We start from the raw sequence: 161967 nt of genomic DNA, 5'->3' as shown, positions 1-161967 counted from the left end.
AGTAGGTCGCCGCCTTCCTTGAAAACCCTTCATTATATAATGAAGGGTTTTTTTTATACCCTATAAAATTAAAAAAAATATCGTTGCATATATAGAAATATTACTATTTTGAATAATTCTGAGTACGTTTAAAAAAGGAATATCAACTCGTAAGTGCTATCAATAAATGTATGCTTGGAGGATAATTGGTATTAGATAATAAGTAATAATCCAAGTTAATATAAATGTATATTCTTTTACTACAATGTTCTTTGTCTATGAAGTATATATGATTGACTTATTTACTGTTATCGTGGTAAAAATCTACCTGAATGATAAAAGTTATCACTTATATAAGAAGTATATCTTATTAGAATAGCTTAAGTTATAGAAGACAACTTAGACTTTTCAAAGTAGAATGCTTAATGAATCTTTAAGATGCCTTTGACATTGCTATATTTAGATTTGCTTCAATTTTGTTAAAAAACTCTTGGTTCTTATATGGTTTACGCATAAAATCACTAAAACCAGATGTAGGATTGAGAATTGATTGAACGGTCTCCTGAGTATCAGATGCGGTTAAAGCTATAATAGGGATATTAGTATTGAATTCTCTAATTATTTTAGTAGCCTCCATTCCACCCATATTAGGCATATTTAGATCCATTAGAATAAGATCATATGTGTTATTTTTGACCATTTCAATAGCCAAAATACCATCATCTGCGATTTGTGATTTATATCCTTTAGTTTTTAAAACGTTTTGAGTAACTATTTGATTTATTTTATTGTCTTCGACGATCAGTATAGTGTATTCTTCTTCGTTTATTAATGGAATACAATCTTTTACATTACTTGTTTGGTTATTTTCTTTATTAGAAGCATCAATTTCAAAGGATATGGTAAAATAGAAGTTAGACCCTTCTCCTGGTACACTCTCGATTTGAATATCTCCACCGTGAAGATTCACTAATTTTTTAACAATGTTTAATCCAAGACCTGTTCCTGTTGTATGATCTTTAGAGTCTGCTTGAGAAAACTTATCGAAAATTAACTCTTGTTTGTCAAGTGGAATTCCTCTTCCGTCATCTTTAATTTCGAAAGTGATTTTGACTTTATTTTCTATTGTTATTGGATTAATGAAGTTTAACCAAATGTTTCCATTTTTGGTAAACTTATTAGCGTTACTAATTAGGTTAATAAAAATTTGAGATAATCTTACTTGATCTCCAATAAGAGAATTAGGAATACTTGCATCAAAATTTAAATGTAATGTATTACCATTTTTATCAGCTTGATATTCGAATGAATTTTTAATATCATCCGCTAAGTTTCTTATGTTGTAAGGGGCTTTATCAAGGCTTATTTCATAAGATTCCATTTTAGTGACCTGTAGTACATCATTAATCAAATTAAGAAGATGGTCAGCAGAAAATTTCATTAGCTTTATAAACTTATGATTTTCTTCATCTTTAATTCGTTCCATAAGAATAGATGATAAACCAACTACACCGTATAAAGGAGTTCTTAATTCATGACTAACGGTAGATATAAATTTTGTTTTTACAGCAGCAAGACGGTCTGATTTTTCTTTCGAAATTTTTAATTCTTTATTTTTGATAGCTAAGGATTCTCCAAGTACTTTCGTTTTTCTGTGATTATAAATGAAAAAACAAAATAGTATTAAACATAATAGAAGTAGTGATAAGGTGAATATAGAAACCGTTTGTGATTGTTTTGCTTTTTGGGTTTGAATGCTGTTATTTTTATTACTAACTACTAATTTTTCTTTAAATTGATTTGTTTCTAATTTTTCTGTTTCTAATGCAGTTTCGTGGTGTTTAGTATATTTCTTAAGAATCGCATAAGCTCTATCTTGTCTTCCAATTTTCACAAGTAACTCTTCATACTTTTTGTATATAGTCATTGCCTGTCTGAACATTTTATTTTTTTCAGCAATAGAAGCAGCTTCTTCAAAATGTCTTATAGCGCTATTGTAATTATTATGGATCTTATAGTATTCCCCAAAGCTTACATATGTTATTAGTAATTCGCTAGTATGTTCAGAGTCCTGACTAAAATATTTTTGACATTTATTTAGTAATCGATAGGCTTTTCTATAGTTTCTGGTTTTTAGATAGATATTAGCCAAATTTAATTCCAAACTATGTTTATAGAAGTTGTTTAAGTTTTTAGAATCTTCATAAATATGTTTAATTCTTTTTAATGCTCTAGCAGGTTTATTGAACCCTTCTAGATAGACTAATGCAATATTATTGTTTACATCTATTATTAATTCGGAATGTCCATCTAATTCTTTTATAAATAGTTCTGCAATTTTATATTCTTTAAGCGCTTTTTTATATTCTTCATTAAGGAAGTGAATTTTTCCTAAAATATTATAAGAATATCCCTTTAAGTAGTACTCTTGTTGGGTGTTGAATTTAGAAGAAATATCTATGATTTGTTCAATAATCATGACACTATTAGCTCTTCCTATCGAATTTAGGTGTTCTTCTGTGTGAATAATAGTACACTCTAATTCAGAGAATGACATTTCTTCATATTGATTGGCATAAAGAATGGAAAAAAATAAGTTAAGACACAAAAAGCATATAAAATGCTTTGTTATTTTAATACTTTTCATTATTCAATACAGGTTTTGGGGCTTCCAAATATATGAAAAAAAATCAAACAATGGTTAAAACACTATTATTTTACGTTTAAAGTGTTTATAAAAAGAATTTAACTTTTAAAAAAGAGGTAAATACTTACATATAAAATATTTACTTTAATAATGCTTCATAGTAATAGGGGTAAAGTAGATCACTTCGCTATTTTTGTAATCCATGAAAATACAAACACCTGTTGAAGAAAGATGGAATTGGTTAACTCACGGGTTCGGTTTTATACTTTCCATCGTTGGCTTGTTTTGCCTATTATTTAATGATACTTATAAAACTCCTTATAGCACCTTTGCTATCATATTATATTCAGTTTCTTTGATAGTATTATATTTTTTTTCTACCACCTATCATTATACAAGTGATTTAAAGCTTAAGGAACAATTTAGGATTATGGATCATATTAGTATTTATTTACTAATAGCCGGAACTTATAGTCCTGTTACTTTGATTGGATTGATGCATAGTAAAGGATGGTTACTTTTTATTATGGTATGGTCATTAGCAGGTTTTGGATCCATTCTAAAATTGTTTTTTACTGGTAGATTCGAAATTGTTTCTGTTATTTTATATCTGTTAATGGGGTGGTTAATTGTATTAGATATTACTGCATTAACTGATAGAGTAAGCTCAGATGGAATTTTTTATTTAATCTTTGGTGGAGGGTTTTACACAGTGGGAATTTTTTTTTATGCTTTTAATAAGTTAAACTATAATCATGTAATCTGGCACTTATTTGTGCTAGGGGGCAGTATATTTCACTATATATTTATTTTAAAATATATAATTTAAAGTTTATTCTATTTTGGAAAGTATCTTTTCTGAAATTTCGATATTATCGATTAGGGTTTCTGGTTCGAGATGTAAACTTCTTCAAAAACATATAACTATTATTATTATAAATGGTTAGTTGTTGGGATCACAAAATAAAACAGGCGTTTCACAACACCTGTTTTACTATATTTTAGCTTAAAATTTTAACCTCTACAGCCTCTGATTACTCCAAAAACGTAGTCATCTGCAGCTTCGTTAAACTCATCACCACAGTTTCTGTCACCAGAACCTCCACTAGCATTGTTTACGTTACTGCATTGATCATGATCCATGCAATCTTTTGTCCAGGCACTAGGTATCCACCATCTACCGCAGTCTCCACCGCATCTTCCCATACATCCATAATTATTTCTTGGTTTACTACCAACCTTTATTTTATCCTTATGATTTCCTCTAGAATCATCATATTCTGCATTTACATAAGTGTTTTTTCTAATACAAGTGATTCCTTCGTTTCTATTTTTTAGATTAGTTGTGTTGCTTAAAGAGGTTATTTTTCTTTTAGAATACATATAATTATAAGGTGATTTGCCAAGATATTCAGTCATACTTAATAAAGTGTATTCTGTCATTGATATTTCACCATCTTTAGTATTTAAAATGTATTCAGATATCAGTTGACCAGTTTTTAATAATGCTTCTTTTTGATTTTCTGACAAAACATTATTGTACCCATTTATATTAATACTTTCATTTTCATAATTGACGGACACATCAATTAGATTTTTGTCAATTTCTAATGACATCATAAAATTAAGTTCTGAAGAGGAACTAACCGAATACGATACATTATGATTGTTCACAGTTAGTTTACCAGTGAAATTGTTTTCGTCCTGAAGTTCTAAGCCTATTTCAGAAGCTTTTGTAGAAATGTTTTCATTTGTACATTGAAGGCATAGAATTGAGCATAGCGATATCGCTAAAATTTTAAAATAATTTTTCATAAGATTGAGTTTGTGTTAGAAACTAATGTATGAAAAATCTTTCTAATTTACGAATTTCGTAAAATATTAGTAGAAATGCTTATTTTTTATTAATCATGAATCAATAAAATCTTTATATTCTAAAAAGAATTCTTCGAGTTTAGACATTTTCTCTTCCAAGAATTCCATGGTGTCTTTCCATGTTTTTTTATTATAAACACTTACATATGGCAGTTCAACATAAAGACGAGAAATAACTTTGCCATTTTCTAATTCATAAAAATCATTAAAGATAATGTCATTCAAGTATTCCGTACTAATTATATTTTTTAAGCTTAAGAATTTATCATAGTAATAAGCTCGTATTATTTCGTCATAAGGTTCTATATCAATAGATACTTGTGCAAACTTTGTAGTAAAGGTGAACTTTAGTGTTACATCTTTTATTTTTGTATTATATAACAACCATTTACGAGGATAAACTGAACCAAATGTTGTCCAGAATTCTTGCCTTATTGTTTTTGACTCTTCTTTACTAAACATATCATATAAAATATGCACTAGCTGTTGCAGCTAGAATAACCATTAATTTAGTGATATTAAACTTATGCCCTTCATTACTTTCAAATAGGATGGTGGTAGAAACATGCAGAAATATCCCAATAACAAGTGCAGTAATTTCTTTATAGTATTTTTGAATACCTTCAAAATGTTCAGAGATAAATGTTCCTAGAGGAGTCATTAAAGCAAAAAGAATAAGAAATAATACGATGATAGGTCTTTTTATTTCTGTTTTAAATAAAAAGGTAGTTAATATCATTGCTACTGGAATTTTATGAATAATGATTCCGATAAATATACCTTCTGTATTATGAATTGGAAAACCTTCCAAAATTGCATGAATTCCTAAACTTATAAAAAGTAATTTTGGAATCTTGGTTGTTTCTTTATGAATATGAATATGACCATGTTCTGCTCCTTTCGAAAAATATTCCAACACCTTTTGGAGTAAAATTCCAATCATAATCCAAACACCCGTTTGCTTAGCATATTGATGTTCTTCAAACACTTCTGGTAATAGATTAAAAATAGTAATGGCTAGCAGAAAAGCACCACTAAAAGCCAAAAGTAGTTTTAATTTTTTTTGATTATTGGGTTTGAATATATATACAATTAACGAACCTATAAAAACAGCGGATATGGATAATATATAGTTGTACACTATTTAAAAATAAGAATAAGTCTCGGAGAAACTGTTTTATGGAATTTTTTAAGTTGGTAATCACCAAAGATATCTAGTAAATTGACTTCAGCTTGTTCAAAATATTTTTCAAAATCTTTTAATGTTAAAGCTTTTACTCTTTCAGTAAACAAAAAGTTTTCATTGTTATCTTTGAATTTTATTTCTTTATATATATAACCTTTTTCAACATACCTTTTTATGTAAAAGGTGATTCCTGACACTTCTTTTATTTCTTCAGGAATAAGATTATCTATAACATAATCTACATTCATAAAGTCAATAACACCAAAACCTTTTTCGTTTAAATCAGATTTTATAGCTTTTATCGTACTTAGATTACATTCTTCTTTTTCAAAATAGCCAAAGCTCGTAAAAAGATTGAAAACTGCAGAAAATTTCTTCAGATATGGTTTAGACATATCATGTACTCGAAATCTTAATGTTTCATTCTCGAATTGCGAAGCATATTCAATACTGTTTTTGGAAAGATCAACTCCTGTAACGTCAAATCCTAATTGATTTAAATAAACGCTATGTCTTCCTTTTCCACAAGCAAGATCTAGTATTTTTTCTTTTGGTTCTAAACTTAAATAATTACTTAAGTTATCCATGAATTGTTGTGCCTCTTCGTGACCTCTATCTTTATATAATATATGATAATATGGAGTATCAAACCATGATGCGTACCACATTGTAGAATCTTTTAGCATAGGGCGCAAAATTAATGTATTTTTGCGGTTTAATAATAGTGAATAAGAAGATAGTGAGTAAATCATTTAAAATGGTAGCCAAAACCTTTTTTGGTTTTGAAGAAATATTAGCAAAAGAGCTTAGAAACCTAGGAGCAGAGAAGGCGCAAGTTGGTAACAGAATGGTTAGTTTTTATGGCGACACAGGTTTTATGTATAAAGCAAATCTTTGCTTAAGAACAGCGTTGAAAATATTAAAACCTATTTCTTCTAAAAAAATACGTAATGAAAAGGATTTATATAGTTTTATTCAATCTATTCGATGGGATGAATATCTAAATACAGATGATACTTTTGCGATTTATGCAACAGTAAATTCTACAATATTTACGCACTCTCAATTTATTTCTTTAAAATCTAAAGATGCTATTGTAGATAAGTTCAGAAAAGAAACAGGAAAAAGACCTAATGTTGATACAGATTATCCGGATTTAACCATTAATATTCATATCCAAGAAGATTTGTGCACAGTATCTTTGGATAGCTCTGGTGGATCATTACATCATCGAGGATATCGAAGTGCAACAAATATTGCTCCGATCAATGAAGTTTTAGCAGCTGGTTTGTTATTATTATCTGGATGGGACGGACAATGTGATTTTTTGGATCCAATGTGTGGTAGTGGAACCTTTGCTATAGAAGCAGCTATGATTGCTTGTAATATTCCTGCTAATTTAAACCGAAAAGAGTTTGCTTTTGAAAAGTGGTTGGATTGGGATATGGATTTATTTGAAAAAATTGAAGAAGTGAGTTTGAAGAAAACGCGTGATTTTCATCATTCTATTATTGGTTTTGATAAGGCTCCATCTGCTGTTAGAAAGGCAAAACAGAATGTAGAAAATGCCAATCTTACTGATTTTGTTAAGATTAAAGATGATAATTTTTTTGAAAGCTCGAAAAATGAAGATAAGAAACTTCATATGGTGTTTAATCCCCCATATGGAGAACGTTTAGAATTGGATGAAGAAAAATTTTATGCGCAAATAGGAGATACACTTAAACAGAGTTATCCAGATACGAACGCTTGGTTTATAACTTCTAACCTTGAAGCTCTAAAATTTGTGGGATTAAGACCTTCTCGAAAAATAAAAGTGTTTAATGGTAAACTAGAATGCCGTTTAGTAAAATACGAAATGTATGCAGGGAGTAAAAAAGCTAAATTTCAAGATAAATCATAACGATTAATTGACTAAATAAAATAGTGTCTATCTTTTCTTTTTTGCAAAAGGAATCAAATAACTAATAGTATAAGTATAACCAATACCAAACTGGCTAAAATCGTTTGTTCTTCCGTATCCCGGAATAAATAAATTTTCAAATCCGTCAAATTCATCATCAAATCCATCAGGATCTTTTTCATTAACAAGTCCTCTTAAAGATACACTAGCTCCTAAGTAGAGGTTGTTTACTATTTCTACTTTTATTCCTAGCGTAAACTCTATCCAGCTAGCTGTTAGATCTTTAGCTTCTCTTTTGTCGGTAATGGGTTCATTAGGGAAAAAATCCGTACCTGTAAAGATTCTATAACTATTTAATGTTTGGTCGAAAGCAGAAAAACCATATCTAAGGCCAGCATAGATGCTGTTTTGCATTCCGTACCAATTTTTATAGACGTTATAGTCAACACCTAATCTTATATAGCTTCCAGATCCTTCTACTTCAATATTTTCTTCATCTCTTAAAAAAGATTCGTTTCCTATTTCTGCGGCTAGATAATAGTTCTTGTAGACTCTGTAGTCTCCATTAATTTCAAAACCGGAATAGTCTTCATTAACAGCACTTCTAATTAATCGAGCAATATCTAATCCAACTCTTAATCCATATTTTTCGGCAGGAGGTAAAGTATCTCTGGCAGAAATGTTGGTTTCTTGATCTAGTTCGGTTTCTTGACTTAGGATAGTACCTGAAACCAGTAGGCTAATGAAAAATAAATACGTGTGCAGCTGTTTCATTGGTTACGTTTCCTTCTTGTATAGTTATATCTTTAATCCAGTTTTGATTACTTCCTTCTTGAGTTAAACTCTCGGTAAGTCCATTGTAAGTGACTTTAAAACCACAGGCACTACTTACATATTCTTCTATAGGTGTGTACTGAAAACTCAATGTATCCGTATTAGGAGTTTCGTCAGTATTATCATCTTCATCAACATCAGAATCTATTGTAAACTCAAAATCCGTTAGAAGAGCATCTATTCTTAAAGGGATCATTATAGAATCTTGATTCGTTGTAAAGTCAAGAATGTTATCAAATCCTACAGCTTTTACCTGTAACTCATTTGGTTGTTTAATATCGGATACGGTACCATCCTCAATGAATTTAATTATTAGCATGGGAGTTGTAGGTGTATCTTCTGCGCAAATATCATCTCGTTCACAACTGGAGTTTAGATAGATTGCTGCAAAACAACAAATCACAAGAATCAAAGTTTTATATAACTTCATAAATTATCTTTTTTCTAATAAAACCACGTTTTCTACGTGATGTGTTTGTGGGAACATATCCACAGGTTGCACTTTGGTAACCTTGTACATACTATCTAATAACGACAAATCCCTTGCTTGTGTTGCACTATTGCAACTTACATATACAATCTTATTGGGTGAAATGTTTAATAATTGAGCTACAACATCCTTATGCATTCCATCTCTAGGAGGATCGGTAATAACCACTTCTGGTTGTCCGTGAGTAGCAATAAAGTCTGTAGTAAACACTTTTTTCATATCCCCCACATAGAACTCTACATTGTCAATATTATTATGTTTCGCATTTGTTTTAGCATCTTCAATAGCTTCAGGAACCGATTCAACACCGATCACTTTTTTCGCTTTTCTTGCTACGAATTGAGCAATAGTACCTGTACCGGTATATAAGTCATATACTAATTCATTTCCTGTAAGACCAGCAAAATCTCTAGTTATTTTATATAGTTCATAAGCTTGTTTAGAATTAGTTTGGTAAAAAGATTTAGCATTAATCTTAAAACGTAAACCTTCCATTTCTTCTTCGATATGATCTTTTCCGTGATAACAGACTACTTCTTGATCGTATATAGTGTCATTTCCTTTAGTATTTACAACATATTGTAAAGAAGTAATTTCTGGGAACTCAGAAATTATATAATCCAGTAATAATGTTCTTTTTTCTACATCTTCATAAAAAAACTGAACTAATACCATAATTTCTCCAGTAGATACAATTCTCATCATCAAAGTACGCAGAAAACCACTTTGATTTCTAGCATTATAAAATGGTAAGTTGTTCTCAGTTGCAAATACTTTTACTTTATTTCTAATCGCATTACTTGGATCTTCCTGTAAATGACATTTGTCAATATCCAAAATTTTATCCCACATTCCAGGAATATGAAATCCTAGCGCATTACGGTTTTTGATTTCTGTGTCGCTCTGAATTTCTTCTAATGTTAACCATCTACTATCGCTAAAAGAAAATTCCATTTTATTTCTATAGAAAAATTGATCTTCAGAACCAAGAATTGGAGTTACAACAGGTAATTCGATTTTACCCAAACGTGTTAGGTTGTTAACTATTTCTTGTTGCTTATATAATAGTTGATGCTCATATCCCATAAACTGCCATTTGCACCCGCCACAAGTACCAAAGTGCTTACAAGTCGGATCTACTCGCTTATCGGATTTTTTATGGAAAGTAGTTGCCGACCCTTCATAAAAAGCTTTTCGTTTTTTTGTGGTTTGTATATCTACTACATCACCAGGAACCGCATTGTTTATGAAAATGATTTTTCCGTCAGGAGCTTTGGCAATACTTTTTCCTTTTGCACCTGCATCGATCACTTCTATATTTTCAAAAACCTGTTTTCTGTTTTTTCTCGCCATAGCGCAAAAATAAGAATAGAAACTATATACTTATTAAATATTCCATATATCTTATAAAAAGAATAAAAAAAATGAACCTAATTTATATTTCTACGTCTATACTATAAAGGTTACTATGACAAACACCAATAGAACATTTGACTCTTTGTTGGTATTACAGTGCCAATCCGGAAATAAGAAAGCTGCAGCGATTCTTGTTAAACGATGGCATGAGAAATTATGTAAACAAGCGCATTGGTATAGTAAGGATTTAGAAGCTTCTAAAGACATAGTTCAAGATAGCTGGAGTACAATATTACTAAAAATTCATAGCCTAAAAGATCCTAATGCCTTCGGAAGTTGGGCATTAACTATCGTCACAAGAAAGTCATATGATTGGCTCCGAAAAAATAAAAAGAAATTAAAGAGTTTGGACTCTTATAACGAAATTCTATCTCAAGAACCTATAGAATATGATACTTGTGACAAAGATGATAACATAATGATATTATTAAAAAAATCTATAAAAACGTTGCCTAATGATCAGCAAATGGTACTTCATCTTTTTTATCTCGAAGGGTATAGTGTGAAGCAAATAGGTGAAATAGCAAACATTTCTACAGGTACCGTAAAATCTCGCTTGTTTACCGCAAGAGAAAAATTAAAATCAATTCTAAAAAGTAAAAATCATGAAAAATAAAATGGAAGATATCGATCAATTGATAAAAGAAACATTAACTAATGAAGAGGCGAAGTTTTATGACGACTTAGATGAGCAAAACTTACTAGAAATGGTTGGAGGGCTTTTCAAAACAAAAAATAGTTGGATGATTATTATAATGTTTATTGTAAACCTTGTAGTATTTGGACTTTTTATATATTGTTTAATTCAGTTTTTAAATACTGATGATACTAATGAGCTAATAAAATGGAGTGCTGCTGGATTTTTCTGCGTTATGATAACAGCAATGCTTAAGTTGTTTTCCTGGATGCAGATGGATAAGAATGCATTGTTAAGAGAAATTAAAAGATTAGAGTTACAGATTTCATCTTTGTCGGGAAGAACGTTTTAAAAAAAAGTTAGAATTTTATAAATAAAAAGATGTTTGACTTATTATTTATTTACAAAAACAAATAAAAAAAACTGCTCCTAGAGGAGCAGTTTTTAACAAATACCTGTTATGTACAAGTAATCAAGATTTTTTATTGAATTTATTTAATATTTTTTCCATTTGCTTTCCGGCTGCCTCTCGACCACCTAATCCAAAGGAAAGCGCAATTGTTACAGCAATTGTTCCAAGAGTAAGACCAAAAGCAAGGTTTATAATTTCGTTAGCAATGCCCATTGTGCCAAGTCCAATTGCAAGAAATATGGCGATAACTGCCATTCTGATAATTGATCCAACAAATTTGTTTTCTTCTTTTTTGGCAAAATTTTGATATGCAATAGTAGCAATCCAGTTACCAATAGCTAGTATTACAAGACCAAATAAGATGTTACCTGAATAATTAATAATTGTAGAAAGAATTTCTGTAAGTCTACCGAATTCTAATTTTTCTACAGCAGTTACTATCCCGAAGATGACTATAAAGAAGTATACTATGTTACCGATAAGTTTTACAACATTTGTACTTCCAGTAATACTATTCAGGTTAATTTTATTAAAAAAGTTATTCAAGTTCATACTATTCAATAAGTCTTTTAGTAATTCACTCACAAACCTTCCTCCCACAATAAATATAATAAGGATGATTGCTGCAACGAGTACTTTAGGTATTGCTCCTAGAAAAGTTTCTAACATTGCGGTGGCAGGCTGCGAAATAGATTCCATATTAAGAATATTTAGTGCAGCAATTAATAGTGGAAAAAATATAAAAATGAAAACTATTTTTTTTAGTATGGTTACTAAATCTATATTCTCAGGAAGTTTTAATTTTGGTGTAAATTTCTGAATTGTATTTCCTGATAGTCCAATCAGTTCAGAAACTATTGACGCTAGCATATATCCTATATATCCTACTAGACCAGCTCCGATTATATTAGGAATAAACCCTAGAAAACCACTGAGCATTGTTTTAATGGGATCCATTACATTTTGTATCCCTAGTTTATCAAGCACGAGCATCAAAACGAATATCATTATAAGGAAGTATAATAATTTCCCTATGAAATCGGATAATTTAACTTTGTCACTTTTTAGTTTGTCATCAATACCAGTTTTTCGAATTAATTTTATAGCTACTTTTTTTATAACAGTAGCGATTAGCCATCCTAAAATGAGAATGACAATTGCCAAAACGATATTTGGAAAAAAACTCCCATTTGTAAAATTTTGTAATAAGTTGTTTAGATAATCCATGTGAATGTTTTTATGGTTTTTCTAAAATTAGTAGTAGAAAAGAAATAACTTTTGAATGATCGAATAGAATTATATCGTGTTCCCGACGAAAAGCTTTTTAATTCGATTAATAATCAATAAAGATTTAGTAGTTTTGCAACTCTCTTAGGGATGATTTCTCTCCCACGCTGAATTTTCGAGTCTTTTCGAAAGGATAAAGGTACAGAAGGAATGGTTGTTTTATCAATTTAAATTATTAAAAATGGCTGTTTTAGAAAAATTAACTTCTCAACAAGCAATCGATTTAGAGAACAAGTACGGAGCTCATAATTATCACCCATTACCAGTAGTACTGAATAAAGGACAAGGTGTTTATGTATGGGATGTGGAAGGAAAAAAATATTATGATTTTTTAAGTGCATATTCTGCCGTTAATCAAGGGCACTGTCACCCAAAAATAGTAGGTGCTATGATGGAACAGGCACAGACATTAACGCTAACTTCTCGTGCATTTTACAATGATAAATTAGGAGAATACGAAAAATTTGCTTCAGAATTTTTTGGTTTCGACAAGTTGTTACCAATGAATACTGGCGCGGAGGCGGTAGAAACTGCATTGAAGATATGTAGGAAATGGGCATATGAAAAAAAAGGTATACCTGAAAATGAAGCACAGATTGTAGTATGCGAAAATAATTTTCACGGAAGAACGACTACTATAATATCTTTTTCTAATGATCAAGTTGCTCGCAAGAATTTTGGACCTTACACTGCTGGGTTTATAAAAATCGAGTATGATAACATTAAAGCGTTAGAAGAAGCATTAGATAATAATAAAAATATAGCTGGATTTTTAGTAGAACCGATACAAGGAGAAGCTGGTGTCTATGTCCCTTCTGAGGATTATTTGTCTAAAGCAAAAGCATTATGTAAAAAACACAATGTATTATTTATTGCAGACGAGGTTCAGACAGGAATAGCAAGAACAGGTAGATTATTAGCTACTTGTGGTAATTGTTCTTGTAGTGATAAAAACTGTTCCGGAACACCTAATGTAAAGCCTGATGTTTTGATTTTAGGTAAAGCATTGAGTGGTGGAGCATATCCAGTCTCAGGAGTTTTAGCGAATGATGATATTATGGAAGTGATAAGACCTGGTAACCACGGAAGTACCTTTGGAGGAAATCCTGTGGCAGCAGCAGTTGCAATTGCAGCATTAGAAGTTGTAAGGGATGAAAAACTTGCAGAAAATGCATATCAGTTAGGAGAGTTATTTAGATCAGAACTAAATGAATATATCAAAACGTCTAATATCGTGAACCTCGTTCGTGGTAAAGGATTGCTAAATGCTATTGTTATTAATGATGATGAAGAAAGTGAAACCGCATGGAATATTTGTGTGGCCTTAAAAGAAAATGGTTTATTAGCAAAACCAACTCATGGTAATATCATACGTTTTGCACCACCATTAGTAATGACCAGAGAACAATTATTAGAGTGTGTTGGAATTATTACAAAGACGCTTAGAGCATTTGAATAATTAATGTTTTAAAAGAAAAGAGTTTTATATAAAAAGGTTGTCTGAGAAGATAACCTTTTTTAGTTTTTAATCTTTTTTTTAGTTTTTCTAAACTGTAGAATTCTCCGACACTTTTATTAATAGCCCAGAAGAAAATTTTGAAATTCTTTGATTTTTATAAAGCTACTTTTTTCTTTAGAGTAGCTAGGCTTCCCTAAATGTTATTTACCAATTAGTAAGATTCCTTTTTTAGCGTGCTACATATGAAATACCGAAAATTGTTGATTTAGATATATAGGTGTTATACCTCTACATGATCTAATCTATATGAAATAACACGGTCTATATATCATAGAAAGTTATTGTCTTTCGTTAAGACTCCAGTTATATTCTAAATAACCTATTTTGGATGTTTTGCTAATTTTTTCTTTAGAATATCGATTAATGTAATTTTTGATATCTCCATTATCAAAGTCTTTTGCATACCACTCAAACACCTTTGATAAATTTACTTCGCCATTAGTAGTTATATTTTTAGTCGAATCATTGATGTAGTCTAATGTCCTTTCTTCTAATGCTTGAGTTATGTTTCTATTGGTATAGGCTCTATTCCATAATTTAGGAGATGATGTAGCCGCACAGTTAAGTAAGAAATGAATTCTGGGTTCATTCATTTTTCTTAAAATAGTATGCTCAATATCATCTAGACTATACTGATTGTTATTAATAGTGATCGATTTCTTCTTCCATGGATTTTCTAAATCATTTATGGAATTAACAGGATAATGATCAATAATCATTTTCATAACAATCGCATTATACAGATTTACCCAATATGCTAGTTTCTCTGTGTCTTCAGCGTTTTCTGTTGGGTAATTAGTAGATAAAGATTTAAAATACTTATCAAATAGAAACTTATCTCTAATAAAACCTTTATAATCGACTTTACCTTCATTAGAAACATTTAGTAATAGCAGTTGGTCCCATACCATATGATCAATATGATTCTGAGCATTTATCGTGAAACCCAAGCAAGATAAAACACATACTGTTGTCAATACATATATCCTTTTCATAATATTCAGGTTATTAATTAGGTTGTAAATTTACTTAAAATCTAAGTGCAATAATTTTACTGCTAAACCGTAATATAGTATTTTTACGATAAAAAACAAATAATACCGATAAAAAGACATAAATTAGTTCAGAAGTATGTTTAAAATAGATTTTTTTATAATTTTTAATATAATTTTTGCTCAAAAAAAGAAGAAATAGTATTGATTATTCTTTAGAAAATAGGATCCCAGATCACTTACCTATAATAACACGGAAATTTTCTCCATCTAACATATGCATGGATACTATATGAAGGAATATATCAAGTTTAAAAAAAGTATAAAGAACTCCGAAAAGATACTCTTTTGTTTTGATATTTTTTTCAATTCTTTAATTTCATAGTTATGAAAGGAAAAATAGTTTGTGAGAAAAGCTATCAAGATTAATTGTTTCGTATTCTAATAGGCTATGATAATGAACCATCCTGTCCCAATTGTTCATAGGATGATTAAGGGTCTTAATATTGATTAAGTTTTTAGTTTCTTATTTATACGCTAGGTACTACTTAGGGTTATAACATACGAATAATTAAGAGTTGTAAACCCTATTGATTAAGAACTTCTGTCCAAGGGATCATAGCGCCTACAAAAATAATATACCCTAAGATTACTAATAAATATAAAGAACTAAGGCTTATACCAACAATTGCGCAGATTCTACCAGCTTTTATGTTTTCATATCCATAATAGAGTTCAGGATTTTCATTATAAAGTTTGATAGATTGTTTAGAAATTACGAGAGCTACTATTCCAAATATTAATCCAAGAATTCCGTAACAAAAGCAGGTTACTATTGAGATAATACCAAAGATCAGAACTAGAGTAGCATTAGGTAATTGTTGTTTGTTTTCCATTTATGTGTACGATAATTGTTTGATAATATAATTAGCAACAATAAGAATTATATTCAAGAAATAAAAGTATTTAAGGATACTTGCTCCATTTTTGAAATTAAAGTAGATGTGGCTAACTAAATATCCTATCATCATAAACATCGGAATTAATGCAGGATACATTATGATAGAATTCAGGAAATCCCCTTTTATTAGAAGAATAAAGCTTCTTTGAAGCCCACAACCTAAACATTCAATTCTTATGAATTGTTTAGAAGGACAAAATAGGAGATTGTTCTCAAGAAAGGTTATTATTTCATTCATCCTTAATAAGCCCAGAAAATAAAAACTGCCTTGTAAAAAACAAAGCAGTTTTAAATATATTAAAATTTGGTTCTATTAATATTGTCCCATTTGTTCTCTAACCATATCCATATAACCTTCATAGCCTATGGTTGCAAACATAATAACAACAAATACTAGATAAATAGCACTTAGGATTAAACCAATTATTGCTAATATTTTTCCAGTTTTCACATTATTATATCCTTCATATAGTTCAGGATTTTCGGTATACATTGCTGTAGCTTTTTTGGCGAGAACCAAAGCCACTATTGCAAAAATAAGACCAAGAATTCCATAACAACAGCATCCTACAATTGATAAAATACCGAATACTAAAATAAGGGTAGCGTTAGGTAAGGTTTGTTTTTCCATAAAATAGTTGATTAGTTAAAAATGAATTTCATTTTGATTAGATAGCTTACAACCATTGTAAGCACAGATATAATAGTTAAGCTCACTTTAATAAGTGAATCCTGTTTAAATTTAATAAAAAAATTAAACCCTAAGAAAAAAAGAAGAATAAGTAAAGGATATACTGCCGGATACATCTGGAAAGCAGCTACAAATTCTCCTTTAAATAAGAGAGCTACCGACCTTTGTAAACCACATCCTAAACAATCGACACCAAAGAGTTTTTTGTTTAGACAAGGAAACATATACTTTTCCAAAGACATTTTTTATTAATTATGTGGCACAATATACACAATTTGAGTATTCGAAGAATTAATGTGTAGAAAAAATCTAATATTTGATACTTTTGCATAATGGATAAAATTAAATTGAAAAAGATCTGTAGTCTCCTTTTAATAACCGTAGGTGCTATTTTTTTAATCGCTGAAATAGCATCATCTAAAAAGAACTATTACCTGCAGAGCGCAGGAATTGTATGCTTGATGTCCGGAATATTTATAATAAATACAAATGTGTCATCTAGATCAACAAATAATAATAAAGAGTACCTTAAAAATAAAGAAGAAGAGGAGTAGATAGTATGATTAAGATAGGAGATAAAGTTTCGGTATTAGACGAGCCCATTACCGGTAGGGTAATTTCTGTAAATGGCAAAGAGATAACCATAACATCCGAAGATGGTTTTGATATGGTTTTTATGACTAATGAATTGGTGAAAGAGGAATCTGATAATTTAATAGTTCCTTCTTATGAAGAAATAGAGAAGAATTTACAGGAAAAAGAGATTTTTAAAAAGAAACCTAAAAGACCGATAATAAAACCTAAGGAAAGGAATATACCTCCAATGGAAGTAGATCTTCATATACATAAACTAGTGAAGTCTACAAAAGGAATGGCGAATCACGAAATGATTACATTTCAACTAGATACCGCAAAAAGACAATTAGATTTTGCTATTAGTAAACGTATTCCGAAGGTAATTTTTATTCACGGTATAGGACAAGGAGTTCTTAAGGAAGAACTAAAGTATTTGTTTGGAAGATATGATAACATTCGTATATCAGATGCGGATTATAAAAAATATGGTCTTGGCGCTATGGAAATTTATATACTACAAAACGCTAAAAACACATAGTTCGTTAATTAGGGATGATTATACTGTCAGATCCTAATTCCAATATTTGTTTGCGTATCGCAATATCATCTCCTTCTAATGTTACATCTCTTAATATAACAGTTCTAGTGTATATAGTTTGAGTAGGATCGGGCTGATTGTCTGCAGCTTCATAACTAATTTCAGCCGTTCCATTAGTGCTTATTAATTCTAATGTTACATTGATGTTACTAATAGGAATACTACTACAGAAATATTCTTCTCCATTAATTGGAGTGTTAAACTCTCTATAAAGAAGCTGATTGTTAGTAGTGTTTAAAGTGATTATTGTTGGTTCGTCTAGAGATATGTCGGCCAGTACTAACGGATTGATTTCAAAACTAGTATCAGTAAAATTCACAGATAAAGATCTATTAATGTCTTGATCTATTACAAAAAAGACAAAAGTATTATCATTTTCATTAGCACAGTTTTGAAGATCTTCATCGAAATCTACGGATAGGGTTATTAGATCACCTTCACTACAGCTTATTAGTAGGGACATGAAAAATAAAAAACATAGTCTGTTCATCGTTATATTAATCTTAATTTATGGGAGTGGTTATGGAGACGGTTTCATCTCTAAAACCAAAGGAAAAATCATCATTTGTAAATTGGTCATTCACTTCATTTAAAATAAGATCACTAACCGTTAATGTAGTTCTAAAAGTGGTTATTACTGTATTGCTTAGAATAGATTCCGCAGTAACGCTTATAGCATCATCAGTATCAAGAAAATTAGCAATTCCATCACCATCAGTGTCATCATCCCTTGGGTTACCATTGCCATTAATATCTTCATCTTTAGTGAGAATGCCATCACCGTCGTCGTCGTCGTCACGATAATTAGGGATACCATCTTCATCAGTATCCAAAAAACTATCATCATTAGGATCGCTATTAGGTAATTCTACACTTGTTAAAACATTGTCATTATCATCATCTTGATCTCTAAAGTCTGGAATTTGATCACCATCAGTATCATAACCATCTTCAATTCCTAAATTATCAGCGGTCTGATCAGCGTTTCCGATGGTGCTATCGGCCATAGCATCGTCCAGATAATTAGGTACTCCATCACCATCTGGATCATCTTCTGGATCAATTTCGCTGGGTGCTTCTAATATTGATTCCACACCATCATTATCATCTTCACTTACTATTTCGTTAATTATTGTTGCTTGGCCACTTATACTTAAAAGTTCTTCGGTAACAATAATACTGCTATCTGGAATATTGTTACAATAATAATCCGCGGTAATAGTATTGTTAAATTTTCTGTAAATTAAACCATTATCAGGAGTTTCTAAGTCTATAATAATTGGGTTTTCGGTTATAGTGGTTACAGAATACGTTGCATCAATAAAATTATAAGAAATAGCTTCATTGACAGATGTGTTTATTTTAAAGAAAACAAATTCATTAGGTTTAGCTCCTTGACAAAGTTGTAGATCTACATCCTCGAACTCAAAACTAGTAACGATGATATCACCATCATTACAGGATGTTAAACCAAAAAAAATAAAAATATATAAAAGCTTTTTCACTCTCTATGTTTTGAAAATTAATAACAAATTGAAGTTTCAAAATAAGAAACTATCTTGTAATTTTAAAACATACAAAAATAGTTTACATATGATAAAGACGAATGAAATTTACACATGTTTATTTTTGGTATGTTTTTCTGAATGTTTTGACAAAAATAATGGAATTGAAAGATTATAACGTGCAGCGAGGAAAATAATTTTATTTGAATTAGATTTGCAGTTATAAAATAAGGATATGATAAAATGTATTGTTTATTACTGCATTAATTGTATTTTTTTGTTGGTTAATAACTAATTTTTTAGATTTAATGCAAAAGGTTTATTTTGATAGTGCTGCAACTACGCAGTTACGTCCCGAAGTGATCGATAAGATGACTTTGGTATTAAGAGAGGATTATGGGAACCCTTCTTCTACTCATGGATTTGGTAGATCTGCTAAAAATCATATTGAGCAAGCCAGAAAGAATATTGCAAAATATTTAGGAGTAAAGGCTTCTGAAATTATTTTTACATCCGGCGGAACTGAAGCTGATAATCTGGCATTAAATAGTGCTGTTAGAGATTTAGGTGTAGAACATATTATCACTTCTAAAGTAGAACACCATGCGGTTTTACACACAGTCCAAGAAATACAAACGCAAACGAATATATCTGTAAGCTATGTGAATATTACTTCAGACGGTTCTATTGATTATGAACACTTAAAAAAGTTGTTAGTGACTAGTTCTGTTAAAACATTAGTTAGTTTAATGCATGTTAATAATGAGATAGGAACTATTTTAGATATTGAAAAAGTAGGTAGTTTGTGTAGTGCGGAAGGAGTTCTTTTTCATAGTGATATGGTGCAATCAATTGGGCATTTAGATGTTAATCTTAGTGAGTTAAATGTTGATTTTACTGCTGTTAGTGCTCATAAGTTTCATGGTCCAAAAGGAGTTGGTTTTGCATATATAAAAAAGAACTCTGGACTAAAACCATTGATTTATGGAGGAGAGCAGGAGAGAGGATATCGTGGCGGAACAGAAGGAGTGCATAATATTGCAGGTATGGATGAGGCATTGCGTTTAGCTTATGAACATATGACAGAAGAAAAAGCATACATATCTAATCTCAAACAATACTTTGTAGATCAATTAAGGGATCAAATTGATGGAGTTAAGTTTAATGCTAACTGTTGCGATTTAAGTCATAGCACATACACTTTAATCAATGTGTGTCTTCCAATATCTCAGGAAAAAGCAGGTATTTTGTTATTTCAGTTAGATATTAAAGGAATAGCCTGTTCTAAAGGAAGTGCTTGTCAGAGTGGAAGTAGTAAAGGCTCTCATGTGCTAACAGAAATACTTTCTGAAGAAGATATGCTAAAACCATCTATTAGATTTTCTTTTTCTAAGTACAATACCAAAGAAGAGGTGGATTATGTAATCGGTGTTTTGAAAGAGTTTATGGAGAATTAAAACTTCATTCCTAATCTCACATTAAATACGCGCTGTGTTAAGAAATTTGGAATAGAAAATTGTTGCTGAGAGGCAGCATCTCTAACAAAAGTATTTGTAATAGAATTGAGATTGTCAAAAACGTTAAAGATTTCAAACCCTACATTCAGTTCTCGGAATTTATTAAAGAAACTACCTTCTTTACGTCTTATTTTTTGATCTACGACGATATAAGAAATACCTAAATCTGCTCTTCGATAATCCCTAAGTCTTGTCTGAAAATTATAAGGATCAGCATTACTTGGTGAACCACCAGGAACTCCTGTTTGATATACAAGATTAAGATACATTTTTAAATTGGGAATTGTTGGGACATAATCCTGAAAAAGGGCTCCGACTTTTACTCTTTGATCTGTAGGTCTTGCAATATAACCTCTTCCATCAAGATTTTCTTCAGTTTTTAGTACACCCAGACTTACCCAGCTCTCGGTTCCAGGAACAAATTCACCATTCAATCTTAAATCAAATCCAGCAGCATACGCTTCAGCATTATTATTAGCTCGGTATCTAATTCTTACATTTTCTATAGTATACGAATTAACATCTGTAAGTTTTTTATAATACAATTCTGTGGTAAGTTTAAATGGTCTATCCCACATATTAAAACTGTAATCATTACCTGCAACTAAGTGTGTGGATTGCTGAGCTTTTACATTGGGTTGCACAGTTCCTTGAATATCTCTTAGTTCTCTGTAAAAAGGAGGTTGGTGATACAATCCTCCAGAAAGTCTAAAGATCATATCTGCTTTCCAATTTGGTTTAATCGCTATTTGCGCTCTTGGACTAAATACTGTCTGAGAAGTACTATTAATGCCATCCCCCGAAACATTCCAGTTGTGTGCTCTTACTCCTGCATTCATCCAAATTTCATGTTCTTTGATAGTAGATCGGAAACTATACTGAGCATATCCTGAAAACCGATCAATCGTAACCATATTAGTGGCTCTTACACTAGAAAAAGGAACAATAGGGCTAGCATTAGGATTGTAAGGTTGGTCATTGATAAAAGTGCCAGGTGGGCGAATTGAAAATCCAGCAGAGTCAATAACTTCATATTCTTGAATTCGATCCCTAATATCTTCAGAAGTATATTTTATACCCCAATCTATTTGATGCTCATCCGCAACATAGGTTCCTTTATGCTCCAGATTAAATATTAAAGCATCCAAGTCGTTCCTTGCATGAGTTAATTGAGATCCAATACCTTCATTAAACTCAACTTCACCAAGATCTTCACTACCAATATCTGTATTTACTGCTCCTAAAAAGTAAGCTGCAAAAATATCAAAATATTCTTGCTCTTGCGTATGATAGGCTGAACCAATTAATTTTAAAGTTAAGTTTTCATTAGCTTGATAGGTGCCCTTTAATGCGCCAAAATAAGTTTCATACTGATCTTTTTCCTGACCATCATAAAAAATCGTTAATGCAATTGGATTCGTAATTGTACCAAAATTGGTTTGACGAGTTAGCGGTTCGTAGTCATACTTATTGATAGCAATGTTACCTAGAAAACCTAGTTCAAACTTATCTGAGAAATTATAAGAAAGATAGGTTTGTAAATCCGCAAATCTAGGCCTAAAATTAGTTTCAGTTTGCCTCGCATCTACCAAAAGACTATTGTCTCTATAACGAACACCAACTACTCCTGCAAATTTCTTGTCTTTCGTTATTCCTCCTGCAGAAATACTACCTCCTAATAAACTTAGATCAGCTGTTATATCAAATCGTGTGGGTCTGCGATAGGTTATATCCAAAACAGATGAGAGTTTGTCTCCATATTTTGCTTGAAAGCCACCAGCAGAGAAATCAACGTTTCTTACCAAGTCTGTATTTACAAAACTTAATCCTTCTTGTTGTCCTGAGCGAATAAGAAAAGGCCGATAGACTTCTATTTCATTTACATATACTAAGTTTTCATCAAAATTACCTCCTCTTACAGAATACTGAGTACTTAATTCGTTATTAGAGCTAACTCCCGGTAGTGTTTTTAGTAGACCTTCTACACCAGCATTAGCAGATGGAGTAATACGAATTGTTTCTGGATTTAATGTGGTAATCCCTTCTACCGCTTTTCGTTCTCTACCAGTAATAATCACTTCACTGATCTGCTCGATATCCGTTTTTAAAACAGGGTTTAATTCATATTCTTGATTTTCCTTTAAATTGATAGTGAATGTGATATCCTTTAACCCAAGATGGCTTATTGTAATTTTTATGTCTTTATCAGCAGGGATATCGAGTATATATACACCATTTTTATCTGTACGTGTTCCCGAACTTTCATAGGATACATTTGCCCCAACGATTGGTTTGTTAGATTCATTAAGAACAACCCCTTTTACGACTGCGTTTTGAGCTATTAGAGTATGACTTGTAAAGGCTAGAAAAAAAACAAAAAGGAAGTGGAGATTTTTCAAAGAATGTATTTATTTACGGTTTTCTAAAGAATATTGTTTCAAATGTAGTATTATTTCCTACTTTATCTAACACAATAAGTTTAAATTTATTTTCCGTCTCTGTAATTATTTTGTCATTAAAATCATAAACCAGCATTCCTGTTTTGTAATCATATTCCATCAAAATAAATTTTCCGTTTATTGTTGCTCTAAACATTTTAATACCCGAATCAGCGTCATCAATCTTAATCTTTAAAAAATTAACTTTAGACATCCATTTTTTATCAGAGACATTTATGGGAACTACCGTAGGTTTATCAAGGTCAGTAAATAACGAGTAAGTACCTAGGGTTCTTGTTCTTGTTGAAAAACGATTAATTTTTTTATTTGTTTTTACGTAATAGTGTTTATTACTATAACCTAATCTTCCGATGTATAACTTTTTTTTATCTAGTTCACTGTAATTAGAGACGTCAAATGCAATCGTCATATTTTTGTGTAATGGAATCTCATCCTCGTGAATCTTAATAGTATCCCCATTGGCTTGAATATCCAAATATGCATTTTCGTACAAACTACCTTTGGGAATATATACGTCAAAAATCCCGGAATTAAACGTGAAGTTTTCCGTTGGTTTGGCTAAATATGGAGTCTTAACAATCTCTTTTTTTGAAATTTCTGCTAATTGTTTTCCCTGTATTGGGATACTAATTATAGTCGTATTGTCTTTGAAATCTTTTACTAAAACTTTAGCCGTATAAGATAAACTATCTCCTACTTTGAAAATACCGTTAGCAATGGTGTTTTTATAGATGGTAAGCGGATTGTTTTTTTCAATAAAAAGTTTTGTAATCCTGCTTCGATTCTTTTTATAGTATGGGTAATCAATTAATCTATTAATATAGCGAGTCTCCGAAAACGAAAATCGTTTCATTTCTAGCGTAAAATTTTCCTGACCATTTAACTCTGTCGAAATCTTATAAATACCATTTTTATTTGCTGCTAAGTTTTGTTGATCGATTGTAGAAACACCAATTCCTATTTTTCCTATTGCGTTAACACCTTCAGCTTTAAAATTACCATTGTCAAATGGTATTAATCTTAATTTTGTTGGTTGTTGGTTTCCATTAACATGTGAGTTTTTATCAAGACTATATATCCAAACACTATTAATCGTAGGTTTTTTGGTGTCCTTGATGTCAATACCGAAACTCATAGGGTTCATTGGTCTTGCTTTTGCGTCTCTTATTTCAAAATGTAAATGTGGACCGCCACTACCACCTGTATTACCGCTATAAGCGATTATATCTCCTTTTTTAAGAGATAAGGCTCCTGCCTTCGGAAAAAGCTCGATTTCATAAGATTCTTTTGCGTATTGCCTTTTCTTTATATATGCTTCTATTTTAGGAGAAAATTTTTGGAGATGCGCATACACAGAGGTATAACCATTAGGATGCGATATATACATTGCTTTTCCATACCCAAAATGAGAAACTTTTATTCTGCTTATAGTCCCGTCCGCTGCTGCATATACCTTTAAGCCTTCTTGCCCCTCTGTTTTTAAATCTAAACCGGAGTGAAAATGGTTAGATCTCAGCTCTCCATAAGTTCCGGAAACTGCAAGAGGAATGTCTAAAGGATTTATGAAATAGTCCTTCGGAATGTCTTTTTGACAGTATCCGATTCCAATATTGAGTAGTAAAAATAATGTTATTATACGCATAGGGAGTAAATGTAAATATTTAGGAGTTAAAATTAAAGTGATGTTTAATTAAAAACTAAAAGGCTATAAACTAACCACTTGATTGATGAGATATTGGAGCTATAAAATTAGTTTAAAAACTATTGGGTTTTTTCAATTGGTATGTTAACTTTGTGTAACGAAGTATTGCGTGAAATTATAATGAGTGATTTAATTGAAATTGTTGATTCTCTTGAGAATAGGATAAGTAAGTTGATTCATAAGCATGACTTGCTTAAACAACAAAATGCCGATCTTAGAGATAAAATAAAAGATTTGAAGGCTAATTCAGAGCTTCAGACCGATCAGTTAAAACAATGGGAAGAAAAATTCAGTGCACTCAAGAATGCAAACGCAATGCTAGGCAGTGACAAATACAAAAGGGAAACCAAGCTCAAAATAAATGCCTTGATAAGGGAGATAGATGTGTGTATAGCGCAGTTATCTGAGTAATATAAAATATGGCAGACAAGTTGAAAATCAAATTATCAGTTGCGGATCGGGTGTATCCATTGACTATTAATCCTGATCAGGAAGAAGGATTAAGGAAAGCAGCTAAAAAGATTGAGGCCATGATTAAACAGTTTGAGCAAAGTTATGCAGTGAGAGATAAGCAAGATGTATTAGCGATGTGTGCTTTACAATTTGCTGCACAAGTAGAACAAAAGGGTATAGATAAAGATAGTGATGAGATAAATATAACAGGGCGATTAAGTGCTCTGGATACATTATTACAAGATCATCTATCGTAAACGTTCATTAAAATAAATAAGGTTACTGCCTGCACTAGTTAATTATTTTTTGATAAACTCAACAAGAATTATTTCAAAAGGGTGAGTTTAAGTTGTAAAAGCAAGCCGTGCTGATGTATATCAGTCTCACGGATCCTTGAGCAATTTGTTAGCCCTAAACCTGTTTTTACAGAGTTTATACAAAACCCAAACTAGTGCAGGCTTTTTTATATATAAACACTAACTAGGATTATGGATAACATTATATTTTTGATTATTGCGGCAGTGGCGGGTTTAGTGATAGGTTTTATTATTGCTAAAGCGTTGGAACGCAGTAGAGCTTCAGAAATTATTAAAAGCGCTAAAAAAACATCTCAAAGCATCCTTAGGGAAGCTAAAAGTGAAGGAGAGACGATTAAGAAGGATAAAATACTTCAGGCTAAAGAAAAATTCATTGAATTGAAATCAGAGCATGAAAAAGTAATTTTGTCTCGTGATAAAAAAATGGCTGAAGCAGAAAAGAGAACTAGAGATAAAGAATCTCAAATCTCTAATGAGCTATCTAAAGGAAAGAAATTAAGTACCGAACTAGATCAGAAGATTAAGGATTACAATCATCGTAATGAGTATCTAGAGAAAAAGCAAAGTGAACTAAAAAAACTTCATAAAAGCCAAGTGCAACAATTAGAAGTTATATCTGGATTGTCTGCGGAAGAAGCAAAAGAGCAGCTTGTAGAGTCTTTAAAGGAACAAGCTAAAACGGACTCTATGGCACTGATACAAGGTACTATAGAAGAAGCGAAATTGACTGCTCAACAAGAAGCTAAGAAAGTAATTATAAATACGATACAGCGAATAGGTACAGAAGAAGCAGTAGAGAATTGTGTATCAGTATTTAATATAGAAAGTGATGATGTTAAAGGACGAATTATAGGTCGTGAAGGTAGAAATATTAGGGCTATAGAGGCGGCTACTGGAGTGGAGATTATTGTAGATGATACTCCCGAAGCAATTATACTATCTTGTTTTGATTCTGTAAGACGAGAAGTCGCTCGCCTATCTTTGCATAAATTAGTAACGGATGGAAGAATACATCCAGCGCGTATTGAAGAAATAGTTAAAAAAACCAGAAAACAAATTGACGAAGAGATTATAGAAGTAGGTAAAAGAACTGTTATTGATCTTGGAATTCACGGATTACACCCAGAGTTGATAAAAACTGTAGGTAGAATGAAATATCGTTCTTCTTACGGTCAAAACTTATTACAGCATTCAAGAGAAGTGGCAAAACTTTGTGGAGTTATGGCTTCAGAACTTGGGCTTAACCCAAAACTTGCTAAAAGAGCTGGGTTATTGCATGATATTGGTAAGGTGCCAGACACGGAAACGGAAGTTCCACATGCTATTCTAGGAATGCAATGGGCTGAGAAGTATGGTGAAAAACCGGATGTTTGTAACGCTATAGGTGCTCACCATGATGAAATAGAAATGACAGCACTTATTTCGCCTATCGTTCAAGTTTGTGATGCGATTAGTGGAGCTAGACCAGGAGCTCGTCGTCAGGTGTTAGATTCTTATATACAGAGGTTGAAGGATCTAGAGGATATTGCGTTTGGATTTAACGGGGTGAAGAAAGCTTATGCAATTCAAGCTGGTAGAGAATTACGTGTTATTGTAGAAAGTGAAAAAGTTAATGACGAAAGAGCTGCTAGTTTATCGTTTGAAATTTCTCAAAAAATACAAACTGATATGACCTATCCAGGTCAAGTTAAGATTACTGTTATTAGAGAAACAAGAGCAGTAAATATTGCTAAATAAAATATAATAGCATAGTTATTTTATAAAAAAAGAGAATCTAATTGATTCTCTTTTTTTTGTCAGATGAGCCCTTTTGGTTACTGTTGTTTGGTAATAAGGGAGTCTTTCCATGCCAATGCAGATTCTATATCATCGAATTGACGAAGCTCTTTTTTGAAAAATGATTTTTCATACGTGGTCTGAATTTTTTGTTTTGGATCATTAGAGACTACTGCAAACCCTAAAAGGTTTGGCACTTCTGCAGTTTTTATGTAAATTATTGGGTCTACCGCATATGAATTAACACGATGTGTAATATATACAAAAGGTGCTTTTTTAAAATGTTTTTCTGCAATTTTAATGAGAACGGAGTTGTTTTCCTCCGAAACAACAATACCTTCCTTCATAACTGCTATCATGTAGTTCTGGTAAACGTCTAATTTACAAAAGTCTAAATTGTAGGATCTAATCATTGGGGATTTTTAGATAATAGATTCAAAAAAATTAAGCCTGTAAGATAGTTTTTAGGAGATAAAAATAGAAAGAACTTTATGTTAAAATCCCGTATTTTTTTCTAATAACTTATTTTTCCATTCTAATGCTTTTTTTATATCCGTGAAGTATTTTATTCTTTTTTGAAAAAATTTATTTTCTAGTTCTGTTAGTTTTTGTTGTCTATGATTTCTCGAAACAACTGCTATACCAATAAGGTTATCAATTTTTGTGGTTTCATAATACACTGTTGGATCAACTGAATATGAATTGACTCTGTTGGAGATATACACAAAAGGCTTTTTGTTAAAATGTTTTTTAACAAATTCAAGTAGCAATTTATTGTGTTCTGGTTTGACTAAAAAGCCTTCGGTAATTGTATTTTTTAAAAAATCTTCTTCGATTTCTACCTTGGCAAAACCTAAATCATAGTATTCTGTCATTTGTAATTACAAAACTATTATTCAAGTATGGTTAATTTCGTTATAAGTTACAATAAAACTATTACTTATAAAAACTACTATTAGAATATGTAATGGTGCTCGAGTGTAGTTTTATAATACTGATTTATGATGTTTTTCTAATAATTCATTTTTCCATTGTAAAGCGGATTCTATGTTGTCGAATTGTCTGAATTCTTTATTAAAAAAAGCTTTTTCTAATTTAGTTTGATTTTTTTGTCTAGGATCATTTGATACTACTGCAAATCCAACTAAGTTGTGAATTTTTGCTGTCTCTAAGTAAATAGTGGGGTTAACAGCATATGAGTTAACACGATGAGTTATGTATAAAAAAGCTTTATTGTTATAGTGTTTATCAACCATTTCTAATAAAACATCATTATGTTTTGGAGAAACAGTGATGCCTTCATTCATTGTAACTTTTATATAATCGTCATAGATTTCTATGAGGGCAAAACTTAACTTATAAGCTGTGATCATTAGGGGGATTTTTTACGTTTTACAAATATATGTATTTAGCAATATAAAAATTATAAGGTATTAGTTTTATTTGGGATTTTTCCCGGAGTTACTTTTTGTATTGTTTTAAAAAGGACTGACTAAAACTTTAAGAACTTAGCCTTCTTGTTTAAGTAATTCTTCTTTCCACAATAAAGCGGATTCCATGCTATTAAATTGTCTGAATTCTTTATTGAAAAAAGTTTTTTCAACTCTTATTTGATTTTTCTGATTAGGGTCATCCGAGACCACTGCAAGTCCTACTAAATTAGGAATTTTAGCAGTCTCAAAATATATAGTTGGATCAATTGAGTAGGAATTTATTCGATGTGTAATGTAAATAAAGGCTTTGTTTTGGAAATGGTTTTCTACCATTTCTAATAAAATACTATTGTCGTCAGGTGTTACAGTTATTCCTTCATTTATAATTACTTTTATATAGTCTTCATATATCTCTGCAAGGCCAAAATTTGTCTTATAAGAAGTAATCATGTAGTTCTGTTTATTACTTGTAAATATACTGTTATTGCTTTAAATAGCTGATTCCTCTGATGATTTATCTTTTTTCGAATAATTCTAAGAAGTGTTTGGGTTTTATATTTATGTAGCGAGATAGGAACTAAGGGTTTATCAAAGTTATAGAGTAAAAAAAGCTCTCTTTTTGAAAAGAGAGCTTTTTTATTTAACTTATTTACGTATTAAGATTCCGTTGGTTTTTCGGCTTTCTTAATTTTAATTGTTAATTCATTAGAATCATCATCCAAGTCCATGAAAATACTGTCGCCTTCTTGTAATTGAGCGCTAATAATTTCTTCAGCCAGTGCATCTTCAATGTATTTTTGAATTGCTCTTTTAAGTGGTCTCGCTCCATACTGTCTATCAAAACCTTTTTCAGTGATATAATCTTTAGCTTTTTCGCTTAGCGTTAAATCATACCCAAGGTCACTGATTCTTCCGTATAGTTTTTCTAACTCGATATCAATTATTTTATGAATATCTTCACGCTCTAGTGCGTTAAATACAATTACATCGTCAACTCTATTTAAAAACTCTGGAGCGAATGCTTTCTTTAACGCATTCTCAATGACACCCTTTGCATAACTATCAGATTGGGTCTTTTTTGCACTAGTTCCGAAACCAACACCTTGTCCAAAATCTTTTAGTTTACGTGCTCCAATATTAGATGTCATAATAATGATTGCATTTCTGAAATCAATTTTTCGTCCAAGACTATCTGTTAGGTATCCATCATCTAATACTTGTAGCATCATATTAAATACATCAGGATGCGCTTTTTCGATTTCATCTAATAAAATTACCGCATATGGTTTTCTTCTTACTTTTTCAGTAAGTTGACCACCTTCTTCATAACCTACATATCCTGGAGGTGCTCCAATAAGTCTGGAAACAGCAAATTTTTCCATGTACTCACTCATGTCAATACGGATCAGAGTGTCTTCGCTATCAAAAAGCTCTCGAGCAAGTACTTTGGCAAGTTGAGTTTTACCAACCCCCGTTTGTCCTAGAAATATGAAAGATCCAATAGGTTTGTTTGGGTCTTTTAGACCTGCACGATTACGTTGGATTGCTTTAACAACTTTAGAAACAGCATCATCTTGACCAATAACTTTACCTTTTATAAGATTCGGTAATTCGGCAAGTTTGTTGCTTTCAGTTTGGGCGATACGATTAACAGGAATCCCAGTCATCATAGATACTACATCCGCAACATCCTCTTCATCTACAATTTCTTTATGTAGTTTAGAGTCTTTCTCCCATTGTTCTTGTGCTTGAGCTAATTCTTTTTCAAGATTTTTTTCATCATCTCTTAGTTTAGCAGCTTCTTCATACTTTTGTTTTTTTACAACACTATTTTTAAGTTCTCTAACTTCTTCTAGCTTTTTCTCCAAGTCAAGAATTTTTTTAGGAACATCAATGTTTGTGATATGTACTCTTGATCCGGCCTCGTCTAAAGCATCTATAGCTTTGTCTGGTAGAAAGCGATCTGTCATATATCTATTAGTAAGCTTAACACAAGCCTGAATTGCCTGGTCAGTATAACTTACATTATGATGTTCCTCATATTTTTCCTTAATATTTTCAAGAATTTCTATAGTTTCTTCAATATTTGTAGGTTCTACTATAACTTTTTGGAAACGTCTTTCTAGTGCACCATCTTTTTCAATGTATTGTCTATACTCGTCTAAAGTAGTCGCTCCAATACATTGTATTTCACCCCTAGCTAATGCAGGTTTGAACATATTAGAAGCATCTAGACTTCCTGTAGCACCACCAGCCCCTACAATAGTATGAATTTCATCTATAAAAAGAATGATGTCGTCATTTTTTTCTAATTCATTCATTACTGCTTTCATTCGCTCTTCGAACTGGCCTCTATATTTTGTACCAGCCACAAGACTGGCTAAATCAAGTGTTACCACTCGTTTGTCAAACAGTATCCGTGATACTTTTCTTTTGATAATCCTTAGGGCTAAACCTTCTGCAATAGCCGATTTTCCAACACCAGGTTCACCAATCAATAATGGATTGTTTTTCTTTCTTCTACTTAGGATTTGAGAAACACGTTCTATTTCCTTTGTTCTACCTACTACCGGATCTAGTTTTCCTTCTTCTGCCATAGCAGTTAGGTCTCTACCAAAATTATCTAATACTGGAGTCTTAGATTTTTTATTTGCTTTAGTTCCACCAGCTGGAGAGTTAAAAGGATTCTCTTTTGATGCGTCCCCGGTCATATCATCATCATCAGAAAATGACTCTGCCTTTGGGTTTTCTATATATTCTTCTTCGTTAGCAATCATAAATTTAAATTGATCTTTAACATTATCATAATCCACTTTTAGCTTATTTAAAAGCTTGGTAGTGGGGTCGTTTTCATTTCTTAAAATACATAATAACAGATGTGCAGTGTTGATCGAAGAGCTCTGGAATAGCTTTGCTTCTAAAAAAGTAGTCTTTAGTGCTCTTTCTGCTTGTCTGGTTAAATGTAAATTCTTTTTTTCATTTGTAGCTACTGCTACGTTTGGGTTTGCGGGGCTTAGAATTTCAACTTTTCTTCTCAAATTTGTTAAATCTATATCTAACGCATCCAATATACTAATTGCTTTCCCACTTCCATCACGTAATAGTCCTAACATCAGATGTTCTGTGCCAATAAAATCGTGCCCTAATCTTAGTGCTTCCTCTTTACTGTATGCAATCACATCTTTGACTCTTGGTGAAAAATTGTCATCCATATAATTAGTTTCTTTCTTTTTCTGTGTTTTTTACTACTAAATATAGTAATTTTTAAAATTACATTGGCAAAAACTATTCCTTTTAACCATCATTAACAGATAAGCTGACATAAATACCTTTTGTGTCATATTTCTACATATCCAAACAATATTTTTTAATTATCAAAAAATCAAATTTAAAGGATTATTAAGTATTCTGAGTAAATAGACAAAAAAACCATTAATAATCAAAATCTATATTTGTAGACTTATTAACTATATAGGTTGCTAAAGTTGTTAATAAATTACGTATATTATAGAAGGTGTAGACAGTTAAAACCGTCTTAATTTACTTAAATTAGCCCGTTAAATAAAATCAATTTTAGAATAAAATAATTTTTATGGCAGAAGGAGAAAAGCTAATACCTATCAATATAGAGGATGAGATGAAGTCTGCATACATCGATTATTCGATGTCAGTGATTGTATCACGAGCACTTCCGGATGTTAGAGATGGTCTTAAACCAGTGCACAGAAGAGTTTTATACGGAATGCATGAGTTAGGAGTAAGAGCAGGTAGTGCGCACAAGAAGTCAGCAAGAATTGTAGGTGAGGTTCTAGGAAAGTACCACCCACACGGGGATACTTCGGTTTATGACGCGATGGTTCGTATGGCTCAGGAGTGGAGTTTACGATATATGCTAGTAGATGGCCAAGGTAATTTTGGGTCTGTAGATGGAGATAGCCCTGCCGCGATGCGTTATACGGAGGCAAGAATGCGTAAGATTTCGGAAGATATGCTTGCGGATATAGAAAAAGATACTGTAGATCATACTTTTAATTTTGATGACACGCTACAAGAACCAACGGTTCTTCCAAGTAGAGTGCCTGGATTGTTAATTAATGGTGCTTCTGGGATAGCAGTTGGTATGGCAACAAATATGCCACCACATAACTTAAGTGAAGTTATAGATGGTACTATAGCCTATATTGATAATAATGATATTGAAATAGATGAGCTTATACAACATATTAAAGCACCAGATTTTCCTACCGGAGGTGTAATCTATGGATATGATGGAGTAAGGGAAGCTTTTAAAACGGGTAGAGGGCGTATTGTAATGCGTGGCAAGGCAACTTTTGAAGAAGTGAATGGTCGTGAATCTATTATTGTTACAGAAATACCATATCAGGTAAATAAGGCTGATATGATTAAGAAGACTGCTGATCTGGTAAATGATAAGAAGATTGATGGTATTTCTACTATCAGGGATGAATCTGATAGAAATGGAATGCGTATTGTATATATATTAAAAAGAGATGCAATACCAAACATTGTTCTTAACCTGTTGTATAAATATACAGCTTTACAATCGTCCTTTAGTGTTAACAATATAGCATTGGTTAAAGGGAGACCTCAATTACTGAATGTAAAAGAAATGATTCATTATTTTGTGGAACATAGACATGAAGTTGTCGTCCGCAGAACAAGATATGAACTTAGAAAAGCAGAGGAAAGAGCACATATATTAGAAGGTTTAATTATAGCTTCAGATAATATCGATGAAGTTATTGCGCTTATAAGAGCTTCTTCTAATACAGATGAGGCTAGAGAAAAGCTTATAGAACGATTTAAACTCTCTGAAATACAAGCAAAGGCGATTGTAGAAATGCGACTACGCCAGTTAACAGGTCTGGAACAAGACAAACTGCGTTCTGAGTACGAGGAGTTAATGAAAACTATTGAAGACCTTAAAGATATTCTTGATAAAAAAGAACGTCGAATGAATATTATTAAGGAAGAACTTGCAGTAGTAAAAGAAAAATATGGTGATGAGCGTCGTTCTCAAATAGAATATGCTGGAGGAGATCTTAGTATAGAGGATATGATACCGGATGAGAAAGTGGTGATTACTATTTCTCATGCAGGTTATATTAAAAGGACTTCTCTTACAGAATATAAAAAGCAAAATAGAGGAGGAGTTGGCCAGAAAGGAAGCACTACACGAAATGAAGACTTCCTAGAACACCTTTTTGTAGGTACCAATCATCAATATATGTTGTTTTTTACCCAAAAAGGAAAATGCTTCTGGATGCGAGTTTATGAAATTCCAGAAGGCAGTAAGACATCAAAAGGTAGAGCGATACAAAACTTGATTAACATCGAGAGTGATGATAAGGTAAAAGCATTTATTTGTACACAAGACCTTAAAGATGAAGAATATATAAATTCTCATTATGTTATTATGGCTACTAAAAAAGGTCAGGTTAAAAAAACTTCTTTGGAGCAATATTCCAGACCGAGAACTAATGGTATAAATGCTATTACTATTAAAGATAACGATGAATTGTTAGAAGCGAAGCTTACTGATGGCAAAAGCCAAGTAATGCTCGCTGTTAAATCTGGGAAAGCAATTCGTTTTGAAGAAGAAAAAACTAGACCAATGGGACGTGGAGCGTCAGGTGTCCGAGGTATTCGACTTGCAGATGACAAGGATGAAGTAATTGGAATGGTTGCTGTTAATGATATGGAGAGTAATATTCTGGTAGTTTCAGAAAATGGTTATGGAAAACGTTCTAAACTAGAGGATTACAGGATAACGAATAGAGGTGGAAAAGGAGTAAAAACTATATCAGTTACAGATAAAACAGGACAATTAGTTGCTATTAAAAACGTTACCGATGAGGATGATCTTATGATTATCAATAAATCGGGTATTGCTATTAGATTATCAGTAGAAGACTTAAGAGTAATGGGACGTGCTACCCAGGGAGTACGTTTGATAAATTTAAAAGGTAAAGATTCTATAGCAGCGGTAGCCAAAGTAATGCATGATGATGATGATGTAGAAGATGTAGATGAGGATATTGAAGAAAATAATATATCTTTGCAAAATGATAGTGATGCTACTGATGGCACAACTATTGATGAAACAAATGAGTAAAAAAGAATCCCACAAAAAAAGAGAAGTAATGAGAACTAAATTTATTTTAGCATTTTTTTTAACAATAAGTGCTATTGGTTTTTCACAGAAAAAAGCGCTTAATGCGGCTAAAAAGGCAATAAAGTCAGGTAATCTAGAAGTAGCTAGTGAGGCTTTAACAGCAGCTGAAGGTCAGTTAGAAACTGCTGATGAAAAAATGAAGGCACAATATTATTTTCTAAAAGGTCAAGTTATATCTGCGTCATCAGATAAATCATTGGAAAAAACAGAAGATGCTGCAAAGGCGTATGCCAAAGTTTTAGAAATAGAAGAAGTATCTGGTAGTAAAAAATATTCTGCACAGGCAGATACAGGAATCCAGACACTTCGTCAATCTTTAATTGAACAAGCAGTAGCAGATCAGAAAGCTGGAAAAAATAAAGAAGCTGCGGATAAACTTTATTTAGGATATAAAACGAAAAAAACTGATACTTCTTACTTGTATTTTGCTGCATCGAATGCTGTAAATGCAAAAGATTATGATGCTGCTTTAAAGTATTATAATGAGTTAATTGATCTTGGTTATCAAGGAGTTGAAGATCGTTTTACCGCTACTAATAAGGAAACAGGAGAAGTGGATCCTTTTGATTCTAAAGAATTAAGAGATTTTTCGGTTAAAGCTGGTACGCACATAAAACCAGAAGCATCTAAAACAGAATCCAGAAGATCAGAGATTACGAAAAATTTAGCACTCATCTATATCAATCAAGGTAAAGATGAAGAAGCAATTAAAGCGATGGAAGCAGCTAAGAAGGAGAATCCAAATGATCCAGCTTTAATGCAAGAAGAAGCTAATATGTTTTATAAATTGGGTAACATTGCTAAATATCAGGAATTAATGGAGAAAATAGTTGCTAATGATCCTGAAAACCCTAATCTGCTTTATAATTTAGGAGTAAGTGCATCACGCCTTGGAGATAATGAAAAAGCAATAGAATACTATAAGAAAGCTTTGGAAGTAAAACCTAATTATGCTTCTGCACAAATAAATATAGCAGCGATTATATTAAGTGGTGAAACTGCTCTTAATGAGGAAATGAATAGCCTTGGTACATCTAATGCTGATTATAAGAGATTCGACGTTCTTAAAAAGCAAAAACAAGATTTATATAGAGATGCGGTTCCTTATTTAGAGGGTGCTTTAGAGTCTAAACCTGATAATACTGATGCGGTTCGTACGTTAATGCAGATTTTTTATCAGTTGGATGATCCAAAAGCAGAGGACATGAAAAATAAACTTAAAGCTTTAGAAGGAGGAAATTAATCCAAACTAGACTTTAATAATCAAAAAAAGAGCGGATCAAAATTGATCTGCTCTTTTTTTGATTATATGTCCCGTCCTGAAATATCGATACACTAAAATCTTAGTGAAATGAAAAAATCAGTAACGACAGGTTCTGTCAAGCGGACACAAAAAGACTACTCGCTCTCTTTTAAACTTCAATAGGAAGCTGGAGTGTGTTCTAGTAATTGAATATTACTATGTAAGCGTTCTCTAACAATACTCATCATCCTTTTGTTTAGAGCAGAAGAATTCTTTATGTACAGTAAGTATTCATCTACGGTAAACTGACCTATAATCATTCCTTTCAGACTATTCCTTAATTTCATATCCTTTTGAATAGCATTATCAACATAAAGTAAACGTTTTTCTAAAGTTAGTTCGTAAAAAGTATTTTTCCTTTTTTTAATATAATTCCTGAACACTTCAATCAATAATTCTCCCTGTAACTTGATTATGGGCCTGATTGTTTTGTTCTGAAATTGCTCGTCATCTGACATGTTTTCAGAAACTCTCGCGTTTAAAATTTGTGGGCGTATTGCCAGTAAATTAGATTCCCTGTTTTCCATAGTAAAGAGTGTTTACTAAAAATACAGAATTGTTTCGTTTCAAATAGGTAAAGGTGTTTAGAGTTTTAAACCAGTTATGAACAAGATTTTTTATTATAAAACGGTTAATTCCTTTTATCTTTTTTTTAAGGAGTGAGTCAAAAATCCATGAATAAAAAAAAGAGCTCTGATAAAGAGCTCTTTTTTACGTGTAAAAATAATTAGGTATAGTTTATTTACTAAGGAATTCTTGTTTTGATTTCATTTTGATTGCTCTACCATTATTTTTTTCTAAATATTTTTTAAACTTAGCCAATTGTTTTGTTTCTATTTTTTGATACAAAGTCTCCGCTTCGTTTAATCTATTTTCTAATACTTCTTTATTCTCTAGTTGGGATAAAGACGGTTTCTCATATAAGTTCGCTACGTCGCTATAAAGCGAAGCTAATTTCTCTCTTAGTTGTGGTTCCGCTTCTGCTACATAATTATCACCAGTAGTTACAACTAGGGATTCTTTTAGTGAAGTCATTTCTGTAATTAATGCAGAAGCAACTTTTGCTACTTTTGAATCTTCTTTTTGTGTCTTTTCTGCATTACTAATGATTTGGTTGATCTTGTATACTAAGTATGCTAAATCTTCCATATCATTATAAAGCTCTTGAGTTGTTTTAAATTGAGACTCCCTTTCGGTATTTGTCACTACCGAATTTGGATCGTTTTGAATTACAATAGAGCTTTCATAAGAGTTCTTTCCTTTCTTGAGAACCACTTTATATGTTCCGGCGGTAGCTCTTGGAGAAGTAAATCCACCAGCGGTATATGACTTACCAGCTGCAACTTTAGGTGCTTTTGTTCTAAAATCCCATGTAGCTATATTAATTCCTTTGGATTTTCCAGCTACAAGAGAAGCAATTTCATTTCCATTTGTATCCTGAATTGATAAAGTCATTTTCCCAAAAGTATGTCTCTTTTTTAAGTAATAGATAATTTGACCAGAAGAGGAAGGGTTATTTCCTACAAATTGAAGCTCAGTACTCCCTCCTCCAAAACCACCTTCTTCTTTTATTATAGCTGGTTTGGTTGCAAAGAAATGAACATCTTTGTTTAACATTTCCTGATTTACTTGTCGTAATGGAGAAATGTCATCAATAATAATAACTCCTCTACCATGTGTACCCAATACTAGATCATTTGTTTTTTTCTGTAAATCAATAAAATGAACAGCGGTTGCCGGCATATTATTAGTAAAACGCGACCAGTTTTTTCCTCCATCTATTGTTATAAATAATCCAAATTCTGTACCTAAATACAGTAAGTTCTCGTTCTCATAATCTTCTTGGATATTTCTGACAAAGCCAATAATATCATTAGTTACAAGAGATTTCCAAGTTTTTCCAAAATCAGTGGTTTTGTATACATATGGTTTCATGTCATTCTGTGCGTGACCATCGAAAACTGCATATGCCGTTCCTTTAGAGTGGTTACTTGCTTCTATATGATATACCCATGTATTTTTAGGAACCCCCTGTATATTTGGTGTTGTATTGGTCCAGGTTTTTCCTCCGTCTTGTGTTATTTGAACATTTCCATCATCGGTTCCTACCCATATTATTTTTTGATCCAAAGGTGATTCTGCAATTGTAAAAATTGTTGTATGCGTTTCTGCTCCCGATTTATCGGTAGAAATACCTCCAGATTCTTTGTCTTGTTTTAATGGATCATTAGTAGTAAGGTCTGGAGAAATAATTTTCCAATTATCTCCCATATCTTCACTAATATGAAGAAATTGACTTCCCATATAAAATCTATCTGGCTGATGTTCGCTTATAGCCATAGGAGCATTCCAATTAAAACGAAGATCAGCTTTTCCTTTTACTTGTAATGGCTTTACATTTTTAGTATTGTTTTTATCAATATTGTATCTCCAGACATTTTGAGCTCCTTGCATTTCAGAGTAAATAATTTTTTTAGTAGGATGTCTAAGTACTCTAAAACCGTCTCCAACACCTATGCGTTTCCAATCGCGAGCCTCAACACCTCCTGGAGAAGAAGATGGGCCATACCATGAACCGTTATCTTGTAATCCTCCATAGATATTATATGGTTCCTCATTATCTACACTAATTTGATAGAATTGTGATAATGGTAGATTGTCTACTATATCCATAGTTGATCCTCCATCCCAACTTCTGTAAACACCTCCATCAGTACCTACATACATTCTATCAGAATTGTTAATATCGAATGTAATATCGTGGATATCTGCATGCATATTTCCAAGATTTTTGAAAGTTTTTCCTCCATCTCTTGAAATGGAGCCAAATAAACCTCCCTTAGCTACAATGTCTGGATTTTTAGGATCTACTACGATTCTAGCAAAGTAAAAAGGACGTACTACAAGTCCAAAATCCCCATTAAGTAATTTCCAGCTGGCACCAGCATCATCAGAACGGTATAAACCTTTATCCTCTTTGCTTTCTACAACGGCGTATACTATTTTTGGATTTGATGGCGCTATGGTTACTGCAAACCTTCCTAAATCTCCTTTAGGAAAACCATTATGAATTTTATTCCAAGTTTTTCCGGCATCAGTGGATTTGTAAAGTGCGCTATTAGGTCCGCCAGAATTAAAATTCCAAGCTGTTCTTCTAAATTCCCACATGGCAGCATATAATGTATTAGGATCATTAGGATCCATAATTACTTCGTTAGCACCAGTTCTTTGATTAATATATAGAATTTTTTCCCAAGTTTTCCCTCCATCCGTTGTTTTATAAACCCCTCGATCTTCACTATCACCCCATAAAGCACCTATAACACCAACATAAATTTCATTAGAATTCTTTGGGTTTATCTGGATACTGCTGATTCGTTCAGAATTTTCAAATCCCATTTTTTTCCAATTGGCTCCACCATCTGTGGTTCTGTATAATCCATCTCCAACAGAAACACTGTTTCTTGTCCAGATTTCTCCAGTTCCAACCCAAACAGTATTGTCAGGATCATTAGGGTCAATAGATACAGCGCCAATAGATTGCGCATGATCGTCAAATATAGGAGTAAAACTAGCCCCTCCATTAGAGGATTTCCATACTCCACCACCAGCAGTACCTGCGTATATAATTCTACTATTTGTTGGATGATTTTCTAAATCAATAATACGACCACTCATTAAAGCTGGTCCTATGTGTCTCGCTTCTAGCTTTCCAAAAAGCTCCTTACCTTTTAGTATAATATCCTGAGCTTGTATTCCGAATGAAAATATAAGACTAAGCCCGGCAATTATAAATTTTTTATTCATAATTCGTTCGATTGATTAATAATTTATGTGAAAAAAAATCCCCAATGAATTGGGGATTTTATTAATATATTGATGATTTATTTTTTCTCAGGGAAAGCAAATTTAGCATTGTCAACTTCCGGATTAATTTTAATCTCTTTAAAAGTCATAGTTTGAAATTCACTTCCAACAGTAAACGGGAAATAAACGCCATTCACTTCCTGATAATCACTTATAGAAGATTTTACAGTTTGTCCTTTCATTGGACCTTGATTAATTTGCGTCTCCATAATAATAGGTACAAAATTTTCTGTATCAAAATAATAATGAACAATGTTGGGTTGAGATTGACCATCTACTATGATTGGATCCTTAGTCATTGTTATCTTAAAAGTTTCAGTTCCATCAACAGTTTCTTTTCCAACCAATTCAATGTTGTATCCTTTTTCTTTATAATTCAAAAAAGGATCAGGAAAATCTTTAGTTTGCTTTTTCATATTTTCAGTAGCTTCACTATCACTTTTCTCAGCTTCCATTGTCATTTGATTTCTCTGCCAAGATGTTTCACCATCAAACGCAGACCATATCATGCTGTTTCCTTGCAGTTCTATAGTAACTAATTGCTTTCCATCTTTTGTAGATACTTGTTCAAAAGGGATTTCCATACCTTGCATTTTCATAACCCCCACCATTTCTACACCTTCTAGTTTCTCCCAGTTTTCTTTTCCTCCAGTATTTTCTAGATAATTTGCTACAATTTCATCTGCTGTTTGGGCGTTTGCTGGAGCAATAATTGCTATAATTAAACCTACTATTAATGATTTTAAAGTGTTCATTGTTAAATTTTTTATTGTTGTTACTGTAAAGTTAGTCATTCGAAACTTATTTTTGTTACACTATATATCGTAAAATTTTAAATAGAAGTTATGAAATTTGGAAAAGTAGAGCACCCTGGAAATATAAATTTTGTATTACCAAAAGATCATGACGATACCTTAAGAATTTTACAAAAAGAAAGTAAAAAGGATTTGTCCATATATGTAGGATGTGCTAAATGGAATAAACAAGATTTAAAAGGTTTTTATCCAAGAGGTACAAAAGATGAATTACATTATTATTCCCGACAGTTTAATTCAATAGAATTAAATGCTACTTTTTATAGAATCTTTTCGGAAGATCAATTTAAGAAATGGTACGATAAAACACCAGAAGGATTTAAGTTTTTTCCTAAGCTGGTTCAGAATATATCACATCTCAAGAGGTTAAACGAAGATGTGCAACCTTATGTAGATCAATACTTGGCAAATGCTATACATTTAAAAGAAAAATTAGGAACAATTTTTTTACAAATGCACAGTAATTTTACTCCTAAGTATTTTGATAGAGTTGTAAATTTTGTAGAGAAATGGCCTAAAGAATTACGTTTGTCAATAGAGTTTAGGCATACAGATTGGTTTAATGACGAGACGGTTGCTATTGAGTTATATGATTTATTAGAAAATAATAATATAGCAAATATTATTACGGATTCTGCAGGCAGAAGAGATTTGTTACATATGAGACTGACTAATAAGGAAGCTTTCATAAGGTATGTAGGTGCTAATCATGAAACGGATTATAAGCGATTGAACGACTGGGTTAATCGATTAAAATCGTGGAAAGCGCAGGGGATAGAGGATATTCATTTTTTTGTACATCAGAACATAGAGCAAGAATCTCCGCTATTGTCTAAATTCTTTATTGAATTGCTAAATAAAGAATTGGAAATGAATCTTAATTTGCCTAATCATTCATCTGACGGTGCAACTTTATTTTAGTCAGTTTAACTTAAAATATCAATCAATCTTTGATTTTGTAGCTATAATCAGTCGCGGATAGTGTTAAAGTTTTGAAATATATTGCGTTTAATCCTATTTATGTGTATTTTGCCGATGTTTTAAAAAAGTAACATTCGGATTATCGGATGTTAATTTGAAAACAAACGTAATTTGAAAAAGTATTAACAAGTCAAAATAACCCCCTATGGCTATACAACTACACAACGCTTTATTATTTATTGCAATAATGGTCACTGTTTCTGGGCAATCTCAGAACAAAGACATTAACCAGATAGTTAATTTATTTAGTCACGATATAATGGTTTTTGATTTACATGAAAATTCAATTAATATAGAATTAGATAGAGAGAAAGTTTTTTCTTACACTTTAATTGAAAACCATGATTTACATAATCACCTAGAAGAAGATGAGTTTCATAATGATGGTTCTCATGATATTTCATTGATTGATATTATTTCGTCTGATGAAGGATCTGATTTTAATTGTTCTGGAGGTTTTTGTATGGATAAGTCTCACTTCCATAAAAGAGGACTAACCTTAAAAAAGCAATTATTTAATTATTTCATGAAAATTTCATGTTAATACCTTGATATTTTCTATGATGTATTGCCCTAATTAGTTGGGCAATGAATATATTCATCTATTTTTGTACCCTAAAACAAAATAAGGATGAAATTTTCAGAATTAGGTGTTCCTAAGGATCTAGATAAAGGTCTAAAAGAAATGGGGATTACTGTCCCTACCAAAATTCAAGAACAAACATTGCCTGTTCTGATTAATAACCAAATAGATTTTATAGGTAAAGCTCAGACAGGTACAGGAAAAACAGCTGCCTTTGGTATTCCTCTCTTAACAGCTATTGATCCTAAAAAAAAAGAAGTTCAAGCCTTGGTATTGGCTCCCACTAGAGAACTAGGACAACAAATTGCGAAACAACTTTTTAAATTCACTAAGTATACCGATAAAATTTTTACGGAATCCGTTTACGGAGGTGAAAAGATTGAAATACAGCTCTCAAGGTTAAAAAGACCTACTCACATAATTGTAGCAACCCCCGGCAGACTTATAGATCTAATGGAAAGAAAAGCAGTCGATATCTCTAATATTAAGACTATTGTGATGGATGAAGCTGATGAGATGTTGAGTATGGGATTTAAAAAAGACCTCACTACAATTCTAAGTAAAACTAAAGGTAGAAGAAATGTTTGGCTGTTTTCTGCTACGATACCCTCTGCTCTTAATGAAATTATTAATTCTTATGTAGATAAGAATGCTGTACGCGTATCTGTAGATAAAAACGATGCAGTTAACAAAGGGATTGAACATCAATTCGTTGTTGGTGAAGAAGCAAATAAATTAGATACGTTAACTTACTTTCTCAAATCTCAAAAACATCAAAGAGGTATAATTTTTACTAAAACTAAGGCTGCGGCACGCAAATTGTCTAAACAACTTATTGCAAAAAATCATGAGGTAGGTTTATTAGAAGGTGATATGACTCAAAAAGACAGAGATAAGGTTATGCGAGCTTTTAAAAAAGGTTCTCTAGGGTTATTAGTTTCTACAGATGTAGCTGCAAGAGGAATTGACGTAGCCGATTTAGCATTTGTAGTTCATTATCAATTACCAGATCAAATGGAGTATTATACACATCGAAGTGGTAGAACCGCAAGAGCTGGAAAAACAGGGGTGTCATTAGCATTAATAGTTAAGCAAGAATTAAAATTGATTAGAGATCTTGAAAAGCAACTCGGAATTAGGTTTTCTCAGATTCGATAAGACAAACAGATTAATTATTTTTTGATGTTTTATGACAACGAATAAGGTTGTCCGATTTCAAATACTATCAAGAATTAAAACAAATCTTGTACATTTTATTAAAAACTACCTGAAAACAGGGGTGGTGTTTTACCTAAAAACTAGGTAAATAGATTAGAAAAAATAATATACTTTTGATTTCGGAAAGTATATTTTATGTAACAATTAGAGGAAAATCTAAGGGATATCGGAAAAAATCAAGTTTTATTTAGAGCTGACCGATAATTTTTTGCTAATTATTAGGTTATTTATTTACTTTACGAAAAACCAACTTCATGCAAATATTAGACTATACATTATCACCAAAAGTGAATAATGCTATTCATATAGCACAATCTATTGCTAAAGAGTATTATAATGATCAGTATAATGCTGCTCATTTATTAAAAGCTCTTTTACATAAAGATGTAGGATTAAAGGACTTTTTTAATCAGATTGATGGAGATATCTATTATTATGAAGAATGGTCTGAAGTAAGAATAGAGGCCTTGCCAAGGGTTGTAAATATTCCTGATGCAATTAACGGTGATAAATCTGTAGAAGCAGTATTTAATGAAGCTGATACATTGAAACTTAAATTAGGTGAGGATGAAATCACACCAAAGGCTGTTCTGATAGCATTATGTACACCGGGTGTTGGGTTCTCTTACGAGCAGCTTAAAACACTGCCTCTTAAAGCTGATGAGGTTCTAATTGCTGCTACAAAAGGTAAAACAATAGCTGGAAAAACTAGTTCCAATGCGAGTGGAACAACAAATATTGTAGGGCAGAAAAGTGATTCTGGAATTTTGGATGAATATTGCTTTGATAAAACTTTTGCTGCTAAAAACAAACAGTTGGATGACGTTTTTGGTAGAGATGGAGAAATAAAGATGATCACTGAGATATTAGGAAGGCATTCGAAACCGAATGTTTTGATAACAGGAGAACCAGGTGTTGGAAAAACGGTTCTGTTAGATGGTTTTTCTGAAGCTGTGATTAATGGTAATGTGCCAGAGTCATTAAAAGATGCTCAGATTTACGAGTTAGATTTTATAAACCTTGTTTCCGGAGCGAGTTATAAAAGTGAAGTAGAAGATCGATTCAAAAAGATTTTAGTAGCATTAAAAGAGTTTGATAAACCTGTTCTGTTAATCGATGAAATTAATAACCTTACTGATAAGAATAGTGGTAATCAAGGATTAGTAAATATTTTAAAATCAGAATTAGCGAAAGGCGAAGTAACTTTTATAGCTACTGCTACGAATGATGCATATCGCAAACATGTGGAAACAGACGAAGGACTTACACGAAGATTTGAGATTGTTGCTTTAGATGAACCTTCAGAAGAAGATACGCTTACAATGATCTCTAATACGATTGATAAATATAAAAATCATCATAGCTTAGATGTTATTGATGAAACAATTGCTGAAGCAATACGACTTTCTAAACGGTTCAATAAAGATAGAAGTCTTCCTGATGCAGCTATTGACTTACTAGATAGGACTATGTCTGCTTCTAGATATATGATAGAAACAACGGCTAATAATGTTGAGTCATTATTGAAAGAATTAAAAGAAATAGGAGAGAAGGAATCAGATGAATCCGAAAAAGTTAATTCGGTAAGTTGGATATATAATAATCTTAAAAGTAAGTTTAGTTATCTTTTGTTTACAGAACTTAGTGAAGATGAAATGGTTTTGGGATCAGAAACATTTGATAATTACAAAACTAAAATAGTAACAATTTTAGATCACTTTTTTAAGAAAGCTTCTGAAGAGAAAATCTTTATTGATAAAAATGATGTTTCCGCTACTATTGCCAATAAGACAGGAATTCCAGTAGGAAAACTTCAGGCTGATGAAAAAGAAAGATTGTTGAATATGGAGGATCACCTTAAGCAGAGGGTGATTGGACAAGATCATGCAATCAAAACAATTTCTGAAGCAGTATTAGAGTCCAGATCAGGTTTAAGTAAACCAGGTTTGCCTACGGGATCTTTCTTTTTTACAGGACCAACTGGTACTGGTAAAACAGAGTTAGCAAAATCTTTAGCTGAGTTCTTGTTTCAGACCGAAGATGCTATCATTAGATTCGATATGTCAGAGTTTAAAGAAGAACATTCTGCAGCTTTGTTATATGGAGCACCTCCTGGATATGTTGGTTATGAAGAAGGAGGGTTATTAGTAAACAAAATAAGACAAAAACCGTATTCAATTGTGCTTTTTGATGAAATAGAGAAAGCACATCCTTCTGTGTTTGATATTTTTCTTCAGATTTTAGATGAAGGGAAACTAAATGATAGATTAGGTAAAACAGGAGATTTCTCCAATGCGGTAATTTTGTTTACTTCTAATATTGGTAGTGAACATGTTGTGAAATCATTTGCAGATGGTGAAATTCCTAAATCCACTGACCTTTTGGAACTTATGTCCAGAAACTTTAGACCTGAGTTTTTAGGAAGGCTTACGGAAATTGTTCCGTTTGCTCCGATAACAAAAGACAATGTAATTAAGATTTTTAATATTCAATTAAAAGACTTACACAAAGCGTTAAACAAGCAAGAGGTAATTTTAGAGTTGACAGAGGCAGCTCAGGAATATCTTGCGTATAAGGGATTTACCCCCAAATATGGAGCAAGACCTTTACGTGGAGTTATTAGAACTGATCTAAGAGGCCCGTTGTCTAAGATGTTGATTACTGGTAAGATAGGTAAAGGAAGCAAGGTGAGTCTTGATGTAAAAGATGAAAAAATGCAGTGGTCATACGAATAAAGACCGTATCCTGCGATAAAATTAGTATATTTATAATTCACAATCATTATTAAGATAAGAAAGTATGAGCAATAACACATATGGATTAGGAGGAACAGAGGTTAAAACCGATGCTAGTGAAGCTATATTGGAAATCGGACAAAATAAAACACTTCTTGTTCAGAAATTAACACAAGATCAACCAATTAAACCACAAATAGTAAATGGTTTAACGTCCATTGATCATGTATTTGAAAATTATAAGCCTGAAGTAGAAGTTGAATTCGAAGATGCTGATGGAGTAGAGAGCAAAGAAACATTGAAGTTTAGCCATTTAGGTAATTTTGGAAAAAAAGGGATTATAAATCAGAGTAAGTTTTTAAATGATTTAGATACAGAAAAAGATCAATATCTTAAAGTTGTAAAGCAACTTAAATCAAATAAGATCTTAAAAACTGCTTTAGCAGATCCAGATGCTAAACAAGCATTAATAAGATCCATTCAATCATTATTGGCAGAATTACAACAAGGTTAAAAGATAAAGACATAAAATACATGGCAGCAGGAAAACAAGCTCAAGAGAGTATTAAAATAGAAAACCCAGCAAAGGAGCTAAAACTAAATGAAGAAAAATTAGCCAAATACGGTGGTTTTGATCTTTTAGAAGCGTGTATAGATGACGTTCAGAACATGAATCCTGATCGTAAAGCACGTAAAAAGATTTTTCTTACGGAATCAACTAAAAAATTAGAAAGAGCTAAACTTCAAAAAACATTAGAGATTTGGAGTGATGTTTTATCATCTTCTGATGATATTTCAGAAATGGTTGAAGAATCTGAAAAGCGTTCAGAAATCGCTGGTAAATCTTTAGAAAAAAACTTAGGAGCAGCACTGGAGCAAACAAGAGAATTGGAGCAATCTTATAGATCAGTGGCATTATTCTTTAAGAATACTGAGTCTCAAAAAGTTAAGAATATAAATATAATGAACGCAGAACTTGAGCAATTAAAGGATCTAGATAATACTAGATTCATTGATGCTGTTCAAGAAGAGCTAGTACAAGGGTATGACCGTCTTGATTTAAGAGATAATTATGGTATTTTAGTAATACCAGGATACCTCGGTTCTAACAAAGTTGTTGAAAAATGGGCTAAAATAGCTCATGAAAATAAAGTAATGATGATTACTGATTTTGAACATCTTGATGAACCAGATGATGTTATGGAGATGTTTGAAGCTGCAAATCTTACAGGTGGTGATAAGTATAGATCAAATGTTATGATGGCTTGTAACTGGTTAGTAGGAAGAGGTAAACACGATGAGGTTGGAGAAGAAGATGATCTTTTTGTGCCACCATCAAGTGCACTAGCTGGACAGGTGTATCGAACATTAATGTCTCAGGTTGCTGCTGGTAAGAAACATGGTGGAATTAACGAAGTTGATGGAGTTCGATTTGATCTAAAGAAAAGTGAAATCGCTCAATTAGAAAAACTTGGATTAGTACCTATGGTTAATGAGTATGGAAAAGTTATGGCTTTTTCTGCGAAAACACTATTTAATGGAGATAACCTGGGATTACAAACGTATTCTGTAGTTAGGGTATTTGATTATGTTACTAAGGTGCTTATGGACTTCCTTAATAGAAGAGCATTTGAAAATTTTAATGCTAGAACTCGTAAGGAATTGATGGGACAAATTGTTAAGTTCCTAGATGAAATTACTGGTCCGGATCAGTTAATTGAGGATTTTTCGATTAAACGTTTTGAGCAAGATCCAAATCAAAAGGATAGAGTATATCTTGATATACATATGAAACCTTATTTCCCAGCAAAAAACTTTATGATTAAGATGGATGGTCAGAAAGGAGATGATGGAACTGATTGGGATTCTGATTATGAACAACAATAAAAAAATATAAATAAATAGTATTTATTTAGTAAAGCGAGCGTTTATTTTTAACGCTCGCTTTTTTTTTAATTCATTTGTGATGCAACATTAGAAATAGCAGATAAGAGTTTTTCGAAATTGACAGGTTTCGAAAAGTATTTATCAAATCCAATTTTAATAAATTTCTGGGCATCACCTGGCATTGCATATGCTGTTACTGCATATATCGGAATATTCTTTAGCATGTCTAGTTTTTTAAGACGTTTTAATAATTCACATCCATCCATTTGGTTTAACCCAAGATTAATATCTACCAAGATTAAATCAAGAGACGATTCTTTAACTATTTTTAAAGCCGTTGGACCATTTTCTGCAATCATAATGTTAGATACATTTTTGGATAGCATCTTATTCATGACCATGGCGTTTATCTTGTTATCTTCTACGTAAAGTATATTCATATTTTTTTTGGAATTGTAATGATAAACTTTGTTCCTCTTTCCAATTTACTAATAACTTTAATTTTTCCTCCAAGGATTTCAATATATCTTTTGGATAAGCTTAAACCGATTCCAGTACCTTCATATTTACGACTCAGTCCAATACTTTCTTGTATAAATGGATCAAATATTTTTTTTAGATTGTCTTTTCCAATTCCGATTCCTGAATCTTTGATAGAAATGCGAATGCTTCTTTTTTTTGCTTTAACGTTAACAGCGACTTTACCTTTGGTGGTATACTTAATAGCATTGTGAATAATATTATTAATAGCTGTATGAAAAATGTCGACATCAATAATAGCAGAAGGGCAGCTTTCATCTAATTCTAAAATATACTCTAAATTTTTAGAATTTGCAAAATGGCGATATTCTCGAAAAGAAGTTTCTACCGTATAATTAATATCTGTTTCTACATAAGTAAGATTTTTTTGGATAGTTTCTATTTCACTATAGTGTGATAGGTTATTAATGGTAGCAAGAAGTCTTTCTTTACTTTCGTTTAGATAAGCAGCTAATTTTTTACGATCCCTAGGGTTCTCTTCTTCAAGTAATAATAGGTTACTAATTGTAATAATTCCATTTAAGGGAGTTCTTATCTCGTGACTAAAATTAGATAGTATGTTAGATTTCAGACTGCTTAATTCTTGTTCTTTTAGATGCGCCTGTTTTATGGCAAGTTCTGCTAATTTTTGTTCAGTAATATCGTGAAAACTAACTAAAACAGAATTAATATTATTTTCTTGACCTTTAATAGGAGTGTATTTCGATTCTAACCATTGTATAGAACCTTTATGTGTAATTCGTTCAATTTCTTTTGTAACCGTTTGCCCTTTTAAAGCTTCATTAAACTCATGAAAAAATGTGGTTTTGAAATTTAAAGGCATTACTTCTATAAAAAGTGTAGGTTCTATGGTAGGATCTACATTGAAATCTCTTTTAATAATTTTTAAAGAATCCTCATCTGCCATTAAAATTTCTCCAGAAGTATTTAGTAAGACAGTATATGCAAAACCGTTATTGACCATGGCTAATAGTCGGCTTTGGTTTTCTGCGATGGTTCGTTCGTTTAATTTTTTTTGATGTATATCAATGAGGTTGCCAATCATACGGATTGTTTCACCTTTTTCATTCTTTTTTCTATAGCCATAGACTTCATAATGGCGATATCCTCCATCAAGATGTTTTAGACGGTAGTAGTTGAAATAATGATATCCAACTTTTTTAAGATTTTGATGATGCCTTTCTATGGCTTTATCTAAATCATCGGGATGTATCATTTTCCTGAAAATTTTTTCAGGAACAAAGTCTTCTTTAAGTGGTAATCCCAACATTTTTCTGAAATCTAGACTATAAAAAACCATGTTTGTTTCTATTAAATGGTCGAATAAACCAGATCGAATACCTTTTAGTGCTAATTTTTTAGTTTCTTCATTATATTGTAGTTGTTCTATATAATTTTGTTGATCAGTAATATCCGAAAAGCTACCATTGACAAAAATTACTTTATTATTGTGTTTTATGGCTTCTCCAATTACATGAATCCATTTTCGTACACCTTTTTTAGTGATTATTTGGTCTATATAGTCATATGCAACTCCATGGTTTAGGAGATTGTCCCAATAATCTTTTATGCGCGCTCTAGATGCTTCGGGATAGTAAAATAAGGCTTCTGTCATGCTTAAAGAGGTGCCAGGTTCGAGGTCATGTAAATGATAACATTCATCAGAAAAATATACTCGATCATGGGTAGGCTCATAATGCCAAGTTCCGGTTTTGGTTAATTTAGATAAGGTTTTTAAGAAATTATGTTCTTCATTTTCTTGGGTCACATCTATTCCTGAGGCATAGATTTTGTTGTTATGATAAACTAGATCAAATTTAACATAGAGGATAGCATCAGAAATTAAAGTAGCGAATCCAAAGGTCTTGCTAAGTTGTTTGTTATTTTTAGAAAGTTGAGAAACGGTCTCTTTGAATTCTGATTCATCTTCATCGAGTAAAAATGTATATATAGATTCCTCAATGATTTTGTCTTTTGGTAATGAGAAAAGTATCTCACATCGTTTGTTGATTCTACAGATATTTCCTTTATCATCTAATACGATAAGAAATAGCAAAGTTTTCTCTTTAAGGAATTCAAATTCGTCTGCTGTAAATGCCATAAATCTAGTAGGTAATTCTATTCTTAAAGTTACAAAAATGATTTATATAAAGAAATGCTAATTTCTAGTATAAAAATTAAGGCTACTTTTTAAGTCAAGTAATGAGTTAATCTACAAAATTAGATCTATGGATTTATTCTTTTGACCTGTTTATGAATCTATATAATAGGATGACAACACCTAATCCAATAAGGAGATACAATCCATATGACTGCCAAAAAGAAGTGCTTTTGGTAGTAAGTAGAAGAGGGGTTTGTTTGTTATATAATATTTTAATTCTATCACCTTCTTTGTCAAGGGCTCCTATAAAGGGAATGTGCATTAGTTTTACTGTACTTGTGAGACTATCACCCTCTAAGGTCTTATAATTTACAGTAGCAGTTGCAGAAGATCTGCGTGATCTGACTTTAAAATTGATTTCTTTAATAACTGCTTCTGTTTCTATATATGTGGAAGTATCGTCCTGCGCAATTATGCAAAATGAGAAACTAAGAAATAGAATGGATAGGTGAAAGATTTTAAGATGTTTCATTCTTGGTGAATTAGAAATCTAAATATACTACATCGATATTAGATTTGGAAATGATACTTTGCTAATCGAAATATGCTTCTCATACTTTTCATCTAGGGTTCCTTTATCAGGCGAGTAATATCTGAACCTGTTATAATTCAATCCAGTTTCTACATACTCATATTGTCCTTGATATCTAAACGGACAATCTCCAGCAGCACCTTATTTGTTTCTTCCTCGTTGAGCGCCTGTAGTTTCTATAATTTCTTCTATGGTATGACTGTAATGCTTTTTGTTAGGGTAAAAATTTATTTGTTTTAAACTTTTTGATTCTAATAAAGGTTTCATATTTCCATCTTTAGAAAACCAGAAGTTTATTTTTTCTAAATTTGGCATTGAAGAAATGAATTCTATTGAATCAAGGTTATCTATAAACAATTCCCTGATACTCGAATTCTTTGATAAAAAGGAAAAATCTGTTAACTGTTTGCATTTTTCTATATTTAAAACTTTTAAATTGGATAATTTGCCAATTGGGTTTATATCTTTTATTTTGTTATTATAATTAATATCAAGTCTTTCAATTTTTAAATTTTCAATTCCTTCAACAGATATAAAATTTCCTCTAGTTAATCGTAATGTGATAAGACTTTCCAGATTAGATAGATTAATGAGGTTGCTTTCGGATAGAGAGATAATTAAGAGCTCTTTTAGATTATGTAGAGTATTTAAGTTAGTTACTCCTTTATTATATTTAAAATTTAGTTTTTCTAATTGTGTTAAAAAACAAAAATCTAGTTTAAATGTTTTGTTTTTAAAAGATAAACTTTTTAAATTTTCCAAAGTATATAGATTCTCAATATCATTTTTCGAAAGATTGATATGATCACTAAAGCTTAATTCCTCAATTTTTTTATTCTCTATTATATTAGTAGTATCTAGTTTTATTTTATAAAGCTCTTTAGGGTCACTAAAACCATATTCTGCGTAAGCATTAAGTGGCTTTATAGCTAAACTACTTATATTATTACTAATGGCATATTTAACTCCTTCATTTAAAGAAAAAGGATCAATACTAAGTATGTTTTTTACACTTGATTTTTCAAATTTTTTCATCAAATAGATTTTTTAAGAACACCAAGGCGTTTTACTTTTGGAGGCCTATTTCAACGAACTTCTTAAGTATCTTTAAAACATGGGAATGTTAGGTTTTTAAAGCCACGGCTTATCTATTATAGCTTTATCTTTTTATTGCTATCCCTTAGTCATACCACTATTAGTTGAAAACTGGTAGTAGCCATATTATGGAACAGTTGAGAAAATATATGTTTTAATCTTGTAATTCTTCCAACCGACCAGCATACTCTATTAAGTTTAATATACCTAAATTAGATACTTCATCTTTGGTGAATTCTTTTAAAAATCATGCATATTTAGATGGTTTTCCACTAAATATTAAGTTGTTCAAAGCTGTTTTGCCAACAACTAAATCCCAAGGGTAAATCCCAAAATAACTTTCTAGTTTTGGGTAAATACCAATTTCACGACTCATATACCACCCCGCAGAACTTAAATTGTCTTTTATATTTATTGATTTTGGGATTGAATTATTTTGACCAATAAACTTCCATTCTTTTATTGGGTTAAGATCAACGGTCGCAACCATAAATGGTTTTGATAAATCCTTGTTTGATATATTTTGTTTTAATTCTTCTAAGTCTAAAAATTTATAGTCAAAAAAACCGAAGGTAAGGGAATAACACCCTTCATCTTCATGAACATGAATTAATTATGCTATGGTATAATATTTAGTAGATTCTAACTCAATTGCATATACATCATTCAATTGAGGATTATTTTTCTTTTTTACTTTGAGCATTGTTATTTATTAGTTATTATTTACAAACAGTTCCTCCAGCGGCTTTGTATCTGTCTTCATTCATACCGTGAATCTTGTTTTCTAAATCTCCCCAGCTACCACTAGTTTGTAACTAGTGGGATTGAGATTTGTATTTCAAGGAACAATAATTTAAAACATACAATATTGTTATGGTTTCCTGTTTTTTGTTTGCTTACTCAGGCGCGGTACTAGTTACAAACTAGCACCAGGGGGTTAGATCATGTCCAAAATTTTTCGAGTTCAGAATAATTTCCAAACCAAAATTTAAAAGCTTCTTTATTAATACTATTTTTACCTGTCCACCAATCTACGGGATAGTTCCAATCCGAACTATGTGTTTTTGTTGGTGCAATCGCTAGGTTGGTATATTGATTCAATAAACCTTTATGCTTACTTGTTTCGAGTATGCTGCAGTAACCTAAGGTTTCTAATAATGCCTGTCTTTGTTCTGAATTAGATTTATAACCTTTTATTTTAGATATTTTTTTTTGAATGTCTTTTTTTACAGTCTCTTCTTCGTCAGCATTAAGTAAAACATCTATTATTTCTGAAAAAATTTTAAGATCTTCTTCTTTAGGTTTTATAGGTTTTAACTCGTTGGTTTTCTTTATATAGTAAAAATAATCTAAAAGCTCAAAACCTGTTAGTCCACCAATCTCTTCAAAAGATTCTTCGACTAATTCGGTATCAAGCTCGATTTGTTCATAGTTAGAGCAAATATCGCAAGGTGATATTCGAGAAGGTTTTTGATTTTCAACCAGTTTGAATTTATGATTAGGAAAGGTCTGCAAAATTGCAAAAACAGATAAACCACTTCTCCAATTCATATTTTTAGTACTTAAGCTAGCTAAAAATAATGACACATATTTATCTTTATTTGCTTTATCATATTCAATAAAAAGTTGTTCTATTAAATCATCATGGCTGATAATTTCTTGTTCTAATATCACTGTCATATTTATTTACATCCTAAGTCTTTAAATTCTAATTCATCTAATGAAGGTAATTGACTTGGTTTTTTACCATCTAATAGTTTATCCGCAGCTTTTAACCTTCTCTTACCTTTTGTAGTTTTTTGTTTAGCTTCCGACATTCCATTTATTTTATTTCCTCTAGCTTTGTCACTATTTCGTCCAAGTAAATCACCTTCATCTACTCCCCTTTGTTCAATACCTCTTACAGCATCTTTGGGAGTTTTAACAGGAGTTACCTTTCTCATTTTATCTCCTTTGCCAAATCTAGCTCCGTCGGTACCTTTGGTTTTAGAATGTCTTCTTCCTACATCTTTCATGCTTTGATTGTCAGAAGCTCTACCATGATAATAAGGGTTCCCACTAGAGTCTTCCAATACATAATTCCAATCGAGACCTAACGGATCAATTGTCGAATTTGTATCAGAAACGTAGGTGTAAAGATTATATTCTCTACTATTTAATCCAATAGGATCTTGACTAATATAAATTCCTGTATCGCAACTATAATAACGATATCCATTATAATACAATCCAGTTTCTACATCTTCATATTGTCCTTGATATCTAAACGGACAATCTTCCAAAGAACCTTTAGCTAACTTACGTACTTTTCCATAAATATCATACTCCACCTGCCAGGTTTTTTCGCCTTGGCTATTATACATTTCTACTGGTGTACCTAGATAATCTGTAATGATAGAGTAGGAGTCGTCTTCAGTGATCTTGGCGGCTGGTTTGAAAGTTCCTTCGTCAAATATCCACGTAATCAGATTTTCTATGGGCTCTGGTTTGCTTTCTTTTAGCATACCGTACTCATCGACTACTAATTCTGGTCTTTGATTAAGATCGTATTTCCATTCGTGGAGTGGTACGTTGCCATCCCAGACGAAGCGGGTGATTGAAGCCCTCTGTCCACCGCTGGTGGACATCTCCCCTTGAGAAGGGGAGAAACCTTTGCCATGGTTTATCTTTGCAGTACGACGGCCAAGTGCGTCATATTCAAACTCTGTGCTATTATTTTTAGGATCAACGACTTTTTTAAGTATTCCGTTGCCATACCATTCGTAATCCCAGTTTCCTTTGTTGGTAATCTTGGTAATTAGATTTCCTTCTGCATCATATTTAAACTTGTTTCCGTCTGCTTCTTGTAGTTGTCCTCCTGTTCCGTATTTTCGGTCTCCTTTCCCTTCCGTTCTGTATAAGTTTCCTACCTCATCTGGGAGTTTGTAATCGAACTGTTTGTTTTCATATCGGGCTCCTGCCAAACTATTAAACTCATCATAACTATAGGTAACTACACCATTTGTTAATCCATTAACCATTTTGGTTAATCGATCATTCACATTCCAGGTGTAGGTGCGATGGCGTGTTTCTCTATTGCCTGCTGTTACTTTATGTTGTATGGGTCTACCGGCATGATCATATTCGATGTGATTGGTAATACCACCGGGAAGTATTCTTTCTACTTCCATGCCCAGACTGTTATGAGAGAATTGTGCGTTCCAGATTTTAGCCTTCCCTTGAGGGGAGGTTGGAGGGGTGTTAACATCCCCCTCGCCCCCTTTAAAGGGGGGAACACTAGCATTCATTTCTTCGATGAGTCCAAGTTTATTTCTGCTCAATGCAATATTTGCTCCCAGACTACTTGTGATATTGATTCTATTGCTTAAAGAGTCATATTTGCTTTCTACGATATGTTCGTCTTGGTTTTCTGCAATAATTCGACCTGCTTTATCTCTGATGAGTTGTACACGACTATATTCGTTTATTGCTTCAATTAGATTTCCATTTAGGTCATAGCTATACGTTTCCCAAGTGCCATCGCTATGCTCAGCTCTGGTGATTCTTCCATTTAGGTCATACTCGTATTCGGTAAACTTATCATCGGGACGATTTACTCTTAGTACTTTTCCGGCTCGATCACGATCATACTTTCTTGTTAATCCATCAAAACCAATTTCTCTTATGATTTCTCCTTTTTCATTTCTGGAGAAACGGTAGAATTCATTATGTTCATTGGTAATGGTATTTAGTTGTTCTTCTGTATCATATTTAAAGTAGATTTTTCTACTATTCTCTTCTCTCATTTTAAGACTTCCCATCGGAGTGTAATCAAAATTAACTTCACGTTTCTTTTGATCTACCGTTTGGATAACCTCATCGTATGCATTGTATTTTAGTTTGATGATATTGGCATCTGCTTGTCTTATTTGATAAATACGGTCTAATTCATCATAGAAGAATTGCTGTTGATGATCTTCAGAGTTTCTGGTATGTAAACACCTTCCCCAAGGATCATATTCCCAGCTAGATTTTGCTCCATTTGGTAATGTAAGTTCATGAAGGTTATGATCTTCATCATAATCTAATTTTGTCCTATTCCCGGCATTATCTCTTACTTCATTAATTAGTCCTTGTTTATTATACTCAAATGATGTAACACCTCCGTCTAACCCAATAACAGCGTGTAGCCGATCATTATCAAAAGTTTTTACAACCGAACCTCCTGATGGGTCTTTGCTAAGAACCAATCTATCTTTTTCGTCATATACAAATCCAATCACAGAACCATCTGGTTGGTGTAAGCCTGTTAAATTTCCGCGTTCATCATAGCTATATCCGGTGATATTTCCTTCTTCGTCAATATCACGATAGGGTTCCATATAAGGTGTGTATTCATGGAATATATTATCACCCAAAGGATCTGTAACCTGAGTACATAAATTTAAATTATTAAAATAATAAATACTTTCTTGCCCAAGTGAGTTAGTTACTAAATTATACCCTTTATTATATTCAATGGTTCCAGAAAGAATTCCTTCATCTCCCCAAGTTTCAATACATCTGGCACCTGTTGTCTTTCCATCATATTTCCAGTAGAAAGCTTGTCCATTACGATCTGTTTTTTTGATCATTAGGTGATTTTTGTACTCCATCATTGTTACCTGATCCAATGCATCAATAATCTCAATAAGATCACCATCTTCATTATATACATATTGTATCAGTGTTCTGGATTCTCCTTGATGTCTAGCGGTAACTTTAGTAACTCTATTTTCTTCATCTAGATCCAAATCAATTTTTCTACCAGCAGTATCTATAATTTGTTCTAACCGATATATTGCATTGTATATGAATTGGATTTTAAAACCTTCTGGGTTTCTTAAGGTAGTTGGTTTATAGAGTGTATCCGTGTATTTGGTAAATGTATATGTCTGTTGTGATTCGTGATCAGTAATTTCGTAGGTTTTTCCATCTATAAACGTTAATGTTAGTTTTTCGGTTCTATTATAGGAAGATTCATTTTCTAAGACTAATAGGGGGAAAGAAGTTATTCTTCCGTCGGGTAATCGCATAACAATCGCATCTTCGTCATAATCGATGTGTAACGCCAGATCATAGTTACAATGCATTCCGTGTCCCATCATTCCTTCATATCCAGAATCTGAGTACCAATTACGTTCCCAGCGAATTGGTATGGAACCACCAATACTAAAATCTTCTCCTTCATAAACCATACGACCTGTAATTAAATCTACAGGTTCGAATCCCATTTTACACATCTTTTTCTTTAATCCACTAGTTGCCGGTAATGCGTGGTTGAGTTTTGTAAGTCCTTTTTTAGCAAGTTTTCCTGCTCCTTTCATTAATGCTCCGAAACCATAAGACATTACTAAAGCCATAAGCATTCCTAATAAATCGGGAGCATATGGTCCACCTACATTTACTGGTTTCCCCATAGGTAAGGGAATACTCATAGATGAAGGTAAATATAAGCTTGGAATAGGTTTCATTTTTTTACCAGGTGTTAATGATAGCGGCATTCCGATATCATTACATGTCATGGTCATATACCCAGCAGGAGTAAAGTAGGCGTCTTCTGCGCTTACTTTTGTACTTCCAAAAAAGTTCATAGAATCATGTCCGATCATCGGAGCCATAGCAAATGGCCCACCCATAGGAATATGAATCATTGTACCGATCATACCGGCGGTACCACTATTTCCTTTGGGAACACAATTAACATTTACGGTAGATCCTATTATAGGAACATAATCCATTGGATCTACTACCATACCAATATAGGGATGCGGTATTGGAACTGGAACTCCAGGTGGAATGATTACAATATGTATGTCAATTCCGATAACAGGGGTAAAATGTTTGCTTGCTAATAACATGTCTAGAACCAGTTTAAAATTGAAAGACTCTTTTTTTTCATTTCTTTACGGTGCGCTTCCACAGTTGATCTCCATTCTTCTCCTTCAATTTCTTTCATAAAGATGTCTATGGAATCGCATTCGTTCATTTCTCTGTTTTTCTCTACGATATTGTAATAATCTGCAGCTATATATGCCAAGCAAGTAGATTTTATCATTTCTGGTACTAATGAAACACCAAATTGATATGCTTTAGTAACAATATCTGTATATCTTTTTTGGTCTCTTTTCTTAATAACATTGTATCCTAACCACCAAGCGGTTAATGCTTGTGGTCCGAAACCGTATTCAATTGAAATATCTGCTTGTTTGCAAAATAGATCTGCTGCCTTATCTTTTTGTTTTTGTAGCTGTTTGCAACTAGCTTGATACCCGTAATTCTGTATAATAATGGGTTTACAGGTTTCATCTCCGCCGGATAATCCTTGTTTCGCAATAGCTAATCCTTTCTGCAGTAATTCTTCTATGATTTTATATTCTTTAAAATTAAAAAGCATTCCGGCATAAATTACGTGGGCTGTAGCAAAAGCAGATTTACTTCCGGATTTCTGAGTAACCGTTAACCCTTTCTTTCCCCATACGTGGAGTCTTTGTACATTCTTTTTGGTAACACTTTTAGACATTTCGATCATACATTGTCTAAACTGTACTTCTGGGTCATTAGGATCTCCTGCAGAAGCTATTTTATTAATAGCTCCTTGTAGATCCAGAGGAACAGCAAGTGAGGTCGATATATCATTATGATTTTTTATAAGCTGATCAAAGTATCGCTCTTCTACATAATCAAAAAACATTAATCTTACTTTATCGGGCAAACCTAATTGCATAAGCCAATCAATCCATTTGTCATAGTCTTTAGTTTCTTCAACGGAATAAGGATATAGCGATAATGTTAACGGAAGTTGTGGGTTTGGCATTGCTTTCTGAAAAGTGCTGAGCATTTCTAATAACAATACATCACAATCGGTATTTTCATTTTCTAGTTTTGTTTCGAATTCTGAAACACCCCAATTAAATTTTAGATTTTTTGTATCTAAATCTTGTTGTAATTTTTCATCTTTTTTAAACGTATCAATCCAATCTTGAATTAATTTTCTGCTATGGGTTTCTTTACTTTCAAAAGCAGTAAGTAGTACTAATGGAACATCTGGCAACCCTCCATTAGGAGTAGATTCTAAACGCAAGAAACCTTCATACAATCTAGCTTGGTCAGGTTTTATTAACCATCTAACAAGTTGTATATGATCATTAGGGCTTACTTCATCAATCCATTTTTGTTGAATTGTAGTAATTAATTGCGCTATGGGATTATGTTCGTTATTCATCTCGTATTAACCGCAGTTAAGGTTTAATAATCCTCCTTTTACATTTGTCATTGCTGTGCCGTCAATATCGGTCATACCTTTACTGGTAAGCTTTAATTCGGCTTCTCCTTCTACTAAAGTACTTGGTGCTCCGATTTCTACCTTTGCTTTACTGTTAATAGTCACTTTTGCACTTCCATCGTTTAGGATTTCTTTAGAGGTAACATTTACATTATTGGTACCATCGATGTTTACAGTTTCCGTGGCGTTGATATTAATTTCTTTAGATGAAAAATTAATTTTCTCTGGCGCACTAATGTTTATTTCTTTTTTAGAGGTATCTAAAATAATTGAATTACCGTTTTTATCAGTTATTGTTATGGTCTCTTTCCCATCTTCATCAGAGAATGATAGTGTATGTCCACCACGAGTTTTTATTGCTTTGATATCATTTTTTTCGCTTTTCCAATCACCAGCATTACTACCTCCAGTAAAGAGTGCTCCCATTACATAAGGTCTTTCTGCATTACCACCTTCAAAACCTACAATAACTTCTTCATCTTTCTCTGGTGTAAATTGAAAACCTTTTCCCCCTCCGGCATGAGCAGTTAAAACACGAAGCCAAGGAGTTTCTTCTCCACTAGCTTTCTGCCAAGGGAACTGTACTTTTATTCGACTCATACCATCTGGATCAGCATTATCCATTACGGTGGCAACTTGTGATTCACTTTTTGGAAAGGCCATCATATTGGTATTAGGATATACATCCAGATCTGCAGTTACGCCCACAAAACGGTTTTGGTATTTTCCATTTTCTGTAGAGTTATGTGAAACACTAATAATTCTAAAATTTCCGTAATCAGATTGTTCTCCTTTTATTTTTACGACTTGTCCTAAATGTACTCCTGGATTATCGCTTACTCCATGGATTTGAACTTGTTTTATTTCTGTAGCTTTTTTTTGTTGTTCTACATGCTTATCTAATCGTTTCTTTAATTGAGGATCGTAATAGGAGTTTACATATACACTGGTTTCTTTTGCAAATATTGTATCGCTTTTCTCGCTTGTAAACCCATTGAATCCATTAACACCGGAATTTACCTGAGCTGTTGCCATTTCGTGTTGCTCATCTGTTAAGTAATCGTTAGTGAAATATTTAAAGTTATTAGGGCTAGGGTTTAGGTTTAAAGAGAATTCTTGTAAATCATGACCATAATTTAATTCTGTAGTGTCTTTATCCTCTGGTTTTCCGAATACGAGTTTACTTCCATCATAAAAAAACCATTCACTGTATTGCGCAGCTAATCTACTAACATACTCAAAAGCGCTTTCATTATGTTGTACACTATAATGGAGGGTTTCAGAATTCTGAGGATTGATATTGGTTTCTAGTTTGGACTTATCATACCCTTGAAACGTTTTGTCTAATATTTCAGAGAGCCCCACATCGCTATGTGAGTCGTAATGTGGTCCATCATCGGTTATAATACTGCAGCTGTGTGCTTTTATAGAAACCATATCGCCACTTTGCTGATGAAATCCTTTTGTATTGCTAACGGAAGTTACTATTCCTTTAAATTCCAGTTCTTTATATCCGTTAGTGGTATCAAGAGAAGAAACTTTTACAGTCAGAATCTCACCTAGATAATTTTTACTTTCTGATGCTATTTCTCCTGAGATATTCTCTAATACATCCATTCTACATAACAGTTCAAGAACGTGATGGGAATCGATTTCTTGATGAAGCATTAATCTTTTATATGCAGATATTGGAGATCCGCCTATAAAAATTTGTGTATTTGATTGCAGAGCCATAATTTTTCGTTGTTTTCAGTTTTATAGAGTACCCTAATACTAAAAATTCTATATGTATTTACATTTAGTGTACTATTACCTTGTATAGTTAACTTTATAGACAATCTGAACGATTTGGGGGAAGAGTTCTGAGTATATACGAAATGTCTAAAAAATGTCAAAAATTGTATTTAACAATCTATTATAAAAATACTTAATTTTTTAAAAACGATATAGTTAACAAAGTTATTTTTATGTTTTCCTACATAAAAAAGGGTTGTTTTCCCCATTCATTTTTGTTGTCATCAACTTTATATACAGAAGTTGATGAAAATGTTACCCAAATATTCAAAAATGTTTTATGTGTGTGGTTTTATAGTCTGAGTATTTGCTTTAAAATTTTTATAAAACGAGGTTGTGATTCCTTACCTTTTCATTTCTCTAATCCAAATATCTAATCCTGTAGAAGTATTTATTCGTTTTTTCGGTATTCTATTTTCGTTATAAAAAGAGGAAAGTATTATTTAAGTGATTGTTTCTTACTTTCTAAAATTTTCCCGTCTAAAGGAATACTCATTTTACCTCTTACATTATTATATACTCAAAAATATACTTCATTATAATTAATTAAGAAACCTGTTTACGAATAAGAGTATTAAACCGATTAGTAATAGCATAAAAATCAAACCATATTTACTGATTTTGTTTGGCAAATCACTTTTAGATAATTTATCAACCAATGTGTCACTAATTACTAGTTCATTCTCAGCTTTTTTGATAATCAATTCATTCTTTTTATTATATGCTGCTGTACCTTTTAGGATATATTCTTTATCATCTTGTAATAATAGATTCTCAGTATGTGTACTACCCGATATTTTTTTATCGGTCTGATTAACGTTAAGAAGAAATATTGAAATGTTTTTAGCTTTTACTTTAATCTTACCGGTATGGTCTTCGATATAGAAATCATTACAATCTGTATCAGATGATATTGTCTCCCATTTCATATGCCTATCCTGTTCTTTTGATTCAGATATTCCTCTATCAATAGAACTTACACTTCTTTTTCTCGATGAATTGAAACGCATAATAGAATAGTTGTATCCTATGCAGTCTGATTTCGTCATCGGGGAAGTCATTGTATCGATTTGTTTTAGTTTTCCTTTTATTTCCACAAATCCGGTTGATATATCTTTAATATCCGAGATTATTGGCATTATTCTTCTTTTCCTTTTTTTCCGCTTTTGAGATTCTCCTATAATTATTATGATTACGAGAAATAAGAAAAATAGTATTATTGAAGAGGTCATTCTTTTAGTTTAAGATAAATGAAATGATAATAGATTATTTGATCAATACTGTTTTTTATTTTCTTGAAAAAAAACTATATTGCTAATAAGGAATAAAATAAGAAAATTTTTTTCATTTATATAAATTATTTTCTTTCCGATACTTTACCAATTTTCCACAATCTATCCGAATAATGTAAACAAAAAGCATAACACGCTATTGAAATAAAAACACCACTGTATAGAATAATCTCTATGTTTATATTTATACTAAGAAGTATACCTAAAAAAAGAAGATTTACGAAAGCAGCCATTAGGGTTCCTGTAGAAATAGGACCTAACGTATTATAGAGTACTTTTATTGGCTTAAGAATAAAACAGAGAATACTTAATATAATACCTAATCCTATATTTCCAAAAGTAAATATTATAACTAATATCCCTTTATGCATATTGTGATCCTCAACCCATTTAAGTATCTCATCTAATTCCATCTCAATTAAAAATAGATTTATAAACAACAAAAAAAATGATGCATATAACTAGAAACACAATAAAAAAACCAGCTTTATTTTTCATAAAAGGGATGTCTTTATAAACAAATTCATAAAAGTTCTTATCCATTATAACGAAATCTTTTTCACCTTTTACTATTTCTAAATTACCATCACCGTTTTTAATAATTGTACCCGAAAGAATGTATTCTGTATTATCTTCTAATAATAAATTTTCTACATCAAGAAGTGTTTTAGAAAGCTTTTTCTCTGATCTGTTTACATTAACCTGTATAGAAATATATTTAGCATTTATTTTTATTCTTCCAGTATCATCTTGGATATAGAAATCTGTACTTTTAGATTCTGTTCTATATGTTCGCCATCCTTTACTTCCTCTTGCTCTTCTTACTCCTGCAGTTCTATATGAAAGCTGACTGTAATTATAACCAATACATTTAGTTTCTGTGATAGGTGATTTTATATGGTTTATTGACTTTAATGTACCTCTAATCTTGACAAACCCTTTAAAAAGTGTGTTTATTTTAGAAACTTCAAGAGTTTCAATAGGGTTTGGCTTTTTCTTTTTAAGAACACCATATAAAATCATTCCTCCAATTAATAGAAAAAATAGGACGTCCGAAAAGTCAAGAGAAATTAAAGTTAGTAATATGATAAGTTCCACCGGATAAAGTTAATATAAGATAAATTCATCGCTTCCTACAGGCTTGTAAAATAAGAAATTCCACTTATTATGATTTAAAAATTTAATGTTTATCCATCAGTTTACGAAAATCTGGAAACCTTTTAGGTAACTTTAAGCCAAATGCATAATATATTCCATAGATTACAAAATACAATGGAATCAAACCAAGTACCATTAGTAGTACATTCAAATGGGTAGTAGCATTGGATACTGTTTTTGCGGTTCTCTCATTATAGCGAATCTCATAGGGTTTTTTCTTATCTGGGGGTGTTCTGGAGGTTATACTTAGTTTTTTTGTAATAGAATCCAAAGACTTTTCTGGTTTAAATTTTACCGTTATTTGTTGTATTGTCAAAGGGGATTTACCGCTTCTTCGTTCTTGTTCATAACTATCTAGCTCTACGATGGTGGCCTGATACTTATCCGTGGTTACTTTTTGGTATAAACCTTCTACGGATGGACCAAAAAGAAAAACACATAAATAGCATAGGACGGTATAGCTACTAAATACAATACCAAAAAGAAAGCATCCTGATTTTTTTGATTTATCTCCTTCATTACCTTGTAAGCGTTTTTTTATTTGATAAGAAATCCAAAAGGTGATTCCAAGGATAATAAGATTATGATATGGTTGCATTTTGTTTGCTTCAGATAATTTTTGTAAATATTAGATATCTACAAAAATATTTAATTCGTTAAATTACCTCAAGTTTAGCATTTGGTTTTGGGCGGTGTAAAAGGAAACGGTAAAAGCCATAAGAAAATGAATTTTTACCTTTTTTAACATATTTTGAAAACAGTGCAGAATCCCATTGATTATATGGTCCGATTTGTTCTAAACCAACCATTTTTCCATTACCATAAAATACTAATCTAAAGTTTTCTAAAGGCATCATTTTAAAATTATCTTGCTTATAATCTTCGAAATACGAATTCCATTGTTCTTTTACATCTTCTTCTAAATGATAAATTTGCTGCGCCATTATTCTTTCATTATTAAACAATTGATTAGCAAGTTTATCTCTTTTTTTATTCTGAAAGTTTTGTCGCAATTCTTCATATATAGCAACGGTTTCTTCTGTTAGAGCTTTTAATTCATCAGTATCATTGGTCAATAAATTAACTGATTTACTCCATCCATCAATAGTATAAGGTACTGAAACTTCAAAACTATCAGTATGTTCATAGACGGGTAGGTTGGGTTGGGTGAAATACGGAATATCTATTCCTTCTGCTTTCACATATTTTACTTCTTTGGGAGATTCCCACTCAAATACAGAATATTCGCCGGTTGAAACACCTTCCATGAAATCATCCGCTACAATCTCTATATTAAGTTGAGAGTTGCCTAGTTTAGGATGTTTAATTTCGGTTTTACGATCTATAACGGGAGGTAACATTCGGACGGTAATTTGTTGCATTCCACTTTTTAATATTCCATAATTAATAGGAGCATAAGCACCATTAATCACTGAACCTATTTTATTTGAATTAATAAAAAAAACCTTTCTATCATTGATTAAAATCTCGAAATTACAATTGGCAGCTACGACTCTCACTCCATAATGGGTTTCTTCTTCGTAATGTTCTACTGTTTTGTGTAATTCTAGGATATCTTGTTGAGTGTATTCAGTTGTAGTCATTTTTTTATTTTGTTGTGACTGACCACAGGAAATTATTGTGATCAAAAGAATGGTGTTTAATATTTTTTTAGTGATCATTTGTGCAATTTTACAGCTAATTTACTAAAGGAATTTTAAAATCTAAAGCAGCTTCGTAAGGATCCATAACTACAAATTCACCCCCTGCTTCGGCATCAATTTCGCCAATAGCTTCATCACTATCTTTAGAACCAAATTTACCCGAACCCTTGGCAGCTACAGTTACTGTTAATCCGTGAAATGTCAATTTAGGGTTAAGATATACTCCATCGGGATAATCTTTGTCATTCTGTACCCATTCGACAAATCCAGAAATAGTGATTCCGGTTACTACACTAGCATAAGCACTTAGTTCTACAGCTGCTTCATAACTCCATGCTTCATATTTTTTCTGATATTTAATCCCTGCATATACTTCCATTTCGATACGTCCACCTACCTCCATAGGCGCGTCATCTTCTTTATCTTTTAGATCCTTAATATCTCCTGGTGTAATATTACTTTTTCCTGAAGCAGTGTTATATTGTAAGAATCCTTTTGCAAAAACAGCTCCGGTTACTGTTAGATCTAGCCTTATCTCAAATCCTCCCATTTCCATCATTCCCAATGCAAAATATACTACGGGATGGGATTTCTGTACTAATGCCATAAAATTAAGTACAATTTCTGCACCTATAATCGGATCTAGAATTGCAGTAAGTTCTAAATTTGTACCTATTTCGTTTTGCTGTTGACTTTTAGGATTTTCTGCATACCAACTTCCAGCTAAAGCAACAGATGGGGGTACTATATTGACAGAAGCTAAAGATTTTGGTTTAAAAGCTTTGAGAATTGCCGCCCTTTTTTCTGCGATCTCTGCATCTGAAATATCAGGTCTTTTCTTTTTGCCCTTAGTTTTACCTTTGATATTTCCTTTCTTTTTTCCTCCAAAAATATCGTCAACAATTTTCTTAAATCGTAAGATAGTTTTAAGAAGTTCAACATATTTCTGGTATCCAGCTGTTACCTCAAAACGTTCTGCTGGGCGATCCCAATCTGCCCATAAGGATAATATGATATCTGACAACCCATCTTCGATGGCGTCATCAAAGTCATACATATCCTTAAACTTTGGTTTCTTTTTGTTTAATTCAGGATCGTTGTTTGCTTTTTTAACCTCTTTTTTTACATATTTATTTTTATCTTTTTTGCGATCTTCTACATTTTGTAAATATTTATCTTTCTTTTTTTGATATTTTTCCTGTTGTTTATTAAAACTTTTTTCACGCTTCTTGATTTCGTTTAATTTCTTCTTCGCTTTAGCCTTATCTTTTCCTTTTAATTTAGCAATCTTTTTTTCCTGTTTCTTTATACGTTTTTCATTCTTTTTCTTATCACCATTAATCTCGTCTATAAGACCTTCATATTTGTCAGCCATATCTTCATTACGGGCTATCTTATCATCATAAGTTTCTTTTGCTTCTTTATCTACTTTCTCAATTCGAACTTGATAATCTTCATATTTTTGACGAACGTCTTTAAACGCATCCAAATCACTATTATAACAAAACTGTAGTGTCCATTTAATGTCAGGATATACATCTACATTAATAATTGCTTCTGGTTGCCTACAGGTATGAATCTTAATAGGGTATTGTTGTATATTCTTTTTACTTGCTGGCCAGATATATTGTATCACCTCTCCTAAGGTTTCATTATCCGTAGTTTTACCATATTGATATGGTACCTCAATAATTACTTCAGTATCAGATAAAGCTTTGTCACTATATGTTTTTTTTGGCCGATTCCAAGCCTTACCTGATTTTCTAGATGCGCCTCCAATAATAGATTTTAAACCTAAAGAACCAAAAACATGATCTTCATTAAACTCTCCATTGTCATTATTATCTCCGTGACTTCCATCTTCTTGTTCAAATTCGAGCCCTTTTACTTTAATTTTATCAGCATTAGTAGCTCGATATCCCTTGTCCTTTTTGGAAGATTCTATTACAACAGCTTCTTCTATAGAGGATACATCAATTACCTTATCTTTATGATATAGATTTTCACTCCCAATTAGTAAACAGTTTTTAGTATCTGTATCTAATACAATCTTTACTTCTTTTCTGCCATGTCTGGGTCCGGCAACGGCAGCAAATGACATGACTTCTGGTTTTAAGCCTTGTGTAGTGTCATAAATAACGCCGGTAGTTTCTTCATCTCCTTTAAAATAAGTAGCTTCTATCTTTGTAAAAAAACAAGGTTTAAACTCTGCAACATCTGTGACAATTTTTCCAATAGTTGTAGGTTTATTACCCGATTTGGTAGCATTGTTTACTTTCTTTTTTTCTTCTTCAGTTGGTTTTTTTACAACTAAAGCATTTTTGTCAAAAGCTGTTTTGTGTTTACCATCGATGTTGAACTCTATAATAGGAATGATATTAATTGTATTGCCCGCATAATCCCATCTTTTTTCTAATCGTATGTCGATTACTACTTTTTGTACTTTACTAGTAGAGTCTTCGGTATCTTGTAACACCTTTACTTCTCTACTAAAATATTGAGCCAATGTATTATCTGGATTATTTACATCTTCATCTAAGTCAAGCTCATATTCAAAGGATTTAATATCCTTTAACCATACTTTTATTTCATGACCATATAGACCAGTGGTATAAATATGTAATTGAACGGCTTCTGTAAAGAATTTAGAACCACTTATTTCATTTCCGTGAATATCTCTCCATTCTACCTTATCAATACTGCGCTTTCCAATGGAATTAATAAAATAACCAAAAGGAGCTTTAAATTGAGGATCATGACCTGGTATTACAGGTTCTACCCAACCCAATCCACCTCCGGAATATACAGTAGGAACTCTAAAGCTTGCTGTAGCTCCTTTTAAACCTTTATGAAAACCTGAGTTTTTAGGGCTGTTATAAAACATATTAGCGATCCACTGAATATTTTTTATTTCTTCATCAGTATAACCTTCTGTGTCGGTGAATTCTAAAGAAACACTAACGCCCGGATCTAACGTTATTAAATGTTCTGAATCATTAACTACTGCTTCTGTAGCCGGAGTGAGTATTTTTATACTGTTTTTACTTGCCATAATTCATCTACTATTTAATCTCTTTCTTTTTATTTACTATAAAACCAAGCTAATAAGATCATACCTACTGAAATGACAAAAGGTATTTTCCATAATAATTCAGAAGGTTTATATACAATATATAAAATGGTTGTTATTACTAATAAAGCTAATGTAATTCCTCCAAAAATTATCATTCTAATGAATCCTCCAGGAACATGGGTATGACTCGTAGAAGGTATTAGATACCAAATACAGCTTATAACTTGTAATATTATGATTATTATAGGTGCAAATTTTTGAATCATCTTATATTTTTTAATTATTCATAGTGCGTTTCTACAGAGCCCGCTTTATGAGTTCCATAACTTTTACCATGCTCATCCTTTGCAAACTTGTATACGGTATTTCTTAGATAGTTTTCTAAGTTCTTATCTTCACTATTTTGCTTAAAGAACATTAAAATTTTGTAAGATGCATTGATCGCATCTTTCGCTCCTTTTATTTTTACTACTTGGTCATCGTTAGCGTCAAGCACAGATACTCCATCTTTTTTTGGTCCATATTTTTGAGCCCGAGTCCAGTCTTCAGGATCTATAGCATCAGATTCACCATGCTTATGTGCATCTTGATTGTTATAAGATTGTATGTTTTTTATAGCTTTATTACCATCTCTTATGATATGTGCATCTGAAAAAGAGTCCTGAACCATATGCAAGATTTTACCCATATGAAATAACCCGTGATAACTTTTTTCTTTGGCATCTGGGTTTGCTTTTTTTACAGATATTGCCTTTTTGTACCACTTTATTGCTTGTTCTACAATTTTATCGACCACTTGCTGATTCGTGAAATCTCCAGTTGGTGCCATAGAGTGCCAAAACTGAAGATCTCCGTGATGCGTTCTATAAGCCATGGTGCCTTCTGTATGCTCATCTCTAAAAGTTCTGTAATAACAGGTTTCTACAGAGTTTTCATCACCACAAGGTACATCTGGCCAAGCACAGCCTTCATCTAATCGGTAATCATACTTTAATCCAGCTTTTTTTGCAGCTTGTTTTGTAATGTTTTCGTGTACAGCTCCTTGTCCTCGGATTTTAAAGAATTCTACAGTTATTTTTTCTCCAGATTTAAGTGTAACGATTCCGTGGTCATCACTATCATCTTCTACAAATAGTAAATCTTTTGCTTTATCTTCTCTATTGGGTTGGTTTTGTTTTACAGAAGCCTTAAACTTTCTAATGCTACCATCTTCCCCTTTTATATTGAAAGATGCATATTCAAAATCTTTACTAAGTAACTTATTATATCGTATAAAATCAGCAGCGAATAGTGTTCCTTCATCTCCTGAAGCATCACCACCAATACTATCATATTCGTTTCTTATAAGATCCTCTATATAGTGACCTGTTTCTTCAATCATTGCTCGAAATAACATCCAATTGGCAGCGGGTTCTTTTTCTGCTTTTAATACCCATTTTTCATTAAGATGTATTGTTTTATCCTTATAATAGGCTACTTGAGTTTCTGATAAGGATTTTTCAATTTGCCATTGGGGTGGCGGTACAGCACCTTTTGTGAGATCATCCTTAAATTCTTTAATAGCAGTGTGTTTTATTCCTTTTCCAAAAATTCCTCTTAACCCTGCTATAAATGGTTTGGAGGAGTCATACTCCATAGTTTCTGTGCTATCCAGAAAAGGTGCTTTCAAATCACCAGTACTATTTATGTACAAGTCTGTAGTTACGGAGACAACTCTTTCTTCTTCTTTTCTAACCCAATCTTCTTTTTCCGTCTCCAAATCATTATCCTGAGACTCGACCATTTTTTTTACATTCACCAATGGATTTAATTGGCTTTGTACTTCTTCATCTGCTTGTTCTACACTACTGCTACCCGCAGCAGCTGTTTGACCGTGCCAAGTAAACTCTACACTTGGTGAACCTGAGATAGCGCACATAGCTTTACTCTTTTCAGTAAGTATTTGCCCTTGATTAGATAATATCACTTTATCATAGAAATCCTGCCATTGAGTTATAGCAGGAACACAAGGTAAATATCCACTAGAGCTAGGTTGTAATTTACATTGACCAAAAGTTTTTGCTTTAAGCGGCATACCAATATCCATAGTATTAGCAATCAGCTTTTTACTACCTCCAGAATCATTTATATATTCTTTCTGTTGAGTTAGTACAACCAATGTATCAGGCATCGTACCAAATTGACACTTACACATTGCTCCATCTACTACCACATGTCCTGTACTCATATTTTTTAGTGTATATTAGCTATATTGTTCCTCTTATTTTCCAAAGAAAAAGAACCGTTTTTTCTTCTTTTTTGATATGTTTTTTTCCTCTTCTTCACTTATTTCAAAAAGAGCAGCTCTCTTAACTGAAGATAACGGAGTTTTGTTTTTTAAATTATAGATCTCAACAGTCATCTTTTTTTCTTTCCCTGAAGGGAACTCCAAATTACAAATTCCTGTAATAGCATCCGCAATTAATGAATCTTTATAGATTTGGTATTTTAGATCTAATTTACCTTTAACTACTTTTTTAATTTTATCAATAGAAATGAGATTTCCTCTTAATATGTCTCTTTCGCTTCTTTGATCAATACACTTTCCTTTTTGGTTGATGATAACATCATTTTTTTTATGTGAATGTGTACTTATTTTGTTTTTTGTTTCAAAAATTACTCCAGGAGAGTAGGGGATAAACGGTAATGATATTTTATTCTTTTTTTTGTCTTTCAAATTAATGTTGTACAATGGAGAAAAAAATATGGTTATAAACCAGTCTCGTTGCAGTACAAGATCAGTCAATTGATTCGTATTATTAATCACAATATCCATGTTTTTTAATAATAGTTGGATTTCTTTTCCTTTATAAGATTGGTTAATGCTGGCTTTTTCAGTTTCCCATCTTTTTATAATATCTTCCTGATTCAGTATATTAACTACTAATCCTTGTCTATTTACCTTAAGCAATAAAGGGTATAATACCTTGCCACATCGTTCTGATAATTCATCTATAAGTATGTTGGGAGCTTTTTCATTTATATAAATCTGATGTTTCAGAACCTCAAATTCGAAATGATTATCCTCTGTTTCATCTAAACATATTACGTCAATTTCATAGTGAATCTGAAGTCTTTTCTTTTTTTCATCTTCTGAAATTAAAAGAACTCCATAGGTGTTTGCTACACCTAAAGGTTTATAGGAAAAATGATCAAGTTTACCATCCTCGGTTTCTTCTATAATACTAGTTCCAATATCCAGTCGAGCCATTATACGTAATTACTACTACTAAAATAGTTTTATTTTATCGTCTGCCTGAATGTCAACTTGTTTGGAGCTAACCAGTTCCATGTTTTGCTTGGAGCTTTCTATTCTTACTTTTTCACCGTTGTCTAGAATTTCTTTAGCAACTAATGTTTTATTCTCTTCAATAGTTTCTGTAGAGTTTTTTGCTGATAGTGCAGCGTCTTCGGTAACTCGCGTAATCATATTAGTACCTGCATTGACTTTAATTTCCTCAGTAGCGTTGATTTCAATGTTTTTCGCATTGAAAGTCATTGTTTCTCCGGCAGAAATCGTGATGTTATTATTAGCAGTATCTATATTTATGATATTTTGATTTTTATCAGTAATAGTAATGAATTCTGCACCATCGGCATCGTTTAGCTCTACTGTATGACCGCTTCTTGTTCTTAAAGCTTTTACGTCATTACTCTGAGTATTCCAGCCAGCAGGATTAGCTCCTCCGGTATACAGCGTGCCTAATACATATGGTCTTTCTGCATTACCACCTTCAAAACCAATTAATACTTCTTCATCAATTTCTGGAATGAAATGAAACCCTTTTTCTCCACCTGCATGAGGAGTTACGATTCTTAACCAAGGTGATAATTCGCCATTTTGTTTTTGCCAAGGAAATTGCACGCGGATTCTTCCGATTCCGTCTGGATCACTATTTTCCTTTACAATGGCCACTTGGGTTTCGCTTTTCGGAAACGCCATTAAGTTAGTGTTTGGGTAAACATCTAAATCTGCTGTTACTCCTTCGAATCTATTTTGATAGCGTCCATTTTCTGTATTTGTGTGTGTAACACTAGTGATTCTAAACCTTCCATAATCAGCTCCATCTCCTTTAATAGTTACCACTTGACCAATTTTCACACCTGGATTATCACTTGATCCTTTAAATACTACTTGTTTTATTTCTTCAGCTTTTTTCTGCTGTTCGACATGTGTGTCTAATCTCTGTTTTAGAGAAGGGTCATTGTATGAATTTAAATATACATTAGTCTCATTTGGGAAAATTTCATCTCCTTTATTACTTGTAAACCCGTTGTATCCGTTTACCCCAGAACTTATCGCACTCGTAGCTTTTTCATGTTGTCCATCAGTTAAATAATCATTGGTAAAGTATTTATACTTATTTGATGTAGGTTTTAGATCCAGTGAAAATTCCTGTAAATCATGACCATATGTCAGCGTAACTTCTTCTTGATCTTCTGGTCTACCAAATACTAGAGCACTTCCGTCATAGTAAAACCATTCACTATATTGTGCTGCTAATCTACTAGTATATTCAAAAGCACTTTCTTTATGCTGAACACTATAATGAATATTGTCGGAACCAGAAGGATTAAAAATAGTTTCCAATTTAGATTGGTCATATCTTTTAAAAGTCTCGTCTAAAACGGTTCCTAAATCTACATCATTAAAAGAATTGTAATGTGGTCCATCATCTGCAATGATACTGCAGCTATGAGCTTTTATGGTTACCAAATCACCATTTTGCTGATGGAATCCCATTGTGCTATTTACGGCAGTAACTACACCTTTAAATTCGAATTCTTTATAACCAGAAAGCGTACCTATAGATGAAATCTGCACTGTAATAACCTGTCCAAGATAATTTTTGGTTTGGGATGCAATGTCTCCCGTAATATTTTCCAGAACATCCATCCTGCAAACTAACTCTAATATATGGTGCGCATCAATTTCTTGATGTAGCATTAATCGTTTGTAAGCATTTATTGGTGATCCGCCAATAAATATTTGTGTAGTAGATTGTAATGCCATACGTTTTATGTTTTTAGTGATTCATCAACTTATAATAAGTGGATAAGACCGTTTTACTCAATTTTTATAAAGTTACTATTTTTAAATTAGAGCCTACTAGTGCCTTAGTTTTTTCATTAAAACTAATGTCTGTTTTTTTAGTATATCCTTTGGAAAAGAAAAAGCTGTACGTTAAAAGCTGTTTTTTTAAAAACTCTCATTATACCGTGTAAGCATAGTATTATTTATCTCCGCATAAGTGTTACTATAATTTAATGAGAAAACACCCACGTAAGTAAAGGTGTCTTCTATTAAAGTAAATATGTGAGAACAACGAGGATACTTTTTAATTCCCAACCATTCATAAACTTTAAGTGCGTTATACTTTAGAAGGCCAATTATTGGTAAACGTAGTTCCTTTAATTGATATTTCTTTTGCAGAAAGTACTAAATGTATTTGTAAAGGTTTTGCGCTCTCCGCATTAAAATGCTCAGTATATTCAATACAATAAGCATCTTTAATCTCTACATTTTTAAGACTAGACATATTGTCTCTTCTAAAAAAAGTAATTTTACAATTTTTGGTAATAGTTGGAGATATAGACCAATCTAAATAATCAGTATTTGCTGTGGATTCTATAAGTAAACTAACTTGTCCTCCCTGTGGCTTTGCACAAGGTCTCCCTGTGTAATCTGTATCTTGTCTGAAGGTAAAAGAGCAATCCAAAATGTTTATCTCTTCCCCATCAAGATCTAATTTTGCTAAAAATGACATAAGTAATAATTTTAGTATTAATAACTACTTTGTCAGTTCCATTATTATTTTCATGAATGAAGGTGAATAGAGGAAATGACGACTTAAGATAAGAAAGGGAGTGAAAAAACACTCCCTTAATCTAAACCTTATATAAAACTATGTGGATTATACCCACTCGTTTACATGCTCACCGTTTCCTACACCGATTTGTCTGGCAGAAATAGTAATTTTTTCTGTCATTGGGTTTTTTCCTGTAGCATCAAAGTTTTCGTTATACTTAACTGCGTATGCATCAGTAAAATTAAGTTCTTTTGATGTTGCTTCTGTATCTCTCTTTAAAAATACAACAGAACCGCTTCTCATTTCGAAGTTATTGAACATCCAATCAGATAAACCAGTATCTGATGTAGATTCTACTTCAATAGTAAGCATACCACCTCTGGTAACAGATGATGGACGACCAGTTGCATCAGTTTCCTGAGATAAACCATAGTGGCAATTTAGTACATTGTACTCTTTTCCACCTACTTTTAATTTTGCTTTAAAAGACATAATAAATAATTTTTAAGTTAATAATAATAATTAATAAATATAATAAATGTAACTTGTACAGTGTAAAGATAGTAAAATATATCTAGATCTAAGTATTATTAGATTGGTAAGTAATCTGAAATCAGTAAATTAAGAAAGAAAAAGACTACACTGTTTTCAGGGAATTTGCACTTCGTCGTGAAGTTTGTCTAACAAAAAAAAGATCTCAACGAACATTTGTGAGATCTTTTTTAACAAATTTTTAACATATTTTTTATGCTCTCTTGCAGATGATTATGTCATTTTCTTTAATGTTGTTTCCTTCTATGGTTCTAGTAAAATCTACATGAGTTTGTATGCCCATCCAATTAGGTTTAGTATAAAAAATCCATCCATATGGATTGTTTTTATCATCTAAAAACTCTATTTCTCCTTCAGGGTGTCTATCGTTATAATCATTGATAAAGAAGTAGAAAAGTTTTCCAAATTCCATTTTCTCAGGAGCTTTTAATCTGAAATTACTTAATTCTTCTATATTTTCTCCTTTGTTGAATTCAAATGAAATAACTAAAGGATTTATTAGTTCATCGTCTTTAGGGTCTTTCATTTTCTTGTCAATAGGGTAGAACCATTTCTTGTATATCGGTACAGGTACAGAAACGGCAAATTCGTATAGTTTTACAATTATGATGGGGACGAGGAAACAAATTGATGATGCGGCAAATATATATTTGTATTCAGGTTTGTAAATACCAACTACAAATAGGAATGTAATAAGACCAATAAATATAGTAATTATTGTATATAGGAATTCAGGCCAGAAACGAGTAGGGTTGTCGTCTAACAAGTTGGGGAAAAATTTACGCATCGTAAATACGTGTAGAGAGCCTAGACATAAAAAGATAACTTGGAATCCAATAAAACTATTTAGAGGTACATCGTTAAGAACCTTCTCATTACTTAATAAAGCTGTTGCTGCAAATAATAAAAGGACAACCAACATGTACAGGAAGAACTTCTTTTTGTTTTTTACAAAAAGTTTCTTTAGTCCGGCAACGACTGCCATTAGTATAACGCTAACGGCTAATAGTATTAATCCCACCTTAAAAAAATCAGCATTTAGTGCTGTAGATTGTAATATCAAACTCATATCATAGTTGTTAGACCCATTCTGGGACTGTTAGTCTCATGTAATACAAATGTTTCTTCTTTACTCGAATATGTTACATTAATTTTTGTGTCTATTTCCATAGGAATAAAATAGTCACAAAAGATAGTAATAAATTTTTTAGTAGCACCACTGACTATATATTTATCAATATTTTTTTCGTTCACAGGTCCTATAGTAATTTCCCAACAAGGATAGGATATAATCGTTTCTTTTAGTTCTAAAACAAGATCCACACCAAGTTGATGTTCTGTCGATACTTCATGTATGTTTTCGGCTACTGTTTTGTATTTTTTTTCAATTGTAACTTTCTCTCCAATAATCTTTTCCAGACTTAAGGCTGTAAGTTCAATTTCACCAGATATTTTGTGAACGTATGGTAATAATTGTAATAATTTAATACTATAGTTTGTAGGGATATCAGGATCTAAATTCCAAAACTTGACAAGAAAATCTGTTTTTAAATTAGCAAATTCATTAATTAATTTTCTTTCACTTCTTTCTATATTTACTTTTTGTGTGAAAAACTCATTCTCCAAAGGAGAGAAAAATGATCGAGCATCTTTTTCTTGTTTTTTCTGTTTTTGATGTAATTCGGTAAAAGAAATGTTGCTTTTTGCTTTAACAGGTTCGTGGAATAACCCTTCTGGCAGCGTATCATACAGGCTATTTCTAGCTAGATTAAACTGCAGCTTATCGGTGTTTCCAGAATATGAATCTACTTTGAAATCAATTACATCTCGTCTATAGGATCTAGAAAAAGTACTTTTATTAAAAACATCAATATCTGTTAGATCTAAATCAGAATTTTCTAAAATCTCAGTCACGAAAATTTCCGCTTTTAGATTTTGATATGTACTTATTAGCTCTTGATATACATTTTGTACCTGTTTGTCACTCATTCGTTTAGTTGGTGTAAAGAATGTTACTTTGTTTAATTTTCGGTAGTATTGTTGCTGAATTTAGGTTTTTTTCCTCCAGCAACAAACATTCTTTTCCAAGGTTGTTTAGTTAAGTTGCTAATTTGCACGCCGTTTCCTCCAGAATTTCCCCTTCTTGACGTAGAATGAACAAATCTATCATTACCAAGATAAAATCCTACATGTGTGATTTCGCGAAACTCTGATCCTTTGTTGTTAAAAAATATAAGATCTCCCCGTTTAAGATTGTGTTGTCCTTTAAACTTATTAGTGTCTGGTGCGTCGAATTGCTTTTGGGCAGTTCGTTCAATTAAATTACCATATACATCATGAAAAATATACTGAGTAAAATAAGAACAATCAATTCCGTCTTTAGTGTTTCCTCCAAGTTTATAGGGAGCATTCATCCAATCATCGATAAATTCGAACAATGGAACATTGTCTATTTCTTTTGGAGGCATTCCCAGAATAGCTCCATATTTTTTTTGAATAGGTAGGACGGCATTTTGTTTTGCTAAAGCGATAGAATCTCTCCTAGCTTGAGCTAATGCTTCTTGTTCTGCTTTTTTAGAACCCCCACAACTCATTGCCCCAACAATGATAATAAATAAAAAGAATGTTTTGTAAAGTGTGTTCATTTGAAAAATAAAATTTACACAAATATAAAAAACTTATGGTTATTTTCTACTCTTCATGTGTTGATAACACTAAAATAAAATAAGAAAATAAAAGATTGTTATTTTTTTAGTTAGTTTATTGAATTATGAAGTGCTGATAAATAAAATGTTTATTAAATTGCATTTGCTAACAAAGTTTATTAAAGTACACAAATTATTATTTATGATTACTTCTTATTATAAATTGCCTTTAGATACTTTTAAAATTATTAAAAATAAGGAAATTGAGAATTGTGATCTTACACAATCTATTATTGGTTATATTCATTTGATTACGACATCATATTTTGGTGAATGTACTTTTGATGAGTCATTTGGATGTTCTATCTGGAATGTGGATTTTGATAATCTGACCAGTACAAATAAATTGAGAAATACAATTTCTGAGTCTTTAGTAGAAAGCATTGTTTCTCAAGAAAAAAGACTAAAAAAGGTAACTGTAGACGTTGTTATAAAGCAGGAGGAATTTAAAAATAGAGGAAGTTTAAATAGAATTAAGAAACGTGTAGAAATAAAAGTGAACGGTATTGTTAGTAGGACTAATGAACAATTCTCTTGCCTGGAAAGGTTTTATATAGCTCCACTTTCATTTTAAAAGGGTTTATGGGTTTAGAAAATAAAGTTCAGATTAAAAACAGAATGATCAAAAAGGCTGCTTCTCTTTGGGGAGTTTCTCCTAATGAAATAGAAAGTTCTTTTGATCCTGTTGTATCTCTTCTTATTGGCGCTTGTGCTTCGGAAATAGAAAAAATTTCTGGTGAAATTGATAATTCTCAGACCCGAATAACAGAGCGATTGATTCAGTTAATGACTCCAGAAACTTTATACGGATCGCGTCCCGCACATGGAATAATTTATTCAGAACCTATTGAGAAAAAATCGACCATCACCCCAGAGCATTTATTGTATTACAAGAAAAAAGTAAAGACAAAGAATGCTAGTACTGAACTTAAAAACATATATTTTTCTCCAATTCAGAAAAATGAATTAGTTGATGCTACTATCAGTCGTATGATATGCGGAGATAAGATTTTTGAATTAGAAGGTAAAAGGAAGACGATAAGCTCTTTGTCCTTAAACAAAGGAGGTTCATTGCCAAATTCTACATTATATTTAGGCGTTTCATCTGAACACGAAAAAATTACATTAAAGGATGTATCCTTTTACTTTGAATTGTTAGATGTGCAGGAAAATGAACTTTTCTATCATCATCTTAAAAATGCAAATTTCTATATTGATGGTAAATTAGTAGATGTTTTTCCGGGGTATTATAATAGTAATGTTTCAAGACGGATAAATCTAGAGTCTATATTTGATTATAAGCCTAATAAAACCAGAAATATAGAACAGCAGATAAGTAAGCTGTATAAAAAACACTTTATTTCTGTAAAATCAAATATTTCATTAAGCTCCAAGGCTAAAATGCCAGAAGAATTTTCTAACTTTATAAATCAGAAGGATCATGATGATTTGGCTGATTTTAGTTGGATTAAGATTGAATTTCCAAGGATTATTGATGATTCAGTTTTAGAAAGTGTTTATTGTACATTCAATGCTTTTCCTGCTCTAAACAGAAAATGGGAAAGTATTTCATATCAGCTAAAGGATTATATAGATATTGTACCAATAAGTACACAGGAATTGTTCCTTGACATAAAATCGATTTCTAATACTTCGGGAAAGGAGTATAGGTTAAGGGAAAATGATTCTTCAGTAGATGATAAAGGTACTTATGTTATTAGAAGAGATAATGTAAGTAAATTGGATTACAGAAAGGCGCGAGAGTACTTAATACATTTGATTGAATTATTAAAAGATGAAAGTGCTTCTTTTTCCTTTTTTGGAAACGATTTTTTGCAATCCAATATAAACGAGCTAAATCAGAATATTTCTTTATTAGAAAAGAAGGTGTCTGATATGAAAAAATCATCGGAAGAGACAAATTACATTTCAGTAAAACCTTATAAGAAAAAGGATACGCTTTTGGTAGAATATTGGGTAACGAATGGTGAAGATGCTAATCAGATTAAATCAGGTAATTCACTAAATATTTATCAAGGGACTGACCTAAAACAAAAAGGGAGCATGTTTCTAACTTCTACATTTCAAGGTAAGAATAACCTAGGAATGGAAGAAAGGCTTAATGCATATCGAAGGGCTTTGTTGTCTAGAAACCGGATCGTTACTAAAGAAGACGTAAAAGCACTTTGTTATGAATTATGCAGTAGTAAAGTACAGGAAGTAAAAGTATCTAAAGGTTTTAAAACGGATATTCATATTTCTAAGGGGCTTATTCCTTGTATCGAAGTTATGCTTTTAACCAACAAAGAAGAAAAAACTTCGTCTGAGGAGTGGGATTCTTTAAAAAGTAATATTTTATCTATTTTGGAACAGCAATCACTGAATGTTTTTCCATATAAGATTACAGTAGTAGATTAATTATATTTTTTGAAAACAATAAGTAATGAAAACATCAAGTAGTACAACAAATTATCATATGGATAAAAGTGTAGTGTTGTTTTTTATCATAACAATACTAGTAACAGCGACGGTTTTTGCGTTTAAATACGTTAATTACGTTCCTTGCGAAATTATAGATTTTTCTTACAGTAAAAAGGAAGCTAGAGTAGATGAGTCTATTGAGTTTGAAGATAAAACAATAGGAGCGTTGGAGTGGAAATGGAATTTTGGAGATAGTACTGCTACGGATTCTAGAAGAAAACTTTTTCATACTTTCAAGAAGCCTGGAGAGTATACTATTTCTTTGATTGTTAACGGTAAATGCCCTAGAATTGAGACTATTACCATTTTAGAGAAAAAAGAAGTTTTAGATCCTTTAAAGAAGGCGAAGTTTAAGATACTTACACCAACAATAAGAGTAGGAGAAAAATTGAAAGTGAAAGACAATACGTTAGAAGCAAAATCTTGGGAATGGAATTTTGAAGATGCTGTAGGAGGTACTTCTAAAGAGCAAAACCCTGAATATGTTTATAATACTGAAGGTAAGAAAACAATAACGTTAATTCCTAATGGGGAACTTAAATATGCTACAACCGCAAGTGTGATAGTATTACCTAAGAAAGAAGTAAGAGTTCGTCAAGATGAGACAGTAGTTAGACAAACTTCTTTAATTCCTGAGGATCCAGAAGAAGATAGTCAAATAAATACTGATCCTGTAGAAGAGTTCAAAGCTCCTTTTATAAACGAAAAGTCATTTAAAGCTAAGCTTATCCTTGTTTCAACAAAGAAAGCAAGTGTTAATGATTTTAAGGATTATCTATGTAGAAACCTTGATTTACCAATAATCGTAAACAGAAAGCGAACTACTTTTATAGAGTTTTGTGAGAAAATAAAAGGAAAGGGTATTAAAATAAAAGAATTAGAGTTAACCCGAGAGGATAACAATTGTATAAAGAATATTGTACTGAAATATTCTAAAACAAGCATATTTTAAAAGGATGGAATTAACGAATAAAAATCATCATCGTGTCAACTGGATTGACGGTATGAAGATCAATAAAAATCATTTTATTGAAGCAGATAATGCATTTACTAATTTTTCGCAGCTTATAGGTTCTAAAGATATTAATGCTATTAATTATGGACTGTTACCAGATTTAGTAGGTGATGATGCTGTGGATATGGCGTTTTCTATGGATGGTCAAGATACTATAAAAGTGCAGCTTAATAGATGCAGGGCTATAACTAAAGGCGGATATATAATAAATATTACTCCAGAAATATCTTCTTCGCTAGAGCAAAAAGGGAGTATAATTAATACGGAATATAAGATTAATCGTACTGAGGAGGAATGTTATATAGTGCTTAGCGTAGATCCTTATGGTAGAATTCCGGTAGGAGATGCGGATCCAGAAGAAGAGCCACCAAGGCATCCAAATGTATTACCAGAATACGGTCTTAGTGTTATTAATATGGCAGAAGCTAATGAAGAAGAATTTGGAAAGCATCATATTACTATTGGTAAGATTGAGTTTCACGATGGGGTAGCGTCTTTAGCAGAAGATTTTATTCCACCATGTGTCTCTATCCAAAGTCATCAGGATCTTAGATATATCTATACGGAAATACATACATTTTTTAATGCTATAGAGAAATATTCTATGAATATTATCCAGAAGATTTATCAGAAAAAGCAATCTAATGAACTTGCAACGATGGTGTTAACACTTACACAGAGTACTTTGCAATATCTGGGAGGAATGTTACCGGAGTTTAGATTGTATGATAGGCATCTTCCACCAGTTACTATGATTACCAAACTAATGTCGCTTGCTAGGGTAATTAAAAATAATATGGATGTTTATGTGGGTACAGGAAAAGAAGAGTTATTAAATTATTTATCGGATTGGTGTGATCTTAATCAAGGAGCTTTTGAGAATGTATTGATAGAAATGATGGATCTAGAATATCAGCATACAGATATTAACAAGGCTCTGCATAATGTTTCAAGTTTTACAAAATTAATGCTTTCATTATTTAAAAAATTAAATGAGCTTGATTATATTGGTAAAAAATCAGATTCTAATATATTTGTAAAGGAAGAAGTTATTGCGAAACCAGATGTTAAAAACAGACGCAGTTTCTTATTAGATTAATGTGTGTTTAAATTATAATTTACAGAAATGAAACCAAAAAACAGTAAAGAAAGAAGAAATAGTGTTTTAAAGTTTGCCTTACTATTTTTATTTACAGTCGCATTAATCGTTACAGCATTCTTTTTTGATTTTGATAGAGTTCCTCTTAAGGAGAATGAAGTTTTGCGAGAGCGTTCTGCTTCAGTAGAAAGAAATATGAAATTTCAAAAAGATTTTTCTAAGGGAATGTTTAAAATAGAAAAATTGATTGATTCTCTTAATAGACCTGATAAGGAAGAGGATTTATATTATATAAACAGATCTTTAGAATCGGAGATAGGTGACCTAAGTGAAACAATTGATCCTAATGATACAACCTATCAATACAAGATGTATGTTAATATTGTTAGTTCTTATAGGCAGATAAAAGAGATGAAAGCTTTGCTGTCTAAACAAGAGAAAGAATTTAAGAAGCTAGAAGAGTATAAGACCGCATTGAGAGAGACAAGAGATCAATTAGAAAGAGCTAAGAGTGATTTAGATTTATGCAGAGCATCTAGATCAAGGTAATAAGTGAACTGGGTGAATCGAAAATTCACACGGTCAAATAAAACTAGAATTATTAAAAAAGGTGCGTGATTTTTTTAATCGCGCACCTTTTTTGGTAATATTTATAAATAATATTTTATCTAGCTTTTAGCCAGTTTTCTCTTTTTAGTAAAGCTTTTTTACTAGGCTTAGAGAATTGAGTTATCTCTACTTGAGGGTTAACACCAAACTTAACAAGTACTTTTTTCTCCTTATTTAATCTTCTATAAACAATAGTTGCTTTTTTAGCAGGTTTGTATTTTTTTAAAACCTCGTTGAATTGATCTATTTCAGAAAAAGATTGATTATCGATTGCTACAATTACATCCCCTTTTTCTAAACCGACAGTATAGGCAGGAGTGCCTTTCTTTACATATTTCGATATCACTGCATTATCATCTTCGTTAAATTCTATTTCTACACCTAAATAAGATTCTTTGCTATTTGTTTTTGGGTAAATAGCCACAGATCCTAATAGTTTTTTAAAGTCAGGAGTTTGACTGTCAAAAATATACTTCTCAAAGAAGTCATCTGCAAAAGATTCTCCGGCGTATTCTCTCAATGTAAAAAACAAATTCTCAATTGTATATGGTATTTCTGTTTTTCCATATTTGGTCCAAAGTAATTTTAGGTAGTCATCTAAGTTTAAATCATCTTTGTCTCTTAAGGATAAATCTAATGCAAGGCCTAACATACTTCCGTATGAATAATAAGAGACAAACGTATTATCTCTATTTATAGGGTCTACAGATGTAGCTGCATCAACAAAAGGAGCTTGAAAACTCATCTCTATAGGATTGAAATATTGTAGGGCAGGAGAGTTCCAAACATAATTGTACGTTTTACTCAAGCTTTCTATATATTGATCTTGTGTTATAATACCAGCTCTGCAAAGTATAAGATTTGTGTAGTAGCTCGTAAAGCCTTCTGCAAACCATAATTCACCAGACATATTTGCTTCTTCAAAATCAAAAGGTTCTAGTGAGATAGGGCGAATACGTTCTACATTCCAAGCGTGAAAAAACTCATGAGCAACAGTACCAATATTTTTTTCCATTCCTCCATCTGCGAGACTTCTTGTGTTTGTTAATACAGTAGAATTGCGATGTTCCATTCCATCTCCAGATACTTGAGGCATATAACTTGCTAGGAATGTATATTCTCCATAATCAAAATTAGGATAATCACCGAAAACTGCTTTTTCTTGCTCAACAATCTTTTTAATCTGTTCGAAATATTGATCAGCTTCTTCCTCCGTGCCTTGATGAAGTAATGCTAACTTTATTGTGTATTCAGTTCCTCCAGAGGCAACTTTGAATTCTTTAACAGTATGGTTACTTATCTGTGCGGGGCTGTCCATGAAATATTGAAGGCTAGGAGCTAAAAACTTGTTGCCACCTAATGGTATCATTTGTGTTGCTACTTTCCAGTTTAGATCTTCTCTAACTAAGTATGTTACTTGTACCGGACGATCCTTTAAAGTAGGGATGTACATAAAAGTCGCCGGTATATTAAGATGTGCATGAGTTTCATCTATCTGTGAATAAGTGCCGTCTCCTCTGTTAGCAAACAATGTGTATGATACATTAAGAGTTCCATCATGTCCAGAAACATCCCATTGATGTGGGTTAGGTCTTGTTACAGTTACATCTTTACCTTTACTATCTGTGATTTTAACATCGTATACATTTTTCGCAAATTCATGAAGTGCATATCTACCAGGAGAAGTTCTGCTCATTCTTAGAGAAATAGTGCCACTCTCCAAATTAGTAAACACAGCTTCAATCTGAGCTTCATGATGTACAGCATTTTTAAAAGAAATTTGGTATTCATTTCTTACCTGAGTATACCCGGATTGAAAAACAAAAAGAAATAAAACAAAAAGAAAAAATCGAAAAGATTTCATTAATAGTAGTTTTGGTTAAAAGATTCGTGCTCTTATAATCGGTAAAATTAAAAATAATTAGTTACCGAAGCGCAATTAGGAAAGTTCGAAATGTTTATGGGGCCTGAAATGATTTGAAAAAATTAAATTTTTAAAAACATAACAGAAGTCAAAAATACAACAAACTCTTAATTGCACAAATATTAGTAAAGGAAATTGATTGTAACGCTAAAAGAGTTGGGAAATCACTTGGTTTAGGCGCATAATAAATTTATTATGTTAATTTTTGTTTAACTAATAGTGTAAAAAGTTAAACAATTACGTAGCTTTGATTCTGTAAGTATATTAATCACGTGGATGATGTTTAGATTTTCTTTCAGATATTTCTGTAGAAAAATTAACTACATCTTCAGATACAATAAAGAATCGAATGAAAGTAGGAACAGAAACATTACTAAAATCTAATGGATATAATTTAAAAGGTTTTTCTATTGATGATATAGGTGACGATCATATTAGTACAGGTCTTGAGACTCCAATGAAGAAAGGTGCTTTTGATATGTCTGATACAGAAAAAAAAGAACGTATAGCTCATTTGTTTTCAGAGATTATGGATGTGATGGGATTGGATTTAACAGATGATTCCCTTAGAGGGACACCTAATCGGGTAGCCAAAATGTATATTGAGGAGATTTTTTCAGGATTAGATCCTAAGAATAAACCTAAAGTAGCGTTATTTGATAATAAGTATCAGTATAATCAGATGCTTGTAGAAAAAAACATCACATTTTATTCTAACTGTGAACATCATTTTGTACCAATCATAGGTAAAGCACATGTGGCATATATTTCGTCAGGCAAAGTTATTGGGTTATCAAAACTTAATCGTATTGTGCAATATTTTGCTAAACGTCCTCAAGTACAAGAACGATTGACAAACCAAATAGCAACCGAGCTTAAACAGATTCTAAACACAGAAGATGTTGCCGTTATTATAGATGCAAAACATTTATGTGTTTCTTCTAGAGGTATTAAGGATGAGACTTCGGCAACTGTAACTTCATATTACGGAGGTGTTTTTAATACGCCAGATAAAATTGTAGAATTACAAAACTACATAAATAATTAATTCAAGACAATAGCTCTTATTAATATGCATTATACAAAACAACAGATAGCGTCTATGGATCGTGTGCAGCGACTAAAAATAGTAAATGCTGTATCAGGGATTAAACCAGCAAATCTTATTGGAACGATTGCTGATGATGGAAAAACCAATGTTGCAATATTCAGTTCTGTAGTTCATTTAGGGAGTGATCCCGCCCTTATGGGATTTATTATGAGACCAATTGGCGAAGTTCCTCGACATACCTATGAAAATATTTTACAGAATGGTCAGTATACAATTAATCATGTAGAAAGATCTTTTGTTAAAAACGCACATTATACCTCTGCTAAGTTGGATAGAAATGATTCCGAGTTTGAAAAATGTGGTTTGAATGAAGAATATATATCAGAATTTGAAGCTCCTTTTGTTAAAGAAAGTAAACTGAAGATAGGATTAAAATTTGTAGAAGCTATAAATATTCGTCTTAATGGTACTATTTTGATGATAGGCGAAATAAAGCATTTGATAATTCCTGAAAAGATTATTGGAGATCATTTGGATTTAGATTTAAGTATTACTGATACAGTTGGTATTTCTGGATTAAATACTTATTACGCTTTAGAGAAAATAGCAGAGTATCCTTATGCAAGAGCAGCTGAAATACCTGATTTTTAAACAAAATGGATTTTACTGTAATTAGGTTGCTTTTAGATTTTGGCTTATTGATTTTGATCTGGATTGTGCAGCTTATTATATATCCTAGCTTTGAACATTTTCAAAAACAAGATTTGATGAAATGGCATAGTGTGTACACCGTTAGAATAGGTGTGGTCGTTATGCCTTTAATGATAGGTCAACTTTTAATCAATGTTATTTTCGTTTATAAATCTTTTAGTATTTATACCTTGATAAGTTTAATTTTGGTAGTCGTTGTTTGGTTATCTACTTTTTTACAATTCGTTCCTATGCATAGTTATATTTCGGATGGAAATTTTGATAGTAAGCTTATAAATAGATTGATCAATCTTAACTGGTTACGTACATTTTTATGGACAACCGTTTTTCTTTATAGTTTGCTCTTATACTTTGTTTCTGTATAGTATATAATTGGGCTATTCTTAACGTTTATTTCTTGTTATGATTATCTTAATTTTGTATTTTTGTTTAACAATTTATTAATTTTGTTAAACAAATTTTAGGATATGAAAAAATCTAATTTGCCTTCTAAAATCTGTAAAGTATGTGAACGACCTTTTAGTTGGAGAAAGAAGTGGGAAAAGGTTTGGGAAGAAGTAAAGTATTGTAGTGATAGATGCAGAAATAATAGGGGTAAAACGAAAGTAGCAGTTAATAAGCTATAAATTATTTATCAAATATTATGAAGACAGGACTTGTATGGTTTAGAAATGATTTAAGAATTACTGACAATACTTCTTTATATAATGCTGTATCTAATAGTGATAAAGTAATTGCTGTATATTTTTTTGATCCGAGATTATTCGAACTAGATCAGTTTGGTTTTAAGAAAACAGAGAAGTATAGAGCTAAATTTCTTTTAGAAAGTGTAACGGAATTAAAGGAAAATTTAAACAAACTTAATATCACGTTACTGGTTTATCAAAATAAGCCTGAAAAAATTTTCTCAAAACTTATTGAATACTATAAAATAAACAAAGTATATCTTCAAAAAGAATGGACTAATGAAGAAACGAAGATTTTAAATTTCACTAAAAATGAGGTAAATAATTCAAGTGTAGACTGGTTAGAATCATATGATCAGTTTCTTTTTCATCCAGATGATATTCCTTTCGATATTGAGAATATTCCAAAAGTGTTTACTAATTTCAGAAAGGAATGTGAAAAATTTGCTAAGGTTAGAACTGAAGTTGTAATTACATCTTTGGTATCCGAAAATTTAGTAGAAAATACTACAAATATTCCAAAAATATCTGATCTTGGTTTTCAGGAATTAGGAACGGATTCTAGAACTGCTTTCCCTTTTAAAGGAGGGGAGAATCAGGCAAAGAAAAGGGTCCAAGATTATTTTTGGAATACAAAAAGGCTTTCATATTATAAGAAAACAAGGAATGGGTTAGTAGGTGCAGATTATAGTTCTAAGATGTCAGCTTGGCTATCTAATGGATCAGTTTCTGCACGTACAATTTATCATCAGGTTCGAAATTATGAGAATGATATACAGAAAAACCAAAGTACATATTGGCTTATTTTTGAATTAATTTGGAGAGATTTTTTTAAGTACATCTCCTTAAAATATGGGAATGATCTTTTTAAAATAAAGGGGATACTTTATAAAGATTATTCTTGGTTGCAAGATATTCAAAGTATTCATCAATGGATTAATGGAGAAACCAAAGAACCTTTTATTAATGCAAATATGATAGAGCTTAAAAATACAGGTTGGATGAGTAATCGCGGTCGACAAAATGTAGCTTCTTATTTTGCCAAAGAGTTGAAATTGGATTGGAGGATCGGGGCGGCATATTTTGAATCACTATTAGTTGATTATGATGTTCATAGTAATTATGGAAACTGGCAATATGTTGCCGGAGTTGGTAATGATCCAAGAGATCGTAAATTCAATATAGAACTCCAATCACAACGATATGATCCGCAACAAAAATTTCAAAGCCTTTGGCTACAACAAACCTTATTTTGATTTATGACATTACGTTTATTACTTGGCGATCAATTAAATTATAAGCATTCTTGGTATAATGATACCAAAGAAGAGGTCTGCTATTTTATGGCCGAAATGCGCCAAGAAACTGATTATACGGTACACCATATTCAGAAAGTAGTAGGTTTTTTTCAGAGCATGCGAAATTTTGCTTCCTGGTTAACTAAGAAAGGTTTAGATACGATTTATTATGAACTAGATCATCAGGATAACCAACAAGAGTTAGTAGCTAATCTCGAAAAGATTATAAGAATAAAAAACATTACTAAATTCGAATATCAACTTCCGGATGAATATCGATTGGATAAGCAACTGAAAGATTTCTGTAATCAATTATCTATTGAAACGGAAGTCTTCGATACGGAGCATTTTCTTACATCTAGAGGAGATTTTTCTAATTTTTTTAAAGGTAAGAAGCAATATACGATGGAATATTTTTATCGCGATATGCGAAAGAAATACGACATTATGATGATTACCAAGAAAGATCCCGAAGGTGGAAAGTGGAATTTTGACCAAAGTAACCGAAAAAAGTGGAAAGGTAGTCCTGAAATTCCTAGTCAGAGAGATTTAAGGAAAGATGTTAATGATTTAGTTGGTCTTGTTAAAAAGTTTAATGTAAAGACTCTTGGTAGCATTGACCCAAAAGAATTTAATTGGCCTACATCCAGAGAAGAGTGTTTATCGTTGCTAGATTATTTCTGTGAAAACTTGTTGATTTATTTTGGAGATTATCAAGATGCCATGCATGGCGACGAGAAATTTTTGTTTCATAGTAGACTTTCTTTTGCAATGAATAGTAAAATGCTTCATCCAATGGAAGTGATTACTAAGGTTATTGAGCATTGGAGAAATCAAAAAGAAGAAATAGATATATCACAGGTAGAAGGGTTTGTACGTCAGATACTTGGTTGGAGAGAGTATATGCGCGGGATGTATTGGGCGAAAATGCCAGGTTATAAAAATCTAAATGAGCTTAATAATAGTAATAAGCTTCCAGGGTTTTATTGGACAGGTGATACCAAAATGAATTGTATGAGTTCTGCGATTCGACAGAGTCTAGACGATGCATATGCACATCATATACAGCGTCTAATGATTACAGGCAATTATGCTTTGTTAACAATGACAGATCCTGATGAGGTTGATCAGTGGTATTTAGGTGTTTATATTGATGCTATTGAATGGGTGGAAATTACAAACACTCGAGGCATGAGTCAATTTGCAGACGGTGGATTGGTGGCAACAAAGCCATACGTTTCTAGTGGTAGCTACATCAATAAAATGAGTAATTATTGTAAAGGTTGTCATTATAAAGTGTCAAAAAAACACGAGGAAGATGCTTGTCCTTTCAATTCTCTTTACTGGAATTTTTTGGATGAAAAGCAAGAATATTTTGAAGGTAATCAACGAATGTCTATGATGTTGAGCTTATTGCACAAAATGGATAAAGAAAAATTACTTAAATTAAAAGAAAGAGCTAATCATATTATCGAAAACCCTGATGAGTATTAATAAAAAACATATAAATATAGTTTGGTTTAAGCGAGATCTTCGATTACAAGATAATGAAGCTGTGTATAACGCAATTGCAACTGATTCGCCAACTCTATTATTGTACGTTTTTGAGAACACGCTAAAAGAAGATAAACATTATAGTGAACGACATTGGAATTTTATAAAGCAATCACTTGATGATTTAAATACCCAATTACTCCCATATGATACAAAGGTATTGTGTGTTTCTTCAGAGGTTATTCATACGATTGGTACTTTACAACAATTTTGGAAAATAGATCAAGTGTTTTCTCATCAAGAGACAGGTATTAGAATTACTTATGAAAGGGATAAGGCTTTCTCGCGTTTTTGTAAAAATAATTTAATTCAATGGATAGAGAATACGAATAATGGTATTCATAGAGGGCTCCGGAATAGAGAGAATTGGAAAGATGATTGTGAACATTATATGAATCAATCACAATTTGAATTCAATCCAAACCCTGAAAGTTTTATTTCTCTTGAAAAGATTGTAGAGCTCGAAAAAGTTTTTAATATTGTCAATTTAGACACATCAATAGATTACAATTTCCAAGTAGGAGGAACCACTAAGGGTTATGAGTATTTGACCTCTTTTTTTAGAGGTCGTTATAAGAATTATAGTTTTCATATTTCTAAACCAGAACTTGCGCGTAAGGGTTGTAGTCGTTTGTCCCCTTATATAGCTTGGGGAAACCTTTCAATAAGACAGGTATGGCAATATGCTGTAAAACACAGAGAAATTTCCAGTAGTAAAAAACAAATTGATGCTTTTACGTCCAGGTTACAGTGGCAAGTACATTTTATACAAAAGTTCGAAATGGAAGATATTATGGAATTCGAAAGTATAAATAAAGGATACAGAAAATTAAAGAAACAAATTTCTGAAGCATATCAAGCCGCTTGGAAAGAAGGTGTAACTGGATATCCGTTAGTAGATGCCTGCATGAGGTGTTTAAAGGAAACCGGCTATATTAATTTCAGAATGAGAGCTTTGGTAGTTTCTTTTTTTACCCATAATCTTTGGCAACCTTGGCAGGAGGCTAGTGCACATCTGTCAAGTATGTTTTTAGATTTTGAACCGGGTATTCATTTTCCACAACTCCAAATGCAAGCGGGCGAAACAGGAATTAATACACTTCGAATATATAACCCTGTAAAGAATAGTATAGAGCATGATCCAGAAGGAATTTTTATTAGAAAATGGATTCCTGAATTGGAAAATGTGCCATTAACATACATTCATGAGCCTTATAAAATGCCACCGCTCGAGCAGCAATTTAATAATTTTGAAATAGGTGTAGATTATCCTTTTCCGATAGTAGATATAAGTACTACTCGTAAAAAAGCAAGTGACACCTTATGGGATATGAAAGATGATGCGCTGGTAAAAAAGGAAAGTCATCGAATTTTAAAAAAACATACATTACCAAACAGAAAAATATAAACCGAAATGGAAAAAGACTTAACGATAAGAGATATAGATAGAATTATTGAAATGGCTTGGGAAGATCGCACGACTTTTGATGCCATTTTGATGCAGTTTGGATTAAAAGAACAGCAGGTTATAGATCTTATGCGCAAAGAAATGAAGCCGTCTAGTTTTAGAATGTGGCGAAAAAGAGTACAAGGTCGAAAAACAAAACATCTCAAAAAACGTAATTTTGAAGACGGTAGATTTAAATGTTCTCGACAAAGACAGATTACACATAATAAAATTTCAAAAAGATAAATGATGAGTGAGAAAAAACCAGATCAGGTAGTTTTTAATGAAGAAGAAAATCGTTATGATGCAGCATTAAAGCCATATGCTACAGATGTATCAGCTCCGGTGATTACGATACCAGATACCGTGGCTTGGAAAAACACCAATGTTCATAAAGTAAATAAACAAGTAAAAGCTAAGTACGATGAACTTAAAGCACAATATGATGTTTTGATGGAGGAGTTTGAGTATAATAACTTAGTTTATAATGCTAAATTTACTTTTGAGCCTATCGTAGGAGAAATATACCATTTGTATAGAAATAGAAAAGAAGAGCCTTTTTTATCTATTATAGCTCCATCTGAATGTAGTTTTGATCACTTAGGCACTTTTAGATTAAATGCGGACAAAATGTGGGAGCGTTTGTAGTGTGTTCTTGTAGCGATAAGATAAGTTGGTTCTGTTAAGGAAGTTTAAACAGTTCAAAAAAAACACCCTGTAAATAAATATGTAAAGGGTATTTGTAGATAAAAAGGGATTGTTTTTAATGATGCTTGATTAAGTCATGGATACATCAATTAAATATTTTGGCTTATGACTAGGATCATTTTTTATTTTAGTTACTTACGAGAATTTTATTCCTAACACATCTAAAACCAAAAAATGCTCTACAATTAAGTTGTAAAGCATCTTTTTAATGCGGAGAATGAGGGATTCGAACCCCCGGAGGTGTGACCCTCAACAGTTTTCAAGACTGCCGCATTCGACCACTCTGCCAATTCTCCAGTGTTTAGTCTCATCAGGTATTCCCTGAATGCGGGTGCAAATATAACAACCTTTTTTAATTCTAAGAAGATTTTTTACAATTAATTTTTTGTAATTCTTTTTAAGAAAACATTCAGAAAATCATCTCCCTCTAAATCTGTATATTGCATAGTGTAAAAAAAAAGAATTTAATGAGAAATATTTTAATTGTGTTTAGTTTATCTGTTCTTTATTCCTGCGGAAGTTCACAGAATTCTTCAAATACGGGTGGTTCTAGTTCTTCAAACGTAAAAGAAGATAAATTGGATGTTGCATCTTATGCCGAAACTATAACTGCTGAGGAGCTTAAAGAGTACTTGTTTACGTTTGCAGGAGATGACTTTGAAGGCAGAGATACAGGAGAGCCTGGTCAGAAAAAGGCAGCTGAGTTTTTAAAGAATCAATACAAAAGAATGAATATTCCATCGCCAATTGGCGATGATGAGTATTTTCAGGTAATACCTGAGAGTTATTTTAGGGGAGGGATTAAATCTTCAGAAAATGTGTTGGCATATATAAAAGGTTCTGAAAAACCTGATGAAACTGTAGTGATATCTGCCCATTATGATCATATAGGAGTTGATAGCAAAGGAAATGTATATAATGGAGCAGATGATGATGGGTCAGGAACCGTTAGTCTCTTAGAGATTGCTGAAGCTTTTACGAAAGCAGTTAAAGACGGTCACGGACCTAAAAGATCGGTATTGTTTTTACATGTCACTGGTGAAGAAAAAGGACTGTATGGTTCGAAATATTACACAGAAAACCCTATTTTTTCTTTAGAGAATACCATTACAAATCTAAATATAGATATGATTGGTCGTATTGATAAAGATCACGAAGGCGAAGATAAGAGCGATTATATATATTTAATAGGTAGTGATAGGTTGAGCACTGAATTACACAATTTAAGCGAAGAGGTAAATACTAAATACACGAAACTTAATCTCGATTATACTTATAATGCAAAAGACGATCCTAATCGATTCTATTACAGAAGCGATCATTATAATTTTGCAAAACATAATATTCCGATTATATTTTATTTTAATGGGGTACATGAGGATTATCATAAGCCCACAGATACTGCGGATAAGATAGAATATGATCTTATGACTAAACGAGCTAAACTGGTCTTTTATACTGCTTGGGAAGTAGCCAATAGGGAAAAAAGATTGGTGGTAGATGGTATTGGTAGTGAATAGTAAAGAAATTTTATTGACTGTAAATTAAAAAGACTCTGCGTGAACAGAGTCTTTTTCTTTGTAAAGGGTGGAAGACGGGATTCGAACCCGCGACCCTTGGTACCACAAACCAATGCTCTAACCAACTGAGCTACAACCACCATTTAATTTCGGCTGCAAAAATAAGGCATTTTTATATTTCTACAAAGTAAAAAATGAAATTATATTAAATCAAAAATAGAATCTACTGCAGCATAGCGTTCTACGGTATAACCTTCTGCATATTCTACGCCAATAATTCTACCTAGATCAGCTGCACGATACTCAATACTGTCTTTAAAATTCTTACTTGATATTGGCGTAGATGGAGCTTTACTATCAGTATCGTAAAATTGAGTTTTGTATGCCATTACACTTTCCATCTTTTTGTCTATGTATCCACTTATATCAACAACAAAGTCAGGCTTAAGAATCTCCCATTGAATATAATGATATACTTTTTTTGGTCTCCAGGCATCTTGAGTTTTACCATTTACTGATGTCTCTATTCTGCGTAATCCGGATAAGAAACAAGCATCACTAGTTAATTTACTTCCTTTTCCGTGATCTATATGACGATCCTTAACTGCATTGCAAAGAACAATTTCTGGTTGATATTTTCTTAGTATCTTGATAATGGCTAGCTGGTGAACTTCGTCATTTGTAAAGAAACCATCTCTAAAACCTAAATTTTCTCTAACTAATACGCCAAGTATTCTTGCAGCGTCTTTTGCTTCCTTGTCTCTTATTTCAGGTGTTCCTCTTGTTCCTAGTTCTCCTCGGGTGAGATCTAGTATCCCAACTTTTTTACCTTTATCTATTTCTTTTGCTAGCGTGCCCGAACAGCTTAATTCCACATCATCTGGATGTGCGCCAATAGCTAGGATATCTAATTTCATATTAATGTTCAAGTTCTAGTATCTTAATTTTTTCTAATGCTTGCTCTATATCTCTTATCAAGTCTTCTTTTTCTTCGATACCAACACTAAATCTCAGTAATCCGTCGTTAATTCCTTGATGTTCTCTTTCTTCCTCTGTAAGTAAGGCATGTGATGTTAAGGTAGGAGAGAGGATTGTGCTTTCTACTCCAGCGAGACTCATAGAGCTTTTTATCAGTTTTAGTTCTTTCTGAAATTTACTGGCATCAAGTCCTTTTTTCAATTCAAAAGATAACATCCCTCCAAATCCTTTCATTTGTTTTTTTGCTATTTCGTAATCAGGATGTGATTTTAATCCTGGATAAAATACAGCTTCAATATCGGTATGCTTTTCTAGCCATTTAGCCATTTTTTTTGCATTTTTATTTTGCTGTTTAACTCTCAATCCTAAAGTTTTAATACTTCGTTCTAACATCCATACGGTAAAATCACTTAAACTGCCTCCTAGGTTTTTTGCTAAATGAAATATTTGTTCAATATTTTTTTCTGAAGATACAACGGCCCCAGCAAGTATGTCACTGTGTCCTCCTAAATATTTTGTTGCAGAATGCAAAACAATATCAATACCCAATTCTATAGGATTTTGATTTACCGGTGAAGCAAAGGTGTTATCAATCATTGTTATGATCTCTTTCTGCTGTGCTAATTCCGATATCGCTCTGATATCCGTTATTGTTAGCAGAGGATTAGAGGGTGTTTCAATATATATTACTTTAGTGTTTTCTTTAATTTTTTCTTCAAATCCACTAGCATCCTGAGAATCAACAAAAGAATATTCTATACCATATTTATCAAATTCTTCATTTATCAGGTTGGCAGTTCCTCCATATAATGTGCGCTGTAAAACTATATGATCACCTTTTCTAAGAAAAGCCAATAAAGTAGTGCTTATTGCTGCCATACCACTGCCGAAAATCAATGAAGCTTCTCCTTTTTCTAAACGGGCAATTTTTTTACATAATGCCTCTTGATTGGGGGTGTTAAAATAGCGAGGATATCTTTTGGTATCTACACCTTCAAAAGCATATGAGGTGGAAAGATAAATAGGAGATATAGCTCCTTTAAATTGTTTGTCTTCTATTTCCCCAATATGGGTGCAAATGGTATTAAAACCTGTTTTTTTTGAGTTCATGTTCGTGTAATAAGCTAGAAATTGTGCTCTAAAATAATATATTCGGTGATAAGTATGATATGCTTTAACAGAATAAATTATGCAATGAGAAAGTTATTAGAATCTAACTTATATATTTCACTTTCGAAATATTCTTCATAATTGTCTGGAAGAATTGTTGAGTGTCATACGGTTTGATAATTACATCATTCATACCTACAGATAATGCCTGATCTCTAATTTCACCTTCTTCTACTGCGGTAAGTGCAATAATTGGGATATGCGTATTAAAAGTTCGAATAACTGTAGTAGCATCCAATCCGTTCATCTCTGGCATATTGATATCCATTAGAATTAAGTCAAAACTTTCGCTTTTTACCATCTCTATTGCATTCATACCATTATTAGCCAAATTACAGGTGTATCCTTTTTTCTTTAAGATGTTTTGGGTTACAATTTGATTGATTTTATTATCATCAACGATAAGGATATTGAAATTGGTTGTTCCAATACTAATTGTTTCGCCTGTTTTTGAAGAAATATCCTGTTCTTTGATTGCTTTTTCATAACTCAGATCAAATGTAAACTCAGATCCAACTCCATCTTCACTATTAATAAAAATTTCACTATTATGAAGATGAATTAGTTTTTTTACAATAGCCAAACCAAGCCCTGTACCTTCGTACTCCTGATTTTGATTCTTTACTTGTGCGAAATTATCAAAAATAGTATCCTGTTTACTTTTAGGAATACCAATACCATCATCTTTTATGAGAAAACGTAACTTGTAATTGTCATCTTGATAGTCAAGGCATTTAACTTTTATCCAGATGTTTCCGTTATTTGTAAATTTAAGAGCGTTACCAATAAGGTTGATTAATATTTGTGATAACCTCACGGAATCTCCAAGTAGCGTGGTTTTTATATCTCGATCGATATCAATATGTACTGTATTACTATTGTGTTTTTGTTTTGAATGAAGTGAATTTACAATCCCTTCTATAAGTGACCTTATGTCAAAAGAAACTTTTTCTAATTTTACTTCATTAGTTTCTATTTTACTTAGTTGCAATACATCGTTAATCAATGCAAGCAAGTAATCTCCAGAGAATTTTAGAGATTCTAGATATTCATTTTTCTTTTTCTCTTCTGGATTTTCCATAAGCAAAGAAGTAAGGCCTATAACTCCATAAAGAGGTGTCCTTAATTCATGGCTTACAGTGGATATGAATTGCGACTTAAGGGTAGAAACTTGCTCTGCAGTTTCCTTAGCATATACAAGTTCCTTGTTTTTTCCTATAAGATCATTATTTAGTTTTTTCTTTTGTAAATTATTTTTGTAGGAACTTATTAGGAAGGCAAGTGATATTAGTATTAAAACAACACCAAGAATGGTGATAATCTGCCATTTGATCTCTTTAGAGTAGTTTTCATCATCTTTCTTATTGGCCTGCTCGACTTGATCTTTCATCTGATCTACCCCGAACTCTATGGTAGCCTTAAGAAGCTCTATTTCTTTCGTTAGATCATCTGATTTAGAAAGGTTTTCATAGTGTTTTTCTAGAAAAGGAGTTGCTAATTCAAATTCTTTTTGATTTTTATGAATTTTATATTTTGTCATGTAAGAAGTGGCCAACTCCTTATGGAAAGTAGATATTAATATCTTATTATTGTCACTATTATTAATTTCATCAGTAGCAAAGGTTATCGCATTTTCTAGGTGTTCATTAGCTCTCTCGTATCTTCGAACTCTTAAAAAATATTTACCAAGTAGGTTACTTAATTTGGTTTTTTGAGGACTTGATATGTTCATGTCCCTGCCAATTAATGCTCTTACTTTGGTCAGATATTCATCACTAGTTTTGTAATCATCGTTATTAATATAATATTCCGCAAGATTTAATAATGGTTTCACCATTTTTGTGGTATCCTTTATCTCTCTTGCAATTTCATAACCTTTTTTGTAATGTTTTATTCCTTTATATAGAGTAGAATCTGATTTGATAAAAAGGTTCCCTAGATTGTTATATAATTTAGCTTTTAGATAAGTAGTCTTAGAGCTTGAAGCATAGGTAAGTGCAGTTCTATAATTAGTTATAGCTATACTTTCTTGATTATTTAGCTCGTGTACTCGAGCAATTACGTCGTGAATTTTTGCGAGATTCTTTTCATCATCATTATATTTTGCAGTTTTATATGCTATCTGAGCCTTTTCTAAAGCCTGCTCGTATTTGTATTCTTCCAGTAGGACTTCAGCTTCTTCTATATATGCTTGGATATCGCTTCCATCTAAAGAAGTTTGAGCCGAAGTATTTAGCGAAATAAATACAACAAATATTATAACTACTTGATTAAGAAAGTTTCTCAACTTGTTAAGTTTTTAGTCAATGGTTAAAGCGAAAATACAAAAATAGATTTTATGAAGTGTAAATCATCGTATAAAAAGTACAATTTATCCGTAATTTATGTAAGGTATTTCATTTTTTTGTAAGAATATTTCAGTAATCTGAAGGAATTTTGTTGTATTAGTAAAAACTATCAATACATAGAAAATTAAAATTACCCTTGTATTAAGGTTAGATTAGGAGGTGTATATTTGCCACTTCAAAAATTAATTAATTACACTTTTAAATAAATAAAAAAATGGCATTTGTAGGTAAAAAATTTCCAAATCTTAGCGTTGATGCAATGAATGATATGGGGGATACTTTCAAACTTAACGTGTTGGAAGAAGCTAGAAATAATAACAAAAAAGTATTGTTATTTTGGTACCCAAAAGATTTTACTTTTGTGTGTCCAACAGAATTACATGCTTTTCAGGAAGCTTTAGCTGAATTCGAAAAAAGAAACACTATGGTTATTGGTGCTTCTTGTGATACTCCCGAAGTTCATTTTGCGTGGTTAAATACATCTAAAGATAACGGAGGTATTGAAGGTGTTACGTATCCTATTTTGGCAGATTCTAATCGTAACCTTTCAAGTATGTTAGGAATTTTAGATATCACAAACGAAACATATAATGAGGAAACTGGAATAGTAACAGTAGAAGGTGATAATGTTACCTATAGAGCTACTTACTTAATTGATGAAGAAGGTACTGTTTTTCATGAAGGTATAAACCATATGCCTGTTGGAAGAAATGTAGCGGAGTTTTTAAGATTAATTGATGCATATGCTCACGTTCAGAAAAACGGAGAAGTATGTCCAGCAAACTGGGAAGAGGGCAAAGATGCTATGTCTGCTAATAGAGACGGAGTAGCTTCTTACTTAGCAGCTAATTAATAACATAATCTTAGATTATAAAGCTTCTCTGAAGTACGCTTTAGAGAAGCTTATTCTCAATCTTATAATTATATAAATTATGATCCAAGAGTTAACTACGGATAATCTTTCTGAAGTTGTAAATGACAATACCACGGTAGTAGTTCAGTATTCTGCTACTTGGTGTGGCAATTGTAGAATAATGAAGCCTAAGTTTAAGAAATTAGCTTCAGAAAAAAATGATACTACTTTTATCATTGTAGATGCAGAAAAAAATCCTGAATCCAGAAAAATGGCTAAGGTGGATAACCTTCCTACGTTTGCTACCTTTAAAAATGGAACTTTTGTAAATCAGGTACAGACTAATAAATTTGATGTTTTAAAAGAACTAGTAGATGAAATTACCAATAATTAAGCATCTTACTTCTTTTATAGAAGAAAATGATGAGGATTTTCTAGTGGAGACAATTGAAACTTTAGAATCTTTAACTGAAGTACCTTCTCTTAAAGATGATGAATTAGACGTACTAGGAGAATTAATTTCTAATATGTATGGGGCTATTGAAGTAAATAAAATGATTAAAGATGGTGCTTCTAAAAAAGAGGCTCTAAATAGTTTTATGCAACGGGTAATGGGATCTATAGATTCTTAATGTACACCTAGAGATAAATAAAAAAGCCTTCTCTAGTAGAAGGTTTTTTTATTTTTATAAAACTTTATGTAAATGCCATATAATCTTACTAATTTTATAGCTCTAAAAACACATAAATAATATTATTATGGCTACAATAACACTAAGTGGAAACTCAATACATACAAATGGTAATTTACCTAAAGTAGGTGATAAAGCTCCGGATTTTGAATTGGTAAACACAGATTTATCAGTGTCAAAACTATCGGATTATAAGGGGGAAAGAGTTGTATTAAATATATTTCCATCTATTGATACAGGAATATGTGCTGCTTCTGTTAGGCAATTTAATAAAGAAGCAAGTAACCTGTCTAATACCAAAGTTCTTTGCGTATCTAGAGATTTGCCATTTGCTCAAGCTAGGTTTTGTGGGGCAGAAGGACTAGAAAATGTAGTAAATCATTCAGATTTTAGAGATGGGAAATTTGGCAAAGATTATGGTTTAGAAATTATTGATGGCCCTATGAAAGGTCTTCATTCTAGAGCAGTTGTCGTAGTTAATGAAGAAGGTACAATTGTGCATGCTGAGCAAGTGCCAGAAATTGTGCAGGAACCTAACTATGCTGAAGCTATAAAAACATTGGCATAATTCTCTTATATGGGTAAAGGAACTAATTTTATTATGGGGAGGTTACGAGGTTGTGGATATGCGCTAAAAGGAGCATTGATATTGCTTAAAACGGAACCAAGTATACAAGTACAGGCTGTCATAGCAATTATTATGACAGCCTTAGGTTTTTATATGAATATAACTCCAATAGAGTGGATTTTGCAAACTTTTGCAATTGGTCTAGTAATGAGTATTGAAGGATTAAATACTACTGTAGAAGCAATTGCAGATTTTATACATCCTGACTTTCACGATAAAATTGGTTTTATAAAAGATATTGCCGCTGGAGCAGTATTTATAGCAGCCATAGTAGCAGTTATTGTTGGTTGTATTATTTATGTTCCATATATATTATAGAAAATTTTTTTCCCATTTTTACGTTCCAATATAGATATTCGTATTTTTGCGATAACACATCCGAAAAATGGCAAAAAAAAAAGTAACAACAAAAAGGAAAACCGCAAAAAAGCCTAAAAGATCTTTAAAAGAAAGGCTTACTTTATCAAGACAACAAAAAGTTGTTTTGGGTAGTTTCTTATTCTTTTTGGGGATAGCATTATTCTTTGCTTTTGTGTCTTTTTTCTTTAATTGGAAAGTAGATCAAAGTGAAATTTCTCAATTTCCAAATAGAACTTCTTCAGCAAAAAATTGGCTTAGTATTTCAGGAGCTAAAGTAAGTGACTTTTTTATTTTTAGAGGCTTTGGTATTTCAGCTTTAATTCTTCCAGTTCTTATTTCCCTTACAGGAGTCTACTTGTTTTTTGATTTAAACAGAAAGAAATTGGCAGGATTCTGGTTTTGGGGGACACTAGTAATGTTATGGATTTCAGTAATTTTTGGATTTGTACAAAAAGAAAGTGGTTTACTTGCAGGGGTCATAGGATATGAAGTTAATGACTTTATGCAGGATTATATTGGGTTTATCGGAACAGTGTTGGTATTAGCCTTTTTTGCTATTGTTTATATCGTAGTTCGTTTGCGATATACTCCAGAAAAGATATCTGCTTCTTTAAAAAAGACGCAATCGGAAATCACAAAAGACTATCAGTCAAATAAAAAGATTAATGGTACGAAGGGTTTAACAAAGGAAGATAAAAAGGAAGAAGATGAGAAAGAAAGTTTATCTCTTGGCGATACGAAGGATCTTTCATTGAGTACAGTTGCGGAAAAAATTAAAGAAAAAACTTCTCTTTTTGGAAGTAAGAAATCTGCTGAAACTACAAAAACAACTGTAAATGAGTTTTATGGAAATCCGGATAATCAGTCCGATGAGGTTCCTGAAAAATTAATAATAAAGTCTGAAGATAATCCAGAAGATATAGCGATGGAGGTGGAGGCTATTGTCGAAGAAGAAGAGGTAGAAAACCTTAGCACTAAATTAGTAAAAGATTTTGGAGAATTTGATCCTAAATTGGAGCTAGGTAATTTTAAGTTTCCTACTATTGATTTATTAAAGGATTATTCGGTTCAAAATAAAGGTATAACTATCGATCAAGGAGAACTTGAAGAAAATAAAAATCGTATTGTAGAAACGCTAAAAAACTATAAAATTGAGATAGCACAGATTAAAGCGACTGTTGGTCCGACGGTTACGTTATATGAAATTGTACCAGAAGCGGGTATCCGTATTTCAAAAATTAAAAACCTTGAAGACGATATAGCATTGTCATTGGCTGCATTGGGAATTCGTATCATAGCGCCAATACCTGGTAAAGGAACAATTGGTATAGAAGTCCCTAACAAAAAATCTACAATTGTTTCCATGCGATCTGCAATTGCGTCATCTAAGTTTCAGGAAGCAGAAATGGAACTTCCCTTATCTCTAGGTAAAACCATTTCTAATGAAACCTTTGTAGTGGATTTAGCAAAGATGCCTCATTTATTAATGGCAGGAGCTACAGGACAGGGTAAATCTGTAGGATTAAATGCAATCTTAACTTCGTTATTGTATAAAAAACATCCTGCAGAGGTAAAGTTTGTGCTAGTAGATCCTAAAAAAGTAGAACTAACATTGTTCAACAAAATAGAACGTCATTATCTTGCTAAATTACCCGATACTGATGAAGCTATCATAACCGATAATAATAAAGTGATTAATACACTGAACTCTCTTTGTATCGAGATGGATGCTCGATATGATTTGTTGAAAAATGCAATGGTCCGAAACATAAAGGAGTATAATGCCAAATTTCGAGCACGAAAGCTAAATCCTGAAAATGGACATAAGTTTTTACCTTATATTGTTCTAGTAGTAGATGAGTTTGCCGATCTTATTATGACAGCCGGTAAAGAAGTAGAGACACCGATTGCTAGATTAGCACAATTAGCGAGAGCAATAGGGATACATCTTATTATCGCAACCCAGAGACCTTCGGTTAATGTGATAACAGGTATGATTAAAGCCAATTTTCCGGCTAGAATAGCTTTTAGAGTAACTTCTAAAATTGATTCTCGGACTATTTTGGATACAGGAGGAGCAGACCAGTTAATTGGTCGTGGAGATATGTTGTACACGCAAGGTAATGATCTTGTTAGGATTCAATGTGCGTTTGTGGATACACCAGAAGTTGAAAGGATTACGGATTATATCGGTAGCCAAAAAGCATACCCTGATGCATATTTGTTACCGGAGTATTTGGGAGAAGAAAGTGGCACAAGTCTTGATATAGATAAAAAAGATAGAGATAAACTTTTTAATGACGCGGCAGAAGTTATTGTCACAGCACAGCAAGGTTCAGCGTCTTTATTACAGAGAAAACTTAAATTAGGTTATAATAGAGCAGGAAGATTGATTGATCAGTTAGAAGCTGCTGGTATTGTAGGCCCTTTCGAAGGAAGTAAAGCTAGACAGGTTTTAGTTACGGATTTAATAGCTCTGAAACAATTATTGGACTCAGAGTAATTATAGTAGATTTGTAGAATAAAAAAGATTTTTAAATACATAGAAATAAATAGATGATAAAGAGAATATTTTTTTTAGTAATTACCCTTTTTATTGCTACTGCTCAGGCGCAAGATGCAAAACACCTTTTAGATGAAGTATCTACTAAGGTAAGAAGTTATGATAATATTGTCATAGGATTTAAATATGCTCTGAATAACCCAGCAGAGAATGTTTCTCAAGAGACAAGAGGTGATGTTACCTTATTAGGTGATAAATATCTATTAAACTTAATGGGAACTGAACAGATGTACGACGGTAAAAAACTACACATCATTATTCCTGAAGATGAGGAGATTAATATTTCTTCCCAAAACGCGGAAGATGATGCAAGTGTAACGCCTTCTAAGATGCTTACGTTTTACGAAGATGGTTATACTTCTAAATTAGATATAGTTCAAGATGTACAGGGAAGAAAAATTCAGTTTGTAAAATTAGTTCCAATTGATTCTAAGAGTGAATTAAAAGAGATTTTATTAGGAATTGATAAGCAAACAAAGCATATTTATAAATTGGTTCTTATGCAGAATAACGGAACAAATATTACAATTACGGTTAGTAGTTTTAAAACAAATCAACCGCTTTCTAAAACGTTATTTGTTTTTGACGAATCAAAATATGGAAATTATTATATCAATCGTTTAGATTAGTAATATATTTAAACATTAATTTATAATTAATACACATCCCGAAGATTTCGGGATTTATTTTAGTAGCGAATAGGTGAAAATACTTGACAGATATATTCTAACGACTTTTTTAAAGACTTTTTTTCCACTCTTTATTATTATCATGTTTATTCTTTTATTGCAAACAATCTGGTTATTTATCTCAGAGTTAGCAGGAAAAGATTTGGATTTTTCGGTTATAATAAAGTTTTTAACATACGCTACACCTAGGTTAATACCCATGGTATTACCACTCACTATTTTGCTTACTTCTATTATGATCTTTGGTAACTTTGCCGAGAACTATGAGTTCGCCGCAATGAAATCTTCAGGTATATCCTTGCAAAGGGCAATGAGAACCTTATCGGTGTTTATCTTTTTTGTTGGGATTGGAGCATTTTTATTTTCTAATACAGTAATTCCTAGTTCAGAACGAAAGTTTGTTAACCTAAGAAAAAACATAGTAAAGGTAAAACCTGCTATGGTTATTACTCCCAATCAATTTAATGATTTAGGAGACATAAACATACGGGTATCTGAAAAATATGGTGATAACGACCAGTTTTTAAGGGATGTTATTATACACAAAAAAGGAGCTAGAGCCGGTAATTTTACAGTGATAAAAGCTACTGATGGAGAATTAAAGGGTAGCATTGATTCTGATTTGATCACATTATTACTTAATGATGGAAATTACTATGATGAAATCCATCAGAAATCTCCTAAGCAAAGAAAAAAATTACCATTTGCTAAAACCTACTTTAAACAGTATGTTCTTAATATGGACTTATCTTCTTTAGATAATGTTGATATGGATGCTCAGCAATATAGTAAAGGATATAACATGCTGAATGTTAATGGGCTTAAAAATGAAATAGATACATTGTCAATCCAAGTAAATGATGAGGTTAAATCCACAGAAGAAGATGTGAATAGAAGAAATGGATTTAAAGAATTAAATAGGAATTTAAAAATAGATACACTAAAAAAAGCTACTATTGATACATTAGATTTGATAAATGATAGATTTAATATCAAACAAAAATCGCAAATCTATAACCTCGCTTTCTCTAATGTAGATGGAGTTATCAGAAGAATACAAACATCTAAAAGAACATTAGAAGTTAAAAAAAGAGCACTTAATAAATATGAAATGTCATTGCATGATAAATATGCATTGGGTATAGCTTGTGTTCTCTTGTTTTTTGTAGGAGCTCCGTTAGGGGCGATTATTCGTAAAGGAGGATTAGGATTACCAATTGTGATTGGAGTAGTGCTTTTTCTTACGTATCATTTTATCGGGATTTTTGCTAAAAATGGAGCAGAAGAAGGAGGGGTTCCACCATTTGTAGGTTCTTGGCTTTCTACATTTATCATATTTCCTCTGAGTATATTTTTAACTTATCGAGCAACAAGAGATAGAGGCTTTGTTAGTTTTGATATTCTAATTCAACCTATTCGAGATTTTTTTAAAAAAAGATCAAAGAAGAAGGATTTAGATGGAGAAATTGAATTGGTTAATGAAGAACATTTTGATGAAGAAATCGATATGCCTATATATGATATTTTAGTTGGTTATGATACTAATAAACTAAAAGATATTGTTAAGAATTACAGACAATATGATTATAGTGAAGAATATAGGAATACATCATTGAAAATACTAGATAATAGAGGGATATCTATAAGTGATCTTAGATTAAGGGGGGAATTAGATAATTTTGATTTTGATAAAGCTGAAAAGTATTATCGAGATTTTAATGAGTATTCTATTTTAGCAATTACATTGATCTTCTTGTCAATTTTTATTAATCTAATTATAAAAGTTCTTTCCAAAGAATCATCTCCCGATACGGAGATAATGTTACTTATTTTTAATCTACTAAGTAATTTAACCTATTTAGTGTTTTTTGTAATGTCTTTTGTAAGTCACAGCAGGTTTTATAAGCTGTTAAAAGATCAAACTGAAAGACCAAATGCAATAATTTTCATTTTAGGTTTGCCATTATATATCTTTAGTTATTTTTATTATCGTAGTGTTATAAAAGATGATATTAATAAAATCAGATAATTAGGAGATACTGTTCCATTTAAGAATTATATAAATTACCTTTGTTGTCAAATTAAGAATTGTATCGTTATGTCACAGGTTACGGAGACCAAAAACAAATTGAAATTGAACACTATACAAGAAGCTATTGATGATATTCGTCAAGGGAAGGTGATTATAGTCGTTGATGATGAAGATAGAGAGAATGAAGGAGATTTTTTGGCTGCAGCCGAAAAGGCAACTCCAGAAATGATCAATTTTATGGCGACACATGGACGTGGACTGATTTGTACTCCGATTACAGAACAACGTTGTGAAGACCTGAAACTTAATATGATGGTCGATAACAATACAGATCCTATGGAAACCGCATTTACGATTTCTGTGGATCTAAAAGGAAATGGCGTTACTACTGGTATTTCTGCTAGTGATCGTGCCAAGACTGTTCTGGCATTGATTGACTCAGAAACAAAACCTCATGAGTTAGCAAGACCAGGTCATATTTTTCCATTAAAAGCAAAAGAAGGTGGCGTTCTAAGGCGAACCGGACATACTGAAGCAGCAATAGATTTTGCAAGGTTAGCAGGATTAAAACCAGCAGGTGTAATTGTAGAAATAATGAATGAAGATGGCACTATGGCACGTCTTCCTCAATTAGTAGAAGTAGCTAAAAAATATGATCTTAAGTTAGTTTCAATCGAAGACTTGGTTGCATACCGAATGCAGCATGATTCACTAATCGAAAAGAAAGAAGATTTTGACATAGTTACTCGTTTTGGTAAATACAGATTAAGAGCTTACAAACAAACTACGAATAACCAAATTCATATAGCATTAACAAAAGGAAGTTGGTCGGACAATGAACCTGTTTTGACACGTATTAACTCAACATTGTTTAATAATGATATCTTAGGGACACTAACTAATAACGCGGATAAACGGCTAGATGCCATGTTTACTCGAATTAATAAAGAAGGAAAAGGCGCTATTGTTTTTATCAATCAAGAAAGTCAATCTTTTAATTTGATTAACCGTCTAAAGGCTCTGAAAGAAGTCCAAACGGGAGAAGAAATAGTGAAAGCACCAAAAATTATGATGGATACCAAAGATTTTGGTATTGGAGCGCAAATTTTACACGACCTTAATGTTCATAAATTACGGTTGGTATCCAATAGCGTACAACAAAAACGTGTAGGTATGATCGGATACGGATTAGAGATTGTAGAATATGTAAACTATTAGAAAGTAGTTTTATAAAATACTTTGTAGAGCTTCAATCATTTTTGAGGCTCTTTCTTTTACATCACTTTCGGACCAACCTACTTTTATCAAGCATGAAATAGTTCTACCCATCCAAGCATCACTTGCATCAAAAGATTGGTTATTTTTTTGAAGACCAATTTTTTGTTCAGCTGAAAGCGTGTTGAGTGATTTAGGTTCTAATAAGTGTTCCCACTTCTTATAATAGTGCCAGTTGTTATCAAACCAATAAAAACAAACATCTACTCCGTGTTTACCAAGTGCTTTGTGTGCTTTTCTTGCTAAATCTTCAGTAGGAAGAAATAGGTTTAAAAAAGCATGGCTTTCTACTCCAGTTTCCGGAACTCTTCTAAACGTAACTTCTGGAATAGAGGTTAGCGCATCGCGAAGAGTAGTATAGTTTTTTTTCTGTAGATCTAAAGTATGATCTAACTTTCTTAATTGAGCAATTCCTACAGCTGCATTTAGTTCAGATAGTCTGTAGTTATATCCTAAAAATGGATGAGTTTCTGCTCCTCGATCATTCCCAATATGATCATGCCCGTGATCTTGATACTTATGAGCATTTTCGGCATACTTTTTAGAATTTGTTATCAAACCACCGCCTTCACCACATGTAATCGTTTTCACATAATCGAAAGAAAAGCATCCTAAATCCCCATAACTACCCAGGGGTTTGTTATCATAAGTCCCTCCGATGGCCTGGCAAGCATCTTCTAATAAAATTAGGTTATGTTCATCACAAATAGTTTTCAGTGCTTTTAGATCCGCCATGGATCCGCACATATGCACCGGCATAACCACTTTGGTTTTTGATGTAATCGCTTCTCTTACTGCTTTAGGGTCTAAAGTTAAGGTGTCGTCAATATCACATAAAATAGGAGTAGCACCAACAGATAATATAGCTTCGAAACTGGCAACAAATGTAAAAGTAGGCATAATCACTTCATCTCCTGATCCAACGCCTGCAGAAGCCAATGCTACTGTTAATGCTGCTGTTCCACTTGACACTACCTGGGCGAATTCAGTTTGCATTCTGGAAGCTAGATCTCTTTCTAGTTCTAAGGCTTTGTGATGTCCATTTCGGTTACCATCAAAACCGTAACGCATTAAAACTCCATTGTCTAATACATCTTGAACTTCTTTCTTTTCTTCAGCTCCAAATAGCTCGAATCCTGGCATAGGTAAAGTGTTAAATTAAAAAAACTCTCTTCGGCAAAAATACCGAAAAGAGTTTTGATTATATAATGTGTAACTTATCTTTTTAATTAATAGTTTTCAATAATTGTGGTTACAAAACTAAAGTATCTGCCAGGATCTCTAAGAGAAGAACTATAAGAACCTTGGGACCCAAGTACTTTGCCAGTGCGATCAACAGCAATAATATTTGGAAAACCGCCTTGTTTATTATATTTACTTAGTAATTTTTTATTTGCTTTTAGCTGTTCTTCGGAAATTATATCCATTCTTCTAGGGATATCTACTTTCAGTAAAACTACTTTTTGTGATTGATTTTTAAACTTTTCAGTAGAAAAGAAATCTTCATGAAGCATAATGCAAGGAGCACACCAATCGCTTCCTGTAAAATACATAAGAATAGGTTTCTTTGTGTTTTCAGAAACTTGTTTTGCAGTCTCAAAATCTGTTAACCAATGTAATTGGTCTTCTTGTGCAAGCACAGCAGAGGTAATTATAAATGATATAAGCAGAAATACTTTCTTCATATTATTAAGTTTTGGGAATTACAAAAATATAACATTTTTTACACTCCAAATATCTTGCCAAGTATTTGTCTATAAAACAATTACTGTTTCGTTAATGGATCGTCTTACTTTTTTGAACTCCGCAAACATATCATCATCAGCACGATAACCTACTGGTAGTACTAAAACTGAATTTAGACCAAGTTGAGTAAGATTAAGAATTTCGTCATATTTTTCGGGAATAAAACCTTCCATAGGGCAAGCATCTATTTTTTCTGTTGCGCACACTGTTAATAAATTACCCATAGCCAAATAGGCTTGTTTGGCAGCCCAATTTCTGATTTCATCTGCAGGTTTGTTCTTAAAAGAATCTACCAGTTGTTCTCTAAAGGGTTTAAGTACGTCATCAGAAGTATTTCTTATTGCTTTTACGTTATCAAAATACTTAGTAATGTATTCTTCGCCAACCGTATTTTCGATGCAAAAAACCAACAGGTGAGAAGCATCTGCAACCTGTTGCTGATTCCAGGAATGTTCTGTGAGTTTCTTTTGAACTTCTTTATTATGTAATACAACTAATTTTAATGGCTGTAATCCATAAGAGGTAGCAGTAAGATTAAATGCTTCAGTAAGTATATCTATTTTCTCTTGAGGAAGTATACGAGTGTTATCAAATTTTTTTGTAGCATATCGCCATTGTAGGCTTTCGATAATTTCCATTCCAATTTTTTAAAAATTATGGAACAAAGATACAGGTATAACAAGTATCTTTATTCATTAATCTGATAAGAAAAAACTATATCACCATTGTATGAATACTATAGAAGAATTGATCGAAAAATCCGAGACTAGAATCTTTAAAGCTGTGTTCCCTAATACTACAAATCATTATGAAACATTGTTTGGAGGAACGGCGTTGCAACTTATGGATGAAGTTTCTTTTATCTGTGCTACTCGTTTTAGCAGAAAAAAAGTAGTAACAATTTCTACAGGTAAAATTGATTTTGAAAAACCTATTCCTCAAGGTACAATCATAGAATTAGTAGCCAAGGTGAGTGAGGTAGGAAGAACTAGTTGTGTAGTACAGGTAGATATTTATAAAGAAGATATGTATAATTACGATCGTGAAATAGCTGTTTCTGGAATGTTTAAGTTTGTTGCTATTGATAATGATAAAAAGCCTATTCCAATTATAGACAAAAATTGAGAAAAAACAAAAAAGTGCATTTGATGAAAAAATGCACTTTTTTGTTTTTATAGGTATCTCTATTTATCTCCTAATTGTTTGATTTTTATTCTGAAAGCTGCAAAGAGTAGTGTGGTAAAAGGACTTAACCAATTGAAGATTGCAAAAAAGAAATAATCAACAACGGGAACGCCTAAAACCCCACTTTGATAAGCTCCACATGTATTCCAAGGAACTAAAACCGAGGTTACCGTTCCAGAATCTTCTAAGGTTCTACTTAAGTTTTCAGGAGCAAGTCCTTTATCTTTAAAAGCTTTTGCGTACATTCTTCCAGGTACTACAATTGCTAAATACTGATCAGAAGCAGTAACATTTAGAGCAAGACAACTGGCAACAGTACTGGCAAATAAACCAAACACAGAATCGAACATACTTAATAAGGCTTTACTAATTCTCGCTAGTGCTCCAATGGCATCCATAACACCACCAAAGACCATTGCGCAAACGATTAACCAAATTGTGCCTAGCATTCCAGACATTCCACCAGCTGTAAATAGGTCATTTAATTCTTTACTAGAGGTTTCTACAGCAGTATCCACAGTCATTGCTTTCATAACACCTTTATATGCGGAGTGAAAATTAAGTGTTTCACTACCAGCAATATTTATTACAATATCTGGTTGTGCTATAATCGCAGCAATAGCTCCTAATAATGTTCCAGCTAATAATGCGATTAATGGAGGTGTTTTTTTAATAATAAGAGCAATAACAATTATAGGTACAATAAATAACCAAGGTGATATTGTAAACGCACTTTTTATAGCTCCTAATTGTTCACCAATTTCGGGAGAACCAGAAGTATCAAGTGTAAATCCGATGATTACAAATACAATTAACGTGATAACTATTGTAGGTACTGTAGTATATGTCATATATTTTATGTGAGAAAACAATTCTCCTCCAGCCATAGCGGGAGCAAGGTTTGTAGTATCTGATAATGGTGACATTTTATCACCAAAATACGCTCCTGAAATAACCGCACCCGCAGTCATTCCTAAAGAAATACCTAAGGTGTCTCCAATTCCAATTAGTGCAATACCTACCGTAGCAGATGTTGTCCAGGAACTACCAGTGGCTATAGAAATAATAGCACAGATAATTACACAGGCTGCTAGAAAAATAGTAGGATTAAGAATCTGCAATCCATAGTATATCATTGTGGGTATAATACCACTAATAAGCCAAGTACCTGCTAATGATCCTACCATTAATAATATGAGTAACGCTCCAGTGGTAGATTTTACGTTGCGAGCAACTTCTTCCATCATTTGTTTGTAAGATACTTTATTAAAGAAACCTACAATTGCAGCTACAGCTGCACCCAGCAGTAATATAAATTGATTACTACCACTTAGTGCATCATCGCCAAAAGCATAATATACATTATAAAACAACATACCTACTAATGCAACAATTGGAATTAATGCTTCCCAAATATTTAACTCTCTGTTTTCAATAATTTCTTCGTTTTGGGGATCAGTAGGAGTGATGTTTTGACTTTCCATATATAGTATTCGAAATTTTAAGAATGTAATGTTACGATATTAATAAAATTTATGCAACGTATTCCTTTCGTTTAATTATAAAAATGATCAGTGGATATGGTTGCAAAACATTAAAACATACATTTTATCGAATAAAAATGCTTTTTGCCGATAATTTACTGTATATTTGTTTAACGATTTTTGTGAAAATATGATATTAAAATACTTTTGACCCATCGGAAGAAAGATATTAAGAAATTAAATATATACCGAAAGAGAAAAATTGGAATTGATTGTTTATGTTTTTTTGCCCCAACAAATCTAATTCCCCCCAAAATTAGATTTGACAAATTATAAAGCCTCAGAAATGAGGCTTTTTTGTACTTTTAGTTTTCTTCTAATACTAAATCAGTATTTGAAAAAAGGTTGTAGTTCATTTTTATCACCTGTTAATTTGATATCATAAATATAGGTAAAGCTGTTAGGAAGCGTAGCCTCTATTTATGGTTCAAGTGAGATGCAATCCAAATTCTTTTGGTTTATTTTTTAATATTTATAGTTAGTAAAAATCTTACTTTTTTTATTAAAAGAAATATATTTTGTAATATTAAAGCATTTAATCGGTATAAAATGCATTTTATCGATTATATGTATTTTGTTTATACCGAATTTTCTGTAAACTTATAGTGTATCATTTACTTTTGAATTGTGAAAGAATAAGAGTTACGAATAAAATTAATTTTAATGTTTCGCCCCTTAATAAATAGAATACTTTAAAATTTAGAGAATTAAACTTTTTTTGTCCAAATTTATTTAGCCTACTACTAAGCCTCATACCCCAAGAGGCTTTTTTTTATGGAATAGGTTTTCTTAATGTATAGTATGTTGATTAATAAGCCTTCTTGATTTAAATAAGAAGATTTTTTTTCTATCATAGTTTTTGCCTATCTAACAAATTATTAATACATTAAAAATGCGTTTTATCGATTAAATAAGTGTTTTAACGATGTTCTTTGTATTTTTATATAGTTGTTTTGACATACTTTTAAGATGTTAATGTACTTTTGAAGTGTTGTTAATGATTGATATAAGTTGAATTAGTTTTTATGGTATTATCAAATACCAACATTAATTACCCCAAAATTGTAAATCAAATAATCCCCAAATTTTGATTTCCTAAAGAAAAGCCTCTTGCCCAGAGGCTTTTTATTTGTTAAAAAATGACTTGTTTCATTTTTTATGATGAAATTAGTACAAAATAAAAACAATGCACCCTACTTTTTCTCGAGGATTAGAATTATTCCTTCTATTTGTAATGCTCCCTGTTAGTTTCTTGTTTTCATATCCTGCTCCTATCAAAGTAGGATTAACAGTTACTGGTTTTATTTATATTTTGCTTCACCTAAAGAGATCGGAGTTTTTGAAAATAAGATTTCCAGATAAGGTTTACTGGAAACCGTTTTGGAAAGAAACTATTATCAAATTGGCTATTGTGATTATAATTACAAGTTTATATGTTTTTTGGATGGCTCCAGATAAATTGTTTTCTATTGTAATACAAAAACCAATTTTGTGGGTTGTTATCTTGTTTGTATACACCTTTTTATCTGTTTGGCCACAAGAAATTATATACAGAACGTTTTTTTATGATCGATATGAATCCTTGATCAACAATAAGTGGTTGTTTATTTTTATAAATGCAATCCTTTTTTCATTGGCTCATATATTTTTAAGGAGTTTTCTGGTTCAGTTACTCACTTTTCTAGGTGGTTTATTATTTGCATTTACTTATCAAAGGACAAAATCAACCACTTTGGTGTCTATAGAACATGCAATTTATGGAAATTGGCTTTTTACTGTAGGAATGGGGGAGATGTTAGCATTTCCAGGTGCAGATTAGTTGTTTAAAAAGACTACCAATTGTTTCACTGCCTTTGCTCGATGACTGATGCTATTTTTTTCTTCCAGCGGGAGCTCTGCAAATGTTTTACGGTATTCATTTGGCATAAAAATAGGATCGTATCCAAAACCTTTATCACCTCTTTTTTGTTTAGTTATAGTACCTAAGCAAATACCAGTAAACGTTTCTAACGTACCATTAATATGAAGTGCAACAACTGTTTTGAATTGTGCTTTACGATTGTCTTTTTCCTTTAAGTTGTTCAGAAGTTTATCCATATTGGCATCAGAATCTTTGGATTCTCCTGCATAACGAGCAGAATAAACACCAGGATCACCATTTAGGATATCTACCTCTAATCCTGTGTCATCAGCAAAACAATCATATCCATAATTTTCTTTTATATATTGAGCCTTTTGTATTGCATTCCCTTCGATGGTAGGGGATGTTTCAGGAATATCCTCAGTACAGCCTATATTCGTCAAACTTAATAATTGAATATGAGAAGGAACCAGCGCTTGTACTTCTTTTAATTTATTAGGATTATTTGTGGCAAATACTATTTTCATTTAAGAAATATCTTTTTGAGTTAGATCGATAAAATATTTAGGCTTTAGCATCATAATTTTGGATCCATTTCCCTTGTACTTTAAGTACTTGTTCTATAACATCCCTAACGCAACCTTTTCCTCCTTTTTTAAAGGAAACATATTTAGAAACTTCTTTTATTTCTGCTACGGCATCTTGCGGACAGGTTGGTAATCCCACCATTTTCATCACCGGTAAATCTGGAATATCATCACCCATATATAAAACATTTTCGATTTTGATATTCTTATTGTTCATATATTCATTTAGTTGATCAACTTTATGATGAGCACCCAGATAAATATCTTTAATTTCTAAACCTTCTAATCTCTTTCTAACCCCTTCATTTTTTCCACCTGATATGATACACACATTAAAACCTTGTTGAACTGCAGTTTTTAATGCATATCCATCTTTTATATTCATAGTTCTTAGTAATTCTCCATTAGTATTAATGATTACTGTTCCGTCGGTAAGAACGCCGTCGAAATCAAAGATAAAAGTGGTGATATGTTTTAGATACTCTTTATAACTCTTTTCCATATTTAGATTGTATTGCTTTGGTAAGCATTTTATATAGTTGTCTTTGTGAATCGTCTTTTAAAATTTTGAGATGTCGATCAATCGTCTTAACATCTTTGCGAATTGCAGGTCCAGTTTGAGCAATATCTGGTTCGATCTCAATTATTTTTTTAGCAGTTTCTTGAATCAGAGGATGTAAAATTTCAAAAGGAACATTATTTTCTTCACAGATTTCATTTCCAATAGAAAACATATAATTAGTAAAGTTATTTACAAACACGGCAGCTACGTGCAACACGCTTCTCTGATCAGAGGAAACATCATATATCTTTTGCGATACTATAGAGGCTAGGTTTTTCAAAGTAATAACATCTTGTTTTTGATCCGCTTCAATACAAAACGGAAGTTCACTAAAATCAATCTTCTTCTTAGCGCTAAATGTTTGTAATGGATAGAAAACTCCACGAGAATTTTTATGATCAATAGCCTGTATTGGTGCACTTCCAGAAGTGTGAACAACTAACCTATTATGGAAAGGTAGAGCACTTGATACTTTTTCTATAGCATCATCACTGATGGCTAAAATATATAGATCTGCTTTCTTTAAGTTGTTTAGATCATTAGTAACAGTACCTTCTTTTTGATCTTTATGTATTCGTATTCCTTTTCTGTTGTAGCACTGTATTATTGCTACAGATTTTTTATTTAAAAAAGCTGTATACAAATGTTGCGCTACATTTCCTGCACCAAGGATAACAATTGTAATCATTTGGCTAAAATAAGGAAGATACTTTAAAAATTAGACAAGTTTTATAGTTCTGTTAAAACCAATAAATAGGATAATTAGAATGTCTGATTATCCTCTCAAAAACATTAAATTTGCCGAGCTAAAAAAATTACAATGCAAAAGAAATTGGCGAGTATTTTATTTTCTACCAGATTAATGGCGGTCTTATTCATAGTTTTTGCTACCTCTATGGCAGTAGGTACTTTTCTTGAAGATGGTTATGGTACTGCCGCAGCCAGAATTTGGATCTATAATGCCTGGTGGTTTGAAGCTATTATGGCTTTTTTTATGATTAATTTCTGTGGAAATATAGTACGGTTTCAATTATATAAAAGAGAAAAATGGGCGACGTTATTAATGCATCTTTCTTTTATTTTAATTCTCTTAGGTGCTTTTATTACAAGATACATTAGTTACGAAGGTGTAATGCCTATACGAGAAGGAGAAACCACTTCAGAGTTTTTATCAGAACGTACCTATTTAACTGCATTTCTTGATGGAGAAATTAAAGGCGAACCGCGAAGACGTGTAATTTCAGAGCAATTAGAATTAACACAGGCGACAGATAATAATTTTAAAATAGACACTGATTACAATCAACAACCCGTTACTATTCAATATAAAGAATACATCACCGGAGCAGAAATGGGACTGGTAGAAACAGAGAATGGTGAGAACTATCTAAAGATAGTTGAGGCTGGAGATGGTAATAGACACGATCATTATTTAAAAGAAGGAGAAGTTTCTAATATTCATAATATTTTGGTTGCTTTTAATATCCCTACAAAAGGAGCTATCAATATTACATATGAAAATGACGAATATTACATAGAATCACCCTTTGATGGTTCTTATATGAGAATGGCAGATCAAAAGCAAGGCTTGGTAATTAAAGATAGTTTACAACTACTTATGCTGCGCTCATTATATCAAACTGCGGGAATGCAATTTGTGATTCCAGAACCTGTAATAACAGGAATGTATGATGTTATTCCAATTGAGGTAAAAGGAAAAGGACAACAAGATGCACTTATTTTTGATGTAACGACTAATGGAGAAACCAAAGAGGTAAAATTGTTGGGAGGAAAAGGATATGCCAATGATATGAAAAAGATTTCTTTGGGAGGTCTGGATATGTATTTCAACTATGGATCAAAGCGATTAGAACTTCCTTTTGCTTTAAAGTTGAATGATTTTATAGCCGAAAAACAACCAGGGACAGAAAAAGTATATAAGTCGTTTATGAGTAAAGTAGATATTGTTGAAGAAAACACTACTCCTCGTCCATATGATATCTATATGAATCATGTTTTGGATCATAAAGGATATCGTTTTTTTCAAGCTTCTTTTGATCCTGATGAAAAAGGTACCGTATTATCAGTAAATCATGATTATTGGGGTACTATGATTACATATGCTGGGTATATGTCATTATATCTTGGTTTAATGCTTATTTTATTTACGAGAGGATCCAGATTTAAGGATCTAGAACGAATGCTCAATAAAGTGAAGACAAAGAAGAAAACTATGACAGCGTTATTGGTGTTATTCATTTCTATATTTTCTTTTGCACAAGAACAGCAAGATCATGTAAACCATTTACAGACCTTACCTGGAAAAGCTAAACTAGATTCTGTGATTAAAGCGAATGCTGTAAGTAAAGAACATGCTGCTAAATTTGGTAGTATAGTCATACAGGATGAACGCGGTAGGATGAAGCCTCTTAATACGTTTTCTTCAGAGCTTTTACGTAAGTTAAGTAAAAAAGATACTTATGAAGGATTAACAGCTGATCAGGTTTTTGTATCAATGGTAGAAAATCCATTCGTTTGGTATAGTATTCCTATTATTGAAATAGAGCGGCATAATGACAGTATTAGAAAAATATTAGGTGTCTCTAAATCCGAAAGAAGAGTTTCTCTAATAGATTTAGTAGAACAGGATGGCTCTTATAAATTAGATCCATATTTAGAAAAAGCGAGTAGCACAAATACACCTAGTAGTTTTGAGAAAGATTTTTTGAAAACTCATGAAAAGTTTTATTTATTAAATCAAGCTTTGGGCGGTGGAATCCTTAAAGTTTTTCCGGTTCCCGAAGATGAAAATAATAAATGGGTTTCTGTACCACAATTAAATGAGCATAAGTTTACTGGAATGGATTCTGTATATACAAGACAAATCATTCCTATTTATATACAGTCATTGCAGGAAGCAAGAAAAACAGGAGATTATAGTAAACCTGATCAGTACATAGAGAGTATTAAATCTTTTCAGACGAAATTTGGAAGTGAAGTAATGCCAGCGGATGATAAAATTAAAGCTGAAATCGCATTAAATAAATATGACATTTTCAGAACATTATATAAATACTACAGTATTACAAGTGTATTATTTATCCTAATTATCATTTTTGGTATATTTTATCACAAGAATAAGTTTGTAAAAGTATTGATAAAAGCCTTTATGGGGATTACTGTATTGATTTTTATGGTACATACGTCCGGATTAATAATTAGATGGTATGTATCAGGTCATGCACCTTGGAGTGATGCATATGAATCTATGATTTATGTGGCTTGGGCAACAATGGCTTTAGGATTAGCTTTTGGTAAAAAGAGTAATCTTACAGTTGCGGCAACAGCTTTTGTAGCTGCAATAATTCTATTTTTTGCTCATGAAAACTGGACGGATCCGGCTATTGCAAATCTGCAACCTGTTTTGGATTCTTATTGGGTATTGATTCACGTGTCAATTATTGTGGCGAGTTATGGCCCTTTCTTTGTAGGAGCTATCTTAGGTGTACTTTCATTATTATTAATGATTTTAACGACCAAGTCTAATAAGAAGAGAATGGATATCAATATCAAAGAGATTACGATTATTAATGAAATGGCATTGACTATAGGTCTTGTGATGTTAACTATTGGTAACTTTTTAGGAGGGATGTGGGCCAATGAAAGTTGGGGACGTTATTGGGGTTGGGATCCAAAAGAAACTTGGGCACTGGTTAGTATTATGGTGTATGCTTTTGTGATTCATATGCGATTGGTTCCCGGTCTAAGGGGGAGATGGTTCTTTAACCTGATGTCTGTATTTGCAGTTTCATCCATATTAATGACATATTTTGGAGTAAACTTTTATCTAAAAGGATTACATTCTTATGCTAGTGGTGATCAGGTGGTAACGCCTTCTGCAGTGTATTATAGCTTTGTTGTTTGGGCAATATTAGGAGCTTTCTCGTATTGGAGGTATACTGTACATTATAAGAAGTGATTTTTGTAATTGTTTGTACGTCATTGCTTTATTCTCAATAAGAACTATACAAAAACTATACAGTGTTAATTTTTTAGGATTATTATTGACACTACTTCAATATTATCTAATATTTTTATGATCGTTAACAAATCATTAAAATTTAGATATGGGTATTATTTCTTTTGTAGGATTCACACTTTTGGTTGCGATTATATCATATTTTGCTACTAGAAAAACAGATGAGACATCTTCAGATGGTTATTTTTTAGGAGGTCGTAGTCTTACAGCTGTGGTAATTGCTGGTTCCTTATTGCTTACTAATTTATCTACAGAACAGATTGTAGGGTTAAATGGAGCTTCATATAAAGAAGGTATCCTAGTGATGGCTTGGGAGACACTAGCAGCAATTGCTATGGTAATTACAGCAGTTTTCTTATTACCTAGATATTTGAAAGGTGGTATTGCAACTGTTCCTCAATTCTTAGAAAGACGATACGATACTACTACAAAAGCAATTACCTCAGGATTATTTTTAACAGGTTATGTTGTAGTATTTTTACCTGTTGTTTTATACTCAGGATCTCTCGCAATTACTACAATGTTTAATGTACCTGAATTATTAGGAGTTTCTAAAGAAGTTTCTATTTGGGTGTGTGTTATTGGGATTGGAGTTATTGGTTCTATCTATGCAGTTTTTGGTGGATTAAAAGCAGTAGCTGTTTCTGATACAATAAATGCCGTTGGGTTATTGATAGGGGGAATTATGATACCTGTTTTTGGTTTGTTAGAAATAGGTGAGGGTAGTATATCTGAAGGAATTAATACCTTAATGGCTACAAACCCTGAAAAGTTTAAAGTTATTGGTGATTCAAGTTCTTCCATTCCTTTTGCGACCATATTTACGGGTATGATGTTAGTCCAATTATTTTATTGGGGAACAAATCAAGCTATTATTCAAAGGGCTCTGGGGGCTAAAAATCTTAAAGAAGGTCAAAAAGGATTATTGTTAGGTTCATTTTTAAAAATATTAGGACCTATAATTGTTGTATTACCAGGAATTATCGCATTCCATATTTTTAAAGGAGAACTTGGAGACCCAGATGAAGCATATCCTAAATTAGTGAGTAAAGTACTACCATTATCTTTAGTTGGTTTTTTTGCAGCAGTATTGTTTGGGGCTATTTTAAGTTCATTTAATAGCGCATTAAATAGTTCGGTAACACTTTTTGGTTTAGATATTTACAAAGAATACATTAATAAAGAAGCTACAGAAAAACAAGTAGTAAAGGCCGGTAAGAGTTTTGGGATTCTACTAGCAATAATGGCAATGGTAGTAGCACCTTTTATTGCAAACGCCGGCAGTATATTTGATTATTTACAGGAGGTAAATGGAATATATAGTATTCCTATTTTGACAATTATTGTAGTTGGGTATCTTACCAAAAAAGTTCCTGCTATTGCTGGTAAAATCGGTATTATATCAGGATCCATACTTTATATAATTAGTCAGTTTTTTATAAAATCTTATGTACAAGGTAATGCTATAGAAGCGGCAAAAGCTTCAGGAATAACTGACCTTGTAGAATTAGAAAGTATAGGAGCATCTTCCTATCCACATTTCTTGCATGTTATGGCGATTCTTTTTGTAGTTAATATCATTATCATGTTAATTATTGGTAAATTGTATCCAAGAGAAGTAGCATATGAACAACAATATACTAAAGAAGTGGATATTACTCCTTGGAAATATACTAAGATCGTTGGAGCTGTTGTATGTTTAATTGTGATATCTACCTATATCTATTTTAAATAATTGAAATATATTAAAAAGACATTTTTATTTTTATTTATTCTATTCACGACGATAGTTACCGCACAGGAATTACCGCCGATAGAAGTCTATTTGCCAGATGAATATAAAGGAGCAACTCAAAACTGGTCAATTTCTCAAGCAGATAATAAATATATTTATGTAGCTAACAACAACGGACTTTTAGAGTTCAATGGAGCAAAATGGGAGCTTTACCCAACTCCGAATGAAACCGTTATGAGATCGGTTAAAGTTATTGGAGAACGTATTTATACAGGGTTCTATATGAATTTTGGGTACTGGAAAAAAAATAGTTTTGGAAAGCTTGAGTACACTTCATTAACAGAAAATTTAACGGAAAGTCTTATCGAAGATGAGCAATTTTGGCACATTGTCAGTCAAGATGATTGGATATTATTTCAGTCTCTTGATAGAATTTATCTTTATAACGTTACTAATGAGGATATCTCAATTATAGAATCAAAAATAGCCATTACCAATATATTCAATGTTTATGGAACAATATATTATCAGGATATTAATAATGGAATCTATAAAATAGAAAAAGGAAGCCCAACATTGACTATAGATGATCCTGAGGTGGTTAATGATAAAATAGTAAATATCTCAAAGTCTCAAAACGGAATTCTATTACTAACTAGTACAAAAGGTTTTTTCGAGTTTTCAAAAGGAACAGTTAATAAGTGGAGGACACCGTCTGATGATCTATTAAAGAATTCTACTATTTACAGTAGTGTAACACTGAAGGATGGAAGTTTTATTTTAGGAACTATTTCCCAAGGTCTAGTATATCTTTCGGAAAAAGGAGAGATTAGGTATCAAATTAATCAGAACAAGGGATTAAGTAATAATACGGTTTTGTCTTCCTTTGAAGATATAGATGGTAATATATGGTTAGCACTGGATAAAGGTATTAATTGTATAAATATAAAATCACCAGTTCAAAGTTTTAATGATGATAAAGGGAATATTGGTACTGTATATACCTCAATTGTTTTTGAAGATTTTTTATATCTGGGAACGAATCAAGGGGTGTTTTATAAAAACATTAATAAATATGAACCATTCCGTTTTGTTGAAGGAACTAAAGGGCAGGTTTGGAATCTTTTTTCTTATGATAAAAAATTGTTTTGTGGGCATAATGATGGTACTTTTTTAATAGAAAACAATATATCGGAACTCATAAGTTGGATTCAGGGAACTTGGATTTTTCGTACTGTTAAAGATCATCCGGATTGGCTGCTGCAAGGCAATTATGAAGGATTGAGTTTACTGGTGAAAAAAAATGGAAAATGGAGATTAAAACAAAAAGTTGAAGGATTTGATTACTCTGCTCGATATTTAGAAATATATGATGACAAATTGTGGGTTAATCACGAATACAAAGGGCTTTTTAGTCTTACGATAGATGATGAATTTTCTAAAGTATTAGAAGTAGTTAAAGACACTCTAACTATAAAAGGTAAACATTCAAGCATAACAAAATACAAGAATGATTTTTTTTATTCACATAAAGAAGGAGTATCTTTTTACAATAAGGAAAACAAAGCTTTTGATCAAGATAATGTTGTAAATCAAGTTTTTGAGGCTGAACAGGTTGATGTAGGAAGGCTAATAAAAGATAATAAAGGAGGACTCTGGAGTTTTACGGATGAAGAATTAGATTATGTTTCTCAAAGCCAATTTTCGGATAATTTAGAAGTAACTAAAGTATCTATCCCTTACTTGCTAAGAAAGGAAATGAATGGTTTCGAAAATGTTATGCACCTCGAAGAGGAGAAGTATTTATTAGGAACTACCTATGGATATATGATTTTGGATTTATCTAGAGTAAATTTAAAAGAGCATACTATTTTTCTTGAAAAAGTTTCAGTAAAACAAAAAACTACAGAGTTTAAACAGGTTGAAGTTTCTGAGTCAACCCCTGTTTTCCAATCTAATTTGAATACTATTTCTTTTGTTTATACAATTCCCGAATATGACAAATTCCTTATTTCAAAGTTTCAATATAAGCTAGAAGGTTTCTATGAGGACTGGAGCGCTTGGACTTCAGAAACTAATAAAGTGTTTGAAAATTTACCATTTGGAGAGTATACGTTTAAAGTTAGAGCAAAAACAGGTAATGTTTTAAGTAAAAATGTTGTAGAGTATAGGTTTGTTATCGATAAGCCCTGGTATTTTTCAAGAGTAGCCATTGCTATTTATTCTGTTTTATTACTAATTCTATTATTAATTATGCATAGAGCTTATAAGCGCTATTATACCAAACAAAAAGAAAAATTAGTAGAAGAAAATAAAAAACAACTGGAACTCAAAGAGCTGGAAAGTGAACGAGAAATAATGAAACTTACTAACGAAAAATTGACTCAGGATATAGAAAGTAAAAATCGTGATCTAGCTTCGTCTACAATGAATATCATTAAGAAAAATGAAATCCTTACTACTATCAAAAAAGAACTTAAAAAATCTGAATTTGAAAGAAATGGAGTAAAGAATGTAGAACGAATCATTGATAGAAATTTAAATAATAAGGATGATTGGAAACATTTTGAAGAAGCTTTCAATAGTGTAGATAAAAATTTCATAAAGAAACTTAAAGAGAAGCATGATAATTTAACTCCTCATGATTTACGATTTTGCACATACTTAAGACTAAATTTATCATCCAAAGAAATAGCTTCATTAGTTAATATTTCAGTTAAAAGTGTAGAAATAAAAAGATATCGTTTAAGAAAAAAACTACAATTAGAACATTCTGATAGTTTAGTAAACTACATTCTCGAAATTTAAAACCATACATTACAAAAAAACACCTCTACATTACCTATACTCTAACGTTATAGTGCGGTTACAATACCATTTTCTTTGCTTTTTTTTAATAGTTGTAAAATCACTATAAAATCCTGTTTTTATTAGGGTTATACGCAGAAAAAATATTAATTTTTTGATTTTTATGTAATGCTGTAGGATTTTTGTTGTGGTTAGTTATTAACGATTTCTTAATGTTCATAGGTAAATTTGAGTAAATCAAACTAGAACACTTATGAAAATTACTTATTTCTTAATAGCTGTCTTTTTAAGTACGGTTATTAATGCGCAAGAAATTCAGATTCGGGGAAACGTAAAGGATGCAAAAGGATTGGAGCTACCAGGAGTTAATGTGATCGTTAAGAATACATCAAATGGAGCTGTAACAGATTTTAATGGAAAATATACACTGAATAATGTTGCTGTAGGAAGTGTAGTTGTGTTTTCTTATGTAGGGTTCTCGACACAAGAAATAACAGTTGGACAAAATTTTGTCATAAACGTTACTTTGGAAGAAGATAATGAGTCACTAGAACAAGTAATCGTAATAGGTTATGGAACACAAACTAAAAAAGAGATTACAGGCGCAGTTTCGGTAATAGGATCTGAAACTATTGAAGAGCTTAATGTAGTGAGGGTAGAACAAGCGCTCCAAGGACAGGTTGCTGGTGTAAATGTAACTTCACAATCCGGTGCACCCGGAAGCAGCTCTACTATATCCATTCGCGGAATATCTACTAATGGTGATAGTAGACCTCTAATTTTGGTAGACGGTAACGTAATAGAAGACTTGAGCGTCCTTAATCCTAATGATATAGAAAGTATTAATGTATTAAAGGATGCCACAGCTGGTATTTATGGCGTACGAGCGGCAAATGGTGTTATTCTTATTACTACTAAATCTGGATATAGAAATCAAGAACTAAAATTCGAGTTAGATTCTTATACAGGTTTTCAGGAAACAACAAGGAGACTTCCTGTACTTAATGCCACTGAATATGGTATAATAATAAATGAATCTTTTGCAGCTGGAGGAAGTACTCCGCCCTTTGCGAATTTATCCGGATTAGGAGAAGGTACAGATTGGCAAGATGAAATATTTAGAACAGCCGCAATCTCTAATATCAATTTTAGTGTTACTGGTGGTAGCAAGAATTCTACATATTCTGCTGGAGCTTCTTATTTAACACAAGATGGTATTGTTGGTGGAAGTGATGCTAATTTCGAACGTTTTACGGGTAGGCTAAATTATAGTTTGGATGTTGTTAAAAATTTACAGTTTACTACTTCAGGTATTTTTACACAAACTAATAGACAAACTTTGTTAGAAAATGCATTAGGTTCTGTATTGTTTAATGCCTTAAATATGGCTCCTAATTTATCTGTTAGAGACGAGAATGGTGATTTTACATTAGCAGAAGGGTTAGGTAATGAGGTAATTAATCCAGTTGCACAGATTGCGAATACATTTAACAATACTGAGGTTAATAGAATAGGAGCTACATTTGGGTTGAAATATAATTTTTTAAGCAATTTTACAGCAGAATCTAGATTCCAGTTTAACTATTCTGAAGTAGAAGGAAAAACATTTTCTCCTGAAGTATTTTATGGATCTGGAAAAGTATTCAACGTTGATAGAAGTAGTGTTACAGAATCCAAGAATTTTTTTAGAGATTATACTTGGGATAATTTCTTGAAATATGAAAAGGTATTTGCTGATGACCATGATGTAAAAGTTCTTTTAGGTATGTCTGTATTTAAAACAACGGGAACATTTACTGGTTTTACAGGGTTTGATATTATAGATAACTCGTATACGAATGCTAATATCTCTCAGGCGTCAGATGTAGTCGATAATTTTCAAAATGGAGGAGATACTTTTGATTCTAGATTATTATCATATTTTTCTAGATTACAATATGGATATAAAGGCAAATATTTACTATCAGCAGTTATTAGAAGAGATGGTTCAACAAAATTTGGACCGAAAAATAAGTTTGGATATTTTCCATCAGCTTCTGTTGGTTGGGTAATATCAGATGAATCTTTTCTAAGTGATAGTAGTTGGTTAAATTTCTTAAAATTTAGAGCTAGTTATGGTGTAATTGGTAATGATAGAATAAAAGATTTTCAATTTATATCCTTGTTAAATGGAGAAGGATCTTATGTCATTAATGACGAGTTGATAATAGGAGAGGCTATTGGAGCACTTTCTAATCCCGAAATTAAATGGGAAAAACAAAAAACGCTGGATATAGGATTGGATACAAAATTATTAAACAACAAAATTGATATTACATTTGACTATTTTAAAAAACGCACAGAAGACTTATTAGTTGTAGCACCGGTTTCGGGTATTCTCGGGGTAGCCGCACCAGGATCATCCCCGCCTACAATCAATGCCGGTATTGTAGAAAATGAAGGGTACGAATTTCAAATTGCTTATCAAGATCAGTTATCAGAAAATCTAAAATTTAATATTAGTTATAACATCACACTGTTAGAGAACGAAGTAATATCAGTTAACAGTGATAGTGATTTTATTGCAGGTGGTTCGTTTGGTGTAGGTCAAGATCCTCCTTCAAGAATGGAAGCTGGTAAGCCTATTGGATACTTCTATGGATTACAAGCAGATGGGGTTTTTCAAAATCAAGAAGAGGTAGATGCTCATGCTACTCAGGCCAACGCAGCTCCAGGAGATCTGAGATATGTAGACGTTAATGGAGATGGGGAAATAGATTCTGATGACAGAACAGATATCGGAAACCCTATTCCAGATGCTACAATGGGGTTGAACATTGGTTTAGACTATAAAAACTTTGATTTTACAGCTTATGCCTTCGCCTCAGTGGGGAATGATATGGTAAGGAACTATGAACGTAATCAACCGTTAGTAAACAGAAGTAATGCGTTTTTAGGACGCTGGACAGGAGAAGGTTCCACAGATTCTTTTCATAGAGTGACAACAGCTGCTAACTCTAATAGTTTGTTTTCTAGTTTCTATGTAGAAGATGGTTCTTATGTCAGAATCCAGAATATACAATTAGGATACACATTATCAGATACATTTATGGAACCAATAGGTATAGATAAGTTTAGAATCTATGCTTCAATAAATAATTTGTACACGTTTACAAAATATGGAGGGTATGACCCATCGGCCTATCAATCAAATCCAGACCCTAATACAGCAAGTCCTATTGGAGCAGGTATCGATCAAGGATTTTATCCAGTACCAAGAACATATTTGTTAGGTGTAAATCTTAAATTTTAATCAAAATGGAAAAGATAAAATATAATATTAAATCCGCAGCCTTTTTTGGGTTATTCGCTTTAATAATCTCTTGTAGTGATGATTTTGTTGACGTAGCTTCAGAGGATGAAAATTCAGAAGATTTTTTTAATAGCGAAGAGGATTATCAGAGTGCTTTGATAGGAGCATATGATTTATTACAATCCACTTATTTAAATGTAATGTTGGGGGAAATAGCTTCTGATAATACATTAGCAGGAGGAGAAAGTGCATCAGATACTCCAGGAATTCAAGAAATAGATGATATGATTCATACACCTGTTAATGCACAACTTAGAGATATATGGAGTTGGATGTATGCAGGTGTAAATAGAACCAATTATATCATGGAATTTCAAGATAAAACTGATTTTGCAGGTAAAGAAGAAGTAATTGGGCAAACTCGTTTTCTAAGAGCCTACTATTATTTTGAATTAGTAAAATGGTTTGGAGATGTACCATTAGCAATTGATAGAAGAATTCTTTTTGGAGAAGAAACAGGGATAGATAGATCATCAAAAGAGGATGTGTATGCCCTTATAGAAGAAGACTTACAGTTTGCAGCTGATAACTTACCTGTAACTCAGCCTGAAACGGGTAGAATAACCCAAGGAGCTGCAAGAGCCCTATTAGGTAAGGTATTTCTATTTCAAGATAAATTTACAGAAGCGGCTAATGTATTAGATCAAGTTGTAGGAGGCCCCTACGATTTAGTTACAGATTACAATTCGATTTTCGAACAAGAAGGAGAAAATAATATAGAATCGGTTTTCGAAGTACAATATACAGACGAAGAAGGAGCAGGCTTCGGATGTTTACAATGTAGTGAGGGTAACGTAGCAGTAGGTTTTAATGGAATTAGAAATTACTCAGGACCACAATTTGATTCAGGTTTTAGTTTTAATATTCCTACACAAGAAGTTGTGAATACATTCGAAGCTGGGGATATTAGACTTGATGTTGCTATTTTGGATATAGATGCTTGGGCTGCTGCTCAAGGAGCTACTTTCTCTACAGGTTTTGAACATACGGGATATTTTAATAGAAAATATATAGCTCGTCAAGGAGACCTCAATACTGGAGATGCCAATCTTACAAATCCCAATAATTATAGAGCAATCAGGTTTGCTGACGTTCTGTTAATGGCTGCAGAAGCACATAATAGAAAATCACCTAGTAATGATGGACAAGCATTAGCTTATCTCAATAGAGTGAGAACTAGAGCCGAACTGCCGGATGTAACAGCTACAGGAACTGCCTTAACAGATGCGATTTACCAGGAACGAAGAGTAGAGTTGGTTGGAGAGGGGCATCACTTTTTCGATTTAGTAAGGACAGGAAGAGCCGCAACAGAAATAGATGGTTTTGTAGTAGGAAAACACGAATTGTTTCCTATACCATTGATAGAGATTCAATTGGCAGGAAACAGATGGGAACAAAACCCAGGATACTAAAAAAACAAAAACCAGAAGAAGATGAAACTTTTAAAATATATATTTAGCTTATGTCTATCAATACTGTTCGTTTCGAGCTGTGCTGAAGATGATAGTTTAGGTTATCTAAACGATATTGTTGCTCCGTCAAATATAACTGCGCTTTTGAACATTACGCAAGATAATACAGGATTCGTAACGATAACTCCAAACGGAGATGGAGTAGTGTCCTTTGATATTTATTATGGAGATGATACGGTAGAACCCGAAAATGTAGAATTAGGAAAAAGTATTACGCATACCTATGCAGAGGGAACTTATAATTTAAGATTGGTAGGTAATGGTATCACCGGATTAACAACTGAAACAATACAAGAAGTAATTGTATCTTTTAACCCGCCGGAAAATTTAGTCGTAACTATAGAAAACGATGCAGCCGTTTCCAAACAAGTAAATGTAATAGCTTCTGCAGACAATGCAATGTCTTTTGATGTATACTTTGGAGAGACAGGAAATGATACTCCGGTGACAGCTAATATAGGAGAAACAGCTTCATATATATATCAGGAAACAGGAACCTATACAATTAGAGTAGTGGCAAAAGGAGGAGCTATCGCCACAACAGAGTATACTGAAGAGTTTGAAGTAACAGAAATTTTACAACCTATAGTATCAGCACCCATGCCACCATCTAGGGGCGCACAAGATGTTGTTTCTATGTTTAGTGATGCTTATACAGATGTAAATGTAGATACTTGGCGCACGCCTTGGTCAGATACTACTTTTGAAGATGTTGAGATAGAAGGTAACCCTACTAAAAAGTACAGTGCTCTTAATTTTGTAGGAATAGAAACTACCTCCACCACTATAGATGCTAGTTCAATGACTCATTTCCATACCGATATTTGGTCACCAAATTTAACTGAGTTTAAGATTAAATTAGTTGATTTTGGTGCAAATGGAGTTTTTGATGGAGGGGATGATGTAGAACACGAAATAACAATAGCTAATCCAATGAATGGTGAATGGGTAAGTTTGGATATTCCATTATCTGATTTCACAGGATTAACTACCAGAAGTAATATTGCTCAATTAATATATGTAGGAGCTCCTTCTGGAACTGCGATTGTTTTTGTTGATAATATTTATTTTCATAAACCACCTGAGCCAGCATCTGGATTAGAAGGAATATGGAAGCTTGCACCAGAAGCAGGAGCTTTTAAGGTAGGGCCAGGTCCTGGAACTGGAGATTTTTTCTCAAATAGTTTAGATGATGTAACAACTAGAGCTTGTTATTTTGATGATGCGTATGTGTTCTCTTTTGATGGGGATTTTAGTAATATTTTAGGATCCGAAACCTGGCTAGAAGGATGGCAAGGTGCTTCACCTGATCAATGTGGAACACCAGTAGCACCTCATGATGGCTCTGGAGCCGCTACTTACATTTATGATGAAGGTGCAGGTACTATTACTCTTAATGGCACAGGTGCGTATTTAGGATTGCCTAAAGTAGTAAATGGAGGAGAATTGCCAGGTGTTTCTGTTCCATCATCTATTACATATAATGTAACGCTTTCTAATAGTAACAATAGGATGGAAGTAATAATTGATGTTGGCGGAGCCTTTTGGACTTATCAACTTGTAAGAGAAGTACCATTGATTGCAGGAACTTGGAGACTTGCACCAGAAGCAGGAGCTTTTAAAGTAGGACCAGGTCCGGGAACCGGAGATTTTTTCTCAAATAGTTTAGATGATGTAACAACCCGAGCTTGTTATTTTGATGATGAGTATGTGTTTTCTGTCGATGGAAGTTTTAGCAATGTTTTAGGATCTGAAACCTGGCTGGAAGGATGGCAAGGAGTAACATCAGATCAATGCGGAACACCAGTTTCTCCTCATGATGGAGTTGGCACTGCTACATACGTTTACAACGAAGATACGGGCACAATTACGTTAAACGGATCAGGAGCATATCTTGGGCTTCCTAAGGTAGTCAATGGCGGAGAACTACCAGGAGTGCCTGTTCCAACAGGTATTACATATAACGTTACACTTATGGATAGTAATGATACTATGGAAGTAACAATAGATGTAGGAGGAGCATATTGGACTTATAAGCTCATCAGGTAATTTTATTCATAAAATCCAATATGATCGACGATAACAAAAAATTAAATACATGAAAAAATTAAAATATAATTTCGGAATTTTAATAGTACTGACTTTTTTGTTCAGTAGCTGTCAGGAAGATGATATATCCGTAGGAGAGATTGTTGCTCCATCTAATATACAAGTGACCGTTGATATTGTTGGCGCAGATACCAGTAATCCAAATGGTGATGGAAGCGGTACGGTAAATTTTACTGCTACTGCAGATAATGCTATTACATATACATATGTTTTTAATGGAACTTCAGAAGCATCTCCATCCGGAACTAAATCATATGATTTTTCTATTACAGGCTTAAGTACTTATACGATAACCGTTATAGCGGTAGGAACTGGTGGAGTATCATCCAGTACCTCTGTAGAAGTAGACGTACTGGTATTATATGAACCACCAATAGAATTAATTACGATGCTTACTACCGGATCTTGGAGAATTAAAAGTGAAGCTCCAGGACATTTTGGCCTGGGACCTGTGGGAGGTTCAATATTAGGAGAGTTTTTTCCTGCTCCACCAAATGATAAAGCAGGTGTAGGGATGTATGATGACCGTTACGTTTTTAATACTGATGGTACATTTACGCACATCACCAATAGTGAAAATGATAATCCTACAGAAGATCTGTCAGGAACCGTTTTCGGAAGAGTTAATTTAATAGATGAACTGGGTCCACATTCTATTGCTCCTAATGGAGCAGATATAGAAAACTATCCACTAAATGATTATTCAACTTCTTGGTCTGTTAGTGCTCCAGGAGGTATAGAAACCCTGAATTTATCTGGAATAGGTTTTGTTGGTTATTATGTAGGAGGCAATCATAGTTATGAATTATTTAAATTAGATGAACAACCAGCAAATGAACTAATTCTAAGAACTACAGATGGTAATAGTGAGTTTGACTGGTGGTTTATAATAACGTCAGAAGAACCTGATGGTTCTAACGATATTGCAGAACCACCTTTTGATACACTCGTTTGGTCAGATGAATTTGATACTAGTGGAGCTCCAAGTTCAACAAATTGGACATATGATTTGGGAACTGGAGATAATGGATGGGGTAATGGAGAATCTCAATCATATACAGATGATGCTAGTAATGTAATTGTAGAAGATGGATTACTTAAAATAACTGCAAAAGCCGAAAATGGAGGATATACTTCCGCAAGAATAAAAACTCAGGATCTATTCTCATTTACTTATGGAAAGGTAGATGTTCGTGCTAAATTACCAACAGGAGGAGGTACTTGGCCAGCTATATGGATGTTAGGTTCAAATATTACAGAAGTTGGATGGCCTAATTGTGGAGAAATTGATATTATGGAGCATGTTGGAAATAATCAAGATGTAGTATCCAGTGCACTTCATTTCCCTGGTAACAATGGTGGTAATGCAATTTTTGAAGAAATTAATATAGCAGGAGCTTCGACAGATTTTCATGTATATAGTGTAGAATGGTCATCAACGGAAATTGTATTTTCTATTGATGGTAATCCATATCACACATTTTCTTATTCTAATAATTTACCGTTTTATAATAATGACTTCTTTTTGATATTAAATGTAGCAATGGGAGGAACTTTTGGAGGGGCCATAGATCCTTCGTTTTTAGAATCTACTATGGAAATTGATTATGTAAGAGTTTATCAATAGATATACACTTAGTTTTAAATTGTTTTAAGAAGGAAGGTTATTTACCACAGATAGCCTTCCTCATTAACATTAATAGTGCTTAAATAAAATTTTTAGATCGTTTATGATGAAAAAGACTGATTTCATATTTGTTAGTATCCTTTGTAGTTTGTTTTTGATGAGTTGTAATTCTTCTTCAGAGAAATCTGAAGGTTTTAATACTAATACGACAATCGTTTCGGACGGTTTAGATAGCAAAATAGAATCAAAAGTAGATTCACTTCTTGCCGTTATGACCTTAGAAGAAAAAATAGGTCAAATGAATCAGTATAATGGTTTTTGGGATTTAACAGGCCCGCAACCCAAAGAAGGAGCTGCCGCTATTAAATATGAACACTTACGAAAAGGTTGGGTTGGCTCTATGTTAAATGTAAGAGGAGTCGAAGATGTAAAAAAAGTACAAAAAATAGCAGTTGAGGAATCTAGATTAGGAATTCCTCTTATTATAGGATTTGATGTTATACACGGATATAAGACAATGAGTCCCATTCCCTTGGCAGAATCGGCAAGTTGGGATATGGAAGCAATTAGAAAATCTGCTGAGGTAGCAGCTTTGGAAGCTTCTGCGGCTGGAATTAATTGGACATTTGCACCAATGTTAGATATATCTAGAGATGCAAGATGGGGAAGAGTTATGGAAGGAGGAGGAGAAGATCCATTTTTAGGTTCTAAAATAGGCGTGGCTCGGGTACAAGGTTTTCAGGGAGATGATCTTTCTGCTACTAATACAATAGCTGCTTGCGCAAAACATTTTGCAGGATATGGTTTTTCTGAATCCGGAAGAGATTACAATACAGTAGATGTAGGAACTTCTACTTTAAACAATATGATTTTTCCTCCTTTTGTTGCTGCAAATAAAGTGGGAGTGAAAACTTTTATGAATTCGTTTAACGTGCTTAATGGCATACCTGCAACAGGGAATAAAATGTTACAGAGAGATATTCTTAAAGGCGATTGGAATTTTAATGGTTTTATAGTTTCGGATTGGGGATCGATAACCGAGATGATTGCCCATGGGTATGCAAAAGACGGAAAAAGCGCGGCAGAAATGGCTGCTAATGCCGGATCAGATATGGATATGGAATCTTATCTATATGTAGAGCATTTAGCTGATTTGGTAAAAGAAGGAAAAATAGAAGAACGTTTGATAGAAGATTCTGCAAGAAGGATTCTTAGAGTAAAGTATGAACTTGGTTTATTTGATGATCCCTATAAATATTGTGATGAGAATCGAGAGAAAATGATTTTAGGTAGCAAAGAAAATCATGAAGCTGTATTAGATATGGCCAAAAAATCAATTGTATTGCTCAAAAATGATAATAAATTGCTTCCACTTAAAAAAGAAGGCCAGAAAATAGCTTTAATAGGAGCATTGGCGAGTGATAAAAATAGCCCTTTAGGGAGTTGGCGAATAGCAGCTGATGATAACACGGCGGTTTCTGTTTTAGAAGGAATGCGTCAATATAAAGACAATACATTAGTTTATGCCAAAGGTGCTGATGTATCTATAGGGGATACTGCGTTTGTAACTGAAACGAAAATAAATACTACAGATAAAAGTGAATTTGGAAAAGCAGTGAAAATAGCTAAAGAAGTTGACGTAGTGGTAATGGTTTTAGGTGAGGTTGGTTTCCAAAGTGGGGAAGGACGAAGTAGAACAACCCTCGATTTGCCTGGAGTGCAACAAGATCTTTTAGAAGAAATTTATAAAGTCAATAAGAACATTGTTTTGGTTTTAAATAATGGAAGACCACTGGCAATACCTTGGGCAGCTGCCCATATCCCTGCAATTGTTGAAGCATGGCAGTTAGGATCGCAAAGCGGAAACGCGATAGCTCAGGTGTTATATGGAGATTATAACCCTAGCGGGAAATTACCGATGTCTTTTCCTAGAAATGTTGGTCAGGTCCCGATTTATTATAACCATAAAAGTACAGGGAGACCTGCAGAACCAGCTCCGGATATAGTTTTTTGGTCACATTATTCTGATCAAAAGAACACTCCATTATATGCCTTTGGACATGGATTGAGTTATACTAATTTTGATTATAAGAATTTGAAAATAAATGCAAAAAACATCTCGGTTACTAATCCAAAAATAAATGTATCAATTGATATTACTAATTCTGGAGATTATAAAGGTAAAGAAGTGGTACAATTATATATTAAAGATCTTTTTGCGAGTGTTACAAGGCCAGTAAAGGAATTAAAAGGTTTTGAAATGACTTCATTAAAGCCAGGAGAGACAAAAACAGTAAGTTTTGAATTAAATAAGGAGACTTTAGGGTTTTATAATAATGAGAATCAATGGATTATTGAGCAGGGAGAATTTGAAGTATTTGTTGGTGGAAGTTCTGATAATACTATAACATCTAATTTTAAATTAAAATAAATTGAAAAAACTCTTAACCTATATAATTTTACCATTGCTTCTTTTTTCTTGTCAAGATTCGAATTCTATTATTTGGGAAGAAAATTTTGAGGACACCAATCTAAATGAATCCTATTGGAATTACCAATTAGGAGATGGTTGTCCGGATTTGTGTGGTTGGGGTAATAATGAAAGACAGATCTACACTAAGGAGAATGTTAAATTAGATAATGGGAATTTGATCATTACTGCAACAAAAAATGGAGATGTATATAAATCCAGTAGAATAACAACTAAAGATAAGATAGAATTTCAGTACGGAACTATAGAAGTTCGTGCTAAACTGCCAACAGGATATGGTTTATGGCCAGCGATATGGATGCTTGGTTCGGATATAGAAGAAAAAGGTTGGCCAGATTGTGGAGAGATAGATATTATGGAGTATGTAGGTAAAGAACCTCGCACGATTTATAATTCATTGCATACGAGACAAAGTTTCGGCAATACGATTAACTCTAAGAAAACATTAATTGGTACTATAGAAGAAGGTTTTCACTCCTATAGGTCAACATGGACTAAAGATAAAATAGATTTTTATATAGATAATAAGCTGGTTTATACATTTTCTCCAGAAACTAAAAATGACAAAACATGGCCTTTTGATAAGCCATTTTACATAATTATTAACCTTGCCATTGGTGGTAATTTTGGGGGTCCAGAAGTTGATGATACTATCTTTCCAAAGCAATTTGAGATTGATTATATCAAAATCTGGAAATAAATACCAACATAACAAGGAATATTTAATTCAGCTCTACCCTTGGTTTCAGCACAGTATATATTCATTATACAACTGAAATCGGATTTAAGATAATGATATTTTTTAAATATCAAACATGGAAATAGATAATTGGAATATTTAATGTTTCTAATTATCGGGACTACTTGGGAAAAACATATTTGATGTTCAGATTGTTAGGTTGAAACAATTTGAATACTGGGAATAGTAATGCTGTATGTGTAAAAACACATATGGTGGAATATTGCTTATATGAAATTTTTAAAACTAACTTAATTACACAAATTACTTTAATGATGAAAAAAAACGTACTCTTTAAAACCGAACCAAAAATCAATAATATTCTTAAACTCTTTTGTTTATTGTTATTATTTAGTATTACAGCAAAAGGGCAAACGCTACCTTATGAAATATCAAATAACTCAGAATATCCTGATAATGAAGTATATATAGCGATAGTAGGTATTACAGATGGTCATGTATGGGTAAATCCCATAAATGGTCAAGTTAATAATATGGATCCTTCGATTAATACTGTTCAAGGGCCCGTAATTGATGGAAATCAAGGTCCAGGACTTGATGGGAAATATGCAAATTGTTTTCGTAAACTAAGTGATATCCCAAATAAAACGATCCAGATTCCTAAAATAGCGGGATGTCGTATAATGATTTCATTTAAGAGTCAGTTGTATTTATACTTTTTCGGACATTCTGGAGCATCAAGTGGATATGCTGCTCCTAATTTAGCAAATCCAACAGATCCAAACCAAGGAATTAAATTTGAATTGATAGAATTAACTTTTAATGATTTTGGTCTTTGGTGTAATACATCTAGAGTCGATGCATATCAATACCCTATGGGGTTAGAAGTTTGGGGTAATAATTTTTATAAAAAAGTAGGAGAGCTAAAAAAACACAATGAGATTCTTGCTCAATGGCAAACCACAGCTCCTAGCGAATTTCAGAGCTTGTTAAGTACATCAGAAGGCGCAATTCATTTTCCAACAAAAGTAGAATCGTTTCCGAAAGATTTTATGGATGGTTATATTAATGAAATCTGGTCTAAGTATTCAAGCCAGGAACTTGCATTTACTTCAGATGCGGGCATCTGGCGAGGAGGTGTAGAAGGAACTAATTTCGTATTTAGGAGAGATAGTGACGGCCAGATAGGAACTGTTTTTGGTAAACCAACAACTATAGAGGCTATGGAAGGTAGCGGTGTGATGGCTTCTGGAAATCGGTGGGATTTAGTAGTGCAGTCACAAATGGTGGCGGCAATTACTAGACATGCTGTTGACCTAAATATGTCTTCAGGAACGCTACAAGATTTTGGTGATACTTCTAAGTATTATCAAACTTGGCCCTATAACTGGTATTCTAAATTTTTTCATCAAACTGATATTAGCTTCGAAAGTCAAACATATACGTTTGCTTATGATGATGTTTATAATCAATCAGCAACAATACATACACCAAATCCAGAGAATATTAAAATTACACTAGGAGGATTTGACAGCACTCCGCCAGATGGAGGTTTCAGTAAATTTATCGAAGCAGAGGAATATACGTTTATGAGCGGAGTTCAGACAGAACCATGTTCTGAAGGAGGAGAAAATGTAGGATATATTGATTCAGGTGATTGGATGGCATTTAATAATATTACGTTTCCAACTTCTGGAAATTATCTTATAGAATATCGTGTCGCCAGTTTAGTAAATGATGCTAGGTTTTCAACTGATTTAGACGCAGGAACCACTGTTCTAGGTGAAGTTAGTATACCAAATACGGGAGGATGGCAGAACTGGACAACAGTTTCACATACAGTGAATATAAATGCTGGGACATATCCTTTAGGAGTATATGCAGTAACCGATGGTTGGAATATTAACTGGATTAAAATTACAAGACAGGCTATACAACGGTTTGATGATTCGGATGATATTCAAAAGAATGATCTAAAGATCATAGTATATCCAAATCCAGTTATTGAACAATTAAATATTTATGGAGTCTCCAGTAAATCGGGCGTGTTTATTGTAGATGTTTCAGGAAAAATAATTAATAAAATACAAACTCTAAAAGGTAATGATGTTATAAAAGTTGATGTGAGTTCACTACAATCTGGGACATACTTTATTAAAGTGTACCAAAATAATACTTGGAAAATTTCGAGGTTTATTAAAAAATAAAAATCACTCAATAAATGATGTATTCATTATTATACTAGAAAGATTAAGTGCAAAGTACGATATAAAGAAAGTGATATGGTATTCTTATATCTAGACGATGCAAAAAAATAAAATTATATAACACAAACTAACAATTTTAATTATGAAAAAGGGCTTATTTTTTAAAGCTATTATAACTTGTATTATCCTTTTTTTTTCAAACGAAATAGGGTATTCACAATGTTCAGAACTTATATTTAATGATGAGTTTTCTGGAAATTCGGTAGATCTTAGCAAATGGAGTTTTGATAATGGAGATGGATGTCCCACTCTTTGTGGTTGGGGTAATGCCGAAGAACAATGGTACCAACCAGAAAATACCACCGTACAAAACGGGAATCTAGTGATTACGACTAGAAATGAGGCTGCAGGAGGCAAACAATTTACTTCTTCAAAGTTAATAACTGCAGGAAAATTTAATTCTAGATACGGGCGATATGAAGCCAGTATTAAGTTGCCTTCTGCAGGAGGAATTTGGCCTGCTTTCTGGATGCTACCAGAAAATGGAAGTTGGCCTTTTACAGGTGAAATCGATATTATGGAATCTCAGCATAAAAACCCTGAAAGTGTAGGTGGTACTGTACATTATTCTAATGGAGGTTGGCAATATAACGGTAGAGAATTTAATGCAGGATTAGACCTTTCTGCAGGATTCCATGAATACGCAGTGGAGTGGGAACCAACAGAAATAAGATGGTATGTGGATGATCAATTATATCATACGGTAACACCTGGCAACACGGTAGATCCTTGGCCTTTTAGTGAAGGAGATTGGTATTTAATACTTAACGTGGCGGTTGGAGGCCCTGGAACTCCTTACACGGGCAATATTCCGCCTACGCCAGCAGATTATCCTACGCAGATGGAGGTTGATTATGTTAGAGTATATAGTGGAACTTTTAATACACAGCTTATAGGAGATAATAATGTTTATGAAGGAGAAACAGCTAAGCCTTATACAATTACATCAACAGAAGGAGCCTCGTATAATTGGACAGTACCTAGTGGTGGTGTTATTACTTCTGGTCAAGGAACTAATACTATATTGGTCGATTGGGGTGTCACAGAAGGAGATGTGAAAGTTGTTGTAAATGTCCCGGGATGTGGTATTAATGAATTTAAGATGAGTGTCTCTGTTAACCCAATTAAAACCTTAGAATATGTTTTTGAGGATTTTGAAGGAAATAGGAATGTAGCATATACTTCAACTACAGATGGAGCATTAAGTGAATCTGTTGCAAATCCAGGAGAGAATAGTAACAACAGTTCCTCAATTGTAGGGAGATATGTCCGAGCTACTGGCGCGCAATATGATGGTTTGTACATGACGACGACTAATATTGGGAATGCCTTGGAATATACTTCCGGAGAAAAATCCATTTGGTTAGATGTATATAGCGATGCGCCAATAGGAACAGAGTTTGTTTTGCAGATTGAGAATGGTTCACTGTCTTCTGGAAATTGGCCATCAGGTCGTCATAGTAGATATAGTGCTAAAACTATTTCTCAGAATCAATGGGAAACCTTAGAATTTGAGTTGCTAGATAGACCAGATACTAGTGTTGGAGCTTTAGATGTAGATCAATTTGTCTTATTAATTGACCCAGATAGTTATACAGGACATACGGTATATATTGATAATATGAGAAAAATGGATGCACCTGACCCTACTTTATTAGAAGAAATTATTATAGCTGATTATGATGGAATAAATCAGTTAGAATTGTTTTTTGAAAATGGGGAGTATACTCCAAATGTTACTAATCCGACTCCAAATAGTGTTAATAATAGTTCTAATGTAGCACGATATGAAAGAGGAGCCTTTGAGTTGTATGATGTGGTGAGTTTTAATACAGGTGTTATAGAAGATTCAAGTCCTTTTATAAACGGAGACAATATCTTTTTTATGGATGTTTATACATCTGCCCCAGTAGGAACTGAGATTTCTTTGAGTTTAGAAAATCAAGAAGGATCAGATAATGATTTTCCTGTAGGAAGAAATAGTCAATACAGTAGTGTTGTGAAAGCCCAGAATCAGTGGCATACTATTGCATTTAGTTATACTACGGCACCAGATGCAGGAACGTCTAACTTATCTGTTGATGAGGTTTCAATTCTTTTTGCTCCTAACTCTAATGTGTCTGAAACTTATTATTTCGATAATTTTAGATATGGGGTAACTGTTTTACCTCCTTCATATGAGCTTTCAGAAGTGATCCATAATTATAACGGAGTAGATAATATTTCTTTAAATAATACAACAACTGGTAACTATATAGAAAATGTTGGAAACCCAGATGCAAATGATGTAAATAATTCATCTCAAGCAGGAAGTTATGTTAGGGATAATACAGAGTTATATGATGTTTTATTTTTGGATACCGATTTTATTGATGATGCTAGTGCTTATGTTTCCGAAGACAAAAGATTTGCAATGGATGTGTATACAAGCGCTCCGATTGGAACTGTTATTAGTTGGCAATTAGAAGCAAGTTCATTATCTACCCCCAATAATTATCCATCCGGTAGACATAGTGTGTATCAAGCTACAGTAAAGGAACAAAATAATTGGCACGCATTGGAGTTTATTCTTACTGGAACTCCAGATTTAATAGTTACCGACGCTCAAATAGATACTATTGTATTTTTATTTGACCCTAATAACAATAGTGGGGATACATTTTATATCGATAACCTAAGATCTCTAAGTAAAGAAGTTGTAACCCAAACGCCAGTACTATCATCTATTACAGTTTCTTCGGATATAGTTTCTATTAATCAAGGACAAACCACACAGTTTAGTGCGCAAGGTTTTGATCAAAATGGAAATCCTTTTGATACTAATTTTACTTGGACGGCAACAGGAGGTTCAATAGATACTGATGGTTTATATACGGGTTCTACATTAGGTACTTATACAGTTGCAGCTACAAGTGGTTCAATTTCTGGTTCAGTTTCCGTAGCCGTGAATGAAAATCAAGGAATCTTTGTTACAATACCGGGAATAATACAAGCTGAAGATTATAAGGAAGGTGGAGAAGGAGTTGGATATTTCGATACTAGTGTAGGAAATATTGGAGACGCTTATCGACAGGATGATGTAGATATTCAAATCACCATTGGAGGTTATAATGTGGGTTGGATTGCCACAGGAGAATGGTTAGCATATAATATTGATGCTAAGGAATCAACAAATAGTTATGATATCAGCTTCCGTGTAGCCTCCCCTAATGGCAATGGTAAATTTCATTTGGAGCTGGATGGAATTTCCATCACGGAGGTGATATCTGTATCGAATACAAATGGATGGCAAAATTATGAAATTGTAGAAGTAAAAGGAGTTTCTATAAGTACTGGTGCTCATGAGCTCCGCGTTGTATTTGATTCAAACGGACTGAATTTTGATAACATGGAATTTATCACTTCTTCTGGTTCAACTGGTGGAGGAAACAGCTGTTCTGGTGCCGCTGATAATGATCAATATAGTTATATAGTTTCCGAAGATACAACCAACCCAACGATCACCTATGTTCCCGAAGTAATAGGAATGGGTGAAAACGTATGTATTTTATATTATGGTACCTCTCCAACAGGAAACTACTCAGGATATATTGTTCGGCCAAACACACCTTTTCAGATCAATGCCAATGAAGGAGATGAGATTTATTTCTATTATACCTACAGTTTACCTACTGGAGGAGAAAATAATACAGCTGGTTCGCGAAATAGTTTTACCGTTGGATCTTGTGTAAACAGATCAAATATAGATACAGAAAAGAACCCTTTAGATATAACTATTTTTCCTAATCCAGCAAATACAATGATTACATTATCTGGTTTAGAGAATGCGTACCTGGTTAATGTGTACGATATAAGTGGTAAGCTGCTAAAAACACAGTTGGTAAATGAGACTCAAACTCAACTAAGTATAGATCTTAGTTCTTTACCTAATGGATTTTATATGATAAAAACTTATAGTCAGGATAGAAAATCTTCAATTCACAAAATTATGAAGGACTAATTTTAGATAAGGATTGCTACTGAAAAGTAACAATCCTTATTTTTTTTCAACACAAAATTTCAACACAAAATTAAATAACTAAAATTATGAAAAGGAATAAATTCATGTTAGTAATAGCTTTACTATGTATGATTTTTTCAGTGAAAGAGATATGTGGTCAGATCGTTCCTGTTGGGAACGGGAGTTATACTACTTCTTTTCCAGGAGTAGATGCCGCCGGAAGAAACGGTTACCCTTCTGGAACTCCTTGGCTTTCAGGAGTAGCAGCTTCTAAACCTGTCCCAACCAATGATTGGTGGTCAGATATGATCAAGACTGATCACGGATCAAAAGCATTTAATTACCCTTTGTCTTTTAGATCTTTAGACACAGGATTAAATATTAATTATACAATTCCTTTAGGTTCAGGTCCTAGTGATTATAGACAACCTATGAGTGATGTAAAAGCTATAGTTATAGGTACCGAGGGTTTAAATGCATCCAATTCTACGGTGTCGGATCATTCCGATTGGAACGTTACCATGAATTGGGACAATACGTTCTTCAGTAAAGTTAATATTGGTTCTCCTTTTGTTTATTTTGAAAAAAGTAATACCGCTGGATTGGCAAGAGTAACTGTTAATTTTAATCAAGCGGGAGTAAGTATCGATAGTAATAAATTGATTATTCAAAATAATATGAGTAATTCAAACTATGTAGTTTTTGCGCCTTCTGGATCTACTTGGACAGGAAGTAATGGAGTATATACATCTACTTTGAATGGCAAAAATTATTGGTCGATGGTGTTGCTGCCTTTTGGAGTAAATATGGATGACGCAATAGCTAATTATGAGAAATTTGCTTTTGTATTTCCAGGCAACACCCAAGTTGATTGGGATTATGATGAAACTAATGGTAAAGTAAGAACTACTTTTAATGTAATACCAGATGTAAAAGAAGGAAGTTATGATCAAGTATTGCAAGGTTTATTACCGCATCAATGGGATCGTTTAGCTTCGGATTCATCCAGACCAGTAGGGTATGAGTATCCGTCAGTAAGAGGGACTATAAAGACCCTTGAATCAAATACTTTTATTGTAGAGAATACCTTTAGTGGAATTTTACCTACACTACCGGATTTAGGAAAATACGCAGATGGCTTTGATCTTAGCTCACTTTCAGATTCTATTGATCAAATTAAAAATGATGGTTTGCCAGAATGGACCGATTCATATAATCAAGGTCAGGACATGAATAGATTAGTTCAAGCGGCCAGAATTGCAGATCAAATTGGAAATATAGAAGCCAGAGATCAATTAATTAATACAGTTAAGGTACGTTTAGAAGATTGGTTATCAGCAGAAAGTGGAGAAGTAGCATTTCTCTTTTATTATAATTCTGATTGGGATGCTTTGTTGGGTTATCCTGCCGGACATCGTCAGGACACGAATTTAAATGATCACCATTTTCATTGGGGATATTTTATTCATGCAGCGTCTGCTGTCGAGCAATTTAATCCAGGATGGGCTTCAGATTGGGGTGAGATGATTAATTTATTAGTTAGAGATGCAGCCAATCCTTCCAGAACAGATTCGATGTTTCCCTTTCTAAGAAATTTTAGTCCGTACGCAGGTCATAGTTGGGCTAATGGTTTTGCTTCAGAACCCTTTGGGAATGATCAGGAATCGACCTCAGAATCTATGCAGTTTAATTCTGCGTTAATACATTGGGGAGCAATTACAAATAATAAAGCGATAAGAGATCTTGGAATATATTTATATACAACTGAGCTGTCTACTATACAAGAATATTGGTTTGATGTAGAACAGCGAAGTTTTCAGCCTGAATATGCCTATGACATGGTTGCACGAGTTTGGGGTGGTGGTTATGATAACGGCACCTGGTGGACCAGCGATGTAGCGGCTTCTTATGGTATACAGTTGTACCCGATTCATGCTGGTTCTTTATATTTGGGACATCGCAAAGATTATGTAGATAGAGTATGGGAGGAAATGACACAGAATACAGAGGTGTTAAATAACACACCTAATGACAATCTTTGGTATGATACGTATTGGAAGTTTTTGTCGTTTGCAGATCCTCAGCGAGCATTAGATTTATATAATTCTTATCGAGAAAGGAATATTAAGGTTGGTATATCAGATACACAGACGTATCACTGGTTACATGCAATGGTTACACTAGGACAAGTAGCAAATGAGATCACAGCAAACCATCCAATTGCAGCTGCTTTTGTCAATAACGGAAGTCTAACCTATGTAGCTCATAATTATAATGATAGTCCAATTACAGTCAGTTTCTCTGATGGATATAATTTATTTGTACCAGCCAATAGTATGGCAACTAGTAAGGACATAGATATTGATGTAACGCTAGCTACTGATAGTACAGAAATCCTATCTGGAGGTAATGTAAACTTGACTGCAGTACTTACAGGAACAACTGTGTCTAAAGTAGAATTTTATGCTAATGAAACATTATTGAGTACTGATACAGAAGCTCCCTATATCATAAATAGTGGATCTCTGGCTCCTGGATTCCCCAGAGTTTATGCTAAGGCTTATGTCGGAGATAATTTCAATCTTTCTAATGCTATCCCTATTCAAGTAGGATCGCAATTAGCATATTCAGGAACACCTTTAAACATTCCTGGAACTATTGAAGCTGGACATTATGATGTGTTTGAAGGAGGAAACGGTCAGGGAATTACGTATGTAGATAATGATGCATATAACCAAGGAGATTTTAGAATAACTGAAGGTGTGGATGCTAATATAACAGATAATGAAGGTGTAACCGTTGGATGGACTGGTTCTGGCGAATGGTTAGAATACACTATCAACGTATCTAATGCAGGTTTTTATAAAGTTACTTCTAGATATGCTTCAGGTGATATCAATGGAGGAGGACCATTTTGGTTTGAAAGAGATGGAGTGAAAATTAGTGAAAATATTACTGCTCCATTTACAGGAACGAATTGGGATGTATGGCAAGATGTTATTACTGAAGATGTTCGGCTTATTGCAGGAGAACAGATCATCAGAGTAAATATAGGTGATGGAGGTTTTAATTTAGGAAGAATGACTTTTGAATATACGGGATCCACTGATGATAGTGTATTAACTAGTATAGATCTAACACCTGTTTCTGGTAGTATAGAACCTAACAGCACACTTCAATTTACCGCTGTAGGTTATGATCAGTTAGGAGATGTTTTTACTACAAATTTTACTTGGTCTACAACAGGAGGTTCTATAAATCAGAATGGATTATTTACTTCATCTACCAATGGTACATATACAATTACCGTTACAAGTGAGAGCATTACTGCAAGTACTCAAGTTGTTGTGTCAACTACGGCTAATACTATTTCTTTGCCAGGCTTTGTTGAAGCCGAAGATTATAAAGATGGGGGAGAAGGTATAGGTTATCAGGATGCTAATCTTGGAAATACAGGTGGAGCCTACAGAAATGATGATGTAGATATTGAAATAACCGGAGATAGTTCTGGAAATTACAATGTTGGATGGATTGAGTCAGGAGAATGGTTGGCCTATGATATCAATGTTCCTGATTCCCCAAAAGGTTATGATATTCATTTTAGAGTAGCTTCCCCTAATGGTAATGGTAAATTTCATCTAGAATTAGATGGAACTACTATTACTGATGTGATATCTGTTTCGAATACTGGTGCTTGGCAAAATTATGAAACTATTACTCAGACACAAGTAGCTGTAGATAGTGGAAACCACGAATTACGAATAGTATTTGATTCAAGTGGTCTAAATATAAATTTTATTGAGTTCAGAAGATCAGAAGACACAAACGATGAGAATAATTGTGCAGAAGTAGCAGCTAATGAAGAGTATAGCTATGAAATTTCATTAGATGATACAGACCCGACAATTACTTTTGTTCCGGAAATAACAGGAGTTGGTAATATTGTGTGCATCCTTTATTACGGTACTTCTAGTACAGGATCATTTCCGGGATATCTTGTTACTCCTAATACGCCATTTCAAATAAATGCAAATTATGGAGATCAGGTTTATTTTTATTATACCTATAGCTTGCCAACAGGAGGGGAAAATAATACAGCTAATTCAAAGCACGACTTTGTAGTTGGTTCTTGCAATAACAATAGATCCTCTGGATTAGATGATAATATAAATGCTGAGGTACTGGTTTTTCCAAACCCATTAACAGAGCTGACACAAATAATATTACCATCTCAGCATCCATATTTTAGGTTTAGAATATTAGATGTTTTAGGAAAGGTAATTGTTGATCAACCAATTGACCAAAAAGGACAAAAAATAGAAGTGGATTTAAGTAATCAAAATACAGGATTATACTTCTTAAAATTATATGGAAATTCTTCTACTCAAAGTTTAAAATTATTAAAAAAGTAGAAAACCATTTCATATTCATAGTTTAGTTGATATAAAAAACGATTCTTTAGTTCTGAATCGTTTTTTATATCAAATCCATTTCCTTAAAAATAATTATATGAGATTTTTAATTTTTTTAATATTGTTTCCGACTACTATGTTTTGTCAAGAAAATATTTTGATTAATGTATATAATCGGGATCAAATTAGTCTCAATGGGCAATGGAATTATATTGTAGATCCTTATGAAAATGGATTCTATAATTACAGGTATGAACCTTTTGAAAACTCTGAAAACCCTCCAAAAGGAGCTTTTTTCTTGAATTCCAAACCAGATAATAAGTCAGATCTGGTAGAATATGATTTTGATAAATCAGAAATCATTACAGTTCCTGGAGATTGGAATACTCAAAGTGAAAGGCTTTATTATTATGAAGGAACTGTCTGGTATAAAAAATCATTTAATTATCAAAAGGCAAAAGAACTTAATAGAGTTTTTGTCTATTTTGATGCAATTAATTATCAAGCAGATGTATATTTTAATGGAAAGAAACTTGGTAAACATGTAGGAGGATTTACACCTTTTAACTTTGAGGTCACCAAACTTCTAAAAGCTAAGGATAATTTTCTTGTTGTTAAGGTAGATAATAAGAGAAAAAAAGAAGCAATTCCAACTTTAAACACTGATTGGTGGAATTATGGAGGGATTACTAGAGATGTCAAGCTGGTAGAAGTACCAGAAAATTTTATTTATGATTATTTTATTCAACTTGATCCCGAAAATGATAAAAAGATAAAAGGATATATTAAACTTTCTGGAGAAGAGATATCTAAAAAGAAAATTCGGATAATTATTCCTGAATTGGCCATAAATAATGAGGTTGTAACCGATGTCAAGGGCATGGCAAAAGTAACAATAGATATAGCAAAAATTAAACTGTGGGAACCACAAAACCCATATCTATACGATGTTATTATAGAGGCTAAAGCTGAAAGCATAAAAGATCAAATAGGTTTTAGGACGATAAAAACTAGAGGTCAAGATATTCTTCTTAATAATGAAGAAGTATTTCTAAAAGGTATTTGTATTCATGAAGAAAGTGCAATTAGAAAGGGTAGAGCGCATACTAAAGAAGACGCTAAACAACTACTTACTTGGGCAAAAGAGTTAGGTTGTAATTACGTACGATTAGCTCATTATCCACATAATGAACATATGGTTAGGTTGGCTGATAAAATGGGTATTATGGTTTGGGAAGAAAATCCTGTTTATTGGACAATCGAGTGGGAAAATAAAGAAACCTATAAGAATGCAGAAAATCAATTGACAGAGGTCATTAATCGTGATAAAAATAGAGCATCCGTTATTATCTGGTCTATGGCAAATGAAACCCCTACTAATAGTTCTAGAAATCTATTTCTCACCAATCTAGCAAAGAAATCGCGATCATTGGATCCTACACGATTAATAAGTGCAGCATTAGAACAAAGCGATTATGAAGGTAATAATACAATAAAAACAATTGACGACCCTTTTGCAGAGGTAGTCGATGTATTGAGTTTTAATCAGTATATAGGATGGTATGACGGTCTACCAGAAAAATGCAGAAATATAAGCTGGAAGATAACTCAAAATAAACCAGTACTCGTTTCTGAATTTGGTGCTGGTGCAAAATTTGGCTTGCATGCAGATGAATTGACAAGATGGTCAGAAGAATATCAAGCCTATTTGTATCAAGAAACACTAAAGATGCTCAGTAGGGTGGAGCAGTTAAGAGGATTTTCTCCTTGGATATTAGTTGATTTTAGGTCTCCAAGGAGAGTATTGCCAGAAATTCAAGAAGGATACAATAGAAAAGGGCTTATTTCTGAAAAAGGAGAAAAGAAAAAGGCGTTTAATATACTTAGGAATTTTTATGACCAAAAGAAAAAGTAATTGTCATATAATAAAACTAACATCAGAAATTTTTTAAGCATAAAAAAATGGTTAAAAAAGTAGTATCTCCAAACGTAGTTATATTATCTTATAAGTTTCAATAAAATAAATATAGATTCTAGTTACTAGGCTTGATCTCATATTTTAGAAAATCTGAGTAGTAAGATTTCACATAATTTTTCACATAAATATATTGTAGCAAAATTTCAGGTTTTAATACAATTTTTATTCTTTAGATAAAACCGGAAGCTATTTTAATCGATTTTTTAGTATTACATACAATGGCATCATAATCAAAATTCCCTTCATCATCTTTGACTATCAATTGAGATCCAAGGCCTACACAATAAGCTCCTGATGTAAACCATTTATTTAGATTATTCTCATTGGGAGAAACTCCTCCACTAGGCATTATATTGGTCCATGGACAGGGAGCTTTTATAGCTTTTATAAAATCGGGACCTCCAATTTGGGTTGCAGGAAAAATTTTAACAATTTCGGCTCCTAATTCTTCAGCATAATTAATCTCACTTAAAGTTCCACATCCAGGTAACCAGGCAATTTTTCTTCGATTACAGACTTTTGCCATATCAGTACTTAATATTGGAGAAACTATAAAGTTTGCTCCATTCTGAATAAAGATAGAAGAGGTACCCGCATCTACAATAGAACCTATTCCGAGTATCATTCCGGGTAGTTCCATATTTGTCCATTTTACCAATTGAGAAAAAATTTCTTGTGCATGATCTCCTCGATTGGTAAATTCAAATACTCTGGCTCCACCATCGTAACAAGCTCTTATTACCCTTTTAGCTATTGTTATATTTTTATGATAAAATAAGGGAACAATTTTAGTATTTCCCATAGTCTGTGCAACTTCTAATCTAGTATATTTTGCCATTATTATCTTTTTATTCTTCCAGTTAAACTTCCATTCATTACAGATAAAATTTCCTTTTCATTGACTAAGTTGGCATCACCTTCAATAGTATGTTTTAATGCGCAAGATGCGTTTGCAAATTTTAATGCTTTTTGATCGTTATAGTGTAATAATCCGTGTATCAGTCCAGAAGCATATGCATCACCCGTTCCAATACGATCTATAATATGTGTTATTTCTAATTCATCTGTCTCATAAAAATCCTTACCGTTCCACATACGAGATCTAATTTTGTGCCAGTTCGCATTAATAGATACTCTAGTTTTATCGAATACCTTTTTTATATATGGAAATGTTTTTAATAGATGCTTGCAACTTTCTATAAAATCATCTTTACTATTTGAAAAATCAGTCCCTAATAATTCATTTATTTCATTAGGTCCTCCAATAAAAACTTCTGATAGTGCTGACAATTCGCATAAGGCTTCTTTGGCATTCATTCCATAGTTCCAAAGATCTTTTCGATATGCTGGATCTGCGGATATTGTAACGTTCTTTTCTTTAGCAATAAGAAGTGCTTTTTTTAACCCATTATATGCTCCTTTTGATAGTGCTGGTGTAATTCCTGTCCAATGAAACCAATTACAACCTTCTAAGGCTTTTTCCCAGTCTATATTAGAAGGATCTATTTTAGCAAAGGCAGAATGGGATCTGTTATAAGAAATAGTACTGGATCGCATTACAGCTCCTACTTCTAAATAATATAATCCTAAAGGACTTTTAGAACTCGTTACTAAATCTGTATTTACGCCATAGGTATTTAAAAAACTTTTGGCAGCTTTTCCTACAAAATCATCAGAAACCGTAGATACATGACTTACTTTATTACCAAGGTGTGCTAAAGATATGGCTACGTTTACCTCGGTACCTCCAAAATAATATTCTAATTGATTTGATTGGATTAGTTTTTTATTACCAGATGGTGAAATACGCATAATAATCTCGCCAAAAGTCAATATTTTTTTCATTTTAATTGGTTTTAACCTTATGCAGAGTAATGTGATTATTAATTTACACAGGTTTAGTTATGGTATTATCTCCTTAATCTAGATAGAATTCAATTTGAAGTTTTAAAACCCGTTTCTCTAAAACTTTAAAAAAAAGTATTAGAGAAACGGGTTTATAAAAAAAAGAGGCAAACAATTAGTTTAAAAGTTTCATCAGTTTTTTATGAGTTTTATTGTTTTCTTGTCCTTTCCGGGATTTGATACACTAAGAAAGTATATCCCTTGGGATAGGTTTTCGATATTTATCTTTTGATCTTTATTTAACGTTGTATTAAGGTGAGTTGTTCCTTTAATATCATATAAGCGAATATGATAGTTTACCTCGCTACTTAATCCATTTAAAAATACTTCATCAGATGATGGGTTTGGATAAATACTCAGCTGATTTAGGTTTTTATTCTCATTAGAAGGTTGATTTCGATTTGTTTCGATATTTAGTATAATTTTATCTAAATTCCATTGCCAAATAGTATTGCTCGAAGCTTGTATTCGAACGGTATGCTGTCCAGTTGTTAAATAAACATCTCCGTCGATAAAAGATTCATAATTTTCCCAAGCTCCATTATTAGGAACATTCGACGTAGATACTATATTACCATCTAAGGATAATTGAATCTGTGCTCCGTTAGAAGGTGTAGATATAAGGTATTCAATAGCATAAGATCCTGGATTAATAATATTAACAGTATATTCTGCCCAATCTCCATTATTAATATAATTAATATCGGTAGCTCTTCGATTAACTCCATAACCTATACCTCCCGTAGAAGAATCATCAAAAGTTCCGCCTGTATTGATGAAATTTTCTGCTTCGATTACTAAAGAACTATTTCTTTCTACAGCAGTAAAATTCATTGTTCCGAGATTGAAACCACCTCTATCCATAAAAACTTTCATGACTTGCTGACCCGCAGATAGTGAAACATTATTAATTCTCTTATTAACAAATGTTCCCCAACCGCTTGTAGAATTTACTGATTGTATACTAGTAACGTCATTGCCATCAAACTCAATATGAAAAGCTCCGTTATTATTTAAAGAAGCTACCTGAGCATCAATAGTGTAAGTACCAGCAGTTGCCACATTAACTGTGTATTCTAGCCATTCTCCGGATGCAATCCAACCGATGTTACCTGCTGGAGTTTTGTTTTCCGTATCAACATCAGTATCTTGTCTGATTCCCGTTCCATTATTTCCAGATCCTGTATCATTATATGCTATGTTTTGCCCTCCATTGTCAAAATGTACTGAATTAATAGTTCCAGGAATCATATGCGGACTACCTCCAAACGGTGTTTGTCCATCGTCTGTAGAACCTCCAGTTACTGTAATTATAGAGGTATCTGTAAAATTACCATCTGTCGTATTGGCTGTTATGATAGCCGTACCTGTTGTTATTGCTGTGACTATACCACTCTGTGTAACAGTTGCTACTGAAGTATTACTAGAGGTAAAAGTCATTGTTTTTACCGTTGCTGTGGATGGTATTACCGATCCTGTTAGATTACCAGTAGTTCCAGCTACAAGAGTTAGATCAGCAGGTGTTATGTTTACTCCAATAACAGGGACATTTGTATTTCCGTTAACAGGTTTGTATACTCTAATCCAATCGACTTTCATTTTGTTTTTAGCTGGATTATTTAGATCTGAGTCTGTAGGTGTGCGTCCAGCTAAAACATGCCAATCCTGAGACTCTACGTTTATGATAATATCCATCTCTTTGGTAAAACCATTTCCTCCTTGAAAATTTAAAGGGTCAATAATACTAACTGAAGAAGTATTACTAGCTTGCTGTAAGCTTTGAAAGGAATATGTGTTGCTCGTTGCAAACTGAGTCATTTTTTGAAAGCCACTTGCATCAAAGTCTAATTGACCATTAGTCATTGTGGGATACGCATATGTCCAAGTTCCATTTCTTTTTGTTGCTACAGCCTTGTCATAAAGTACGCGAACTACCTCACCATCGATGTAGTACTCAAAATGAAATGGACTAATCCAGTTGACACCAATACGAACATATCTTCTATTTCCATTGTTCCAGTGGTGTTCGCCCCAAACAGATACATCAGACCTGCCCCACCAACTATTAAAATCTCTAGGTTGATAATCAGTAAAAGGGTTACGAATAAATGAATGATGACTTAAGTGGATAAATTCAGAAAAGAACTCATTTCCTTGCTCATCACCACCATAACATTCAATAATATCAATTTCTTGAGTATCGTCCGGGCTTAATAGCCATACATCTGAGGCAAGCACAATATCTGCAACACTGACATTGGCTTCTACAAACACAGGAAATTTGACTTTAGTATTGGATGTTATACATGCAGCATTGACTCCAGGAACTCCAAGTTTAGCTGTACTTGGATTTCTGGAAGCTCTTAATACTAGATCATTTCCATCAACAGAAACATGATTGTACTGCCAATAGGTTGTTCCAGGGCCATCCCATCCATTATGATAAAAATTATACCATTTATTATCGCCAAAATTAGAAAACTGGTTAGTCTCGTTAAAGACATAATTAAAATCATCTGAAGATCTTTGTTCAAGTTCCCAGACATTTCCTTGACCAGCATTTGCAGGAACTGGAATTCCATTCCAGTCCTGTGCAAAAGATGAAAAAGTGCATAAAAAAAAGAAGAGTATAAGTTGAGTTTGATTTTTTACAAATGAGGTGTTTGTAATGTGTTTTAAAAAATTCATGATTTACAATGATTTACGATTAGTTAATAGGGTTTAAGATTATATTTAGATTTGTAGAATTTTTTAGCTTAAATTCCAAATAGAGCTTGAATAAAGAGTGTCATAATGCTTTATTGGAATTAGTTTAAAATTTGATTCTACGTAAGTACTTATGATTTTGTTTACCTAAAAGCAGGAGGGAAATTAGTAGGTAAAAAAAATCAGTTACTAGCAAAATATTTTATAGATACTAACTTCTTTATTTTAGAGCTTTGTATCATAAAAAATCTAAGCAAGATTAATGGAAAACTGTATAAATAACCATTAAAAGAGATAGACTAAAACTGTACAATGACTAAAATACCCTCTAGATTGACTAGACTATATTTAGACAAAGCAAAGTTTTGAGCTTGTAAAAATATTAATTTGTTAATTTTTTAACTTTTTTAATCAGTAATTATGATAAAATAGAACTGAAAAATGTATTTTTAAAACATATAAGGTTTGACTTAACATATTGGATGGAAAAAACCACTTGTTTTTACAATAATTAAATTATAACAATTCGGTTTTAGAATTTATGATCACATAGTTTATCAAATCTTAAAGCAATCAGACTTCTGGGGCTTTGAAGTCTGATTATCTTATAGTGGTTTTGCTAGTCGATAAACTATATAAATAATTTGATGTTATTTTTTGATTAGTTTTAGAGTTCTATTTCCTTGTTTTGGATTGATTATCGTAAGGAAATACACCCCTCGTTTCAGGCTTTCCACATCTATCATATGGTCTGTGTTTAATAGCTGGTCTAAGTATTTAGCTCCTTTGATATCATAAATTCTGATTAGATGTTCTTTTTCCTGGTCTAACCCTTGTATAATTATTTTTCCTGTTGTAGGATTTGGAAATAGATATATGTTTTGTTCGAACTCTTTATCTATTGTAGTATTAGTTGAACTTCGAACTGCTACACCCGTTGTGAGCGTAATTTTATCAAGGTTCCATTGCCAGGTTGCACTGCTTGAAGCCTGTATTCTAATGGTATGTGATCCAGCGGATAAGTTCACTGTTCCATCAACATAAGAAGTATAACTTTCCCAAGCCCCATTATTAGGGATATTAGAGGTAGTAGCTACTGCACCATCAACTAATAATTGAATTTGCGCACCATCAGAAGGTGTTGATATTAGGTAATCTATCACATATGTTCCTGCAACAGCTACATCCAGGTTATAATCCGCCCAATCTTCATTATTGACATAGTTAATATTTGTAGCTCGTCTGTTAACACCTAGTCCAGGACCTCCCACAAAAGCATCATCAAAGGTTCCGCCTGTGTTTGTGAAATCTTCTGCTTCTATGATCAATGTAGCTCCACTTGAAGGCGGATTGACTGTTAGACTACTGGATGTTGTAAATCCTCCATCTTGAGTGGTTGCGGTTATGGTTGCAACTCCTGGATTTATCGCACTTACTAATCCATTAGCATTTACAGTAGTTATGGAGTTATTACTAGAAGACCAGGTGATTGTTTTATTAGTTGAATTTGCTGGAATGATAGTTGCCGCTAATGCAGATGTTTGCCCAGGATCCAAGGTAACAGAGGTTGGTGAAATACTAATTCCTGTAACGGCTATTGGATCAGGATCACTTGGCCCTTCATCCGATCTTCCTGGTTTTTTAGAAAATTCCCACGTTGATAAATTTACGTATGATACTTCTCCAACATGTTTAAAGTCAATCGTAATCGTATTATTGGTTTGAATTAAACTTGCTGGAATAGGAATCTCGAGTGTACCGAACCATCTACTTCTCAATTGGCTTCCACCTCTCCAATCAATAGGTGTTTCTACTTCAGTCCCGTTAATAAGCAATTTATCAATAGTAAGGAATCCTCCTGGTTTATCATCATCGTCGTTGAATAAATTAGCCGTTACTCTCAGCATTGCTTCTGCTTGATCAGGATTTGGTGGAACATTAACTCCGTTTACAAAGAACGTATTATCTCCGTTCTGAATAGTTACTCTTTGGTTGGTACTCAAATCTGGTCCATAAAACTTTTTCTCTATTGATGATTGATTAATATTTACATCATTCGCATAGGTATATTTAAGAATCATTGTTCCATCACCTGCTAATTGGACACTGCTTGGAGCCGAGCCTCCTAAATCAGTATTGTCTAATTTAATGTCTCGTACACCGGATAAGTACAAATGCTTAGATGACACATTTTGTAACCCTGGAGTATTTCCAAAGAAATTTAGGTTTATCCCTTTAGTAACTTGCTCGAGGTTGTTTAAAATTAGGTAAGCATCATTACCATCAATGTAGCAATCTACCTGGATATCTGGATCTGAAGATTTGGTATCTACACGTGTACCTTTTACCTCCGACCATAGCTCGAACCATTTAATATAATCACTCCATTCCCAATTCCCATCTTGATCATCATCTCTCATCATTTTGTATTGGTAGAAGTATTCTGGTACTCCATCACCATTGGTATCTGTATCGCCCCACTGTGCTTTTGTTGGAGTAAATGGCATACTTAATTGTATATAGTCCGGCCTTTCCAAAAATTGCATCATCATCGCACTGAAAGGTTTCATGATTTCCCAATCATATCTTTTGTCATGTGCTTTGAAATCCCAAGCACCTTTAACTCCTCCATATTCTGAGATAATAATAGGTTTACGAGCTCCAAATTTATTAACATCATAGGTCTCCAACATATCCAATGTGGCCTCTACATGGCTTCCTGAGCGTGTAACCCCACCTGGACCATCATAAGTAGGCCAATCATATAAATGTACAGAGTAGTAATCCATATTTGCTCCTGCAACATCAATAAATCCTTTCCATATAACTTCCCACTGAAACCAAGGGAAGTTTTGACCCAAATAAGGAGATTCTACTTGACTTCTTGCATAAGCTTTAGCAATCTCATCTGCTGGTGTATTGCCATAAAAATTATCTACATAATCTACAGTTTGAAAACGGGAGAATTGATCGTTATTGAATAGATCATGAGACCCCCAAGTCATACCACCGATTTTGGGAGCTCTGTTACCTAGCTTTTGTTTAACACCTAAGGCAACTAAGTTGTGATATTCCCAAATATCTTCCCAACTAGACATCATAAACTGACCTGTATTTAATTTAAAGTCAGGTTCATTCATTACTTCCCAGTATTCTGGCATTGGTTGTCCAGGATCTCCCGCACCAGTAGAAAAGAATTCATCCATATATTGAACGATCCAATCAGCAGAGGTTTCAATATCTTGAGTAATCCATGTAGCGTTATTTTCCCGTCCCCATTGAGAACCAGCTATTCCATTAGGAAAATATGATAATGTAGGATAGGTAGGGTGAGGATTAGTACCCATTACCATACTCTGTATTTTGTCCTTAAATTGCACCCTATTTTCAGTGATCAGTCTATCATCGTGCCATCCTTTCCAGAAATCCAACATTACGGTTAAGCTATCTGGATCATGCTTATTAGGTCTTTCGGGGTCTGCAGGAGAATAAGCAAACAAAAAAGATGCTAGACCATTATCTCGGCCAAAATAAACATCTAAATCATCGACAAAATATTTTAATTTGTCGGCTTCTCCGTCCCAATCTCCTTCATAGAGATTGGAATGTGCAACAATATGTCGATCTCTGCCAAAATCGGAAACTCCATTTACAGAGTGTTTAATATCGACATTCACGTCGACTTCGACGTTCTGGGCTCTATTGGCTACAGGTAATAGCAGTAAGAGCCCTAATAAAATAATGAAATTGGTTGTTTTCATAATTAGAAAGATTGAGTTTGTAAAAATTCTTGTGTATTTGTTAATATTTATCTGTAATCAAAAATTTCGAAAACAGGCATAGATCATAGTTTTATAAATATATATTATTTTGATTAACAGGTGTTTGTGTTTTATTTTTGAAATGGTACTGATATTACAAAACGGTAGTTTTGAATGGTGTTTTACGGTACATCAAACCAAAGACAGGTTTATTTTTTCTTAAACCATGGTACGCAGAAAGTTGTTTAAAAAAAATGTTAAAGTAAAGTTGGGTTTGTTCTTCTGCAAAAACATACTTTATAATTCGTGATAAAGAGCTCATAGCTACAATTAATTAGTTAGATAAAACTGTACGATATTCACGATCAAGGGAATCAAAACTTCCTAAGTATGTATCATCTACTAAATTTAGAAGATTATAAAAACAGAGGGATTCCTTAGAATTTGTCACGTTCCTTCGTCCTTAAAAAATTAGAGGGGAGGTTTTAGAAAGAAGAACTTATGATTTGTAAAAACTAGCGAACATAAACAACCTTAAAAAGAGTAATCAGTTAAACATTTTCTCAATAAAGTTTAGACGTCGTACATATTATTATAAAATTACAGGTAGTTTAGTTTAGTATATCTAAAAGTATGTAGACAAAAACTGGACAAATGCTAAAATACGCTCTAAATGAACTAGATTATAATTAGACAAAGCAGTGTTCTGGAATCTTAAAACTGTGTATTTGTAATTTTTTTAACTTTTTTAATGAATTATTATTAAAAAATAGAGCTTAATAATGATGAATTTTAAACCGAAATAAGGTTTGAATAAAGTCAATTTAAGCATATTTTGCTTAAATTGACTTAGCATATTGGATGGAAAAACCACTTGTTCTAATGTAGTTAAACTAGTACTATTTGGTTTTATAATTTTAGATTCGATATCTTGGTTATAAAAACTTTTGTCTTCATATTATCAATTATAAAATAAAAATGGCTGTTTTACTTATTTGATTTCTAATTTTTCTGTATTCTTTTTTTTAGAGGAAATTTTATAGAGGTGTGTTTTTTTATTTTCTTCTCCTATTTCAATATCGTATTCCCCTTCTTTCAAAACTTTGGGTTGAAATTTATTGTCTTTTATTCTAATAGAAGAAATTAATTCTTTGGTATAGCTATCCCTAATGGTTACTATTTGATTCTTTTTATTAATTGATAATAATGGAAGCTCATAGCCTTGTTTAATTTTAAAATTATCAGTTTGAGAAATTGTTACAGGCCACCCTTCATATTGCTTACTGTTTGGATTTGTAATATCCACGTTTCTTGGCCAACATTCAAATGTTATAGTTCTATTACTTTTATGAAATTTTACGATACCAATTCCAGCTGCTCTAGTGGATAAAAGTTTTCCTTTGTTAATTTCGTTTTGTGTGGGATTTGCAACAGCCATAACGGTCATCTTGTTCCCGAAACCATCTAAGAATCTACCAGTATAGTTAGGTGAGTTTTTAGCACTTTTGCTATCGATTGTTGACTCTTTTGATGGTTTCCACCAGCGTAACCATAGGTTAGCTATTGCAGGCGTGGCAAAAGAAAAACCCGCATCTCCCCAATCATCAATTCCATGTTGAACAAAAGAAGCTAAATGCTGATCTCCAGCTATCATTGGTGAAAAACTTTTACGAATAATGGATAATGCTTTATTTCTTGCCGACTGAGGCCAAGCATTACTATCAAAGTCTTGCGTAACTTCATTAGTAGATTTTCCTGTATAATTACTTACTTGAGCAAATATGGTTTGTGAAAGGACTGCTTTCATTTGACTACCTTCCCAATCAGTTGTCCAATCTTCTAAAAAGTTTAATTGCCTTTTTCCAAGTAATGAAAGTCCTTCAATATCTAATTTCTTAGCATTCAGATCTTTTCTAAACAAGGTTTCTGCTGGACCATTCTTGAAAATATCTGGGTTTTGATTTGTTACTTTAGTCAAACCAGATTTAAATTTCCTATCTTCTAAAATCGCAAAACTTATTCCTCCCCATTTTAGATCTGTATAATATACGCCAATCCCTCTATTGATAGGAGTAGGGTCATAAGGATCTGGTAGATGACTAGTCTGTGCTCTCTCTACCTCTTTTATATACTCTAATGGCATATAATAACCTCCGTGAACACCTCTTCTGGAGTTTGATTTAATTCCTCCTTGTCCCCAGATATTTCCCTGACCAATATCATGATCATCGGTAATACAAACGGTAGGAGTATTTCGGGTGATATCTCCAAAATCGCGACCAAATTTTAACCAATGTATTAGGTGTTCGCTATGCTCATAAACTTGATCTCCTGCAAAGAATAATAGATCAGGTTTTATTTTTTTGAAATTATCTACAATGTCATTTCGAGAAATATCTCCTCCATGGCTGGCAAATGAGGAATTACATGAAAGGACACCCATTACAAAATCTTCCTTATCCAAGGGGTTTTTTCGAATGATACCTTCATAAGTCGCTTTTTCATTGTATACAACACGGTAAGCTACTTCTTTAGTATCATCCCAGTTTTCTATGCTAAACGGTGCAGTGTATCCCGGATAGATAATATCTGTTTTGGCAATTTCTTGCCATGTACCTTGTTGCTTAATTTCTAGTGTAGCCTCAAAAGGTTCATAGTTTTTAATGGGATAAAATTGAGCGGTTAACTTGAGTTTTTTTTCATTAACAGTATACATTGCAAAACAGATTCTGTCTTTTAATTTATTGTTTTTAATATAGGAATATAAATCTTTTGATTGTGCATTAATAATAAATGACGAGGTGAAAAATATCAATAGCAAAAGGATTTCCTTTACTCTTTGGTAAATTTGATTCTTAAATTTCATTTTCTGTTATACTATAAAAATTTATTCTTTTTAAAATCTATATGATAAAGGGAGTGAAAAAATATGTGATTAACAAGGGTTTTAATTACATTCCAGTTTGTTTAACTGACCATTTGGTGAATAAACTCTTATCCAATCAACCATCATTTTGGTATGAAGTCCTGATTTTACATCATCACTATTCCAAAATGCATCAACACTTTCATATCTCCAAGGTTGAGCAGCCTGACTTATTAGCATATGCATCTCTCTGGTAAGACCATCACCACAAGTAGTATATCCTCTTGGATCTATAGTATCTTCTTCTCTTAATCCATTTAAGGTTTTTACTTTCTTTCCATCTATAAAGTAAATTAATTTTGTCGGACTCTCCCATTTAACTCCAAAAATATGAAACTGCTCACTCCAAACTACATCATTGTCTCTGGAGCAATCACTAGCATCATTTTTTCGAGACATCCAAGTGTCTTTTTGTGGTTGGTAATCAAATCTTTCTGAGTTCGTTTGTTTAAAGGTATGATGACTTAGATGTATTCTGTTAGCAAAATAGGGGCGGTCACATTCTTGACCATCAACTCTGATTCTTGGTCCATACGCTTCGAGATTATCAATCTCTTCTAATTGCGTATCCTTACTTATCATCCAAACTGCATTTGCTAATTGAGAATTACTTATTTTTACTTTTGCTTCTTGGTATAGGGGATAACTACTGGTTTCATTTGATGAAATCATACCACAACGTAATCGTTTTTCATTTCCGGTTTCGTCAATTACGGCTTGAAGAATCAATACGCGATTACCAGTATTAACCATATCATTTTCAAATGAAATCTGATCGCCAGTCCAAACGGTGGGTAAAGGTTGAAAATCATTTACATATCCTAAACGCCATTTGTTCTGGAATTCTGGAGATTGTTTACCTCCAGGATAATTGAATTCATCTGATAATTCTTCAATTCTTTTCCAATCCTTCATTCCTTGTTCCGCTAAAGAAACTTCTTCTATTACATTATTTACTGGCGTATCAAATAAGTTTATGTCTCCTAACAAACAGTCAGATAAAACAGGAATTGATCCTAATACTTCTGTTTCTTCCTCCTCTTCTTCTGAAACATTGGGGTTTTCAAGTATTAAAATATCATCATCCTCTTGTTTGCAACTTAAGATAAAAAAGAGAAGAGTAACCGTTAAAATTTTAAAGATTTTCATATTATATTTTTGATATAAATAGAATGTTTTTTCTATAGAGAACTGCTACTTGATTTTTAGCTGAGATGTATTCTTTTTAATGATTGTTGTTATATAATCAATGAAAAGAGAAAGAAAGCTAGTAGAAAAATAGATTTCTATTATCACAATTAAAGGATAATAAACTAACGAGTTTCTTTCTCTTTTTTTTAGAAGTATTCTGTTATCTAATAATAAGCGCTTACATTGGCTAATGTATTAATGTTAAGGTCTAAGGTTAACCTTGCTTACAAATAAATCATCAATAAAAATTTTGATAGGCATATTATTAAATTCATTAAATCCTCTGATCAGAAATTGTTTTTCTTCAGTTTCAGTAGCCGTAACTACAATAGAACTGTATACCCATTGGTTGGTAGGGTAGGAAGAGGTGATTTCAGGATTTGGTCCAAGAGAGAAATTTGTAGCTGGAGTCCAATAGATTCTTAAATCTGGATTATTAGATCCTCCCGGAGTGTTTCCTATATTTTCTACATATGACCATATTCCTATTTCATATCCTTGGCCAGCTTCTAAAGGAAATGTTCCAGATGTATGTCCAATAATCATCCCCCCATTGGCTTGCATATTAACAACACCACTTCTCGTTCCTGTTTTTGCTCGAGAAAAATCTATAGAAAAGTCATATAATTCCCAGATGCCTCCCCAAAATTGATACGGCCAGTTATCGTCATTCGTAGAGTTTTCAAAACTGAAATCTACAGTGGTTGATTCTAATATGTTTTCTCCTTGCTCAAAAGAATCCATTGAAATATCTACAAAACTTTCAGCTTGTACGCCATCGGTTGTAAATAAAGACCCTGCAGTATATGATACCGTTACAGAATCATCAATGTATATCAAATCT

At 32.5% G+C, this 161967-nt stretch carries 125 protein-coding genes, 2 tRNA genes and 1 other RNA gene (1 of these 128 running past the window's edge); 58 read left to right on the top strand and 70 right to left on the bottom strand.

Annotated features, from left to right (window positions below; all coding sequences use genetic code 11):
* Positions 1–412 precede the first annotated feature (412 nt).
* Positions 413–2626, bottom strand: a complete 2214-nt coding sequence (locus Q0921_RS05975) for an ATP-binding protein (protein WP_299254661.1) — start codon at positions 2624–2626, stop codon at positions 413–415.
* 202 nt (positions 2627–2828) lie between these two features.
* On the opposite strand from Q0921_RS05975, the gene Q0921_RS05970 reads away from it, so the two are divergent.
* Positions 2829–3455: a hemolysin III family protein gene (locus Q0921_RS05970; protein ID WP_299254658.1), complete on the top strand. Its 627-nt coding sequence runs from the start codon at positions 2829–2831 to the stop codon at positions 3453–3455.
* Positions 3456–3640: 185 nt separating this feature from the next.
* Here the strand turns inward: Q0921_RS05970 and Q0921_RS05965 are convergent, their stop codons facing one another.
* The 4 genes from Q0921_RS05965 to Q0921_RS05950 all read right to left on the bottom strand — a co-directional run bounded on the left by Q0921_RS05965 (position 3641) and on the right by Q0921_RS05950 (position 6373).
* A complete protein-coding gene (locus Q0921_RS05965) occupies positions 3641–4441 on the bottom strand; it encodes a hypothetical protein (RefSeq protein WP_299254655.1) in 801 nt (266 codons plus the stop codon).
* 93 nt (positions 4442–4534) lie between these two features.
* On the bottom strand, positions 4535–4963 hold the full coding sequence (locus tag Q0921_RS05960; protein ID WP_299254652.1) for a DUF4268 domain-containing protein: 429 nt from the start codon (positions 4961–4963) through the stop codon (positions 4535–4537).
* Between the two features lies 1 nt (position 4964).
* On the bottom strand, positions 4965–5642 hold the full coding sequence (locus Q0921_RS05955) for a ZIP family metal transporter (RefSeq protein ID WP_299254649.1): 678 nt from the start codon (positions 5640–5642) through the stop codon (positions 4965–4967).
* The gene (locus Q0921_RS05950) at positions 5642–6373 is read right to left on the bottom strand and encodes a class I SAM-dependent methyltransferase (protein ID WP_299254646.1); all 732 of its coding nucleotides are present in this window, start codon (positions 6371–6373) and stop codon (positions 5642–5644) included. The genes Q0921_RS05955 and Q0921_RS05950 overlap by 1 nt, the downstream gene beginning before the upstream one ends.
* A gap of 71 nt (positions 6374–6444) precedes the next feature.
* Here Q0921_RS05950 and Q0921_RS05945 point away from each other — a divergent pair, with 71 nt between their 5' ends.
* Positions 6445–7590 carry a class I SAM-dependent RNA methyltransferase gene (locus Q0921_RS05945; protein WP_299254782.1) on the top strand — a complete coding sequence of 382 codons (1146 nt, stop codon included), beginning with the start codon at positions 6445–6447 and terminating at the stop codon, positions 7588–7590.
* A 27-nt stretch (positions 7591–7617) separates the two neighbouring features.
* On the opposite strand, the gene Q0921_RS05940 is transcribed toward Q0921_RS05945, so the two are convergent.
* Genes Q0921_RS05940 through rlmD form a run of 3 tightly spaced genes read right to left on the bottom strand, consistent with a single transcriptional unit; the run spans position 7618 to position 10267 of the window.
* Positions 7618–8364, bottom strand: a complete 747-nt coding sequence (locus Q0921_RS05940) for a DUF6048 family protein (protein ID WP_299254643.1) — start codon at positions 8362–8364, stop codon at positions 7618–7620.
* Positions 8330–8854 (bottom strand): DUF6452 family protein, encoded by a 525-nt coding sequence (locus Q0921_RS05935; RefSeq protein WP_299254640.1) that lies wholly within the window; start codon positions 8852–8854, stop codon positions 8330–8332. The genes Q0921_RS05940 and Q0921_RS05935 overlap by 35 nt, the downstream gene beginning before the upstream one ends.
* Before the next feature lie 3 nt (positions 8855–8857).
* A complete protein-coding gene (rlmD, locus tag Q0921_RS05930; protein ID WP_299254637.1) occupies positions 8858–10267 on the bottom strand; it encodes a 23S rRNA (uracil(1939)-C(5))-methyltransferase RlmD in 1410 nt (469 codons plus the stop codon).
* A gap of 115 nt (positions 10268–10382) precedes the next feature.
* On the opposite strand from rlmD, the gene Q0921_RS05925 reads away from it, so the two are divergent.
* The gene (locus Q0921_RS05925; RefSeq protein ID WP_299254634.1) at positions 10383–10946 is read left to right on the top strand and encodes a sigma-70 family RNA polymerase sigma factor; all 564 of its coding nucleotides are present in this window, start codon (positions 10383–10385) and stop codon (positions 10944–10946) included.
* Positions 10936–11319 carry a DUF6768 family protein gene (locus tag Q0921_RS05920; protein ID WP_299254631.1) on the top strand — a complete coding sequence of 128 codons (384 nt, stop codon included), beginning with the start codon at positions 10936–10938 and terminating at the stop codon, positions 11317–11319. The genes Q0921_RS05925 and Q0921_RS05920 overlap by 11 nt, the downstream gene beginning before the upstream one ends.
* A gap of 120 nt (positions 11320–11439) precedes the next feature.
* Here the strand turns inward: Q0921_RS05920 and Q0921_RS05915 are convergent, their stop codons facing one another.
* Positions 11440–12606 carry a mechanosensitive ion channel gene (locus Q0921_RS05915; protein WP_299254628.1) on the bottom strand — a complete coding sequence of 389 codons (1167 nt, stop codon included), beginning with the start codon at positions 12604–12606 and terminating at the stop codon, positions 11440–11442.
* Positions 12607–12847: 241 nt separating this feature from the next.
* On the opposite strand from Q0921_RS05915, the gene rocD reads away from it, so the two are divergent.
* On the top strand, positions 12848–14125 hold the full coding sequence (rocD, locus tag Q0921_RS05910; RefSeq protein WP_299254626.1) for an ornithine--oxo-acid transaminase: 1278 nt from the start codon (positions 12848–12850) through the stop codon (positions 14123–14125).
* A 338-nt stretch (positions 14126–14463) separates the two neighbouring features.
* On the opposite strand, the gene Q0921_RS05905 is transcribed toward rocD, so the two are convergent.
* From Q0921_RS05905 to Q0921_RS05890, 5 genes are all read right to left on the bottom strand, one after another.
* Positions 14464–15180, bottom strand: a complete 717-nt coding sequence (locus Q0921_RS05905; RefSeq protein ID WP_299254624.1) for a DUF547 domain-containing protein — start codon at positions 15178–15180, stop codon at positions 14464–14466.
* Between the two features lie 584 nt (positions 15181–15764).
* A complete protein-coding gene (locus Q0921_RS05900) occupies positions 15765–16073 on the bottom strand; it encodes a CCC motif membrane protein (protein WP_299254622.1) in 309 nt (102 codons plus the stop codon).
* Positions 16074–16376 carry a DUF2752 domain-containing protein gene (locus Q0921_RS25045; protein WP_367183318.1) on the bottom strand — a complete coding sequence of 101 codons (303 nt, stop codon included), beginning with the start codon at positions 16374–16376 and terminating at the stop codon, positions 16074–16076.
* A 75-nt stretch (positions 16377–16451) separates the two neighbouring features.
* Complete coding sequence (locus Q0921_RS05895) at positions 16452–16769, bottom strand: CCC motif membrane protein (protein ID WP_299254620.1); 318 nt, start codon at positions 16767–16769, stop codon at positions 16452–16454.
* Positions 16770–16780: 11 nt separating this feature from the next.
* The gene (locus tag Q0921_RS05890; RefSeq protein ID WP_367183325.1) at positions 16781–17053 is read right to left on the bottom strand and encodes a DUF2752 domain-containing protein; all 273 of its coding nucleotides are present in this window, start codon (positions 17051–17053) and stop codon (positions 16781–16783) included.
* 335 nt (positions 17054–17388) lie between these two features.
* Here Q0921_RS05890 and Q0921_RS05885 point away from each other — a divergent pair, with 335 nt between their 5' ends.
* Entirely contained in the window at positions 17389–17943 is a 555-nt protein-coding gene (locus tag Q0921_RS05885; protein WP_299254619.1) for a DNA mismatch repair protein MutS, read from the top strand.
* Between the two features lie 4 nt (positions 17944–17947).
* On the opposite strand, the gene Q0921_RS05880 is transcribed toward Q0921_RS05885, so the two are convergent.
* Together Q0921_RS05880 and Q0921_RS05875 are read right to left on the bottom strand one after the other, a co-directional pair.
* Entirely contained in the window at positions 17948–18466 is a 519-nt protein-coding gene (locus Q0921_RS05880; RefSeq protein WP_299254616.1) for a hypothetical protein, read from the bottom strand.
* A 40-nt stretch (positions 18467–18506) separates the two neighbouring features.
* Complete coding sequence (locus Q0921_RS05875) at positions 18507–19508, bottom strand: hypothetical protein (RefSeq protein WP_299254613.1); 1002 nt, start codon at positions 19506–19508, stop codon at positions 18507–18509.
* A 308-nt stretch (positions 19509–19816) separates the two neighbouring features.
* Here Q0921_RS05875 and Q0921_RS05870 point away from each other — a divergent pair, with 308 nt between their 5' ends.
* Positions 19817–20965 (top strand): cysteine desulfurase family protein, encoded by a 1149-nt coding sequence (locus Q0921_RS05870; RefSeq protein ID WP_299254610.1) that lies wholly within the window; start codon positions 19817–19819, stop codon positions 20963–20965.
* Here the strand turns inward: Q0921_RS05870 and Q0921_RS05865 are convergent.
* Both Q0921_RS05865 and Q0921_RS05860 read right to left on the bottom strand, forming a co-directional pair.
* Positions 20962–23424 carry a TonB-dependent receptor gene (locus Q0921_RS05865; RefSeq protein WP_299254608.1) on the bottom strand — a complete coding sequence of 821 codons (2463 nt, stop codon included), beginning with the start codon at positions 23422–23424 and terminating at the stop codon, positions 20962–20964. The two genes, Q0921_RS05870 and Q0921_RS05865, sit on opposite strands and share 4 nt — an antisense overlap.
* Before the next feature lie 13 nt (positions 23425–23437).
* Positions 23438–25126, bottom strand: a complete 1689-nt coding sequence (locus Q0921_RS05860; protein ID WP_299254605.1) for a M23 family metallopeptidase — start codon at positions 25124–25126, stop codon at positions 23438–23440.
* A gap of 180 nt (positions 25127–25306) precedes the next feature.
* Between Q0921_RS05860 and Q0921_RS05855 the strand changes: the two genes are divergently transcribed.
* The 4 genes from Q0921_RS05855 to rny all read left to right on the top strand — a co-directional run bounded on the left by Q0921_RS05855 (position 25307) and on the right by rny (position 27693).
* Complete coding sequence (locus Q0921_RS05855) at positions 25307–25597, top strand: hypothetical protein (protein ID WP_299254602.1); 291 nt, start codon at positions 25307–25309, stop codon at positions 25595–25597.
* 8 nt (positions 25598–25605) lie between these two features.
* Positions 25606–25896, top strand: a complete 291-nt coding sequence (locus tag Q0921_RS05850) for a cell division protein ZapA (protein WP_299254599.1) — start codon at positions 25606–25608, stop codon at positions 25894–25896.
* Positions 25897–25952: 56 nt separating this feature from the next.
* Positions 25953–26073: non-coding RNA, 6S RNA (gene ssrS / locus Q0921_RS05845), on the top strand.
* Between the two features lie 54 nt (positions 26074–26127).
* Entirely contained in the window at positions 26128–27693 is a 1566-nt protein-coding gene (gene rny / locus Q0921_RS05840; RefSeq protein ID WP_299254596.1) for a ribonuclease Y, read from the top strand.
* Positions 27694–27770: 77 nt separating this feature from the next.
* Here the strand turns inward: rny and Q0921_RS05835 are convergent, their stop codons facing one another.
* From Q0921_RS05835 to Q0921_RS05815, 5 genes are all read right to left on the bottom strand, one after another.
* On the bottom strand, positions 27771–28145 hold the full coding sequence (locus Q0921_RS05835) for a hypothetical protein (protein WP_299254593.1): 375 nt from the start codon (positions 28143–28145) through the stop codon (positions 27771–27773).
* 81 nt (positions 28146–28226) lie between these two features.
* The gene (locus Q0921_RS05830; protein WP_299254590.1) at positions 28227–28607 is read right to left on the bottom strand and encodes a hypothetical protein; all 381 of its coding nucleotides are present in this window, start codon (positions 28605–28607) and stop codon (positions 28227–28229) included.
* Positions 28608–28718: 111 nt separating this feature from the next.
* Positions 28719–29105 carry a hypothetical protein gene (locus tag Q0921_RS05825; protein ID WP_299254587.1) on the bottom strand — a complete coding sequence of 129 codons (387 nt, stop codon included), beginning with the start codon at positions 29103–29105 and terminating at the stop codon, positions 28719–28721.
* 135 nt (positions 29106–29240) lie between these two features.
* Positions 29241–29615: a hypothetical protein gene (locus Q0921_RS05820; protein ID WP_299254584.1), complete on the bottom strand. Its 375-nt coding sequence runs from the start codon at positions 29613–29615 to the stop codon at positions 29241–29243.
* Positions 29616–29821: 206 nt separating this feature from the next.
* The gene (locus Q0921_RS05815; protein WP_299254581.1) at positions 29822–32377 is read right to left on the bottom strand and encodes an ATP-dependent Clp protease ATP-binding subunit; all 2556 of its coding nucleotides are present in this window, start codon (positions 32375–32377) and stop codon (positions 29822–29824) included.
* A 380-nt stretch (positions 32378–32757) separates the two neighbouring features.
* Here Q0921_RS05815 and gyrA point away from each other — a divergent pair, with 380 nt between their 5' ends.
* Together gyrA and Q0921_RS05805 are read left to right on the top strand one after the other, a co-directional pair.
* A complete protein-coding gene (gene gyrA / locus Q0921_RS05810; protein WP_299254579.1) occupies positions 32758–35301 on the top strand; it encodes a DNA gyrase subunit A in 2544 nt (847 codons plus the stop codon).
* A 28-nt stretch (positions 35302–35329) separates the two neighbouring features.
* Positions 35330–36604, top strand: a complete 1275-nt coding sequence (locus Q0921_RS05805; RefSeq protein ID WP_299254577.1) for a tetratricopeptide repeat protein — start codon at positions 35330–35332, stop codon at positions 36602–36604.
* A 176-nt stretch (positions 36605–36780) separates the two neighbouring features.
* Here the strand turns inward: Q0921_RS05805 and Q0921_RS05800 are convergent, their stop codons facing one another.
* The 3 genes from Q0921_RS05800 to Q0921_RS05790 form a co-directional block, all read right to left on the bottom strand.
* Complete coding sequence (locus tag Q0921_RS05800; RefSeq protein WP_299254575.1) at positions 36781–37191, bottom strand: glyoxalase; 411 nt, start codon at positions 37189–37191, stop codon at positions 36781–36783.
* 211 nt (positions 37192–37402) lie between these two features.
* Positions 37403–40471 (bottom strand): hypothetical protein, encoded by a 3069-nt coding sequence (locus Q0921_RS05795; protein WP_299254572.1) that lies wholly within the window; start codon positions 40469–40471, stop codon positions 37403–37405.
* Between the two features lie 77 nt (positions 40472–40548).
* Entirely contained in the window at positions 40549–41286 is a 738-nt protein-coding gene (locus Q0921_RS05790) for an outer membrane lipoprotein-sorting protein (RefSeq protein WP_299254569.1), read from the bottom strand.
* A 90-nt stretch (positions 41287–41376) separates the two neighbouring features.
* Between Q0921_RS05790 and Q0921_RS05785 the strand changes: the two genes are divergently transcribed.
* The 6 genes from Q0921_RS05785 to Q0921_RS05760 all read left to right on the top strand — a co-directional run bounded on the left by Q0921_RS05785 (position 41377) and on the right by Q0921_RS05760 (position 48750).
* A complete protein-coding gene (locus tag Q0921_RS05785) occupies positions 41377–42267 on the top strand; it encodes a DUF72 domain-containing protein (protein WP_299254566.1) in 891 nt (296 codons plus the stop codon).
* 205 nt (positions 42268–42472) lie between these two features.
* A complete protein-coding gene (locus Q0921_RS05780; protein ID WP_299254563.1) occupies positions 42473–42871 on the top strand; it encodes a hypothetical protein in 399 nt (132 codons plus the stop codon).
* 87 nt (positions 42872–42958) lie between these two features.
* Complete coding sequence (locus Q0921_RS05775) at positions 42959–44068, top strand: DEAD/DEAH box helicase (RefSeq protein ID WP_299254560.1); 1110 nt, start codon at positions 42959–42961, stop codon at positions 44066–44068.
* A gap of 314 nt (positions 44069–44382) precedes the next feature.
* Complete coding sequence (locus Q0921_RS05770) at positions 44383–46863, top strand: ATP-dependent Clp protease ATP-binding subunit (protein WP_299254557.1); 2481 nt, start codon at positions 44383–44385, stop codon at positions 46861–46863.
* A gap of 64 nt (positions 46864–46927) precedes the next feature.
* Positions 46928–47377 (top strand): hypothetical protein, encoded by a 450-nt coding sequence (locus Q0921_RS05765; RefSeq protein ID WP_299254554.1) that lies wholly within the window; start codon positions 46928–46930, stop codon positions 47375–47377.
* Positions 47378–47397: 20 nt separating this feature from the next.
* On the top strand, positions 47398–48750 hold the full coding sequence (locus Q0921_RS05760) for a DUF5458 family protein (RefSeq protein WP_299254551.1): 1353 nt from the start codon (positions 47398–47400) through the stop codon (positions 48748–48750).
* A 65-nt stretch (positions 48751–48815) separates the two neighbouring features.
* Here the strand turns inward: Q0921_RS05760 and Q0921_RS05755 are convergent, their stop codons facing one another.
* The 24 genes from Q0921_RS05755 to Q0921_RS05640 all read right to left on the bottom strand — a co-directional run bounded on the left by Q0921_RS05755 (position 48816) and on the right by Q0921_RS05640 (position 78408).
* A complete protein-coding gene (locus Q0921_RS05755; protein ID WP_299254549.1) occupies positions 48816–49190 on the bottom strand; it encodes a response regulator in 375 nt (124 codons plus the stop codon).
* A complete protein-coding gene (locus Q0921_RS05750; protein WP_299254547.1) occupies positions 49187–51391 on the bottom strand; it encodes a PAS domain-containing protein in 2205 nt (734 codons plus the stop codon). Before Q0921_RS05750 ends, Q0921_RS05755 begins: the two co-directional genes overlap by 4 nt.
* 133 nt (positions 51392–51524) lie before the next feature.
* Entirely contained in the window at positions 51525–51923 is a 399-nt protein-coding gene (locus tag Q0921_RS05745; protein ID WP_299254545.1) for a hypothetical protein, read from the bottom strand.
* A 201-nt stretch (positions 51924–52124) separates the two neighbouring features.
* Positions 52125–53018, bottom strand: a complete 894-nt coding sequence (locus Q0921_RS05740; RefSeq protein WP_299254542.1) for a leucine-rich repeat domain-containing protein — start codon at positions 53016–53018, stop codon at positions 52125–52127.
* A gap of 307 nt (positions 53019–53325) precedes the next feature.
* On the bottom strand, positions 53326–53568 hold the full coding sequence (locus tag Q0921_RS05735) for a hypothetical protein (RefSeq protein WP_299254539.1): 243 nt from the start codon (positions 53566–53568) through the stop codon (positions 53326–53328).
* A 452-nt stretch (positions 53569–54020) separates the two neighbouring features.
* A complete protein-coding gene (locus Q0921_RS05730; RefSeq protein ID WP_299254536.1) occupies positions 54021–54752 on the bottom strand; it encodes a hypothetical protein in 732 nt (243 codons plus the stop codon).
* Between the two features lie 8 nt (positions 54753–54760).
* Positions 54761–58957: an RHS repeat-associated core domain-containing protein gene (locus Q0921_RS05725; protein WP_299254533.1), complete on the bottom strand. Its 4197-nt coding sequence runs from the start codon at positions 58955–58957 to the stop codon at positions 54761–54763.
* A 2-nt stretch (positions 58958–58959) separates the two neighbouring features.
* Entirely contained in the window at positions 58960–60321 is a 1362-nt protein-coding gene (locus Q0921_RS05720) for a hypothetical protein (protein ID WP_299254530.1), read from the bottom strand.
* 6 nt (positions 60322–60327) lie between these two features.
* The gene (locus Q0921_RS05715; protein ID WP_299254527.1) at positions 60328–62115 is read right to left on the bottom strand and encodes a phage baseplate assembly protein V; all 1788 of its coding nucleotides are present in this window, start codon (positions 62113–62115) and stop codon (positions 60328–60330) included.
* 602 nt (positions 62116–62717) lie between these two features.
* On the bottom strand, positions 62718–63314 hold the full coding sequence (locus Q0921_RS05710; protein WP_299254524.1) for a hypothetical protein: 597 nt from the start codon (positions 63312–63314) through the stop codon (positions 62718–62720).
* Positions 63315–63532: 218 nt separating this feature from the next.
* On the bottom strand, positions 63533–63880 hold the full coding sequence (locus Q0921_RS05705; RefSeq protein WP_299254521.1) for a hypothetical protein: 348 nt from the start codon (positions 63878–63880) through the stop codon (positions 63533–63535).
* Between the two features lies 1 nt (position 63881).
* Complete coding sequence (locus Q0921_RS05700; protein WP_299254518.1) at positions 63882–64565, bottom strand: hypothetical protein; 684 nt, start codon at positions 64563–64565, stop codon at positions 63882–63884.
* An 82-nt stretch (positions 64566–64647) separates the two neighbouring features.
* Positions 64648–65223 (bottom strand): hypothetical protein, encoded by a 576-nt coding sequence (locus Q0921_RS05695; protein WP_299254515.1) that lies wholly within the window; start codon positions 65221–65223, stop codon positions 64648–64650.
* A 58-nt stretch (positions 65224–65281) separates the two neighbouring features.
* On the bottom strand, positions 65282–66307 hold the full coding sequence (locus Q0921_RS05690; protein ID WP_299254513.1) for a hypothetical protein: 1026 nt from the start codon (positions 66305–66307) through the stop codon (positions 65282–65284).
* 16 nt (positions 66308–66323) lie between these two features.
* Complete coding sequence (locus Q0921_RS05685) at positions 66324–69341, bottom strand: hypothetical protein (RefSeq protein WP_299254511.1); 3018 nt, start codon at positions 69339–69341, stop codon at positions 66324–66326.
* 29 nt (positions 69342–69370) lie between these two features.
* The gene (locus tag Q0921_RS05680) at positions 69371–69628 is read right to left on the bottom strand and encodes a hypothetical protein (protein WP_299254508.1); all 258 of its coding nucleotides are present in this window, start codon (positions 69626–69628) and stop codon (positions 69371–69373) included.
* A gap of 14 nt (positions 69629–69642) precedes the next feature.
* Positions 69643–71589 (bottom strand): DUF4280 domain-containing protein, encoded by a 1947-nt coding sequence (locus Q0921_RS25040; RefSeq protein ID WP_366520050.1) that lies wholly within the window; start codon positions 71587–71589, stop codon positions 69643–69645.
* Positions 71590–71622: 33 nt separating this feature from the next.
* Positions 71623–72612: a hypothetical protein gene (locus Q0921_RS05670; protein WP_299254505.1), complete on the bottom strand. Its 990-nt coding sequence runs from the start codon at positions 72610–72612 to the stop codon at positions 71623–71625.
* 18 nt (positions 72613–72630) lie between these two features.
* A complete protein-coding gene (locus Q0921_RS05665) occupies positions 72631–74415 on the bottom strand; it encodes a phage baseplate assembly protein V (protein ID WP_299254502.1) in 1785 nt (594 codons plus the stop codon).
* Positions 74416–74773: 358 nt separating this feature from the next.
* Positions 74774–75169, bottom strand: a complete 396-nt coding sequence (gene tssD, locus Q0921_RS05660; RefSeq protein WP_299254499.1) for a type VI secretion system tube protein TssD — start codon at positions 75167–75169, stop codon at positions 74774–74776.
* Positions 75170–75316: 147 nt separating this feature from the next.
* Positions 75317–75703: a type VI secretion system tube protein TssD gene (gene tssD, locus Q0921_RS05655; RefSeq protein ID WP_299254496.1), complete on the bottom strand. Its 387-nt coding sequence runs from the start codon at positions 75701–75703 to the stop codon at positions 75317–75319.
* A 253-nt stretch (positions 75704–75956) separates the two neighbouring features.
* Positions 75957–76832 carry a TssN family type VI secretion system protein gene (locus Q0921_RS05650; RefSeq protein WP_299254493.1) on the bottom strand — a complete coding sequence of 292 codons (876 nt, stop codon included), beginning with the start codon at positions 76830–76832 and terminating at the stop codon, positions 75957–75959.
* Positions 76829–77752: a hypothetical protein gene (locus Q0921_RS05645; protein WP_299254491.1), complete on the bottom strand. Its 924-nt coding sequence runs from the start codon at positions 77750–77752 to the stop codon at positions 76829–76831. Before Q0921_RS05645 ends, Q0921_RS05650 begins: the two co-directional genes overlap by 4 nt.
* Positions 77753–77784: 32 nt before the next feature.
* A complete protein-coding gene (locus Q0921_RS05640; RefSeq protein ID WP_299254489.1) occupies positions 77785–78408 on the bottom strand; it encodes a C40 family peptidase in 624 nt (207 codons plus the stop codon).
* A gap of 202 nt (positions 78409–78610) precedes the next feature.
* On the opposite strand from Q0921_RS05640, the gene Q0921_RS05635 reads away from it, so the two are divergent.
* From Q0921_RS05635 to tssO, 5 genes are read left to right on the top strand one after another with little or no spacing between them, the layout of a single operon-like run.
* On the top strand, positions 78611–79042 hold the full coding sequence (locus Q0921_RS05635) for a GPW/gp25 family protein (protein WP_299254487.1): 432 nt from the start codon (positions 78611–78613) through the stop codon (positions 79040–79042).
* An 8-nt stretch (positions 79043–79050) separates the two neighbouring features.
* The gene (locus Q0921_RS05630; protein ID WP_299254484.1) at positions 79051–80886 is read left to right on the top strand and encodes a type VI secretion system baseplate subunit TssF; all 1836 of its coding nucleotides are present in this window, start codon (positions 79051–79053) and stop codon (positions 80884–80886) included.
* A 25-nt stretch (positions 80887–80911) separates the two neighbouring features.
* A complete protein-coding gene (locus Q0921_RS05625; RefSeq protein WP_299254481.1) occupies positions 80912–81901 on the top strand; it encodes a PKD domain-containing protein in 990 nt (329 codons plus the stop codon).
* A gap of 4 nt (positions 81902–81905) precedes the next feature.
* Entirely contained in the window at positions 81906–83063 is a 1158-nt protein-coding gene (locus tag Q0921_RS05620; protein ID WP_299254478.1) for a hypothetical protein, read from the top strand.
* Between the two features lie 27 nt (positions 83064–83090).
* Positions 83091–83612: a type VI secretion system TssO gene (gene tssO, locus Q0921_RS05615; RefSeq protein ID WP_299254475.1), complete on the top strand. Its 522-nt coding sequence runs from the start codon at positions 83091–83093 to the stop codon at positions 83610–83612.
* A 115-nt stretch (positions 83613–83727) separates the two neighbouring features.
* Here tssO and Q0921_RS05610 read toward each other — a convergent pair whose 3' ends face one another.
* Positions 83728–85536 carry a M61 family metallopeptidase gene (locus Q0921_RS05610; protein ID WP_299254472.1) on the bottom strand — a complete coding sequence of 603 codons (1809 nt, stop codon included), beginning with the start codon at positions 85534–85536 and terminating at the stop codon, positions 83728–83730.
* A gap of 409 nt (positions 85537–85945) precedes the next feature.
* On the opposite strand from Q0921_RS05610, the gene folE reads away from it, so the two are divergent.
* From folE to Q0921_RS05565, 9 genes are all read left to right on the top strand, one after another.
* The gene (folE, locus tag Q0921_RS05605) at positions 85946–86644 is read left to right on the top strand and encodes a GTP cyclohydrolase I FolE (protein ID WP_299254469.1); all 699 of its coding nucleotides are present in this window, start codon (positions 85946–85948) and stop codon (positions 86642–86644) included.
* A 24-nt stretch (positions 86645–86668) separates the two neighbouring features.
* Positions 86669–87298, top strand: a complete 630-nt coding sequence (locus Q0921_RS05600; protein ID WP_299254466.1) for a flavin reductase — start codon at positions 86669–86671, stop codon at positions 87296–87298.
* 5 nt (positions 87299–87303) lie between these two features.
* Positions 87304–87723: a hypothetical protein gene (locus Q0921_RS05595; protein WP_299254463.1), complete on the top strand. Its 420-nt coding sequence runs from the start codon at positions 87304–87306 to the stop codon at positions 87721–87723.
* 102 nt (positions 87724–87825) lie between these two features.
* A complete protein-coding gene (locus tag Q0921_RS05590; RefSeq protein ID WP_299254460.1) occupies positions 87826–87984 on the top strand; it encodes a DUF2256 domain-containing protein in 159 nt (52 codons plus the stop codon).
* Between the two features lie 17 nt (positions 87985–88001).
* Positions 88002–89300, top strand: coding sequence for a DASH family cryptochrome (locus Q0921_RS05585; RefSeq protein ID WP_299254457.1), 1299 nt, complete (start codon positions 88002–88004; stop codon positions 89298–89300).
* Positions 89301–89303: 3 nt separating this feature from the next.
* A complete protein-coding gene (locus Q0921_RS05580; RefSeq protein WP_299254454.1) occupies positions 89304–90836 on the top strand; it encodes a cryptochrome/photolyase family protein in 1533 nt (510 codons plus the stop codon).
* Positions 90826–92304 (top strand): cryptochrome/deoxyribodipyrimidine photo-lyase family protein, encoded by a 1479-nt coding sequence (locus tag Q0921_RS05575; protein ID WP_299254451.1) that lies wholly within the window; start codon positions 90826–90828, stop codon positions 92302–92304. The genes Q0921_RS05580 and Q0921_RS05575 overlap by 11 nt, the downstream gene beginning before the upstream one ends.
* 6 nt (positions 92305–92310) lie before the next feature.
* Positions 92311–92589, top strand: a complete 279-nt coding sequence (locus tag Q0921_RS05570) for a TIGR03643 family protein (protein WP_299254448.1) — start codon at positions 92311–92313, stop codon at positions 92587–92589.
* Positions 92590–92991: a DUF2452 domain-containing protein gene (locus Q0921_RS05565; protein WP_299254445.1), complete on the top strand. Its 402-nt coding sequence runs from the start codon at positions 92590–92592 to the stop codon at positions 92989–92991.
* 271 nt (positions 92992–93262) lie between these two features.
* Here Q0921_RS05565 and Q0921_RS05560 read toward each other — a convergent pair.
* Positions 93263–93347 (bottom strand) — tRNA-Ser (locus Q0921_RS05560).
* A 171-nt stretch (positions 93348–93518) separates the two neighbouring features.
* On the opposite strand from Q0921_RS05560, the gene Q0921_RS05555 reads away from it, so the two are divergent.
* Complete coding sequence (locus Q0921_RS05555) at positions 93519–94571, top strand: M28 family metallopeptidase (protein WP_299254442.1); 1053 nt, start codon at positions 93519–93521, stop codon at positions 94569–94571.
* A 65-nt stretch (positions 94572–94636) separates the two neighbouring features.
* Here Q0921_RS05555 and Q0921_RS05550 read toward each other — a convergent pair.
* From Q0921_RS05550 to Q0921_RS05535, 4 genes are all read right to left on the bottom strand, one after another.
* Positions 94637–94712: transfer RNA gene (locus Q0921_RS05550), tRNA-His, on the bottom strand.
* 59 nt (positions 94713–94771) lie between these two features.
* Complete coding sequence (bshB1, locus tag Q0921_RS05545; RefSeq protein WP_299254439.1) at positions 94772–95488, bottom strand: bacillithiol biosynthesis deacetylase BshB1; 717 nt, start codon at positions 95486–95488, stop codon at positions 94772–94774.
* Between the two features lies 1 nt (position 95489).
* Positions 95490–96659, bottom strand: coding sequence for a PLP-dependent aspartate aminotransferase family protein (locus Q0921_RS05540; protein WP_299254436.1), 1170 nt, complete (start codon positions 96657–96659; stop codon positions 95490–95492).
* A 103-nt stretch (positions 96660–96762) separates the two neighbouring features.
* Positions 96763–99006, bottom strand: a complete 2244-nt coding sequence (locus Q0921_RS05535) for a response regulator (protein WP_299254433.1) — start codon at positions 99004–99006, stop codon at positions 96763–96765.
* Positions 99007–99281: 275 nt separating this feature from the next.
* Between Q0921_RS05535 and Q0921_RS05530 the strand changes: the two genes are divergently transcribed.
* From Q0921_RS05530 to ribB, 9 genes are all read left to right on the top strand, one after another.
* Complete coding sequence (locus Q0921_RS05530; protein ID WP_299254430.1) at positions 99282–99920, top strand: peroxiredoxin; 639 nt, start codon at positions 99282–99284, stop codon at positions 99918–99920.
* Between the two features lie 79 nt (positions 99921–99999).
* On the top strand, positions 100000–100314 hold the full coding sequence (locus Q0921_RS05525) for a co-chaperone YbbN (protein ID WP_299254427.1): 315 nt from the start codon (positions 100000–100002) through the stop codon (positions 100312–100314).
* Complete coding sequence (locus Q0921_RS05520; RefSeq protein WP_299254424.1) at positions 100295–100552, top strand: hypothetical protein; 258 nt, start codon at positions 100295–100297, stop codon at positions 100550–100552. The genes Q0921_RS05525 and Q0921_RS05520 overlap by 20 nt, the downstream gene beginning before the upstream one ends.
* Positions 100553–100679: 127 nt before the next feature.
* Entirely contained in the window at positions 100680–101180 is a 501-nt protein-coding gene (gene tpx / locus Q0921_RS05515; protein WP_299254421.1) for a thiol peroxidase, read from the top strand.
* 9 nt (positions 101181–101189) lie between these two features.
* Positions 101190–101558 (top strand): diacylglycerol kinase, encoded by a 369-nt coding sequence (locus Q0921_RS05510; protein ID WP_299254418.1) that lies wholly within the window; start codon positions 101190–101192, stop codon positions 101556–101558.
* Between the two features lie 67 nt (positions 101559–101625).
* Positions 101626–104103 (top strand): DNA translocase FtsK, encoded by a 2478-nt coding sequence (locus tag Q0921_RS05505; RefSeq protein ID WP_299254415.1) that lies wholly within the window; start codon positions 101626–101628, stop codon positions 104101–104103.
* Between the two features lie 53 nt (positions 104104–104156).
* A complete protein-coding gene (locus tag Q0921_RS05500; protein ID WP_299254412.1) occupies positions 104157–104792 on the top strand; it encodes an outer membrane lipoprotein carrier protein LolA in 636 nt (211 codons plus the stop codon).
* A gap of 73 nt (positions 104793–104865) precedes the next feature.
* Entirely contained in the window at positions 104866–106881 is a 2016-nt protein-coding gene (locus Q0921_RS05495) for an LptF/LptG family permease (RefSeq protein WP_367183316.1), read from the top strand.
* Positions 106882–106950: 69 nt separating this feature from the next.
* A complete protein-coding gene (gene ribB, locus Q0921_RS05490) occupies positions 106951–108102 on the top strand; it encodes a 3,4-dihydroxy-2-butanone-4-phosphate synthase (RefSeq protein ID WP_299254409.1) in 1152 nt (383 codons plus the stop codon).
* A gap of 9 nt (positions 108103–108111) precedes the next feature.
* On the opposite strand, the gene Q0921_RS05485 is transcribed toward ribB, so the two are convergent.
* The 3 genes from Q0921_RS05485 to Q0921_RS05475 all read right to left on the bottom strand — a co-directional run bounded on the left by Q0921_RS05485 (position 108112) and on the right by Q0921_RS05475 (position 110543).
* On the bottom strand, positions 108112–109302 hold the full coding sequence (locus Q0921_RS05485; protein ID WP_299254406.1) for a DegT/DnrJ/EryC1/StrS aminotransferase family protein: 1191 nt from the start codon (positions 109300–109302) through the stop codon (positions 108112–108114).
* An 86-nt stretch (positions 109303–109388) separates the two neighbouring features.
* Positions 109389–109844 (bottom strand): thioredoxin family protein, encoded by a 456-nt coding sequence (locus Q0921_RS05480; RefSeq protein WP_299254404.1) that lies wholly within the window; start codon positions 109842–109844, stop codon positions 109389–109391.
* A 69-nt stretch (positions 109845–109913) separates the two neighbouring features.
* A complete protein-coding gene (locus Q0921_RS05475; protein WP_299254401.1) occupies positions 109914–110543 on the bottom strand; it encodes an NAD(P)H-dependent oxidoreductase in 630 nt (209 codons plus the stop codon).
* Positions 110544–110634: 91 nt separating this feature from the next.
* Between Q0921_RS05475 and Q0921_RS05470 the strand changes: the two genes are divergently transcribed.
* The gene (locus Q0921_RS05470) at positions 110635–111030 is read left to right on the top strand and encodes an acyl-CoA thioesterase (RefSeq protein ID WP_299254398.1); all 396 of its coding nucleotides are present in this window, start codon (positions 110635–110637) and stop codon (positions 111028–111030) included.
* A gap of 59 nt (positions 111031–111089) precedes the next feature.
* On the opposite strand, the gene nhaC is transcribed toward Q0921_RS05470, so the two are convergent.
* On the bottom strand, positions 111090–112574 hold the full coding sequence (nhaC, locus tag Q0921_RS05465; protein WP_299254395.1) for a Na+/H+ antiporter NhaC: 1485 nt from the start codon (positions 112572–112574) through the stop codon (positions 111090–111092).
* Between the two features lie 1246 nt (positions 112575–113820).
* Between nhaC and Q0921_RS05460 the strand changes: the two genes are divergently transcribed.
* The gene (locus Q0921_RS05460) at positions 113821–114453 is read left to right on the top strand and encodes a CPBP family glutamic-type intramembrane protease (RefSeq protein ID WP_299254393.1); all 633 of its coding nucleotides are present in this window, start codon (positions 113821–113823) and stop codon (positions 114451–114453) included.
* Here Q0921_RS05460 and Q0921_RS05455 read toward each other — a convergent pair.
* From Q0921_RS05455 to Q0921_RS05445, 3 genes are read right to left on the bottom strand one after another with little or no spacing between them, the layout of a single operon-like run.
* The gene (locus Q0921_RS05455; protein WP_299254390.1) at positions 114450–115022 is read right to left on the bottom strand and encodes a non-canonical purine NTP diphosphatase; all 573 of its coding nucleotides are present in this window, start codon (positions 115020–115022) and stop codon (positions 114450–114452) included. The genes Q0921_RS05460 and Q0921_RS05455 overlap by 4 nt on opposite strands.
* A gap of 37 nt (positions 115023–115059) precedes the next feature.
* Positions 115060–115584 (bottom strand): HAD family hydrolase, encoded by a 525-nt coding sequence (locus tag Q0921_RS05450; protein WP_299254388.1) that lies wholly within the window; start codon positions 115582–115584, stop codon positions 115060–115062.
* A complete protein-coding gene (locus tag Q0921_RS05445; protein ID WP_299254386.1) occupies positions 115568–116332 on the bottom strand; it encodes a Rossmann-like and DUF2520 domain-containing protein in 765 nt (254 codons plus the stop codon). Before Q0921_RS05445 ends, Q0921_RS05450 begins: the two co-directional genes overlap by 17 nt.
* 132 nt (positions 116333–116464) lie before the next feature.
* On the opposite strand from Q0921_RS05445, the gene ccsA reads away from it, so the two are divergent.
* From ccsA to Q0921_RS05380, 13 genes are all read left to right on the top strand, one after another.
* Positions 116465–119623: a cytochrome c biogenesis protein gene (gene ccsA / locus Q0921_RS05440; RefSeq protein WP_299254383.1), complete on the top strand. Its 3159-nt coding sequence runs from the start codon at positions 116465–116467 to the stop codon at positions 119621–119623.
* A gap of 148 nt (positions 119624–119771) precedes the next feature.
* Positions 119772–121418, top strand: coding sequence for a solute:sodium symporter family transporter (locus Q0921_RS05435; protein ID WP_299254380.1), 1647 nt, complete (start codon positions 119772–119774; stop codon positions 121416–121418).
* Positions 121419–124226: a triple tyrosine motif-containing protein gene (locus Q0921_RS05430; RefSeq protein ID WP_299254377.1), complete on the top strand. Its 2808-nt coding sequence runs from the start codon at positions 121419–121421 to the stop codon at positions 124224–124226.
* Between the two features lie 253 nt (positions 124227–124479).
* The gene (locus Q0921_RS05425) at positions 124480–127518 is read left to right on the top strand and encodes a TonB-dependent receptor (RefSeq protein WP_299254374.1); all 3039 of its coding nucleotides are present in this window, start codon (positions 124480–124482) and stop codon (positions 127516–127518) included.
* A 5-nt stretch (positions 127519–127523) separates the two neighbouring features.
* Positions 127524–128990, top strand: coding sequence for a RagB/SusD family nutrient uptake outer membrane protein (locus Q0921_RS05420; RefSeq protein WP_299254371.1), 1467 nt, complete (start codon positions 127524–127526; stop codon positions 128988–128990).
* Between the two features lie 21 nt (positions 128991–129011).
* The gene (locus tag Q0921_RS05415; protein ID WP_299254368.1) at positions 129012–131099 is read left to right on the top strand and encodes a hypothetical protein; all 2088 of its coding nucleotides are present in this window, start codon (positions 129012–129014) and stop codon (positions 131097–131099) included.
* 49 nt (positions 131100–131148) lie between these two features.
* On the top strand, positions 131149–132786 hold the full coding sequence (locus Q0921_RS05410; protein WP_299254365.1) for a glycoside hydrolase family 16 protein: 1638 nt from the start codon (positions 131149–131151) through the stop codon (positions 132784–132786).
* 106 nt (positions 132787–132892) lie between these two features.
* Positions 132893–135217 carry a beta-glucosidase BglX gene (gene bglX, locus Q0921_RS05405; protein ID WP_299254776.1) on the top strand — a complete coding sequence of 775 codons (2325 nt, stop codon included), beginning with the start codon at positions 132893–132895 and terminating at the stop codon, positions 135215–135217.
* A 1-nt stretch (position 135218) separates the two neighbouring features.
* Positions 135219–135977, top strand: coding sequence for a glycoside hydrolase family 16 protein (locus Q0921_RS05400; RefSeq protein WP_299254362.1), 759 nt, complete (start codon positions 135219–135221; stop codon positions 135975–135977).
* Positions 135978–136291: 314 nt separating this feature from the next.
* The gene (locus Q0921_RS05395; RefSeq protein WP_299254359.1) at positions 136292–138184 is read left to right on the top strand and encodes a beta-1,3-glucanase family protein; all 1893 of its coding nucleotides are present in this window, start codon (positions 136292–136294) and stop codon (positions 138182–138184) included.
* Between the two features lie 142 nt (positions 138185–138326).
* Complete coding sequence (locus Q0921_RS05390; protein WP_299254356.1) at positions 138327–142244, top strand: family 16 glycosylhydrolase; 3918 nt, start codon at positions 138327–138329, stop codon at positions 142242–142244.
* An 86-nt stretch (positions 142245–142330) separates the two neighbouring features.
* A complete protein-coding gene (locus tag Q0921_RS05385; protein ID WP_299254353.1) occupies positions 142331–146656 on the top strand; it encodes a glycosyl hydrolase in 4326 nt (1441 codons plus the stop codon).
* Between the two features lie 97 nt (positions 146657–146753).
* The gene (locus Q0921_RS05380) at positions 146754–148571 is read left to right on the top strand and encodes a glycoside hydrolase family 2 protein (protein ID WP_299254350.1); all 1818 of its coding nucleotides are present in this window, start codon (positions 146754–146756) and stop codon (positions 148569–148571) included.
* Between the two features lie 232 nt (positions 148572–148803).
* On the opposite strand, the gene Q0921_RS05375 is transcribed toward Q0921_RS05380, so the two are convergent.
* The 7 genes from Q0921_RS05375 to Q0921_RS05345 form a co-directional block, all read right to left on the bottom strand.
* Positions 148804–149472 (bottom strand): bifunctional 4-hydroxy-2-oxoglutarate aldolase/2-dehydro-3-deoxy-phosphogluconate aldolase, encoded by a 669-nt coding sequence (locus Q0921_RS05375; RefSeq protein ID WP_299254347.1) that lies wholly within the window; start codon positions 149470–149472, stop codon positions 148804–148806.
* A gap of 2 nt (positions 149473–149474) precedes the next feature.
* Complete coding sequence (locus Q0921_RS05370) at positions 149475–150479, bottom strand: sugar kinase (protein ID WP_299254344.1); 1005 nt, start codon at positions 150477–150479, stop codon at positions 149475–149477.
* 192 nt (positions 150480–150671) lie between these two features.
* The gene (locus Q0921_RS05365) at positions 150672–153227 is read right to left on the bottom strand and encodes a carbohydrate-binding protein (RefSeq protein ID WP_299254341.1); all 2556 of its coding nucleotides are present in this window, start codon (positions 153225–153227) and stop codon (positions 150672–150674) included.
* A gap of 668 nt (positions 153228–153895) precedes the next feature.
* A complete protein-coding gene (locus Q0921_RS05360; RefSeq protein ID WP_299254338.1) occupies positions 153896–157006 on the bottom strand; it encodes an Ig-like domain-containing protein in 3111 nt (1036 codons plus the stop codon).
* 991 nt (positions 157007–157997) lie between these two features.
* The gene (locus Q0921_RS05355; protein ID WP_299254335.1) at positions 157998–159872 is read right to left on the bottom strand and encodes an alkaline phosphatase D family protein; all 1875 of its coding nucleotides are present in this window, start codon (positions 159870–159872) and stop codon (positions 157998–158000) included.
* 81 nt (positions 159873–159953) lie between these two features.
* Positions 159954–161081, bottom strand: coding sequence for a family 16 glycosylhydrolase (locus Q0921_RS05350; protein WP_299254332.1), 1128 nt, complete (start codon positions 161079–161081; stop codon positions 159954–159956).
* Between the two features lie 243 nt (positions 161082–161324).
* A protein-coding gene (locus Q0921_RS05345) for a hypothetical protein (protein WP_299254329.1) crosses the window boundary here: on the bottom strand, positions 161325–161967 show its 3' portion. Its footprint extends 905 nt past the window's final position; 643 of the gene's 1548 nt are visible here — the last part of the coding sequence; its start codon lies beyond the right edge, outside the window — the gene reads right to left on this strand; its stop codon occupies positions 161325–161327.

The organism is uncultured Aquimarina sp., assembly GCF_947496855.1.
GTDB lineage: Bacteria > Bacteroidota > Bacteroidia > Flavobacteriales > Flavobacteriaceae > Aquimarina.
Note: the sequence above shows the minus strand (reverse complement) of the source record. Positions and strands in the feature narration are given on the sequence as shown.

What these genes read in the sequence shown, in the direction of transcription:
- Q0921_RS05975 (WP_299254661.1), bottom strand. Translation starts at nt 2,626, where the DNA reads ATGAAAAGTATTAAAATAACAAAGCATTTTATATGCTTTTTGTGTCTT.
- Q0921_RS05970 (WP_299254658.1), top strand. Translation starts at nt 2,829, where the DNA reads ATGAAAATACAAACACCTGTTGAAGAAAGATGGAATTGGTTAACTCAC.
- Q0921_RS05965 (WP_299254655.1), bottom strand. Translation starts at nt 4,441, where the DNA reads ATGAAAAATTATTTTAAAATTTTAGCGATATCGCTATGCTCAATTCTA.
- Q0921_RS05960 (WP_299254652.1), bottom strand. Translation starts at nt 4,963, where the DNA reads ATGTTTAGTAAAGAAGAGTCAAAAACAATAAGGCAAGAATTCTGGACA.
- Q0921_RS05950 (WP_299254646.1), bottom strand. Translation starts at nt 6,373, where the DNA reads ATGCTAAAAGATTCTACAATGTGGTACGCATCATGGTTTGATACTCCA.
- Q0921_RS05945 (WP_299254782.1), top strand. Translation starts at nt 6,445, where the DNA reads ATGGTAGCCAAAACCTTTTTTGGTTTTGAAGAAATATTAGCAAAAGAG.
- Q0921_RS05940 (WP_299254643.1), bottom strand. Translation starts at nt 8,364, where the DNA reads ATGAAACAGCTGCACACGTATTTATTTTTCATTAGCCTACTGGTTTCA.
- Q0921_RS05935 (WP_299254640.1), bottom strand. Translation starts at nt 8,854, where the DNA reads ATGAAGTTATATAAAACTTTGATTCTTGTGATTTGTTGTTTTGCAGCA.
- rlmD (WP_299254637.1), bottom strand. Translation starts at nt 10,267, where the DNA reads ATGGCGAGAAAAAACAGAAAACAGGTTTTTGAAAATATAGAAGTGATC.
- Q0921_RS05925 (WP_299254634.1), top strand. Translation starts at nt 10,383, where the DNA reads ATGACAAACACCAATAGAACATTTGACTCTTTGTTGGTATTACAGTGC.
- Q0921_RS05920 (WP_299254631.1), top strand. Translation starts at nt 10,936, where the DNA reads ATGAAAAATAAAATGGAAGATATCGATCAATTGATAAAAGAAACATTA.
- Q0921_RS05915 (WP_299254628.1), bottom strand. Translation starts at nt 12,606, where the DNA reads ATGGATTATCTAAACAACTTATTACAAAATTTTACAAATGGGAGTTTT.
- rocD (WP_299254626.1), top strand. Translation starts at nt 12,848, where the DNA reads ATGGCTGTTTTAGAAAAATTAACTTCTCAACAAGCAATCGATTTAGAG.
- Q0921_RS05905 (WP_299254624.1), bottom strand. Translation starts at nt 15,180, where the DNA reads ATGAAAAGGATATATGTATTGACAACAGTATGTGTTTTATCTTGCTTG.
- Q0921_RS05900 (WP_299254622.1), bottom strand. Translation starts at nt 16,073, where the DNA reads ATGGAAAACAAACAACAATTACCTAATGCTACTCTAGTTCTGATCTTT.
- Q0921_RS25045 (WP_367183318.1), bottom strand. Translation starts at nt 16,376, where the DNA reads ATGAATGAAATAATAACCTTTCTTGAGAACAATCTCCTATTTTGTCCT.
- Q0921_RS05895 (WP_299254620.1), bottom strand. Translation starts at nt 16,769, where the DNA reads ATGGAAAAACAAACCTTACCTAACGCTACCCTTATTTTAGTATTCGGT.
- Q0921_RS05890 (WP_367183325.1), bottom strand. Translation starts at nt 17,053, where the DNA reads ATGTTTCCTTGTCTAAACAAAAAACTCTTTGGTGTCGATTGTTTAGGA.
- Q0921_RS05885 (WP_299254619.1), top strand. Translation starts at nt 17,389, where the DNA reads ATGATTAAGATAGGAGATAAAGTTTCGGTATTAGACGAGCCCATTACC.
- Q0921_RS05880 (WP_299254616.1), bottom strand. Translation starts at nt 18,466, where the DNA reads ATGTCCCTACTAATAAGCTGTAGTGAAGGTGATCTAATAACCCTATCC.
- Q0921_RS05870 (WP_299254610.1), top strand. Translation starts at nt 19,817, where the DNA reads ATGCAAAAGGTTTATTTTGATAGTGCTGCAACTACGCAGTTACGTCCC.
- Q0921_RS05860 (WP_299254605.1), bottom strand. Translation starts at nt 25,126, where the DNA reads ATGCGTATAATAACATTATTTTTACTACTCAATATTGGAATCGGATAC.
- Q0921_RS05855 (WP_299254602.1), top strand. Translation starts at nt 25,307, where the DNA reads ATGAGTGATTTAATTGAAATTGTTGATTCTCTTGAGAATAGGATAAGT.
- Q0921_RS05850 (WP_299254599.1), top strand. Translation starts at nt 25,606, where the DNA reads ATGGCAGACAAGTTGAAAATCAAATTATCAGTTGCGGATCGGGTGTAT.
- rny (WP_299254596.1), top strand. Translation starts at nt 26,128, where the DNA reads ATGGATAACATTATATTTTTGATTATTGCGGCAGTGGCGGGTTTAGTG.
- Q0921_RS05835 (WP_299254593.1), bottom strand. Translation starts at nt 28,145, where the DNA reads ATGATTAGATCCTACAATTTAGACTTTTGTAAATTAGACGTTTACCAG.
- Q0921_RS05830 (WP_299254590.1), bottom strand. Translation starts at nt 28,607, where the DNA reads ATGACAGAATACTATGATTTAGGTTTTGCCAAGGTAGAAATCGAAGAA.
- Q0921_RS05825 (WP_299254587.1), bottom strand. Translation starts at nt 29,105, where the DNA reads ATGATCACAGCTTATAAGTTAAGTTTTGCCCTCATAGAAATCTATGAC.
- Q0921_RS05820 (WP_299254584.1), bottom strand. Translation starts at nt 29,615, where the DNA reads ATGATTACTTCTTATAAGACAAATTTTGGCCTTGCAGAGATATATGAA.
- Q0921_RS05815 (WP_299254581.1), bottom strand. Translation starts at nt 32,377, where the DNA reads ATGGATGACAATTTTTCACCAAGAGTCAAAGATGTGATTGCATACAGT.
- gyrA (WP_299254579.1), top strand. Translation starts at nt 32,758, where the DNA reads ATGGCAGAAGGAGAAAAGCTAATACCTATCAATATAGAGGATGAGATG.
- Q0921_RS05805 (WP_299254577.1), top strand. Translation starts at nt 35,330, where the DNA reads ATGAGAACTAAATTTATTTTAGCATTTTTTTTAACAATAAGTGCTATT.
- Q0921_RS05800 (WP_299254575.1), bottom strand. Translation starts at nt 37,191, where the DNA reads ATGGAAAACAGGGAATCTAATTTACTGGCAATACGCCCACAAATTTTA.
- Q0921_RS05795 (WP_299254572.1), bottom strand. Translation starts at nt 40,471, where the DNA reads ATGAATAAAAAATTTATAATTGCCGGGCTTAGTCTTATATTTTCATTC.
- Q0921_RS05790 (WP_299254569.1), bottom strand. Translation starts at nt 41,286, where the DNA reads ATGAACACTTTAAAATCATTAATAGTAGGTTTAATTATAGCAATTATT.
- Q0921_RS05785 (WP_299254566.1), top strand. Translation starts at nt 41,377, where the DNA reads ATGAAATTTGGAAAAGTAGAGCACCCTGGAAATATAAATTTTGTATTA.
- Q0921_RS05780 (WP_299254563.1), top strand. Translation starts at nt 42,473, where the DNA reads ATGGCTATACAACTACACAACGCTTTATTATTTATTGCAATAATGGTC.
- Q0921_RS05775 (WP_299254560.1), top strand. Translation starts at nt 42,959, where the DNA reads ATGAAATTTTCAGAATTAGGTGTTCCTAAGGATCTAGATAAAGGTCTA.
- Q0921_RS05770 (WP_299254557.1), top strand. Translation starts at nt 44,383, where the DNA reads ATGCAAATATTAGACTATACATTATCACCAAAAGTGAATAATGCTATT.
- Q0921_RS05765 (WP_299254554.1), top strand. Translation starts at nt 46,928, where the DNA reads ATGAGCAATAACACATATGGATTAGGAGGAACAGAGGTTAAAACCGAT.
- Q0921_RS05760 (WP_299254551.1), top strand. Translation starts at nt 47,398, where the DNA reads ATGGCAGCAGGAAAACAAGCTCAAGAGAGTATTAAAATAGAAAACCCA.
- Q0921_RS05755 (WP_299254549.1), bottom strand. Translation starts at nt 49,190, where the DNA reads ATGAATATACTTTACGTAGAAGATAACAAGATAAACGCCATGGTCATG.
- Q0921_RS05750 (WP_299254547.1), bottom strand. Translation starts at nt 51,391, where the DNA reads ATGGCATTTACAGCAGACGAATTTGAATTCCTTAAAGAGAAAACTTTG.
- Q0921_RS05745 (WP_299254545.1), bottom strand. Translation starts at nt 51,923, where the DNA reads ATGAAACATCTTAAAATCTTTCACCTATCCATTCTATTTCTTAGTTTC.
- Q0921_RS05740 (WP_299254542.1), bottom strand. Translation starts at nt 53,018, where the DNA reads ATGAAAAAATTTGAAAAATCAAGTGTAAAAAACATACTTAGTATTGAT.
- Q0921_RS05735 (WP_299254539.1), bottom strand. Translation starts at nt 53,568, where the DNA reads ATGGTTGCGACCGTTGATCTTAACCCAATAAAAGAATGGAAGTTTATT.
- Q0921_RS05725 (WP_299254533.1), bottom strand. Translation starts at nt 58,957, where the DNA reads ATGTTATTAGCAAGCAAACATTTTACCCCTGTTATCGGAATTGACATA.
- Q0921_RS05720 (WP_299254530.1), bottom strand. Translation starts at nt 60,321, where the DNA reads ATGAATAACGAACATAATCCCATAGCGCAATTAATTACTACAATTCAA.
- Q0921_RS05715 (WP_299254527.1), bottom strand. Translation starts at nt 62,115, where the DNA reads ATGGCTCTGCAATCAAATACACAAATTTTTATAGGCGGATCTCCAATA.
- Q0921_RS05710 (WP_299254524.1), bottom strand. Translation starts at nt 63,314, where the DNA reads ATGCCAATAATCTCGGATATTAAAGATATATCAACCGGATTTGTGGAA.
- Q0921_RS05705 (WP_299254521.1), bottom strand. Translation starts at nt 63,880, where the DNA reads ATGGAATTAGATGAGATACTTAAATGGGTTGAGGATCACAATATGCAT.
- Q0921_RS05695 (WP_299254515.1), bottom strand. Translation starts at nt 65,223, where the DNA reads ATGCAACCATATCATAATCTTATTATCCTTGGAATCACCTTTTGGATT.
- Q0921_RS05690 (WP_299254513.1), bottom strand. Translation starts at nt 66,307, where the DNA reads ATGATCACTAAAAAAATATTAAACACCATTCTTTTGATCACAATAATT.
- Q0921_RS05685 (WP_299254511.1), bottom strand. Translation starts at nt 69,341, where the DNA reads ATGGCAAGTAAAAACAGTATAAAAATACTCACTCCGGCTACAGAAGCA.
- Q0921_RS05680 (WP_299254508.1), bottom strand. Translation starts at nt 69,628, where the DNA reads ATGATTCAAAAATTTGCACCTATAATAATCATAATATTACAAGTTATA.
- Q0921_RS25040 (WP_366520050.1), bottom strand. Translation starts at nt 71,589, where the DNA reads ATGAGTACAGGACATGTGGTAGTAGATGGAGCAATGTGTAAGTGTCAA.
- Q0921_RS05670 (WP_299254505.1), bottom strand. Translation starts at nt 72,612, where the DNA reads ATGGCTCGACTGGATATTGGAACTAGTATTATAGAAGAAACCGAGGAT.
- Q0921_RS05665 (WP_299254502.1), bottom strand. Translation starts at nt 74,415, where the DNA reads ATGGCATTACAATCTACTACACAAATATTTATTGGCGGATCACCAATA.
- tssD (WP_299254499.1), bottom strand. Translation starts at nt 75,169, where the DNA reads ATGTCATTTTTAGCAAAATTAGATCTTGATGGGGAAGAGATAAACATT.
- tssD (WP_299254496.1), bottom strand. Translation starts at nt 75,703, where the DNA reads ATGTCTTTTAAAGCAAAATTAAAAGTAGGTGGAAAAGAGTACAATGTA.
- Q0921_RS05650 (WP_299254493.1), bottom strand. Translation starts at nt 76,832, where the DNA reads ATGAGTTTGATATTACAATCTACAGCACTAAATGCTGATTTTTTTAAG.
- Q0921_RS05645 (WP_299254491.1), bottom strand. Translation starts at nt 77,752, where the DNA reads ATGAGTGACAAACAGGTACAAAATGTATATCAAGAGCTAATAAGTACA.
- Q0921_RS05640 (WP_299254489.1), bottom strand. Translation starts at nt 78,408, where the DNA reads ATGAACACACTTTACAAAACATTCTTTTTATTTATTATCATTGTTGGG.
- Q0921_RS05635 (WP_299254487.1), top strand. Translation starts at nt 78,611, where the DNA reads ATGATTACTTCTTATTATAAATTGCCTTTAGATACTTTTAAAATTATT.
- Q0921_RS05630 (WP_299254484.1), top strand. Translation starts at nt 79,051, where the DNA reads ATGGGTTTAGAAAATAAAGTTCAGATTAAAAACAGAATGATCAAAAAG.
- Q0921_RS05625 (WP_299254481.1), top strand. Translation starts at nt 80,912, where the DNA reads ATGAAAACATCAAGTAGTACAACAAATTATCATATGGATAAAAGTGTA.
- Q0921_RS05620 (WP_299254478.1), top strand. Translation starts at nt 81,906, where the DNA reads ATGGAATTAACGAATAAAAATCATCATCGTGTCAACTGGATTGACGGT.
- tssO (WP_299254475.1), top strand. Translation starts at nt 83,091, where the DNA reads ATGAAACCAAAAAACAGTAAAGAAAGAAGAAATAGTGTTTTAAAGTTT.
- Q0921_RS05610 (WP_299254472.1), bottom strand. Translation starts at nt 85,536, where the DNA reads ATGAAATCTTTTCGATTTTTTCTTTTTGTTTTATTTCTTTTTGTTTTT.
- folE (WP_299254469.1), top strand. Translation starts at nt 85,946, where the DNA reads ATGAAAGTAGGAACAGAAACATTACTAAAATCTAATGGATATAATTTA.
- Q0921_RS05600 (WP_299254466.1), top strand. Translation starts at nt 86,669, where the DNA reads ATGCATTATACAAAACAACAGATAGCGTCTATGGATCGTGTGCAGCGA.
- Q0921_RS05595 (WP_299254463.1), top strand. Translation starts at nt 87,304, where the DNA reads ATGGATTTTACTGTAATTAGGTTGCTTTTAGATTTTGGCTTATTGATT.
- Q0921_RS05590 (WP_299254460.1), top strand. Translation starts at nt 87,826, where the DNA reads ATGAAAAAATCTAATTTGCCTTCTAAAATCTGTAAAGTATGTGAACGA.
- Q0921_RS05585 (WP_299254457.1), top strand. Translation starts at nt 88,002, where the DNA reads ATGAAGACAGGACTTGTATGGTTTAGAAATGATTTAAGAATTACTGAC.
- Q0921_RS05580 (WP_299254454.1), top strand. Translation starts at nt 89,304, where the DNA reads ATGACATTACGTTTATTACTTGGCGATCAATTAAATTATAAGCATTCT.
- Q0921_RS05575 (WP_299254451.1), top strand. Translation starts at nt 90,826, where the DNA reads ATGAGTATTAATAAAAAACATATAAATATAGTTTGGTTTAAGCGAGAT.
- Q0921_RS05570 (WP_299254448.1), top strand. Translation starts at nt 92,311, where the DNA reads ATGGAAAAAGACTTAACGATAAGAGATATAGATAGAATTATTGAAATG.
- Q0921_RS05565 (WP_299254445.1), top strand. Translation starts at nt 92,590, where the DNA reads ATGATGAGTGAGAAAAAACCAGATCAGGTAGTTTTTAATGAAGAAGAA.
- Q0921_RS05555 (WP_299254442.1), top strand. Translation starts at nt 93,519, where the DNA reads ATGAGAAATATTTTAATTGTGTTTAGTTTATCTGTTCTTTATTCCTGC.
- bshB1 (WP_299254439.1), bottom strand. Translation starts at nt 95,488, where the DNA reads ATGAAATTAGATATCCTAGCTATTGGCGCACATCCAGATGATGTGGAA.
- Q0921_RS05540 (WP_299254436.1), bottom strand. Translation starts at nt 96,659, where the DNA reads ATGAACTCAAAAAAAACAGGTTTTAATACCATTTGCACCCATATTGGG.
- Q0921_RS05530 (WP_299254430.1), top strand. Translation starts at nt 99,282, where the DNA reads ATGGCATTTGTAGGTAAAAAATTTCCAAATCTTAGCGTTGATGCAATG.
- Q0921_RS05525 (WP_299254427.1), top strand. Translation starts at nt 100,000, where the DNA reads ATGATCCAAGAGTTAACTACGGATAATCTTTCTGAAGTTGTAAATGAC.
- Q0921_RS05520 (WP_299254424.1), top strand. Translation starts at nt 100,295, where the DNA reads ATGAAATTACCAATAATTAAGCATCTTACTTCTTTTATAGAAGAAAAT.
- tpx (WP_299254421.1), top strand. Translation starts at nt 100,680, where the DNA reads ATGGCTACAATAACACTAAGTGGAAACTCAATACATACAAATGGTAAT.
- Q0921_RS05510 (WP_299254418.1), top strand. Translation starts at nt 101,190, where the DNA reads ATGGGTAAAGGAACTAATTTTATTATGGGGAGGTTACGAGGTTGTGGA.
- Q0921_RS05505 (WP_299254415.1), top strand. Translation starts at nt 101,626, where the DNA reads ATGGCAAAAAAAAAAGTAACAACAAAAAGGAAAACCGCAAAAAAGCCT.
- Q0921_RS05500 (WP_299254412.1), top strand. Translation starts at nt 104,157, where the DNA reads ATGATAAAGAGAATATTTTTTTTAGTAATTACCCTTTTTATTGCTACT.
- ribB (WP_299254409.1), top strand. Translation starts at nt 106,951, where the DNA reads ATGTCACAGGTTACGGAGACCAAAAACAAATTGAAATTGAACACTATA.
- Q0921_RS05485 (WP_299254406.1), bottom strand. Translation starts at nt 109,302, where the DNA reads ATGCCAGGATTCGAGCTATTTGGAGCTGAAGAAAAGAAAGAAGTTCAA.
- Q0921_RS05480 (WP_299254404.1), bottom strand. Translation starts at nt 109,844, where the DNA reads ATGAAGAAAGTATTTCTGCTTATATCATTTATAATTACCTCTGCTGTG.
- Q0921_RS05475 (WP_299254401.1), bottom strand. Translation starts at nt 110,543, where the DNA reads ATGGAAATTATCGAAAGCCTACAATGGCGATATGCTACAAAAAAATTT.
- Q0921_RS05470 (WP_299254398.1), top strand. Translation starts at nt 110,635, where the DNA reads ATGAATACTATAGAAGAATTGATCGAAAAATCCGAGACTAGAATCTTT.
- nhaC (WP_299254395.1), bottom strand. Translation starts at nt 112,574, where the DNA reads ATGGAAAGTCAAAACATCACTCCTACTGATCCCCAAAACGAAGAAATT.
- Q0921_RS05460 (WP_299254393.1), top strand. Translation starts at nt 113,821, where the DNA reads ATGCACCCTACTTTTTCTCGAGGATTAGAATTATTCCTTCTATTTGTA.
- Q0921_RS05455 (WP_299254390.1), bottom strand. Translation starts at nt 115,022, where the DNA reads ATGAAAATAGTATTTGCCACAAATAATCCTAATAAATTAAAAGAAGTA.
- Q0921_RS05450 (WP_299254388.1), bottom strand. Translation starts at nt 115,584, where the DNA reads ATGGAAAAGAGTTATAAAGAGTATCTAAAACATATCACCACTTTTATC.
- Q0921_RS05445 (WP_299254386.1), bottom strand. Translation starts at nt 116,332, where the DNA reads ATGATTACAATTGTTATCCTTGGTGCAGGAAATGTAGCGCAACATTTG.
- ccsA (WP_299254383.1), top strand. Translation starts at nt 116,465, where the DNA reads ATGCAAAAGAAATTGGCGAGTATTTTATTTTCTACCAGATTAATGGCG.
- Q0921_RS05435 (WP_299254380.1), top strand. Translation starts at nt 119,772, where the DNA reads ATGGGTATTATTTCTTTTGTAGGATTCACACTTTTGGTTGCGATTATA.
- Q0921_RS05425 (WP_299254374.1), top strand. Translation starts at nt 124,480, where the DNA reads ATGAAAATTACTTATTTCTTAATAGCTGTCTTTTTAAGTACGGTTATT.
- Q0921_RS05420 (WP_299254371.1), top strand. Translation starts at nt 127,524, where the DNA reads ATGGAAAAGATAAAATATAATATTAAATCCGCAGCCTTTTTTGGGTTA.
- Q0921_RS05415 (WP_299254368.1), top strand. Translation starts at nt 129,012, where the DNA reads ATGAAACTTTTAAAATATATATTTAGCTTATGTCTATCAATACTGTTC.
- Q0921_RS05410 (WP_299254365.1), top strand. Translation starts at nt 131,149, where the DNA reads ATGAAAAAATTAAAATATAATTTCGGAATTTTAATAGTACTGACTTTT.
- bglX (WP_299254776.1), top strand. Translation starts at nt 132,893, where the DNA reads ATGAAAAAGACTGATTTCATATTTGTTAGTATCCTTTGTAGTTTGTTT.
- Q0921_RS05395 (WP_299254359.1), top strand. Translation starts at nt 136,292, where the DNA reads ATGAAAAAAAACGTACTCTTTAAAACCGAACCAAAAATCAATAATATT.
- Q0921_RS05390 (WP_299254356.1), top strand. Translation starts at nt 138,327, where the DNA reads ATGAAAAAGGGCTTATTTTTTAAAGCTATTATAACTTGTATTATCCTT.
- Q0921_RS05385 (WP_299254353.1), top strand. Translation starts at nt 142,331, where the DNA reads ATGAAAAGGAATAAATTCATGTTAGTAATAGCTTTACTATGTATGATT.
- Q0921_RS05380 (WP_299254350.1), top strand. Translation starts at nt 146,754, where the DNA reads ATGAGATTTTTAATTTTTTTAATATTGTTTCCGACTACTATGTTTTGT.
- Q0921_RS05375 (WP_299254347.1), bottom strand. Translation starts at nt 149,472, where the DNA reads ATGGCAAAATATACTAGATTAGAAGTTGCACAGACTATGGGAAATACT.
- Q0921_RS05370 (WP_299254344.1), bottom strand. Translation starts at nt 150,479, where the DNA reads ATGAAAAAAATATTGACTTTTGGCGAGATTATTATGCGTATTTCACCA.
- Q0921_RS05365 (WP_299254341.1), bottom strand. Translation starts at nt 153,227, where the DNA reads ATGAATTTTTTAAAACACATTACAAACACCTCATTTGTAAAAAATCAA.
- Q0921_RS05360 (WP_299254338.1), bottom strand. Translation starts at nt 157,006, where the DNA reads ATGAAAACAACCAATTTCATTATTTTATTAGGGCTCTTACTGCTATTA.
- Q0921_RS05355 (WP_299254335.1), bottom strand. Translation starts at nt 159,872, where the DNA reads ATGAAATTTAAGAATCAAATTTACCAAAGAGTAAAGGAAATCCTTTTG.
- Q0921_RS05350 (WP_299254332.1), bottom strand. Translation starts at nt 161,081, where the DNA reads ATGAAAATCTTTAAAATTTTAACGGTTACTCTTCTCTTTTTTATCTTA.